The organism is Edaphocola aurantiacus, assembly GCF_019797745.1.
GTDB classification, from domain to species: domain Bacteria; phylum Bacteroidota; class Bacteroidia; order Chitinophagales; family Chitinophagaceae; genus Edaphocola; species Edaphocola aurantiacus.
On record NZ_VOSI01000001.1, the window covers coordinates 592,956 to 823,641 of the forward strand.

Here is a 230,686-nt window from a genome sequence, read left to right on the forward strand (position 1 = left end):
TGCATTTCTTTCAGGGTGAAGGTATGTACCGGCAGATTAGTGATCACCGTTCTCCAGAACCTGTTCACAGCCATACGGATGATATCACTCAGATCACTTTGCAGACTGGCATCGAAATGCTGTTTTGTTTCGAAAGCAAATTCATTCAGTATCTGCTGGCTGAAGCCATGAATAGTCAGGATATTGGCCTCATCCATCATAAGCAGTTCTGCGCGCAGCCTGTCTTTCAGTCCATCAGCATCTTCTGCCTGCTGTACCAGTGCTGTGATCAAATCATCGGCAATAGGCAATCCGCAACTGGCATCATAAGCCATCTTAATAAAATGACGGATACGCTCCTGCAGTTCTGCAACGGCAAAGCGGGTAAACGTTACAATCAGTTGCTGTGCAATCCCGATCTTTTGCTCAATGATCAGGCGCAATACCAGTATGGCTATAGAATAGGTCTTACCGGTACCGGCACTGGCTTCCACGAGATTCTTTCCCTGCAGCGGAACCTTCCTTACATCAAAAATCTCATGTTGTTTTTCCATACTCGAATACGGGTAAAATATATTGTTCTATCAAATCTTTAAAGCCTGAAAATAAAGCCTGCTGCTGCTCCCTGTTTATGTATTCAAAGGCATGCTGTACATATTCATCATAACAGACTTCACGGCTAATGGCATCTTCTATCTTGCCCAGGTAATTATCTATAGTTGTTTTGGCATCGTAAATATCAATATGAAACATGATCATTGTATGATGATGTTCCTTATAAAAATTAAGCAGTGCATTCAGTCTCATCTTCGCTTCTGCAGGGGTAAGACTAGCCGCTTTCAGTAATTTATCCTGCGTCACCAGGTATGCCTCTTTTACCACACCGCAGGCCACGCCCAGCAAATATTGCAGGCTTGTACGTATCTTACCGGTCCAGGCCTTATCGGCCGGCTTCAGCACATAAGTAACCAACATGTCACCGGCCAGCTCCAGGCTTCCTTCAAACGTAATATCTCCGTACTGATACACCAACGGTACAGTAACGATCGCTGTATCTGCAACCAGTTTACGATACTGCTCATGGATTGGTTTAATAACCTGATCCTGCTCTGCAATAAAGGTTTCAGCCATATTGCGTAGCGGCAGATCTCCATTATAGTACAGAGCCTTGATCCTTTCCGGCACATCATCTTTCAACTGTCCTTCGATGAGCGCATTGCGTACCGTCCAGCGTTTCAGGCTATCCAGGCTGAAATACTCATGATCATCAATATGCGCTGCTTCCTCACTGAAATACACACCCAGCACTTTCTGATAATAGTATTGCACGGGTCGTGTCAGAAAACGGCTTAAGGCATTTAAGTTCCATATCGCTTCGGGTACATGCTCTTCCTGTGCTGCATCGACAGTCACATGCGGGAAGGCCTCAGGTTTATGGATAGTGTAATTCGGAATCAGGTTGCTGTCCGGCTTGTTATATCGCTTGCTGAAGCTATGCAACGGATGTTGCTGTACCAGTACATCCCTGGCCGATATACCTTCTTCACGACAACCTGATTGTATATAGTCCAGCAGCTCATCAATGAGTACTGAAGGAGGTAAAGGTTTATTATCTTTAATTGATCTTCCTGTGTAACTCAGGTATAATGCCTGCTCCGCAGACAATAATGATTCCAGGAAAAGGTGCTTATCATTATTACGGACATTACGGTCTCCCAGCATAGGTTTCTGCGCCATCAGGTCAAAATCGACATAGGCTTCTTTACGCGGAAAGCTATCAAAATTCAAGCCCAGCATAGCGATCAATTTAAACGGAATGCTGCGGAATGGTAGTGGAGAACAGAAGGTAATACCTCTGTTGATAAAGTTGAGCTGCTGCTGTTCACTGCCCAGCGCTTTCAGCAATCGCTTGCTGAAGACTTCATAACTGATCTTTGTATCCTCCAGGTAAGTGTCAATAATTTCGCTTTGACGGAAGCGGGTCAATAGTTCCCAATAATCCTCGTCTTTGTCTTCCTCTTCGCTAAGCATAAAGGTCAGGATCACTTCATCAATATAGTCCTTCCATTCACTGAGCGATTTAGGTGCTTTGCGCTGCCTGATCATATCTTCCAATGCATGAATAAAATTGCTTAAAGCCGTGAGCTGATGCAGGTCTTCTATATTATCTGCCACATCTGCTGTATAGACCAGGTGCCCGGCAGTATACCATTGTGCGCCGTCAAAACAGGCACCGTACATTAGTTGCTGCAGGCCGTACTTCCAGCTTACGAGATAAGTATCATCTACCGGATCTTTATAATCGTTCTCCAATCCGAAACGGATATTCACCTGTTCGATCATACTGCGGAGATAATCCATCTTGTATATCCCGAATCGCTGACGGATATATTGCGATTCCAGTAGTTCCAGGATCAGCTCTGCTGTAATATGCTGCTCATTCACGGATAGCAAAGCCATCAGTGCACTAATGATAGAATCGCCCTGGGCAATGCTTTCATCAATAATACTGTAGCTGAATTTATACGGAGCATTATCCATTACCGCACGGATATAAGGAGCATAGGCATTGATATCGCTGACCATTACTACAATATCTCTTTCTGTTATGCCCTCATAGGTCTGCTCCTGTATGGCATGCAGCAGGTAATTGTACAATACCTCTACCTCTCTTGGTATGGAGTAATGCGCTGTTATAGTAATACTCTGATCGTACAGCTGTTCTTTTGAAAAATGGATATATTCAATCTTGTTATGGTAGATGTCATGTTGTATCTGCTGCAACAGGGTCTGCGATGCAGGCACCTCGCCAGGCAATTCATTTACGGCATTGATAAACTCATCTGCCTGGAAGAGCAGGCGATAGGTATTTTGCAATATCTTGCCCCAGCTGGTTAACAGCGGATTGCCCACCGTTAAATGTGCTACATTCTTTCCCTTAAATTGTTTCAGGAAGATTTGTTCTTCCTGTTCATCTTCAAACCAGTAATGATCCGGTGCGGGGTTGACCAGGTAACAGCGAAAGTCGATAACGCGACTGAGCTCATAAAAAACATGGAGGTGAAAAGGGGTAAGAATGGACAATCCGAACAGGTACAATACCGGCATGGCTTCCCGTATACGTTCCTGCTGATTCGGATCTTTCAATTGCTCCAAGACATAATGATAGATATCGGTCACATCCGGAAAAGCTTCCCTGGACCGACCCTTAATGCTTTGCCAGATATAGGCCTGCCATTGCATATCCGCATCCAGCTCTTCCCAGCTATACCGGTTCCAGCGTTCAATAAGCCGGTTACGGTAGATCTGGTACTGGTCAAAAAGATCGGCAATGCGGGCTGCAAATTCCCATTTTTTTAATTCCTGTTCTGTCCCCTCTTCTATATAATATGCTGCCTGACGGGGAAAGCGTCGTTGAAAATCGGTCGATCCCAGCACCGCATATATAAGCCAGTCAATATTCTGGCGGTTAATTTTATAATAGGATTGCCCGCCGAGCATTCCATAGATCTCCCACAAAAGATCGGCAGGTTTCATAAATTTCAGGTTGGCTGCAATACCCATCTGCTGTGCCATATTCACCACCAGCCAGTTGTTCATACCCACCGTTTGGGTAATCAGTCCATAAGGCTGAAAAACGCCCAGCTTATGACGCTGCATATCCGCAATCATTGCTGTGGAAAGAGATCGTATATGATTTGATATGTAAATTTCGAGTGACATGGTAAATGGTTTATACTGCTGCGAATTGTTGCTGAATACCGGAAATACGACGTACCGTATGGGCCGATGCGGCCAGCACAATATCAATATCACCGACAATGATGACCCGCTTACGGGCCCGGGTAATGGCCGTGTACAACAGCTCCCGCGTCAGTAACTGATGATCAGTCTGCTCGGGCAGTACAATTAATACCGAGTCAAATTCTGAACCCTGGCTTTTATGGATGGTCATTGCATAAGCACTGTCACAGGCCAGGATCTGTGCCGGACTCAGGCTCTCATAACCGGTATCCGACTGCGGGAAAAAGACTTTCAATTCGTTCTTTTCCGCATTATCTTTCCGCACAATACCCATATCACCATTGTAAATACCTTCCTGTGGCTGGTTTTGTAAGACCATAATCAGGCGTTCTTCATAAAATGCGTCATCCGGGTGGAATAGTAAGCGGGTTACCTGCTCATTGAGTGCAGCGACTCCCGTCCTACCCTCTTTAATGGCACAGAGTATGGTACTGTCTGTTATCCGCTCCAGGGCTGTAGTAATATCACTTTGACCGATATATCCTCCCTGTTCCTTTTTCAGCAATGCCGCAAATTCCTGTAGCCAATCCTGTAAGGTACTGGCCGGATAAATGCCGACTTCTGCTGCGGGTGTTTCTGCAAAATCACGGATAGCTGTTTCATCATAATGCAGTACCGCCTTACTGAGTTTGCCTATACCCTTCTGGTCATCGAAACGGTAACTATGTTGTAGTTCTACAATATGCTGAAACAAAGGATAGGTACTATTTTCTGACTGATAAGAGGCATCCAGTTGCCGGGAAGCATCCGTCATAAACCGGTTCAGTAAGGCTGCCCGTTCCGGGTCAAAATGATTGATAAACTCTTCTTCAGAACACAGATCACGAAATACGCTTCCCGCATCTACAGAGGCCAGCTGGTGCTTATCGCCCAACAGGATCACCCTTGTGCGGCTGGTATCAACAGCCTGCATCAGTTTATGAAACAAAGCCATATCTACCATAGAGCTTTCATCTACAATAAGAATGTCGGCTTCAAGTGTATGCTGTGCATGGTGTTTAAAATGTATGCTGCCCGGTATATAACCCAGCAGACTATGTATGGTGGCTGCCTGCAGTGTGGCAATAGTATCTGCTATATGTTCAGGAATGCCGGTATGTTGAAAGGTACGCTTTGCTTTTCTCAATCCCTCTTCCAGCCTTACTTTTGCCTTACCTGTAGGTGCACAGATTTTGATCTTTGCATCCGGTTGTTCCAGCAGAAATAAAGCCAGCAACTTCACTACCGTAGTAGTCTTACCGGTACCAGGTCCACCGGAAATAATACTGAACTGGTTCAGAAAACTATTCAGACAGGCAATAAGTTGCCAGTCCGGTGCGCGGCCTTTACTCTCGGGGAATAATTGTGACACAATCAACTCCTCCTGCTGCACCAGAAAATCATGCCGGGACTGATAGTACGTCTGCTCACTATGCAGTAAGGCATTCACCTGTGCTACAAATTTGCGTTCATAATGAAAAAAGCGATGCAGGTATAAACGATCTTCGAAAAGAATGAAGGGACGCAAGTCTTCGGGATTTCCGACCAGTTCATGCCGCATCAGTATCTCCGGGTCGGGCAGTGCCGGTCCGTCTTCTTCCGCTACTTCATTTACATACAGGCATACATTTCCTTCCGCCATTTTGCGGGACAACTGATAGAGAAAAGGGTATAAGTCGTCTTTGGCAAAATAGCTGGCAAAAGCATGGTGTACATTGGTATTCTGTTGCATATAATAAGGACTCCGACATTGTCGTTCTATAAATGCTAAAATATTTATTTTTTACGGGTTTACAGGCTTTCCCTGCCAGATTTTATGCACAAGCCAATGAGGATCCTATTTTGCATCACCCTTATTTTACGAAATTCAGCTACATATGTTCAGGCACTTACTATGGATCATTTTATGCTCTGGCGTTTTATCGGCCAGCGCTTCAGAACCGGGCCAGCTCCATACTGCAAGGATATGGTCTGTAGGTCTGCCTGATCAGAAGAATACGATATGGAATGATGCACCGGTCAGCCCCAAAAGAGCAGCCTTGTATTCAATGCTGTTCCCAGGTTTAGGTCAGATAAGCAATAAGCAATACTGGAAGCTGCCTGTAGTATATGGACTCCTGGGCACAGGCATTTACTTTTTCCAGTATAATTTATCCGGCTACAATGAGTTTCGTAAAGTATATGCCGACCGGCTCCAGAATATTTATAAAGATAAGTATATACATTCCACTCCTGACATTGCTACAGTCAAGGGCTGGCGCGATTATCATAAACGATATCTGGACCTTACAGTGTTGTTGAGTGTAGTGGGATATGGCCTGCAGATCATTGATGCACATGTTGCAGCACATCTTCGGGGATTTGATATCACTCCAGGTCTGACCTGCCAATTCCGGCCCTCGGTACAATCCGGGCTATGCGGAATGATTCCCGGTATCAGTATTGCTTTTACACCATGGTAAATACCTCCCCCGCTAAGGGTGATTTTAGGCCGGGGCGGGGGCGAAAACTTGTTTTTCGCTTTGAAGAAGCTTACATTTGAACATAAAATTTTCTACGAGTATGTTACACAAAACAGGGATACTCAGCCTTGCTGCTGTAGCGCTTCTGGCTTCCTGCCAGGGCATTAACAGCAACAAAAACAAATCGGGTGCTGATCCTTTATCCTCCAATATAGATACGACTATCCGTCCGCAGGACGATTACTTTACTTATGCCAACGGTACATGGATCAAAACCCATGCAATACCAGATGAGTATAGCGCTACGGGCATTGCCCGACTGGTTATTGATGACCTTCAGGATCGCCTGAGGCTAATCAATGAAGAGGCGGTTAAAAGCCCCGATGGTAAAGTGGGTCACCAGATCGCCAACTTCTGGAAATCCGGCATGGACAGCACCAAACTGAATGCCGATGGGGCAAAGCCGCTGGCAGCACTGTTATCGCAGGCCGATACGCTGAGTTCGGTTGCCTCTTTACTGCAATATGCTGCTGAGCTGAATAAGATTGGTGTCGGCACCCTGGTCAACCTGGGTGTACAGCAGGATGCCAAGAACAGCGAGGCAATGGCGGTATACCTGTACCAGGGTGGTATCGGATTACCGAATCGTGATTACTACTTCAACACCGATTCGCAAACGGTTGCGGTGCGCAAGGCCTACCCTGGCTACATTGCACGCCTGTATACACTTGCGGGTTTATATGCAGGTAAAGAAGGTGAATATGCACAGAAAGTAATGGCTATCGAGACCAAGCTTGCACAAGCCAGCCGTAAGCTGGAGGCACTACGCGATCCTTATGCCAATTATAATAAATACGGTGTGGCTGACCTGAAAACGAAACTGACGCCACAGATCGACTGGCAAAAGTTCAACCAGGCAGTGGGCATACCGCAACTGGACAGCCTGATCGTGGGCCAGCCGGAATTCCTGAAGACACTGGATGCAGCACTTAAAGCTGTTCCGCTGGAAGACTGGAAAGCATATATGAAATGCCATATCCTGAATGCATTTGCACCATACCTGAGCGATCAGTTCTCCGCAGCAAACTTCCAGTTCTATGGTCAGACGCTGTCGGGCTCCAAAAAGCAGCAGGCGCGCTGGAAGCGTGTACTGAACACGGAAGAAGATGCGCTGGGTGAAGCACTGGGACAGCTTTTCGTAAAAGAATACTTCAATGAAAAAGCGAAGAAACGCTATGAGGATATGGTTGAAGAAATTCGCGCTGCATTGAAAACCCGCATTCAGCATCTGGAATGGATGAGTCCGGCGACCAAAGAAAAAGCATTGCTGAAACTGGCTACGATGACCAAAAAAGTGGGCTATCCTGATAAATGGAAAGACTTCTCTGCAATGGAAATCAAAGAACAGTCTTATGCGCAGAATGTAATGGCTGCCCGTAAATGGTGGCACCAGTACCAGCTGAACAAACTGGGCAAACCGGTGGATCGTACAGAATGGGATATGACACCGCAGACCTATAATGCTTATTATAATCCTTCTAATAATGAGATCGTATTACCTGCCGGTATCTTTACCGTTCCTGGTAAACGTGATGAAGAACTGGATGATGCATTTGTATACGGTTATGCCGGTGCCTCTACGATCGGACATGAGATTACACATGGTTTCGATGATGAGGGTCGTCAGTTTGATGAAAAGGGTAACCTGCAGAACTGGTGGACCGCCGCTGATGAAGAAAACTTCAACAAGCGCGCTGCAGTAATGATCAACCAGTTTAATGCTTATGAGCCACTGCCGGGCAAACATATTAATGGTAAGGCCACACTGGGTGAGAACATTGCAGATCTTGGCGGCGTACTGCTGGGATGGGATGCTTTTATCAAAACCAAGCAATACACCAAAAACAATAAGCTGAATGGCCAGAACCCTGCAGAACGTTTCTTCCTGGGTTATGCACATGGCTGGTTGTACAATATGCGTCCTGAAGAGCTAGCTAACCGCCTGCTGACAGATGTACACAGTCCGGCGAAGTTCCGTGTGAACGGGCCATTCTCCAATGTACAGGCATTCTATGACACCTATAATGTAAAACCTACAGACAAGATGTATATTCCCGCAGCACAGCGGGTGCATATCTGGTAAGGAGTTCCTTATATCATAACGTATTGTGGCGCGCCTCCGGCGCGCCACAATACGTTTAACACTGATCGAACATTCGCTTATAATACATGAGGGCAGCTAATCAGCTGCCCTCATGTATTATAATAACCTGTGAACCGGATTAACGCAGTTCAAATGTTTCTGTAAATTTCGTAGTGAAGTTACCTTCTCTGAAATCTTTATTTTTCATCAGTTGCTGATGGAAAGGAATGGTTGTTTTTACACCTTCGATCACATATTCGCTCAGTGCGCGCTCCATTGTAGAAATCGCTTCTTCACGGGTTTGTGCTACAGCAATGATCTTAGCGATCATTGAATCGTAGAACGGAGGAATAACGTAACCTGCATAGATATGAGAGTCGATACGAACACCATGACCACCCGGCGTATGCAATACCTGGATCATACCAGGGCTTGGACGGAAGTCATTGTACGGATCTTCTGCGTTAATACGACATTCGATCGCGTGCATGGTTGGTTCGTAGTTCTTACCACTGATTGGTTCACCGGCAGCAATTTTGATCTGCTCTTTCACCAGGTCATAGCTGGTTACTTCTTCAGTTACGCCATGTTCTACCTGGATACGGGTATTCATTTCCATGAAGTAGAAGTTACGGTGCTTGTCTACCAGGAACTCGATTGTACCAACGCTTTCATAATTGATAGCTGATGCCGCTTTGATTGCAGCTTCACCCATACGCTGACGCAGTTCCGGAGTCATAAACGGAGAAGGAGATTCTTCTACCAGTTTCTGATGACGACGCTGGATAGAGCAATCACGCTCACTCAGGTGACATACAGTACCAAACTGGTCACCGGCTACCTGAATTTCAATATGACGAGGCTCTTCTACGAATTTCTCCATATAGATACCATCGTTTTTGAATGAAGCACCGGCTTCTGCCTTAGCAGTATCGTATGCTTTTTCGATTTCAGACTCCTGCCATACTACGCGCATACCTTTACCACCACCACCGGCAGTTGCTTTCAGGATTACAGGGTAACCCATTTCGCCAGCCAGTTTTTTAGCTTCAGCTACGCTTTCCAGCAGGCCCTCAGAACCAGGAATTACCGGTACACCGGCAGCAATCATGGTTTCTTTGGCAGTCATTTTATCACCCATACGGCGGATCATCTCCGGAGTGGGTCCGATAAATTTAATATTATAACGGGAGCAGATTTCTGCGAAGTCGGCATTTTCAGCCAGGAATCCATAACCAGGGTGAATAGCATCAGCATTGGTAATCTCGGCTGCTGCCATGATTGCCTGTACATTCAGGTACGAAAAAGTACCCTGTGGCTTACCAATACATACTGCTTCATCAGCAAAACGTACGTGCAGGCTATCTCTGTCTGCTGTGGAGTAAACCGCAACGGTTTTGATACCCATTTCACGACAGGTACGGATGATACGTAAAGCGATTTCACCGCGGTTGGCAATAAGTATTTTTTTAAACATTTTCACGCTTTGAATAATTGATAAAACACAGGTAAAGAAAATGCGGTCATTTCGCCGCATTATTCTTTACCCTATACCTTTGTTTGGATTATTCTACAATAAATAATGGCTGATCGTATTCTACAGGAGTACCATCATCAACCAGTACTTTCACGATACGACCACCCAGGTCGCTTTCGATTTCGTTGAACAGTTTCATTGCCTCAACGATACATACTACATCGCCGGCTTTGATCTCATCACCAACACCTACGAATGGTGGTTTATCAGGAGATGAAGAGCGGTAGAAAGTACCGATCATCGGGGATTTGATCACTTTACCACCTGCTGCAGGAGCTTCAGCAACCGGTGCAGCTGGTGCTGCAGGAGCCGGTGCTGCAACTGGCGCAGCTGCTACAGGAGCTACCTGTGGCATAGGTTGATATTGAGCAACAGGAATAGCAGTAATCGGCGCTTCTGCAGTTGCTTGTTTAATTGTGATTTCAAAATCACCGTCTTTTATAGACAATTCGCTGATATTAGATTTGTTTACTGCTTTAAGTAACTCTTGGATTTGTTTATACTCCATTGTAAATAAATTTAAATAGATATGTGTAGATACTCAGGTGATATGGTTTAATTATCCTTTTACACGCTCCATATACTCACCGGTAGAGGTATTGATGCGGATCAGTTCGTCTGTATCAACAAACAGTGGTACGTTTACAGTAGCACCGGTTTCCAGTGTAGCTGATTTCAGCGTACGGGTAGCGGTATCACCTCTTAAACCTGGCTCAGTGTAGGTAACACGCAGTACTACAGAAGCTGGTAACTCAACACCCATAGGCATTTCAGTCTCTGTATTTACCAGTACAGAACACTCCTGACCGTCTTTATATAAACCCGGACGATCAATCATGTTTTCACCAACAACGATTTGCTCAAAGCTCTCATTGTCCATCAGGTTAAAACCGCTTTCGTCTTTATATAAAAACTGGAATGAACGACGCTCTACACGTACCGGGTGAATGGTATCGCCAGAGTTCCACGTATGCTCGATCGTACGTGTATTATCTACGCCTTTCAGTTTAGCCCATACTTTAGCAGCAGCGCGGGCAGTTTTATTTTGTCCGAATTCTACTACGGAATATAAGTTATTATCTAATTTTAAAATCATCCCATTACGGATGTCTCCTGTATTTGCCATGGATTACTATGTTTTCGACCTGCAAAAATAATAATTAAGTTCATTTAAATACAAAAAGGTCATTTTTTTTGTATTAATATCTGATTTTGAGCCTAAAAAGGCCTTTCATACCGCAAAATAATGTTTTTAAGACGTTTTCCACAATACAAATAAGCGTCTGTACACAGGCAACATACTTTCCATTATTTATACTATTTTTGGATGATGTAATTTAAGGCAATAAGGCACTTATGACCTTGTCTTATATCGATTCGCTATTATTTAATTATGCAAGAGAGACACACGAACAGGAAACAATATTTCCTGGAACAGGCAGATACAACGGCAAAATTTGTCATCCCTTATATTGAACAGGTGATTCCGGTAACCCAGGAAAGCCGTGTGCTGGAGATCGGTTGCGGAGAAGGGGGCAACCTCGTTCCTTTCATTGAACGTAAATGTGAAGTAGTGGGCGTGGACATCAATAAAGGACAGGTCGCGAATGCAAGGGTATTTATCGCAGAACACTGTTCTGACAATACTAAGGTCACCCTTATCGACGAAAATATTTACAATGTTACTCCTGAACAGATCGGCACATTTGATGTGATTATGCTGAGGGATGTAATTGAGCATATTCCCGATCAGGCAACGTTTATGAAGCACCTGAAGATGTTCCTGAAACCGGACGGCAAAGTCTTCTTCGGCTTCCCGCCATGGTGTATGCCTTTCGGCGGACATCAGCAGGTATGCCAGCATAAGCTGCTCAACAAACTACCTTATTATCACCTGTTGCCGAAAAGCATATACAAAGGTATGCTGAAGACTTTCGGAGAAAGTCATGGCACGATTAAGGAGCTGATAGAAATTAAGGAAACCGGCATCAGCATTAACCGCTTTCAGCGGATTGCGCGCCAGAACGGGTACAAAACTGACCTGCAAACTTATTACCTGATCAACCCGAATTATCAGACAAAATTCGGCCTTAAACCACGAAAACAATTCAGGCTCATACAGGCTATACCTGTACTGAGAGACTTCTTTACTACCTGCCTGTATAGTATCATCAGCGTAGATAAAAAGTAAACACTACAGAACCTTTTATATCAGTACAAAACCATAACTGTAAAGGTTATGGTTTTGTCTTATGGTATATAGAGAATACCATTAGAATACCATTGACCACAGGAGGGATAGTTTATATTAAATTTCGGTTTCCCTTTAGTCAATGTCAAATATTTTGTACTTTTAGAACACTTATTCAAAACTAGTCACATTGACAACGCTGATCAACGATATTAAACGTATAAAAGCTTTATTGTCCTATGGTATCATAGACACTCCCCCGGAAGCTTTTTATGATGACCTGGCCAAGCTGGTCGCTATTATCTGTAATACACCGATAGCGATTATTTCCTTTATTGATGACAAGAGACAATGGTACAAAGCAAAAGTAGGCACTGAAGATAATGAGGTGCTACTGGAAGAGACGATCTGTCAATTCACGCTGCTGGAAGATGATATCATGGAAATAACCAATCCTGTTGAAGATGCCCGTTTGATCAATAACCCTAATGTACAGAATGAGCACGGCGTGCGGTTTTATGCTGGCATATCACTGAAATCGATAGAAGGCTATAATATCGGAACCGTATGTACTGCCGATGTAAGACCGCAGCAACTGAGCAGTGCACAGAAAGAAGCAATACGCATTATTGCCAAGCAGGTGATGCTGCACCTGGAAACAACAAAGCACAATAAAAACATGGGCATGGAGCTGGAAACAGTTCTGCGTCAGAAGGTTGCCTTTACAGAAAGACAGCTGGAATTACAGGAAGCAGCATACAATAACCTCTTTGCAGCTATTTCCAAATCCAATGCAGTTATAGAGTTTCTTCCTGATGGAACGATATTCAGCACCAATGATCTTGTTGAGCACCTGCTGGGCTACCAGCCAAATGAACTGGTTGGTCAAAATTATCAATTCCTGTTTAAAGATGAACTCATTAACGGAGACGGGGCTTTCTGGCAAAGGCTGGTCAAAGGCGAGGCGCTTGTAGGATCTTACCAATGTATACATAAAAACAATGCCCAGACATGGGTACTGGCTTCTTTCAATCCGGTACTGGATATGGAAGATGAACTGGTGCGCATTACGATGATCGCTCAGAATATTACCAGCGAGGTAATGGCACGCAATACACTGGAAGCATTGCATCAGCAAAAAGACAATTTCATTGCCAATATAAGCCACGAGCTCAGGACACCGATCCATGCCATCATCGGCTTTACCGATATATTGCTGGAGAACGAATGGGACCCCGAGCGGCGAAAACAAATAGAAGCGATCAAGCTGGCAAGCGATACCCTGTTATACCTTGTAAACGGTATCCTGGACCTGAGTAAGATCGAAGCGGGCTTGTTCCAGTTTGACATGGATGATTTTGAGTTCAGACCAGTGATTGAGAATGTATTCTCCATCCTTAAGCTTAAGGCTTCTCACAAGCAATTAAAATTCAGTTTCAGCATTGAAAGTGATGTGCCGGCCTACCTGACCGGAGATAAGCACAGGCTTACCCAGATCTTACTGAACCTGCTGGACAATGCACTGAAATTTACCGTAGAAGGCGCCGTTAAATTATTTATTGGCGTATCGTCACAACAGGAAGACAAGGTAACACTGGAGTTCCGTATTTCAGATACCGGAATAGGTATTCCTGAACATAAAGTACAATCTATTTTCGGCCGTTTTACACAGGCAGAAGAAGATACTACCCGCAAATATGGTGGCACAGGCCTGGGCCTGAACATCTGTAAACTATTGGTAGAAAAACAAGGTGGTTCTATATCTGTAAGCAGTACAGAGGGCAAAGGATCTGAATTCTCGTTCTCTCTTACTTTTGCTACTCCATCAGAGATCAGTACCCTGCTTACCCAGCAGAAGCCGGCTGAACGGCTGGCTACATCAGGGCGTATACTGATGTGTGAGGATAATGAGACGATACAGTACCTTACACAAAAGCTCGTGGAAAATACCGGATGGAGTCTGGACATTGCCGCTAACGGGCTGGAAGGTATTGAGCTGTTGAAAAAAGGTAAATACGACCTCGTGCTCATGGATATTCAGATGCCGCAAATGGACGGCTATCAGGCGACACAGGCTATTCGCGGAGAACTGAAATCAGAAGTCCCTATCATTGCACTCACTGCGCATTCAATGATCAAAGAAAAAGGCAGGTGCCTGGCTATGGGCATGAATGATTATCTATCCAAACCATTTGATAAAAAAGAGCTCCTGGATAAAGTCAGCTTCTGGTTACAACACCCGACCAAGCATACCGATGAGCCAGTTAAAGCAAGCACCATATTCAGCCTGGATCGTTTAAGACAACTCTCCGGCGGAGATAAAATATTTGAAGCAGAGATGCTGCGATTGTTCATAGAACAAAGCGCCAAATCAATGATATTGATACAGCAGTATTACAATAATAAGCAGGCGGCAGACTTATCACAGGAAGCACATAAGCTTCGCTCCTCCTTCAGTCTTATAGGGGCTAATACCATTGTATTGAACGCACTGGAGCATGGAACAGACGAAAGTCAGAAACCCGTACTGATCCAGCAGCTGGAAGAGCAGATACAAAACCTACAAATATTCATAAATAATACAATAGATCAACTGTAAGCTTAGCCATTATAGCCAAGTAAGATGAACGTTTTGCCAGGGAGTGTAAAGTGCCTCCGATACCGAACAGTGTAAGCATTGATACGCTCATCCGTAAATATAATCTCCCGAAAGTGGATCTGCTGAAGCTTGATATTGCAACCAGTGAGAAGAAAGTATTTGCAGCAGCGGAACAAAACTAGCTGGAGCCGGGTTGTTCCAAAACCTTTTTCGAAGCACTGAACCACTGTGCCCGGGAATATGCCTATAGCGCAAATGGTGAACACCAAATCATATATTTTTAAAGATGCCCGTATGACAGATGATAAAGCAGTAAAGCGTTTGAGCAAATACCTGAGTTATATCCTGAGACATCATCCGGAACAACTGGGCATACAATTAGACGACCAGGGCTGGACATCAGTAACAACACTACTGGAGCAAATGCAGGCCAGCAATCCGGAAATGAATCGGGCATTCCTGGAGCATATTGTAGATACAAATGCCAAACAGCGTTTTGCTTTTAATGAAACCAAAGATAAAATCCGGGCCAACCAGGGTCATTCCGTTTCTGTTCAGCTGAATTATATACCGCAACCTCCGCCGGAAATATTGTATCATGGCACGGCACAGCAATACCTGGAGCGCATCCTGCAACAGGGCTTATTAAAAGGAGAAAGGCACCATGTGCACCTGAGCATAGATACCGAAACCGCGCGCCAGGTGGGACAAAGACATGGTAAGCCGTCTATATTGTCTATCGACACAAAACAGATGCTGCAGGACGGACATCTATTCTATTGTGCCGCAAATGGCGTCTGGCTGACGGAGCAGGTCCCGGTTCAATACCTTAAATTATTATAAAATGAGTACAGATATAAAAACAATATTCACCATCGCTGCCTGTGCGGCCATAAGCCTGTATAGTACGGGCTGTGCATCAGAAGGTAAGCAACAATCGCCATCTACCGGGCAAGAGCCCTCTTTTACCAAAGATTCCGTAGTGTATCAATCCGACAAACTGATCATTACCCGTATTGCACCGCAGACTTATGTGCACACTTCCTATCTTCAAACGAATGATTTTGGGAAAGTACCCTGCAACGGCATGGTCGTTGTGGACGGAACGGATGCAGCAATTTTTGATACTCCGGCCAATGACAGCAGTGCTGTTGAGCTGATCGATTACCTGAAAGCACAGCATATAAAAACCACAGCGGTTGTCGCTACTCATTTTCACGGAGATTGCGTAGGAGGATTAAAAGTATTCCAGGATCAGCATATCCCGTCTTATGCAACCGAGCAAACAATCAGTCTGCTGCAACAGCAACCGGACAATAAATTTCCTTTGCCCGATCATCCGTTTACCGGCACACTGGAATTGCCTGTAGGCAAAGAAAAAGTCAGCATAGCATATTACGGTCCAGGTCATACCAAAGATAATGTAGTGGCCTATTTCGCGAAAGATAAGGTACTCTTCGGCGGTTGCCTTATCAAAGAGATCGATGCTACCAAGGGTTTCCTGGGCGATGCCGATACGCTGGCCTGGTCTGGCACTGTACAAAAAGTAAAATCAGCCTACGCCGATGCACAGTTCATCATTCCCGGTCACGGGCAATGGGGAGGCAAAGAATTACTGGATTATACAATGAAATTATTCGCCTTAAAAGCAGGTCAATAATCTATCGGCTATCCTTAATAAGAATCGGGCTGCATCTGAGATGCAGCCCGATTCTTATTAAGGTAATAAAACTATTTATTCTGTTGTTGTTTCCGTACCATTAGCCAGTGCCTTACGGGCAGCGCGCTTATGGGTCAGTTTGGTAATCGCAACATAGAATACCGGTACAATAAAGATGGCCAGTGTTGTGGCTGCAATCATACCGCCAAATACGGTCCAGCCCATGGTATTGCGAGACTCTGAAGCCGCACCTGATGCCCTCATCAGCGGTACTACGCCAAGGATAAAGGCCATAGAGGTCATCACGATCGGGCGTAAACGCAGGCGTACCGAATGCAATGTTGCCGCGACTACTTCCTGCCCTTTATCAACGCCTTCTTTGGCAAACTCTACAATCAGGATCGCATTCTTGGCCGAAAGCCCGATCAGGGTAATCATACCGATCTGTGCATAGATATTGTTCGTCAGACTAGGAATAAAGTACAGGGTCAGCATAGATCCGAATAAACCTACCGGAACGGCAAATAATACGCTGAAAGGAATGCTCCAGCTCTCATACAGTGCTGCAAGGAACAGGAATACGAAGATGATCGATGCAGCGAAGATATAAATAGTACTATCTCCGGCCTTGATCTCTTCAAGGCTCATCCCGGAGAATTCGTAGCTATAACCGGCTGGCAATACTTCTGCGGCTACCTCTTTTAAAGCCTCCAAGGCCTGTCCTGAGCTATACCCGTCTTTAGGAGTACCATTGATCTCTATAGAGCGGTTCATGTTAAAGTGCGGAATCACCGAAGGGTTCTCTACCAGTCTTGTAGTCACCATCGTTCCCAATGGAATCATATTCCCTTCATTATTCTTCACATAGAATTTATTCAGGTCGCTGGTATTGGTTCTGGAACTACTGTCCGCCATCATTACCACGCGGAAGTTACGCCCGTAAATATTGAAGTCATTTACATACTGGCTACCCAGTAAACCCGACATAGAAGAATATACATCAGAGATACTCACACCCAATTTCTTCGCCATTTCACGATTCACATCTACTTTATAAGCCGGTGTTTTCGTATTGAAGAAGGTATAGGCATTTTCAATTTCCGGACGGCTGCGCAGCTTAGTCAGGAAGTCCTGTCCGATCTTCTCAAATGTCTTGATGTCATCAGAACCTGCCGTCTGCATCAGTTGTATGGTAAAACCATTGGCTTGTCCCAGACCTGGAATAGCCGGTGGTGCCACAACACGTACATTAGCTTCTTTAATATCCTGGGTTCGTTTGACGATCTCTTTCAGGATAGACTGGACATGCAGTTCTTTCCCTTTACGCTTATCCCATGGTTCGAGCAGGATGAACATCGTACCCACATTGGATTTCCCGGAACCATTCAGGATATTGAATCCCGGCAGACCGCCTACTACGCGGATACCCGGAATAGTTTTCACACGACCAACCAGGTCCTGGAACATTGCGCGGCTGCGGGTTATAGATGAGCCTTCCGGCATTTCGTAAGAGACATATAATTTACCCTCATCTTCCAGTGGTACGAATCCTGTCGGTTTCACCTTCATCAGTAAGGCCAGACCAAAGGTCAGTACCAGCATCAGCGTAACCACATATGGTGTTTTCTTGATCCATTTGGATACGCCATTGGTATAGCGGTCAGACAGTTTCAGGAAGCGTGCATTGAACCAGTCAAAGAAGCGATTCATCAGGCTTCTGCGGCGCTCACCAATCGGTGTTGGTTTCAGCATGATAGAACACAGGGCCGGGGTCAGGGACAGGGCCACAAATGCGGATAACAATACTGATATGGCAATAGTCAGGGCGAACTGCTGGTACATTTTACCAGAGATACCCGGAACGAAACTGATCGGAATGAATACTGCTGCGAGGATCAATGCAATGGCGATAACCGGACCGGAAATCTCGCTCATGGCCTGACGCGTTGCATCCTTCGCATTCATCTTATCATGGTCTATCTTATGCTGTACCGCTTCGACGACCACAATGGCATCATCCACCACAATACCGATTGCCAGTACGAAGGCAAACATGGTAAGGGTATTGACTGTAAAGCCAAGCGGGATAAAGACCAGGAAGGTACCGATGATAGATACAGGGATCGCCAGTAATGGGATGAGGGTTGCTCTCCAGTTTTGCAGGAAAAGGAACACTACTAATACTACCAGCAACAGGGCTTCTACGAAGGTGTGCAATACCTCTTCAATAGAGGCTTTTACCACGGTAGCATTCTCCGTCATTACGGCGTAGTCCAGGTCTTTAGGGAAAGATTTTTTCAGCTCTTCCATTCTCGCCAGAATACGGTCATAGGTATCCAGGGCATTAGATCCCGGAGACTGATAGATCAGCATAAAGGCGGCCTGATTTTCGAGGCGATAACCACCACTGGAGTAATCAAAGCTACCCAGTTGTACCTTAGCCACATCTTTCAGGCGCACAAAACTACCATCTGCAGGATTGGCCCGCACAACGATATCTTCAAACTCAGAAACCGTATTGAGTCGGCTATTGGTCAGTACAGAATATTCAAATGCCTGTGAGCCCGGTTGCGGGCTACCACCAATAGAACCGGCGGCAATCTGTAAGTTCTGTTCTGTAATCGCATTAGAGACATCTTTGGTCGTCAGGTTCAGCGCGGCAAGTTTCTCCGGCTGCAACCAGACCCTCATACTGAAGTCTGAACCACGTGCCATGATATCGCCCACCCCAGCAACACGGGAAAGGGCATCTTTTACGAATATGTTGGTATAGTTATTTATGAACTCCGGGTTATGCGTGTTTTTAGGCGAATACAAAGAGATCGCCATCAACATACTCGGATTTCTCTTTTTTACCGTAACACCAAGACGCTTGATCGCATCCGGTAATGCCGGCGTAGCTACACTGGCACGGTTTTGTACATCCAGCGTTGCAATATCAATATTAGTACCTACTTCAAAGTTTACTGTAATATTACTGCTACCGCTACCCGTACTGTTACTGGTCATGTAGGTCATGCCAGGGGTACCATTGATCTGCGATTCAATGGCGGTAGTCGTTGTCTGTTCCACCGTCTCTGCATCCGCACCGGTAAAGTTTGCACTGATCGATACCGTAGGTGGTGTGATCTCCGGATATTGCGCGATCGGCAAGTTGAACAAAGCTATTAAACCGGTAAGTACGATCACGATAGATACCACAATCGCGGTGACCGGTCTTTTAATAAAAGTTTCTGCAATCATAAAAATGAAATATAGTAAAGTGTATCCGGTGGTGTGTTTTAGTATTTCACTTTAGCACCCTCTTTCAGTTTCTGCTGTCCTTCGATCACGATTTTGGTGCCTGGTGTCAGTCCTTCTTTGATAATAATCTTATCACCCAGCTGGCGGCCTGGTATAACATGCTTTTGAGTAGCGGTATTGCTATCGGTTACTGCATACACATAGAATTCACCCAATTGCTCTACCAGTGCTTTGTTAGGGATGATGAACTGCGGTTCCGGATGGTCATTTTTCACCCGCATTACGGCAGTCATACCCGAGCGCAGTATCTTATCTTTATTATCAAATACGATACGCACTTTTACCGTTCCGGTGTTAGGATCTACCGCACGGTCAATGATATCTATCTTTCCGAACACAGGGTATTCATCCGCTCCGAATACCAGTGTAAATATCTGGTCGGAAGTATTGCGTTTTCTTAATTGTTCAAAGCGGAACACATCACCCTGGTTAATGTTGATGTCTACAGCCATAGGATTGTCTGTAGATACGGTATTCAATTGTGTCTGGCCCGCTACAACAGCTGCACCCACACGCACTTTAGAAATACCGATAGTTCCTGTAAATGGTGCTACAACAATACCGAAGTTTACATTCGCCTTCATACTGCTGATATTGGCCTGCGCTGCCTGCACCTGCTTACGGGCCGCTGCCAGTGCAGCATCCGCATAATCTACCTGCTGCTTGGCGATCGCATCCTGTTTATCCAGCTGATGGTAACGTGCCGCATCTTTTTCGACTTTTACCAGATTTGCTTTCTGCACTTCGTAATTAGCTACCGCATTATCATAATTGGCATTGTATACAGGTACATCAATACTGTATAATCGCTGTCCCTGCTGTACTACCTGTCCGTCCTGGAAATAGATACCGGTAACAGTGCCACTGGCCTGTGGCGTAAGAATCACTTCTTTCTGTGCGACCACAGTAGCCGGGTATTCATCATAATATACAGCCGGACTCTGTTCTACCAAAAGTGTAGCCACCGGTGCAGGCGCATTAGCTGCAGCCTTACCATCATCCTTTTTACCACCGCAGGACCATAATGCAGTGCTCATGGTAGCGGCAGCCAGCGTAGTAATATATATATTGGTCTTCATGTTTGAAATATTGCTTAAATACTATTTGGTTTGAATATCGCCCAGGGCTTTTAATACATCAATTTTATCGATCAGGAGCTGGTATACCGCATTGGCATAATTCAGCTCTGCTTTTTGCAGATCAGTCTGTGCGACCACTACTTCAAGATAGTTTTTGATCCCGGCTTTATACTGTGCATCCAGTACACGGTATACTTCCTGAGCCAGTCCCAGATTATCTTTCAGCATCTGGTAGGTATTCCAGTCTGATTTGTAAATGGATAATGCATTTTCGTATTCGGTATTGATCACATTGCGGCTGTTCTCTAGTGCCCAACCAGTCTTTTCATACTGAAATTCTGCCTGCTTGATATTCTGACGGCGTTTACCACCCTGGAATATCGGGAAACCTACCTGTAATCCTGCAAAGGAGTTAGGATATCCCTGGTTGTACAATTGTACCAGCTCATCGTTCAGGAAATTGACATTGTAGTTGGCAAACAAGGATACTGTAGGATATAAAGCCATTTTACGGTACTGTACATTGGCTTTATTCAGATTTTGTGTGATCTCTAATTGCTGATACTCTACACGTTTCTGTGGTGCCAGTTCTACAAGGGTATCGACCAGTGCTTCCTGCTCCAGGTTAATCTGTCCGGAAGTCAGTATCAGTGGCTCTTTGGAGGGATAACCCATCAGTTCTTTTAACCGGGCATACTTGGCATCCAGCAACACAACTGCATTGGCTCTCTGGGTCTTGGATGTATTCAGTGCAATGGTAGCACGGGAATAGTCGACCTTGTCTACAATACCCGCATCATACTGATCCCTGGCCACCTTCAGACTTAAAGTCAGGCGGTTAATATCCTCATCCAGCACTTTCATCTGGTACTCCGTTAGCAGTACATTATAAAAAGCCTTGCTGAGGCTGGATTGCAGATCGATCTTGCTTAATACGATTTGTTGCTGTGCCTGTGTGCGCACATCATCTGCTGTACGGCTGGCCAATACGACATCACTGTTAAATACATTCTGGGTAAGTCCCAATTGTAATGCTGACTGGTTATAGCGTCCGATACGGACTACCCCTGCGGAGTTGGCCATGGTCTGCAACTGGAAGTTACGCTGGTAGTTAGCAGTGAGGCCTATCTGCGGATACCAGTCCGCCAGCTTGCCCTGTACCTGTGATTCTGTAATAGAAGCATCGAGAAAAGATTGCTTCAACACCGGGTTATGCTTCATAGCATAATCAATACATTGATCCAGTGTAGCACTATCCGTAAATGGAGTAGCGGCTTGTTGTGCATGAGCTTGTACGGAAGTTACGCCACAAGCAAAACACAACAGCCTGAGATAATACTTAAACATCAAAAATATAAATAGATTTTCTTGATAAATAGAAAGAGCGACAAAGGTAGCCGTATCCGGTCTTTTACAATAGCACTTTAACTTATCGCAAAATAAATAATATTGATATAGTCATGTGTTTTACATATAGTTATCAAATAATTAAGGATTAATTTTTTAAAATTATTAACATCTTTCACGCAATATGCCGGTATAAAGCCCTGACTTATTTTAAGTTTTTTTGATGGGTTTACAGCCTTCCCTTTTTTAGAATACATTTAGAAATGCCTGATCTCTATTTCAGCCAAATTAGGTTTACCTTTGTTTTTCGTAGCATTAAATATTTATGTCTGAACATATAGAAGTATTAGGAGCAAGGGTACATAACCTGAAGAATATTGATGTTTCCATTCCTAAAAACAAATTGGTTGTTATTACCGGGTTGAGCGGCAGTGGTAAATCGTCACTGGCATTTGATACCATTTTTGCTGAAGGCCAGCGCCGGTATATGGAAAGCTTTTCGGCTTATGCCCGCCAGTTTATGGGCGACCTCGAGCGACCTGATGTAGATAAGATTACAGGCTTGTCTCCCGTAATTTCCATCGAACAAAAAACAACGAACCGTAATCCGCGCTCTACTGTGGGCACGGTTACAGAAGTATACGATTTTATGCGCCTCCTGTATGCGCGTATAGGCACTGCTTACTCTTATATGAGCGGCAAGGCCATGACCCGCTTTTCTGAAGAGGAGATATTGCAACATATATACGATAACCTTCCGGAAGAAAAGATCGTATTGCTCGCACCAATTGTTCGTGGCCGTAAAGGGCATTACCGCGAACTGTTTGAGCAATTGCAAAAGCAGGGATACCTGAAAGTGCGTGTGGACGGTGTTATTGTAGACCTGAAGCCTAAAATGCAGGTTGACCGTTATAAGATCCATGACATTGAGCTGGTGGTAGATCGCCTGAAAGTAGATGCAGAAAGCCGTTCGCGCCTAAGCCAGAGCCTGCAGAAGGCCCTGCACCTGGGTAAAGGCCTGCTCTTTGTACAGCAGCATGAAACCAATAAAATACTGCAATACAGCAAACACCTGATGGATATTGAAAGTGGTATTTCTTACGAAGATCCTTCGCCGAATACCTTTTCCTTCAACTCTCCATATGGCGCATGCCCGTCCTGCAAGGGTCTGGGTACGGTACATACGATCGACCGTAGTACCATCACTCCTGATCCGGAGAAGAGCATTGCCGGCGGTGGTATTGCTCCTATGAAAGAGGCTCGTGAAGCACAGAGTTACCAGATCGCTGCGAAGTTTGCCAAAAAGAATAAAATTGATGTCAACAAGCCTGTAGGCCAGCTTACCGAACGGGAACTGAACCTGATGCTGTATGGCAATGAAGAAGGCACCATTACTTATGTTCCGGAAGAAGGGGGCAATTACAGCTACCTGGAGACGGGAGAATATGAAGGTGTACTGAATATGATGATGCGCTGGTTTAATGAATCACCTTCTGATTATGTGCGGGACTGGGCAGAGCAATTTATGCAACTGGATAAATGCCCTGAATGTAAAGGTCAGCGCTTAAAACAGGAGAGTCTTTCTTACCTGGTTCACGACCAGAATATTGCACAACTGGCCAACATGCCTTTAAGTGCATTACATGACTGGTTCTCTACAGTTGAGCCGCATCTGAACAATAAACAAAACACTATTGCAAAGGATATCCTGAAGGAGATCAGAGATCGTGTGGGCTTCCTGATCGAGGTGGGCCTGCATTACCTCATCCTGAACCGTCCTACCAAAACCCTCAGTGGTGGCGAATCACAGCGTATTCGACTGGCTACACAGATCGGTTCTAAACTAATGGGCATTACCTATATCCTGGATGAGCCCTCTATCGGTCTGCACCAGAGAGACAATCAGCAATTGATCACCGCCCTGCAAAATCTGCGGGACGGAGGCAATTCAGTCCTGGTTGTGGAGCATGATAAAGACATTATGCTGGCATCTGATTACCTGTTTGATATAGGGCCCGCAGCGGGTATCCATGGCGGCCGCATTGTGGCGCAGGGTACACCACAGGAGGTATTACAATCGGGTAGCGTAACAGCACAATACCTGAACCATAAGCGAGAGATTGCTGTACCTAAAGAAAGAAGGAAAGGCAATGGAAATAAACTGCAGCTCAAAGGAGCTACCGGTAATAACCTGCAGAATGTAAGTGTGGACATTCCACTGGGTACACTTACTTGTGTAACGGGTGTATCAGGTAGCGGTAAATCAACCCTGATCAATGAAACGCTCTACCCTATCCTGTCGCGCCATTGCTACCCGCAGAGCAAAATGCAGGCAATGCCGTACAAGTCTATCAGCGGACTGGAACATATAGATAAAGTAATTGAGATTGACCAGAGCCCTATTGGCCGTACACCACGCAGTAACCCGGCTACCTATTGCGGTTTCTTCAATGATATTCGCCAGTTATTTACAATGATCCCGGAAGCAAAGATCCGCGGTTATAATGCCGGAAGATTCAGTTTCAATGTGAAAGGCGGTCGTTGTGAAGAATGTCAGGGAGGTGGTATGCGGGTGATCGAAATGAATTTCCTGCCGGATGTATACGTGCCTTGCGAAAAGTGCCAGGGTAAGCGTTATAACCGTGAAACACTGGAGATCCGCTACAAAGGAAAATCGATCTACGATGTACTGGAAATGACTGTTGAAGATGCGGTTGACTTTTTTGTAAATATGCCATCTCTGCACCGTAAGGTTAAAACCCTGCAGGATGTAGGTCTGGGCTATATTACACTTGGACAAAGTGCCGTGACCTTGAGTGGCGGCGAAGCACAAAGGGTAAAACTGGCTACAGAATTATCTAAGAAAGATACCGGCAAAACAATTTATATTCTTGATGAGCCCTCTACCGGTCTGCATTTCGAAGATATCAATCATTTACTGTCTGTGCTGAACAAGCTGGTAGATCGGGGCAATACGGTAGTAGTCATTGAGCACAATCTGGATATTGTAAAAGTTGCCGATTACATTATCGATATTGGTCCGGAAGGTGGTATCGGTGGCGGACAGGTTGTTGCCAAAGGCACACCAGAACAGATTGCCAAGAAAAAAGGCAGTCATACCGGGCATTTCCTGGCGATGGAACTGCAACACAATATGTTATAACCCTGTTAACAATTAAATATCTGTTGGGTAATTAGGCCCGAATAATTTTATTTGTCGGATCATTCACTCGAAAAAAACAAAAATTATGGGATTTATTAAAGAATTCAAGGAGTTTGCCATAAAAGGCAATGTTATTGATCTGGCAGTCGGTGTAGTTATCGGCGGTGCCTTTAGCAGCATTATTAAATCTCTGGTTGATGACATCATTACCCCGGCCATTCTGACTCCGGCACTGAAAGCAGCTAATTTATCTGACCTTGCCCAGCTTACCGTTCCGGGTACTGCCATAAAATACGGCAATTTCATCTCTCAGATCATCTCATTTATTATTATTGCCTTTGCCCTGTTTTTGATCGTAAAAGCATTTAATAGAATGAAGAAAGCGGAGCCACCTGCAGCTCCTGCAGAACCAAGTGCAACAGATAAACTGCTGATGGAAATCCGCGATGAACTGAAAAAGAAATAAAGCATATTGCTTGCATAAATACTACTAATAAAGGCTTCCGATCGGAAGCCTTTATTAGTATATCTACTGTATAAATATATTGTGTTTTCTTAGAACGGAAGATCGTCACCAACACCCGGATCAAAAGAAGGACCCTGAGGCTGCTGAGGAGGCGTATAAGATGGTTGAGAAGGTGCTTGCTGCATACCACCGCCATATTGCTGCTGTGGTTGCTGATAGCCGCCTTGCTGCTGCTGTTGCATAGCAGGTTCTACTCTCCATGCATTCAGGTTGGTGATATAACGCACCTGACCGTCTTTTTCCCATTTGTTACCTCTGATATCGAAACTTACTTTAACGTCCTGTCCTAATTGGAACTGATCGATCATCGCACAGGCATTGTTCACTAACTGAAAAGAAGCAAAGTTAGTAAAAGTCATGCCCGTATTGGTTTGTTGTGAGATTTCTATCACAAATTCTCTTTTAGAGAAGTTTTCCTTTATTTGCTGGGTAGGCTGTTTCACAATTAATTTACCCGTTACTTCTAAAGCCATAGATTCTAAATTAGTATATTATATAAAGCACAAAATTACGATTCTTTCCTAGCAGAGCCAAAAAAAGTGCACCCTCTCGGGCGCACTTACAAGTAATATTTATGCACATGATCTGGATTAAAGTTCTGCGTTATACAGAGACTCATCAGACACACGGCGTACACCGTAGAACTGGAAAGATTTTCTTTTATATCCTTTCTTGAAGTATACATCAGTATTTCCTTCTTCCGGCATTGTAATCCAGTCTCTTGTCTTAGGATTATACCAACGGTAAACGTCTACGCGGTTAGCCATACGGGTATTAGATGCATAGAATTGCAGTCTTTTCTCTTTATACCCCATTTTCAGCATCTGATCGTCTGTATACTCATCTTCAGTAACAGAAACCTGATCTTTAGTGGTTGGGTTGAACCAGGAGTATACTGCTACTCTGTTCACGCCAGGCTCACGAAAAGCATAGAATAGTAAAGTTTTATCTTTATATTTCCAGTTTAACAACTGACCTTCCTGGAACTCATTATCTGCCAAAGTCACATAGGTCTTATCCGTAGGATTGTACCAACGGTATACTGCAATCATTTCAGGATTTTGTTGCGCAAAGGCTGAACTTCCGAAAAACATACCTGCAGCTAACGCAGATAATAGTACAATTCTTTTTTTCATAATTATTATTAAGATAAAAAATTCTAAATTTCTGCCAAATTACTAAAATATTTGTCTTTAACAAACTTTTTCGTTTTTTTTTGAGTCTTATCTGCCCACATAAAAAGGTATCTGAGAAAAGTGGCCTTTATATATGCAAAAAATCTATTATTGGCAATATAAAATAGTGATCTTTGCACATATTTATGTAATTTGGGCTCCATTTTGAAAAGAGGAATTTTATGCAAGAAGTTTATATCAACAGACTGGCAAAGTATCTACCGAACGATCCCATTCCGAACAGCGATATTGAAGAAGTATTAGGATATATCAACGGCAAACCGTCGCGTGCAAAAACGATTGTTTTGCGCAATAACGGTATCAAAAGCCGCCACTATGCATTTAAAGAAGGAAAATCAACCCATAACAATGCAGAACTGACGGCACTAGCAGTGAAGCAACTGTTTCCGGATGGTCCTGTAGACACTGATCTGCTGACCTGCGGTACAACCTTCCCGGATCAGATCCTGCCTTCCCACGCGGCGATGACACTGGGTTTACTGGATACGCATCCGACTGAAATATACAGTCCTTCCGGTGCCTGTTGCTCCAGCATACAGGGCCTGAAACATGCTTTCCTGTCGATCAAATGCGGAGATGCACACAATGCTGTTGCTACCGGTTCTGAAAAATTGTCCAATATGATGGATGCTCCGAAATTTGACGGAGAATTTGACAGAACAGATGCGATTGATCAGAACGGATATATTGCTTTCGAAAAAGATTTCCTGCGTTATATGCTTTCCGATGGTGCAGCAGCAGCTTATCTTTCCGACCAGGCAAATACAGAGGGCATTTCTCTTCGTATTGACTGGATTGATATGACCTCCTACAGCAATGAACTGGAGACTTGTATGTATGCCGGCAGTGATAAAGATGAGCATGGAAATGTGGTGAGCTGGAAAGATATGGATGCCCGCGAATGGCGCGCACAGAGCGTGTTTGCGGTAAAACAGGATACCCGACTGCTGGGACAATTTATTGTTGCAAAAGGTGTAGGATTCCTGGAGGATATTATTGCCAAAAGAGGTCTGGATCTTTCCTCATATCAGCATTTCCTTCCCCACCTGTCCTCTAACTTTTTCCGCCAGGAAATCCACAAAGGACTGGCGATTAAAGGACTGGCAATCCCGGATGAAATCTGGTTTACAAACCTCGACCGTGTAGGTAATGTAGGCTCTGCTTCTCCTTTCCTGATGCTGGAAGAAATCTTCCATTCAGACAAATTGAAGAAAGGGGATAAGATACTGATGATGATCCCTGAAAGTGCACGATTTATCTACGCATATATCCAACTTACGGTGGTATAACCACAACAAACTGTATGAAAAAAATACTGGTATTGTACTTTACACAAAGCGGACAGATGAAAGACATCCTGTCCGGCTTATGTGCAGACATACAAGATAAAGCGCAGATTGACTTTGCGCCAATATCACTTGTGAACCCCTACCCTTTTCCCTGGGCACAATACGATACTTTTTTTGATGCGATGCCGGAATCGGTGCTGGGCATTACTTTCCCCGTAAATCCGATGCCGCAGATCATGGAAAAAGAGTATGACCTGGTGATCCTGGGCTACCAACCCTGGTTCCTCTCTCCGTCCATTCCGTTCAACAGTTTTCTGCAAAGCGAATGGTCTGCTGTGCTGAAAGGTAAGCCTGTGGTGACGGTAATCGGTTGCCGCAATATGTGGCTGAATGCACAAGAGCGTGTCAAAAACAGATTACAGGAACTGAATGCAAGACTGGTAGGTAATATTGCGCTGGATGATAAACATCCTAATATTGCGTCTACGCTTTCTATCGTACGCTGGATGCTGAAGGGCCAGAAAGAAGCGACTGAAAAGTCTCCTGAAGCAGGTGTATCGATGACGGATATTAAAGCCAGCAAACGCTTTGGCAATACAATCCTTTACTGGCTGCAGGAACAGCAGGCAGATGATGCACTGCAACCGCAACTACTGGCTGAAGGGGCTATACAATTGCGTCCTAACCTGATTGTTATGGAAGGAAATGGTGCCAGATTATTTCCCAACTGGGCTGCAAATGCACGTAAGCTAGGCCTGCCGGGAGATCCAGCAAGGCAGAAGGTATTGAAAAAGTTTAAGGTGGTTTTATTTATTTCCATCTTTATTCTTTCCCCGGTATCGGGCAGCATGGCCAAACTAAAAACCATTCTGCAGAAGAAGAAGATCATGGATGATCTGCACTACTTCCGCGGTATAAAATATATCAAAGGTAAGATCGGTAAAGAAGTTATGCCGGCACACTAAAAATCAAAACGCCCTTATCAATGATAAGGGCGTTTTGATTTTCAAATTGAGTCTTCTCTTTTAGAGCGCAAGTATGGTTTCCTACTGTCCTGATTGCTACCTTTTACCCTGATGCAAAAGGTATCGCAAAAAATAAAGTGTGTATAAATCTATGGCTAAAAATAGATGTGTCCGAAGGCATTAACCTTATTAAAACCCAAAGTCAATCAATGAGTTATCTTTGCAGCATTGAACTATATTGATGATAATGAATGGTATAAAGGTTTTACAATGCTGTAGTCTTCTCCTCTCTGGTATGGTAACACAGGCGTATGCACAATACAATGACAGCACGCATTACATGACCGGGGCACAGGCCAGTGGCACTTTTAACAAGACTAATGACGGACTTACAATGCTGTTCAATAACAGTATCAGGGGCGGCATGAAATTCAACAGCTTTGTGATGAACGCCAATAGCAGCTGGATCTATGGCAAGACACCTGCTAAGTTGAGTAATAATGACTGGAACACCGCACTGGACTTCAACCTGTATAAAACGCTTCCTCATTTTTATTACTGGGGCCTGCTGACGCATACCTCCAGCTATTCCTTAAAAATAAGGAATCAGCTCCAGGGCGGATTGGGTATTGCCTATCGTGTGTGGGACAAACCTCATTTCCGGGTCAGCATCAGTAATGGCATTATTTATGAAACCAGCAGCATTATCCAGACTGATTCAAGTATACTGAATTATGCCACCTTACGTAATTCGCTCAGGATACAATTCAATTATAATTACAAAGAAATATTCAAAATAAGAGGCGTCGGATTCTACCAGCCTTCACTTGAATACCGGAATGATTATATCCTTAATGCCAATGCCAGCCTGAATGTAAAGCTATGGCGATGGCTCAATTTTACGACTACTGCAAACTATAATAAGATCAGTCGCACGAAGAGGGAAAATTTCATTTTCACCTATGGATTAACGGCTGAGTATTATTTCTAAAAACGAAATAGGTGCCGGAAAACCGGCACCTCTCGCACTCTCTATTTATACAAATCACCCCCTGAGAGGAGTCTCTTATTGCTTGATTACTTTTACCCATTCGGCATGTCCGTCACGGATAATACCAACAAGGTACTGTGCCGCAGGCAGGTTAGCTAAACTGATCTGAGCAGTAGCACCTTTAGCAGTTTCCTGCATCAGTACACGGCCACTCATATCCATAACACGGATTACAGATCCGGCTTGTGTGCCCTGTACCTGTACCAGGTCATTTGTTTGCGTCGGGAATACCTGCAGTGTGCTGTTACAGCTCAACACGGCAGTTCTTACACCACTGTAAGCAATACTGTTATCATGATCAACCAGTTTTAATCTGTAGTATGATTTTCCGGAAGCAGCTGTAGCATCTTTATACGTATAATCGCTGTAAGATCCTGTTGCGGTTACGGTAGCAATGGCAGTAAAGTCACGTCCGTTTTCACTACGTTCTACAACAAAGTGTCTGAAGTTTTTCTCTTCTGCAGATGCCCATTCCAGGGTCACTGCACATTCATTATTTACAGTAGCGGTAAATGATATCAACTCTACCGGTAATGGCTGTGTAAAGTTTACGGTATAAGTAGCCGGTGCAGTACTTGACTGTTTTGCCGCATCTACAGCGGAATAAGTAAAGACTGTTTGCAAGGTACCTGCAGGAGTGTTATTACCCGGTGTTACAGACAACAGTGCCGGATTGTAGTTATATACGGTATCTCCGGCTTGTACTACATTACCATTATACTTCAATATAAATCCGTTGGTAGGTAAGGTATTGATCACCGCAGCACGGTTATTCCAGTTGGCCTGCACACCATTATTATCTTCCATATCAGATCCCTGTAATGGCAGATCAGAGAGACTATAATTTGTTCCCTTAACTGGTGCACCGCTTATATTTTTAGTACGGTTATAGCTCATCGGTAATCTCTGAAAACCAAAGTTTACTTCAGTAATATCTGTCAGGATGCTTAATGGCGTAACGCCTACTTTACTGGCAATGGTATTCAATAATTGTCCCAATAGATTTCCTATTCCGGTATTGCTTCCGGTGAAGGACCAGTTATCTGCAGTAGCCGCAGAGAATACGGAACCATTCATTTGTTTTTTTGTGCTTACGGCAACATTATAAGATCCGTATTCCGGTGCGAACAGTACATAGCTACCATCTGCCTGTACAGGACTCTGTGCCAGGATATGATTGTCTGATGGGTCTAACAGGTAAGCATATAACGGATTATTCGTTAAGGAACTGATCAGTGTACCATCTACCAGGTCATTGGTCAACCCATTGGCATCATTAAAAATTCTACCACTGATTTTATAAGAAGATTTCTTCAGGAAGAAGTTATCAAAATAGGCATCATTACCGGCAATATCAGAAGAAGTTACCAGGAAGTAAACCCCATAATCTCCATTATACTGCGCAATAAAATCGGTAAATGCCTTGTTCCAGCCAAAGTTTATGCTATCCGTAGCATCGCTCGTAGTCGGCTCTACAGTAATAGATCCCATAGCTGCAGTATCTCCGGTAGATAATCTTTTTACAAAGTACTTAACTACTGAAGGTTTTGCAACGCTTGCACCCTGCTGCCATTTATTGGCAGACTTCCCGAAGAAGCCCATTGAGTAGGTATTACCGGCTGCTAATGAAACGGTATCAGCAAATATCACAGCATTCATGCTGCTATCCTGCTGGCCGCTGCCATTCACTGCCAGGAAGCGGTCGTTCCAGGCTCCGGTAGTCGCACCTGTGGATACGCGCCAACCGTAACTCATATTATTCAGGATACCTTTCAGGCCCAGATTTGGTCCTGCTGTTTCCAGGAATACGGTACCCAGAAAATCGGTTACCAGGTATTTACCTTCATCCCACAGAAAACCGCTGCTACCGTAGTTTCCACTCTGATAGGTATAGTTAGTCCCTGTAGCATAACCAGTCACATTGGAATATAATTCCGGATGACTATTGGTTAAGGAAAAGTATTTTGTGTTTGGATGATTTTTAAGGAAAGCATTATCACTGGTGTCACTCACACCAAATGTTCCGTTAGCTGCATTGGTAATCAGGTTAGGATATTCCAACAGCTGTGCAGCTGCAGCGGTGGTAGTCGGAGGTAAAAATCCGAAATTGATCACACCACCAATGCCATATTGATTTGCCAGTACATTAGAAAAAAGATAGCTACCATCTGCAGCCAGTGCAGGAAAGCTCAGGCCCGACTGAGGCATCGGCTCAGTTCTTGGTTGCAGGTTTAAAGAAGGCTTCGCCGTTACCGTAAAGATTTCCAGGCCATCAAGCTCTGATCCGCTGAACTGGTAAGCACCGGTAAGTCCTGTAGTGCGCGTGGCAACAGGGTCTGCAGCAGCCAGCGATTTCAGCCATACCTTGGTACCGACTACGGGCAGTTCTGTAACTTCTTTTTTATTATTCAGGTTATAGTCCAGGAATACACTACCACTGATAGAAAAGTCTTCGAACAATTCTGCTTCAGCCAGGTACATTTTCTGGGATGATGTAGTATTGACAATACGATAATAGCGATAAGCTGTAGTATTGGTCAGGTTGAAAAATTTACGGGATCCTTGCTGTTCCCAGCTGTTTCCGGATCGGGTGTCTAAGGTTACATAACCGCTGTTAGCACTGTTTGAGGCTTCAATACGCCAGCTTGAGGGGTTAAAACCGGTTTCTGTAGTGTTCGACAAGGCATAACCTTTGATCGTTTTTGCACTACCGAGGTCTATACGACAGGTGCCGCTGCTGCTCAGGCTAATGTAAGTGTTCACGGCATTATCAACAACATTAGCTCCATTGGTTCCGGAATTGAGTGTGATAGCGGTGCTAGTGGTGGTTGCATCAGTGAGGGGAGTTTGTGCAACAAGGATGGGACCCATTAACGATGCACATAGGCATAGGAATCCCTTTGAGATAAGTGTACTCTTCATATACAGCTCATATTTAAATGCATTATTTAATATATGACTGAAATACCGTACGTTTTATGGCAAGAACTATATGCTCCTGTTACCAGGAGAAAAAATAATAATGGGTACTTGCTATACATGTTTATTGTAAAGTACTGAACAGCTCTTCAGTCTTTAGCATAATCATATAACATAAATTCATGCGATAGTTTTCAATCATAGAAAACTTCCGAATTACCTGCATTATTACATTGAAAAATGTGATGCCTAAGTGTTGTTTCGGTTAAGGGTTGAGTGGCATATAATAGCTATCAAAACAGCTCATATTTAAACAGGCTTATATATACCTTTTTTGTGCTTTAGCGGGTGCAAAGATAGAACCCTCTTTCCTTTAAATTTGTAGTAAGCCGTGTCAAAAAGTGTAGTATTTTTACTACAGTAACTGTCATTTTTTATACAGTGCAATGCTTATGTCCATTTAAAATCAAATACATTAACAATTCACTAGGATTCAATTATGCTTTTTTTATTAACTCAACATTTCGGTAATATCCAGAAAACAATATCTTCGTACTCTACGATCCTAGAATTATAATAATACCCAATGAAAATTCTTATTGCTGATGATCATTCTGTTGTACGGTTTGGAGTAGGACAGATAGTGAGAAACGTGTATCCAAATGCAGAAATCCTGACGGCTGTAGATTTCAGTACTATGCTGACTACTATTAAATCTTTTCAGCCAGATCTTATTATTTCTGATATCAATATGCCAGGCTGTGATAATGTTAACCTGGTAAAGAGAATAAAAGCAGAAAGCAGTACGGCCAAGCTGCTCGTATTTTCTGCCTATGCTGAGGAACTGTATGCGCCCCGCTTGTTGCAGGATGGTGCAGATGGTTATCTGCATAAAGATGCTGAGCTGCACGTGATTCATAAGGCACTGAGAGATGTGCTGGATAAAGGCCGATTTGTGAGCCAGAATATGATGAACTATTTCCTGGATAAAAGCCTTCATAAAAAAGGTGTAGAGCATAATCCGCTCAAACAATTATCCAACAGGGAAATGGAAGTAGCATTGCTATTGTCTCAGGGACTAGGTATGCTGGAGATCTCCAACACGCTGAACCTGCACTCGAGTACTGTAAGTACTTATAAAAACAGGGTGTTTGAGAAGCTGAATATTTCCAATATTGCCGATCTGCTTAACCTGATCAGGACTTATCAGAACCCCGATATATAATATTCAAACAATAAGGGCCGGTGATCACCGGCCCTTATTGTTTTATGATGTACAGTTATACAGATGTAGCAATACCCTTAATCCTCCGTAAGGAGCGGGCTCCAGTTCTATCTTCAGGTCCAGCAGGGTCTGTGCATCTTTCATAAACAGAAATCCGAAACCTACATAGCTGGTCACGGCAGCGCTGTGATCAGAACGAAGGAAGCTGTTATAGTGCTGTATCTGCTCGGCAGACATCCCTATACCACTATCTTCTATCACCAGGATCGGGTAATGCTCAGTCATTTCATTCTTTATTTCAATATATCCCTTTACGGTATTCTTCACCGCATTATCCATCAGGTTATGCAGGAGAATATCGAACAGCTCGGGATAGGTATGCAGGTCATAATTCGGGCATACCTTATTCAGAATCTGTATACGCCTTTCTTTTGCGGCCAGTTCAAATGTTTCTTTCTTCTGCTCTATCAGAGAGTGTACATGTACCGGTTGCGGAGCATGACCAATCATGGATTTTGCTTTCAGGTACTGTGTAAGGCTGTCGGTATAATTAAAAATACGCTCAGCAGATAAGAATAAGCCTGAAGCATCTTCCTTATCCGGCATTTCAGAGCGGTGTACTTTATCAGACAAATACCGGGAAGCAATCATCAGGTACTTTAATGGTGTACGGATATCATGTGCTATATTATTGGACAGTTGCTGCTGAAACAGTAATTGCTGCGTCATATTCAGCTCCGATTGCTGTAATGCCCCTATAGATTTTTCCAGGTCTGCCGTGCGTTCTGTCACCGCCTGCTCCAATGCTTTATTTCGCTTTGTATGGTACAATATCCTCAGGTAAAAGACCAGGCCCACCAGGAAACACACGCCCAGTATGACACCAATCCTGAATGCCAGGGTTTCATAATATGCCGGGGGTACATATAGCACCAGTCGCTTACTGTAATTATACTTATGGTCAAAACCGGAACGCTTGCGCAACTCCAGTGTATGGTTACCGGCGGCAAGTTGGTTGAAACTGATCTGCATATTATCTACCGGAAGCCAGGAGGCGTTATCCAGACGATATTCTATATGAAGGTTTATAGGATTGCCCATATAAGGGGAAGCCAGGTTTACGGACATATTAAAGAAGTCCCTGCTGATGCTGACCGTATCTGCAATATTCAACACTTCATTATCGAGCATTATATAATCGAATATAATATCAGCATCGGGTTGCTCTGCCAGTATAGAATCCGGTTTAAAAAATACAATGCCATTCATTGAAGCAAAGGTTGCATAACCATTTTCCAATTGTGAGGATACCATATGCCCACCACCATTAAACTCATTGGTATTAAAGCCATTGGTCTTATCATATTTCATAAAGAAGATCGTGCGTACCTTTTTGTCTGCATAGTCGATCAGGTCCTGCTTACGGATCTGGTATAAGCCGGCATTGGTGCTTAACCAGAAGAATCCATTCTTATCGGAAACGATAGCATGCACGGCATTCATTCCTTTCTGCCGGTCTTTTGGAAAAGAGACATAATCTCCGTTACGATACAGGAAAAGACCTCCCTCATAAGTACAGATCCAGATATCACCATTCGGCTCTGCATACAGGTTACGTACCACCTTTCCTTTTAGTTTGGGTACTGCTTCAAGCGTATTCGTCTTCGTGTTGTAGCACAATAGGTCTTTACGGGTACCGATCCATATATTATCGCCCTGTTGCAGCATACAATATATATGTGCTCCGGCATCGCTCAGCAGCGCGGGAGGGGTCGATAACCTGGGATTGATGGTATATATTTTGCCATTGCTCATTCCGATCCAGTACAAGTCTGGGCTTATGGGTAATATTGCCGTAGGCCTGCCCTCTATATACCACTCCTTCTGTATCTTTTGTATATCCGGATCGGTATAGCCGATGACGCGGGCACCAGCATACCAAACCCTGTCTTCATGATCGCGATATAGCATGCTGCCGAAATTGGTCCGGTCCTTAATATTCTCAAGCAATGGCAGCCTGAAGGTTGCTTCCGGCTCTATACTGAAAGCGATGCCTTTGCCTGTAATAATTGCATGATCATTCAGGGGAATATGATGGTAGTATACATTGCCTGATATGGTAGAAGCCGTCTGTTCATTGGTCAGGGTTCTAAACATCTTCGGCGATAATATGAACAGCCCATCATATGCACTGCCAAGGAAGATACGATTGTACCGTGCATCATAATACACCGCGGTAATCTGGCTGTCTTTAAAATCAAACCCCTGCAGCAATAATGTCGTTTGCAGGGTGCCGTCCGGTAAAGCGCTGACCAGGTATAGTCCTTTTTCTGTACGCAGAAATACCTGCTGCATGGCTTCATTGATCAGTGCCAGGTTGTTCAGGTGATCGGGATCTTTCAAAATATCTCCCTTCAGCTGAACGGTGTCCAGGTGACTTGCATTGAACCGAATGGCTTTCAACTTCCGGTGCTGTACAATGGGTATATATACATTCTGATTAATAAAAAATAAAGGGCTGGCTTGCTGTAACACAGGCACAGCATACTCCCGGGCGATTTTATTCTGCTTATACCAGAGAATTTTTCGCTGCGGATAATCGAGACATAGAGCATTATCTCTATCCAGGCCCAGCTTGATTTTCCCGAAGCCAAATGCATCAGAAGCATTGGACTGTACCCACATATACGGTAACAGCTGGTAATCTTTGGGCGTTCCTTTCAGGGCAGGAAACAACTTTTGCTCATCAAAACATAATGTAGACGGTCTGCCATTTACGATCTGCAGGAAGGTAGATTCTTCCATCAAAGCCTGTAAAGAATTATCTGTGGTGGCACGCTGAAAGGTAATAATACGCGTATTCACCATATTGGAATTGGTCTTATTGAAGACCATAAAGCGCTGCCCGTCGTAGCGGACCAGGCCTGCTTCTGTAGCCAGCCATACAAAACCGATTTTGCCTACTGCAATTCCCTTTACGCTGCTCTGCGGCAATCCGTTTTCTGTGGTAAAATGCCGGATGTGAAAATCATCAATGTGCTTTCCGGCCCATAATATATTACCTATGCCAGTCAGCATGGACAGGCACAGCAAAAAGATACTCCGATAATTACTCCTCATACTCATTCAGCCATTTACAGGCTACATATTTAATACAACATGCCCGGTTTACTGATGGCGGTCCCGAAAGACATTGCAGGTTTTATTAATAAAAAGAACAACAAATATAATCAGGCAGCTATAATTATCCTACACTTCTTTCTGATCTTTTAGGTTGCGATGCCAAGCTGCTCATTGTCAGCACATCGTAAAACAATTGTCATATCTAAGTATATGACAATTAATGACAAATCTCTTAAATACTTTCGCACCCAATTTTCAATCCGCATATAATGCAAACTGCATTCCATAAATTTATAAAAATATGCCGCTTTCCGGTGCTACTGATCATACTCTTTTGTACTGATAAGGTGTGTGCCCAGCGCCTATTTAACGATACGGTGCTGCATGAAATAAAGATCACATTTCCTACAGCAAACTGGTACGATACCCTAGCAGCATATTATGATGCCACCAATAATACTGATGATAAAAAAACGCTGAATGCTTTCATCGAGGTAGATCAGGTGGCCCTGCCTGCCCCGGTTGCGATCAGGTTTAAGGGAGAATATTCCTACAAAGGTTTCCCGGGCCCAAAGAAACCGTTCCGGCTCAATGTATCAAAGAGTGACAAGGAGCAGCAACTGAATGGCACCAAAAAATTCAACCTGCATAACCTGGCTGGTGACCCGTCTTTCCTCCGGGAGTATATCGCGTATGACTTCATGCGATACCAGGGCATTCCCGCATCCCGTACTGCTTTTACCCGTTTGTACATTAATGATATTTACTGGGGTTGTTACCTGATCGTAGAAGAGCCGGAGGACAATTACTTTCTCGAAAGAAATTTCGGCACCAAATCCGGTAACCTGTTTGAAGCGGACCTTACAACAGACCTGCACTGGAAGGGCCATGATCCCGAAGCTTATACAGAACTGAAATTACAAACAAAGGATAAAGATGGTGCCTGGGATAAACTGATCTCCTGGATGGACTTGTTCAACAACTACTATCAGACCGACTTTCAGCAACAGTTGTACAAAACATTTGAGACAGAGGCTTACCTGAAAGTACTGGCAACAGATGTATTTACAGACAACTGGGATTCTTATGCGGCAAACGGCCGTAACTTTTTTGTTTATGAGCATCCTGAAACGACAAAGCTGAACTGGGTACCCTGGGATTATAATCTTTCCTTCTGGGAGAAAAACTTACCTCCCTTTCCTAAATACACGAATGACCGATACCAGCCCCTGATCTGGCGCATATATGATAATCCTTACCTGAAGCGGCAATACCTCGAAACGCTATGCCGTACGATTAATTATGCCGCAGCCGACTATCCGCTGGAAGAACGCATTACGAGACAACGTGCCCTGATCGCAGATGCGGTGATGGCTGATTCATTAAAATTCTATACCAATACTGACTTTAACACCAATTACCAAGATGCCGTAACCGTAACGATGCAAAGGGGAGGTGTGGACAAACCAGTATACCTGCCTGGGCTGATCAGTCACTGGAAGAAAAGAAGAAATAGCCTCCGTAAAGAGCTGATGGCACTGGGTTGTAATTGCGATGAAGTGGACAACAAGGAGTCGGAACAGCCTTTAGTACTTGCATGCTACCCCAGCCCGGCTACCAACATCTTACATATCTATACTGAAAGCCACCTTACGGCACTTCGCTACGCTATCTATACTATAAACGGATCGCTGTATACCGAAGGGATGTTACAATTGAAGGATGGCAGTACTGTACTGAATTGCAGCGCCTACCCTGCTGGCATGTACTACCTGGTTACGTATCTGCACAACAAAAAATCGACTAATACATTTATCAAACAATAGACAAAACAATTACTGTATGAACTGGAAACATGTATCTCTTTTGGCTGTAATGCTCAGCCCGCTCAGCGTATCAGCCGGCTGGACCAAACTGAATACGGCTACGACTAAAGATCTGAATACGATTCATTTTTTGAATAATAACCTGGGATTTGTGGCCGGTAAAGACGGCGTGATGCTGAAAACGAGTAATGCCGGGACCTCATGGAGCAGCCTGTCTACCTCTTTCGGTGAAGATATCAATACCATTTTCTTTACTGATGAAAATACCGGATGGATTGCCGGCAAAGACGGCAAAATAAAAAAGACGAGTAATGGCGGCAGTACCTGGGTGGCGCAAAACACCGGTACTGATGAAGATATAAACAGCATTCATTTCATTAATGCCAACCAGGGTATTGCGGCAGGAGATAAGGGCCTGGTGCTGGTTACCGTCAATGGGGGTACTACCTGGACCAACTACTCACTCGTTGCTGCAGGCAGTGGTAGTGGCAGTGATGATGATGGCATTGAATTGCTGAATGTGCAATGGACCAATACCAGTACGGCCTATATCTCCGGAAAGGATGGTTACTTTGCTATGTCTACCAATGGTGGCCATACCTGGACACAGCAAGCCTCAGGCACAACCGCGGACCTGGAGGGTATGCACTTTTATAATGCGACTACAGGTTATGTATGTTATCAGACCGGCGGTGTAAGAAAAACAAATGGTTCCGGCAGCTTTACCTCGGTAACCGCGGCGACCTCCAAAGACCTGAGCAGCATATTCTTTGTCACTGCGACAAACGGCTGGACTGTAGGTAAGGAAGGTCGTATACAACATACGACAAACAGTGGCAGTTCCTGGACTGCAGAGAATATCAGTACTGTAACCAGTGACCTGAATGATGTGTATTTCCCTACGGAAACCAGTGGTTTCATTGCAGGAGATGACGGGATTGTATTGAGATATGAACCAGGCAGTAATCCCAATCCTACAGCTGTTCAGGAACTCGATGCTGCAACTTCCGGAATCGTTGTCTATCCTAATCCGTTCAGCACTGCAATTAACCTGGAACTCTCCCATACTGCATTTACACAAGAGAACATCACCCTCACGGTGACCAATCTGATTGGTCAAATCGTCTATGCACAAAAGTTAGCTCATGCACGCCAGATAAGCATTCCGGCAGTAACATGGCCTGCAGGTACGTATTTTATTACTGTACGTAGCGATCAATTTATCAGCACTATTCACCTGGTTAAATAATCTATCATGAAACTCTTTTTTACCTTAAGCACAGTATTGCTATTGAGTGCGTCCAGTCCTGCTCCGGATCAGCCATATATACAGTTGACGGAGATGGCGGCACAATCGCAAAAGCGCATCGCAGTATATTTCTCCGGTTCGGATTGGTGTGCTAACTGCCACCAGTTTAAAAAGAAATACCTGGATCAGTCTGCAGTACAGCAGACCTTACAGGATCATTATGTGTATTACATTGCGGACTTTCCCCAGCGTAAAAAATTATCGAAAGAAGAAACGGCAATGAATGAGGCACTGGCAGAGAAACTGAATCCGGAAGGCATATTTCCGTTATTGGTAATTGCAGATGACCAATTGAACCCACTGGCTACCATCCGCAATGGCATTGCGTTTGAAAGTGCACTGCAAACATTGAATTCTAATCTTAAAGCAAAATAGTATTGTCTCTTATGCAGCTTAAAGCTTATCATAAAAGCATTGCTTCCATGACCTCTTACCTGGACATTACGATTGTTGCCGCAAAACAGGAGGATGATACGGTAGCCCGGCTTATGGAAGGTGCTTATGCGATCGCCGATCACTGGATCGGCATTATCTCTGCATGGCAGGAAGGCACTGAATTATACCAGGTCAATCAACAGGCAGGTATTGCTCCTGTACGCGTATGCAAGGCCCTTTTTGATTTACTGAAACGCAGTATCCGGATCTCCGAATGGACAGGAGGACTATTTGATGTGACCTTTGCCTCTATTGATAAGGTATGGTATTTCGACCGGCCTATGACGACCCTTCCGACAACTGAAGCTATCATGCATTCTATCCGGAATATTGATTACCGCTTTATTGATTTAAACGAGGTCAATCAATCTGTATTTATCCGTAACAAAGGAACGAAGATTGAACTGGGCGCTATCGGAAAGGGATTTATTGCCAACAAGATGAAGGAATACCTGATAAGTAAAGGTGTACATAGTGGCATAGTGAATGCAGGCGGAGACCTTACGGCATGGGGTAAAAATGAACAGAGCGAAACCTGGAAAATTGCAGTGGCCGATCCGGAAAAGAAAGAACGGTTTATTGCCTGGATGCCTTTAACCTCAGGTGGTATTGCGACTTCCGGTTCTTATGAACGCTATGCCCTGATCGATGGTAAGCGTTATGCCCACATCATTCATCCGCAAACCGGCTACCCGGTTAGTGGCCTGAAGAGTGTAACCATTGTATCTCCTGATGTGGAACTTTGCGATGCTATTGCTACATCGGTATTTCTGCTGGGTAAGGAGGAGGGACTGGCATTTGTAAACCAGCATCCGGAGCTGAAATGCTTTATTGTGGATGATGAAGGTGCATACCATTATTCCGACAACCTTAAATCCGTACACTATACAAATTAATTCAATGAACAAATTCAACTTTAAATACTACCTGGGTTTACTGCTGACGGCCTTACTCTGTAAGTCCTGTACGACTGTAAAACCTTACCAGAAGCAATTCCTGAATGATCATTATATGCAGACAAATTCTCTGCCAAATGAAAAACTGGAAAATGAAGCAGACAGTTACCGCGAGGGAATGATGGGTGGCACGGACGGGAAAGCCGGTGGTGGCTGTGGCTGCAATTAACCACATAAATTATATACACTTATCAGCACAAAACAACATTATCAATGGGTATTATTTTAACCATTTTCCTGCTACTGACCTGTGTGGCATACTCTTTTGGCCAGGCAGTACCGCAGGAAAGCGCATCCGGAAAGGAGGAGCAAAAACGACCGGTGACCTTAAGCCTGCTCAACAACTATTACGACCAGGAAGGAGCGCACGGAGCTGTCGACGGTGGCCAAGGATCTCAGGACCTGGAGAGCTTTACGCAGGAGGCACATATTTACATTCCTAAACATACGCTATCCGGGATGAAGATCAATACCGGCATAGATCATTTTACTTCTGAGTCGCTCCGCTTTATTGATAAGTACAAGACATCCGCATCTGCTGCACAGGGCAATGTTTCTGGAGATGAGACGCGTTACTTTGGTAGCTTTGGTTATGATTTTGGCAATCGCCTGCGGAAGACGATCACCTCTGTTGGTGTAGGATATTCTGAAGAATACGATGTAAAATCATACAGCCTGAACCTGGGCTGGAGTAAAGAATTGCCGAAGCAGAACCTGGTGTACCAGTTCGGTCTGGGCATTGTGGCGGATCGCTGGCTGATGGTTTATCCCGGCGAATTTCGGAATCAGGTCCTGATCAATGCAGAAGAAGGTGGTAATAGTGGCGGCACTAGTGGTGGTGGTAACAGTGGCGGTGGCAATAGCGGCGGGCATTCCGGTGATGACGACGACGACGATGATGATCATGGTTCCAGCGGACACCGCCCGGCAGGAGGTATTCTGCTGAGCGGCAGTACCGGTGCCAGTGGTACAGACAGTACGTACAACCAGGTACCTGCAGGCTACGCAACACCAATACCGGTTACCGGTAAAACCGGCATGAAGGATGGCAAAAGCTACCCGATCGATTGGCGTTATTCAGTAAACATGACGAATAAGCTCAATTTCGTCATCAACCAACGCATGAATGGTTCTCTGGGGCTTGATCTTACTTACCAGGCAGGCTTATTATCTACGCCTTTTTACCGTGTGTACTTTAATGACGGCATTACGAATGAACTGGATAAGGAGGTACGAATTGAAAAGCTGCCGCGTAAGCGACTAAGGGCAGCTTTGTATGGAAGGTATAATTATCATGTCCTATCCAATCTTGTACTGCGTACACAAGCCAGATGGTATATGGATAACTGGGGCATTTCTGGCCTTACTGCTCAGATTGAACTCCCGGTTAAGATTAGCAGCGCATTTTCTGTAATGCCTTACTACCGTTTTTCTACCCAGAAAGGAACGGGATATTTTGCTCCATATGCGGCACATGTATATACTCCGGGTAGTTATTATACCAGCGATTATGATCTTTCATCTTTCAGTAGCCATAAGGTTGGCGGAGCCATTCGTTTATCGCCATTGAAGCCGATCACAGGCATCAGAGATGAGCAGAACACAGATTATGTATTCAGCCTGGCTTCTGCTTCGTTCCGTTACGGATATTACCAGCGCAGCGATGGCTTTCACGCATCATCCTACAGCCTCGAACTTAATTTTAATTTCTAGTCAGATCTCTACCTATACAACCGGGCGTAAAGCCTGAAAACAAGAACGGCAGCGGTATACCGCTGCCGTTTATTATACGCTATATTTTTATTAAATCCATGCCAGCAACATATCCGGTGCTATACCAAAAACGATAACCGCACTACCAATGATCGCCATAACTACTTTGTCCATTGTGGTTACCGGTGTAATCAATTCCGGCTCCCCGGTTTTGAAATACATTGCCATAATCACTTTGAAATAGTAATATAAGCTCACTGCGGCCATTACCAGGGCAAAGATCACCAGCCAGAATGTACCCGGCTGCTCCAGTGCTGCTGCAATCACAAACCATTTCGCGAAGAAGCCCGCTGTCAGCGGAATGCCGGCCAGGGACATCAGGCAGATAGAAGCGATCAGTGCAAGGAAAGGATGCTTCTTCGCCAGCCCGTTAAAGCCATCGTATGTATAATCTTTCAGCTTCAGTAATACTCCGAAGATACCTACCGTAGCCAGTGTATAGGCAACCGCATAGATGATCATACCTTTCATTGCCATTGCATTACTACCGATCACCACAAACATCATAAAACCTGCCTGTGCAATGGAAGAGTACGCCAGCATACGTTTTACGCTCTGCTGGTATACCGCGGTAATATTACCGATCAGTAAGGTCAGCACTGTAATGGTGCCCAGTACAGTTACTTTCCAGTAAGGATCAAGGTTGGCAAAGCCTTCCATAAACAATCTCATGAATGCAAAGAATACAGATACCTTTACAATAGTCGCCATAAACGCAGTGAATGGTGTCGGCGAACCATCATATACATCCGGTGTCCAGAAGTGCATTGGTGCTGCACTCACTTTAAATCCTAAAGCAACCAGCATAAACAATACACCTACTACGCCCATTATATTCAAAGTACCGGTAGCATAGAAATTAAATCCGTGTATATCAAAGGTACCCATTGCACCATACAGTAATACAATACCCATCAGCAGAATACCGGTAGAGAAAGCACCCATCAGGAAATATTTCAGGGATGCCTCACTGCTCTTCAGGTTACGTTTATCAGATCCGGAAAGGATGTACTGAGGAATAGAAAGAATTTCAATACCTAGGAACAGGATCAATAGGTTGTTATAGGTAGACAGAAGGAATACGCCGCAAAGGATGAAGAAGTGCAGGGCGTAATATTCACCAACGTGCACACCCACTTTTTCAATACTGCGGCCTACCAGCAGGATGTAAAAGAAAGAGCAGGAGCTCATCAGTACATTAAACCATAAGGCATAATTGTCTACACGCAGCATCTTACCGAACAAATCGGGAGATGCCTGTGCGCTGGCCAGCAGACGATTATAGTCTGCCAGTTCCCAAACGTTAAGCCCTACAAGGCCCAGCATCAGGATGGCGGCAAAGTGCGTAAAACTCTTCTTTTCTTTTACAGTCAATGCGGCAAACATCATCAGGATGGCAAAGACTGCGGTAGCTATTAATGGTTTCATTCTTCTGTATAAAATTTATTGCAGGGCAATAAGCAATTTGTTTATGTTAGTACTTCTGTTCGGTTTCAAACGGTATTACAGCAATTGTAATAACAGGTTCGGATATACACCCAATATGATAATAACGGCAAGGATCAGGTAGATGCTGAGGCGTTCATTCATACTCATATCTGCAATCGCCATTTCTTTTTTATTGCCATAAGCTACTTTCTGTACCATGTTTAGCATGTAGATGGCGCCGAGAATAATACCCAGACCGGCTATCGCCATGTAAATAATATGGTTAGGATTAGTGCTCTCAAAAATACCCAGGAACAAAAGGAACTCTCCTACAAAGCCATTGGTTAATGGGAGTGCGATACTGGAGAAGGTAATAACCACCAGGGCAATCGTCATCTGCGGTGCAGCACCGGCCAAACCTCCCAGTTCATTCATATTTCTGGTACCATATCGGCGCTCGATCATGTCTACTACCAGCCATAATCCGGTGATGGTGATACCGTGGTTAAACATCTGGGCTACTACACCAACCGAGGCATTATGCGTGTCGGCAAAAATACCCATGATCATCAGGCCAACGTGGGCCAGAGAAGAGTATGCAATCAGGCGCTTAATATCTTTCTGAACAATCGCCAGCATAGAACCGTAGATAATACCGATCAGTGCCAGAATCATAATGATGTTACCGAACTGCTCTGTACCACTAGGGAATACAGGATACAGCCATTTGATTACCCCGAATAAACCCATCTTCACCATCAGGGCACTCAATACAATCGTTACCGGAGTCAGCGTCTGCTCATAAGCACCGGCCTGCCAGGAGTGCAGAGGGAAGATCGGCATTTTGATACCGAAGGCGATGAAGAATAAAACGAATAAAGTATTCTGCACGGCCATTGGCAATGCGGCACCAGTCGCTAAGATTGTGTCATAGTCAAAGTTTCCGTTTGGTGTTTGCAGATAGAGATAGATCAGTCCACCCAGCATCAGCAAGCTACCCAGGAAAGTGTATACAAAGAATTTAAAGGAACTTTTGATGCGGTCTTTATCACCCCATTGTCCGGCAAGGAAATATACCGGTATCAGCGCCAGCTCCCAGAAGAAGTAGAACAGTAATAAATCATGTGCCAGGAATACGCCCATCAGACCAGCCTGAGCCAGCAGCATCAGACCATAGAAGCGATGCGGCTGTTCGATATCCTTATTCCATTGTGCCAGTAAGGTCAGCGGAAAAACGATTGCGGTCAGTAAAGTCATCAACAAGGCTGTTACAGATCCCTGCAGAGCAAAAGAAGCCCCCAGTGTAGGCAACCAGGTATAACTGATTGTATGTGTCTGTTCTTTTATCCCGCAAAGACTTAAGGCTGCAACAACCAGCGTAAGCAGGCTTCCGAATAATGCCCATGCCTTTACGGCTTGTGCCTTACGGAAGGCAAAACTTGCCAGTCCGGTAATCAAAGGAATAACTAAAAGTAAAATAAGTGACATCTGTTTGATTTATAATTTCTGATAGCCGAGGCTATATTCAATAACTATTTTATTGTTGTTTACATATACAGCAATCCGAAGATACCGATTGCAAATATGATAATGATACCGATAACCATTGCAAACAGGTAAGAACCTACCTGTCCGCTCTGCAGGTTTTTAAGACGGGTACTACCCCACTGTACCAATTGACCCAGACCGTTGACACCACCGTCGATACCCTTCTGTTCTACAATATTGTTCAGGATTCGGGCTTTCCATGCCAGCGGGCGTACAATCAGGAAATCATAGATTTCATCTACATACCATTTGTTCTCCAGAACTTTAGCAAGGCCTTTGGCTTCGCCAAACTGCTCTTTACGGGTGATCACTCTGGCTACATACATCATGATCAGTACAATTGCAGATGCAATACCCATCAGGGTCAGCTCCATTGTATGATCCAGGTGATGGATATCGAAGTTCTGTACAACAGGACTTAAATATTCATTCAGCAGGTGATGGTGTGAGAACACTTCCGGTAAGCCTACCAGACCACCAACTAAAGATAATATGGCTAGTATAATCAGTGGAATTGTCATTGTTGCCGGGCTTTCATGCACGTGATGCTTCTGCTCTTCTGTACCCCTGAAATTACCCGTGAAGGTATAGAAGTATGCACGGAACATATAGAACGTGGTCATCATAGCACCCAGTAAACCTAAATAGTAGAACATTGGGTTCTTAGCATAAGCCGCAGCCAGGATCTCATCTTTAGAAAAGAAACCGGAGAAGAACGGGAAACCGGAGATCGCCAGACAACCGATCAGGAAGGTAAATTTAGTGATTGGCATATACTTACCCAGTCCACCCATCTTGCGCATATCCTGCTCGCCACTCATCGCGTGAATAACCGAACCGCTGCCCAGGAATAACAGGGCTTTGAAGAAGGCGTGTGTCATTACATGGAACAAGCTGCCCACATAAGCACCAACACCCAGTGCCAGGAACATATATCCTAACTGACTCACTGTTGAATAAGCCAGTACTTTTTTAATATCATTTTGTTTCAGTGCAATAGATGCTGCCAGCAGTACGGTAGCCAGGCCAATGATCGCAATCATATTCTGCGCCATAGGGGCCAGGTTGAACAGGGCATTGCTACGCGCAATCATATAGATACCTGCGGTAACCATCGTTGCTGCGTGGATAAGGGCCGAAACGGGTGTCGGACCTGCCATCGCATCCGGCAACCAGGTGTATAACGGAATCTGCGCACTTTTACCCATAGCACCGATGAAGAAACAGATCGCAATCGCATTAGTCATACCGCTGCCGATCATGTAACCATTCTGTGTCTGCGCTCCGATACCTCCCTGTAATTGTGCAAAGAAGTCGTTGTACGAAAGTGTTCCGAAATGATACACGGTCAGCATCATCCCTACCAGGAAACCAAGGTCACCTATACGGTTCATGATAAACGCTTTCTTAGAGGCATTGGTGTATTCTTTATTCTTATACCAGAATCCGATCAGCAGGTATGAGGCCAGACCTACACCTTCCCATCCGATGAACATGACTACATAGTTAGCGCCTAATACCAGCAGTAACATAAAGAACACGAACAGGTTCAGGTAAGCGAAGTATTTGGTAAAGCCTTCATCATCGTGCATGTATGATGTAGAGTACAGGTGAATCAGGAAACCAATACCGGTAATGATCAGCAGGAACATTGCGGAGAGCTGATCTACCATAAAGGCAAAAGGAATTTTGAAATTACCAACGGTGATAAAATCAAAGAGGTGAACGATGCCCTGCCCTGCGGCAGCGCCGTTTTTCACTTCAAAAAAGATGCCTAAAGACACGGCAAAAGAAGCCAGGATGGCTGTGCTGCCGATGATACCGGCCAGCTTTTTAGGCATAGATTTCCAGAATAATCCGTTTAACAGGAACCCGATCAAAGGAAATAATGGAACTAAATATACAAGTTGTGTCATAAATTATTTGCTTAAGCCTTGTGCTAGAATGCTGATTAGTTTTTCAGGCGGTTGAGGATATTAATATCGACAGAGTTCACTTTACGGAACATCATTACAATAATAGCCAGTCCTACCGCGACTTCGGCTGCTGCCACTACCATGATAAAGAATACGAATACCTGTGCACCAGGATCTCCGTGCACTTTAGAGAATGCCACCAACAACAGGTTCACAGCATTCAGCATCAGTTCGATACACATGAAAATGACAATCGCATTTCTACGCATCAGCACGCCCATTACACCGATGGCGAACAGGCTGAAACTTAAAAATAAATAAGATTGTATCGGCACTTTAAATAGTTTTAAATTGTTCTTACTTAGTTGATTTTTCTTCTACTACTTCTTTTCTACCGATCACCATAGCGCCTACCATAGCCGCCAGGAATAATACGGAACTTAATTCGAATGGTAATACATAATGGTCAAACAGGGTCTTACCCAGTACTTTGATCAGACCAATATCTCCTGCATCTGTAACCGGGATCTGTGTCAGCTCTGCCTTACGGAAAGCAGATAATACAACCAGCAGCAGGGAACCTGCACTAATCAGCGCAGCAAAGTGCACCAGTCTGCTTTTCTGCGGCTCTGTATCCGTGTTCAGGTTCATTAACATGATCACGAACAGAAAGAGTACCATAATGGCTCCTGCATAAACAATAATGTTTACGATAGCCAGGAACTGTGCATTCATCAGGATATAGTGACCACTGATCGCAAAGAATGTTGCAATCAGGAACAGTACACTGTTTACCGGGTTACGACTGATCACCACAAAGATGGCACAGACAATAGCCCATAAACTTAAAATCCAAAATATAATATCGTGTAAACTCATATGATCTTCAATTATGGGATTAGCCTTTCTGCTGTAATTTTAAACGTTTCTGTTTTACCTGCTCGTCGGTCAGCAGCATATCCTGCTTCTTGTATACAAAATAATCGCGCTGATAGTTGGCCGGCATTACCGTTTCGGACAGGTAGATGGCATCTTTAGGACAAGCCTCTTCACAATATCCGCAGAAGATACAGCGCAACATATTGATCTCATACTTTGCTGCATATTTTTCTTCGCGGTACAGGTGTTCCTCACCCGGCAGGCGTTCTGCAGCTTCCATAGTGATAGCTTCGGCAGGGCAAGCCAGGGCACACAGTCCACAGGCGGTACATTTTTCACGACCCTCTTCATCACGGTTCAGTACGTGCAGTCCACGAAAAACGGGGCTGAACGGACGTGTCTCTTCCGGGTAGTTAATGGTTGCTTTCTTCTTAAAAATATGGCTCAGGGTAATGCTCAGCCCCTTCATCAATGCAGGAATGTATATCTTCTCTGCAAAGGTCATCGGACTTCGGTCTACCGACTGTGCTCTATTCGTTAATGATTCCATTGATATTGATTCGGCTTGCGCCTTGCTTATTTTTTATTAAAAAAGAACAGGATTACCGCTCCGGTCACCAGCATATTGAACAGGGCCAGCGGGATCAGTTTAGTCCAGCCGAGGTTCAGCAGCTGATCGAAACGGAAACGAGGCAGGGTCCATCTTACAAACATGAAGAACAGGATAAAGCCCACTACTTTCGCCATCAGTACTCCTACACAGATCAGCGAGAAGATACCAGAAGGCACTGCTGCCTGCACCTGATCCATCCACGGGAAGTTATACCCTCCGAAGAATAATGTTGCCAGCACTGCTGAGGAGATGAACATATTGATGTACTCTGCAAACAGGAACATACCCAGCTTCATGGAAGAGTACTCCAGGTGATAACCCATATTCAGCTCACTCTCACTCTCCGGCATGTCAAAAGGCGCACGGTTCAGTTCTGCAAAAGAACACACCAGGAAGATGATAAAGCCTAAAGGTTGCTTAAAGAAATTCCAGGTAAAGTAATTACCGTCCCAGAATCCGTGTTGTTGTTCTACAATTGTTCTTAAACTTAAGGTACCGGTCAGCATCAGTAAAGCGATCAGACTTAAACCCAGCGCCAGCTCATAGCTGATAGCCTGTGAAGCCGCACGGATCGCACTCAGCAGGGAGAACTTATTGTTGGAAGCCCAGCCACCCAGCATAATACCATAAACACCTATACTGACTACACCGAACACATATAAGATCCCAATATTAATATCTGCTACCTGTAAAGCAACGGTTCTTGCTCCTTCTGATCCATTGATGACAAAATCAGGACCCCATGGAATGATGGCACTGGTCATCAGGGAGGTGAAGATAAACATGGCCGGGGCCAGCATGAATAACCATTTGGTAGAGTTATCGGGAACGATCTCTTCTTTAAAAAACAGTTTACCACCATCGGCCAGCGGTTGTAATAAACCGAAAGGACCTGCTCTCAGCGGACCGATACGGTCCTGCATAACAGCTGCAACTTTACGCTCTGCCCAGGTAGAATATGCTGCAACACCCATTGATGCGGCGATGATGATCACCACCAGAATTATTTTCTCTAAAATCAAGAAAGTATCTATACTCATCTTTTTATTTTAATTATATCGTTTTGATGCGTCTGCGGCTTATTTGAAATCGTTGGAGTGTGCTGGTCCAGGAATGCGGTCCAGGTGTACACTTGGTTTGTTCACCTCACTTACACTATGTATATCCAGTGTATACTTAGGTTCCTGTCCGATCACTTTATCAATCAGCTTCTCTGCTTTACCGGCAGTACCTTCAGTACCGGCATAGTGCCCTTGTGATATTACAGAGTGGCGGTTGATATTAGTAGGCCCTTCGATCACCCAGTCTTTGGTATCTTTCTTGTCAAAACGACATTCATTACAGATCCAGCCGGTCTTACCATTGCTGGCTGTAGCCACTTCACCCCATTCGTCTTTACGTGCCGTTACACGGTATACTTCATCGCCACGCATCCATAAACGTACTTCACCACAACAATTAGGGTTGCTACAGTTACGGTGTGCATCTAAAGGCTTGGTAAACCATACACGGTTTTTAAAACGGAATGTTTTATCGGTCAGTGCTCCTACCGGACATACGTCAATAACGTTACCGATAAATTCATTGTCCAGCGAGTTTTTGATACAGGTACTGATACGGGAATGCTCTCCGCGATCCAGTACACCATGCTCTCTTCTTTCTGTCAGTTGCTCGGCAGTATACACACAACGGTAGCACAGGATACAACGGTTCATGTGCAATTGTATATACGGACCAATATCTTCCGGAGCAAAGGTACGGCGCGGGAATTCGGTACGGGTACCTTCCTTGCCATGCTCATATCCCAGATCCTGCAGGTCACACTCACCTGCCTGGTCACACACCGGACAATCCAGCGGGTGGTTCAGCAGTAAGAATTCTGTAACGCCTGCACGGGCATCGGGTACTTTTTCAGAAGTAATATTTTTCACCTCCATCCCGTCCATTACGGTAGTACGGCAGCTGGCGACCAGTTTAGGCATCGGGCGGGGATCTTTTTCAGAACCCTTACTTACCTCTACCAGGCAGGTACGGCATTTACCACCGCTACCTTCCAGTTTGCTGTAATAACACATAGTCGGTGGTGCTACTGCTCCCCCAACCTTACGTGCTGCTTCCAGAATGGTTGTTCCGGGAGCCACCTCTACGGTGATGTTGTCTATTGTTACTTTAAAATTTTCTGACATGATATATATAAGTCAAAAAGTTAAAAGGCAAAATGAAAATTAAAAACTTCACATTTCGTCTTTACTATAAACTCTTCTATTTATTAGCATTTATAATTATTGAAGCGATGATCTTCGAAATCTCATCAGCCTCTGCCACCATCTGGTTAATCTCTTCTTTATTACATTCAAAAGTATCTCTTATTAAGCAAAGCCAGTACTTTGTTTCGTTTGCAGACTTCAATGCGACACCCAGATACTTCAGCCAGTCATTTTTGCTTATGCCTGCTTTACCTTCTATAACATTGGCACCAATAGAAGTGGCTGCCCTGACCAACTGGTCAAATACAGAAGCAAAGACCATATCAAACCTTGCTGTTTTTACAAATTCCAATACTGTTCTTGAAAAGTAAAAACATCTTTGCCTGATATTAAATGGCTTTCCTCCTCCTTCCATCACAAACTCTTCAAACTCCATCTGCGTTTTGCTTTTTTACTTTTGAATTATTGTGCTGCCACAATCGTTCTAGGCTCTGCATAATGTGCCAGGCCATAGTTACGGGTTTGTGCCTCTTCCGGATGCAGTACGTGCCATTCGAACTCATCTCTGAAGTGCCTGATGGCTGCGGCTACCGGCCATGCAGCAGCATCGCCCAGCGGACAAATGGTATTACCCTCGATTCTGCGCTGGATGTCCCATAACAGATCGATGTCTTCCATTTTACCCTTTCCGTATTCAATGTTTTTCAAAATTTTGTACATCCAGCCGGTTCCTTCACGACAAGGCGAACATTGTCCGCAACTCTCATGGTTGTAGAAATGAGCCAGGCTCATGGTATGGCGCACCACACACTGATCTTCGTCCAATACAATAAATCCGCCGGAACCCAACATGGTACCTGTCTGGAAACCACCTTCAGAAAGACTTTCATAGTTCATCAGGCGTTTATTACCATTAGACTCATGTAATAAAAGATTTGCAGGCAGGATAGGCACGGAAGAACCACCCGGGATACAGGCTTTCAGCTTTTTACCATTCGGGATACCTCCGCAATATTCGTCGCTGTAGATAAACTCTTCTACAGACAGGTTAAAATCGATTTCGTAAACACCTGGTTTATTCAGGTTACCACAGGCAGAGATCAGCTTGGTACCGGTACTGCGACCAGCACCCAGTTTAGCGTATTCATCGCCTCCCATAGTAATGATCGGTCCTACGGCAGCAATGGTTTCAACATTGTTTACCACGGTAGGTCTCATCCATAAACCCTGCACCGCAGGGAATGGTGGTTTGATGCGCGGATTACCCCGTTTACCTTCCAGCGATTCGATCAATGCAGTCTCCTCACCACAGATGTAGGCTCCGCCTCCACGTTGTACGTAGATCTCACAATCAAATCCTGTGCCTTTAATATTTTTACCCAGCCAGCCGGCTTCTTTTGCTTCTGCAATGGCCTGCTCCAGGATATCCGGAATCCAGGCATATTCACCACGAATGTAAATGTAAGATGTATTAGATCCTAAAGCATAGCTGGAGATAATCATACCCTCGATAAACAGATGGGGCAAGAACTCCATCAGGTAACGATCCTTGAATGTTCCCGGTTCAGACTCATCGGCATTACATACCAGGTGACGCGGCACGCCTTCCGGTTTGGCCAGGAAGCTCCATTTCATACCGGTAGGGAAACCCGCTCCTCCACGGCCACGAAGACCACTCTTCTTCACCTCTTCCACGATCTCGTCCGGAGACATTTTCAATGCCTTCTCCACACTGCTGTACCCACCGTTTTTACGATAAGTATCATAGTAACGGATACCTTCAATATGTGCTTTTTCTAATAATAATTTCATCTTATACAGTTCAAATGTAAAAGCAGGTGTATGTATGCACGCCGCTTTCTAATTTACTTAGTCTTTTATTGCTACTGCCTGCCGGCTCCACAATTGCAGCTGCCCGCCAGACTGTTTTTTCCATATTTCCATTACGGATAGCGTTACCTCAAAAGGGTATTGTTCATATTGGCCTTCTACTTTTAGTTTGCGCCGCACCCTGATAAAATCCTGCTCTATGTCTTTTTCTTCTATACTTATCTGATCAATAGACTGGTAACTGACTTTACCGGTTTCCAGGTCATCGATCAGTTCATTTTTGTTCTGTACCCATCCGTTAGAGTGGCCGATACTTGCACTACGGTGCAATAACCGCTCCAGCTTGCTGATATCTTTGTGCACTAAAGCACTATCCAGGCTGGCAAAATAACGGGGCGGATAAACCGCAGTTTCCTCAATATCTCTTGCTCTTTCAGGAGCCAGATTTACGGCCAAAGCCCTGGCTTCTGCCATCGAAAAGTTCCCGTCTATCTCTACTTCCCCTCCGGCAATCTCATTCAGCACCATTGGTGCCATAAGCAGCCGTCCATTCATGAGCACGAGTATTTTCTTACCAATGCTTTCCCGGGTAGCCTTACCGAAAGCCGCTCTGCCTGCAGGTGTAAGCACCACGCGGACAACAGGTCTTCCTGTGTATTCGGTACTTTCTGCCCGGGTAGTTGCAATGTCCTTATTCGTAACAATTGCACTATCGGGATTATAATAAAGAACTTCGTTTGTTTGTTTATCGGTCACATATGTTTTGCCTTTGGGCAAAGCCTTGTAAAAACCAACAATTGCCTTTTGCTGGGCTGTACCTGTAATTTGCATCAGACAGCATAACAACAGCAGGCAGCCGAACAGGCTATTTGTCTTTTTGCTCATAATCATGGTTGAACATCCAGTTGATGCCGAAAGCATCGGTCAGCATACCGAATTTCGCACCCCAGAATGTATCCTGCAATGGCATGGTAATATTAGAACCTTCGCTCATTGCGGCAAATACGCGATCAATGTCTTCTACTTTTGTAAAGTTCATTGACAGGCTTACGTTCGTACCTTCGATTACCGGAAATTTATCGTCTATTACATCAGAAGCCATAATAGTCAGATTGCCTGCTTTCAAAGTCGCGTGCATGATCTTATCACGATTTTCTTCTGTAACCTCCATCGGGCTTTCCCCAAAAGTCTGTGCAAACAGGATCTCCCCGTTTAATGCTTTTGCATAAAAGTCAAAAGCTGCTTTTGCAGTGCCTTTAAAATTCAGATAAGGTACGATAGCTTCCATAGTATTGTTTGTTTAAGTATTTTAATGTTGTTTCTTAAATATATAATCTTGTTTACCGTTACCGGTTAATTGCGTTCCGTCTTCTCCCAGTTGACATAACTGGTCTTTACTGATCCGGTACATTGTTCTTTCACCACCGGCATCGGTCAGTTCAAGGATCTCGTTACGGATCACAAAACTTCCACTGTCTACTGCAGGTACAATCAGATTGGTATCATTTACCGCTTTGGTACTGATCGCATAACTGTTATCTTCTCTCAGTATAATGCTGGTCAGCATAGCATCACAGGTAGCGCAGGGTAATTGTCCTACATAAGTACCTACCAGTGACTCATCCAACATTGGTTTATCAGTAGTCATTGTTTTCCGTTCGGCATGTCCTTCTTTTCCGGATTCCTCATTTCCACACGCAGCAAAAAGGCCCGAACCGAAGACCAATAATAAGATACAAAGCTTTTTCATAAGGGTTCAGTTTGTAATTTAGTTCGCAGTAGCCGCTGCCGCACGTAGTTCCTCAATCAGCTGGTCCACTTTTTCGATCGTAAGATTTTCTTTATAGAATTTACCCAGCTGCATCATTGGTGCATATCCGCAAGCGCCAAGGCACTCTGCAGGCTTCAGGGTAAACAGTCCGTCCGCGGTAGTCTCACCGGCTTTAATGCCCAGTTTGTTTTTGATATGATCAATGATCTGATCGCTGCCACGCAACATACAAGGTCCGGTCTGACATACTTCCAGCACATACTTCCCTACCGGTTTCATGTTGAACATGGTATAGAATGTAGCTACCTCGTATACTTCAATCGGTTTGATATCGAGCAGAGAAGCGACATAGTCCATTACCGGCGCATCCAGCCAACCGCCAAATTCTTCCTGTGCCAGGTGTAATAATGGGATCAGGGCACCTTTTTGCTTTCCTTCCGGATAGCGGGCTATGATCTCGTTTACTTTATTTATCTTTTCCGGAGAAAACTGTATCATTTCTCTAATTTAGTATTATTCTTTTTCTTTTTATATAGCGGAGCCATTAAGCATCCAGCTCACCGGCAATTACATTGATCGAGCTCAGCGTTACAACAGCATCACTGAACAGTCCGCCGGCAACCATTTCGTTAAATGCCTGGTAGTAGATAAAGCATGGTCTTCTGAAGTGCAGTCTGTACGGAGTACGACCACCATCACTCACCAGGTAATATCCTAACTCACCATTACCGCCTTCTACCGAATGGTACACCTCGCCCGGAGGCAGATCGGTTTCACCCATTACAATTTTGAAGTGATAAATCAGTGCTTCCATTTTGGTATACACATCAGCTTTCTCCGGCAGGTAAAATTCAGGAGCATCAGCATGGAAAATGCTGCTGTCCATTCCTTTCAGTTTATCCAATGCCTGCTGAATGATGCGGTAACTCTCCCACATCTCACCATTGCGCACCAGGTAACGATCATATACATCACCGGCACTTCCCACTGGAATTTTAAAATCAAATTCGTTGTAAGAACTGTACGGGCTATGTACACGCACGTCATAGTCTACTCCTGCAGCACGCAGGTTAGGACCAGTCATGCTCCAGTTCAGCGCACGCTCTGCACTGATAGGACCTGCGCCGATACAGCGATCCATGAAGATACGGTTACGGGTAAGCAGGGTTTCAAACTCTTTCAGCACTGCCGGAAATCCTTCCATGAAATCATGAATTTTTTTCCAGGTATCGTCCGTGAAGTTGCGCTCAAAGCCTCCGATACGGCCAATATTGGTCGTAAGACGGGAGCCACAGATGCCTTCGTAGATCTCATATATCTTTTCGCGCCATTGGAATACATAAGTAAACGGAGTCAAGGCACCGGTATCTACCCCGATTACGGAGTTACATACCAGGTGATCTGCGATACGGGCCAGCTCCATAATGATTACGCGCAGGTAATCTACACGCTTAGGCACTTCCAGACCCACCAGTTTTTCGATGGTCATATGCCAACCGAAATTATTGATCGGTGCCGAACAGTAGTTCAGCCGATCGGTAAGCGGAGTAATCTGACTGTAAGGTCTGCGTTCCGCGATCTTTTCAAATGCGCGGTGGATATACCCTACCGTCATTTCTGTTTTGATCACACGCTCGCCGTCAATCTCCATTATGTTCTGGAAAATACCATGTGTAGCCGGATGCGTAGGACCAAGGTTAATGGTCGTCGTTTCCTTTTCTACAGAATTTTCCGCAAGTTGTATATGTTTTTCAACCATAAAAGTTGAATTTATTTTTGTTTTAAATCAACATAAAATTAAAGCCGGATCAAGCATGCTGTACTGCATACCTAACCGGGCTTTTATCTACCAAACATTTCATCGTCCTTATCGAGTCTTGTCGGATCTTCCATCTGATATTCCTTGCGCATAGGGAAGTAATCCATCTCATCCACATTGAGGATACGCTTCAGATTGTGGTGACCGACAAAGTTAATTCCGAAGAAATCGTATGTCTCACGCTCCATCCAGTCTGCACCGGAAAAAACGCTGGTCAGTGAATGTGTATCCGGTGCTGCAACAGGTACAAATGCTTTCAGGCGCAGTCTGATATTATCTTTCAGATTGTGCAGGTGCGTAATGATACCCAGTTCTTTACCTTCTTGTTCCGGGTAGTGAATCCCGGTAATATCGGTCAGAAACTGAAACCCGAGCTCCTGGAACAGGAAGGTCGCGATAGCCAGATTCTGATCGGCAGGAATAGTACATTCAAGCATGCCCCATGGTTCTGCCCATTGCAGCGCTGCTCCGGAAAAAGCCTGGTTCAATCGTTCCTGTATGATTTCTTTCGTCATGATAAATTATATGCTTCAGCAGCCTGTTGAGGCTAATGATTACTGTATTCCGTATTCGTTTAATAAGGCTTTGTATTGCGGACTGTTTCTGCGTCTCAGGCTTTCATTCTTCACAATTTCCTGCAGTTTCATCACACCATCCAGGATACCTTCCGGTCTTGGCGGACAACCTGGTACATAAACATCTACCGGTATGACCTGGTCTATACCCTGCAGTACAGAGTAAGAGTCAAATATACCGCCACTGCTGGCACAGGCCCCGATTGCTATTACCCAGCGCGGTTCTGCCATCTGCAGATACACCTGGCGCAATATCGGCGCAAGTTTTTTAGAGATGGTACCGGCTACCAGTAACATATCACACTGACGCGGAGTGAAGGCCATACGCTCAGACCCGAAGCGGGCCAGATCATAGTTAGCACCCATCGTTGCCATAAATTCAATACCACAACAGGAGGTCGCGAATGGCAAAGGCCACATAGAGTTAGCCCTGGCCGCGCCGATCGCCTTATCAAACATCGTCGTCATAAAGCCTTCGCCCCAATACCCTTCCGGGATCTCGGCAAGCGTTACCTTACTGTTTTCATTATATTGTACTGGTCTCACAAGACATTAATTTGACAGTTAATTATTGTATGGCACAGCCATAGATCCGTTTCTAATCCTCCCACTTAAGGGCACCTTTCTTGATCACATACACAAAGCCGCAGACAAACAGTGCTACGAACATGAGTACCGCCAGGAAACCTTCTGTACCCAGCTCTCTGAAGTTTACTGCGTAAGGATAGAAGAAAATCACTTCTACATCAAACAGCACGAAGAGGATCGCTACAATGAAGTATTTAACCCCCATTGGCTTACGGGCATTACCAATCTGTTCGATACCACTCTCGAAGTTGATGAGCTTATCTTTGGTTTTGCGTTTAGGCCCTAACATATGGGTCAGCAACATCAGCAACGATACTACTGCTCCGGCAATAAGCAGCTGAATGAGCACCGGAGCATAGGATCCGATACCTTCTGTTGATGCAAGCCACAAAAAATTACACATACGTGACAGTTGATTTGAATAAAAAGATTGTTTGTACACTTATTTATGCCGCAAACTGACCTACAAAAATAAGATAAGTGCTATGATTTAACAAGTTTTTTAAAGAACGAATGCCTAAAAAAATACAAAAGCTACAATTTTTTAATGTGAGCCCCAAAACAAAGTTTGCCGGGACAAACACATATACATTTCACCCATTCATGCAAACAAAAAAAGAGAGGCCTTTAAGCCTCTCTTTTTCGATCAATATAGCATTAATTAATGCCTTTTGCCTTGAAATATTTAATGATCTGATTTGCCGTTTCGTTGTTGGCATCCAGTGCTAATGTTTTCTTAGCGTAGTCTACTGCTGTTTTACCATCATTACTGTTGTAGTAATACAGAGACAGGTATACGTATGCAAAGATTTCGTCTTCTTTTTTACGGGTATCGCCTTCTTTAGAAGGTTTGCTTAACCATGTTTTGAATGGCTCAACAGCTGTACCCAGTTTCGCTTCAGAATCCTGTGCAGCAGCAGTACGTGCCAGCCAGAAGTAACCAATTGTTTCCTGAGGATACTTCGCATTAAATGCTTCCAGGCGTGTTTTTGCTTTTGCAAAATCTTTAGCGAAGTAAGCATAGTAACCAGAGTTGAAGTAATCCAGTGGAGATGCTTCAGGATATGCAGTTACCAGTTTAGTATACCAGTCAGATACTTTAGTCCAGTTTTTAGTCTCTTTGTATCCGTCTGCGATTTTACGGTATAATGCCGTTTTATCTTCTTCTGTATTCTTTTCCAGTGCTTTCACATAGTACTCTTCTGCAACAGCAGCATACTTAGCTTTGTTTGCAGTGTCCTGACTAGCCATAGCATTGTTTACATATGCATAGTACAGATCATCTTCGTAAGTGAACTCTTTAGCATCTTTTACCAGACCGCGATATTTGTTGAAACTAGCCAATGCATCAACATAGTTATTATCCTGATATTGCGCATAAGCCAGACCTCTGTACAGGGTTGGTGTTTTCTCACCCTCACCTTTGTTGATCAGTTCCTGGTATTTCTGAGATGCTTCTTTATAGTTTTGTGTTAAATACAGGATGTTACCATAACGCAGCTGATCCTGAACTGTTTTATCAGAAAGTTTCAGATACTCTTCGATATTTTGCTTAGCCAGCTCGTATTTACCACTTCTGTAGTATACTTCAGCCAGGTCACCATAAGGCATTGGGTTTTCTTTATCCGCATCTTTAGCCAGGCTATAGTTTTCCAGGGCTTCTTTATACTGACGGGCATTCAACCATAACAGACCTTTACGGGAATAAGCCAGGGAGTTTGCACCACCCAGTTTAATCGCCTCGTCAAATACCTGTGTAGCCTCACCGTTAGATGCACCGGTATTCTGTCTCATCAGGGCATCACCCATAGCGATCAGTAACTGTGCATTATCGTTTTTCTTTTCTTTTGCTATTCTGTACCAAGCTACTGCCTGATCTACCTGTGTAGCTGTTTTGCTGTAGGTAATCGCATCTGCTGCAACTTTATACTTTTCCCAGTCTTTCTTTTTCGCTCCGTCTACGATTTCATTTAAAATCTTCATCGCGTCATCGCCTTTCCCTTCTGTAAAGAGTACACGTGCAGTACCAGCCTGATTGTAGAAGTCTTTAGGAAACTTAGCAAAAGTAGCTTTTGCCGCATCTACCTTACCTTCTCCCAATTGTACCAGACCGAAATAATAGTTTGCCTCAGGGCTGGAAGCCGCCAGGGGCTCCAGGGTTGTGTGCGCACTACTATAGCGTTCGTAGCTCAGCAATTTCTTTCCGTTCTCTAATGATTGCGCATTAACGTCGTACACAACTGCAGATGCAGCGGCAGTCGCCAATACTGTGATGAATGTTCTCATTGTTTATGTTTACGTTTACTTGTTTACTTAAAAATTGATACTCTATAGATGCTTTTTACCTACCTAAGGTTTAATCTCCGCTTCGCGAATGATTAATTGTACCTGTAAAGGTTGCATCATGGCCTTGCCGATAATCATCTGTCCGGGTTCGCTGGTCAGGAAGTTGGCAAAGCCTGCTCCCAGTTCAGAATCCTGGCGTACAATGAAATACAGTTTACGCACCATCGGATATTCTTTCAGGGCTACACTCGCCTGGTATGGCTTAATGAAACGCTGTAAGGTATCATTCTGCAAGGATACAACTTTTACATCGCTTCGGAAAGTTCCGTACCCGACATTGCTCTCCGGATCGAAGGCGTGGCTCATACCGATCAGTCCGATGGCATCAGGAGTCTTGGCTACGTACTGGATCACCTCTTCGCTGTTATTTGCCGCAAATAATTGTGCAGACAGTTTTTGTCCGGGTATCAGAACGTCTGTAATATAACGGGCAATGCTACCGTTTTTATTATCTACAACAACCGTATACTTACGGGCAAAACCGCCGGTCAGAATCGCTTTCAGCTGGCCCAAAGTCATTAATGAATCCTGGGTGCCTTTATGACCTACAATAACGATAGCATCCTGGGCGATAGCCACAGAACGGGTATAGATATTCCTGGATTCGCAGGATTTTATCTCCTCCGGACTCAGTTCTCTGGTAGTCATAATCATCTGAACCTTGCCGCTGAACAGCTGTGCAAAGCACTCACTCTCCGGCAGATAGGATGGATTGATCTTGGCATTGGGATAAGAAGAGTCAAACACATTGACTTCTTGTGTGATGACCGGCTTGTAGCTCTCATCTACTGCAATATTGATACTGCCAGATGTGCGCGTGTCGGTGCTCTTACTTGTAGTGGCCGCAGGCTGTGTATTGCCCCCGCAGGAAGCCCATAACATGGCTGCGCCAATCCCGAAAAGGGAGAATAAAACGTATTTTTTCATGCTTTTGCTTTGCAATAATAGCAAAATTACATATTTGATCATTGGATTTTTTATTTTTAATAACTATTATTTAACGCAAACGCCGTAATATCGGCCTGTATTTCATAGGACGCGATGCCGTTCACTTTCCACACATATATATAAGCCCAATACAAGGATTATTGATTTATAAGACAGGCCCAGCTTGCATTAGCCATGAAATATAAAACTATGGTAAACTTTTCTGTGCCTGTTTTATTTGCTGCGCCTGATGCATTATCTTTGAGACTCAATTAACCTAAATAAACAAATATATTATGGCACAAATAGCATTTAAAGGCAATCCGGCTAACACTATCGGTACACTTCCTGAAGTGGGTAGCCCGGCACAACCATTTACCCTGACTTCTTCCAGCCTGGAAAACAAGAGTCTGTCTGACTACCAGGGCAAAAAAGTAGTGCTGAACATTTTCCCTAGTGTAGATACCGGCATTTGCGCTACATCTGTACGTAAATTTAACGAGCAGGCCAGCAACCTGGACAATACTGTAGTCGTGAATATCTCTAAAGATCTTCCTTTTGCGCTGAACCGTTTCTGTGCATCTGAGGGTTTAAATAATGTAGAAAACCTGTCTGACTTCCGCGGTACATTTGGTGCTGATTACGGTGTTACGATGACCGATACTCCGCTACAGGGCTTACTGAGCCGTGCAGTTGTTGTACTGGATGAAACAGGAAAAGTGGTGTATACAGAGCAGGTTCCGGAAATCACTACAGAACCAAATTACGATGCAGCATTGAATGCACTGAAATAATTATAATCATCTTCAAAGTATTGGCTGAGTACCTTCCGTATTCAGCCAATCTGTTTTAAAGCATGCATACACCCAACACACTTATTCTTTTTTTGCAGCAACTGCATATCTTTTCTGAAGCGGAGGCAATAGCCATTGCCGGATTGTTTACGCCCCGTAGCCTACAGAAAGATGAGTACCTGGTGCGGGAAGGCATGCCCTGTACAGAGATTGCCTTTATTGAATCCGGCATTTTCCGCTCTTTCTATACAGATGAGCAAGGTGGGGAGTTTACCTATTGCTTCCGGTTTCCGGACGATTTTATTGCAGCCTACTCTTCTTTCATTACGGGCAATCCGAGTGTGGAATATATCCAGTCCATAAGTACTGCCTGCATCTGGACCCTACCGAAATCGGCTGTTGATGAGCAAGCCGCCACCAACCCTAAATGGGTACAATTATTACGCCTCATTGCGGAACAGCAGTTTCTGGAAATGGAACGCAGATATATACAGCTGCAGAGAGATCATGCGGTAAAGCGGTATACCACCCTGCTGCAACAGCAACCGGAATACTTACAGAAGATTCCCCTGCAGTATCTGGCCTCCTATCTTGGCATCAGCCAGCGACACCTCAGCCGCATCCGCAAAGAAATCGCGATTTAGACATTTGTCCTTTATCCGGCTATACGCTACCCCTACCTTTGTATCCTCAACAATAAAAAGGTATGCGTATTCTTATCCTAAACGGACACCCCAATCCACAATCATTTAATGCAGCCCTTGCACAGGCTTATGCTGAGGGGGCTATCGCTTCCGGTGCATCGGTACAGGTGCTGAATCTATATGAACTGCAATTCGACCCTAATCTTAAGTATGGTTATCGCCAGCGTACGGAATGGGAACCTGATCTGATTAAGGCATGGGAACTGATGCAATGGTCTGAGCACATGGTATGGGTGCATCCTGTTTGGTGGGGAGGGCTTCCGGCTTTACTGAAGGGATTTATAGACCGGCTTTTTCTTCCCGGAAAGGCCTTTAAATATCGTCCCAACTCTGTATGGTGGGATAAATTACTGGCCGGAAAGACAGCCCGCGTCATTACGACGCTGGATCAGCCGGGATGGTACTACCGTTTACGATTCGGCAGGCCAAGTGTAAATCAACTCAAACGATCAACCCTGGAATTTTGTGGCATTAAACCAGTGAAAGTAACCTACTTCAGCATTATCAAAACAGCAACAGAAACCCAGCGCAGCGAGTGGTTGCGCAAGGCAGCAAAAATGGGTCAGGATAAAAAATAAAACAGCAGGCAAATAAAAGAGCCGGTCGCTTCCTGGAAGCGACCGGCTCTTTTATTTTGACTTAAGATTTAATACACGTGCTGCCCGCCATTGATGGCATAATTGGCACCGGTGATAAAAGCCGTATCCGGTGCGGCCAGAAAAGATACAAGGTGTGCAATCTCTCCTGTACCACCCAGGCGACCTACCGGTATGCCAGATACAATCTGCTCCCGTACCGGCGCTGCAACGGCCATAACCATATCAGTAGCGACATAACCCGGAGAAATAGTATTTACCGTAATGCCTTTTGTTGCCACTTCAATAGCCAGTGTTTTGGTAATGCCATGCATACCGGCTTTCGCAGCAGCATAGTTTACCTGCCCGAACTGGGCTCTCTGACCATTTACAGAGGAGATATTAATAATGCGGCCATATTGCTGACCAATCATAGGATTGATAACATGGCTGCAGCAGTTAAATACGCTGGTAAGGTTCGTGGCGATGACTTCATGCCATTGATCGGGTGTCATTTTGCGAAATGCCCCGTCACGGGTAATGCCTGCATTATTGACCAGGATATCTACAGTACCATGATCTGTTTCAATAGCACGTATCATTTGCCCCACTTCTTCATAGCTGCATACATCTGCTTTGTACAACTGAAAATCATAACCTTCTTCGGCCATCTTCTCTTTCCAGGCTTTGGCCTTTTCTTCAGAGCGGTAATTGGCACAAACGATATAACCATCATCACTCAGGCGTTTACAGATATGCGTTCCCAGTCCGCCGGTAGCCCCGGTTACTAATGCAATGTGTCGGTTTTCTGTAGTCATTTTTCTTTTAAAGATAACCTATACCGGAATGAATACTTGTTAATAAATTAATAAGCATGAAAATATCAGAGCGGAGGCAATACCCGCTGGCCGTTCCAGTCTATTCCGCTACCCATAGTACCTCTGACAGATTGCCAGCGGCTTTCCCTGGATTTCAACGGTGTAAAATTATCGACTTTAAGGCCGGCAGTATCAATCTTTGGATCTGCATCATGTACAGATTCCAGAACACTTCTGACAAACGGAAGATGTGCAATAGGACTACCAAACCTTCGGTTGGTGAATCGTTTCAGCAATATGCTTTGTATAGGATCAGTGCAGAGTGCCAGACTCTTGAAGCCTTCTTGCTGCGCCAGGAGGTAGCTGTAGTATATATTCTCTGTACTATGCTCCGCACGGGTTTCGTAATAGATATGCTGTGCAGGAATACCCAGCGCCTCAGCATACCGGCCCATCACCTGTGCTTCTACATAGGGTGTATGCACCGCACCACCGGAAAAGATAATATTGCGCACAATTCCTTTATGATACAGATGCACTGCCCAGAGTACCCTCGCCTTTACCAGGGTATCCCATACCTGCCCGTCGAAGGGGTAGCCAGGTACGATGGCGGCATCATAACTCAACCCTTTTTCTATGGTCTGGTTATAGAGCTTCAACGGCCGCTTCTGTGTATAATAACTACAGGAGGCAAAGCCGACAGTACCGACCAGTAATGCTTTCCAGCCCCAGGAATAAATATGGCGCGTATTCATTGGTGTTGTTTTAACGAATATAAGAAAATGACATCCAGTTCAGTCAGCAATCGTGTTAAAAAGAAAATAACACCCTAAATAAAAGGTGAAAAACACCCATTTTATTTGCGTAATCAGAATTTTAAATTGTGCGTTGAAATCTTCAAAAAATCACAGACAATGGAAGCAGATTTAAAATTAAAGCTAGAGCAGCTACATAAAAGGGTCGATGCACTCAAAGATCAGATAAATACTGAAGAAGCAACTAAAAATGCTTTTGTTATGCCCTTTATCCAGATATTAGGATATGACATCTTTAATCCGACGGAAGTTATACCTGAATTCATTTGCGACATTGGCACCAAAAAAGGAGAAAAGGTTGATTATGTAATTAAAAAAGACGGAGAGCCAATATTAATCATCGAATGCAAGCACTGGAAAGAGCATGCAGATGCACACAATTCTCAACTGCATCGGTATTATCATGTTTCCAAGGCTCGCTTTGGTGTGCTCACAAACGGGCATACCTACAATTTCTATGCTGACCTGGAGAAGCCTAACATTATGGACGAAAAGCCATTCTTTACATTAGACTTATCTGATCTAAAAACATCTAGCCTGAAGATTTTAGAGAACTTTACGAAACAAGGATATAACTTAGAAAGCATTCTTGATTCTGCTGAGGCATTAAAATATATTAAAGCGATAAGGAATGAATTTGAGAAAGAACTACAGGAGCCATCAGATGAAATGGTAAAACTTTTAGTGAGTCGCTTTTTCGACCGACCACTCACCTCTTCTCGTTTAGCAACTTTTAAAGAATATACTAGAAAAGCATTCTCCAATTCCATCAATGAATCAATAAGTTTCAGGCTAAAAAATGCACTTCATATAAATGAAAGTGTTCCCTCTAAAGAGCTTGAGCAGATTACGCCTATTCATGAAAACACGGAGACCCCAAGATTCATTACAACAGAAGAGGAAATGGAGGGCTCTCAAATCGTGAAGGCAATACTTAGAGAATCTCTTCCGGCTTCGAGAATTGCATTCCGGGACACCCAATCCTATTTTGGCATTTTATTGGATGACAATAACCGTAAACCATTGTGCAGGCTACATTTCAACGCTACAAATAAATATATAGAATTATTCCATAACGGAAAAGATAACGGAGAACGTAAGCAACTTGCATCTTTAGATGACTTGTATTCATACAAAGCAGAGCTTTTGTCTACTTTAAAACATTATGAGGAAATAAAGATTAAACCAGAATAAGCAAAACACCTGCAAATGCAGGTGTTTTGCTTTAAGTTCAAATATTATTAACTGACTAGCCGCTTGTAGTCAACTATTTTATCCGTCCTTTTGTCCGGCAACAAAAGGACCAAAAATGCCTTTGTTTTCCTCAAGGCGATTGCGGGGCACCACCATTTTGTACCGTTGCGTGCATTGATCGCCTGAGCTTAACGTGTGATGCGTTCACTGCTCAACGATCGCAGCTCCACTCCAAAATGGCTATCGCTGTGATGAAAACAACAAGCGATCCGTACAGAACAGATCGCTCAACCCGGCATTATAAATCCGGCGTTAAGAAAATCATAGGCTCGGTCGATAGAGTTGCAAACCACTGTCTGAACGAAGTGAGTCTGGTTTGCGACCGACCGACACCTTGATTTTTAGCCAGGGATTTATACAGCCTTGATTTTTTGGTGCTACCTTTTGCATCAAGGTAAAAGGTAGCCATAAAAGGAACTCGGAAAAAAAGGTAAATCTTTGTTTCCTGTAAGCGGATAATCAATTATTATTATTCCATTTTTTCCATTATTTTGTAATAAAATTCCCGTCCATGAAAAACATCATCATTTTATGTTCTGCATTGCTCTTATGGGCTTCCTGTAATAAGAAGAACGCAAACAGTCCTAACTATGCAGCACCGCAAAAGCTGATGGTGCTGAAAGTCGATTACCAGACCAATGCCTTCCAGGGAGCGCATATCTTTAGCTTTACACATACTGATACCACATTTACCCTGGAAAATGAATTTGACTGGCCAATTGATAATGGTTATGTAAAGATCAATTATAGAGAGTTTAATACCACTGTATTTGACGCTAGCCTGATGTGGATGGGCACCGGTGAAATACATTACCCGCAGCTTGCCCCTGCCAGCCAGTTCAGCTACCTGCCGGTATCCGATACGGTATACCCTATCAGTGGCTTTGCAGATGTATGTAATCCGTACCAGCACACTTATGATTATACCCCGGCCTGGTTCGCCATACAAAAACTGGATGTAGTCAGATCGTTCCTGCAGCATCATCCCTCAGAACAAGTAAAGATGTTTTTATACAGACCCAGTGCCGGTGGCACGGAGCCCGATGGCTGGTCCTGGATCTTTTTCCTGAAAGGATAATAGATCATACACAAAAAGAAAAAGCACTTGCATATTGCAAGTGCTTTTTCTTTTTGTAGTTCTACCTGGATTCGAACCAAGACTAACTGAACCAAAATCAGTTGTGCTACCTTTACACCATAGAACTATCCGCTTTTCCCGTTTGGGATGGCAAAAGTACAAACTGTTTTTTTTACTTCCAAATCTGTTTCTGTATTTTTTCAAAAATACCTGAAAGTAAAGCCTGACGGGACTTACAGGCAATAAAAAAGGCACTCAATAGAGTACCTTTTCTTTTTGTAGTTCTACCTGGATTCGAACCAAGACTAACTGAACCAAAATCAGTTGTGCTACCTTTACACCATAGAACTATCCGCTTTTCCCGTTTGGGATGGCAAAAGTACAAACTGTTTTTTTTACTTCCAAATATTTTTGAAGAAAAATATCTGTTTACCAGACAAATTTATACAGTACGAACAGTACGCCCAGTAAAGCAGTAGCAATGATTACCCCTTTGGTACTCTGGTACGCTTTACGGTTCAGGAAGTAGTAAAAAGGAACCAGGTTTACAATCATTGCCAGGCTTATGGGCTTGGATGCTGCTGAAAAAGTTGGTTGTCCTTTAAAAAGATTCAGATAGAAGCTCAGGCCTACACTGTTATACATCAGAAAGTATACCAGCACCAGACCTACCAAGGCCGAAGCCAGTCCGGCAAGCAATCCGATCACTGCACTGTCTGCCCCTTTCTTTTGACGGGGCTTGTTAATATCATAAGGATTGTATTGATCCATATAAATGCTAAAGGCTGTTAATTGAATATTGAAATTATTTGCGCTTCATGTAACGCTCGATCTCCTCTACAGTGATCGGGATACCTTTGAATAGGTTTACACTGCCACTTTTAGTCAACCAGTAGTTGTTTTCTATACGAATGCCCATCTGCTCTTCTTCTATATAGATACCAGGCTCGATCGTAAAGAGCATACCTTCTTTGACAGACTCATTACGGGTACCTAGATCATGTACATCCAGCCCCAGGTGGTGACCGATACCATGATAAAAATATTTACGGTATGCAGGATTAGCAGGGTCCTGATTTTTGATGTCAGCTTTGGAGATCAGCCCGATTTTCATCAGTTGCTTTTCCATCTCAGCATTTACTTTCTCTATATAATCAGCGTAATTGATCTTCGGCTTCAGGATAGATACACAGTAATTATGTACATTGAGGCAGGCATTATATACTTCAGCCTGTCTTTTGGAGAACTTACCATTCACCGGGATCGTACGGGACAGGTCGGCACAATAGTTACCATACTCTGCACCAAAATCCATCAGGATCAACTCTCCGTCTTTACACTCCTGGTTATTGTCTACATAGTGCAGTACACGGGCACGATCGCCGCTGGCCAGGATACATCCATATGCATGTCTGGTCGCACGGTTGCGGATAAACTCATGTGTAATTTCTGCTTCTATTTCATGCTCAAATACACCCGGACGAATAAACTTCATCACCCTCAGGAAAGCCTGATGCGTAATATCAACCGCCTTTTGTGTTATGGCTACTTCTTCTTTTGTTTTGATAGCACGTAATTCCTTCATCAATACAGCAGCACGCTCATATTTATGCAATGGATATTGTTCGCGTATCTTATTGACAAACTGCAGATCGGTACGGAGTACAGCACCTCTGCGGTCATTTTCATTTGTATCGAGGTATACATATTCTGCATGATGCATCCATACCTGCAGCATGGCATCAATGCTATCTACGTATTGTACATTTTTAATACCAGACAGTTCCGTTGCCTCATGCTTACGCAGTAAATGGCCATTCCATTTTTCCAGTAACTCATCAGGGCGCTGAATGACCAGCACTTCTCTTGCAGATGCGTCTTTGTTATCCGGATATAGAATCACCATGGTTTGTTCCTGTGTAATACCGGAAAGCCATGTAATGTTGGAGTTGGCTTTATAGCTATACACAGCATCACCATTTTCTGCTATTACAGGGCTGGCATTGAATATAGCAATACTATTAGGCTTCATCGCCTTCACAAAACGTTCTCTGTTCTTCTTAAATAAACCTGAATCGATCGGTAAGTATTTCATTGCATTAAAAATTTACAATACGGGTGTAAAGGTAAGGAATCGAAACTTGTAAATATAAAAGAAATCATCCGGATAATGAACAGTATATATAAAGAAAACTGAGTATCCGCTTAAAGGAAACAAGAACTAATATTATGATTTAAATAGTCTATTTATATCTTTTGCTACCTTTTGCCTTGATGCAAAAGGTACCGCCAAAAAATCAAGGCTGTATAAATCCCTGGCTAAAAATCAATGTGTCGGCCGGTCGCAAACCAGAACGCTGCGCTCAGACAGTGGTTTCCGACTTTATCGGCCGAGCCAATGATTTTATGAACGCCGGATTTATAAGGCCTTTCGAGCGATCTGTTCTGTACGGATCGCTTACTTGTTTTCATCACAGCGATAGCCATTTTGTAGTGGAGCTGCGATCGTTGAGCACCGAACGCGTCGCACGTTAAGCTCAGACGATCAGTGCACGAAACGGTACAGAATGGCGGTGCCCCGCAATCGCCTTGATGAAAACAAAGGCATTTTTGGTCCTTTTGTTGCCGGACAAAAGGACGAATAAAATAGTTACCTACACGCTGATAGTCAGTTAAAGAAAAACGACCCCTGAACAGGAGCCGTTTTTACATTCATTCAATACAACAATAAGATCAATCAAGTTTAGGCTAAACCGTTGAATATTTTGCGCTCTTACTTTGCTCTGTATGACACATACATTTATACAACAAAGCGGTCTCATTATCTGTATTAAAATGAAAAACACAAACTATATAAAGGCTGTAAGGCAACACTCTCAACTTTCCAACTCCGTACAACCTATGGTAAAAATAAGGTAGTGCATATTAAAATATGATAACAGAATGTTATACGCGAAAAAATTATTTCCTGGTAGGATGACAAATTATGAAATAACGCGAATAATTATATATATAATTATTCAATTTCAATATTTTAGACATTAGTATTTACGCAATAGTTAAAGCATTGTTGCAGAAAATCTTATGTTAAAAAAGGTTAACCAAAGTTAATTTCACTCCACAGAGAACTTTTCAGCATATGGTTTTGCCCCAAAAAGCACCCATCTGTCACCAAAAAGTGGGATCATATGCAAATCAATCTCAATTGGTATAGCTCTTTTATTAAGCAACTTATCATGTCAATAAAAATCGTTTATTGATACTCAACAAACGATTCCCGAACAGGTTGTTTACAAAAGTCTGATTAATGCTAATATTGTATAAGATGATGAAGGGTTTCATTGTTGCAAACAAGGAGACTCCGGATGTTTATTAACTCCTTTTCAGGATTTTGTTTTGTTTTTAAAAGCTTTGATTTTCCAGTCAGAGCTTTCATTTTTTCAGGTAAGTATAATTACAGGGAATCTTAAAGCAAGGCCAGTTTTATATTAAAAGAATCAAGCGCCCCCCCCGGAGCAGACTCTGGATCTATAAAGCAGATGAAAACTGGTATACATAAAAAAAAGGAAAGTCAATACTGACTTTCCTTTTGGGAGGCTAATGGGTCTCGAACCCACGACCTTCGGAACCACAAACCGACGCTCTAACCAACTGAGCTATAGCCTCCATTTCGGAGTGCAAAGATAGGATTCACTTCCGGATTTTCCAAATTTTTTCTTGAACTTTTTTCTATAATTCAATCGACATCCCTTCGAAAGTCGCTCTGGTATTGACAAACAAAGTTTTCGCCTCTGTTTCAAATTCTTCAATGTTTTTATAACGACTGGAATAGTGCCCCAATAGCAATTGCTTTATTTCGGCTACAATAGCCAGTTGAGCTGCTTGCTTTGCCGTACTATGGTAACGCATATTAGCCAGGTCATTTTCGGCATCCAGGTAGGTAGATTCATGGTAAACCATATCTGCTCCGCGAATGTATTCTGCAAACGATTCTGTATAGCGGGTATCGGCACAATAGGCATATACCTTATCCGGTTTGCCCACTTCTGTAACCCAATCATTCTGCACCAGTGTACCGTCTTTTCTCAGGTAGTCTTCTCCCTGTTTTAAGCGGTAATAAAACGATTGCGGAATCTGGTACTCCCTGCATGCCTCCGGCACTATCTTACGGCCGCTGCTCTTCTCCCTAACCAGGAAGCCATGCGTGGGTATACGATGATCGACAGGAAAACAACTAATGGAATAGGAAGGGGTATCTACAATAAGCTTGTACTCTCCCTCATCGCTGATCGTATGAAATATGATCTCGTAAGGCATCATACTGCCACATGCATCCAGTTGCAACTGTATAATTGCGGGTAGCTTTTCGGGGCAATAAATATGCAGAGGATCAGTCCTGCCCAGTAAACCCAGGCTATTGATGAGCCCTATGAGGCCAAAGTAATGATCGCCATGTAAATGGCTGATGCATATATGCTGTATTTTACTTCTCTTGATACCATACTTTATAAACTGCATTTGCGTGCCTTCGCCGCAATCCAGCAGGAGAAGATGATCCTTCACCTCCACTATCTGGGCACTAGGATTACGACCATGTGCCGGTATAGCAGAATTATTACCCAGTATGGTTACTTTCAAGATGTTACAAAATTAGAGTTCGTTCAATAGCCCGCGTTCCATGATCTCATGGTTGATGAAGTCAACGGCTTCTGCCATGGTGGTCGCAATATTAATGCTTAAGTGCAGGCGTTCCTGTTTCATTTTCTGCATTACAGACTCCTGGAGATTAGTGAAGACGATAGACCCCTGATCTTCGTATACATTTTCATGTATATTCAATAAGGCATCCAGGGCTTCATTCTCCATGTACTCAGCATAAGACAAATCAACAATATAGCACTGTCCGGAATTGGCCTCACTCCCTTCTTTCGTCTTACTTTCTATCGCTGCTACAAACTCGTTGTTCAACACAGCCCCTTCCGGGGTTATGATGATAAAGGCCGGCTTAATTTCTAACGCAACTTTCATGTTCTTATCCTTTTAATTATCTATAAATGCTCTGCTTAAGAATAATCAAACTTAAATAAAAAAGTTCAATAAAACTGTTATTTATATAGACGCAAAATGAGCTCCAAAAGTTTAGTGCTTTATAAATCTCAATGTGCCTCTTGCACTGTTACCTGATATCCATATGTAATAGTTACCGGCTGTAAGTCTTGACACGTCTATATTCTCGGCACCGCTTGTATTTCCGGATAGCATTTCCTGTCCTAAAACATTAACGATTCTATAGTAAAAATTCTTATCTGCAAATCCTTCGATCTTAATGTTATCTGTAGCAGGGTTCGGTATTATATACGACAGTTGTGCTCCTTTCAGATCTTTAATTCCATTACTTCTATGATTTAAAACGGCTACTGCAGAAAGGTCAAATCCGCCCGATGCAAAAGCACTCGGATATGGATCATTAACCAGTTTGCCATCCTTATCTGCAGATCCGTACAGCGGATCAATACTACCTACTACATCAATAAGACGCACATGGGTAATACTGTTCACATTCAATCCTGCTGTATTTTTAAGCTCTTCCAGGTCAAATGGTGTACCGTAACCGTTGATATAGCGACCCGCCAGGTTATGATATTTTGTTCCATCAACATAAGTGCTGTTCTCGCACTGAGGAGTATCTGCACCGGTATATTGGGCAGGGAAACGGAAATAGTTTTGTCCGTCAGAACTGACTTCTACAAAGGCAAATTCCAGGAATGCATTCTGCGGATTTTCCGGATCCAGGAAACCGTTCTCAAATACTGCAAAGTCAGGACCATCAAGGTTCTGGATCGGTGTGGCAAATGTAAGTACTGCTACCCCACTGTCTCCCAGACTGATCACCTGCGTGCTTGCACCTGGCGCACCTGTTGCATTTGCTTCTATACCAAAAGTCACAACTCCCTGGCTATGGTCTGCAATATCCATCCAGCCACGCTGCACTGTACAGCCGGTTGCCCAGCCTGAAATGCGGGTATCCGTTGGTATAATGGCATTGGCATCAACATTATGCTGCGCCCAAACGGGTCCGATACATAAGGTGCTCAGTACACTCAGCAGTATTTTAGAATATTTATACATGTCTTTTCAGTTTATTTAAAAATCGTTTGGTTAATGATAAGGAAGAGAAGGCTAAACCTATGATAAAGCCCAGCCAGATGCCGGAAGCCTGCATATCAAATACACCGGCCAGCAGGTAACCCATTGGCAAACCAAGCACCCAGTAGGCGATAAAAACCAGTACAGTAGGGAACTTTACATCCTTAATACCCCGGAGCAGGCCGGCGCTGATTACCTGTGTCGCATCGAAAATCTGGAACAAACCAGCCAGCAACAAGAGGTTAGCTGCAATGGTTATCACTTCTGCATTGCCTTCTGAATGGTTGTGCAGGAAGAGTTCTGGCAGTACATTCCGGAACAACATGAACAAAATGGCGCAGAAGATCCCGTAGAACAAAGCTAATAAAAATGTGCTTTTACCGATTGCACTGATCTTGGCCCAGCTGCCCTGCCCGAATGCGTTGCTCACACGAATAGAGCCTGCCTGTGCCAGACCCATTGAAGCCATGAAGGTAAAGGAGGCACATTGTAGTGCAATCTGGTGTGCCGCGAGCTGTTTGCCACCACCGCCCATCGTACCAACGATGATGCCTGAAACAGCAAATACTCCGGCCTCCAGGCCGATCTGCAGGCTGCTGGGTACGCCTATACGCAACAGTTCCTTAATGCTTTGCAGGTTAAGGCTCCATTGTTCTTTGCGTAAACCTATATATGGTTTATAGATGCGATGGGTAAGGATTACATAGGCCAGTACCCCGAAAATAAGGGTACGGGTGATCAGTGTACCATATGCTGCACCTAACATTTCCATCCTGGGAAATCCCATATTGCCGAAAACCAGCAACCAGTTGATAAAAATATTGATCGGCAGAGCAAGCAGGGATAATACCATGGCTGTACGGGTGTACTCAAGGCCATCTGTAAATTGTTTCAGTGTCATGAACAGCAGCATCGGTACGATTGAGATGCCCATAATCCTAAGGAAGGGAAGGGCCAAACGGGCTACTTCCTCGTCCTGTCCGAGGTGAAACAATATGTTCTGCCCGCCCTCAATGCCTAATGAAATAAGCACTGCGCTAATCGCACAGATCCAGAATCCGTTATATAAATAGTGAGATATTGCCTTATCATCTCCGCGGCCTTTGGCCATAGACACCAGCTGCGATACGGATATGGTAATACCGATACCCAATACAAATGGAATGTTGATCACGCTTAAAGCCAGGGCCGCTGCGGCCACCTGCTTATAGCTGTCCGGGCCTGTAGCCCCGATCATTGCGGTATCGATTATATGCAATACCATTTGTGCCAGCTCTCCAAATATGATAGGCAGTGCCAGCTTAGTAGTATTTCTAGCTTCTGTTTTGAGTGACATAAATTTGTAAATAGGGGGAAATCCGCAAAGATACAAATTCTCTGTCAAAGGAATTTTTCTTACTTCAGCTTGTCTGCCAATGCTGCTATGGCCAGCATTGTTTTATGATTGCGCACTGTAGAGATGACTTTCCATTTCTTGTCGAACAAAGTATTAGACAGCTTAGTATTACCGAATTTTTGAATATGCAGGAATACATTATTACCAACCTGTTCAAAAAGGTCGGGCTCATAAAGGGCTTTATCAATTGCAGGAATAAGGTCTGCTGCAGGCTCCTGGCTGAGCATCATATAATGCCAGTTTTCAGCATCGGTACGACCGCCGGTAGCGAAGGGATTGGAGTGTAGTATCTGTTCCCACTCTGCGACGCTTCGTACAATTACGGGTATGCTCAACCCAAAATGTTCTTTGATTACAGCAGCGATCAATGCAGCACAGTCCGTATCCTTAAGGCTCTTTTTATGCCGGAATACAATATTGCCGCTTTGTATGTAAGTATTTACTTCTTCCAGACCAGCATCTGTCAGTACTTTACGAAGGGTTTCCATTTTAATAATGTTGTTCCCCCCTACATTGATGCCCCTCAACAGGGCTATACTTATATTCATACTTTATAATTGTTTCTTGCACTTAATATCAAACACGCCGATAAAGTTAGTACGATACAAGGTATCTACCTCATACCTGGAAGTAACGGTATCCATATATTCACCCTTAGAGACCAGAACACGGTCTCCTACTTTTATTTTTACAGAAGAATCATGCACTATTTTTTGTCCCTGCTTGGCAGCTACACGTGTATACCACCATACGTGGGGCTGATAACCTGGTACCAATACAAACATATTGCGCTTATCCTTTTCAGCCATGAACTTGTCCCGGATATAATAATTGATATCGCTTAAATTATTATGCCTGTCTGCCAGATACAATTCATTATATATATTATTCCCTACAACAAAAAGGATCAAAACGGGTAACACGGGCTGGGCGATCCACCAAATCTTTGCTCTTTCCACGTATACTTTTCTTCCTATAAAACAGATGGCGTAGGCGACTACAATTGCGGCAAAAGGGAACACGGGTGACACATACCATACCAGCTTTGTTTGGGCTGCTGATACGATTGTAAAATAGGAAATGGCCAATATTGCGACATAACTGATACCCTTATTCATTAGTGCATCAGAGCGTCTTTCTATCCATAAGAAAACCAGGCCAAGTACAAATACAGGCCACCATTCTACATATAATTCAGTGGCTACAAGATTGAGGTACCAATACCATGGATGGTTGTGTCCCTCTATAGCTTTCAAAAACCGTCCTCCAAGCTCATTTGCTCTTACTGCCATCAGGTAGCCGGGATTATAATGCTCCCTGATAAAATAATATGGCAGCGCAATCGCCAGGAATAACAGCAATCCCATGTAGGTATGCGGATTGATCAGCACTCTTTTTAACTGCCTGCGGTAAATAGTATAGAGTAATACGCCCGGTGCAAACATTACTCCTGCAATCCCTTTGGTACATACCGCCAGGCCAAAGAAAATGAAAGTGGCATATAAAGAACGTGTTCGGTTATGCTCCAGGAAAATAAAAAAATTAAGCGAGGCCAGTACCAGCCATAAGATCAGCAGAGGATCGAAGTCGCCTGTCCGGGTAATGTGCTCCCGAATATAACCAACAGACGTTGCCAGTATAACTACACTGAATATACCCAACCAGAAATTTTTCAACCTCCTGTAGCAGAAATGGAATATGGCTGTAAATGTTACTGTTGCTGCCAGTGCAGCCGGAATCCTCAATGCCCAGTCATGTACTCCGAAAATATGCAGAGATAACACCTGTAACCAGATCATAAGTGGTGGTTTGGTATTCCACAGGTCTGGCTGGTGTTCAAAAGTAGTTACCCAGTAATGACGGCTTTCATACATTTCCAATGCATTTATAGCCATGCGGGATTCGTCCCATAACCTGATCGTCAGTCCTCCCAGGTTATACCAGCATACCCATAAAATTAATACAATGGCTCCTGCGAGGCTCAGTTTGCGTAATACAGATTCTTGATATTTCATAGTTTAATCAGCAGTATACAGACGGCATGTGTTTATGCAGGCCTGATCATCCTCAAACCAAACGTTCTGCTGCTACAAAAATTATAAAGGCGATGATTATGGGGGTCAAATATAGTGAAATAACATAATCAGAAAATATTTTCTCTCATCATTGTTGCACAATTTTAAACAGAAAGAGCCGGAATCAAATGACTCCGGCTCTTTCTGTTTAAAAGCAATGTATTAATGTCCTAAGATATAAGCGAAGATCAGCGGAGCAACAATAGTGGCATCGCTTTCTACGATAAATTTAGGCGTATGAATATCTAATTTACCCCAGGTAATTTTCTCATTAGGTACAGCACCGGAGTACGATCCGTAAGAAGTAGTGGAGTCAGAAATCTGGCAGAAATAAGACCAGAACGGTACATCATGCCATTCCAGATCCTGGTACATCATCGGTACAACACAGATTGGGAAATCGCCGGCAATACCACCACCAATCTGGAAGAAGCCAACGCCTTTACCACCGCTGTTTGCACGGTACCACTCTGTCAGGAAGATCATATAATCAATACCATTTTTCACCGTGCTTACCTGTAATTCACCTTTAATGCAATAGCTTGCAAAGATGTTACCGGTAGTACTGTCTTCCCAACCTGGTACAACGATAGGAATATTTTTTTCTGCAGCGGCAACGATCCATGAATCTTTAGGATCAATTTCATAATACTGCTCCAGTTCTCCGCTTTTCACTACCTGATACAGGAATTCGTGAGGAAAATAACGCTCGCCTTTAGCTTCTGCATCTTTCCATACTTTTACCAGGTGCTTCTGCAGGCGACGGAATGCTTCCTCTTCAGGAATACAGGTATCCGTTACACGATTGTAGTGATTTTCCAGCAGATCCCATTCGTCCTGAGGCGTCAGGTCACGATAATTAGGCACACGTTTGTAGTGAGAGTGTGCTACCAGGTTCATTACATCCTCTTCCAGGTTTGCACCGGTACAGGAAATAATAGCCACTTTATCCTGACGGATCATTTCGGCCAGAGAGATACCTAACTCTGCGGTACTCATCGCACCAGCCAGAGATACCAGCATTTTACCGCCTTCGTTCAGGTGGGTTTCATATCCCTTTGCTGCGTCTACAAGTGCGGCAGCATTAAAGTGTCTGTAATGATGTTCTATAAACTGAGAAACAGGACCTTTGCTCATGATTATACTTTTATATAAGTTTTATTTTGTGTACCAATTAAAATTGTCCCGCAAAAGTACATAATTATACAGACTTGCCGGGTTAAAGTTTATGTACTCAGGAGCATGTATTGCTATGGCTGGTAAACCACTTTAAAGGTCTGCATACGTTCCTTGTCTTTTATCCTGATCAGATAAGCACCCGGAGTCAGGGCATTCAGGGCTATTGTTCTGCCAGCTCCCCCTCCTTTCTGAAGTACCGGTACCTGCTGACCCAAAAGGTTAATTACATCAATCTTTGCGTTTTCCCAACCGGAGCCCAGCAGTACATTAACCTGGCCATCTGCGGTTACTGTAGGGTATACTTTCAGGGAGGCCTCGCCCCCTATTGTAGCATTCACTACCGGGCTATACTGCACATTACCATCTGCATTCTTCCAGTACAGGCGATAATAGTTCGTACCGCTCAGCGGGTATTCATCTGTGATGCGGTAGTTATGATATTCGGGAGATAATGTGACAGTGGGTAACGAATGATCAAATGTGTGCGCATCGCCTGCACGGCTCGCATACAGCGATGATCCGTGTTCAGAAACAGCAATATCAACATCCAGCACCACGGTGCCTTCTTTTGTAGCAGTGGCTTTAACCGCCTTAAACTTAACCGGCAATGGGGTCGAGATCGGTACAAGCTCAATATAATTATGCGAACCATAAGCCTCTACCCTTATGGTACTGTTGGCATCCAATGTTCCGGTCCAGATATTGTTTATGGTAAATGCATTATTCGGACTTACATACTGTGTCGTTGTTCCATTATTAATGGTCATTTTCATTCTGCCCGCCGCCCTGCGCAGATTGATCTGGTAGGTACCGGGCGCAAAGCCTTTGCGTTTGTACACGGTTGTGGCATCAGAAGCGGAAGAAAAAGCACAGCCCTGGTAACCCGGAGCATTGCTGGGACCTGAACTATACCATGCATAATAATCATTACTGTTAAACCCAAGACTGTCTGTACTGAACTTTCCGTAATACTTTGGATTGGCTCCGTAGTAAGGGGTAGACGAAGTATTGCCACCGTTGTAGGCAGAGATCAGCCATTGGGAATTGCCCCATAATGCTGTGTCGGCAATATCTGCAGCACCGGCATTCACCGTATACACAGGGCTGGTATAGATACATCCGTTCAGGAAGGCTTTGAAATAATAGGTACCGGTATCCTGCATGGTTCTGGATAAGGTGTCGGCACCGGATAGAAACGCATTGTTACTGGCACGGAACCATTGAAGACTATCATGCTCAATATCACCGGAGTTCAATTTTGTGACTTCTCCGTAACAGAGGGTGGTGACAGATGGCGTAGCGGTAGCCATCAGCGGATCGTTAAGCACAGTACTGATGGGTAATGTGCGCACACTAAGCGCGCCGCTGCTATGTCTTGCGGCTACCGCAAAGTACTGCGTCTCGTTCCACTGCTGCCCTGCACCCAGTATTGTCGTGGCAGACAAAAGGATTTTATTGGCCGGGTGCATTACACTATCGATCGGCTCCATATATTTATTTCCGAGTCTGTAGATTATATATTTACCTCCGGCATTAGCGGCCACTGTATCCCAGCGCAGGCCTATGGTATCGGTACAAATGCGGGTCAGAGCAAGATTTGCTGGCGTAGCCATTACATAAAAGTTATCGCTCGTGTCGGTGAGCCCGGTATTCCGCTGTGTCACAGCGATACGCGCTGTAGCACTGTTGGGGAAAGAGGTGGGTATGGTATACTCGTAATATCGTTTATTATATGCCACAGTTGCGAGTTTGGTAAATGACTCGGCACTGTTACGCTGCAGATACACATCAAGACTATCTGCGGTTATGGCTAAGGGATTACTGATATTCCAGGTCATCATCAGGCTTTTGCCTTTAGGCATATGGTAAGCCGGCACCGGGCTGGTGATCTCGATCTGGTACGGAACCATATCGTAAGTCAGTGCGTAATTCTGTGGTCCCTGAGGCACTGCTGTACCCCTGACATACACACTGTAATTACCCGCTACCGGATTATCAATAGTAACCTGCTCCACATTATTCAACGTATCTGTTGTTCTCTGTGGCAGATCGTATACGGTTGCCGGTGTCGGGTTCAGTACCCAGGGGTGCAGGGTATCTCCGACCGGGGTGATCACAAAAATATCCATATCATTGACCAGCGCTTTTGCTGCACCTACCGCACCCTGGTAATCGTGCCAGTACAGCATAATCTTGGCTTCAGCGGTTCCTGCCGGCACGGCTACATTGTAGAAGAACATACCTCCGGCACCCTGCGGCATGGTGCCGGTCATCAGGTGCTGCTGTTCGATGGCTCTTTTTGCCCGTACCGGATCTATGGTACCAAATCCGGTTTTAAAATCAATCCCTTTCTTGTCAATATCATAAGCTGTATTGAGGATAACGGCCTTGACCACATCGCTACGCGGTACAGTGGTTCCATAGGTAGTATTATAGACTTCGTACAACAGTGCAGCCAGCCCCATGACCCCAGGCGAAGCATAGGAACTACCCTCTCCCCCTTCGGCGCAGACATCCGGTTTCAGGCGCCCATCTGCCGCAGGGCCTTTATTGGTCCAGTCGTGGTGCTCGCCCGGCTTGCTGGCTGAGTGTACTACAAAATTATTTTTGTTGACTTTAATATTCCCCGTCAGATTGGCCCATCCGGCAGGATATCCCAGGAAAGGTCCAGAACCTCCGCTGTTACCTGCCGAGTAGCTGTGCAGGTATCCGCCCAGGTTTCGGGCTATGCGGTCCAGTTCGCGGGCATCATTATTATAGGTTACCTGACCGTCGCCCCAACCCACAGAGTGGTTACTCACCATCGGTTTGACATTATTGTTCAGGTAATAATTTTCTGCAGTATTATACCATCCTACATACAGGGAGGTAATGCCGGGTGCCATACCCCGATCTTCATACTCATCATAGTTGTTGCCATTGCCCACAATCTCAGCACAGGAGGTTCCGTGACCGTTTACACCCGTTCCGAAGTATTGCGGATGCTGACGTCCTTTCATGTTGAAATCATACAGGGTATCTACGCCGAATGTTTCATAATTACCAAAATAAACTCCATTTCCGGCAGCTCCGGAAAGATATTGATAGTTGGCCGGCAATACCTGGTTGGAAAACATTTTAAATGCCCATTCCTCTTCCGGTGCTCCTGCGTACAGGTCAACTGAAGCGACAAAAGACAGGCCTGCAAGGGTTTCTACCTGGTTATGACTCATACCGGTAAGTACGATTTCATTATCACCGCAGTAATCGGTTCTGGTATATTTCAGTCCAGCAGTACCCAGATACTGTAACAGGGCGGGCATGTCAGTCTTATCATAAACCGAAACCATGATCTCCTGCCCTTTGAGGTTGCTGAGCGCTGATAATGCTGCACTTATTTTCACCGTAGCCGGCAGGTCATTGATTCCGGTAAGGGGTAGCAGGCGATTGTTGGCCATTTGTTGTAATGCGGCCAGATTCTGAGACAAGTTGCTGACCTGCGCAATGTAACTATTACCAGGGTACCAGTCTTTCAGCTGTATGCCTGCGGCTTCTATACGGGCACGCTCTTCGGCAGACAGCATATGATCGAAAGACAGCAGGACATACTGCTTTTCCTTTGTACCGAAATCTATGGTACGGGTACTTAAAAATTGTGTTGCTGATCTGGATTGAAGCGGGAGTATTCCTTTGGCAGTAAGTAACTGCTGTCCGGTAGCCTGCTGTACAGTACCTGCAATTACGGCACCGAGGAACATGGCGTGTAAAGCGTGTTTCATATTTGTGTTTTTTGTTGATTTAATAAAGTAAATTCTAATGCATAAACAAATTGTTTATACATCAATTAAATCTCAAACATGTAACAGCTTAATGATGATATTATACCAACGTACAATATCATCTATTATTAAGGCCAAAGATAAAAACAAAAGACATTAAATGCAATATTTCACCGGGTGAATCATGCTTTTCCCATATAATATGTATAGACAATTATTATCCGCAAGTTTAAATAAAGCCTTACTTTTGAAAAATCATTTCTCTAAAATTAACCACGATGTCAGTACATAGCGAAATCAAAAGAGTAACTACCCACACCCTTCAGAAGATGAAATTAAAAGGGGAAAAAATATCCATGATCACCGCATACGATTATGCCTTTGCCGGTATTTTCGATGAAGCGGGCATTGATATTCTCCTGGTGGGCGACTCGGCCTCTAATGTAATGGTAGGTCATGAGACTACATTGCCGATCACCCTGGATCAGATGATCTTCATGGCGGGCTCTGTAGTGCGTGGCGCCAAACGTTGTTTTGTGGTATGCGATATGCCTTTTGGTACCTACCAGGGCAATAGTAAAGAAGCACTCAACTCTTCCATTCGGATTATGAAGGAAGCCGGTGCCCATGCGGTAAAGCTGGAAGGCGGTATTGAGATCTGCGATTCCATTACGCGTATTGTCACTTCGGGCATTCCGGTAATGGGCCACCTGGGCCTTACACCGCAATCGATTTACAAATTCGGGACTTATACAGTAAGGGCTAAAGAAGAAGAGGAAGCAGAAGAACTGATCAAAAATGCGCATGCTGTACAGGATGCGGGAGCATTTGCACTGGTACTGGAAAAAATTCCGGCAGAGTTAGGCAAGCGCGTAGCCGAGGAGCTGCATATCCCGGTTATCGGTATCGGAGCGGGTATGCATGTAGATGGCCAGGTATTGGTGATGCATGATCTGCTCGGCATTACAAAGGATTTCTCTCCAAGATTCCTGCGTCGTTATGCCAACCTCAGAGACGATATCCATAATGCGACGGCTCAATATATTGCCGATGTAAAGAGTCGCGATTTCCCTAACGAAAAAGAACAATACTAATCAAGGGATGGTCAATAAGATTGCTTACCAGGAAATTATTTCTGAATTAAAATCTAAAAGCACTACGCTTGTTGCAGTATCCAAGATCAAGCCTGCAAGCGATATCCGGGAATTGTATGATCTGGGCCAGAGAGATTTTGGAGAGAACTATGTACAGGAATTAGTACAAAAACAAAGCGAATTACCGGCAGATATACAATGGCATTTTATCGGGCACCTGCAACGCAATAAGGTTAAATATATTGCTCCGTTTGTACACCTGATACATGGTATCGACAGTATTAAGTTACTGGAAGAGGTCAATAAGGAAGGTAAAAAGAACAACCGCGTGATAGATTGCTTACTGCAGGTACATATTGCGCAGGAAGAGACTAAATTCGGTTTTGACGAAACAGACCTGAGCCACTTCAGTGATTATTTTGAAATCGAAAAAGCGAACCTGAGTCATGTGCGTGTTCGCGGACTTATGGGTATGGCCAGCTTTTCTGAAGACACTGAACTGGTAAGGGCAGAGTTTGGTCAGCTGAAACAGATTTTCGAAATCATGAAAGGCAGTGCCTTCCTGGGCCAGTCTACCTTTGATACATTATCTATGGGTATGAGCGGCGACTACCAGCTGGCGATTGATGAAGGTGCTAATATGGTGCGGATCGGAAGCCTGCTGTTTGGCAGAAGAGCTTAAATAAAGATTATAAAACAAAAGAATGGGTGCTGCAAGTTGCGGCACCCATTCTTGTTATGAATTCTTTGGTTTCTTATTTAACTTTCAGCTTCGAACCTACAGTCACGGCACCACTTGATGGCAATTTATTCCATTTGATCAGCTGATCCAGACTGATACCATAATTTTTGGCAATGCTGAATGCAGTATCTCCCTTTTTCACAATGTGAACGCCATTGTTACTTTTGGCCACGTTGGGAGCCGGAGTGCGTACCGGGGCAGAAGTCTGCGGTGCTCTGTATGGCTCCACTACCGGTGCAGGCTGGTCCTGCAGCTCTTTCTGATGCTGATCTATTTTGCTTTTCAGACTGGCATGTGCACTGCGGGTATCAATAGATGCCGCCGGATTCACTTCCGGGTTTGCATTTACCGCTACGCCTGGTTTATTTTTTGCAGCTGGTCGTGTAGTTACATTTTGCTCAGCCGGCGGGGTATTTCCGTATACCGATCTGTCCAATTTAGCTTTCAATTTATCCAGAGAAGACAGTTCCGCATTAGCGGTAGCCGATGTTCCCTTTGGAGCAGCTACTTCTTCCTCATCTCCTCTTTCTGCAGCGATCTGTTCTTCTACAGCTGGCTCATTGGCAATATTAAATTCTTCTGTAGTTGTTGCTTCTGCAGTACGCTTATCCAGCGCCTGCATTTCCTGTTCCTGCAATGCTTTCATTTTAGGATCATTCGGTTCGCTGGTATATTTAGGCTTATTGCCTGTCGCAATGTACTCCTGGCTTGATGCCGGTGTACTGCGTTCAATTGTATTATATTTAGAGGTATTAAATTGCTGACGGCTCAGGTCTGGTTTTTGCGGAGCCATACCCTGCAGGTATAGTACACTACCCTCAGCAGGCTCTTCTCCCGGCAATAATTGATTGAATGCCAGCAAATCTTTCATACGTATACCCTGATCCTGTGCAATAATGCTTACCGTCTCACCATATTTTACGGTATGCGTAGGCTCATAACCGGTTTTATTTTTGCGACTCAGGTAGATAAACATATCCTCCGGCAATGGTGCATCTGCAAGGTCATTGATGTCCAGCAGTTTGGCATAGCGTACATTAAACTTGTTAGCAGCACTTAATAAAAGTTCGCCTTTAGGGGCATAAAAACCTTTCAGTCCGTTACGGGTAGTGAGCTCATAAAATCCTGTACTGCCCTGCTGTGCAGGAGCCATGGTATATTTCGCTGCAGCTGGTGCGGCATCCTCTTCAGCCGGTACATTGGCAAACACATTACCATCATCAGTACGGCGTCTGGTCTTACGTGGTACGGTATCCTGTGTACTGCTGCTCACCCCAAAGTATTTATCCGTAGAGGCGATTGCACCATCGGTACTGCTGACTGCTTTGTAATTAGTAGCCAGGGTGTATTGCTGCAGATCATATCGTTCAATAAGGTCGATCAGTTTTATGGCATACTGCGGATTGGTCGCGTAACCACATTTCTTCAGCCCGAAAGCCCAGCCTTTATAATCGCTTTGCTCCAGTGCAAATAAAGCAGCATAACGGGCATTCCCTTTCAGAAAATCAGAATGATCTTTATAGGAATGCATATCACTTTCATATTTACGGAAACATTCATCCTTTGCATCATCGGTATAGGTATATGTTTCACCCGTCCAGGTGTTTTTACATTTAATACCGAAATGATTGTGTGCATTGAGGCTCAGTTCGCTTTTGCCACTGGCAGACTCATGTATACCCTGTGCCAGGGTAATGGCCGCCGGGATACCGGTTCTCTGCTGTTCTTCAATAGCCACCGAATTATATTTTGCAATATAATCCAGTATATCTTTATTCTGAGTTTGGGCCTTAACGGTGCTGCAAGTGAATAGTAAGCCTGCAGCTAGTAGTCCGTAAAATGGTCTGCTCATCATACTCTATGTTAGTTTTTAGTTACTTATTTAATTTTACGGATCAGGGTAATCCCATCACGGATAGGTAATATCACCTGCTCTACACGGTCTGAATGTTTTATTTTCTCGTTGAACTCGTGCATATATTTAGCGGACTTGCTCTGGTTTTCCAGGGGTTGTACCACCTCACTATGGAACAGAACATTATCGGCTATAAAACAGGCGCCTACTGGTACCTGATCGATCAGCATATCAAAATATACGCCGTAGTTTTTCTTATCGGCGTCTATAAAGATCAAATCAAAGGTTGTATTGATTTGTGGTAATACCTCTGCTGCCGGCCCTATGTGCTGTACTATAGTCTGCTCCAGTCCCGCTTCTTTCCAGTACTGATCCCGTATAGCCTGCAGCTGATCATCTGTATCGATAGTATGCAGCTGCCCGCCATCCTGCAATCCCTGTGCCAGGCATATTGCAGAATAACCGGTATAGGTACCCAGTTCCAGTATATTTTCAGGACGAATCAGTTTGCTGATCATGCTGAGGAACGATCCCTGCAGGGCACCGGACAGCATTTGTGCGCCCCTTACCTCAGCCACGGTCGTTTCATTGAGCGCCTTCAGTACCGGTGTTTCCGGTGTAGAATATTGCTCTGCATATGTATTGATCGCTTCTGAAGTGATCTGATATTGTGCCTCCATGCTTAGAAATTAGGGACCAGTTTATTATTGGCATAAAATTCGTTGATATAATCTACTACCTCATCTGCAGTATCATATATCTTGATCAGGTCCAGGTCCTGCTCACTGATATTATGGTGTGTTTCCAGCATGGTGCTCTTCATCCAGTCAAACAGGCCCTGCCAGTAGGACTTGCCTACACAGATCAGGGGCAGGTTGATAGACTTCTGCGTTTGTACCAGGGTAGCAATTTCAAAAAATTCATCCATAGTACCCCATCCGCCCGGCATCATAATGAAGCCCTGAGCGTATTTGGTAAACATCAGCTTACGGATAAAGAAATAGTCGAAGCTAAGGTTCTTATCTATGTCTAAATATGGGTTATGGTGTTGCTCATGAGGCAGAAAAATGTTCAGTCCCACTGATTTACCACCGATCTCATAGGCACCTTTATTGGCGGCTTCCATAATACCCGGGCCACCACCACTGATGATTCCGAAACCGATCTCAGACAACTTCTGAGCGATCTCTACCGTTAATTTATAATATTTATCTTCTGGCTTCGTTCTTGCCGAACCGAAGATGGAAATACAAGGACCAATCTTATTCAGCTTTTCAAATCCTTCAACAAACTCGGCCATAATTTTAAAAATCTGCCAGCTGGAATGTGCTTTAGGTTCTGTCCAATCTCTCTCTCTGACCTTTTTGAAATACTCCATTAAAAAAAATATGGTATTGATTAAGCGTCAAAGATACTATTAATAACGGTTATGCCTGCCTGTTTGCATGCAGTTTCACATTTTCTTTAAATTTATGCCCAAACTGCTCCTACCGAATGAATATCAGCAAAATACAGCATAAATATTCTGCTTATATCTTATACCGGCCTGCCTTTTTCGAGACTTGTCACAAGCTTGTCGGCATATTTTACCATAATCGCCTTATCTTAGTGCCTGAATAGCAAGGATTACTGCTTATGAGTGAGATTAAAGATATATTCCTGGAGAAAAGTAAGGAGAAGGTTAATGATGCCAAACATCGCAAAACCATTGCGTTTAATATTGACAAGTACAATACGGCGGTAGTTAACGGAAAGAAACAGTATGCCGACCTGGAGATGGCGCGTAAAAGGGCCAAAAACATTAAATGGAAAGCTATTGAAGAACTGGACAGGCACCTGGAGACCTTCGAAAAGAAATTCTGTGAACAAGGCGGAAAAGTAATCTGGGCGGAAGATGCTGATGAGGCACTGGCCGCTATTGCTGCTATCTGTGATAAGGTGAAGGCGAAAAGTGTGGTGAAATCCAAATCGATGGTAACGGAGGAGATACACCTGAACCGATTCCTGGAGAAGCTGGGCATTGAGTCTGTAGAGACAGATCTTGGTGAATATATACAGCAGCTGGATGATGAGCCACCATACCATATCGTGACTCCTGCCATGCACAAAAGCAAGGAGGATATCGCAGAACTGTTTCACCAGAAACTGGGCGTGGCACCTAACCTGAGTCCTAAAGAACTGACCCTTATTGCCAGGGAGCGATTACGCTCTAAATTTATAACTGCTGATATCGGCATTACCGGTGGCAACTTTATTGTTGCTGATGCCGGTGCCATTGCCCTGACAGAAAATGAGGGTAACGGCAGACTGACGACTACCTTACCCAAGGTGCATATTGCCATTGTGGGTATTGAGAAGGTCATCCCCTCTTTAAAAGACATTGCTCATTTCTGGCCGCTGTTATCTACATTCGGTACAGGTCAGAAATTAACGGTATACAACACCTTGTTTTTCGGACCTAAGACCGCCAATGAAATGGATGGCCCGGAAGAGATGTATGTGATCCTGCTGGATAACGGACGTACTAACCTGCTGCGTAAAGAAGTAAGGGAGAGTATGTACTGCATCCGCTGTGGCTCCTGCCTGAATGCCTGTCCGGTATATAAAAATATCGGTGGCCATGCTTATGGCACAACCTACAGTGGTCCTATCGGTGCGGTGATTACGCCACACCTGACCAGTATGCAGGAAAACGGTCACCTGAGCTTTGCCTCCAGCCTTTGCGGCAACTGTACCGAGGTATGCCCGGTTAAGATCAACATCCATGAAATGCTACTGGAGAACCGCAGTATTTTTGTAGATGAGGGCAATAGTGAGGTAAAAGAGAGATTGGGCTGGAAGCTGTTCCGCACAGGGGTTTCCTACCGTCCGCTGATGAATATGGCGAGCAGCAATATGAAGAATAAAATATTCACAAAGCTGTTTGCACCGATGTGGGGCGAATCGAGGGTTACACCGGTATTCCCGAAAAAGAATTTTGCTAAAATCTGGAAAGAATACCAGAAAAATAAAACGACTTAAAATATAAAGGCTGCCTCAGGGCAGCCTTTATATTTTAAGTCGTTGCTTAGTCATAAATCCCTAAAAAGGAAAAGCTTATACAGATTTTCTTTATCTTCGGCCTTATAGTCTGCAGCTGCAGCAATACGGTATACCCAAGACATTTTGAATAGATGAACAGAATATTACTGGTAGAAGATGAAGCCCATGTAGTCTCTTTTATTACAAAAGGACTTAGTGAGGATGGTTATGAAGTCAGTGTTGCACTGGATGGCCAAACGGGCTTGTCTATGGCAGATCAGAATGCTTTTGACCTGATTATCCTGGACATCATGCTCCCGGAAATGAATGGTCTGGAAGTATGTAAAGCCATTCGTAAAAAAAATACCAAAGTACCTATCCTGTTCCTTACGGCTTTGGGCACTTCAGAAAATGTCGTGATTGGCCTGGAGGCCGGCGCAGATGATTACCTGGTGAAGCCCTTTAAGTTTATAGAGCTGGTAGCCCGCATCAAAACCCTGCTGCGCCGCACCGGCAATAATGACCAGGAGCACATACACCCAGAAGAGCAGGAAGCTATATATACTATAGATGACCTGATCCTCAACGATTATACTAAAAAGGTAACCCGCGACGGTATAGACATACAGCTGACCAGCACCGAATACCGCTTGCTCTTGTACTTTCTCCAAAACAAAAACAAGGTTCTGTCCCGTATGGAGATACTGGAGAAGGTCTGGCATGTAGACTTCAATATGTCTACCAATGTAGTGGATGTTTACGTCAATTACCTGCGCAAAAAGATTGAGGGATACAATCAGGACAAACTGATTCATACCGTTATCGGTATGGGGTATGTACTAAAGAGTGAATAGCAGTTTAATTTTCCCGCATGGCAAAAATCAACATACAATTCAAGGCAATCATGATGCTGTTCTTCTCCATCATCGGCCTGACCATTATTCTTGGTGTGATCGTGTATATCTCGATCAACAATTATATGTATGACGATTTTTTCAACACCCTTAAGATCCGGGCCAATACGGTTGCAAAGATCAGCATCGATGCGGCACACCAGGACTCTGCTTTCGTATCGGGCTACAATGCCATACATAAAGAAGTTGCGGAGAAACTGAAAAACGAGAATGACTATGTATTCAAAGTTTCAGAACCCGTTGTCCCGCAACAACAGAAACTGGCCGACTCTGTATCGGTTCCCCTGAGCTTTTTCACCACACTATACAAAACAGGAGATGCCGAATATATCCACGATAAAATTCTGTACAAGGGGGTTCTGTACCGATACAGGGGTGTAACCTATTATGTAATCGCCTCTGCGGAGAATTATTTCGAAAACAAGCTGATCAAATACCTGCAGCGTACCCTGCTGGTGTCCATTGCAATTGCTACACTGATTGCATTGATCGCTTCTGTATATGTATCCAAGAATATATTTAAACCTATCAACAGGATTACCAACAGGGTAAAACAGATCAGTTCCGAAAACCTGCACTTACGCCTGGATGAGGAGAAGTATAACAATGAACTGAATAAGCTTATCGCTACGTTTAATGATATGCTTAACCGCATCGAAACATCTTTCGAAACACAGAATAACTTTATCAGCAACGCCTCACATGAGTTGCGCACTCCCCTGACGGGCATTATCGGTACGGCTGATGTATGCCTCTCCAAGATCAGGTCTACGGAAGAATATATCGAGACCCTTTCTATCATTCTGGACGAAGCCGGAAAGCTGGACCGTAAGACCAAAGCCCTGCTGTCATTGGCCCAGACCGGGTTTGACGGAAAAGTACAGAAGTTTGAAAAACTGCGCATAGATCAGTTGTTATGGGATTGTATCGCTACAATCGAGAAACTGGATCAGCAGAATAAGGTGTATTTCGATACCAGCCTCTTGCCTGAAAATTCCAAGAAGCTAAGGGTGGTGGGCAACGAGCAATTGCTGCACCTGGCCTTTACCAACATCATCAGTAATGGCTGTAAATATTCCGACAACCAGATGGTGCATGTATCCATTGGTTCTTCTAATGAAAAAGTATTTATCATCATCAGAGATACCGGCATCGGCATTCCGAATGATGAACTGAAGTATATCTACGATCCGTTCTTCCGTGCATCCAATACGAAGAACTATGAGGGTTATGGTATAGGCCTGCCCCTCACCCGCAATATTATACGGATGCACTCCGGCAAGATAACCGTAAGGGCTATGGAGAACAAAGGTACTACCGTACAGATAGACCTGCCTATTGCAAATGGTAACTAAATGTCAAATCTGCTACAGAACTGTTAAGAAACGGATTCTAATCCGATTCTAATTTCACCCCGTTTATTTTAATCTGATTCTTACATGGCTCTTAGGAGCCTCTAATGTGCCCGAACTACTTTTGCATTGTACATCAAAAAAACGTTCGATTATGGCGCACAAGATTTTATTGCCAACCGATTTCTCAATTGAATCCTTAAATGTATTAAAGCATTATTTACAGAAAAGTAGTAAGGAAGCAGTATTGGATGTTGTCCTGGTACATGGCCAAACCTTGTCTGATTCTATAAGCGACCTGCTTTTTTTCTCTAAATACCGCATACTGAAAGAGCTGAATATTGAGCACTTTGAAGATGCTGTGAAAATTCTGCAGAATAAGTACGACAGCAAATTACGCAATGTCCATATCGACATTTTCACCGGGCATAACCAGAGTGCTTTTGAGAACTACCTTACCGGTAACAGGATCGATGAGATTATCCTTTCGGAACAATTGCCCTTTAAACCCCATAACAAGAAGAGTTTCGACATCACCAGATATGCACTTAGGGCTGAAACGCCGGTCACTAAACTGAACTGTGAACAGGAAATTCCTAAGAACGCAGATACGGCAGATATCTCTTCCCTATTCAATAATAACGTGGCCCTGAGCCGCTAAAAACAGAACATTATGATACTGAGAAAAGTAATATACACCCTGGCCTTTTTGCTGCTGTTGAGTCCGGCATACCTGCTCTTCGCAAAACTGAAGACTCCGGAGAAAAACTTTTTAGGTATCTGGAAAGAGGCCGCCTGGGAATACAAAGAAGCAGACCGTTTCCTGTTACACCAGCTGGCGGATAAACAGAACAGGATCGCCACTGCCAATGAAGAAGGCGTTCGCATCCATACCGGAGAAACCTGGAATTTCAAAAAGAATGGTGTCTTGCTCCTGACCAAACATGACGATACGATCAAGACCATGAGGTGGTCGCTGAAAGGAAGGGGCAATGTGCTGGAGATTACCGACGGGGAGGTGACAGAACACTATGATATCTCGACAGTAGAGCAAGATAAGATCGAACTGAATTATTTATCAGACATGCATATAAAAGAATCAGCAAAATTAATTTTTGAGAAGACTTAAAGAAAGAAATTATGTTACGGAAATATAGCAATAGCAGAACATTGAGTGATAATATCAAACTGGGCACCCTTACGGCTTTCGTAGCCGGTATGGTGAATGTAGCCTCCTTCCTGCTGTTTTTTTCCTTCAGTTCTAACGTTACCGGTTATTACGCGGTGATGATGTCGGAACTGATCAAGGGCAATCTGTACCAGTTTGCGGTTGTAGCCATATGGATATCTTCTTTCTTTTTCGGAAGCTTTTTATCCAACTTTATTGTCATCCACTTCAACAAGCGTAATGCTTACCTGGCGCATGCTATGCCCATCATACTGGAGATGGCGTGTTTATTGTTTGTAGGTGTCTACGGCAGCTATTATTATAAGGATACGCTTATGGAGACTGAGGTACTGCTATTGCTGATGCTTTTTGCTATGGGACTGCAGAATGGCCTTACTGCAAGTATTTCCAACTTCGCAGTGAAGACAACCCACCTTACCGGTGCTACTACGGACCTGGCTATACTCTTCTCTATGTTTACCCATAAAGAATACCGTAATAAACAGCATATCATAGACAAGGCCAAATTACTCGTCAGCATATTTGCCTCGTACCTGGCAGGAGCCCTGGTATCGAGTATGGGGTACAGTTTCCTGAAGTTTAAGGTATTCTATATTGTGAGCTTGTTCCTGCTGTTTGTAATTGTGTATGACCTGTATAAAATAAGATCTGTAAACCGGTTACTGAGAATCCGTAAGAAAGGTGAGGAAGAAGAAACCCCGGAAAAGATCGGTACTGAAATTTCCAAAAATAACAGAAATGAAATGGTACTGCAATAGCAGTACCAATATAAAGACGTTTTGTTCTACATATAGTAGGTGTATTAGGGTGGCAGATTCTTCTGTCACCATTTTTTTTATGCTTATCTAAGGATGGTAGGCATAAGCAATTTCGTATGGCTGGTTTTTGTACTTTTCTGCCATCTGTCCAATTTTCAGATTACGGGCCTGTGGCGTCGGCTCACAGATCACATACTCCTGGTTGTTGTAAGACACGGTTTTCCCTTTCGTTTTATCCAGCTTCACAGCCAGCATCACGTGTGTCGGATAACGCACGACAACCATAGGTAAATTGTAAATTTCTTTTACCAGGAAATAGAACAAGGCTATGCGGTCATCGCAATCGCTTTTGTCATTGATCAGCGTAAGTTCAGGAGAGAAGCGCTGTTCTTTGCCTGTGGCGACAATATCACTTTCATACTGGAAAGCATTCCGCACAAATTCCATCAGGTACTCTACACCCTGGCTTTGCGACATCTTTTTAGTCACTTGTTTCAGCTTAGGAATCAGCGTAGCATACGTATTGTTGCTCAAAGGAATATTGAAGTAGGCATCATAATCCAGTACAGGATAGTTGACAAATAAGGTATCTATAGACTTGTTTACTTTAATATCAAACTGATACTCCACATTATTAAATGTAAAATCGATCAGTTTATTGGTAAAGTTATCGTCCGTAAAATCCGGCAACTGGTTTATCTTATAAGAGAATGATTTTAATGCTACTGTACTGGCTGGTAAAGGAACATTATATAATTGCTGATGTTCAAAATCAACATCTTTATAATCATGTTTGTTCAGACAGAGGTATGCCTTGTTTTCGTACATAAAGAAAGGGATATCATATACCTCCTCATTGCTCTGCACATAAAACAATAACCGCTCTCCGATTACCGCCAGTCGTACATCATAGCCCGATGCACGCATAAGATACCATTTCAGTAAAGTGTATCCTTCGTAATTATCTGGTTTGTGATAGAAATAATTGGCTGTTCTGCGTACCATCTGGTAGTACATCCAGTCGCTCAGCTGATGAGCTGTTTTATACTCTTTTAACGCGGTGGCCACCTGCCGGAAACTACTGTTATCAAATGCAGCTGCATACACTGCAACCTTATCTGCAGTAATCGGGCCTTGCACCTGTGGATAATCGACCTCAATGGCCGGAATCTGAAATGCTTCTTTGTAAATATCAATAGTCTGCGCATAACTGCTATAGCCCGCCAGTAGCAGCATACAGCTTAACGCCCATTGATATCCTGTTTTCCATAAGCAATTCACAATATAAATATACGAAGAAAATCAAAAGGTAACAATTAATTAATATTGCCACTTCCCTATTTTAAGCTTCCTATAACGATCAGTATTCCGGTGTTCTATTGGGTTAATGATGCACAATTGAGGTCAATCATTCCAGCATCCAGAATGCCTTTCCGGAAAATGGAACATAAAATTCAAAAATACACGCGTAATCGATTGAAAATCAACACATATTTTCTTTGGCACGGTTATGGCATATACTCCCCCAAACAATCTTTACAGATTTAGATATTGAGTATTAATTGAAGAATGCGTAAAACCATTTTGCTTTTTAGCGGTAAACAAAGCGGTATGATAGAAAAAAACTATTGATAAATATATGTAATAGCGATTATGTTAACCGAAGTTAATATGATGTTATATACCATATTTTGCTTTAATTTATTTGTACATACAATTACTTTTGCGGCCTAATAATTACATAACAGTTATTTAATAATGAATTAAGTATGTAATTATGAACACCAACCCAACCCTATGAAAACAAAGAGTACTCCAGATTTATTAACCATTTGTTTAATCCCCTCAAACAAAATTCATGAAAACATCGTTTTTCAAAAGAGCTGTATTATGCCTGACGGCAATCACTTCCTTCTCTCTCTCTGCACGTGCAGATGTAGCGTACACCATTAGTCCGATCGCTTCTACTAACGGGTATACGGTAAACACACAGATCATCATTACAGGTATTGATGTAGTAAACTACTACGGACCAGGTAACTTCCAGTACAACATTAAATTATCGTACAAGAATACAGTAACCGGCACGGGTAATAGTGGTAACTTTTATTCTTACCAGGTGTTCTTTGCAAAAAATAACAACTACTTCCAGAGTGCACAAAGCACTTCATCCATTCCCGTTGCAACCCGTAATGGTACCATGACCTCTTATGGTCCTAATAATGGTGCAGCTGCAAAAGTTAATGGAACCGGACTGTATACTGACAATGATGTAATTAATGATATCGTGGATGGCGTAAAACTGGCTGTAAATGCACCGGGTGTAAATACAACCGCTACAGGAACGCCTACTCCTATTGCTCCATTACCAGTAACCTTAAGCAAATTCTCCGTTGCAGCTAAAGGACAGCATACAGTACTGTATTGGGAAACCTTAAGTGAGCAAAACAATAAAGGTTTTGAAATTGAGCGCAGCAATGATGCAACATCATGGACAACTGTTGGTTTTGTGGCAACACAAGCTGTAGCAGGTAATAGCAAAGAAGCTTTATCATATCAATACTCTGAACTGAATACTGGTAAAAAAGCATACTATCGTTTAAAGCAAATGGATATGAATGCAGCATATGAATACTCTGCTATCGTTTCTGTAGAAGGCAGCAAAACTGCTAAAGCTACTGTTACGGCTTACCCTAACCCAACAAGCGGCAATATCAGCCTGATTGGCTTAAGCAATACAGAGCAGGTATATGTTTATAATAACCTGGGCCAGGTACAACAGGTTGCATCTGAGCAAAGTGCTCAGCAAACAAACCTGAACCTGAGCAACCTGTCAAACGGTACTTATTATATCCAGGCAGGACAAGAAAAATTCAAAGTAATACTGCAGAAATAATTGTAGTTACAATACGATATAAATAAAGAGGGATGCGTTACAACGCATCCCTCTTTATTTATATCGAAATCCTTAATCTTAGTTTTTGATCAGTTTACGGGTCGCAACCAGTGAACCGTCAGCGGCTACTACCTGTACAATATAAGTACCTTTTGCAAAGGCAGCAGTATTGATCTGAGCTAATTCACCATTGATATTTGCAACAGCAACTTCAGCACCGATTACATTGTATACTTTAGTATACTTAGCTTTCAGGTCTTTGTTTACAAAGATTGTAACATCATCCTGAACAGCAGGGTTAGGATAAACAGTTACGCGGTTATCATTTACTTTAATAGAGTTGATACCGGTTGGTGTTTTTGTTACAATGAAAATAGCCGTGTCAGACTGCGCATTATTATATACACGTACTTTTAAAGTACCTACGCCATTATCTGCAGTTGTAGGGATTTTGTAAGCAGGCTCAAACAGAGAGCTATCTCCTACCGCAATCGGCTGGAATGTTTTAGGAGAAGTAGTGTACTGTGGAATCTGGCCTTCTGTCAGACAGGTTTCATTATCACAGAACGTGTATAAAGTCCAGGCAAACGGAAAGTTCTTCTCGATGATCTGCCATTTCAAATCAGTGATTGGCGCTGCACCAAGATTTCTTACGTAATTGATCAGTTTCACTGCACCATCATCCCAATTGGAACCAGCATAACCTGGAGTAGAGGCAGTCATCGTAGGACGAGCCAATTCAAAAACCTGAGCTGAAGCGGATGTCAATCCTATCCCAAAACCAGCGCACAACAGTGTAAAAACTTTTTTCATAATTTAATATTATATCAATTTTTTTAAAAACTTATTACCAAATTTAAGTATAAATTCTATATAAAAACGAAAGGCCAATAAAATTTATTGGCCTTTCGTCGTGTTTATATTAAAAAATATTATTTTTTAACAAATTTTTGTTGTGTTTTTCCGTTAGGAGTTACAATATTCAGGAAGTAGATACCCGCTGGTAAAGCAGTTACATCCAGTTTAGTGCTTTGAACACCATTGTTCATGTTCTGAGCAACCGGAGCCATTACTTCTTGACCTAAAGCATTCATTACTGTGAAAGTAACTTTAGTAGCTTTAGTCATTTCCATTTCAACATTCAGTTCATTAACCACTGGGTTAGGATAAACTTTGATGCTGTTTTCTGCAACTACATCACCGATAGCAGTTGGTTCACCAGTTCTTACATTGATGTTATCAACGAAGATATAGTTACCACCACCTGAAGTAGCACGGAATGCTAAGTAAGCATCAGTAGGTACAGAGCTGATATCGATAGAACGTAATTTCCATGTATCAGATGTTGGAAGGTGTAATGTGTTAGATGCAGTTGGCGTTGTTGTTGCCAGGTTAGCTTGTTGTGCAGACCAAACTGAAGTCCAAGAAGTACCACAGTTAGTAGAGTAAACCAGTTCCAGTTTATCACCTACTGTAGCTCTCATTGCATAGCTCAGGTAGAAATCTACAGCTTTAGCACCTGCAGGCAGCGTTGTTTTAGGGAAAATGTAGAAACCTACATCACCAGCATCAGTGTACGGAGCCGGGTAGTACAGGAAGTAAGTAGAGTTGTTATAACCTAAAGGTTGGCTAGCGCTACCAGACCATGCACGAACCATTGGTGCTTTATCAGCACTTGCATAGCTCACCCACGCAGCGTTAACAGCTTCCATATCGTAAGATAAAGGAATGTTTACAGCAGCAGGATCTAATACAGTAATTACACCAGAACCGCTGTTATCGTAAGCATTCAGGTCAATTTTTGTATTTGGCAATGCGATAGAATCCTGGATAGAGATTTGACCAGGAGTCGTTACGCTGATTGCAGGTAAAGTGAAGTTAGCTGTTGCACCAGCAGCCAGGTTACCATTCCAGGTAGCTGTTTGCCATGCACCTGTACCAACACGGTAGTAAACAGTAGCAGTAGTTAACGCAGCAGTACCCGTATTTTTAATGGTAGTAGTAACGTTGTTTAAAGAAGTTGGTAACTGACAAGTCAGATCACTTGGAATAGTAACCGCAGTGATTGATGCATCAGCCGCTGGTTTAGTGATAGTGATGTTGCCTGTTTTACCTGCTTGCAGGACCTCTTTAGTAGTTTCGTTTTGCAGGAAAGCAACGAACATACGTGTAGGAGCTGTAGCGCTTACGTAAGAAGGAATAGAACCTGTAACAGTGTATGTTCTTACTTGACCAGCAGTCCATGCAGCATCTACAGTCTGACCATCCGCGTTAGGATACATCTGACGAACTACATTCTGGAAGTGCGTTTCACCATTGCTACCAGGAGCAGTTGCATATTGCAGCTCTTCTGCTAATGCAAAACGTAATTTTAAGTTATTTGTAGTGTTAGCAGTAGTAGCAGTTACCGTTACAGTTGCAGTGAAGGTTTGACCATCAGCATTGTAAGTAGGATTGCTTACTGCAATAGTAAAGTTAGATGCCTCAGCAGCAGCACCATCAATGATCGCCTGTGTAGTCATGCTGATGTTACCTGCATTAGAACCAGTACCTACTACTTTACCGTTAATACGGCCATATGGCGCGAACGGTACAGAATAATAACCCATACGGTTATCAGTAAATACAGTGTTAGTCAGGTATATAGATCCCGCAGAAGGAATCGGAGACTGATATTTCAGTAACAGTACTTTTGAAGGGTTAGCATTGATTAAAGTCATCAATGCAGGATTCAGAGCAGCACAAGGAGCACAGTTTTCACCGGAGAACTCTTCGTATAATGCTAATTTTTGCGCATTAGATACTCCGGCTAAAGTCAGGAATGTACCTAATAATAGTAAACTTCTTTTCATTTTCAACAACGTGTTTTTTAACAGTTAAATAATGCTATTTTAATAATCGGTTAAATTATAGAAGATGAAATTATACAAAAAATGCTAATAAAAAAATATTTTTTTTTACAATTTGTTTATTTTGACGCATAACATGTTTTGTTACAATACTTTTGTGCTTCATAATTATTTTCGTTGAAGCAGCAATTATCATATACCGAAGCGGTATCCTTTATGATGGATCAATTGCCTATGTTCTCTAAAATAGGCGCACAGGCTTTAAACCCAAGCCTGGACAAGATTAAAGCATTGGTAGCCCACCTTGGCCACCCGGAACAAAAATTCAAAAGCATTCATATCGCCGGTACTAATGGCAAAGGCAGTACCAGCCATATCCTGGCTGCAACCTTTCAGCATGCAGGTTATAAAACCGGTTTATATACCTCTCCGCACCTCATAGATATCCGTGAGCGCATTCGCATCAATGGTGTGCCAATTACTGAGCTGCAACTCGCTGCATTTATCAATGACCATACGGAGCTAATCACAGAGATCAAACCTTCCTACTTCGAATTGAATGTGGCTATGGCTTTCCAGGTATTTGCCGACGAAGCTGTAGACATTGCTATTATTGAAACCGGGCTGGGTGGTACCTGGGACAGTACTAATATTATTATACCGGAACTGTCTGTCATCACCAATATCAGCCTGGATCATACGCAGATCCTGGGCGATACGCTGGCGAAAATCGCAGGTGAAAAAGCTGGCATTATCAAACCCGGCATACCCGTAGTGATCGGATTGAGCCAGCCGGAAACAGAACCCGTGTTCTCTAAAGTGGCGATCTTAAACCAGACCAGCCTTGTGTTTGCAGACAAATTATTCGATGCCGTATACGCCGGCCGATCGGCCAGTAACCAAGAGCTGAAGATCGTTGATAAGGCGCAGATGAGTATCCTGAACGTGAAGACCGATCTGTTGGGCAATTTCCAGGCACAGAATATTATGACAGCACTGACCGCAGTTCGCCTGATGCAGCAAAAAGGCTGGAATGTATCTGAAGAGATCTGTATTGATGCGCTGCAATCCGTGAAAAAATCGACAGGTTTACGAGGCCGCTGGGACTGGATCCAGACGGGACCGAATATTGTTCTTGATGTGGCCCATAACCCCGGTGGTATTCATACAATTATCGGTCAGTTGGAGCAAGCTGTCTTTAAAAGTGGTAACTTACACATCGTTACCGGATTTGTTGCAGATAAAGATGTTCCACAAGCCCTGTCCATCATGCCCGCAACAGCCAGGTACTACTTCACACAGGCACAGGTACCCCGTGCCTTACCTGCGGCAACCCTTACCCAAATCGCAGCAGAACAGCATCTTCAAGGTGCAGCATATGATACAGTAACCGCAGCTGTAGCTGCAGCACTGAGCCATGCACAGGCAGAAGACACTATTTTAATTACCGGCAGCTTCTTCATAGTTGGTGAGGCGCTGGACTATTTGGATAAACTAAAAAAATAAGAACTATGCAGAAAATAAGTACATTCCTGGCTACTATTGGTGCAGCTTGTCTGTCGCTTACAGCAATAGCACAAGAGCCTATGGCCGGAATTAAAATCGGAGCCAACGTTTACCGAACGACCGGCGATCAAATTGAAAATAATTACAAAGTTTTCCCGTTCGGCGGAGTATACCTGGGCATCAGGGGCGAGAAAATGAGCCTGGTGGCAGAAGGTTTATTTACCCAGACACGCATGATTACCGGCGATAACTTTAATGATATTTACCACTCCTATATCCAGAATGGCAAGGAGCAAGTGCGCAATGCAGCATTTGATTTTACAGAATTATCTGTACCGGTATTGTTGGGAGTTAAAGTATTCCCGGCTACCTGGCTGGAATTTGGTCCGCAGTTTACCAAAGTGGTGGACATGAGTGACAAGGATAATATCCTTACTGAAGTGAAGAATGTCTACAAAGAAAGTTATGTATCTGGTGTTGTAGGCCTGAAAATAAGACTGCCGCTGCATCTTAACGTATCTGCACGCTATGCATTCGGCATTTCTGACCGCAATAACACTACTGTAGATGAACGCTGGAGAACGCAGCATATCCAACTGGGTGTCGGTTTCGGACTGTAAAGATCCTGATAAAAGAGCATAAAAAAAGGAGGGCGATTGCCCTCCTTTTTTTATGCTCTTTTATTTCTTCTTTTTCTTCTTTTCCAGGTACTCCTCTTCTGCTTTCATCAGCGCTTTCCAGTTATTGTCCTTTACATCTTCTGTAAATACAATAGTGTCTGAATAGGTGGCTGCATCTATCTCCAGTTGGTTGATCTTCTTACCCAGGTATTGCTCAATATCTTTCAGTATAGCCAGCTCATCTTTGCTGCAGAAGGTATAAGCGATCCCCTTAGCCATGCCACGACCGGTACGTCCAACACGGTGTACATAATTTTCAGACTCATCTGGCAGGTCATAATTGACCACATAATCCACATTAGGAATATCTACTCCACGTGCATTCAGGTCGGTCGTAATCAGTAATTTCACCTCACCTGATTTAAACGCATCCATAATTTCTGCACGCTCTTTCTGATCTTTGCCGCTGTGCATCGTCAGGGTTTTGATTTCTACCCGTTCCATTGCTGCAGCAACACGCTCTGCACGTACTTTGGTACGCACAAAAATCAATATTTTAGCTTCAGGATGTTCTCTTACCAGTCGCTCCAGGAAGAAGCGTTTATCGTCCTTCTCGATATGTGCCACGAAGTGGGTAACATTTTTCGATACAGGATCTTTCGGAGAGATCTGTATACGGATCGGGTTGCGCACAATGCTGTAGGCAATCTCTTTGATCTCACTATTGATCGTAGCAGAGAAGAACAGCGTCTGACGGTAATCCGGCAGAAACTTGATCACATCACGTATATCTTTGATAAAGCCATAATCCAGCATCAGATCGGCCTCATCCAACACCAGTATCTCGGCGTGGTTAAGGTTCAGTTTTTTCTGGTAGATCAGGTCAAACATACGGCCCGGAGTAGCGATCAGGATATCGGTACCATTCTGCAATTGCTCGATCTGGTGATCCTGCTCTACCCCACCCAGCAAGACAGTAGTCTTCATCCTGGTATACTTTCCAATGCTTCGGAATACGCTGGCAATCTGGATGGCCAGTTCGCGCGTAGGCACCATCACCAGGCATTTGGCTTCATTTTCCTGTGGCGGATGTTTTACATACATCAGTTTGTGCAATATCGGTATCACAAAAGCAGCCGTCTTACCGGTACCGGTCTGTGCTACCGCCAGCACATCATTGCCCTGCAGTACTGGTCCGATGGTCTTAAACTGAATATCAGTCGGTTTCCGGAAACCCAGTTCTTCAAGGCCTCTTTTCAGTTCTGTGGCTATCTGGTATTGTTCAAACTTCATATATGCTTAATCGGGTATTTATCGGGAAAAAATTAAAATTATTGCTGCAAAGTTAGGGTAATAAAAAGACAAAGGCCGGTTTTATAACCGGCCTTTGCATTTATCGTCAGACTAAATCTTATTTAGAGATCAGTTGTGCGAAGTATTTAACGGTACGAACCAGTTGAGATACATAGCTCATTTCGTTATCATACCAGCTAACTGTTTTTACCATTTGGTAATCACCAACAGTAATCACTTTAGTTTGTGTAGCATCGAACAGAGAACCGTAAGAAGTACCGATGATATCGCTGGAAACGATTTCATCTTCGTTGTAACCGAAAGATTCGTTAGCAGCAGCTTTCATTGCAGCATTTACTTCTTCAGCAGTTACTTTTTTACCCAGAACGGTAGTTAATTCAGTCAGGGAACCAGTAACAGTAGGAACACGTTGTGCACCACCATCCAGTAAACCTTTCAGAGCAGGTAATACTAAACCGATTGCTTTAGCAGCACCTGTAGAGTTAGGAATGATGTTTTCTGCAGCAGCACGAGCACGACGCAGATCACCTTTTGAGTGAGGAGCATCCAGTGTGTTCTGATCGTTAGTGTAAGCGTGTACGGTAGTCATCTGACCAACTTTGATTTCAAAGTTATCGTGCAGCGCTTTAGCCATTGGAGCCAGACAGTTAGTTGTACAAGATGCACAGCTGATTACTGTTTCAGAACCATCCAGGATATCGTGGTTTACGTTGAATACTACAGTTTTCAAATCACCGGTAGCAGGAGCAGAAATTACTACTTTTTTAGCACCTGCAGTAATGTGAGCTTGAGCTTTATCAGCATCAGTAAAGAAGCCGGTACACTCTAATACCACATCTACCTCATGTTGTCCCCAAGGAATATTTGCAGGATCTTTCTCTGCATATATTTTGATTTCATTACCGTTTACTGTAATTGCATTTTCAGAGCTGGTAACGTCCTGGTTGAAACGACCCTGAGCAGTGTCGTATTTTAATAAATGCGCCAACACATTTGGTTTGGTTAAATCGTTGATGGCAACTACCTCAATACCTTCCAGGTTGAAGATTTGACGAAAAGCTAAACGTCCGATACGACCGAAACCATTGATGGCCACTTTTACTTTACTCATTTTTATAAAAAATTTAATGGGTGTGAATGAAAATTTGTGCAAAGGTATGCAAAATAAATATTACATAAGGGACAAGAGGGGATTTAGCCAATTATTAGCAATAATTGTATTCAATCCGGGTATATATAATACAAAAAACATATAAATCAGGCAAATCCATCGCTCCGGTATCAAGAAACACACTAATTTTTGTACCTTCATTCTGCATATTCACTTAAACACAATCATTTTTTATGAAGATAATTCTACTTTCAGCTTTAGCCCTTCTGCCCCTTTCAGTATTGGCACAGAATAAACAAAAAACATACACGGAAGAGTTTAAAAAAGAATTCATGGATGCCTGCGTCGGTTCTGCCACAGAAGGTGGTGACATTTCCGAAAAGATGGCAAAGGAATACTGTGCCTGTTCTTTTGAGCTCCTGTCTAAAAAGTATACCATGGATGAAGTAACCGCCATTTCGGAGAAAGGCGAGGAAGAATCAGCATTAATTATGCGTGCAGCGACACAGCCCTGCCTGGATGAACTGGTCAAGAAGCTGAAAAAAAATAAAGATTAATAAGCTTCATTGAAATCGAGCAATCCTATCCCATAAACCTAAATAATGCTTTATATGAAAAAGATCTTATTATCAGCCTTGGTTCTGCTACCCTTTACCTTGTCTGCCCAGAATAGGAAAGAAGAGAAGGCCTTTAAAAAATCCTATATAGATGCCTGTGTCAACTCTGCAACAAAAGAAGGCACGATTTCTGAAAAACTGGCTAAGGAGTATTGTAACTGTACACTGGAACGCTTATTAAAGAAGTATTCATACGAAGATCTGGCTGTAATCGGAGAGAATCTGGACGCGGAACAAATGAAAAAGCTGCTGGACGATACCCTACCATGCCAGGAAGAACTGGCCAGAAAACTGAAGGCAAAGAAAGATTAAATACAAATGACACTAAAAAGGCGCTGTACACAGCGCCTTTTATATTTAAAATTGAAATCCCTTGATTTTAGGACTGACAATCAGCTCCCGGGTAAAGGCATCATGATCAGAGCGCTTTCCCGCTACCGTCCAGCTGCTGTTTAGCACACTTTCTGTATTCTTTTGTCCTTCCAGCATGTAACGTAGCTTATGCTGCTCAAACAATTGCTGACAATAGGCAACATCATCCAGGTTAGCGGTACTGATTTTATACAACCTCACACGATTACGATCATCGATTAATTTTTGTAACGGAAAAAGGAATGCCAGTACTACCAGCACAATGATCGTACCCAGGATGGCGAGGTACAAATGCCCGGAGCCGGCACACATACCTAGAGAGGCCGTAGCCCAGATCGTAGTCGCAGTAGTAATACCCCCTACCTTGTTATCTTCTTTAAAGATTACCCCCGCACCCAGAAAACCGATACCGGTTATGATATTGGCCGCAATACGGTCATAGCTTTGTACCCCTATCTTTATAGACAGAATGGTAAACATACAGGACCCGAAAGAGACCAGTATAAATGTACGCAGGCCGGCAGACTTGCCTTTATACTCTCTCTCTGCACCAATGGCCAACCCGATCACAATGGATAGGATGATCATTACAAATTCTTCGTAGAGGATGCCAATAGAGTACACATTCATGGTTATACCGTTTTAATTTAATTGCTAAAATAGTACATTTTACAACAGCTTATAAATGGAAAGATCTCATACGGCCTGTATGAGATCTTTCCATTTATATTATTAAGTTCTTTAGTCTTTCCTTGCTTTTGACGGGAATACCGAAATGTTGATATAGCGTGATGGATGTGCCTTAAGATCGGCAGACAGTTCGCCCAATTCTTTAACCGTCTTGTTCACGTTTTCATACAGTTTCGGATCATTCAGCAACATGCCTACTGTACCGTCTTTATTATCCAGTTTGGTCATCAGACCATTCAGCTTATTAGTCGTTGCCTCCAGGTTATCAATCGTCTGCTGGATTTTGGCCTGTGATAACTGAGTGGTGGCTACCTGTGCATTCTCCAGAATTGCATTAATCTTAGCATTATTATTAGCCAGATTAGCCGTCAGTGCATTGGTATTTTTCATGGTCATATTGGCATTCTCCATAACCGTAGTAATGGTACCGGATTGCTGAGATAAAGCTCTGGACAATACTTCCAGCTGCTTCATCGTGATTTCCAGTGCCGCTACACTCTGATCGATATGCTGTCCTGTACTTGGTGTTACCACACCTTTCAGGTTGGCCATCAGGGTATCTGCATTAGCCATTACACTGTTTACATTATTGATTACAGAAGGCATGTTTTCAGACAACTGATCCATCATACCGGAACCGGCCATTGTTTTCAGCACTGCGCCTTCCGGTGCTATCTGCGCACTCTTGCCGGCAATCAATTCCAGGTTTTTCACCTCAGATAATAAGCCTGATGAAGTCACCTGTAATAAGGAGCCAACCGGAACTTTAAATTCATCTGTAACGGTAATTTTAACCTTGAATTTCTGATCTTCGGTCATCTCAATATCTGAGATTTTGCCAATTTTATAACCATTTACCAGCACTTTACTACCGGTAGTCAATCCTTCTACATTTTCGTAATAGGCGTAGTATTCTTTATCTTTAGCAAACAAGCTGTTTCCTTTCAGAAAATTAAAACCCAGGAATAATGCGACAATGGCACCCAGGGCCAGCAAGCCTATCTTAACCTCATTATTTTTTTTACCTTCTGCCATATAAAGATTTTAGGGCCCAAAAATAGCCAAATATCTAACACCACCATCAAAATAAATGATTACCAATTAGGATAATCATTGTTCCAGTGCCACGGTTCTGTTTTGGAACCGACCTTAAACAGTTTATCCAAAGCAATATTCAGGCCAAACTCATTATACGCTCCGGCGGTAGCCATAAAAGAGCGCGCATAATGCACCTGAAATTTATTGAGGTATAGCCCTGCACCAAAAGAAAAACCGGCAAGACCCTTAGTTTCCAGGGTACTCAGTTCATTACGGCGCAAGTGATTATAAGCCACGGAAATACCCAGGCGCTTACCAATAGTCAGCTCTCCGCCGATCGTGAGATGGCGGAACAGCTTATCAGCAAAGTATGTTTTATCATCTGCAGTGGTATCTGCTCCGAAAATATTGCTTTTCTTATCTGCCGGGTTGTTATAACGGATATCCCACTGGTACAGGTGGTGTGCAACCACAAATAACCTCAGCGGTACATTTTTGAGTGATTTGGTCAGCCCTATCTGCAGATCAAACGGCAATGGTTCTGCCGGATTATTCGGGTTGTACCGTTTCAGGGTAACGCCCATGTTTTTGGCCACAATACCCAGCGTAATGCCCCTGGCTGTATCAAAATAGGTAACCCCAACATCTCCGAGCAGCGCACTGGCCGAACGGTCGGCAAGTGTGGAATGTGCCCATTTTAGAGTAACCCCATAGCGCCAGTGTTCTTTATACTGGCGGGCAGCAGACAGATTTAAGGCAAAATCGCTGGCCCTCACCGTACCCAGGTAGCTTCCGTAAATATCTGTTGCCTGAAAGGTACCATAGTTGATACTCTGTACCCCCACCCCAAAGGTAGTCTGCAGTTTAGGGGAATGATATGCATATTGCAGATTGGTGATCCCGATATCTGCATAATAAAGATTATGATTTGCCGAAAGCTGGTTGTGAATACCGGGTCTGTACAGAGATGGATTCTGCATTGCCAGAGAGACATCAGCCTCCGGATTGGCCGGCGCAAGACCTCCTAATGCAGAGACGTGCGGACTGTTGGACATATTCAAAAATTCAAATGCCCTCGCCCCTCCTACTACCTGTGCCGAGGCATCAACAGTGCTCAGTCCGGTTAGTAAGGCAAGAGAGATATATGTACAGTATTTAATATTCATAATAAGGAAACGAAAAACAGGCTGTAAAGTGTATACGCCCGACTGATAAACAAAAGCTGAAATTTATGGGTACAAAGCGTCAATAATATCGGTACTCACACCGGTAAAGGAGAATCCGCCGTCATGAAACAGGTTCTGCATAGTTACATACCGGGTAAGGTCACTAAACAGGGTAATACAATAATCGGCACATGCATCAGCAGTTGCATTACCCAAAGGTGCCGTTTTTGCTGCATAATTAAAAAACTTATCAAAACCCGTCACCCCACTGCCGGCTGTAGTCACCGTTGGCGATTGAGAGATGGTATTGACCCTTACTTTCTTCTGCTTACCGTAGATATAACCGAAGCTGCGGGCAATGCTTTCCAGCATGGATTTGGCATCGGCCATATCGTTATACCCGGGAAATGCTCTCTGGGCTGCAATATAGCTCAATCCTACCACCGATCCCCATTCATTAATCGCATCCTGTTGCAGGGCCGATTGCAGCAGCTTATGAAAGGATAATGCAGAGACATCAAGTGTCTTCAGGAAATTATCATAATTGGTGGCTTCGTAAGGAAAGCCTTTGCGCACATTCGGAGACATACCTATAGAATGCAGCACGAAATCAATTTTCCCTCCAAAATGGTCCACAGCCTGCTGATACAGTGCATCAAGGTCTGCAATATTGGTCGCATCGGCACCGATCACCGGGGCATCATTACATAAAGCTGCCAGTTCATGGATTTTGCCCATGCGCAGGGCAATCGGGGCATTGGTCAGGATAATATCCGCGCCGTGTGCCACTGCCTTAAGCGCTACCTGCCAGGCAATAGAGCGCTCATCCAGTGCACCGAAGATGATGCCTTTCTTCCCTTGTAATAATTGAGGTACCATGAAGAGAATATTTGGGTAAAAATAACAAAATCAATGGATATGCATGGTCATAGACATGGGATTAATTTAAACAACATCATTACTTTTGTGAATAGTTCATTACTTTTAATTAAATCGACAGATTGGTTATGAAAAGAATATTAGCACTTTGCTTTTGGTTAATCGGCTCCCTCAACGGGGTTCAGGCACAGACTATTTTTTACTCCAACCCACAGGATTTTAATGTGGCTAAAGACCTGTTTGAAATCGGCGGATGGAGCGGTGACCGCCTGGCCATTTTTTACACGCAGAAGAATGAATCATTCATTGACCTGTATGATGAGCAGATGAATCGTAAGGCGATTGTCTCGCTGAGTTTTATGCCGGAAAAACCGAAACAGATCTCGGTGGTCCCCATGGAAAATAAGATTATCCTGTTATACAGTGCCATGTCCGGAAGCACAGAACATTATTATGCCGCCCAGCTGGACGGGCAGGCCCGCCTTATCGGCAAACCTAAAAACCTGGATGAGCAGCAACAAAACTTTTTCGGGGTCAGCAAAACCCGCTACCAGTTTGTGATTTCTGAGAATCGGCAGAAAATGGCTCTTGTAGGATACCAGGTAAGAGATAATAAATTGCAGTACCATATCATGCTCATTGACCCGAACCTGGCAACACAAAGCCTTTCGGGCAAAGCGGAATGCAAAAACAATATGGATATAGAACAGATCCTGCTGCAGGACAACGGAACCATAGTACTGAACGTAAGCGATCTGAGCTCGAGCCGCGACCAGTCTATCTCTTCCGCAGCGATCTATACCATCCGGAAAAGCGAAGGAAAGAACGAAGTAAGCATCAAACCATTAGAACTTAAAAACCAGTTTCTGAGCGGCGTGTTTCTTAAAGAAGACCTGGCGCACAGCGATCAGCTGTACTTTGCCGGATTTTATAAAAGCAACAGTAATGGTGTGATTGAAGGTACCTATATGGGTACAGTAGGCCTGCAATCCGGCACAGATCCGGTATCGGCAACATTCACCGCATTTGACACCAGCATGCTGCGCAATTACAAAGGCCGCGACCGCCGCCTGCTGAATGAATACCGTGTTAAAGATATCGTGATCAAAAATGATGGCGGCTGCATACTCACTGCAGAGGCCTCTTATAGCATTACACGTACCACCAATAATGGTATGTATAACGGTGGTTTTTACAGTATGGGATTCGGTGGAATGGGTATGGCCAGCACCAGCTATACAGAATACAATTACGGTGACATCCTGATCATGGACTTCAATAATACCTTTGTCAACAACTGGTATAATGCCATCAGCAAACAGCAGCGCACTATTGACGATTACGGCACCTACTCTTCTTACAATATGCTGAACAGCGGCGCCCAGCTGGTATTTACCTACAATGACATTCAGCGCAACAGCATCAAATTGCAGGTATCTGCACTGAATATGGACGGTCAGCTACAGGAAAAAGATATCGCAGCAACCATGAAAGGAAATGGTTTATGGTTACCTAAAATGAGTGTACAGACCGACAATAAAGAACTGGTGATACCGGTTGTAAAATCAAACAAGAAACTATCTTTTGCAAGATTGCAGTATTAATGACTGACAATAAATAAGGGGCTTCACATGAAGCCCCTTATTTATTGTCAGATATGCTGAATATTATATAATCTGTACCTCACGCTCGAGGCTGATGCCGAACTTATCTTTTACCGATGCGATCACCCGCTCAGACAAGCGGTAAATATCCTTACCCTTTGCCTGTCCGTAATTGACCAGCACCAACGGCTGACGCTGATGTACACCATAATCACCTTCACGGAAGCCTTTCCAGCCGCATTGCTCAATGAGCCAAGCCGCCGGTATTTTCGTAACCGTATCAGACACTACATATCCCGGAATAGCCGGACAATCGGCTTTCAGGGCTTCATAAGTTGCTTTGGGTACTTCCGGATTTTTAAAGAAGCTACCGGCATTACCGATCACTGCCGGATCGGGCAGTTTGGTACGGCGTATATGGATCACCACATCAGAAACGGCTTTCAGGCTAAGGTCTGTAATACCCTGCTGTTCCAGTTCTTCTTTTATATTACCATATGAAATATTAAAGTATGGCGCCTTGGATAAACGGAATAATACTTTTGTAACCAGGAATTTTCCCTTAAGGGCTCCTTTAAATATGCTGTCTCTGTAACCAAAATTACAGGCTTCATTAGTCAGGGTTTCAAATACCTGCTTGTCAAAGTTCCAGTAGGTAACGGATTCTATTACCTGCTTCACTTCTACTCCATATGCACCGATATTCTGTATGGGCGCGGCTCCTACGGTGCCCGGTATTAAAGACAGGTTCTCTATACCGGCATAGCCATGCGCCACACAGTACAATACAAAGTCATGCCATACCTCTCCGGCACCGGCTTCCAGCCATACTGATCCTTCATCTTCTTTAACCAGCGTTATGCCTTTAATCTCATTTTTGAGGATGAAAGCATGCGGATCTTGTGTAAAGAGCATATTACTGCCCCCGCCCAATGGCAGCACAGGATAGCCTTCCGGTATATGCTGCTGTATCTGCTCACAATCTGCTGCAGAACGGATCACGGAAAAGAATGGTGCATGCGCCGGCATCCCGAAGGTGTTCAGGCTTTGTAAGTTTATATTCTGTTGAACAGTTAACATAGTGTCTATGGCTTAAAACGCTGGAGTAAATAGGCCTATATGGCCTGTATCATGGTTACGGAAAACTTATCAGAAAGCTGCTGCAGGTCTGCGATTACATCTTCATGTAAAGGAATACCGTTTTGCAGTCGGTCAGCTTCCGCTTCGCGTTCCGGATCACCGGGAATCAGTACCCGCTCTTCGCCCGGTATAGTTTCTGCATTACGGAAACGACCGATCCAGTTATCCATCTGGTCCAGGAATTCTGATTCCGGACGGAATGCATCTACGCGCATAGCGCCGAAGAAATGCCCTAACCCCTCGCCGGGCATATTCTGCGGCAAAGGCACATAGGCCGGGAATGGTGGTGCCCAGGGGCCATAAGAGGCACCGCTGAGTACACCGGATAGTATATCTACAATACTACCCAGGGCATAACCTTTATGGCTACCATGTACACGGTCTCCACCCAGGGGCAATAGTGCCCCCTGTTGTTTTAATATATTGGCATCTACAGAAGGGTTACCATCTGCATCCTGCACCCAACCCGCAGGCGTATCCTGTTTCTTACGTTGTAATATTTCCAGCTTGCCGTTGGCTGCTGTAGTTGTAGCAAAATCAGCTACAAAAGGGGGCTGCTCCTTTGCCGGAATCGCATAAGCGATAGGATTGGTACCCAGCATCCGTTCTGTAGAGAATGTGGGGGCAACCAGCGCACTGGCATTGGTCATAGCCATACCGATCATCTGATGCTCCAGCGCCATCATTGCATGAATGCCGGCAATACCAAAGTGATTGCTGTTCTTAACCGCTACCCATCCGGTACCGGCGTTACGCGACTTTTCGATTGCAACCTGCATGGCATATGGTGCAACAACAAGCCCAAGTCCCCGATCTCCGTCTACCACTGCGGTAGAGGGTGTTTCATGCACGATCTTTATCTCTGGAGTAGCATTTACCCTGCCTACTTCCCAAAGCCGTACATACCCGATCAGCCGGGCAATGCCATGACTGTCTACGCCCCTGAGATCGGCGCTGAGTAATACTTTGGTTGCAGTATGGGCATCGGCTTCCGGACAACCGATCTTTGTAAATACGGAATAAGCAAAATCGTATAAATGCTGGTATGTATATTTCATGAAAGCTGAAAACGGTATAATCTGCTGAATTATTTTTTCTTGTAAATGGGCACGGTCGAGCAAGGCTCACCATACATCAGGCTTTTAACAACCGGCAACAGGCGTGCACTTATTCTGAGGAAGGCACTCTCCGGCAGGGGTACATCACCACAACCTTTCACTACTACACGACCATCAGTATAGGGTTGTACGTCCAGTGCATCAATGGCCTGGTTCAGCAATTGTTCTTTTAACTGCGCTTCATTGCCATGAAAAGGCGCGGCCTCACATTTGTATAACCAGGAGGAGATAAGCATATAAGCCCACATAGGTATAATGGCCTCTGCAGAGCAATAGACAGCTACTTTTTTATGAGCATAAGGTGCCCAATCCATTTCCTGCAATGCGGTTCTGAAATCTTTTTCACGCAGGATCATGCCTTTAAATAAATAAGGGGCTATATCAAATATTGCCAGTGTATCTGCAGCAGGTAATAAATGCTCCAGGTTGAGGGTAAGGATACCACTCTCAGCAACTTTATTTACAATAGTTTCCATCCTGCAAAGATAAGCCTTCGCAAAAGGAAATGATATAGATTATTTCTTTTTCGCCTTAATCGAAATCAAGCCTATGCCCTCTAATTGGCATTTGAGGGATCAGTACATTTCCAGTATTCGTTCTATTTGCCTCTGGTGATGTACTGGATGATAGGACATAAGGTAGAACATTTCCCGTATCGTTAATTTTCCGAGCAAGGGATGTGGTAAACTAAGGGTATCCAGTTCCTCTTCGGAATAATTGCGCAGCAGATTCTCTATATCGGTAAGATGTTGCTGAATACCAGAAATAATGGCTGCCTTTTGCTGGTACAGCACCTCGCCTTTGGGCAGATATGACTCCGGCGCTTTTAAGCTGGTTTGTGCATAGTGATGCAAAACAGTCTCATAATCCCAGGTCTGCCGGTCAACCGTCCCGAATTGTGCTCTGATAAATTCTTTAGAGGACAAGACCTTAGGAAAAGGGGTTATAGTCAGTAAGATATGCGCTAAATGCGCCCCAGCGGTCCATTTATCCTGATAGCGATAAGAGAATTTACTATCCTCCAGGCCATCAATATACTGAACTACCTGTTGATGATTCGCGACAAAAACCGCAATTAATTCCTGCTTTTTCATATAGCTGATTTTACTACGAAGAACGGTAAAATGCTATAAGCAAACAATGAACCCTGGTTAAGAAATGCGCCTGCGGATGCGGCTCAGCGCCTGTGGCGTTACACCTATATAGGAGGACAAGTATTTAAGCGGGACGTATTGTATAAAAAGAGGTGTATGTTTCAGGAGGAACAGATACATCTCCTCCGGAGTTGATTTAAGCAACTGGATTTCCCGAAGCACTTTCGCCCGCAGCTGCTCTTCTAAAAATACTTTTTGCGTGGCACTGCACAGCTTTGATTCCAAAAACAGTTTACGGACTTCATCCATAGCAACGTACCATAATACACCCTTACTGATCGGTTGGTAGCTAAATTGGCGCTCGACCTCATTATCAGCTTTTGCGGTAAAAATATCTCCCTCAAGAAAAAAATCAACAGAAATATCGATTTCAGGATCTGAAGTGCTATCTACTATTGCTTTGCGTATCAAACCTTTCTGCAGGAAACACAGGATATCTTTAGGCAATACAGTCTTCCGGCCAAAATGCACCGGAACGAGTTTGTCCCAGATTGCGCCATAGTGATCTATCGGATACTTGTCGAAAATATGTTTGTCTATTACGTCCAATCTTTACTGTTTTATTATTTCTTTTTCACCAGTGAGGATAAGGGATACTTCAGTCCGCTGTAGCCCATCATATCTACCTTAATACTACCCACCAGGATAGGACTGCTGATCCGAACCGGGATATGGTTATCATCGTCACTCACATACACCTCCATTTTCTCACCACCTTTGAAGAGTGTACCCTCTACGAGCAGCGGTTTAATCTTGATGGTGTTGAAAGTTCCGTACTTTGTTGTGATTTGAAATTTACCCATGTAGCGGATATACAGATGATATACCTGATCGTCAAGAAACATATCAAACGGTATTTTATCGCCGGGTTTATAACGGCTGTAATCTATATTACGGGCATAATATACCGCTGAGAGTACATCCTGGACACAGGCCGGCACATCGAAGACTTTATTATTAAGTGTATAGGCCTTTTTCTGCGCCTGGTTAAACCGTACATACTGGTACAGTTTATATCCGTCTTCATGAATATCACGGACAAACTTCATCGGCAACATGGTTGTCGTGTCAATATAGGTCTCGTATTTATCCTTTACAGAGAATATCCAGTCATAAGACTTAATGGTATTGCCCAGCCCGGTCACATGAAAAACAGGACGTCCATCCAGGGTCTCCAGCTTGGTACTGAAGCTGGCTTTGGCCGCTGCCACCCATACCGCACTCAGGTTATAATAAACGGTAAAGTTCACCGTCTCCCCGGATTTGACAACACGGTTCTTTAAGCCGCAAAAGACATTTTGGGCTTTGCTCTCCCCGATCGTAAACCCAAGGAGTAAAACAATAATGATCAGTATTTTCTTCATTCTTTCCTTCCAAACATTCATATGGCCTTTTAGACCTATATTTACCGCAATGGTTTAGTTTAAGGTGTGTCGCCTTTCAAAGCATCATATCTGGTGCGGGCCTGTTGTATGTAGGTACTGCCCGGGTAAGTGGTGATCAGGTGTTCGTACTGCTCCCTTGCCTTACCCTTATCTTTTATCTGTTCTTCAAATATCTCGGCCAGTTTCATCGTGGCATCATCGCCCAGCACATCATCACTGTACTTGTCCTGTATGATGCGCAGATAGTCGATTGCTTTGTAATAATCCTGTTTTTTCATGGCGATTTTAGCCCTTTGCATGGCTATATCATCCTGCAGGTCATTATCTGGATAGGCTTTTGCAATACTGTCCAGCAATCCATCTGCCTCATCATATTTATGCTGAAACAACAGCAGATCTGCTTTGGCAAAGCGTTTGAGCACCGTAAAATCTTTATCTTCCGGTGTATTCTCTGTGATGAGCACTGAAAGGTAGAGGGCATCATTGGCGATCAATTCGGATGTCGACGCTTTTAATACAGATAACTGCCCTTGTGCATAATCGAAGTCTCCACGGTAATAAGAAAGTTTGGCATTGCGAAAGCGGGCTTCCTCTCCGAGGTAATCTTCTTTAAAGGTTTTATCTACCTGTGCATAGAGTAGTGCGGCATCCCAGATCTTGCCGGTCAGGATGTTATAATCACCCAGAGCCAGTTTCATCTTTCCCTGCAGATCGGGCGCCAGGTAGGGCTGCTCCAGCATATGCTCCAGAGTATCTATAGCGATCTCTGGCTGATGCTCATATAAAGCCATATTTCCGGTATAGTCCAGTACAAGATCATTGTTTCTGTACTGCGGATACTCTTGTATAAATGAGCTATAGTCCTGCTGCAATTGCTGCAACATGGCCATATTTATGGGATAGCTATGCTCCAGCTTTTCCTGCATAATGATCAGGTACAATTGTCGTGCCTGCATATAAGACGGACTGATCTTACTCAGCTGTATTACATACCGTACACCTTGCAGTGCCAGCTCATGCTCTTCTTTCTGATACTGTTCTTTGGCCCAGTTCATCACCAGTCCACCCTGCCTTTGCTGGCCTTCATCCAGTTGTATCATTTCTTTCAACTGCTCAGACTTGTCTCCCTTACCGGATTGCAACCAGGCATACAACTCTTTCCACAAATAATTATTTGATTCCTGATTCAGCTTTTTCGACAAAGCCGTTTCAAACTTTTTGACCTTTTTAGGATTCCCCTGTATGATACGGTCTATGGAGTTCTTCGCATTTTCTATGGAGAATGGCTGTGCTGCGATGGATTCCAGCAGCAGTGTCACGGCCTTATCCGTCTCTCCCTTCTGGTCGTACAGTAATGCCAGTTCGTAACTAAAAATGTATGGATTCCGCACTTTATCCCGGAAGGCTTCCATTGTTTTGAGCTCATAGTCCGCATTCTTATAAAACCGGAAAGCACCCACTAGGCCCGTAGCCTGAAACTCATTGCCATTCAGCATGGTAAGGCTCTGATCGTAATACTGTCGGGCCGATTTCGCATCTCCCTTCAATTCAAATGCATTTCCGATATCAACCATAATACTCAGGTCTTCCCGGCGGATGCGGCTCATATATTGCCCCAGGGCTATTGCGGTATCATAATTTTTCGTCTGCAGTAATGCAGAAAGGTAATTGTCGTAAAATCGTTTATCGAAAGGTGCAGACACATACAGCTCCTTCAGCAGGGGTAATGCTTTATCATACTCTTTATTATTCAGCATCATCTGTGCATTCCGCTCTGCTTCCAGGGTACTCTGTGCCATTGCCGGTACCGACAGCAACCACATTGCTGCAGCTATTAAACCATATTTCCAGTATGTCCAGTTCATCCAGTGCTAATTTAGGTAATCTTACCTTATATAAACGATAAAAAGCGAAATCCGTGGACTTCGCTTTTTATCGTTTATGATTTTTTTGCTGCTCTGGCTTTCTTTTCTTCTTCAAACTCTACTACTTTCAGGATAGTACCACTCGAAAGACTCTTGCCTACCAGTTTTTTATCCTTATCCAGCAGGTAGATTTTCGGAGTGCTGTATACATCATAAAGCGGTTTGTATTCCAGCTTATTTTTTGCATCTACCAGCGTCTTCCATTCTGTGATCTTGTGATCTGCATTGAACTTCAGTAATTCAGAACGATCGCCGTCGGTTGGTACAGATACCACGCGAACACCATATTTTTTCAGATCTGTATTGTACAGGTCAATGATTTTAGGCATCTCTTCCATACAGTGACCGCATTGCGGAGACCAGAAGATCAGTAAGGTATACGGTGAATTCCCGCTGCGGATACTCTCATCCTGTAAGGTCGTTAAATCCTGCAGCGTTACATCCGGCGCCGGATTGCCCAATACATTCGGTGCAATTTTAGCAGCACGGTCCAGGTAGCGGTTTACACCGGCAGTGTCGAGCCAGTAAGCCTTTCCTTTACCAAAATAGTTTTCTACCAGGTGTACAAAGGAGGCATCCACACCCATCATTTTGCTCTCGGCAGTATAATTACCCAACCAGTGCAGGATATATTTATATACTTCCTGGGCCGGTTCCGCTTTCTTCAGCAGTTTGTCCATCTCCATATTAATGGTATCCGGTACCGGGTATACCAGCTGGGAGAAGTATTCGTTCAATCTGCCATCAAGAATAGGCGTTTTGGCCAGCCTGTTATCGGTAAAGTCAAAATTATCCCAGAAGTGGGCTTTGTAATTATTCAGTGCATACATAGAATCTACGGTCTTACCGTCGGCCATGTAGTGCTTTTTCTTATCTATATCCGGAGCATCCATAGCTCTGAAGATCTGTGTCAGCAAGCTTTTCGGATGGCTGCCAAAGTATTTTCTGCGATAGGCCTTATCTTCCTGGCTTAGCTTTTCATACTTTTCCTGCAATTTAGTGGTATCGGATTTTGTTTTGGCTTTGGAGGCCTCATCCTGCAGTGCTTTACGCTTAGCCGCCTGTCCTACCATAAAGGTTTCATGGGCCTCAAAATCTTTATTGATCTCATTTTTAGCAAAGTGTGCTCTGTGGTCTGCTCCAACGGTAGCTTCTACATCGTAACCATTGTCCAGCAATAACTGAAAGAAGGCTCCGCGCTCCTTATACATCACCACATAAATACCGCCTAATATGCTATCTTTATGCTGAAACGTAGCACTGGTGCCATTCTGCACCTGGGCGGAGTCTGTTTTATAAATGGTAGGAAGTCCTTTCCCGAAATAGTGTGCCAGGTAAACGTACTTGTCAGTGATCGGTTCTGAAAAATTGACTTTTACGGTATAACCGTTTTTTTGTGCCTGAGCGGCGCCTGTCATGGCCACCAGGGCAGTAAGTACGGATAAGATTTTCTTCATTGTTGAAAATTACTGTTATGAGTCTTCTGTATTAAGCATACATCCTTCAAATCTAAAAAACTAAATTTTCCCATCGGAAAAATCAGCCTAAATTTGCAAAGGTTTAACCTTACAAATATATACATTGGGACGTAAAAATAAAAAGACAATCCTCAGCGGCATAAGGTTGGAACGATATGCTGCCGAGGGTAAATCCATAGCACACCTGGAAGACGGGAAAACCTTGCTGGTACAGGGTGGTGTGCCGGGAGACACTGTAAAGCTGATAGTGTTAAAAAATAAAAAAAGTTATGCAGAGGCTAAAGTGATGCAAATTGAAAGCCCTGCAACGGAGCGCGTTGAGCCTTTTTGCAAGCATTTCGGAGTATGTGGTGGCTGTAAATGGCAGATGCTTCCTTATCATAAACAGACAGAATATAAACAACAACAGGTTGCCGATCAACTGCGCCGTATCGGTAATGTAGCATTACCGGAGATTATGACAATCTGTGGTAGTGAGCGCACCGAATTTTACCGTAATAAACTGGAATTCACCTTCTCTACCCAACATTACCTGACCCAGGAGCAGATCGATGCAGCCCAGGGAGAGGTGATCGAACGGGAACCAGCTCTTGGTTTCCACGCACCGGGTATGTTTGATAAAGTGGTGGATATCGAAACCTGCTATCTGCAACCAGAGCCCTCTAATAAGATCAAAAACCTGATGCGCCAGCTGGCCAAGGAGCACGATCTTCCTTATTATGATTTCAAAAAACAGGAAGGCTGGCTGCGTAATATGATCGTAAGGGTAGCCACTACCGGAGAGGTTATGGTAAACCTGATCGTACACCATAAACGCCCGGAGCTGTTTATACTGCTGGATGCGCTGAAGGATCAATTCCCGGAGATCAGCTCACTGAACTATACTATTAACGGTAAAAAGAACGATACGATCTATGACCTGGACGTGATCAATTATCATGGCAAGGCTTATATCGAGGAATACCTGGAGGACTTCCGTTTCAAAATATCGCCGAAATCATTCTTCCAGACCAATACTAAACAGGCAGAAAAACTGTACCAGATCACCCGCGACTTTGCCGGCCTGACCGGAGAAGAGGTGCTATATGACCTGTACTGCGGTACGGGAAGTATCGGTATCTTCTGTTCTAAAGGTGCGAAAAAAGTAGTGGGTATTGAGGTCGTAGCAGATGCTATTGAAGATGCCAAGATCAATGCAGCCTGGAACAACCTGGAGCATTGTGCTTTCTTTGCCGGTGATGTGGCAGATATTGCTACTGATGCCTTTTTTGCAGAACATGGCCGTCCGGATGTGATCATTACCGATCCTCCACGTGCCGGTATGCATGAGAAACTGGTGCAGCAATTGCTGAAAATGCGCGCACCGAGAGTGGTATATGTAAGTTGTAACCCTGCCACACAGGCCCGTGACCTGCAATTGCTGGATGAGGCTTATGCAGTACTCAAAATACAGCCGGTAGATATGTTCCCGCATACACACCATATCGAGAATGTGGTGCTGCTGGAATTAAAATAGACATAGTATCTCATTTGCTAAAGGCTGCTCCCATAGGAGCAGCCTTTAGTTTTCCAGGTATCGTCTATACTCGTCCCGTGGTATCATAATGGCCCCCAGGCTCATCAGGTGATCGTTAGGTATCTGGCAGTCCAGCAAACTAAACTTCCCCTGCCGGCAGAGCCAGATCAATGCCATCTTGGAAGCATTACTAACACCGCTAAACATACTTTCACCACAAAAAACATTCTTAACCACCACACCATACATGCCCCCTACCAGCGATCCATGCTCCCATACTTCTACCGAATGAGCATGCCCAGCCTGGTGCAGCCGGAGGTATGCAGCCTGCATTTCCGGTATGATCCAGGTACCATCCTGTCCCGGTCGCTCTATTTGCGCACATTGCCTGACCACCTGCTCAAAGGCCTGGTCAAAGGTGACCTGAAAACGCCCGCTCCGGAGCAATTTCTGCATACTTTTACTTACCCTCACCTGCTCCGGCACAATCACACAACGCTCGGGCGGAGCATACCAGCAGATCGGCTCCCCCTCGCTATACCAGGGAAATATCCCATGCTGATAGGCTTTTTTCAGGGTTTCACATTCCAGGTTGCCGCCAATCGCGAGTAGACCATCCGGGTCGGCATGGAATACATCAGGAAATCGGGTAAAATGTGGGGGTAAAATGATCATATAATTCAATTACGGTAATGATTTTAAAATGTCAGGATTGATAAAAAACCATAAGCTATTGAGCCAGGTCACTTACTGCCTTCGCCAGAATAGCGATTGCCTTCTCCATTTCCGTCTCGTTCAGGTCTCCAAAACCCAGCCTCATAGCGGTAATATTACGGTTTTGGTACAATATCGTTTTGGGAATAAATAAATCGCTGCGGGCACAGATTTTACTGACCTGGCTCAGGTTGACAGGTGCGGCCCATTCAGCCCAGATCGCCAGGCCTCCGGAAGGCTTCTGAAAGCGTATATGGCCTCCAAGATACTGCTGTAACAGCGCAGTACAATCATCACGGCGTTGTTCGTATATCTTAAGTGATTTCTTCAGGTAGCGATGTATCTCCCCTTCGGCAATCATTTCACCCAGGGCCTGCTCCATCACGATATCTCCCTGCCGGTCTATAATGCCCAGCAGTTTGCGCATCTCCACCATCAGGTTCTGCGGTGCTACAATAAAACCGGTACGAAAGCCCGGCGCCAGTGATTTGCCGAACGAACCTACATAGATTACCATGCCATGTGTATCGGCACTGGCCAGCGGCAATACCGGATTTTTATCATAGTGGAAGTCGTAATCATAATCATCCTCCAGGATAATAAAGCCATAGGTTTTAGCCAGCTCCAGCAAGGCAAGCCGCCTTTGAGCACTAAGCGTAACCGTCGTGGGATAATGGTGATGCGGTGTAAGGTATAACATACGCACGGGGTATTGCTCACACATGGCTTTTACTGCCGCCACATCAATTCCCTCCTCATCTATGGATACGGTTTTGATCGCCGCACCGGATTTCTGGAAAATCATATTGCTGGCAAAATAGCTTAACTCCCCTACCAGTACGATATCTCCTTTGTTCAGCAATATTTCTGAGGCTATATAAATACTCATTTCTGTACTGCGGGTGATCAGCAGATTCTCGCGGGAGATATGCAGCCCCCGGGACAGGTTCAGGTAATTAGCTAAATGCTTTTTAAAAAATTCACTACCGTCCTGGTTATAGTGCCCCAGCATTTTCTTAGTGCTTCTTCGTTTCAACTGCGCGCTATACCAGCGGGAGTGCTGATCGATATGCGATAAACGGATATCGGGTATACCATCATTAAAGACATGGGTGCATTCTGAATGCTCAAAAGGATTATCCAGCAGATTGGTCTTCTGAAATGTGAAGCCGGTTTCCTGCGGATATCCGGACCAGGACATAACACCACCAGATAGTCCGGACAATTTCCGCCCTTTACCGGCCGGTGTACCTATAACAAAGGTCCCTTTATTGGGTCTCGCTTCTACCCAACCCTGTGTCAGCAGTTCTTCATAAGCTGCCACAACGGTATTCCGGTGCAGATCCAGTAGGGCACTTAGCGCCCTGGTACCCGGCAGCCGGGTGTTGGCAGGCAGGTACCCCCGCTGTATCGCCTGTATTAACTGGTGGGTCACCTGCATATAGATCGGGGTCTCCAGGTCACGAACGATTTGTACAAAACTCTTATATGGGATCTCAACCGGACTACTCATAATATAAAAACTGGCACATCGTGACAGACCGGCAATATACTACTTTTGGCGCAAAATACGCTTATGAGCTTTTATGAACTGCTGCAACAGGTCGCGTCAAATCCGGAGTTACACGCCCGTTGGCTGAACACACTCTCCTTTATGGAGAATGCCGGTGCCCGCAAAATATCGGCCTGTGAGCATGAAACGGAGGTGGACATCATTCAGCTGAAACACGCTGCAGAAGAGCATCGTCATGCTTACTATCTGAAAAAGCAGATTAGCAAGATCGACCCGGCACTTTGCCCGGACTACCATGCCGATCACCTGCTGGCCCCGGTGGCTACCCGCCAATACCTGCATCGCCTGGACATTCTGGCCTGTAAATATCTCCTGCAACACTTTGAACTGGACCGGAAAGCGCTTAAATATGCTGCCTACCTTTTTGTTACTTATGCGATCGAGGTCCGTGCAGATGAATTATATCCGGTGTACCAGCAGGTACTGACTGAACAAGGGCATAAGGTAATGGTGAAATCCATTATCCTGGAAGAAGCGGGGCATCTTGAAGAAATGATCCAGCAATTACAACGCTTTTCTCCTGTCTGGGAGGAGTATGCAGCTGCGGTTGCAGCTATAGAACAGACCCTGTTCAATCAATGGATAGAGCGCCTGCAACAGGAGGTGAAACCGGTATATGCATAATATTCTCCGGCATATAGACCAATACCTTGATACCGCGGCCAGTCTGCAGACATTAAGAAGCCTGCAGCAACCGGCAACGGGGATAGATTTTTGTTCTAATGATTACCTCGGTTTTGCCCGGAACCGCAAGTTGCACAAGCAGCTGGCACAAGATATACAAAAGGATCCGGCAGTACTCTCCGGCAGTACGGGCTCGCGGCTGATTAGCGGAAACTCTTTACTGGCTGAGCATACAGAAACATTCATTGCGGCGCAGCATAAAAGTGCGGCGGCATTATTATTCCCTTCGGGCTATATGGCTAACCTGGCCTTATGGTCGGCCTTACCGCAGCGGGGCGATACCCTTATCCTGGACGAGTATATACACCGTTCGGTACATGATGGCTGCCGCCTCTCCCCTGCTACCCGCTGGAAGTTCCGGCATAATGACTGCAATGACCTGGAATCCAAACTTAAGAAGACCTCCGGCGGTTGCTTTGTGGGCATCGAAAGCCTGTATTCTATGGACGGCGATCTGGCTCCCTTGCAGGATATAGCGGAGTTATGTACCCGGTATGGTGCGGCCCTGCTCGTAGATGAGGCACATGCGGTGGGCATATTCGGCCTGGGACTGGTACACCAGCTTGCCTTACAGGAGCAGGTACTGGCTACTACTATTACTTATGGAAAGGCTATGGGCAGCCACGGTGCAGCTATACTGTGTCCCGAACCGGTAAAGCAATACCTGATCAACAAAGCCAGTCCGCTGATCTATACCACTGCTGCGCCTGACAGCCAGTGGCTCGCGATAAAGGCCGCTTATACACTGTTGTCTTCAGATGCCACAGCACAACAACAATTACAAGATAATATCCTGCACTGGAAGGGGTATAAACTAAGCGCTCAAGACCAGGCAGGACCTATACAAACAATTAACTGCCCCGGCGTACAGGAAGTCAAAAAAATGAAACAGACATTACAGAAACAGGGAATAAACTGCTATGCCGTATGCAGCCCTACAGTGCCGGCAGGTACTGAGCGATTAAGGATATGCCTGCACAGCTATAACCTACCCCATGAAATTGAGCTGCTGGCTACAACGGTGTCGGCTTTCTTATAAAATATTGACATGACACGAGAGACCTTATTCGTCAGCGGTATCGGTACCGGCGTAGGAAAGACTATTTGTTCCGCGATACTGGCCCTGCATTTTGAAGCAGAATACTGGAAGCCGGTACAGGCAGGTGATCTGCACTGCTCCGACAGCATAACGGTATCCACCCTTTGTTCGGGCAAAATACATACGCATCCCGAAAGGTACCGCCTGCAAAAAGCAGCATCCCCGCATAATGCAGCTGCAGCGGAGGAAATCTGCATAAAACTTTCGGACTTTACCATACCGGATTATCGAAAAAAACTGCTGATCGAGGGTGCCGGTGGACTATGGGTTCCATTGTCTGACGATCATTTTATGATCGACCTCATACAATTATGCAATGCACCTGTGGCACTGGTGGCCAGGGATTACCTGGGTTGCATCAACCATACTTTACTATCTATTGAAACGCTGAAGCAGCGCAATATTCCGCTGGACTATATGGTGTTCAATGGCAATTTTGATCCTGATACGTTCAGGGTCCTGTACAGGCACCTGCCGCGAGGCGCCCATGCGATTCACATACCAGAACTGACAGACATCAATCTCGAAACGATTGCTGCTGCTGCACAACAAATCAAATTCTTTTAAACTAACATGATACAAAGTACCTCAATTCGTAACGACTGGACCAAAGAAGAAGTCCATGCTATCTATCACCAGCCGCTGATGGAACTGATCTACCAGGCAGCGACTGTTCACCGTCAATGGCATGATGCAGCTGCCGTACAGGTCTGTACGCTGCTTTCTGTAAAAACCGGCGGCTGCCCTGAAGATTGTTCTTACTGCGGACAAGCTGCCCGTTATCATACGGACATTACGGTACAGGCACTGCTTCCTACAGAAAAAGTACTGGAGCATGCCCAAAAGGCAAAGGATACCGGATCGACCCGCTTCTGTATGGCTGCGGCATGGCGCGAAGTACGCAACAACCGGGACTTTGACCGCATTATTGATATGGTAAAAGGGGTAAATGAAATGGGTATGGAAGTATGCTGTACCCTGGGTATGCTTACAGAAGACCAGGCAGAAAGATTGAAAGAAGCCGGCTTACATGCCTATAATCATAACCTGGATACATCGGAAGCGTATTATAACGAGATCATTTCGACCCGCACCTTCGACAACCGGATCAATACGATTAATAATGTACGCAAGGCGGGCATTACCGTATGCTCCGGTGGCATCATAGGCCTGGGCGAAACGCATCAGGACCGTATTGCGATGCTGCTCACCCTGGCAACTATGCCTAAGCATCCGGAATCTGTTCCGGTAAATGCACTGGCCCGTGTAAAAGGTACCCCGCTGGAAGATAATCCTAAAGTGGATACCTGGGAAATGGTGCGCATGATTGCGACGGCCCGCATCATCATGCCCGCAGCTACGGTAAGACTGAGTGCCGGCCGTATCGAAATGACCGAAACGGAGCAGGCATGGTGCTTTATGGCCGGGGCCAACTCTATCTTTACGGGTGAAAGAGAAACCCTACTGGTTACACCAAATCCGGGCATTTCAGAAGACATGCTCATGCTGCAAAACCTGGGTCTGAAACCACTGCAAAAAGAGGCGGCAACATGTGCACATTAAGTGAACGGGACCGGAAGGTAAACTGGCACCCCTACACGCAAATGCAGACTGCCGCTCCGGCTGTTCCTGTTGTTCGTGGCGAGGGGGCTTACCTGTATGATGATAAAGGGAATCGCTATATAGATGCGATTTCCTCCTGGTGGGTAACCCTGCATGGTCATGCCCACCCCTATATTGCTCAAAAGGTTTCGGAGCAATTGCATACGCTGGAGCAGGTGATTTTTGCGGGTTTTACCCATGAACCGGCCATATTATTATCGGAGCGGTTACTGGAGTTATTGCCCGCAAACCAAAGCAAGGTTTTCTATTCTGACAATGGCTCTACTGCTGTAGAGGTAGCCTTAAAGATGTGCCTGCAGCAGTCATATAATAATGGCCTGCCGAAAACGAAGATACTGGCGTTCACAGATGCGTATCATGGCGATACCTTCGGCGCTATGTCGGTAAGCGGCCGCAGCGTGTGGACCGCTCCGTTTAAGGACCAATTGTTTGATGTATTGTTTATCGATCCACCGAACGCAGACAATCTCCCGGCCATCAAGGATACGATCAGTCAGTATGCACAGGAGCTTGCCTGTTTTGTATATGAACCGCTGATACAGGGCGCTGCAGGTATGCTCATGCACCGCGCCGAAGAGCTGGATGAGCTGCTATCTTTCTGCCGTACGCTGAACATTCCTTTAATACAGGATGAGGTGTTTGTGGGCTTTGGCAGAACGGGCAAATTATTTGCAGCCAATCACCTGCATACCCAACCGGATATTATGTGCTTCTCTAAAGGGTTGACCGGTGGTACTATGCCTATGGGCATTACTACTTGCACGGAAAAGGTATACCAGTCATTTTTGTCTGAAGATCGTTATAAGGCATTGTTTCATGGCCATTCTTTTACAGCTAATCCACTCGCTTGCGCTGCGGCCCTGGCCAGTATGGACTTACTGTTACAGCAAGAAACACTGCAACGGATACAGTCCATCACGGAGCAGCATATTGTATTCGCCCAAAGCATTAATGAGCATCCGAAGGTTAAAACGGTAAGGTATACCGGTACAATCCTGGCTATTGAATGGAATACAGGTGAGGACACCTCGTACTTTAACCAGTTTGCTGCTGCACTGTACGGGTATTTCTGGGAGCGGGGTATACTGATACGGCCACTGGGTAATATACTATACCTGGTGCCTCCATACTGCATCAGTAATGAGGACCTCAATTACATTTACCAGACAATATCACAGGCATTGGATACCTTATAGCGGCTGAATATTACGGAGTATTGACAAAAGGCATAGTATATTTGCATCCAAACAATTATACTATGCTTCGTTATATATTATTCACCTGTCTACTGGGCATTAGTGCACTGGTACAGGCACAAACCCCGACGGCCAACTATACAATCTACAATACTAAAACAGGTGCGGAAGTTTCTTTTGCCGACATGATGCAATCATTGGGCAATGCAGATGCAGTACTGTTTGGCGAAGAGCATAATGACAGTATTGGTCATATGCTGGAACTGGATGTGTTGCAGCGCATGCATCAGCAGCACGGAGATAAGCTGACCTTATCGCTGGAGATGTTCGAAACGGATGTACAGGGCATTATGGATGAATACCTGGCGGGATGGATCAGTGAGAAGAATTTCAAAAAAGAAAGCAGGTCATGGAACAATTATAATGATTACCGTCCAATGGTACAATATGCACAGGAAAAGCATCTGCAGGTAGTTTGTGCCAATGCTCCTGCACGGTATACCAATATGGTCACCCGTAAAGGGCTTACGGCATTATTGCAGCTCCCTAAGGCTACGCAAAAAGCATACCTGCCCCCAATGCCTGTTGACACATTAACGGGTGCTTATTATGATCAGTTCCTGGAAGTAATGGGCGGACATACGGTGCCTAATATGCAATTGTATCAATCTCAGAATTTATGGGATGCGACCATGTCTTATTCCATTACCCGTGCGATGAAAAATAAAGTGGTACTGCATATGAACGGACGCTTTCATAGTGACCGCTACCTGGGTACTGCATACCGGGTAATCCAGCAGCATAAAAAGAAGAAAGTATACACGATTTCCTGTTTCAGGGCAGATCAGTATACCGCAGCAGAACATCAATCACTGGCTGATTTTGTGATCCTGACCAGGCTTTAATTATTTCCATTTCCGGGCTATACGAATGGCAGTTTCGAGCATATCGGGCTGCCATTTTTCTATATCCCAAACGCTGTTGCGTAAAGCGGTATGCTGCAGCTGCTCCATTGCCTCTGCATGTCCAGCCGCGTGTTCGAGGATGTAGGATAAGATCTGCTGTTCTCCGTACAGGTACTCATCTTCGATAATTTGTCCCGGAGGCAGACTTTGCTCCGGCAGGAAATTATTAGGAACTGCAGCCATTCGGGGATGATGCTCCAGGAATTGTTCTGTGATCTTTTGCATCTGCTGAAAATCATTTCTGAAACCGATCTTAGCTGCTTCAGTTTGCAGGCCGGCACCCAGCTGTTCCATCACCACATATTTTACCTGCGGGCACAAAGGCAAGGTCCGCTCCAACAGCTCAAATACCGATTCCGGCACCCTGCCATCATGCGTATCTCTGCGTATGCTACGGCTTTGGTCGGTCACAGCGGTTTCCCAGCTGCCTCCGGAGATATGAATCTCTCTGACCCGATCCAACGGATAGGCTTGTATCAGGACTTCAAATGGTATATTGAAATTGTGTAACTGGCAGTAGACATTGTGGAGGTCAAGGATAATGAATCCGTTTACCGGTTCTATTAACTGCTCCAGGAATGCTCCTTGTCGTTTTACCTCATCCAGGCTGTAGGCAAACGCCAGATTCTCCAGTCCTACCGGGCATTGTGCGGCATCCTGTATACGTTGCAGGCGATCGCGGCCTATGGCTACTGTGCCTGAAGTATAGGGAACACTCATTGGTGCTCCTTTATGAAAATCACTGCCGGTCATGAAACCGAAATGTTCTGTAATATGATCAAAACGGTATTGTCTGGTCAGCTGCTTCAAGCGCTGCAACCATGCAGCCTGCTCCGGCAGCAGCCTTCCGGAGAACAGAGAAAAAAATACCCCATGCCCAATAAGCCGGCCTTCATTGCTGTACGCAGTCAGCAGATCATAAAACCATTCCGGTATCACATGATCCTGCCGGAACAGGGCATCAAAAGACCATTCCAATGCGCCTACTACACCCTCTTCTAATAAAGGTAAGGATGCCGACAAGATATCGGCATCCAGGTTACAAGCAATAGTGGGTAAAATCGTTCTGCTCATAGTAATTTTTTATCCCATTCCACAGGCCGGGCAGTTATATGCTGTATCCGGCTGTTGATTGGCAGGGTTTTCAGTCCCAACCTTTTTCGCTTTTTCCGGCTTGGTTTGCACCTTATCGCAGGAACTGCTGCTTGCTTGTACGGCCAGCCCAACCACCAGGGCTCCCAATACTTTTTTAGAAATTTTCATGACGATATTGTTTAGATGTGTGTGACAATATGGATAATGTTTATTGCTTTTTCAATTTGTAGATATCAACTGTAGTATTTCCCTGCTGGCGGGTAAGCACCAGGGTATCATCATACTGGGTTATTTCATAAGTTCCATCCAGGATCAATGTCCAGTCAAAATTGGCACTCCATGTGCAGGTATCTTCAAATTGTACCTGGTTGTTGCCGATGGTATATGTACCGGAGCAAAGTGCAGGATAGCGCTCCATAGAAGCGTTTCCGGTCCAGTTACCATTGGATAAGGTAAGGCTTACTGCTGACGGGAGGCTTGAAGCCAGTGTCTGGCGCTGAAAAGTCCCAACATAAGTCCCGTCGCTCAGTGTAACCGTTGCCGGGTCCCGGAACATATCCTTACTACAGGAAAGTAAGGATGTTGCTATACATAAAAATATTATACCTGTTTTCTTCATGATTTAATTACTATTATGGGATCGGGACTGCTTCCTGCTCCCGTATTAATAAAGACGGATAATTCAGTACTTTGCTTAGTAAGTAACCTAATTTTCCTTAAAAAAAGAAAGAGAGGATATCCTTTAACAGGATTTCCTCTCTTTGTATTGTTTACGATACTGTAAATTAAGCAGTAGCTGCGCCTTCCAACAAAACAGTTGCTTTGTTATTCAGTACTTCTACAAAGCCGCCTTTGATCGTATATAATTCTGTATTCGTTTTATCTTTCAGAATTTTCATTTTTCCTTCGCCCAGCGCGGCAACCATGGCTGCGTGGTTTTCCAGAATTTCGAAAGAACCCTCTACACCCGGAAGCTGTACACCGTACACCTCTCCGCTATAGATTTTTTGTTCTGGCGTTAATATGTCTAATTGCATTTGATCAAGTTTAAAATTTCAAAAGTCAATATGTGCACTGACCTTTTACTTTACAATTAAGCTTTAGCTTGCTCTAACAGTTTTTTACCTTTAGCGATTGCATCATCGATAGTACCTACCAGGTTGAATGCAGCTTCAGGATACTCATCTACTTCACCGTCCATGATCATGTTGAAACCACGGATCGTTTCTTCGATTGGTACCAGTACACCTTGCAGACCGGTAAATTGCTCTGCTACGTGGAACGGTTGAGATAAGAAACGTTGTACACGACGAGCACGGGATACTGTTTGTTTATCTTCTTCACTCAGCTCATCCATACCCAGGATAGCGATGATATCTTGTAATTCTTTATAACGTTGTAAGATACGTTTTACACGCTCAGCACAATCATAGTGTGCATCACCAACGATAGCAGCAGACAGGATACGAGAAGTAGAATCCAATGGATCTACCGCAGGATAGATACCCAGATCGGCAATTTTACGAGACAATACGGTAGTAGCATCCAAGTGGGCGAAAGTTGTCGCAGGAGCCGGATCCGTTAAGTCATCCGCAGGTACATATACCGCCTGTACAGAGGTAATTGAACCGTTTTTAGTAGAAGTGATACGCTCTTGCATCAGACCCATCTCAGTAGCCAGGGTTGGTTGGTAACCTACCGCTGAAGGCATACGACCTAACAGGGCAGATACCTCAGAACCAGCCTGAGTGAAACGGAAGATGTTATCAACGAAGAACAGGATATCTTTACCTTTACCATCGCCTTCACCATCACGGAAATATTCAGCCATAGTCAGACCAGATAATGCTACACGAGCACGTGCACCTGGAGGCTCGTTCATCTGACCGAATACGAATGTTGCTTTAGATTCTTTCAGACCTTCCATATCTACAGCATCCAGATCCCAGCCACCTTTTTCCATAGAGTGGAGGAATTTTTCGCCATATTTAACGATACCAGCTTCGATCATCTCACGCATCAGGTCATTACCTTCACGTGTACGCTCACCTACACCGGCGAATACTGATAAACCACCGTGTCCTTTAGCGATGTTGTTGATCAGCTCCTGGATCAATACGGTTTTACCTACACCCGCACCACCGAACAGACCAATTTTACCACCTTTTGCATATGGCTCGATCAGATCGATTACTTTAATACCAGTGAACAGGATTTCTGTAGAGGTACTTAATTCATCGAATTTAGGCGGTTTAGCGTGGATAGGACGGCCATTCTCTTTATTAGGCTGAGGCAGACCATCAATAGCATCACCAGTTACGTTGAATAAACGGCCATTGATTTGAGGTCCGATAGGCATTGCAATTGCTTTTCCGGTATCAACAACCTCCATACCGCGTACAAGACCTTCTGTACCATCCATCGCTACGCAACGAACGCTATCTTCTCCTAAGTGCTGTTGCACTTCCAAAACTAATTTGTCTCCATTCTCGCGCTTTAATTCTAAGGCGTTGAAAATTTCTGGCAACTTATTTTCAGCACTGAAATGTACGTCAATAACTGGACCAATGATCTGTTTAATTTTACCAACGTTTGGCATATCTAAAATTTAATTATTAAGAATTGTAATATTTCAATTTGGGTGCAAAAGTATGACTCTATTAGCAAAAAATAAAATTTTATTCTGATTTAATTCATATTTAAATGGATTGTCATTTAATTTCTACACTTATATAAGGATTTAGGCTTTTCTGCTGTCCATTCTGAGGATTTAAACACTGTATTTCAGAAAAAACAATAACATCCCCCACCTGCACCTCATTGACCATTCTGTTATACTCAGCAGTAAATTTAGGACCATTGGCAAAAGACTGATCTGCCAGCTTATGTCCGTCCCGGAATACCCTTACCCTGTACTGGCTCACCGGTTGCGGTACATTGTAGTCAAATCCGTTCAGGGAAGACACCAGCCCTATCTGGGCCAACAGTTCCTGGCGGCTGATCTTGCCCTCATCACTGATACCGGCCAGCGTTACCGTAGGCGCAGGAATCGTTTTCACACGGTAAGTATAACTTTCTATTATTTTTTCCTTACCATATATCTTTAAGGTAACAGAACCAGGAGCATTTGGCGTAAAGATGTAATGCACAGGATCAACTCTGTTGATCACCACCTTATCCATTTCCATTTTTACATCTTCCGGTTTGTAACCCGATACCAATATGCTTACCGGGTTAGGTACGCCGGCGTACAGGATATTCATTTTATCCAGAGCAACCATGGCTTGTTGTGCCTGCAGCAAAGCAGGGCAACCACCAGTCACTAACGACAATAAGAAAAGCTTTTTCACCTGACTTGATATTAAAAATGAATAAAACAATATCCCCGCATTATTGCGGGGATAAATATACAATTTTTAAACATGGATTGAGACAATAATATTACTTCGTCAGTTGTATTTTTCCGGTATACAATTCCTTATTGGTTTGTATCATCATAAAATACATGCCATCTGCCATATCTGCCAGGGAAAGCGCAGACGGTATCTGCTGATCGTAGCGTTTGCATTCTCTGCCGGTCATGTCATAAAGTTTCAGGCTTTGAATCTCCTTCTGCTGCTCATTCTGAATATACACGATATCCCGGGATGGGTTGGGATAAAAACGAAAACCGCCTTCTGATGCAGGAATACCCTTTAATGAAGTCGGTGCACCGCCATTAATGGTTTTAAACAGCCCGTGTCCGCTGGCAAAGCCAACCTGCCCGTTCAGCATTTCTATTTCCAGTATCAGCATATCCTGCGGACTGGTCAGTTGCTTGGTCCATGATAGCCCACCGTTCGTTGTTTTATATATAGATTGTGCATACACTATATATCCCTCCAGGGGACTGGTAAAGTGAATATCTGTAAGCGACATATCTGTAAAGGTATGGCCGGTCAGCTCTGTCCAGGTGTTTCCGCCATTGGTTGTCCGTAATATTTTGCCGGGCATACCGGTAGCTACAGCCCATCCATGCTGCGCATCAGAGAAATGCATCTGGCTGATGCCATCATATACAAATACCTGCTGAGGTTCTGTGGTATCACTGTATACTTCTGTCCAGGACACCCCGGCATTGGTCGTTTTAAAAATGCGATCCAGGTTGGTGACATTTCCGTACTGGGCCAGGCTTACGAAACCGGTCGTCTGATTGATGAAATAAATATTGGTTATATAATGATACTCAGGTATCAGCTCCTGGCGGCTAAAGGTAGCCCCGCCATCTGTAGTACGGGACAGTGTGCCCATATTACTGATAAAACCGGTATCCTTGTTCAGGAAACGGATTTTATAAAAATAAGCACCGCCACCGATCGTATCATACATTGGTTGCCAGGTCTGCCCGCAATCGCTGGTCTTGAAACAGGTGGGGCCTACCGCAAAGGCGGCAAAGCCTGCTGCGAATCCGTGCTGTTGGTCTGTAAAATGTACTTTGAGCGCTGTCGTTGTACCAAAGGTAATAGTGTCCCAGGTCTGGCCACCGTTTACCGATTTCAGCAATCCCATGCTTTCTGAAGAACTGGCAAAGATGGTATCCTGATTGAGTACATTGAGGTCTGTGATACCGCTGGTTAAGGAAGGGGAACGCATGACCCACTGGGCATTTGCGTTAAGCGCGAGTATCCCGGATAAAAGGATGAGGCATAACTTTTTCATGATCGCTGAATTTATAGGGTTATAATTACTCCTACAAAGGTCCGCAGTATCGGTGTACACTGTTTGCAAATACCCGTAATAAAATTGCAAAAAAACACATCAGGCCTTATACTCCGAAGGGCTCTGTCCTGACTGCATTTTAAACCAGTTACTGAAATGTGCAGTTTCTTTAAAGCCCAGCTCCAGTGCTATTTCATTGACCGGCAGCCCTGAAGTCATCAGCAGTTGCCGTGCTTCTTTGAGCAGGCGTTCCTGTTCCAGCTGCCTGAGGCTTTTGCCGGACGCTTGTTTGATACGGTTCTGCAATGTTCTGGCAGTGACATGTAGTGCAGCGGCGTACTGATCGGGTGTCCAGCGGTCTTTAAAATGTTTATGGATCAGCGAGACTACCTGCTTCAGCAAAGGATCATTGGTGCGGGAAGTACCTGGTACATCATGAAAAACAGTTGCGATCCTGGTCAGGAAAGCGCCGATGAGTTGAAGCATATATAGCTTATCGCCTTTATTGGCCTGCATTTCCTGAAAGAGCAAGGCAAACTTCACCTGATCTTCTTCATTGAGGTTAATAATGCGGGAGCGGTTAAATATATCCTGGAAGTCTATTTCTGAATTCAGGATGGAAAGCTTGTCCAGCAACTGATCTTTGTATACAATAGCAAATCCTTCAGAATGCATGCTGCGCTCTACCCAATGCAGATCGCGCGCAGCAATAAGGTGTATCGACTGATCTTCGATGCTATAGTCTTTAAAGCTGATATTGTGTGTACCTCCACCTTTGAGGAAGACCATAATCTCATTGTATTCATGTCCGTGATAATGGTCGAAGGGGTAACTTTCAGGATTGTCCAGGTATACATACCGTGCAATATTGCTACGGACTTCATCTTCCGAATATTTGTATACTTCGTAATGCTCCTGTTTCATGATGGCTTACAGATTGGGCTACCAAGTTACTGCATTTACGGGTGGGACACAAGCTGCTGATGCAGAAAAATACATGCATAAAAAAACCCTGCAATATGCAGGGTTAAAAAAAATGTAGTGGAAGCACACGGATTCGAACCGCGGACCCTCTCGGTGTAAACGAGATGCTCTGAACCAGCTGAGCTATGCTTCCTGAAATAAAAGAAAGTAGTGGAAGCACACGGATTCGAACCGCGGACCCTCTCGGTGTAAACGAGATGCTCTGAACCAGCTGAGCTATGCTTCCGGGAAATAAAGAACTTTTAGTGGAAGCACACGGATTCGAACCGCGGACCCTCTCGGTGTAAACGAGATGCTCTGAACCAGCTGAGCTATGCTTCCTTGTAATAACTGTATGATGACATACTGTTTTCACTAATGGATTGCAAAGGTAAACTCTGAAATCCGAACAACCAAATTTTTTACTACAATTCTTAAATCTGATTTGCATTAAATAGGGGCCATCCATTTACTGATGCAGTATGGTTAATAAGTGCCAGGCTCTTTACCGGGTCTACTTTGCGGCAAAGCAATGCTCCCGAAGCCTTTATTACTTCATAGTCTTCAAGGTCCAGTACTTTAGGACTCTTACCATCCGGAGAATTGGCCCAATCTATATAGCGCAGTATCGGATTTATACGGTCTTTGAATGTACTGTTGAGAATGACGGTTTGAAAAAATATTTCGTCTGCACAAAATGTGGTGCGGAAAAACCGGATCAGCTCAGGATGCTGATCTATATAGTCCAGGATATAATTAATGCAGGCCTGGTCGAGCATCCACCATTGCGATCCGCCATAGGCTTTAAGCCCCAGAGGCAGCACACGCCAGCGTCCCTTAAATAGACGGTAAGTACCATTGACCAGGTAGTAAACGCTTTTATACAATACCTTGCCCGCAAAACCTGCAAGCCCTTTGCGGCGGATATACAGGCGCGTCAGTTCACTACGGTGAAAGTGCCCTACCCTTTTCTTAACCTCCGGCCAATCTTCATCAATGCTGCTATAATCGATGTACTGCTGCCCTTCCTGCAGGCGCTGTGCAATCTCTGTTGTAGTGTACACCGGCAGATCTTGTCCGGAAAGGAAAATAACATGGCCGTACTGTGGTTGCTCTGCCTTGATCTGCCTCAGCGAATTTATGGTCGCTTCGCATTGAGACCAGCCGCCCCAGTTAATCGATACACGTTGCTTAACCTGTACTGCTTTAGGATTGATCTTACTGCAGTCCATAGCAGACTTCTTATCTATATTGACATACACCACTGACTGCGGACCAGACAAACAATCGATCAGGTAGTTAAGGTACTCCAGGTGATTATGTGCATGGATAAGGTAAATCTGTTTCAAGGATAATCCGGTTTAGGAAACGAAAATAGGAAAAAGCAACGCAGGTGCCAAGCGCAACATGTTATAGAACATAGCGGGCATAAAAAAAGGCAGATAGAATGCTATCTGCCTTTGTGTGGAAGCACACGGATTCGAACCGCGGACCCTCTCGGTGTAAACGAGATGCTCTGAACCAGCTGAGCTATGCTTCCCTTTTTTTGATTAAAATAATTCTTTCAAATTACTTTTGGTGCCCAGAACAGGAATCGAACCTGCACTCCGTTGCCGAAACAAGATTTTGAGTCTAGCGCGTCTACCAATTCCGCCATCTGGGCTCACACCATAAAAAAGTGGATTGCAAAGGTATAGGATAAGATTCAGAATAACAAAAATATTTTGACTTCTGCATTCCCGTCTGCATAAAAAATGGCACTGCTGTACAGCAGTGCCATTAAGATAAAAGGTACAGGTTTTATTTTTTAATCATTTTAATTGCAGTACCATTTTCAAACGTCAGGACGTACAGGCCGGAAGCCAGTCCTGCAGTATTTACCTGAACAGCATTACTGCTCAGGGTAACCTGGCGTATAACCTTTCCGGAAAGATCAGTCAATACTGCTTTAGTACCTACCAGGGCTGCATCAGGAGCCGACACTACAAACGACTGATCGAAAGGGTTTGGTGCAACAGACGCTGCATCAGCTCTGCTAAACTGCAGTACTGATACATTACTGTAGGTACGGCCGCCATTTTCGTCGGTCAGCAGCAGGCGATAGTAGTTATTACCCTCTGCCGGGCTGATATCTGTAAATGCATATTGTTGCGTACCATTACCGATACCCTTCTGTGCACCAATGAGCTCAAAGGTACGGCCGTCGCGACTACGCTCTAACTGGTATACCGGTACAAAACCCTCTTCGGTTACGGTCCAGTTGAGGACAGCAGTACGCCCTTTACCCTTCTCTGCATTGAATGCAAGCAGATGCAACGGCAATGGCAGCGCACTGGAAGTACTGGTCACACGACCCAGCGTAGTTCCGGCAAAGTCCTGGCTGATAAAGCTGGAACCCGTATTAACCGTACTGCCCGTTGTAGTGGTCCATTGTGTCCAGGTAGAGCCGGGTGCTGCAGAAGTAAATGCCACCTGCATTAAGGCTTCTGTATTTGTACCCAGTTCTGAAATATTATAAAAGAAGCCGGCATTACCATTATATACCACCGGACTGGAAAAGTTAAATACCCTTCCAATACTGGTAGCTCCGCTGGTGCCGACAACAGGAGTAGCTGTCCTGGTCAGTACAGTTGATGTAAGGGTCAGATCCGAAGAAGGAACCAACACCAGTTGATCTGCACTTAAGGTTGTACCACTCAATATCGTCATACCCGAAGTCTCGACGCTCAGTTGTGCATGCAAGGATACAGGCAAAACTGCCGCCAGCAACAGGCTGCATATTTTGTTGTGCATAATGTAATTATTTAATGATTTTCAAATAGTTTTTCTTTTTGGCAGCCATTACAGTTGCTGAATCGTCATATAATTACTTGCACCACCACTTAATGTGGCTGCACCCAGCAGGCCGAACATCTGCAACTGCAGTACATCTCCTGCGGCAAGCGTCACGATAGCCTCGGAACGGAAGTTGTTCAATGAAATCGTCGGAGAAATTGTCAGGGCAGCAATACCGGAACCATTTACAGTAACGCGTGTACTTAACAACAATGAGGCTGTTGTAGACACGTTATAGCTGATGCGATATGCACCTGCAGCAGGCACGGTAAAGGAAGTGTTGCCACCATTAACCGTAATACCGCTCAAGTATTGAGCATCGGGCAGCGGAACATTCGTACCACCCAATATAACAGCAATTACCGAACTGCTGGTATTGGCTGCTGAAGCTTTTGCTAAAGAGCTGGAGCCTGCGTCTGCGGTAGTGGTCATACGCAACCATTGAGAATTGACGTACATCCATAAACCAATAGGGGCATCTGTCTGATACACCATCAGACCCTGTGCCGGTGTAGTGATACCGGTACGCTGTGTGGCGGTCATACGAGGAATCAGCATACCTCTTGTTGTGGATTGAATGTCTAATGCGGCAGTGGAGTTAGGTGTTGGGGTTCCGATACCTACCTGCGCGCGCGCGGCGGAGAATGTCAGCCCGGCTAAGGCTGACAAAAGGATAAACTTTTGTTTCATAATTTGCTAGTGGTTAATTGTTTCGGGGTAAAGGTAGCCAATAGAACAATATTTCACACAAATATGTAAAACATAATTATTTTTTAAAGATTAACGAAGGTTAATAAGAGACAATAAAATAAATACTGGCAAATATTTTAGGTGATTATCATTAAAAATAATTACACTAAAAAGTGAATTATATATAAAAATGTATGTACTGTAACCAGATTACAGATTCCATATTGCCCTAGGACAGGAGCAATATAAAGGGCATAGCCTGCTGGCTATGCCCAAAGATTTTTGCTTAGTTTGTATGCTGTAAACACTCTTAAATACTAACAGCGGGACAAAAATCTTGGCAGCAAAGATATGTAAATCACTAACATACATCTGACTTAAAAAGATACTTTAACATTTATTCCACCGATCCTCATCAAATAAGCAGCAGTGAAGACATTTTCTGTTGTCTTTGGAACCACAAAAGATACGCAGGATACTTACTGCTAATTTTCAACACAAAAAAGCCGGCTATAGAAATAGCCGGCCATTCTCCTCATAGATTAACCAAAAATCTGCTTAGTCCATGATTTTATGAGAGAGCTAATGAAGAGAGTTATGAAGGGAGCTTAATAGCATTATTGAATAACATTTATCTGTTGTGTACGCAAGGTTCCATCTGTCCATATACTGAGCATATACACACCCGATACAATACCCTGCAGGCTGATCATGTTGTTAGCATTGTCCTGTAACTTACCACGCAGCAGCACACGACCCAGGGCATCACGCAACTCATATACATTGCTGGTACTATTACCCTGGAGTACGACATGCACTTCAGCGTTCGCAGGATTAGGATACACACTTATGTTGTTACTGGTACATTTTACGGCATTTATATTCATAACAGGACTGTAACCTGCACTACCGCCTGCTTCTGTGGCTTTGATACGATAGAACCATTTGCCAGATGAAGGCACAACATCTATATAGCTGGTTGCAGTGGCCGGAAGTGTAGCGACATTACTGAACGCCTGCCCGTTGCTACTGCGCTCTATAATAAATTGCAGTACGCTGTTATTATCGGACTTGTATTCCCAGCTGAGGTTTACGGCACAATTATCAGCAGTAACTCCTGTTTTGATAAACGTAACCGGTAATGGTACGCCAGACATGGTATAACTACCAGGTGCGCATAAGCACTGTGCTGTACCCGCTGCTGTAGTCGTTTGTATCCTGGCAGTTACCAATGCACCGGTAGTACAGAATCCGCCGGTTGGTACTGTAATGGTAAAATCATCATAATCACTGCCACCAGTAGCTACACCTTTGGTAAGGGCACGTTTGGCAAATGGTACGGTACTGCTGCCACAGAAAAACTCTACCGTATCGATATTGGCAACTGATGCTTGTGTACCGGTGTTGCTATACGTAAGGTGTATCGTCTGACTTGTGCTGGTGGTCCAGCCTGTTGTTCCGGTACTCATACCGGTAATATTGAGGCTCGGCTTGTTCAAGGTAATAGCTGGTGACATTGCTGATGCGATCACGACACTACTACCGGTACAAGGGGTGCCATTACAACTCAGGGGTGCAATGTCGCGCTTGTAGGCTCCTGTAATGTTTACATTGCCACAACCACTACCACCGGGTACCACATTAAAGCTATAATTAATAGGTGTACTGGCGGCTACGCCTACGGGCATGGCTACTTTCACAATAGTAGTTGCTCCAGCTGTAGTCACATCAGCAGTAAATCCAGAGGTCAGTCCACCTGCATAGTTCATACCTGCAGGCAGGGTGTACATCATTGTATCACCGGCTGCGGTACCGACACTGGTAGGTGTCGTCGTAAGCGAAACGGGAATGGTAGTACCACAAGAAGCGCTGGTGGCACTGCCGAAACCAATGGTTACACCAGCCGATCCGGAAACGGTAACACCATTAATATTTAATGCTGCGGTAGTAGCCGTAACGCCATTACCTGTTGCAACGGAGCCACAAGGCTGGTTACCATAGGCATTAAAGGTGAAGGATGAGCCCGAGGTAAAACCACAGGTCGTTGTAAAGTCCAGTTTAATTTTTGCTTGTCTGTCCCCACCCAGCGGGCTGAAGGCAGGATTGGCCAGAGCCGTACCCAACATGCCGTTTACACCGATGGCAGTATGAGCAGTAAGGTCTATTTTATAACCACCGCCACCAATTGAGCTGATCGCTGCTGGCTGATAGTTGCCACTACCCAATGGGTATTCTACCTGTATGGTAGAGGCCATTATTATACCTGTTGGTGGATAGAAGATTACATAAGGATTTATCAGGTTAGCTGCCTGCGCACTGTTTACGATCAGTAAGGTGCTGTCTGTAGTACACAGATCAATACTGTTGCCTGCGCCTGGCTGACGGGCAACACTCAACTGGATCTGGCTCGGCTGAGGATCAACGTTCAACCATGTTTGTGCTGCAGTACAGGCATAGGCAGAAGGATCTCCGGCCGGATAACCACTACAGTTCCATCCTGCTTTCAGCAAAATACTATCTGATGTACAGTTGGTATATTTGAAGTATACTCTTGCCTGTTGTGTGCTTCCGGTGGTTAAACCTGCTGTGCTTACCTGGTACCATTTGTTGCCGGTACCATAGATAGATGCAACAGGAAGCACCACATTACTTGGCTTCAACACAACGCTGTCTATAGTAATGCCACTAGCAGCAGCTTTTTCCAGTGCCAGCCAGAGATAAGGCGCTGTTTGTGTACTGGGGTTGGCTACCTGCACATCCCAGTAATGCTGCGGTTGAATACCCTGCACCGCACCAGTATTATTTTGAACCGTTACGCTGGGGCGCTTGCTGCCATCAATACCCAAAAAGAATGCATTGTTAGAATAAATAGTGTTAACGGCCATGGCCACACCGGGATTATTGTAATAATAATTCTTACCATAATACTGTTCCAGCAAAGGCAATGGGCCGGTGGTGGTGCCCGCCTCGCAGGTAGATTTGATGCTATAGTTTATGCGACTGTCACTCTGACTTCCATTATAACCAACGTCATTCAAAGGCCAATTTCCGGGGTTGATAAACGTAAGCCTTTGCCCATTGATTATCGGCGCAGCAATAGTAATTGTTCCAGCAGTACTAGTATATGCATCCGCCCACCCGGTATAATTCATCGTGGGGGTAACACTGGCATCATATTGTACGCCCGTGGGCAATATGATCACTACAGAATCTATCCGGTGATTGGGGCGGAATTCATTGTTGAACACCCGGTAGGTTACACTATATCCACTTTGATAAGAAGAACGGGGTGCTGCTGAAGCACAACCCACCAATGTATTGGGTCCACCACCCCAGTAAGTAGTTCCTCCATTTACAAAACCTACAAAACGGATACGTGGGATCAGGTTCAGGCAATATTGCTTTACAGCACTGGCATCATTACTATAAAAATATGAATTGGCATTGGGTGCATACGTGGGAACCCCACCATAAAGCGAATAGGTACCAGGTACACCGGCATTGGTAACAGCATAGGTAACGGCTACCCATACACTATCGCCTACCGAAAGTGTAGTAGGCAATCCGCTCAGGCCGGTAAGGTTCCAGTCCCACTGTGTATGTGTGGCAGTGCTCAGGTCGGTTGGCGAAGGCATGGCCACGCTGGTAATGGTGCCGCTGCCCGCCGCTTTATGATTGTAAGTGCCGCTGATAAATACAAGGGTATTCTGCCCGTTTGCCTTATCCAACTCAAAATTGAAATGTACGTTATTGTATGCTACCGACGATTGCTGTGCACTGTTGGTCACCACCACGGTATCGTAAGGCAATACCGTAGCCAGTTGCAAGGCAGGTATGCTGCTTGGGCTTATCCTTGTAGCCAATGTGGCATCGGTAAAGCCCAGCGAAGCACGTTCGGCCTTGGTAAAAATATTGGCCAGGCCGCCGGGGCATGGGCTAGGGCATACGGCAGGTATGGTTTGTGAACCGCAATAAAGCCGCTCTACGATATCGCCACAGCTACGGGTGTTTACATAATCCATTTCCCAAGAGAAACTTACCGGGCTGCCGCCGCTGCAATCGTACACCAAGTCAAAAGCAAAATCAAAAGGATAGGTAAGATTGTTAGTGCCATTGCGCTTGGTGCGGAACTGGAGAGTGGAACCTGAAACGGTGACATTCGCCGCATCGGACAAAGCCCCACCACGAAATTTGTAGGTGCCGGGCACATAACTAAGGCCGGCTGGCAATGTAAGGGTCAGTTCTAAACTATCTGTCGATTGGTTGACTGCTGTTATATATGCTGCACTATGGGTAATGCTGACTGTAAAAGGTACCCCATTAAAAATTTGCGGTACGGTGCTGATGCTACGAACGGTTGATGTGTATAAAGAACGCTGACCGCCGATGCCATTTGCGGGTAGGCTGGTAGCCGAAGTACCGCACATATCAGTATATGTAATCGTAGCACCTACAGAATTACTGTAAAGTGCTCTTGGGCACAGTGTGCTTGGCTTATAATTTCGGTTGAAGAAAATGGTAAAACTTTTGCCGGGGGCAAGGTCGTCGTACTGGCCATCGCCATCCAGGTCGTCCAGCCCTACACCGGCGCCATCAGGGTCGGTGGCAAACTGGCTGAGGCGGGCACGTACGCTGGCATTGGTCGTGTAGGCGGTACCGAGGGTGTCAACCACTAATGCGGTGCCTGTGCCCGGTGCTGTGCCAAAAGTAAAGTTGCTCAGGTATTCGCCATTGCTGCTAACAAACAGAGGGTTACCCAAGTCGGTAAAACCAAGGTTGGCAATTACATTGTACATAGCCCCGGCATTGCCGCCGCTGCCATTGTTGGTAAACACCGATTTTGAAAGACCTGGTGCAGTAGCACAGGCGCCCAAGAGGGTAACATCGCTGGTAGCTATGCTTAAGTTGGGTACACCTGTGGCCATGGTCACCGCACTGGTGGCGGTTGCTATCTGGCATTGTGAAGCTTTCGTTTTGCCCCACCCTGCACCATAAGCAGTGGCGGCATTACATTTTGCCACATTAATGGGTTCAGCAATAATTACGGTTTCACCATTGCTTAGCAGGTTGTCGCCGCCAAATATTGTCGTGCCGTATATTTTGTAAAACAGCGTATCGCCGCTCGTACTGCTGGGTGTGAACGATACACCATTGGCAGTAATCGCATTGGTACCACTGGTGTTGATCATGCCACCACCAGGGTATACAATGTAATACCGTACAGTATCGGTAGCACCGTTACCACCATTAGTAATAGTGGTGGTGCGGGTGGCGGTGGTACCGATTACTGCATTGGTAAGTGCTGCCGGTGGCGTAAGTGCCAGCGATGGCGACAGCAGGTTATAGGTGTTTACCATAGCCGCCAGCTCGCTGCCATTGCTACAACCACCACTTGTAAATACATACACACTATCCTTAGCTGTAGCAAGATTGCCACAGGTTGCTCTGCGCGCTATGGTAAAAGTTATATGATCACCGGTGGCTGCAATACCACTGATGCTGAAGACCGGATTACGCGGATCGGAAATACTACTTTCCGCAATACTGATTGCTGCTGTACCTCCTGTTTTGATTACGGTACCTGCTGCATAAGTAACTGATGCGGGTAAGGCTACCTTTACGGTTGTAGCACCGGTGCAGGCACCATTAAATACAACCTTAACTGTAAGATTGCCTTGACTGTAGCCCCGGGTAAGATCCTGGGCTGCAGTGGGGTAACTGATTGTGGGTGCCTGGGCATAGTTTCTCTGCGTACTGATTAATGAAAGCAGTAGCAAAATACCTGCCATGAGCATGGTACGATTTTGTTTTACGTGCATTTTAATGTACTATTTAGTTATAAATAAAAAGGACAGGAATCGTGTTTGCTGTTAGCTATACAAAATATAACCGTATCGAAATGTAGCTGACTATCACTCTAGCCAGCCACATCGAATACAAACACTCACCTCACGATCCTGCTTTTACCAGCTTAATATTGATGATTTGTTCTGTGCCATCGGCAACAACGATCTGATAAGTACCGGCTGCCAGGCTACTCAGATCCAGCAGTTCATTACTTCCGGTTGCCTTTTGTTGCAGGATTAACTGACCATTTATTCCAAAGATTTTAATGATCTCTCCTTTATGCAGGTTAGCAATCTGTATCTTATCTTTTGCAGGATTAGGGTATACGCTTATATTCCGGTTATTGTTACACGGAGCACCTATTTTAAGGGTATTACTATAGGCATAGGCACCACCCTCATCGACCATTCTCAATCTGTAATAACTGGTAGTCGATTGCGGTGCACAATTGAAATGATAGTTATTCCCTGTACTTTTTCGGGCAGCCATAACGGTACCTTCTTTATAAAAATCACCACCATTTGTACTGCGCTCTATTTCAAAATGACTGAGATTTTGCTCATAGCCCGTTATCCAGCTCAATTCAGTTGTACAATCTATTGCAGTTGCAGCAAAGGAAAGGAGGCTGACAGGCAGCGGTGTATTACAAAGTGTAGAATTTAAAGTAACCGCCACATTGCGTGTAACGCAGCCACCTGCAATAACTACAGTACATACATAAGTACCATTATCTCCGGCAGAATAATTCGGGAAAATAATCTCCCTGCTGTTAGAGATAAGTGTCCCGTTCTTCTTCCAGGTATAAGTAGCATCTACCATATCCGGAACGCTAAGTGTATATGGAATTCCGACACAAGGTTGCATCGTGTTTACGCTATGCAGCTGGCTGAGTTGACCAATAGTGATTTCTGTAACCGTAGCGGCACCACAGTTATCAGTTATTCTTACAGTGTAAGAAGTGTCTGCGGTAAGGCCTGTTATGGTCTCACTTCCATCGGAGTTATTGGTCAGGTTTACATAGCTGGCATCAGGCTGCGAAGTTTTTTTATAATCTACCTTCAGCGGACCTGCTCCTATAAATGAAAATATTGCACTGCCAGTTGCGAGTGGAGTACCAGCTACACTTTCACAAACCACACCAAGTTTTTTGACAATTTGAGGCCCTGAGCCTCCAGGCAACACATTGACCTGTGATGAGTAAGAGTAAGGGCCACAACCGAACACATTAGTTGTGACAGTGTAGATTCCTGCAGGCAAATTACTATATATCCCACCCGGTGCAGATCCTGTTCCTACAACGGTATTTGCACTGTTCGTGATGGTATAACCGAATGCTCCGTATCCATTATAGGCTGCTTCAACAACTATATCTCCAGTACCTCCGCAAAGCTGTTGCACAGATGCATTGGTATGTTGTATGAGGTTGCTGCCAGGATCAGTCGGCACAGTCACGTTCACTGTATCAGATTGTCCACAACCATTCTCTATCTTAATATAATAAGTGGCACCTGGTATTACATTTGCCCAATGAAAGGTACCAAACCCTATCGCCGTACCCACTACACCAACATTATTGGGGCTTGGCGCAATTATTGTAGGCATGATATTACTTAAGTTTGCCATTGTACCCCCTATTATTACTCCCAAAGTGGTTTGACCTTCAGTACTTGAACAACCTGCAAATGAACTAGCATAAGTTACAGCTACCTGATCTGGAGGCCCTGAGGGTGGCGTCAATGTCAGCACATCACTATAAGAACATGCGTCAGTAGCAGTCGAGGTATAAGTATCAGATGGCAGCCCATCAAAACTATGCGGAATATCTGCCAGGCTATTTGCTGTAAATGTCCCTACAACTACATTAGAGCTGTTTTTTATTACCCAGGTCACAGGAAAAACGTAATATCGATTAACATTCACGCTAATTGAATGTGTAACAGGGTTGCCTGGTGCAACACAGCCTTTTGAGATCATAAAGGTATTTTGGAGAAACTGCGTATTGGCAGCATTGTAAGTATAACAATAAGTACAAGCTGTACCACAAGGTGTGCGCATTACTAAGAGCAAATTTTTACCGTTCGGTATTTTGACCTTATTATCGGATGAAGTATTGTTGTAATGATATGTCTTTACAAATGTACCTTGGACGGGACTTGCACAGGTACCACTATTCTCGTAAATATCCAGATCAATACCTGCTGATGGAAGCGTAGAGAATTGTGTAGCCCCGGTTGGCCCCATGTAAAAGGTTGCGAAGATAGAATCCTGTAATTGAGCACAGGTTAAATTTCCGAACTCCAGGTAAAATTGACTGATACAAACATCCGGGTAGGGATTAGCCACTGTCACCTGCTGGGTCACAAATACGCCACAGGCATCTTTGGTACGTACATTATAGGTCCCAAAAGCGGGAGCCGTAAAAGTGTTGGCCGCAGTGTATGTTAATGTTCCATCTGTAGCAGCAGGATCTCCCTGCCAATAGGCATATGTAAATGGTGTGCTGCTTCCTGTTGCGGATGTGGTTATGGTACCACCCGGCGCACTGGCACTACACACATTATTCACTGTAGAATTGGCTGCCACTTGAGTATAGCTATTGGGAATAGTGATGCTCGTCGTCGCAAATATACCGGGGTCTGCCTGACAGGCTACTTTAACGGTATACGATCCAGGCAACAAACCAACAAATGTATTGTTATTCTGTGCCGAAGTCGGATAACCAACAGGGCCGCTCGTGATCTGGTAAGTGGCTCCGGTACCCGCAGTGGCGTTAATTGTAAAGCCTCCGTTCGAAGGACACGAGGCCGTAGTGACGTTTACGGAACCAATACTGATGCTTGCAGGGCATTGGGCATAACTGCCTGGCATATTGATTAATGAAAGCAGTAGTGCAAGGACTGCCATCAGCATAGTGCGATTTTGTTTTACATTCATATCAATGTATTGTTTTAGTTTATAAATAAAAAGGCAGGGATCGTGTCTAGTCCTGTCGACTATACACAATGTATTAGTGTCAGAATGTAGCTGACTATTACGCTAGCCAGCCACATTGAATAATAACACTCACTTCACGATCCTGCTTTTACCAGCTTAATATTGATGATTTGTTCCGTACCATCGGTAACAATGACCTGATAAGTACCGGTGGCCAGGCTGCTCAGGTCCAGCAGTTCATTGCTTCCTGCTGCCATTTGTTGCAGGATTAACTGACCCGTTATTCCGAAGATTTTAATCATCTCCCCTTTATGAAGATTCGTTATGTGTAGTCTATCCTTTGCAGGATTTGGGTATATATTTATGTTCCGTTCACGGTTACATGGAGCCCCTATTTTAAGGGTATTACTAAATGTATATGCTCCATCTTCATCCACCATTCTCAATCTGTAATAACTGGTAGTCGATTGCGGCGCGCAATTGAAATGATAGTCAGGTTCAATATTATTCTGAGCAGATAATACGGTACCCTCCTTATAGAAATCATTTCCATCAGCACTTCGCTCTACTTCAAAATGACTAAGCTTTTGCTCATGAGCTGTTATCCAGTTCAGCATAGTATTACAATCCTCTGCATGTGCTGTAAAGGACAAGAGTGATACTGGTAATGGTGTTGATGTGGTAATCGTATAGGGAACAAGTGGACTTGTTTTTCCCGCAGCATCTGTAATAGAGTATGTAAATCCAACCGGACTACCAGAAATACCGCTGCCTACTTGTCCGTAGATCACCAGTTTTGCAGGGTCATAGTTGCTGATTACTGTATTGCCGGTAAGCAGTACAGGCCCAGCTCCGAAGTTGTAATACAATTTTGTATTACTGTTAATCGCCCCGACAGTAAAGGTTTTACCTGTATTACAGGCATTCGCCGCAAGACAGTCTTCTGGATCACTGCCAGACAGTTGTCCGCCGGTATTATTATACCCGGTCAGGTTTGTACTGGATGTGGCAATAGATACATATCCGGCAACAACCGGATAACCCGTTGGTGGTAAACTTGCAAAAGCGTCCGATGCTACCGTAAATGATTTTGCCGTAGCGGCTGGCGGTTGCTCTATACCAAAGTTGGCCTGGGTAATATTGCCCGATACCGTCCCTAAAGACAACACTCCATCAGGAGCACCATCGTTACCGGCACAGCCTGCACTGGCCACACAGTTTTGCTCACCTGTGTTTCCCCAGCCCGCCGGCAAAGCCATAACCGGTACCGTGGTTTGTCCTACTGAAACTGTATTAGAAGTAATGTATACACTATAATTATTTTCTGCTTTTACACTAAAGCTATAAGCACCGCCGGCATTTACCGGTACAGTGGCCACCACCTTACCTGTAGTGAAATCATATAAAACGGCATTTAATCCTCCGGCATTGGTACCGGTGCCGTCTACAGTATTGGTGGGTGTACCCTGCAGTCCGTTTGCATCGTTATACACATGGCCGGAAATAGTGATCGGACATGCCGTTAAGCTTACCGCGGCAATACCGAAATCATCAGCTGCATCGCCGGATGAGGTACCGCCCGGATCAAATTCTATAACGAGATTACTATTATTGGGCACAGATGATGGTAATAAGATCTGCCAGTTGGCCAGGTTAATGATGCCAAAACCCTGAGGACTTGCCCCATAGTCAAAAGTGTATCCATTCGCGACACTCCCTGTTGCACCATTCAGATAATTAACCGTTGCAATGTGTCCGTCCGTAGCAGTGGTCCCATCAGTAGTAACGGTTGCATAGGTAAGCCCTCCATACTTAATGGAGAGTACACTTGCCTTGCCGTAATTGTTAATAGTAGGAACACCTGCAATACCATTTCTGACGCCAAGGCTTATGGTAACAATAGCACCTGAGCCCAGCGGATTTACTCCTGTAAAAGCATGGGTAAATGTTTGCGTATTAGAATTATCATGAATGTAGGTATCATTGGATCCGACATCTATGATACCACTCCCAGAACCCACCCAGCCATTAAAGTTGAGCGATGTTATGCTAACGGTACCACTGGGAATATTCGTAAAAATAAACCTGGTATCGGCCATGAGTTCGGTCGTAGCACATGGTGCAGCAGCCGCTGCAAATGTTTTTTTGAAAGGAATGGCCAGCACAGCACATAATACAGACCATCTTACCATGCTTGACCTTAGGGGTATACCTATAATAGTCTGAACCATCATGGTGGGCTCAAACCTGTGTTTGGTAAAATTGCTCATCTAAATCTGCTCAATTAATAATTAATGAATATTTGCAGGGAATTACTTTTTTTCGGTAATTTTATGACTGTTACTATCTCTTCATTTATAGTAACAAGTCTTGCAAATAATTTATCTCTTCTATACGGCCACAAAATTATCGGGCTGAAAAAAAACTTTTTATCCCCCGATTTTGTATATTTTATACCATAATACTAGTAGGTGTATACTTATATTATGCTATTTCCATATTCTTAAAATCAATAAATCTTTGTAAAAACGGATGACAGATTTCTTTAGCAAGCTTAATGAATTGAAGGTCATTATATTAGATGATCACTTACTTTTAACGGAAGGCTTAATCGAGTTATTAAAGCGGATTATCCCAACTGCAGAGATCAATGCTTACGCACAAGTAGATCTGGCAAAGGCTGCAATGAAGATCAGTGCATACGATTTTCTGCTTTGTGATGTTCTTGTCCCGGGCGATAACATCGAAGAGTTTATTGTGTACTGCCGGAAGCATTATCCTGATCTGATTATTATCATGCTGACTAGTGTGATTGACACAGATACAGTCCGGAAATTCTTCAGCTATAATATAAACGGATATATGAGTAAAGGGACAAACTTCTCTGAGTTCAAAATGGCATTAGAAAAAACGTATAAAGGCCAGACTTATATAAGCAGCGACCTGAGTGGCCGTTTGGTATCCAGCATGTTTTTCGAAAAAGAATCGGGCTTAACCCCTAAGGAGCTGGGCCTCCTGCGTCTGATCGCAGCCGGACACAATACTGATAAAATGGCGGCAATCCTGCATATAAGCCCGCATACGGTCTCTGCTCATCGCCGAAGCATCATGAATAAACTGGGCATCCATACCTCATCCGGCCTGGTAAAATATGCCTATGAGCATAAGATTATCTAGCGGCTTACAAAACAACTTAATACTACAATATTTATGAAATATAATTACATGCTCCTATGGGCACTGTGTATGTTTACTTGTGCCTGCTATCTTCCATCTGGCGTGTATGCCCAGCAGCCAACGGCATTTGATCAGCAATGGCACAAACTCAACCAGCAGTATAAAAAAGGGGCTATAAAATCGGCACGGTACATGGACATGGTGGACAGCCTTGCCCTAATAGATGCGGCAAACCCTCATTTAAAAGAGCATTTACAACCGTACAAAGAGCTGGTCTGGAAAAATGATCCGACAAAGATGCGGCGCAGGAAATATTATTATTTCCTGATCGCTAATGCAAAAGTCAATGGCCAGAGCGGCAAGGAACTATATTATGTTGAGAAGTTTGTGAAAGAACCGGGAAGCAATGATCCAAACCACTTCCGTAATGTCACAAAAATGCAGCTCTTTGTAGCTGCGGGTGATAATATTAATGCCGCTGCTATGTTTGACACTGATGCCCCCTACTACAATAATATACCCCGTAAAATCGCCGATGGAACTTATAAAGGTGACCCTCAGTCTGATCAGTTTATATTCTACCAGATGGCACCCGTTTTTTTCGATTTAAAAGACTCTGCACGGCTATTCCGCATGCTCAGCTTGGCTAATCAGACTTATAACAACCTCATTAAGGTCAAAGGAATTTCGGACTGGGACCGGCAGATGTGTTATGCATTCGTAAAGGCTGCAAAATGCTTTGGCTACCGGCAGCAGCAGAAAACAGATTCAGCAGAAAAGGTATTAAAAGAGTTAATCGCTTATGCAAGCCTTCCGATGGACCCTAGCCTGACCAGGCAGGTCATTCTTCAGAAACATCTGTTACAAAATGTTACCGGCCAATTACTGGATGTATATATATCCGTAAAAAATATAGACAGTGCAAAAAAATACCAGGCAATCGCGGAACAACTATCAGGTGTTGATTTTATCGAAGATGACCTTGCCTTGCTTAAAAGCAGAAGCCAGATACAGGCCCTCTCCGGCGACTATAAAAGTGCATTCAATACAATGGAGTCCATTTTTCAGAAAACGGATACCCTTTTAAAAAGAAAAACGGTAGAGATCTCTGAAAATATGTATGCCCAGGCACTTGCAGAGGATAAGAAGGAAGAGACAGCTCTGCTCATTGCAGAAAAACGAAAATTAATCGCATTCGCAACGCTCGGCGCCATAGTACTTATATTGATCATCACCTTGCTGTACTATCGTGGCAAGGCCAAAGAAAGAAAGGCTAAACAATCTATTGATGGTTTAAACAGGGCGACTGCATTGCAGATAGCAGAACTGGAAGAAAGGAACAGGATAGAGCAGCAAATAGAAAAGAAAAAGCTGGGGCTGGAGCTGCATGATGGCCTGGCCAACCAGCTGGCACACCTGAAAATGCTCAGTGAAATAGCCATTTTAGATCTTGGCAAACCCGGCACCTTAAACACCCTTACTAAAATAAATGAATTAATAAACACGGCTTACGAAACGACCCGGGACAAAAGTCATGACTGGTACAAAATCAAAGAGGATACATCTTATGCAGCTAAGATAAGCGGTATAGTACAGAATGCGCTGCCGGATGAGCTGTTTCAAAAGGAGGTTTCTATTGACGAGTATCACTTGAATACCTTACCACTGTCCACCAAAATAGAATTAATGTACATCATCCAGGAGTCTATTACCAATGTGCTCAAACATGCAAGATGTACAAAGGTTATGCTCCTCATATATGAGGAATTTGAGCACCTGGTTTTCCGGATAAAAGACAATGGCAGAGGACTTGACAGCAGATCAAAATCGGGAATTGGTCTGACGAGTATCAAAGAAAGATGCACAGAACTTAAGGCAAAGCTTGGCATAAGCTCAGATAAGGAGGGAACGGAAATTGTTGTAACAATTCCGCTTCATCAGTTAATCTAAAGAACCTATCCGAATTGTTTATCTAAGATTAGCCCAAAGGCAAAAGGCCTCATATTAATGTGAGGCCTTTTGCTTTTTATGTTACGAATGAATTGTTACCTGAAGCCGGTTTCTGTATTTATGGTTTCAGAAGAGAAGGATTGAAATATTTTTTCTTCAACCATAAAGCCAGGTTGACAAGGGCAATCAATGCCGGCACTTCAACCAATGGGCCGATTACGCCTACAAATGCCTGTCCGCTGTTGATACCGAATACGCCTATAGCTACTGCAATCGCCAGCTCAAAATTGTTTCCGGCCGCAGTAAACGCAATTGAGGTGCTTTTCGAGTAATCTGCCCCCATCCGCTTACCGGCAAAAAAACTGACCATAAACATAATCACAAAATAGATGACCAATGGAATCGCAATTCGCACCACATCCATCGGTATTTGTACCATCAGTGCTCCTTTAAGGCTGAACATGACCACAATAGTGAATAAAAGTGCCACGAGGGTTATTGGCGAAATAAAAGGAACATATTTACGCTGAAACCAATCTAATCCTTTCAACCTGATCAGGACATAACGACTGATCAATCCTGCCGCAAAAGGAATACCAAGGTATATGCCTACACTTTTGGCTATTTCACCAATAGTAATATCTACTTCCAGTCCCTTTATGCCAAAGAATGGAGGTAGTACAGTGATGAAAACATAGGCATATACGCTGTATAGCAATACCTGAAAGATGCTGTTCAATGCAATCAATCCTGCTGCATATTCCCGGTTACCCTCTGCCAGTTCATTCCAGACCACAACCATGGCGATACAGCGCGCCAGCCCGATCAGGATCAATCCGGCCATATATTCCGGATGCCCTTTCATAAATACGATCGCCAGGATGAACATGAGGATCGGACCAACGATCCAGTTCAGAAAAAGAGATGTGCCCAGTACCCTGGTATGCTTAAATACTTCACCCATTTGCTCATAACGCACCTTAGCCAATGGAGGATACATCATCAGCATGAGTCCAATAGCCAGGGGCACGTTGGTGGTGCCGCTGGAAAAGGAATTGATGAAGGAAGCAGAGGAAGGCACAAAGTGACCGATCCCCACCCCGGCTGCCATTGCCATAAAGATCCAGAGCGTAAGATACCGGTCCAGGAAACTAAGTTTTTTCCGTTCGTGTGCAGGGGCACAATGATCTGCTGACATGTATTAAAGGTTATCTGTTACGAATTGCTGTGCATACTGTTTAATGGTATTTCTTACTGCCCGAAAAACTTCATTGATCTCCTCCTCAGTACCGGTTGCCTTGGCCGGATCAGTAAAGTTTTCATGAAACGTTTTCGCATTCGAAGGAAAGAAGGGGCAACGCTCTTTGGCATGATCACATACAGTGATGACATAATCAAAGTCTACACCCTGATACTCAGTGATGTTGTTCGAAGTATGTCCGGAGATATCAATTCCATCTTCTGCCATTACAGCAATAGCTTTGGGATTGACACCATGGGTTTCGACTCCGGCACTATACACCAATGCTTTGTCGCCGGAAAATTGTCTTAAATACCCTTCTGCGATCTGACTACGGCAGCTGTTGCCTGTACAGAGTACTAATATTTTCTTCATTTTATATGGCTTTACTTCTTCTTGCTAATAATAAGGTTTTACACCAAAGACCATCCGTTTGTCCGGTCTTTTCCGGCAGTTACAGGATACAATATTCTATGTCATATGGGACTAGCAGCAGCCCCCGCCCGGTGTACAGCTATTCTGTCCAGATACGGGAAGTTCCGATAAATTCAGTTTTGTCTTTTCGTTTGGTACGCCACATTTATCCATAGCAAGACAAGCCGTCTGCTTAGCTAATAATTGGAAATGAACCCCATCAAAACCCAGATCATACTTACCAATAGTTTCCGCCTGGTATTCCACTTCAATGTCCAGATCCTCCATTCCGAGTACCTTTTCGGAGAGGGCAATAATACTGAGCAGCTTACCTGCCTTCAAGCGATGTTCATAATCATTTGCATCCCAAAGCTGAAAATTCGCCACTTTCTCATGGCGGACAGTGCCACCACAATCAATAAAATCTTTAGTGATTACACCCACTTCTGTCACGTGAAAATATTCCGGCACCATAGCGCCATCAGGCAATTGAAAATTTACGCTTTCTGCGCCTGCCAGGATTGTTTTAATTTCTGAAAGTTTCATAGACTTATTTTTTTGTGTGAATAAATGCAATATTGCAATATTACGATTAATATATTAAAACGAACAAAAAAATTTACCGTAAGATCAAACTTCCCGAGCGGACAATCGCCTAATTTTCAAACAGCCTATTTCGTCCATATCCTTAAACAAAAAATGCGACAGCCCATATGATAAGGGTATCGCATTTTATGGATCGAAAGGTTTCGAATCTTCCGATTCCTATATGATCTGATAGACCGTTCAACAACAATATTATGTACATGTATTACAAAAGCAAAAGGTCTCACATTGCTGTGAGACCTTTGCGGACCGGACGGGACTCGAACCCGCGACCTCCGCCGTGACAGGGCGGCATTCTAACCAACTGAACTACCGGTCCTTTTCTGTCTGCGATCGTTTGTTTGACCGCTTTGGGAGTGCAAATATAGAATGCGTTTTTGATTCAAACAAATTTTTGTTGAAAGTTTTTTTTCAAACCCTGAAATCAGGCATTAGTCGATAAATAAATCCTTCTGCAAGGTGGCGCCTGGTGTTACGGCATAAGACTCCAGGTCTGTAATTCCTGCCTGTGCCAATACCTGCTCATCCAGCAATTGCTGACCGGTATATGCTTTAGGGTCCTGCTGCAGGATAAAGTGAATAGCATCGGCCAGGATATCCGGTGTACGGCTATGGGCCATCATCTCGCTTCCTCCCAAAAGATTATTGACTGCCGCTGTTGCGATGGTCGTCTGCGGCCATAATGAATTGGCCGCAATACCATAATCTTTAAATTCGGCAGCCCAGCCCATGGCCAGCATACTCATGTTATACTTAGACATGGTATAGGCCACAGAATGACGGAACCATTTTGGTCTCAGGTCCAATGGAGGAGAGAGTGTAAGAATATGAGCCGCACTGCTTTGCTTCAGATAAGGCAGGCAATGCTGTGTAACCAGGTAGGTACCTCTTACATTGATCTCATGCATCAGGTCAAACTTCTTTGCCGGTGTCTGCTCCGTATTGGTCAGAGAAATAGCAGAGGCATTGTTTATTACGCCATCAATACCCCCAAATCTGGCTACACCCTGGGCCACAGCTTCAATGATCATGGCTTCGTCCCGGATATCACAGGGTACGGCAATCGCCTGGCCTCCAGCCTGCACAATCTCCGCAGCAGCAGTGTATATTGTCCCTTCCAGCTTAGGATGAGCCTCAACCGATTTCGCAGCAACAATTATATTGGCCCCTTCTGCCGCCAGTTTCAGCGCAATGGCTTTGCCTATGCCTCTGCTGGCACCGGAAATAAAATAGGTCTTATTCTTAAAAAATGTCATAGCTATTATTTTAAAAATGCCTGGTGCCGGCGGCACCAGGCAGGAATATAAGATGAGGATTTTTATTGGGCCCGCTCCCAGGTAGTCGTACGCCCGATCATAGAGATACCGACGTAGCCTCTTACACTTAGCGTATTGCCATTATGGGTGATCTTACAATCGTAGGTCTTACCATTTTTAGGATCGTAAATCTCTCCGTTGTCATAGGTCTTAGCACCTGTTTTTTCGAAGTGACGCAGGATCTGTAGTTTCAGCAACGGTCGCGTTTTTTTTGCTGCGTTTGAATTATTTACATCTGTCTTCGGCTTACCATTCAGGGTAGGCTCTTTCAGCCAGACAATCTCGCCCCAGTATTTACCATCTGTTGCTTTAAAGATATTGATCTTAGCAGTTTTCTCTGCATTATACCATAATCCTTCGATAGGATCTTTACCCTGGGCCATTGCCCTTAATCCGAAGCCTAAGACCAGTATACATAAGGCCAGTACTTTTAAAACGGTTTGTTTCTTCATGATACATTACTTTGAGGTTAACAATATGCTTTTACTGCCCGGACAGTTTTTGTACCAGGTCTATATATTCCTGTTGAGCCATCTCGCTGCTCATGCCTTTTTTCTGAAGCCAGGCCTCATGCTTGAACTTTTCTTTAAAGTCAAACATTCCATAATCGCCTTTCTCCGGTGCATCTCCTTCTGTAGCTTGTTTAAACAATGCATACAGCAGGAGCAGGGTATCGTTATCGGGTTTCTCCGGTAACAGGCGGCTGTCTGCCACGGCTTTATTAAATGTTTCTGAAACGCTATTCATCTTGCTCTTTTTACAATTGTGTCTTGGATGGGTGCAATATAAAATCAGGTGTTTTCGGAATCTGCATAAATCGCTGCATAGCCTCTTCAGGCAAGCCTGTCAGCTTTCTTTTATCCAGATCTATCCACGCACCATCGGCATAAATAATGGCTGCCTCTGTCCCGTCATGCCGGTATACTTTCTGCAGAAAGGACCAGCGGCTTCCATCTTCATAACAGGATTTCAACAGGCAACTTACCTTAATCAGTTCATTGGGCCTTACCTCTTTCAGGTATTTCAATTCTTCGCGGAATAAAACCGGGCCTATGCGCAGTCTGGCCAGTTCATTAAATCCGAACTGCATATGGTCCATCAGTTCAAGTCTTGCCTGCGCTGCAAAATCAGCATAGGCAGAATGTCTGAGGTGCATATTCGCATCCAGCTGGCTCCACATTACTTTAGCTTCTAATACAATATTATCTTCCATATAGTGCCGGTATTAAATATGATCTATATCTGCACCTTCATACATCGCATCGATCTGTTGCGCATATTTCTGCAGGATGACTTTACGTTTGAGACTTAGCTTAGGCGTTAATTCTCCGGTTTCGATACCCCACTCACGAGGCAGTAATACAAATTTTTTCACCTGCTCGATATGATTGAAGTCTTTGTTATATCCTTCTATCAGCTGATGAAAATATTTAATCACTTCCGGACTTTCGACCGCTGCTTCCTGTGTCGTAAACGGAATGCGCTCCTCTTTCATCCAATGCTCCAGGTTACTGAAGGATGGCACGATCAACGCACTTACAAATTTGCGGTTCTCCCCGATCAGCATGACCTGCTCCATAAAGCGATTTTCTTTCAGCTTGCTCTCAATGGGTTGCGGGGCAACATATTTACCACCACTGGTTTTGAAGAGTTCCTTTTTACGGTCTGTAATTTTCAGGAAGCGCCCTTCTACCAGCTCACCAATATCGCCTGTAGCAAACCAGCCATCTACAAAAGTAGCTTCTGTAGCCTCCGGCTTTTTATAATAGCCGACCATTACATTATCTCCCTTACAGAGTATCTCACCATCATCGGCAATCTTAACCTGTACATTATTAATGACAGGGCCAACAGTGCCTGCACGGCGATTCTCCTCTTCGTAGTGATTTACCGCAATTACCGGAGAGGTTTCTGTCAGACCATAACCTTCCATAATAGTGATATCTGCTGAGGTAAAGATCTTCGTCAGCCTTGGCTGACAAGGTGCTCCGCCTACAACAATTGCTTTCACATTGCCACCTAATGCAGCACGCCATTTGCTGAAAATAAGTTTATTGGCTATAGACAATTTAAACTCATACCACCAGCTACGGGGTTGTCCCGGCTCATATTGTTTACCCAGATCTACCGCCCAGAAGAACAGTTGTTTTTTTATTCCGGTCAGCTGATGACCGGTAGCCATAATTTTTTCATAAACCTTTTCCAGTAAGCGAGGCACGGTTACAAAGATGCTGGGACGCACTTCTTTCAGGTTATCCCCTATAGTCTCCATGCTCTCGGCGTAATAAATTGAAAAGCCGTTGAAAAGATAGACATAAGAGATCATTTTTTCCAGGATATGATTCAGTGGCAGAAAGCTCAGTGCCTTACGCTCTGCCAGGCCCACACCTTCAATGATCGGATGCACATCGTTTAAATTACTGACAATATTCTTATGGCTCAGCATCACTCCTTTTGGTGTACCGGTGGTACCGGAGGTGTAAATGATCGTTGCAATATCAGCATCGGTAGTCTGCTTCCGTATGCGATCCATCGTAGCCAGGTGATCGGAAGATGGCTGTACTTTACAGGATTCCCAATGTGGCACACCGGTTTCTTCCTCAAAAGTATATACCCACTCCAGCATCGGCATTTTATCTTTTTGCTCCATAATCTGGCGGTACAGGGCTGCTGTATGTACAAAGCAGCCCTTCACACCGGATTCATTGAAGATGCCGATCATCTCGGCCATCGTAATATTAGGATATAGAGGAACCAGTATCGCCCCCGTGAGTTGCACAGCCAGATCGGTGATCAGCCAGGCAGGCCTGCTGTTGCTGAGTATCGCGATCTTGTCGCGCCCCTCAGTAGTCATATCATGTGCAGATATGCCTTTGGCCAGCAAACCGGCAGCAAGCTTTTTCACTTCAGCATGCACCTCATCAGTACTTAAAGTCACATATCTGCCAGCCGTTTTTCCGGCCAGGAGATCGGGTTTGGGAGCTGCTGCCTGCAACTCCATACAATCGAACAGTCTGTGTGGTGTATTCATAATCTACGATTTTTCTGTTATCAATCTGCAATATTGTATTGCAGTCTTCTACTGCATGTTTGTTCTACCGGTGTGACTTTAATGTATCTGTTTAAGGAAACAGTACGCCATTATAATTATTGATATCTACCTGAGGTACCGAAGATTTATAAGTACTGTTAATCACTCTGATAATTTCATTTGCCATCAGTGCATATCCTTTAGGAGTCAGGTGTACACCGTCCAGGGAGAAGGCCCCACCGGAAACAAATGTCGGTGTCAGCGTAACCCCGTTAAAACGGATACCAGACTGCAGTGTACCCAGGTAACTATGTGCATCAACATAGCCCAAACCTTTACGGATAGCGGCTGCGCGGATAATTTCATTGAATGTGTTGGTTGCAGATCGTACATATCCTACCTCCGTTTCATCCAGCACATATTTTTTAGGAATAGGCTTAACACTACCCCAGCCACCACACTTCAGTGAATCCTGTGGTAAAGTCAGCAGCAGATATTCATTATTCTTGATCTGGCGCAGACCTCCCGGTGCGGCAGGGTCCTGTATGATAAATGCATTGGCACCCAGAGCGAACGTAATGCCCAGCGGTGCATATGCCGCATTCAATGCAGCTACCTGCGTCGGGGTACTCAGCACCAGCCCTCTGCCCGGAATAGTCGTAAAGTAAGGGATGGTAGTCACATCAGGAATATTGATCAGCACACCTTTGGCGCCTTTCAGGGTCATAGCATCTACCACTGCATTGTAAGAAGCTTCGAAGGCTGCTGTAGTAGAAATATCGGTAGGCATTGCCCCTCCGGTACCATTACCTTCTCCACCATTTGTTGCATAGCCCAGTACATCATTACTACCCAGCCACATGGTGAAAAATGTAGGATTAGTAGCCGCTGCGATATCGATAGGACGATCGGTTGCCGGATGCGGATAGATACGCGCCGCATAGCCTACACCAGCCAGTGCCTGCGCAAATGCTGCATAACCGGCAACGGTATAATCTACACAACGGATACCTGGTATACCCAGGTTATTGAATGGTCCCTGTCCGGAAATATTGGTCGAACTGCCACTGGTATCAGAGGCTCCGGCATATAACTTTACACCAAGACCGGTTACACCATCACAACTGGTCGTATAGCCCAACACGCGCTTAGGTGCCGGCCAGCCTGCATTTCCGGGCAATAATGGCTGACGGAATTCGCCACCGCCTACAGTCATAAACTGTTTGCCCAGCATTGCCGGATAAGAATTTTCCTGTCCGCTGCGGTATAATGACCCGTCGGCATAGCCCGCCGTTAGCGAGTTACCAATGGCTACATAGTAAGAGAAATTGGCCTCACCACTGGAAGGAGTCACTCCTTTAATGGTAGGTTTGCAGGAAGCCAGCATAGCGGCCGCTGCGATTAAAGGTATATATGAAGCTTTCATATGTTCTGAATTAATTAGGGATTCACTTAAAATTTGTACGTAATACCTATTGCCGGTACCAGACTCTTGATTTGATACTCACCGGAAAAATTAGCCGGTTCATATTTCACCTGTCTTCCTGCAGTTGTGGTATAGTTGACTGCTGCCATTATACTCAGCTTATCGATTACCGCGTAGCTCAGACCGGCAGATAAAGAGAAGCGGTCAGCATCTACCGCATCTGGAGATACATAACGCGCATTACTCGGTGTCGGATCAAATGCACCACCTACCATTACGGCAAATTGTTTACAGATTTCATAATGTCCGCCAATTCTTACAGCCAGTGTATTCCTGTATAATCTTGGCTCTTTAGAATCAGCCAGCGAAGCTGTGTTTTGTACAAAATCAAATTTTAAGGAATCATAACTTTTCCATCCTGCCCAAACAAGATCACCTTGTAAAGTCAGTCTTGGCGTTACTTTAGCGGCCACACCCAGGGTCAGAATGCCGGGTAAAGGCAAGGTAGCATCAAAGGCTGTTCTTGGAAAATTCGCAGCCAGTGCAGCAGGTACACTAAAGCTGGCATCACCGCCATTTACTTTCATGCGTACTCCCGAACGGTAAGATAAACCGAACTGCAGGTTATTGGACGCTTTGATATGCACCCCTGCATTAAAGCCTACCCCATTAGCCTTACCATCCAGTACGGCCTGTCCCTCCGTTCCGTTCATATCCTGAACGGGCAGGGCTTTTTTAATCGTAACAGAACCGGTACCGTATACAAATCCTGCCCCTACAGAGATCAGGTCATTGATACGATAGCTGACTGTCGGCTGGAAATAAATACTCTGTAAAGAAATAGACTGGGTGATAAAGCGACCGGTCCAGTCATTGCTCCAGTTGGCACTACTGCCGAAAGGTGTGTAAATACCCAGTCCCAGCGCCCAGCGGCTGTCTTTAGACAAAGTACCACCTGCATACACAGCGAAAGGAGTAGACAAATGTCTTTTGGTTTCCGCATAGGTCTCACCGGAATTATCCGGTACATAGCGGACGGTCGGAGACACCCCAAATACACCGGCATAAGCCTGTATACCATTTAAGCGAGCCAGTCCGCCAGGGTTATAAAATATAGTGGAAACATCCCATGGAAAAGCGACGCCACTACCGCCCATAGCGGTCTGTCTCAGTCCCTGCAGGTTGAGCTGAAAGCTGCCTGCATGCAGGGTGGCCGAAGACAGGGCTACTGCTGCAACGGAAAAAATAAATCCTTTCTTCATGCTGTGAAAATTGAGAATGTGAGTAATTGTTGTTTAGTTTTGGGTGATGCAGTATGGATGAAAGTCATCCATACTGCAATATTTTTGATCTGCTAAAAGCAGTATTTATTCGCTTCGATCAGTTTATCTGCTACTTTTCTGCGTGCAGCTACGGTATTAAAATCGTCTACTTTGGTAAAGCGTTTCAGTCCCATCATCATCATTCTGCGTTCATCACCTTCAGCAAATGAGTTCAGGGCATTGCGTCCCGCGCTGAAAATGCGTTCTGCAGCATCAAAGATATATACCCTTGCCATGTCTGCTTTCAGTGCTGCCTGCTCATCATTATGCTCCAGGGTTACTTTCTCTACCCGCAGCAGTACTGATTCTGCAACATAGGTTTCGATCAGCATATCGGCCAGGTACATGATCACTTCCTGTTCTTTCGCCATGTTCTGCATCAGCTTCTGCACGGCTGCTCCTGCGGTCATCAGTACCGCTTTTTTAAAGCCGCCGATGTATTTATGTTCTTTAGCAAAGCCACCTTCTTCTACCGTATTAAAATCCGGGATGCTCATCAGCTCTCCGGCTACCTTCTGTGCCGGTCCCATCAGGTTCAGTTCTCCTTTCATCGCACGTTTCAGCATCATATCTACAGATAACATGCGGTTGATCTCATTGGTTCCTTCAAAGATGCGGTTGATGCGGGCATCGCGATAAGCTCTGTCCATCGGTGCCTCTGCACTATAGCCCATACCACCATAGATCTGTACACCTTCATCAGACACATAATCCAGCGTTTCAGAAGCATGTACTTTAATCATGGCCGCTTCAATGGCGAACTGTTCCGTTCCTTTCAGCTTGGCCTGCGCTTCGTCCATACCTTCTGAGATATACGACTTAGTAGCATCTTCTATATTCTGACTGGCACGGTATGTTGCTGCTTCACTGGCATAGGTACGAATGGCCTGCTCTGCCAGCTTATACTTAATCGCTCCATACTTTGAGATAGAACGACCGAACTGCTGACGCTCATTGGCATAATTCACCGATTTACTGATCACTTCTTTAGAAGCACCGATTGCAGCTCCTCCCAGTTTAATGCGACCCAGATTCAGAATATTTACAGCAATCTTGAAACCATTCTCACGGGTAGATAACAAATTTTCAACCGGCACTTTACAGTCTGTAAAGAAGATCTGGCGGGTACTGCTGCCTTTAATCCCCATTTTATGTTCTTCGGGGTTAAATGTGATTCCCTCAAATGTTCTTTCTACAATAAATGCACTCAGGTTTTTATCATCATCTATTTTGGCAAACACGATCAGCACATCTGCGAAGCCACCATTGGTGATCCACATCTTCTGCCCATTCAAGATATAAAATTTTCCGTCGGCAGACAAGGTTGCTTTTGTTTTTCCGGAATTGGCATCAGAGCCCGCATCCGGTTCGGTCAGGCAATAGCAGCCTTTCCATTCTCCGGTAGCCAGTTTACTTACATATTTTTGCTTTTGTTCTTCATTACCATAATACAGGATCGGCAGCGTACCGATACCGGTATGTGCAGACAGCGCTACAGCAAAGGAGTGACCTGCACCCAGCACTTCTGTAGTCAGCATAGAAGTAACGAAATCTTTTCCGAAACCATTATAGGCTTCCGGTACACTCATACCCAGGAGGCCCAGTGCTCCGGCTTTATCCAGCAGGGAGGGCATCAGGCCTTCTTCCTGCTGATCAATTTTATCTAACTGATTAAATACATTTTGCTCCAGGAATTCGCGGCACATATCAGCGATCATATGCTGCTCCTCGTTCCAGTCTTCCGGAATAAAAATGTCTTCTGCTTTAGTGTCTCTGATCAGGAATTCGCCTCCTTTCAAGGCTGTTTTTGCTTCGTTGCTCATGACTATAATTAGTTTAAATTGTTACAGATTAGGGTTACAGCATTTCAAATATACCGGCAGCACCTTGTCCGGTACCGACGCACATACTTACCAGGCCATATTTCTGGTTTCTTTTTTTCAGCTCATTCAGGATTTGTACCGACAGCTTAGCACCGCTGCAACCTAATGGATGCCCTAAGGCAATCGCACCACCATTTACATTAATGATGTCGGGATTCAGGCCCAGCTCACGGATCACGGCCAGAGACTGCGACGCAAAGGCCTCATTCAGCTCAACCAGGTTGATATCGTTCAGACTCAGACCAGCCAGCTTGAGCGCCTTGGGAATGGCAAATACCGGACCGATGCCCATGATGCGTGGCGGTACGCCTGCTGTAGCAAAGCTTACGAGGCGGGCGATCGGAGTCAGGTTATTTTCTTTCAGAAATTTTTCGCTGACGATCATGACAAAAGCAGCACCATCACTGGTCTGGGAAGAGTTACCGGCTGTTACCGATCCGCCTGCTGCGAATACCGGCTTTAACTTAGCCAGGGCCTCTACAGAAGTATCTGCCCGCGGACCTTCATCTGCCGCTACCGTAAATTCACGTGTTTTTTTAGTGCCGCTTGCCGCATCAAAATAATTTTCGATGATGTTTACCGGAACGATTTCATCTGCAAACTTATTTTCAGCCAGTGCTCTGATCGCTTTCTGATGTGACTGAAAGGCGAACTGGTCCTGATCTTCACGACTTACCTTATACTCTTTGGCTACCGCTTCTGCAGTCAGCCCCATGCCCCAGTAATAATCGGGATGTGCCAGTGCCAGATCGGCATCGGGCACTACGCGCCAGCCACCCATAGGGATCAGGCTCATACTTTCAGACCCACCGGCCACGATACAATCGGCCTGGCCGGCATGTATCTTGGATGCCGCAATGGCAATGGTTTCCAGACCGGAGGCACAATAACGGTTAACCGTCATGGCAGACACTTTATCTGTATCAAAGCTCATGAGCGAAACAAAGCGGGCAAAGTTCAGCCCCTGCTCTGCTTCCGGCATGGCATTGCCCACAATCAGATCATCGACCTGCTCGTGTGCGATCTGTGGCAAAGCAGCCATCAGGTGTTTGATTACGTTTGATGCCAGTACATCTGGACGAGTAAAGCGGAATCCACCACGGGGTGCTTTACCTACTGCGGTCCTGTATCCGGCTACTATATATGCATTCATTACAATTCAGTTTTAAAGATTAATTTCTTAACACTTTTCCTCCATTCAGGATAGACTGTATGCGCTCCAGGGTTTTGCGTTCTGCAGCAAGACTCAGGAAAGCCTGTCGCTCCAGGTTGAGCAGATACTGTTCGCTCACTGCTGTAGGCTGTGACAGATCGCCTCCGGCCAGTACATAGCCTAATTTCTGAGAGATCTTTACATCGTGCTCACTGATATAGTTTCCGCTCATCATGGAGTTGGCTCCTAGATAAGCCAGCCCTAAAGCAGATTTCCCCAGTACATTGATGTCTTTTCTTTGCTGTGGCTTTACATATCCCGCATTGGCCAGTTCCAGGCAAGCTGCCTTAGCCTCGGCCAGTAAACGATTATAAGAAACCACTACCCTGTCTTTACCGCGACGCAGGTAGCCCAGTTCAAAAGCTTCTTCTGCGGAGGTAGATACCTTGGCCTGACCAATGGTCAGGAAGCGATCTCTATATGCATTCAGTGCCACATCACCTTCTTTCAGGTCATCGGACAAGCGTAAAGCAAATTCTTTAGTGCCGCCACCACCTGGTATCAATCCTACACCAAACTCTACTAATCCCATATACGTTTCGGCATGTGCGACTACTTTATCTGCATGCAGACAAAGCTCACAGCCCCCGCCCAGCGCCATATTATGCGGCGCGGCGACTACCGGTATGGAAGAGTAACGAATGCGCATCATCGTGTTCTGGAACTGACGGATGGCAAAATCCAGTTCATCAAATTCCTGCTCAACAGCCATCATGAAAATCATACCCACATTAGCACCGGCACTGAAGTTGGCACCGTTATTAGATACCACCAGTCCTTTGTATTGTTGCTCTGCCAGGTCAATGGCTTTATTAATACCTTCTATCACTTCACCCCCGATGCTGTTCATCTTGGTATGAAACTCCAGGTTCAGGATACCATCGCCCAGGTCAGTAATAGTGGTACCACTGTTTTTCCAGATCGTACTGCTCTCGCGGATATTATCCAACAGGATGAAGTCTTCTGTACCCGGAATGATTTTATACGATTTTGAAGGGATGTCATAATACAGGCGCTTGCCATTTTCTATTTTATAGAAAGCAGTATGGCCTCCGCTCAACATCTCTGTAACCCAGGCAGGAACAGCATGTCCCGCTTCTTCCAGAGCTTTAACGGTATCCGCTACACCCAGGGCATCCCAGGTCTCGAATGGTCCTAACTCCCAGCCATAACCGGCTTTGATGGCATCATCTATTTTATAGAGTTCATCTGAAATTTCAGGAATGCGGTTAGCAGAGTATATAAATAATGGATATAAAGTGGCGCGGTAAAACTCACCTGCTTTGTCTTTAAAATTCACCAATAACTTCAATCGTTGTTTGAGGTCGTCTACCGGTTTGCTGGCTTCCAGTGCGGCGAATTTCACTTTGTTGGATGGACGGTATTCCATGGTATTCAGATCCAGTGCATGAATCTCGCTCTTACCGCCCTCACCTTTTACCTTTTTAAAGAAACCTTGTTCGGTCTTACTACCCAGCCATTTATTTGCAATCATTTTATTGACGAAGTCCGGAACCTTTAAAGCCTCAATGGCTTCATCGTCCGGTACATTCTCCACCAGGCTATTCGCTACCAATGCCAGCGTATCGAGTCCCACTACATCAGCTGTACGGAAGGTGGCCGATTTAGGACGACCTACAACAGGACCGGTTAGTTTATCCACTTCTTCGATGGTCATACCCGATTTTACGACATATTGCAGCAGGCTCATAATACTGAACACACCAATACGGTTACCGATAAATGCTGGTGTATCTTTGGCCAGCACGGTAGTCTTGCCCAGAAATTTTTCTCCGTAATGCATCAGGAAGTCGGTCACTTCCGGTAAGGTATCCCTGGTCGGAATGATCTCTAAAAGCTTGAGGTAACGCGGGGGATTAAAGAAGTGCGTACCGCAGAAATGTTGTTTAAAATCCTCACTGCGTCCTTCAGACATCAGGTGGATTGGAATACCAGAGGTATTGGAAGTGATTAAGCTACCGGGCTTGCGATAACGTTCTACTTTCTCAAATACCTGCTTTTTAATATCGAGTCGTTCAATGACTACTTCTATCACCCAGTCGCAATCAGCGATGCGCTGCATATCGTCATCAAAGTTCCCCGTCGTAATGCGCTGTGCAAATCTCTTGCTGTAAATCGGCGAAGGATTTGATTTAAGTGCGAAGGTCAGTGCATCATTCACTATCTTATTCCTGGCTTTTGTATCGCCCTCCGGAGCATCCTTTGGTACAATATCCAGCAACAATACTTCCAGCCCTATATTGGCAAAGTGGCAGGCTATACGGCTGCCCATTACACCAGAGCCCAGTACGGCTACTTTTTTAATGGTTCTGTTCGTCATTGTTATATATGTTTATTTGTTTGCTTAATTATGTGCTGCGATGGCCTCCCAGCAGGCATTATAAAATTTGTTCTGTACCGTTGCTTTCGTCAGGTCGGTCTTACGGGCAAAGTGCATCTTCAGCATCGTATTCATAGGTCCATGTACCATCGACAGTAATACTGCATCGGGCAGGTTCTTGATCATCTTCTGCTTCTTGCCGGCGCGCATCATTTTATATAAAGGCAACAGCAGCATAAAATTCTGTTCCTGGTTTTCCTTAAACAGAAAAGGGGCATAAGTGTATTGTTCTATAAAACTGAAATAGTCTTTATTGTTCAGATAGAACAGTACCGCACGGGACATCATAGCACGGTATACCTCCTTAATAGGGCTATCCTGATCGTAAGCACCCAGCACACTTTCATTAAACTCAGAAACGATCATCGTATACAGCTCATTGATCAGCTCTTCTTTCCCTTTAAAATATAAATAGATGGTACCTGCAGCCACTCCTGCTTCCTCTGCAACCATCTTCATACTGATATGGTAAAAACCTACCCGGTTCACCAGTTTCAATACGCCTTTCAAAATCGCCTGTTTCTTGTCTTGCACCATAGTCCTAACAAATCTAACCTTTTAATTTCAAAAAATGAACGTTCATTCATTTTTATTTTTCTTAAAAAATGATTAAATTACTTCATGCGCTCTTCATTGATAATCAAATATTTCAGAGCAGATAGTATAGAGCATTACCCAGATTGCCTTTCCAGCACTACCCTCAATACAGCACTGAATTACAGCCGGTTTTTATACCAGAACGCCTGTCACTACAGGAAAGAAAAAGCCGTATTATTGGACTAAATGCGATAATTTTATGCAGCACAAAATACCAGCGTAAGAAGATGAACGAACCGATTATTATCCAGACAGACCGTCTGATCCTCAAAGGCGTAAATCCTGCAAAGATTCACGAGTTATTTGAACACCATTCACCGGAAGAGATCATGGCTTTTTTGGGTATAGACGAGTCGGGGTTACCGCACTATCAGAACATGCATGAGCGCGGAATGGAAACCAATCGCTTATCGCTGTTCTTCTTCCTGCTGATCTCTAAACAGACTGGCTTGCCCCTTGGTGATTGCGGCTTTCATACCTGGAACAGTACACATCGCCGCGCCGAATTGTTTTATGGATTACATCATGAGGAAGATAAGAGACAGGGCTATATGAAAGAAGCGCTGCATGCTGTACTGAAATATGGCTATGAACACCTGGGACTGCATCGTATTGCGGCGCTGGTAGGGCGGGAGAATACACCTTCTGTAAAACTGCTGCGCCATTATGGCTTCACTTTCGAAGGCACCATGCGGGAAGACTATGTAATTGATGGCATCAGCCAGGACTCTGATTGCTATTCCCTGTTGAAACAGGAATGGATTCAAAATAACCTGATTTCTTAAATGATCACATTATGGCAAAAGACTGGACTTCTTTTGAACTGAAAATCGCCGTCAAAGCCGGGATACAGGATATGTATGATGCCTGGACAAAGGCAGAACAGGTAGAAAAATGGTTTCTGCAAGCATGTACCTACCTGAAGGATGGCACATCGCTTGTGCCCGGGGAAACGGTGCAGACTGGCGATACATATGCCTGGCGCTGGTACTTTTACGATGAGACAGAGCATGGAGAAATCCGCCAGGCCAATGGTACTAATTTCCTGCAATTCTCCTTTGCCGGCAACTGCCTGGTCGATGTACAACTTGAGCCAGCCGGTGACTATACACTGGTACGCCTGCGTCAGCATAATATTCCTACAGACGAGGCGTCACAATTCGGTATACGCATTGGTTGTGTAGAAGGCTGGACATTTTACCTGACCAACCTGAAATCGGTATACGAGTATGGGCATGACCTGCGCAACAAAACACATCCTGAACTGCGGGGTGTCAATAACTAAGTAAAGCGGCATTTACGCTTTGGACATTTATATAAATCTCGACATGATAGAATTAGTTTCGGTCAATAAAATATATAGTAAAGGGCCGCACCAGATTGCTGCCTCCAACAATATCAGCTGTACGATACAGGAAGGGGAATTCGTGGCGATTGTCGGCAAATCGGGTTCAGGAAAATCAACACTGCTGAATCTGCTAGCGGGTTTGGATACCGCAACATCTGGCAAAATCCTGTTTGAAGGGACGGACATCAGCTCTTTCAATGCCAATCAGTATGCGCAGCATCGATTGAATAATATCGGCATCATATTTCAATCCTTCAACCTCATTTTTTCTAAAACGGCACTGGAGAATGTAATGTTACCGCTGATTTTTGCGGGCTATTCAACAGCAGCGCGAAAGCAAAAGGCACAACAGGCATTGGAGATGGTCGGACTGGGTGACAGGATGCAGCATAAGGCCAATGAGCTTTCCGGCGGTGAGGCACAGCGGGTAGCTATTGCCAGGGCCCTGGTCAATGATCCCAAAGTACTGCTGGCAGATGAACCAACGGGAAATCTGGACTCTGCTACTACACAGGAAATACTGGATATTCTGCTCTCCTTAAAGACAAGAGGCAAAACGATTATTATGATTACCCATGACCAGGAAATTGCGGCACAGGTTGCAGACCGCATCCTGACTATAAAAGATGGCTTGCTGAGTGAGTAAGCGATTAAACACTAAACAATCTTCCTGAACTATAATTTATTACCCATGACCATTTCAGATCTAATCACCATGGCCCGCCAGAACCTCTGGCGTACCCGCTTAAGAACGATGCTCACACTGATCGGGGTTATTATCGGTATCGGCGCCCTGATCTCTATGGTCAGCTTTGGCATAGGCCTGGAACGGAATATAACAGACAAATTCAAGTCGAACGACCTGTTTACCAGTCTGACGATCTCTACCAAAGCCTTCAATTTTAAAGGCGGACCAAGAGGCCGGAACAAACCGGAACAAAAAACAGAATCGGCAGTACCCCTGAATGACTCACTGATTACCGTCATACAGAAAAGGCCGGAAGTAGCGATCGCCTACCCTCGCTTAACAATCCCGGTACGGGCGGCATTGTATCATGATACTTCAGAAACCAATTTAGGCAGCCTACCGATGTCTATGGCCAAATACCCACCGTATAATCAGCTGTATGACGGGCGTTATTTCTCCAGCGATTCTGCACTGGAAGCTATTGTCAGCCTTGACTTCCTGCGCCAGCTGGGTCTTGAGGTTTGTACTAAAGATAAGCTGGCCCACTATCAGCAAACAGATACGGCATTGACCCTTGCCCTTTCCGACACCCTTATCGGTAAAGAGTTGTCTCTGTATAGTGCCTCTCTTAAAAGCACTTCTCCGTTTGCCATGATGGGTGGTATCGAAAATATGATTGGTGAGGAAGAAACAAAGGTGAAGATTGTCGGTATCCTGAAAGAAGAGCAATTCTCCGGCCCGGCGATGAGAGAGGAAATAATTTTACCGATTGCCACTGCGAAGAAAATGCCCTCACTGGGCTTTGACCGGATCAGTGATATGATCAGTAATAAAAACAAGGGGAATCAATATGCTTCTATCTATGTCAAAACAAAGAGCATGGATGACCTCGGCAAACTCAAAAAGTTCCTGGACAAACAGAAGATCAATTACTTTGCGGTTGACGATGGCCTGGCCGAAATGAAAAAAGCATTCCTGATCCTGGATAGTGTACTGGGCATCATAGGCCTGATCAGCTTACTGGTTGCGGGTTTCGGCATCATCAATACTATGCTCATGAGTATACTGGAACGCAAGAGGGAGATCGGCATCATGAAGGCTGTGGGCGGAAAGAACCGCGATATCCGTATGATCTTTTTCTTTGAGGCGGGCTTTATAGGCCTGGTCGGCGCGCTGGGGGGTATTTCCTTAGGCTATGGCCTTACGCGCATTGCCAACCTGATTGTCAACAATCAGTATATGAAAAATGCAGATGAATTTGTAGATATGTTCTCCTTTCCCTGGTGGCTGATTGGTGGCTCTGTTTTATTCTCTATTATCATTAGCCTGCTGGCGGGCCTGTACCCTGCTATACGGGCGTCCAGCATCCACCCTATTGATGCCTTAAGGCAGACGGGATAATATTTATCGCTAAAAACCAATACTCCAAAAAACAGAACAGGGGTTAATGCTTTCTAAAGCGTTAACCCCTGTTCTGTTTAGGAGTTACAATCTACTTTGACATCAAGTAATTCGGGATGTGCTGTTTTAAAATCGATAGAGCGATTTAGTTTCAGCTCATCTTTACCGGTTTCCGGATTAAACTCTGTATTATAAAAAGACATTGTGAGCTTACTTCCCTTCTTTAATGCTTCTATAAACGGACCTGCATTAGCTTTGCCCTTATCTGAGAAAGGATTTCCGAACGATTTACCATCTACCAGTACTTTAAGATCGGCATATGACTGATTGCGGGAACTGGCAAAATCAATACCTTCATAATCACCATCACGATAGCTGCCTGTATATTCAATCACAAATACAGGATTACCCTCAGCGCAGTTCAGTCCCACATTCATGCGGTAATCTTTATTGGAGCAGTTCAGCAGATAACTTTTACCCTGATAGTTCATCTGTACCCAACCATCATTCGGAACATTCTTTTCCAGTGCGTTGAATTGTTGCTCCGTAAATTTATCGGCATCAATAATATGGCTGTTATTCTGTTGTGCTGTGGCATTAAAGTGCAGCAAACTACCGGTCAGGGTAATTGCTGACAGGAGCAATAGTTTTTTCATGTATAATTGTTTTGAACGATTTCCCAAATATAGGAAAACGAAAACAAACGGTCTTCCCCCATCAATGCTCCCCAGGATATTATCCGGCAATGAAAGATTATAAACTATTGTATTATTTTTACGGTTCACTTAAAACAAAAAACATGCATCCGATTTTACGAAACATCCTGGCTATTGTAGCCGGCCTGATTATAGGCAGTATGGTTAATATGGGCCTGATTATGATCAGTGGTTCCATTATTCCTCCTCCAAACGGAGCAGATGTAACAACTACAGAAGGGTTGAAAGCCTCTATGCACCTGTTCGAACCCAGACATTTTATTTTTCCTTTCCTGGCTCATGCCCTGGGTACACTTGTAGGTGCCTGGATAGCTGCATTGATTGCAGGCAGACGTAAGATGCGTTTCGCTATGGTGATCGGCATATTCTTCCTGGTGGGTGGTATTGCCAATGTAGTGATGCTCCCTTCTCCGGTATGGTATACCATCCTTGACCTGGTAGCCGCTTATATTCCTATGGCCTATATCGGCGGAAAGCTGGCAGGTAAATAAACACAACAGATCAATAATTTAAAGGGGTGGTTCACATTTGAACCACCCCTTTAATATTCAGCCAGATAGTAACATTATGCTACAACAGGCATGTATTTATCTGATTACTGCTTAGTGACTTTGGTTGTCTTAATCAGTTGCCCGTATTTGTCTGTAATGCGCAGTAAATACAGCCCTCCAGGCAACTCTTTCATAGAGAAACGGCTTGCATTTTTAACCTGATTAACCGTTCTGCCTTTAATATCTATGATGGTTACATTCACATTTACGGGCGATTGTACATTGACCATATCGCTGGTCGGATTAGGGAATACCCTGATCTGATTGGCCAGCATAGATGTAGCCTCATCGATCGATACCGTATTCACCACATAAATATCTGAGGTATCGGTACAGCCATTCGCATTGGTGACGATTACCTGGTAGTCTCCATTCTGTGTATAGGCATAGGTACTATCTACTGCTCCACTGATCAGCTGCCCGTTTCGCATCCATTTATAAGTGGCAAAACTCTCTACTGTTTCCAGCTTATTATTATTCACCACAACAGTAATATCTCCTACCGGCATCACAGTCAGGTCTAGGGTAATCATGCTGTCACAACCAAGGCTGTTTGGCATTGTTACTGTATACATACCTGTACTGGTGTACGTGGTTCCATTCAGCGTATATCCTAAACAGTCGGTGGTATCTGTAATTGTTGCTACTGTTGTATCTCCACAACTGAATTTCATTACTACAATATCGAAACTATTATTTGTAGACGTCAGCAAAGAGGTGCCTGCTACAGCAGGATCAAAATCGGAGGTCCCTCTGAACCAGCCAGTGGTATAAACATTACCCGAATTGTCCAGAACAGAAGACCTGGCCACGTCAATATCCAATCCACCCATTTGCCTTACCCATACAAAATCACCAGTAGGCTTCAGCTTCATCATGAATATATCGGTCGAACCGCTTGAGGTAATGGATGCTCCCGGTGTACCCGGACTAAAATCCGCACTACCGCAGAAATAACCTGTGGTATAGGTATTACCCAAATGATCAGATTTGATCGAGAAGGAGAAATTTTTGTCTAATGTGCAGGCTCCGTAACCACTTACATTTTTAGCCCAGATAAGATCACCGTTATTATCCAGCTTTACGATAGCAATGGACTGATCGGCAGCACTGGCTGCCATCAATTCTGTTGTGCCCGGTCCGGGATCAAAATCGATGGTATCATTAAAAGCTGCAGTGAAGTATACATTATTCATCGGATCTACAGCGACAGACAAACCCTGATCGAGTTTTTTGGATCCAAAGCTTCTGGCCCAGGCATAGTTACCGGCCGAATCCAGTTTCAATACAAAGATATCATCATTAACAGCTGTACCCTTTGCACCTAACTTAGCCTGACCAGGACCAGGGTCAAAGTCTACCGTATCTCTGAAGTATCCTGCGGTAAAGACATTATTAGCCGAATCTACGGTGATTGCATAAGCTGTAGCGGAACTGTTGGTACGGCTCATCTGGCCAATATCCTTAGCCCAGATAAAGTCCCCGTCCTTGCTCAGCTTTAATACAAATCCATTAGCAGCGGCATTCAATGGGGTAAGGTTATACACCCCTACACCCGGATCAAAATCAACAGTACCAATAAAGGAACCTGAAACCAGCACATTGTCCGACTTATCTATCTTAAGGTTAAATGCACGATCAACAATACCCGTACCACCTATTCTTTTGGCCCATATAAAACCACCTGCCTTATCCAGTTTCAGGATAAAAATATCAGAAGCGGAAGCTGTACCGGTGGAGATCAGGTTGTACACACCCGGTCCCGGATCAAAATCTACGGTATCGGAGAAGTAACCCGCCACATAAACATTGTCACTTCTATCGTTAGCGATGCTATAGGCATAGTTGAACTTGGCGTTACCGAATGATTTTGCCCATACAAACGCTCCGGCATTGTCTAAGCGGGATACAAAAAGGGTATTGCCGGCCGTACCCGCTGCCGTTAAATTGTAAGTAGCCGGACCGGGATCAAAGTCAACCGTGCCTCTGAACAATCCTGTGGTGAACACGTTTCCGTCATTGGTTACCGAAACGGCATATCCGTTGTCAAAATCACTTCCGCCCATACTTCTGGCCCACTCCAGCACGGGACCTTGTGCATGAGATTGCACATTGCCTGTACAAAAGACAGCACATAATACGGCAAAGCCAATCATACTCCGCATTTTCTTCTGGTAGCTCTTGCCATCGTTGGGAGCAAGGACAAGGGACCAGTAACCGCGAAACGTCTGTAATAAATAAGAAACAGCCATAATTTAAATGTTTTAATGATTTACACTAGGATTTAAACCGGCATGTTCAATTGGGAACTCTGGGAATAGTCGTTACCGAAATAAATGTAAATTTTCTATTATCCGAAATCTTTTTCCTCTTAAAAGTCAATCTGCTCGTCAATATTTTTTATCTTGGAAGGGAGAGCATATCCGAGACTATGGAAAAGAAGTACTTAAAGAAAGATGATCTAAAAATCCTTATAGAATCCTTATCTATAGGAGAGAAAAGGCATTTTTACCAATATCTGAAATCGCAGAACCATCAGGAATCACCATATTACCTGGAACTCTTTAAGGCATTATCAGGCCCGGAAAGTCAACTCGCTCAACTTCCTGAAATGGTTTCCCGAAAAGCATTTTCAAATGCCAAAATACGCCTGTATCAGCAACTGATGCAGAGCCTGAGCATCTATCATCAGAACAGTTCTACAGAACTTTCTATCCAGAATATGATCTGTGAAATAGAGATATTGTATGACAGGGGGCTGCCGGAACAAAGCATTATCCTGCTCCGGAAAGCCCAGAAAATAGCGGCAGGACAGGAAAACTTCGGATTGATGCTGCAGCTGCTGACCTGGGAGCGAAAGATCAATATCATTTCAGATACGCCTACCAGGAACAAACTGGACATTACCACAGAGGAGCGAAAAATATTTGAAAACTTTGATGAGGTCAATACGCTGGAAAGCATTTTCAGCAAGGTGATTGACATTAAAAAGAAATATGGGTATGTAAAGGGTACAGCACGAAAGAGCCTGGACCAGATCGTACTGAAAAATCACAAGCTGGATGCTGAACACAAAATACAATCCAGAAGGGGAATCTATTACTTCAACTTCATTCATTCACTGTACAACTGGCTCACCCTGGATCATAAGAAGGCCTACCAATACAGTAAAAAATTGCTGGCGCCGGACTTTCAGCTGATTTCTCCGAATGAGTACCTGGAAGGTATTCTACAACATGTAACTTCCTGTATGGGGCTGGGCTATTTTGAGGAAACCCTGGATGGCCTGCTACTTGCCGATGCTTTCATTGCACAGAAGCGGTTTCAGCATTCAACCTTCTTCCTGTTACGGGTATTCTATTTCAGGATCTGCTACCGGCTGATCGTTTATATGTATAAGGGTGCACTAAAAGAATTGCAGGAAACAATTGAAGATGCCAATATACAGCTCCTCAAATTCAATGCACAATTGTCTATAGAAATGAAACTGGTTATTTACGGCAATATGAGGAATGCCTGCATTGCGGCAGGAGATCATGAGCAGGCCGAAAAATTGCTGGATATGCTCTTATACAAAGAGTCTAAATATGTGCGTAAAGATGTCTATAATGACCTCTTTCTGTCCCGGATATTTTCGCACCTGGCCAATAAGGATTATGCTATAGTACCGTCTATGGCCGCTGCAGCCGGCCGGCAGTATAAGCAGGTCGAAAATGAGCGCAATAAATACGATGTGGGCTTGCGGATTGCTTCTATGCTCATGAAAAATGTTGATTACAGCAAAACGGCAACCAGACAGAAGGTTATCACTGAGGTAAAATCAATACTGCACGAAGCTATTATTGCCCACGCGGGGCTGAACAAGTTTCATGAGATGTATACCTTTTACTATATATGGACGGAAAGCATTTTGCGGGACCAGCCATTTCATCTCACTGCTGCTGCCTGGTATACACAATACCTGAAGCATCTTTAAGTATATCAACGAAGGACAAAGTAGTATACCCACCATATCAGTAATAACTGGAAAGGAACGCGAAACCATAAATAAGAGAGGCCCTTACCATCTGTATTGCCGGTTTCGTAGTTCAGGTGTTTTATGGCTGCATATATGTTTGCAGGAAGAATAAGGATAAAGAAAATGATGAGCAGTATGCCGGTAACTTTTTTGAATCCCGGAATAAACATACCGATCGCGGCGGCTATTTCAATCAGACCGGTGAGATAAATCAGTTGCATTCTGAAGGGTACAAAATCGGGTAGCATTGCGGTCATTCCCCTGGTGAACATAAAATGCCCCAAAGCCGTAAACAGCAGCATTACAGACAGGGCAATGATCCCGGCCAGTGTATAATCAATGTCGGATTTGAAAATCCTGGTGCCTGCCAGGGCACAGACGAAGGTGCCGAGCAATATAAACAGTGGTTTCATTTGTACATTTTGAGATGGTTATACCTGCAAAGGTAGCATGGTCCCCTGCCCCGATCAATGAACAAATGTTACTTAATTGCTTTCCTGATCCTGCTCAGCGACTGTGGCCGTATGCCGATGTAGGATGCCAGGTATTTCTGTGGTATATACCGGATCAGTAGCGGCTGCTCGGACAGGAGATCCAGGTATCTCTGGGTTGCATTATCTTCCAGCAGCGACATTTCTCTTCTGGTCTTTTTAAGAAATAACTCCTCTGCTATTTTACGTCCGATGCGGTCTCCGACCGATGTGGAATCATACACCTCTTCCAGCTTCTCATAAGCAATCTGCCATAATACACAATCGGTAATCGCCTCTACATTATACTGACAAGGCTTTTGTGTGAGGAAGGCATCATATGCACTGAAGAAGGTGTTCTCAAAGGCGAAGGCAAAGGTAAAATCATAATCGGGCCGGGGAATATTAAACCTGACGATACCTTTTTCGATAAAGGAAAGGTGCTTTTCTTTTTTGCCTTTTTCCAGGATAAGCGTCTTTTTCGGAAAGCTTACCCTCCTCAATTTTGAAGAGAACACATTCCAGTCCTCATCGTTAAGCATTACAAAGCCATTAAGGAATTTTCTGATCTGCTCCATTACTTAAAATTACACTAAAGAAATATTAATGCTATGATATCACCAGAGCTGTTACGGGCGCTGGGCAAATACTCTCATACACAAAGGAATCATTCCGCAGGAAATGGCTATAAAAATAGCGACGCGAACATAATTAAGGCTTTGCCAGAGCGATACTTTACGGACCAGCTCTTCGGAAAACGTTTGTGTGGCTGCCATTTTTTGAAAATGAATAATGTTGGGTGCAAAGAAAGACAATGTCCATACCCTGACTGCAAAATGGATTACAAATAAGATCAAGAGCCAGCTGCGCACTGCATCTATCTTCCAGCAGAAAATAATAGCCAGGATAAATGTGATCTCGTGCAGGGAATGGAATACAATCCAGAATGTCTTCAGGCTTGTGCCCTTTCCATCCAGTAGCAGCTTAAAATTATCCGGCGGGGAAGGTACCCATTTGGGGACAAATACAATGGTCTCAAAAATCTGTGCACCATTCATTAGAAAATAAATGAGCGTAGTGATGCAGAGCCAGATCTCGGCCCTGTTTATATACTGTGGGGTTAAACTCGTCATATTATTTTTGATTTAAGTGATCTGCTGTTTCGTTCATGATAAGCGTTGCCGATCTGAAATAACGTTCAATAGTATGTATCTCCTCTTCTGAAAAAGTGGCAAGCAATGCTGCCGTCTTCTGCTGCAGTTCTTCAAAGAGCGGTTTCAGGAGTTTCATACTGTTTTCTACATTGGGTACTATGATTACTTTCCTCCGATCCTCTTTGCTGAACTGTCTTTTAAGCAGCTTCTTTTGCTCCAGGCGATCTATCAATCCCGTTACAGCACCGGTCGTCAGTCCGGTTAGTTTTGATATTGCTCCGGCCGTGATAGAAGGGTATTGGAGTATGAGTCCCAAATATTTATGATCAGCTCCAGAAAATCCTGCCTTACGGGCAATCGCCTCATGCATAAAGATAGATGCATCGGAGTATTGTCTACTTGCGGCCCTGAAACCGGAAAGCAATTCTTCTTTATTATTTTGTCTCATTACAAAAGTATCTTAGCAACAAAGATATATGTTTTCAAGAAAATACAAAAAATCATTATACAAATAATATGGTCAGGGACCTGCTTTACCGAACAGGCTAATAGGTATTTATACCTATCAGATAGATGATTTCTCCCTATTGCCCATCGTCCGATTCCGCAATTACTTTGCAGTAGCAACAGGATGATAAGATCCTATGCATCATCTATCCATCAAAATAAACCGGATTATAAAATGAAAAAAATCATACCCTTTCTGCTCATCGCCCTTTCATTGGCCTTTACTACAGCAAAAGCACAGCAGGGCACTGAAGCATTTATCAACGATATTGCTGTACATGCTTCTGCCAACTTCTTATCCATTGCAGGTGCCAAAACCGGGATGAGTGCCAATGGTGCAGATACCTATTATCAATCGAAGCTGAAACCTCCGGTGGGTACGGCCCAGATCGTGGCCAACAAAAATCTGGAAGGTCTTTTTACATGGATCATTCCCATGGCACAATCGAAGCAAATACAGCTTGACGCAGGCCAGTTAATGAAAGCAATCGTTGCACAGGACAGCATATTTTATTACCTGCAGGAGGATACTGATGAGCTGGGCAATAAAGCAACAATACTTTATGAAGAGGATGGGTTTGAGGGCGCTCCGATAATGTCTGTGCTCAACCGTACAGACAAAAAAAATGCGGCCAATAGTCAATGTATTATTACGATATACGGTACAGGCCCATTAGGAGACGCCTATCTCACCCATAATTACACAACGGACCTGGCTGCAATGGTAAAGCATGCAGAAAGAGGATTTAAAGACATTTTAAGCGGGACCATTAAAACAGAAGACGGGGTGACCTATTACAGATCCAGTATGTATCCCAAAACGGGTGAGATTACTATTGGCCTGGAACAATCATCAGGTACGCACTGGCTGGCCTGGAAAGCGCCACTGGTCTTGTCAAAAAAGCTGCAGGCCGATGCGGAAGCCTATCTCAAAAGCCAATACGGCAACAATCCTTTTTATGAGATTAAAACAAGCCAGGATGCAGCCACGGGAATGAAGATCACTTCCGTAACCATGCTGACTTTTCCTGTTTTTGAAATTGCATCGGTACAAAACAGTAAGGACAATGCTCCTGCCGCTAACCAGTTTATCATCATGGTCTACGAAACAAGTGAGACCAAATAAAATTCCTTATCTATAAATACATAAAACGACTTATTATGAAAACGCTCTGTTTCTATACTGCCTCTCTCACAGGTAAGAAGTCCTGGACTGCATTACTGCTTTGCTGCATATTCGCGACACAGGCTATGGCTCAGCAAATCGACATTTTCGGGGGCATCAATCCATCCGGCATTCGCCACCAGATTGATGGCAACCGTCAGGATGCAAGTGGCAAAATCGGTTACCACTTTGGACTCTCAGTATTTGTTCCTTTTAATGCCAAAAAGTACGATAGTGATAATGGAGGTTACGGTTTCTTTCCGGCATTGCAATACATCAAAAAAGGAACGGTAAAATCTACCATACTGGGGCCATCTGTGGCCGATATTAAAATCGGATTCTTACAGCTGAACCTACCCCTATCCTATACCTCCGGCATGTACGGAATTGGTATCGGGCCATATGTGGGCTATGCTGTATCTGGTCAGAAAAAATACAGGGTTGGTAATGGAGCCACTGAAAAGATTGATTTCGGGAACGAATTAAAGCGCATAGATTACGGGATAGGCATCCATATGAATATCTCTATTTTCAGAATCCAGTATGAACTGGGCCTGGCAAACCTGGCAACAGGAAACAATGGTACTGCTAAAACACGCTCGCTCAGTCTAAGTCTGGACATCCCGATTATGCAATAATCAATGCCTGTCATTTTTCCGTGGGCAAAAAACATAGTATAACCTATTTGTCTATACCCTACCCTAACCTGCTCTTCAAATTAAATATTGCCAGAATTATTACACTTAAATATTATGTGTAACTTTCTGAAACTATATTGAATGTTATGAGATTCATCTTCCTGCTTTTCATCTGTTTGTACGCTATCTCTGCTTCAGGGCAAAAAATCAGTACAGCCGACTCTACCTGGTTTGCGGAAACAGCAGATAAAGTCAATCAGTCGATTAATGCAGATCCGGAACGCGCAGATGTTTTGGCAAAGGAATATTTCTATAAAGCCAAGGCACTTCATAATGATGAATATACAGGCAAAGGCGCTTGCCTGGTGCATATGGGCATCATCATGCTTCATCCGGAGCAAGCAAAGGACTGGTATGATACTGCACAGCTGTACCTTAAACGCTCTGATAACTATTTATGGAATGGTTACCTGAATCTCAATTACGGCATTATCTTATGCAACAAATACATCTTTGAATCGGGGATTGGCTACTTAAACAAGAGCATTCATTATTTTGAGCAGGCAAAAGATACGCCACAACTGGCTTACGCATACAGTAACATTGCTCATGCCTTTCACGATTTCGGCGATTATAATAAGGGAAAAGAATATGCTCAAAAAGGACTGCACATCATTGAAGCATCTGAAGGGCTCCGGGTTGTTCGATGGTGGCTGCTTAATGCCCTGGGTATTAATTACGATGACCACAAAGAATATGAACAGGCCATAGCCACACACCTCAAAGCATTGCATGTGGCCACCGGCAATGACCTGCAATTGTGTACCACCAGCAATAACCTGGGCAATACGTATAAAAAGAAGGGCCAGCTTGCCAATGCGGAAATATATTTTCACCAAAGCCTCTCCTATGCTATAAAATTGCAGGACAATTATCAGTTTGCCACGATTTATGGCAACCTGGGCGATCTGGCTTTAAAGCAAAAAAAATATACGCTCGCCCGTAAATACCTGGATTCCTGCCTTCACTACTCTGAAGCTTCCGGAAGCCCGGAGAAACGAAAAGATGCTTATGAGTACAATGCGACTCTGTTTGAAAAAACCGGTGATTTCAGCAATTCGGTGCACTTTCTCAGACAATATATAGCGCTGAAAGACTCTCTGGATAATGTTGCGAAAGCCGGGATCATTTATGATGCCCAGGAGCGGTATGAAACGGCAAAGAAGGAAAAGCAAAACCAAGATCTGCAGGCTGCCAACCAGCTCAAAACAATTGAAAAGAACAGGGCTGTTGCAGAAAAGAAAATCATTGTCATTACTGCTGTTGTCTTGTTCTTATTCCTGGCGGTTCTGGCCTATTTGCTATACCATGCGAAGCTCAGCAGGATAAAGCGGAGTGAGGATAAAAAAATGAACCAGGCGCTTTTTATAGGGGAGCAAAATGAACGCATCCGTATTGCACGTGACTTACACGATAGTGTTGGACAAATGCTGTCTCTTGTAAAAATGAATCTCTCTGCAGGGGAGCAAAACCCGGAAAATAAGAAGCTGCAGGATATCGTAGATCAAACCATTTCAGAAGTCCGCAATATTTCCCACAACCTGATTCCTGAAGATCTTCATTTTGGCCTGTTCCCTGCAGTACAGTCTTTGGCCGAAAAGGTCAGTAGTTCCGGGAATACTAAAATGACGGTACATATTGATGAGCCTATATTGCATCACCAGTTTGAAAAAGAAAACGAACTGTCGATGTACAGAATTGTACAGGAAGTAATCCATAATATGGTCCGACATTCGGGTGCAAACAGTATTGAGGTAAATGCCACGCTGCAAAGTCAAAAAATTCTTTTTTCTATCCGGGATAACGGAAAAGGAATGGATACTGAAAGTATAGGAAGCTCCGGCGGAATAGGCTGGAAAAATATCCAGGCAAGGGTCAATTTACTGGACGGAGAAATGAAAGTGCAATCGGAACAATTAACCGGGACTCAAATCATCATTACACTACCACAAAATGGATAACACGGAAAAAATAAATATCATCATTGCAGATGATCATCAAATGATGATCGACGGCATCAGGAATATGCTGCTGGGTACACCTCAATATCATATCATTGCTGAGGCGAATAACGGACAGGCTGCTTATGAAATGATAGCAGAACGTCCTGATGCGTTCCAGTTATTGCTTACGGACATCAGCATGCCGCTGCTCAGCGGAACGCAGTTATGCAAGATGGTCAAAGAGCAGTTTCCTGCAATACAGGTATTGATCCTGTCGATGTACAATAATGCGGTGGCTATAAAAGAAGCTATCCTGGCCGAGGCGGACGGGTATATTCTGAAAAATGCAGGAAAAGAGGAGCTCCTGAAAGCACTGCACCGCATCACAGACGGGGGCACCTATTTCGCAGACGACATTGTCCCTATTATCTATAAGCAGTATAACCAACAGAAGATACAGGATGAGCAACTGAAAGAATTGACTGAGCGGGAAAAAGAAATCCTAAGCCTTATTGTAAAAGAATATACCAGTGACGATATCGCAAGGCAATTATTTATCAGCAAAAAAACGGTGGATAATCACCGTCAGCATTTGCTGGAAAAGACTGGCTGCAAAAGTACTGTGGGGCTGGTGAAGCTTGCCGTAAAACTGGGTATCGGTTAGGGCAATGATACCGCAATTACATATTGCCATCAGCCTTAAGCGGGCTTATAGCAGTTCATCACTGCGCCAGCATTAAATATTTGTGTGTTGACAAGCTGCAGTTCTGTCCTGCCTTGTATATGATCAAATAAGGGCAAACCGCCTCCTGCTATTACCGGATGAATCATAAGCCTTAGCTCATCGATCAGACCGAGGTTCATGAGGCTTATAATCAGGCTTCTGCTGCCGACTAATATATCCTTACCGGGTTGCTGTCTGAGTTGCAGCACTTCCTCTTCAAGAGAGCGGGTTGCCAGCTGTGCGCTGCTCCAGTCCAGACTTTTCAGTGTCCGTGAAAAAACGATTTTATTAATATTATTCATTACCAAAGCAAAATCGTCCATTGCTTTAGTACCGCTCGGGTTGGCCTCAAGCGCACGCCAATACTCCATGAGCTGGTAGGTCACTCTGCCATACAGGATGGTATCACCATCACGCAGCAAATCGGCATAATACTGGTGTATTTCCTCATCCGGAGTGACCGCAGTATGATCACAAAAACCGTCAAGGGTGATATTAAATGCTGCAATTACTTTTCTCATATGGCATCAATTGAATTCAAGCTCCATTAGATTTTCTTTTGTATCTGCCAGTAATGCCCAAAAGGGTCTTTAAACATTCCCTGCCGGTAGCCGTACTCATGATCTGTAGTCGGATTTATTTCGATTGCGCCTGCCAGGATTGCCTTCTCCATGACTGCTGCTACATCGGGTACAAACAAACCAATAGTGGCGGTTACTCCGTTTGCACTTAACGGCTCCAGCGCTGCTCTCATGGTTTCATGCAAGTGAAACACAGCGCCGTTTATTTCCAGCTCTGCCACATGAATACTTCCATCATCATTACGCAAACAAAAATGCTCTGTCGCACCAAACCTGGTATAAAAATCAATATTGAAGGTGCCTTTCGGGATGTGCAGCTCCGGGGCAAAATAGGTTGTATTATGTTTAACGGTCATAGTTTCTGTACTTAAGCTATTTTAGTTCAAATATAAAACAAATAAATACCACAGGGCAACAAGTATCCGATCCAGATCAGATACTTATTGCCCTGCGGCCTCTACCCAAATGATACTATTATTGCTTCAGCACTTTCTGAATGCCTCTCTTATGATCTTTATCCACCAGTTCCAGAATATAGGTACCAGGAGATAAAAAAGAAATATTGATTGTTGGCTGATAGGCCTGCATATGCACTTTTCGGCCTGCGATATCATATACAGTAATCGTTTCAATTGTCGCTTCGCTCCGGATCGTCAGATTGTCTGTAACCGGATTCGGACTGACCTTAAAATCTATACCGGTTTTGGATACAGGGTTTATACCGCTTGGACTATTTCCAGATAACTGCATATTATCCAGAAAGATACTGATACAGTTGTTTGCTGTTTTATACCGGAAGGCAATATAACTCTGCCCCGGGGTCGGCGGAATGAGGATATCTGTTGTTTTTATCCAGGCACCTGTCTGAAAATCAGCTCCTCTGAAATCGTGTAATAACGTTACGGAACTGGCCAGGGCAGGATCCTGATTTCCGGTAAGCAGGTAAATACCAATGGTATCTCCTGTTGCAGGCGGATTAGTCGCTGTGATCCAGCTGCGGATGGAGTCTATTTTGCCGCCTGAGACAAAGGAAAAGGCATTCTTGCTCACCGTCCAGTTATTGGCCTGGGCAGTACCTGTAACATTGCAGGTATGCATCATCGAAAAGGGTGCGCTGTAGGGATTATGTATGGTGATGTACCAGGGGAAATCATCGGGTTCATTCGTACCAAGCCGGTAGGCTGTCCAACGGGCATTAGCCAAGGTATCAAAGTTTTCGTAATAGGGTAATGGGGTAATTTGCGCATAGGAGCGTTGTTGCATCAGCATGATAGAAAAGAATATCAGTGCCGGAATAATGGATGTTTTGAATTTCACGGAAATGGATTTATGGTTTATGGTTTGGATGATGTAATACCGTTATTGATCTATAGGATAAGACGTAGTGAGGGACCAATATCTTAGTCACTCACGGCATTTAATCAGCTCATTATCAACAACTCATCATGCAATACGATTTATTTAAAGACATAAAGACTAAATTGAATATCCACTTTTAAGCAACAAAGACCTGCATTTTTCCTTGGGTTTCTATTTGTAGCCTTTGCTACCTTTTACCTTGATGCACTTTATCGACCGAGCCAATGATTTTATTGACGCCGGATTTATAAGGCCTTTCTAAGCGATCTGTACTATACAGATCCGAAGACCATATAGGTAACTATATTGAAGAGGAAGTAGATGATCAATCTAAAGGGAATGCGGGACAAGAATTACCTTCTATGCATTTACATTTTCACTAATTGAAAAATAGCGCAAAAAGCAAAAGAGCTCCACATTTCTGTGAAGCTCTTTGCGGACCGGACGGGACTCGAACCCGCGACCTCCGCCGTGACAGGGCGGCATTCTAACCAACTGAACTACCGGTCCTTTTCTGTCTGCGATCGTTTGTTTGACCGCTTTGGGATTGCAAAGGTAAGAGACTTTTTCGATTCTGCAAATTTTTTTTAAGCAATTTTAAAATTTTTCTTCACAGCACTTATAAGCCCCTGCTTCCTATCTATATTGCCCTGTCATTTCCTTTATTTATATTTGCTCAAAATTTCCTCCAGATGAGTCATCGTGTAGTGATTACAGGTATGGGTATTTATTCCTGCCTGGGTATCGGTAAAGAAGCGGTAAGAGATTCCTTATTCAAAGGGCAGTCCGGTATTGCATTTATCCCTGAACGGAAAACTATGGGTTACCGTTCGGCATTGTCGGGTGTGGTACCGAAACCGGAACTGAAAAAGCTACTGGACCGGCGCTCCCGCATCATGATGCCGGAACAGGCTGAATATGCCTATATCGCCACACTGGAGGCCCTGCAACAGGCGGGCATGGACATCGACTATGTGCATCAGCATGAGACAGGTATTATATACGGAAATGACAGTTGTGCGAAACCCGTTATCGAGGGCTTCGATATCGTTCGGGAAAAGAAAGATACTATGATGGTAGGATCGGGATCTGTATTCCAGGTACTGAACTCTACGGTAACGATGAACCTGTCTACAATTTTTAAACTTACGGGTGTAAACTTCTCGCTGAGTGCAGCCTGCGCCAGCGGATCGCACTCTATAGGCATGGGCTACCTGTTTATCAAAAACGGTTTGCAGGACCGTGTGATCTGTGGGGGTGCGCAGGAAACGAATGACTTTTCTATGCCCAACTTTGATGCATTAGGAACCTTTTCTACCCGTGAGCAAGAGCCAACAAAAGCTTCCCGCCCGTTTGACCGCGACCGCGACGGATTAGTACCCGGCGGTGGTGCGGCTACGGTAATACTGGAAAGCCTGGAATCGGCGCAGGCCAGAGGGGCGACTATTCTGGCAGAGATTGTCGGTTATGGTTTCTCGTCTAACGGCGAACATATTTCTAACCCGAGCACTAACGGACAGGTACGTTCTATACATAAGGCCCTGGCTGATGCGGGTATTGAGGCCGGTAAAATTGCTTATGTCAATGCACATGCTACTTCTACCCCTGCCGGCGACGGCGTGGAGGCAGAAGCGATCTATGAAGTATTCGGCGGCAAGGTGCCGGTAAGCTCTACCAAGTCTATGACGGGGCATGAATGCTGGATGGCGGGAGCCAGTGAGATTGTATATTCTACATTGATGATGCAAAATGATTTTATGGCTCCGAATATCAATTTTGAAAATCCGGATGAGCATACGGCCAAAATCAATATTATACCAGAAACACTACAGGGAAAATTTGATACTTTTTTATCCAACTCATTCGGCTTTGGTGGCACGAACTCTTCCCTGATCGTTACTAAATTCCTGCCCTAAGCATCTAAGCGCATGATAGCCTATTATCTGGTCTACCCGATCCTGTATCTCATCTCCCTGCTACCCTTCCGGCTGCTGTATGCCTTGTCGGATGTGATCTGCTTCCTGCTGTTTGGCCTAATCGGTTACCGCAAAAAAGTGGTGGTACAGAATCTGCGTAATGCCTTTCCGGAGAAGAGTGAACAGGAGATACAAGCTATTACAAAGAAGTTTTATCATTATTTCTGCGACTTACTCCTGGAGACGGTCAAAAGTATTACCATATCATACGAGGAGCTGAGCAAACGTTTTGTAATGACGGAAGAAGCTATTTCTTCGTTCAAACATTTTGCCGATAAAGGCCAGTCGATCATTATCGTCATGGGGCATCATGGCAACTGGGAATGGGGCGGCAATCGTTTCGGACTGGTTTCTCCGCAGCAATTATATGCGATCTTTCGTCCGTTGCACAACAAGCATTTCAATAACCTGATTATGCGTATCCGTACGCGGTTTAACACGCGTCTGCTGACTGACCGTGATGTTATTGGCGGTATGCGGGAACATAAACGTAAGGGGGAAATGACGGCTACCGTGTTTCTGGCAGATCAAACTCCTTCCAGTAAGAATGTATACTGGACCCGCTTTCTGAACCAGGATACGCCTGTTTTCCGGGGCACGGAAAGGGCGGCTATACAACTGGATCTGCCGGTCGTATACGCGGATATCAAAAGAATAAAAAGAGGTTATTATAATGTGGAAAGCCGTATATTGGTTGAGGACCCACAGCTGTATAAAGAGGACGGTATGATCTCGGAGCTGCATACCCGGGTACTGGAAGCTGATATTATTGCCCAACCGGAAACATGGCTCTGGACACACAGACGCTGGAAACGCAGCAAACCGGTTCCTAAATCATAAATCTTATTACTATAAATGTTTCGGGCTTCCCAGAGGGAAGCCCGAAACATTTATAACTTAACGTACTTATTTCTTTTCAAAAACCATGATCAGTCGTGGGGAGCTATGTTTATCAAAGGCACTCAATGCATAATCTCCAAAGACATGGGTGATCTTTAAGCCTGAATCTGCAAAGATCTCCTGAAAGGCCTCCAGCCCGAAACCGGACACGCGCTCTTCATGCTGGCGTACACGCCCTTCCTTATCTGTAACCTTAATTTCTTTAACCACCTTATTGCCTTCCATGTAACGACGGATGTTGAAGGAAATACCATCAATAACTTTCTGCTCCGCCGGTACCAGCTGTGCTGCTACCACTTCGATATTCATATAATCCAGTACCAGTTTGCCACCCGGCTTCAATGCTTTGGAAAATGCATCTGCAGCAATAATATTATCACGGTACTGCTGAAAATAACCAAAACTGGTAAAGAAGTTGAATGCATAATCATAATAATTGGCACGAAACACATTACGCATATCATGGCGATAAAAATGCAGCTTATCATTAGCCAAAGTCAGTGCACGGCCTATTCTTTGTTCAGAAAGATCAATCCCGGTCACATCATGCCCTTTTTGCTGCATATAATATGCATGACGGCCATCACCACAGGCGATATCCAGTATCTTACATTCCGGCTTTATATTCAAAAAGTCAAACAGGCGATCTACCAGTGCATGTGCCTCTTCGGTATTCCTGTTACGGTACAGTAATTGATGATACGGGGAGTCAAACCAGCTCTCAAACCATTCTTTCTTTTCTTGTTCCATTGTCAATTGTTATTCGTTTGCAAATGTAGTAGCTAATAAGCAGATAACTGGCTTTTAATATGTTAAGATAAAATTTCCACCGTGTTTAGTCTGCAAAAAAAGTTACATTTGCTGCTTGCAAAATCAACATAAAATGGCTTTAATAAAATCCATATCCGGCATCAGAGGTACCATCGGTGGCGCCCCGGATCAAGGATTAACTCCTATCGATATTGTTAAATATACGGCGGCATTCGGCGTATTGGTACAACAGAAAGGAGCAGAAAACAAAAAGATTGTAATCGGTAGAGACGGCCGTATTTCCGGCGAGATGGTTAAAAACCTGGTGGCTTCTACCCTGCAGGCTATGGGATTCGAGGTGATCGACCTGGGCCTGAGCACTACTCCTACTGTTGAGGTCGCAGTGACTATGGCAGGGGCAGCAGGGGGCATTATCCTTACCGCGAGCCACAATCCGAAAGAATGGAATGCATTAAAACTGCTGAACGAGAAAGGTGAATTCATCAGTGCAGAAGAAGGCCAGCAGCTGCTGACTATCGCACAGGATGATAAATATACTTTTGCTGAAATCGGCCATCTGGGTACGATTACAGAAGATGATACTTATATGCAGAAGCATATTGAGGCTATCCTTGCACACCCACTGGTGGATAAGGAGGCGATTGCCGCTGCAGATTTCAATATAGTACTAGATGCAATCAACTCTACCGGCGCGATATTTGTTCCGGCATTACTGGAGGCATTGGGTGTTCAGAAGATCAAAGTACTGAATGAAGAAGTAAACGGTCAGTTTGCTCATAACCCTGAACCCTTACCGGAACACCTGAGAGAACTGTGCAGTTATGTAGAAAAGAACAATGCCAGCATGGGTATTGCCGTAGATCCGGATGTAGACCGTCTGTGCTTTGTTTGTGAAGATGGTAGCCTGTTTGGCGAGGAATATACCCTGGTTGCTGTAGCAGATTATATCTTACAACATAAGAAAGGGAATACAGTATCTAACATGTCCTCTACCCGCGCACTGCGTGATATTACGGAGAAGCATGGTGGTACTTATTATCCCAGTGCTGTTGGCGAAGTAAATGTGGTAACCAAAATGAAAGCGGTAGATGCAGTCATTGGTGGTGAAGGTAATGGTGGTATCATTGATCCTCAATCGCATTATGGTCGTGATGCCCTGATCGGTATCGCTCTATTCCTGACACACCTGGCCAAATTCGGCAAAAGCATCAAGACGCTGCGCAATACCTATCCGAACTATTACATCTCTAAAAACAAGATCGAATTAAGTCCGGAGATCAATGTAAAGAATCTGTTTGCCAGCATACAGGATCGTTATAAAAAACAACCGATCAATACTGAAGATGGTCTGAAAATTGAATTTGATATGGATTGGGTACATCTGCGTACATCTAATACAGAGCCTATCATCCGTATTTACAGTGAAAGCAATAGCAAGACAACTGCAGAGAATATAGCCAAGCGTATCATGTCTGATATCGGCGAATTACTTTAAAGTTTACCAATATTATAAAAGAGGCCCGGAAGATCACTCCGGGCCTCTTTTTATATACATCAGATTTTCATCAATTGTATGCAAAAAAAGACCCGGATAAACCGGGTCTTTTTCTATTGTAAGAAAGATTATTGTAATTTAAAGTTGATCGGAACTGTAAAGTAACAACGAACGGCTTGTTTGTTCTGCTGTCCTGGTTCCCATTTCGGCATTGATTTTACCACGCGAACTGCTTCTTCTGGTAATCCGTTACCCAACTCTTTACCTTTTGTAGCCTGTACGTTAGAAATAGAACCATCTCTTTCTACTACGAAGCTTACATATACTTTACCCTGAATACCATCTTCACGGGCAGCATTAGGATATCTCAGGTTGTTAGCCAAATACTTATTCCAGTCATAAGGAGCTTTAGGCTGTACTTCTACTGCACGGAAAATCTCCGTTTTAGAAGGACCGTCACCATCTCCGCCGCCTGTTTTTACCGGCTCAGGTTTGCCTGTACCGCTTGGCAGGTTACTTAAAGATGGGTCTAATGCATTCGGGTCATCTGAACCATCCTGGGTTGTTTTACCCACAACCACTTTTTCTTCTTTAGGAGGTTCTACCAGTTTTTCTTCTTTAGGCACCTCTTCGTCCTTCTTAATTTCCGGAACGGTAAATTTCACAGAAGGCTTAACCGGTGGCGGAGCTACCGGTGGTGGTGGTGGTGGTGGCTCGTTTTCTTTCAGTGGCGGCGGTGGTTCCAGGTTTTTCATTTCTGTAACCACAGGCACATTAGATGCGAGACCCTCGTCTTTAGGTTTACGCTTAATCAGCGTAGCTCCGAAAACGCCTCCTACTACGAAAATGCTGATCAATCCGGCTACTAAAGCGCGACGCGGATATTTCTTACGCAACTCGTATCCACCATACTTCTTGTTCTTACCATCAAAAAGTATATCTAAATAGCTGGCTTTTAATATTTTATTAGCATCCATAATTTAAAATTTGTTTTCGTGGAATTATTGAATTCCGTTTGCCTTTTCTGTAGCAGAGATAAATTCCAGGTCAACAGGGGTAATATCAACTACCGCATAAATAGGCACTGCATTGATGGTCATTTCATCCAGTACATTGATCAGATCATCTGTAGTAGAATTTTCTGCAGGCTTAACCATGATGGTTAACTTATCGTCTGCACTTAACTGTCCGGCAGAGATCAGGCCTTGTACTTCTTTTTTCTTGGCAATGATCGCGTCTCTGATACCATCCTGATCCTTAAAGCTGGTTACTTTCAGCTCAGGTGGTTTGGTTGCATCAGAACCGATACCGTAGTAGTAATAAATACGGTGATCTTTACTCAAAAGGATGGTCATTGCGGTGCTTTCTTTAACCTTGCTTTTCTCATCCTCTTTCATATTGTCCTCTTTGAAAGGCATCTGGATTTCCATAGTCTTTGGTTTAGACATGGTCGTCGTGAACATGAAGAAAGTAATCAGCAGGAATCCAAGATCCACCATCGGCGTTAAATCTACTCGGGGGGAACCTTTCCCACCCTTGACTTCCATTTCAGCCATAACTCAGCTTTTTTGATAGCAAAAGAGCGGGTACGCTCTTTTGCTATTGGGGTTAATATTATTAAATAAGATAGATCGAACTTATTCCTTTTTACCTGCAGCTACTTCAGTTGCCAGGGCTGTACCCGGAGGTACTGCTTTACCGTCAGTGATGAAGTTGAAGCGGAAAACTTTCTCATGTCCTAAAGTGGCTATCACTTTCTGAATTTCAGGATACTTTGCATCTCCGTCGGCCTTGATCGCGATACGTAACTTAGGGTTAGCATAGCGGGAAGTTTTGATCCAGTAAGACAACTCATTAGTCTCATAAGAAGCGGTAGTATCGGTCGGGATACCCGGAGCCGTTTTGTCATACTCGTTTCTCTGAGCCGGAGTCAGTGCCAGGTAAGAACCCAGTTTGTTGAACGGTACACCGATCGAACCGCCTTCTTTGAAAGCTTTGATCTGTGCAGGGCTCAGGTTCAGGCCTTTTGACTGGCTGATTTCTGTAATCAACTCTTCTCTTACGTTAAGGTTATCGATAGAGAAAAATACTCTGCCATCTTTAGATAAGGACAACAACATGTAGTCGTTCGGGATCGGCATCGTTGAAGTTGATGCCGGAGTGCGAATTACCACTGGTTCCTGCGGCTTAAATTTAGTAGCCAACATGAAGAACGTCAACAGCAGAAACGCAACGTCACACATTGCCGTCATGTCCACATGACTCCCTTTACGGGGCATTTTTACTTTTGGCATTTTCTATTGTTTTAAATATTAGACGTAATTGGAAAAACTTTCCACAAATTTTTTCAGAAAATTTTACAAAGATTATTTGTAGTTAACTGCAAAGCTTTGTGTTAAAGTGAAACCACTCTCGTCAATATTGTAGTTTACGCCATCAATCAACGTTGTATAGAAGTTGTAGAAAATGATCGCGAAGAATGAAGTAGAGATACCCAGTGCAGTGTTGTACAGGGCCTCAGAGATACCTGCAGCCAGTGCAGTAGCATCAGGAGCACCTGCATTCGCCATTGCAGAGAATGATTTGATCATACCGATTACGGTACCGATCAGACCTAACAGGGTAGCTGCAGAAGCGATAGTAGATAAGAACACTAAGTTTTTCTCTAACATTGGTACTTCCAGTGCAGTTGCTTCTTCAACTTCTTTCTGAATAGATAATAATTTTTCGTCGTGAGTCAGCTCAGTGTTAACAGTCATTTCTTTGTACTTTAACAGACCTGCACGCATTACGTTACCTACAGAACCACTTTGTTTATCACATTCAGCGATTGCTGCATCGATATTTTTATTAGCCAAGTGGTATTGTACTTTGCGAACGAATTCACCACCATTGGTTTTACCTTTAGCTTTCATAATAGTAACTGCACGCTCAATAACGAATGCCAACATAACCAGGAAGGTTGCCATCAGCAGTGGTACGATAAAACCACCCAGGTACATGTTACCCATGAAATCACCAGGTTTTGGTTTGTGCTTCTCCGCATCCATAAAGTGTGAAGGATCTCCCAGTACCATGTGATAGATCAGTTGACCTACTACGATACATAATGCAACGATTGCAAGATTCACCCAAAAGCCATTTGAGTTGTTTGATTTGTTGGATTTGGTAGGTGCTGCTGCTTTAGGAGCATTTCTAACTTCTGCCATAATTCAATTTTTTGTTGTTTACGATTTTGTGTTTTTATTTTTCTGTCTATAAAAATGTAGTAGCAAAGATATTGGTTCGCTTGGAATAAACAATACCTTGAAAAAAAAATTACAACTACCGTGAAAGCGAGACTGGTTCCACAGCACAGTTTTTAATACAAGAATATGCTTATCAGTTATTTATCAACGGAAACAATCTTTAATTTATTGCATTTGCCGTTAAAAATATCACAATTTCATAACAATGATTCTATACTATTTTTATCTAATATCTTGAAAATCAACGCTCCATCTGGTGCATACTGCGGTTGCCCGCAAGCAAATAATTCGTCGACCAGGGCTTGTGCCTGCTCCTGCTGCATGGCCTTCGGTACAGCCATTCTTTTGGCCATTGTTTTTAATATAGCCAGCTGACGGCTATGTTGTATTGTACCTTGTTCATGCTTCAATTGCTCCACAATTGCTTCCAGTACCTGTGCTTCATGACCTGCAGCAATATCGGCCGGTACTCCCTGAATGGTAAAACCCGCATCATCTTCCTGCTGAATATCGTAACCCAGTGCATACAACTCCGGCAACACTTCTGCCAGGATCAACGCATCTGAAGGGGCAAACTGCAGGGGTATCGGGAACAGCAGCTGCTGCGATACGTGCCTTTTCTGTGCCAGGCTGGTTTCCAGCTTTTCATAGATAATCCGCTCCAGGGCTCGTTTCTGATGCAGGATAACGACTCCGGATTTCATTGTTGTGATGAGGTATTCGTTCCACTGAATAATGGATTTATGTCCTGCATCATCCGGTATATCATTACTGAGTAATGATGGCTGTACGGACATCGGAACATCGTCGGGCACTATATCACGGATGCCCATTGAAGGCATCTCCGGAAAAAAGACCTGTTGCTGCTCCTTCCAGGCTTTACGATCTTCCTGCTTCGCAATAAAATGTGCCTGTCCTGGCCGGGAAAAGGTATCAAACAGATAGCCCGATTTGGCGGATTCCTGACGGGTATTGCTGCCTGGCAACTGAACCGCTGTCAGGTTCTGAATCTCCGGATCCAGTGTAAAGTCAATAGAAGGGGCTACATTAAACTTATTCAATGCATATTTGACTGCAGCCTGAAGGTAGGCATACATCATTTTATCATCATCAAACTTTACTTCCTGTTTGGTCGGATGCACATTGACATCAACCTTGCGGGGATCAATCTCCAGGAATAAGACATATAAAGGAAACGATTCCTTAGCGATAAGACCATCATATGCCTGCTGTACTGCATGATTGAGGTAAGCATTCTTGATAAAACGGTTATTGATAAAGAAATACTGGCTGCCGCGGGTGCGTGCTGCTGCCTCGGGCTTGCCGATAAATCCGGTAATATTCAACAAATCGGTCTGCTCCTCTACGGGCACCAGGTGCTTATCTACCTGGTTACCGATCAGGGCCATTACCCGCTGACGCAGGTTGCCTATACCCAGATTAAACTGCTCAACATTATTATGGGTAAATTTAAACGCTATATCGGGATGCGCCATCGCAATACGGGTAAACTCATCCAGGATATGACGCAGCTCCGTAGCATTTGATTTCAGAAAATGCCTGCGGGCCGGTACATTATAAAATAGATTCTTGATGGATATGCTTGTGCCCTCCGCACAGGCAACCGGCTCTTGCTTTTCCACTTCTGAAGAAGCGATCTCGATCTGTGTGCCCAATGCCTCTCCCTGCTGGCGGGTCTTCAGGCTGATCTGTGCCACAGCCGCAACGGAGGCCAAAGCTTCGCCCCGAAAGCCTTTCGTACGGATAGAAAAGAGGTCATCTATCTTTTTGATCTTTGAGGTTGCATGTCTTTCAAAGCTCATTCGGGCATCTACAGCACTCATCCCCTTCCCGTTATCTACTACCTGGATCAGCTCTTTGCCGGCATCTTTTAACACCAGGTGCACCTGTGTTGCACCGGCATCAATAGCATTTTCTAACAATTCTTTCACTGCGGATGCTGGTCGCTGAATAACCTCGCCTGCCGCTATCTGGTTGGCTAAATGATCGGGTAACAGTTGAATAATATCGGGCATATGCGTAAGGGGAGCAAGTATTTTTTAGTGCTACAAAAGTAAACAAATATGCATTATCCCGGACAAAAAACAGGAGCCGGTATAAGCGACTCCTGTTATGAACTTTATATCATTAATATAGTAACCGGTACTTAAACCACCGCATCCTGCTGCTCTTCCGGTTCACTGTACTCTACCTTATATATACGAATGAGCATCATAAAGTAGGACAGAATCAGCGGTCCGAAGATCAGTCCGACAATTCCGAACAGGTTCAGACCCAGGATAACCCCGAATACGGTAACCAGTGGATGCACATCTCCGAACTTCTTCAGAAACAGGAAGCGGATCACATTATCTGTAGACCCTACAATGATAAAACAATACAGGGCGAGCCCAATAGCGTAAGAGGTTTCCCCTTTTGCCAGCAGGTATATACACACCGGAACCCAGACAATCATGGTTCCGATCACCGGGATAACGGTAGCCATACCTGTAAGAATACCCCATAGGATAGCACCTTCCACACCGCAGAACCAATACGCAAATATGGCTACGATACCCTGGCAAAGGGCCAGAAACGGAATACCAATCGCGTTGGAGACAACCATATTATGCGTTTCCTTCCAGACTTCATTACGGCTTTTACGCGCCAGGGGTACATACTCACGGAAACTGCTTTCCATTTTGCGTCCGCCCATCAGCATAAAGTAGAAGATGAATAATGCGGTAAAAATGTTGGCAAAAAGATTAGCTGTCGCATTGAGGATCATAGGTAAGAAACCCACTCCTTTCTGTACAAAACCCAGTACCTGCTGCTGAGATATATTTACCTGTGGTACCTTTTCCTGTACATAATGATATACATCCAATACCGCATCGCGGATCTTGTCTGTATTACTCAGTGCCGCATTCACCTTTGGCGTGAGTACCTGTATCATTGCATATACCGGTCCGACCATAGCGATCAGCAGTCCGATGATGAGCACTGTGGCAGCCATCCAGCGTTTCCATTTTCGCTGCTCCACCAGTTTGAAATACCAGCTCCTGAACATAATGTACAAAGCAGTGGCTCCTAAAAAGCCAGGAATAAAGTAGGTTAGTTTCCAGATGATAACGATTCCCAGAAAAAGAATCAATAGCAGGATAACGATTTGCCTGATCACATTGTTTTTAATAGCATCCATAAGCAGTAATTTGTTCCAAATTATAAATTATTTAAGAAAAGCCGTACCCAATTTATTAAGGATTTTGTAATTTTCGGAATCTGAATTGGTCTCATGACTAAAGTAACTTAGATTTGTGATATAAACACAACGAAAACCAATTAACCATTAAATTTTAACACTATGGCAAACAGTACAGGAAAAACCTTAGCTACACTTTTGATCGGAACAGCAGTAGGCGCAGCAGTGGGCTACATCTTAGGAACGGATAAAGACAAACGCGATGAACAAATCGAAAAGCTGAAAGATTCTGTTTCCAAATTAAAAAACAAGGTAACTAAGAAGACTAAAGATCTGGAGCAAGAGATTTTCGAATCATAAGTAAGGCTTGATTGTTAGGAAGTAAAAAACTATTTTTGTTTCAACAAACTCAAGCATTCTTTTGGAAAATCCTATATCCGCTCTTAAAGCATACATAACCCGTTACATCAGCCTTCGCATTCAGGAAGTTCGTTTAGAAGCCCTGGAACGAGTGGTTAATGTAATGGGTTATTTGGTATACGCCTCTATTGCATTCGTAATCGTTTTTGCCATGTTCTGCTTCAGCGCACTGGGTCTCGCTGAATTTCTCAGCGCCCTGTTCGACAGCAAGACTGCCGGTTATCTGTCCATTGCAGGACTCATGCTCCTTTTTCTATGCATCATGTTCTTCTTCAAAAAGAATATTATGCGCTTCTTAGCCGGCAAATTTATCTGGTTACTGACCAAACCAAGAGATGATGACGATGACGATGCTCCTGTAAAAAGTGATGCATAAACCCTCAAACCGACGATGCTTATGACCCAGACTATACCTAAAAAAACAAGAAAACCACGCAAAACCTATAATTCTCTCCGCGAGCTGCTGGCCGACCAGCGCAAGGTTAAGGATAGCTATAGAGATATGGAGGACAATATGTTTTCATACATATTCGACCCTACTTCTATTGGCATGAACATAGCCTCTTCCCTGCTTGATCCCAATGCCAAAGGCATGTTTAGCCTGGGTAATATTCTCTCTCTTTTTAAGCGCAAACCGAAAGCAGCCCGTCCTGCTGAAGAAAAAACCGCATTGGCTGCAGTAGCCTCCGGCAAGCCGGCCAAGAAGAAAAAAAGCCTGGTTAAGAAGGTTGCGATCTCCTTTGTAAAATGGCAATTATTCAATCTTGCCTGCTGGGGCGTAGAAAAAGCATATGACCGCTACAGGGCGACCCGCAAACAGAAAAAAGCGATCAAATCGTTACAGAAAGAAGCTGAAGCTCTTGAAAAAGCTATTCAATAATCCATTACCTCAGCATTGAGGAATGCTTTGCAGTAGCGTTACGGAGCCCATTTCTCCCTTGTTCTGAATGCATCATTGCTACCCGTTAAAAGGATACTCTATACTATTTTGCCCCTTAAAGAATACTACAAACATATATAAATATGCAAAATATTTATTAAAAAGTGGTTAATGCCTGTAAAATATCCGTGACGAAAGATACATTACCCGGATTTATATAGTAAATTTGCCCATTACATTTTAAATTAGTGCTGTGGCAAAAAACATTTCATTTATCAATAGCATCAACCCAGAGTTCACAAAAGAACTGAAAGGACAAGTAGATGCCTATTTCAAAGAGAGCAAAAAAAAGCAGACCGGTGACTGGCGCATTTATCACAAAACGATCGTTTTGATTGCTGCGTTAATTACGCTTTATGTACTGCTGGTGTTCGGTAGCCTGCCTACCTGGGCCAATGTACTGATGTGCGGATTACTTGGACTGACGTTCTCCCTGATCGGATTTAATGTAATGCATGATGGCGGCCACGGCAGCTATTCAGATAAGAAATGGTTGAATAACATTATGGGCTATTCCCTGAACATTATGGGTGGCAGCACCTATTTCTGGAAGGTGAAACACAATGTAATCCACCACACCTACACTAATATTGAGGGGCATGATGATGATATTGATATCAAACCATTCATCCGCACCAACAGAGAGCAAAAGCACTACCCTTTACATAGATTCCAGCATATCTACAGCCTGGTACTCTACTCTTTAACATACATCACCTGGATCGGATTTAATGATTTTACCAAGTACTTTACAGGTAAGATCATGGATAAAAAGGTGCCTAAGATGGCGACTAAAGACCATATCGGTTTCTGGGCTACTAAGGTTTTCTACCTTGTTATGTTCATCGTTGTACCTATCGTAGTGGTAGGCTGGCAACACGCCCTGATCGGTTACCTGATCACGGCTGGTATTACCGGAGTTATTATCAGTATAGTATTCCAACTGGCACACGTAGTTGAGGACGTTGAGTTCCCTATGCCAAACGAAGACACGCACAAAATCGAGCAGAACTGGTTTATACATCAGTTACAAACGACTTCTAACTTTTCTACCCGCAGTAAAATAGTATCCTGGATGACCGGTGGCCTGAACTTCCAGGTAGAGCATCACCTGTTCCCTAAAATCAGCCATATCCACTACCCTGCCATCAACCGTATCGTACAGCAGGTATGTGCCAAATATAATGTACCTTATCACGAACATCGAACACTGATCGGCGCACTGGGATCTCACCTGCAATACCTGAAAGTAGTAGGTCAGACTGCATAAAAAAGACATTTTCTTATAAATAGGCTGCTTATAGAGCAGCCTATTTTATTTATTGAATATCCCTGCTTTCAGGAGACAAAGACGCGCACTGCTCTATTCGATTCTATTTTTTTATGCCCCCTTAGCCTTGATGCAAAAGGTACTACAGCAAACAAAAGCTATATACAAAACAATAAAGGCTGCCCATGGGCAGCCTTTATTGTTTTGTATATCAGAGATGGACTTATACCTGGAATACTCCGGCTTTCCATTCCCTGTTGATCGGCGCATTGTTAGCGGCCTTAATTCCTTCTGCAATCACTTTACGCGTATCCAGCGGATCAATGATATCATCTACCCACAGGCGGGAAGCTGCATAATACGGAGTAGTTTGTTTATTATACTTGTCCGTAATTTCTTTCAGCAGTGCCTGCTCTTTTTCCGGATCAATGGTTTCACCTTTTGCTTTCAGAGAAGCCACCTGGATCTGCAACAGCGTTTTTGCGGCCTGCTCGCCACCCATTACCGCAACTTTGGCATTAGGCCATGCATATATAAAGCGTGGATCGTAAGCCTTACCACACATAGCATAGTTGCCGGCACCATAGGAGTTACCAATGATGATCGTGATCTTAGGCACTACAGAGTTTGCTACAGCATTCACCATCTTGGCACCATCTTTAGTAATACCGGAATGCTCACTGCGCGTACCTACCATAAAGCCGGTCACATCCTGCAAAAAGACCAATGGTATTTTTTTCTGGTTACAGTTCTGGATAAAACGGGCTGCTTTATCGGCACTGTCACCATAGATTACCCCACCCAGCTGCATTTCTTTCTTACCGCTCTTTACAATCGTACGCTGGTTGGCCACAATACCTACTGCCCATCCGTCTACACGGGCATAACCACATACAATGGTTTTACCGTAATCTTGTTTGAACTGATCGAATTGTGAATTATCTACAATGCGCTCAATGATCTCAACAACATCATAAGGTTTATTGTTCTCTGCACTCACCAGGCCACAGATCTCTTTAGGATCTTTCAATGGCAGCGCCGGTTTTGCACGGTCAAATCCTGCTTCTTCCGGTTTACCCAGTTTATCTACAATTCTTTTTACCTGATCCAGGCATTCCTGCTCGGTATCAAATTTATAATCGGCAATACCGCTGATCTCTGTATGTGTAGTCGCACCACCCAGGGTTTCCTGGTCTGCATCTTCACCGATCGCCGCTTTTACCAGGTATGGTCCGGCCAGGAAGATAGAGGCATTACCGTTTACCATCAGCGTCTCATCGCTCATGATCGGCAGGTAAGCACCACCAGCCACACAGCTACCGGTTACTGCTGCAATCTGGGTAATACCCATAGCACTCATCTGTGCATTATTTCTGAAAATACGTCCGAAATGCTCCTTATCCGGGAAAATCTCGTCCTGCATGGGCAGATAAACACCGGCACTATCCACGATATAGATCACCGGCAGGCGGTTTTCCATCGCAATCTCTTGCAGGCGCAGGTTTTTCTTACCCGTAATAGGGAACCAGGCTCCGGCTTTAACCGTATAATCATTGGCAATGATCATACACTGACGGCCACTTACATAACCGATACCGGCTACCGTACCACCAGCAGGACAACCGCCATGCTCAGGATACATCTCATAACCGGCAAAAATACCCAGCTCCAGGAAGTCTGAATCTTTATCTGTCAGGTATTCGATACGCTCACGAGGCGACATTTTGCCTTTGGCTTTTCCTTTTTCGATTGCTTTCTTTCCACCACCCTCTTCAATCACTGCTTTACGCTGTCTCACCTGGCTGGTGATCAGGCGCATAGCATCTTCATTTTTATTGAATTCTAAATTCATAATATAATATGTTCAGATATAGATAAATTCGGGGCGTAAGTTACTCTTTTTTTAGCTATTTAAAGATAAGCTCATTTCTGCTGCATCTGTGGAGAAGGAGAAACAAAAAGGATCGCATAGACATGCGATCCCTGAGCTGTGAAGAGAAATGATTATATCATTATAAGTATACAAAGTATACTTGCTTTTTTCCATCAGGTGTAGTGTAATAGCTGTATAGGATTAGCAGGTATTAATTATAGGTGTAGGGATCAGGATCTGCCCTGCCCATATACCCTTAAAGGACAATGGCAGACCTGATATTTTTCATAGATAGTATGTTGCTTTTATTGTTTCACTACTTTAACACTCAGCAGTCGTTCCGTTCCGTTTGTAATAATCACCGTATATGTACCCGCTGCATAAGCGCCAAGCGCCAGATCGGCTACATCAGCCACAGCCTTTTGCTGTATCAACTGCTTGCCGGTGATATCATATACCTGTATCAATGATCCGCTTTGCAGCCCTTTAACATGCACCACATCAGGGGTGGGATTAGGATAGAGTACTATAGGCAGATCACCACAATTGGTGCGTACCAGTACCACAGTGCTATAGGTGTACTGACCATCCCGGTCAATCATCTTCAGGCGATAATAACCCGAACCTGCTGGTTGCTCATAGGCGAATTCATATGCACTTCCGGCAATATTTTTTGCTGGTGTGCTACCTACCAGCTTATAGCTGCTTCCGTCCTTGCTATATTCTATCTCGAAACGGTCCAGCGATTGCTCTTCTGCGGTAAGCCAGTTCAATTGTGCAGCACAGGCCATTGGTTTCCCTGTAAAACTCACAAGCGTTACCGGTAAAGGAGAGTTCGCATCCGGAGACTTGGTAAACCAGCTGCCTGCATCACCGCAATTAGTTGCTGTACTGGTCAGCGAGAAACCACGAACATGAATTACAGAGCCACCAACACTACCCGTAATATCGGTACCCGAAGGGCCTGTATTCCAGTTTCCGTTACCCTGGTATTGCGTAATAAAAGCATTCGGGTCGCCGCCAAATACGGTTGTATATGTACCGCCGTTCGTTGCACTATTATGCTGCAGGTTCATGGTTACACCACTACCATTAGTACTGGTGATCTGCCATACGCGGTCCATACCCTCTTCAGGCGCATGAATCACTATACCTCCTATGCTCTGTGCATCAGCATAGTTTTTAACCCGTACCTGGAAGTTATCGGTTGCGGTACCATCATTGCGCAGGATAGCAGGGGTAAAATCGCGCCCGCCGCTATACGTTTCCGCACGTCCGATCGGGAATACAAAGCTGGCCCCGCTGGCCAGTCCTGTCTTTTCTACCGCTCCGGCACAGGCCGTTGTACCATTGGTCAGGAAGTAGGCAGCATCAGGTGCTACAGTCGTACTCCAGGTACCATTAGCCGTAAAATCGAAGTTATTATTACCCAGGTTTACATCGCCGCTTACCGCGTCAAACACCAATGTACCTTCTAAACGGGTATTGCTGTTGACCAGGTTTACATTATTGGCATTTTTTATATGCATGGAGATATCCATAGCCACATTTCCCCCGTCTATATTCTGAGCAAAATTGCCGCCGCTGTAAGCTGAAAGACAAGGTGAGCTGCTGAGGTAGCTGGCCGGCACTGCAGGCCGCGGAGCTATAAAGTGTACATTTCCTCCAGGCGTTGTATTGGCCATAGTTTCATTGTCTGATACAACAGCGGTAGTGGCGTTAGTCCAGGTAGTTCCATAAAAGTTAATCGTCCCTCCGGGCGATACTTTCAGCGTACCATTATTAACAAAATCACCATATACACTCAGCACACCACCGCTTTGTACCGTAATATTACCATTATTGATCAGGGCACCGTATACATCGTATACACCCGCAGGGCCAATCTCTATGCTGCCTGCAGCCGATATGGACTGGTCGCCGCTTGTAGCGCCTGTATAATTTACATACTGGCTGTAGCCTATAGCCCCACCGGTAGTGCAGGCCCCCTGCTGGCCACTGGCCTTATGAGCAAAAAGAATGGTCATTAATGACAGGCTATAAATAACCGGCCTCCATTTTATGATTTGATTCATTTTTGATTGCTTTTAAAATAAGAAAATAGAAGTGTATGCATGTATTTAACCATATTACATGGCATACGATCCCCTGTACCGGGTTTTCGTTCTATGTCATGCTCGAACGAAAACCGGCAAAAATGTTTAAGGGATAAAAATTTTTGAATTAAGGGCAGATCAACATGATGGTTTTTCAGACTAGCCGGGCAAAAAGTGCCGGATTATCGATCATGTATACCCAATGTAGAGAAAGCTTATGGCTTCACATATACCGGACCCCCAGTGGTTAAGAAGTACATGGCACCAGAAGGCAATGATGCATCAGCAACAGCATCTGCAGGCGTATTATATTTAGGCAGGTTTGCAAACACAATATTACCATTGACCGCTGCCCCTTGAGTTTGTGTAGACAGGACGGTCAGTGCATTCTTTCGTTGTAAACCTGTTCCTGTTCCGACAGTAAACAGTGCTCCGTCTACTGGTTGATTCTGTCTGCCCACTACTGTTCCGTATGCCATACCAGGAGTTACCATATTATTAAATCCCGCAATCAGTGTCCAACGTGCAGAATCGATATTGTTATCGCCAAATACTGCGCTTGAGCCAAAACCAGAATTTCCATTTACCGTTCTGTTACCAGTACCGACAACAATAGTATAAGGTGTTTCCACATTATTTAATCTACCGCCAACAATGCTCTGATACCCTGTTGAACGGACCGTATTATACTCCCCACCTACTATATTGGCAGTACCAGAATCTTTATTGAAATTTCCCATTACCAGCGAACCGGTTCCTCCAGAAAGGATATTGGTGCTACCACCAACTATACTATTATTACAAGATGCCAATGGTCCGCCTACAAAGTTATTTCCACCCAGTACTAAAGATCCCTCGGAACGGTTAACGGTATTATTATAACCAAATATACCCGAATTAACCGCATTAATTCCAACCGTATTTGAAGAACCTATAGTAAGCGTAGTTCCGGACGCAACTGTATTATTAACACCAGATACGATTGCCGCTGCTGCTGCAGGACTTACAATATTGTTCTGCCCTGCAACCAGGGTATAGCTGGCTGAGTCGATATTTCCAAAACCGGAAACCGAAGCCTGATACACACCTGCAACACTATTATTTGCAATACTATTACCATAGCCGCTCAATACGCTATAAGCGCTGTTAACAATAGTATTCATAGATCCGGATAATGTATTGCCGGTTCCACTACTACCACTTACGGAGTTATTGATACCGGTTACCAGATTAGCCGTTGCTACGTCAGCATTGAGTGTATTGCTATACCCGCCTACGACGTTTGCATCGTGTTGCATACCTGCCAGGTTATTATCTGAACCAAATACTGCACTATACGATGACCCAGGGCTTAATGCATTACCACTTCCACTTACAATAGTATGATCAGCCGAGTCTCTATTGAAATTACCCCAAACGAAGCTGTTTAACGGTACAGAATTAACATCGAAGCTACCAGCGCCACCCAAAAGACTACCATTCTGACTAAAAATAGCTCTGGTGATGCCATTGGTGCCCACCGCCAGATTTTGAGTATCTGTAGTACCCCAGAAATTAGACGCACCTACAGGTGTACCTAAAGTGGTCGGAGGCACTGTTCCTGCATTGCCTTTCAGCTTCCAGTAACTCGCATCTGTTTTTGTAGTGGTCGTCAGCAGATTCCATTGCCCCTGCCATACTACCAATCCGGTATCGAGACCATTTGCACCCGGTGCGTTGCTATAAACAATCATACCTGTAACCGGTGTACCGGCAAGACCCCATACCAGGCGATCTGTCAGGGTGATACGGGTAGGTAAGAAACCTTTGTTAGTACTCTCCAGTTCCAATAAGGAACCTCCATTAATAGTAACCGGATTGTTACCGAATTTTACTTGTGCGTCAGCCTTAGCCCATAATCCTGCTGTAACGATCAGTAATAAAGAAAACTTTTTCATGTTTTTAAATTTTTTACTCTTCATGTTTTTATTAGGATGCAAAGGTCTGACGATATCTACTTTCGGCAAACGCTACTTTAGTAGTAAATTGTGTAGTTATACTCTTTATCAGGGTCCGTAACGTACGACTTTAAGCACTGCTTTGCGGCGCTGCTGCTGCATAACGACGATATAATATGGTGCTGAAGCATAAGGTCTCATATCAATAGGTTCACAGATCTTTTGCACATCAGTAGTATGTAGTAGTCTTCCGTCTGTAGTATACAATTGTAACACCTGACCCTTTTCCAGCCCGTTTACATATACCCAGCCATCACTTACCGGATTAGGGAAGGCATGTATCTGAGTGCAGTCTATATATATCAATAGCGGAGGACTAACCAGAGCAGTACTGTCTTCAAAAACAATACGCAGCTGGTAGCGGTTCAGGTCCTGTAGCGGAAAGGCATCATTCATATGATATTTGTTTGCCTCATTGGCTGTATTGGCCATCAGACCAATCAACTCACTGGTACTGCCCGCACTGTCTGCGCTGCGCCATACTTCAATACGATTTATGGCAAGATCGTCTAACAGGAGTTGCAGATCAAGATCGACTGTACAGCCCTTACGTTTTATACTAAACTGTAACAAACTGTCTGTACTCACGGTATCTTTACGGAACCAGGCATTCTTATTATCACAACCCGCGGCAGTAGTATCAAAGATATAGGCACCCTGTGCAGCAGACGCAATACCAGCATTGCCCAGACCGGTCCCCAGAGACCGGGGGCCGCCCTTTCCGTTCTTTGTAGCCCTGTCGTCCTTAAACTGCATAATGGTACTGAAGGTTCCTGACGGATTAACAAAAAGATCATCAATATCATTAGTTAAACCCGTACGATGCATCATGGTAATCGCTACTTCACCACCACCTGTAGTATGTACCCTCCACAGATGATCATGGGCTGGATCGGACGGGCTACCCGTTGTATACCCTATAGCCTGTACCTGGGCATATGATTTGACATCGGCACGGATGATTTCTATCTGCTCACTTCGATTCTCCACCGCTATAGGACTAAAGTTGCGTGCGCCGTCGCCGCCCATTTCAGAAAGGCCTATCGGGAACACAAAATTATTACCGGCAGCGACCTGCTCTTTCTGTACCATTCCCTTACAGTTAAGGGTATCGATACTATTATTAGTGATCAGGAACGCCTGTCGGGCATCTGGTATAGACCAGTCATAGCCTGCATATTTTTCAAATACAAAATCCCGGTCATTTAAGATTATATCTCCATCCGGTACAGCAAAGTCCAGCATACCACTCAGGCGGGTATCGGTTTCTTCCAGGCGAATGTTGTTTGGATTCGCTACCTGTAATATAATATCCATGGGCACATTACCACCCTTCAGGACTTGTTCAAAATTACCTCCGCTATAATTGTCCATAACACAGGCCGAAGCCTGTACCGATGCAGAAATTACGGGCCTTGGTGCTGCGAACTGTATCGTGCCGCCTGCAATAGTATCGGGAAAAGGCGCCCCGTCTCCCACTATCGCATCTGTATCATTCTTCCATACAGTACCATAGAAAATAATTGTGGCACCGGGCTCTATAAACAGAGACCCCTTGTTATCTACAGATCCATAAATGCTCAGTACAGATCCCGATTTCAGTCTCACAATCGCTCCCGGATGTATCGTCAACGAAGCATAAACAGTTACGTTCGAGGTTGCGGAAAGGTACCAGTCGGCAGTAAATATGTTATTCGGATCATTATTCCCATCCAGAATAACCAGGTCACCCAGGGCATAGCTTGCATTGCCCTGTTCTGCAATGCCGGTAAAATGAGCTCCTAAAGTATCACAGAAAGTCTGCGCATAAAGAGGTACAGCGGTACATAAGCTGATCAGCAATATGCACCACATCAATTTTAAATAACTCTTTATACGAGAAAGAGTATACACACTCCGGAAAAAAAACATTTGCAGTAGCTCAGATATACGAAACAAAGATATTAATATTAACAATAATTACTACCTGTAGTAGTACCCTGTTACTACAAAAGTAGTAGCTGAGATGGCAGTAAACGGCCGCGAGAGCGCTTAACTTTTTCTACTTTTACACGTAGTATAGATAGTCCGGTATTTAGCTATACACTAAAATATTTCTATGATAGTTACATATGATCTTGTGTCTCCCCAAAAGCTTAAGTCAGGTAAGCTCCTGAATACATGGTTAAGCGGCATACTGATCGTATTGCTTCTTCTGCTTTCCTGCAGACGATCACCGAACCAGGACCAACCCCTCCCTGTTGCACCGGCCGATCTGAAATTGATAGACAGTCTCAAAACTGAGGCACAGCATACAGGTCAAACCGACAGTGCGCTCTCCTATTATGCCTTAATTAAACAGCTTGCCCGGCAAAAGAAATATGATGAAGTACTTTTTGATGCTTATTGCCTTTCTGCCATGGCCCTCATTAATAAGCAGGGTAATTTCGAAGGAGCAAAAGCGCAACTGGACAGTATCAGCAGACTGGGTATTTCTCTGAGTCCGCAAATGGAAGTGTCGCTCGACCTGCGTTACGGTGTAGTGTATAATGTATCAGATTCGGCCATCTACTTTCTGAAAAAATCGCTAGATAACCCACAGTTGCTGGACCAGGAAGATAAGTTACTGGCCAAAGCTACATTGAGCACTTTATTTGCTTCCAGAAAAAACTACGATCTGGCCTATGAATATGCAATAGACTATCTCAAAGAGAATAAAACCAGGAAAGATCCTGCAAAAAAACTGAAGGGTGAGGTGATTACCCTCAACAATCTCTATATTATAGAACAAGGCCGCAAAGACACTGCGCAGGCTTTCCGTTACCTGCAGCAAGCCATACAGCTGGACAAAGACTCTGCTGACCACTCCATGTTCAGTAACGTATACCAGAACATGGGCAAATATTACCTGAACAAAGGCGATACAAAACAAGCCTGGCAATATTTCAGCATCTTCGAACAGATTATCCGGGAACACTATGAGGATGAGTATTTATTTTACCCCAGATTATATGAAGCAGAGGTCCTGTTTGCCGAACAAAAATATGATTCCTGCCTGCTGCTCTTACAACAGGCAGCAACTATAATTGATCCCGAAGACCTGGGCGATCCGCCGATTCAAAAAGAATATTTTGAATGTCTTTACAGCGTATATCAGCAAAAAGGCAATACAACCAGTGCGTTAAAGGCTCTCGAGCGCAGAAATGTATACAGCGATGTATTATACCAGCAGGATACTGATAATAGGCTTACCTCTTACGAACGGGAGCGAAAACAGGAGGCAGCAGATAGAGCCATTGCCATAAAAGAACAAAAAATAGAAAGGCAAACGCTAGTATCCCGTTTTCTGATTGCAGGCTGCATCCTGCTCCTGATCCTGATCCTTGTCAGCTACCTTTACTGGCGCAATAAAAAGGCCCTGGAAACGCAAAAACTAAAGGAGCTGGAGCAACGGTCTGCGCTGGAACGTGCACGTCTGCTGATAGAAGTAGAAAGCAAAGAGCGTAAACGTATAGCCCGCGAACTGCATGATGAAATAGGCAGTACCCTGACCACTATTGGTCTTGCCGTACAGGTACTTAAACAGAACACAACCGGACCAGTTCCTGCCCTGGATATCATTGAACGGAATAGCAGGAAACTAACCTTACAGGCAAAAGAGATTGTATGGAGCCTGAATGACAGTAACGATAACCTAGCTAGCCTGATCGCACGCATACGCCACTACTGCGTACAATTCCTGTCAGATGTGAATTTCAATCATTCGGTTACCATACCGGAAGATATACCGGATATGAACATTGAAGGGTTTAAACGCCGCTACATCTTCCAGACCATAAAAGAAATTGTGAATAATGCAGTAAAGCATAGCCAGGCAGATAAAATCAATGTTTCGGTACAGATAAATGATCAGCAGCTCACTGTACAGGTTGCAGATAATGGAACGGGCATGCAACCAGAGGTATATCCAAACAATGGTAACGGGTTAGGTAATACCCGTAATAATATTACAGCCATCGGAGGTACCATTTCCTGGATCGAACAGGAGGGCACTATAGTTTCTATAGAGGTTCCTTTGCCATAATGCTATATTTTCAGTTACTTTGTATGAGTACAGCCTGAATCCGTAAAATGAATCCTATGATCTCTGTTATTATTGTTGAAGACCAGGAGGACACCCGTTTTCTGCTGCAGACCATGCTCATGAATGAAAGCAGTATCAATTGCATTGGTACCGCAGTAAATGGGACAGAGAGCCTTAGCCTGATCCCCTCTCTTCAGCCGGATGTGGTTCTGATGGATATCGGATTGCCCGATATCAGCGGAGTGGAATGTGTACGCAGGCTTAAAAGCAGCTGTCCGAAAATAGAGTTTATTATGTGTACGATAATGGACACCGCAGAAAGCGTATTCGAGTCCATACTTGCCGGTGCCAGCTCTTATGTGCTCAAAAACAGTGCAGCTACAGAAATCATCAACACCATACAAGAGGTTCATGCCGGTCGTAGCCCCATGGATGGGGACATTGCCCGTAAAATGATCAGTGTACTGCAACATAAGCCACAACGATCGGATTATGGCATTACACCCAAAGAACACGAAGTACTGGAATCGCTGTCTAAGGGATTCACCTACCAGGAAATATCAGACAAATTGTTCATCTCTGTTAAAACCCTGAAAGGCCACATCTATCGTATCTACCAGAAGCTGCAGGTTAACAACCGGGTGGAGGCGATCAATAAATACCTTGGTAACCACCGCCAATCCTGAGGGTAACTATCAGGACTGGCAAAGCATCTATAAATATCCTTTATAGGCCTTTTCGCCAGCCTCTAGGTTTGAAGCAAATTTTACTACCTTTGCTCCAAAATTGTTCAAAAATACCTTATATGAATAACGCATATTTTTCTTTCCCGATGCCTCAGAATGAGCCGGTACGCGATTATGCGCCCAACAGCGCAGATGCTAAAAACTTAAAAGCAGCTATTGCCGACCTGAAGGCCCAGGTAAGAGACATTCCGATGTATATCGGCGGAGAAGAAGTTCGTACAGATAACAAAGTAAGCATTCACCCCCCGCATGAAACAGCACACCTGCTGGGTCACTTCAGCATGGGTGATGAAACGCATATCAACAAAGCTATCGAAGCGGCACTGAAAGCCCGTGACCAATGGGCTGCTACCAGCTGGGAGCACCGTGCGTCAATCTTCCTGAAAGCAGCTGACCTGCTGGCCAATAAATATCGTTTTAAAATGAACGCAGCAACAATGCTGGGTCAAAGTAAAAACGCATATCAGGCCGAGATTGACAGTGCTTGTGAGCTGATCGATTTCTTACGCTTCAACGTACACTTCCTGAGCCAGATCTATGCACAACAGCCGATCTCTGCTCCGGGTGTGAACAACCGTATGGAATACCGTGCACTGGAAGGTTTCGTACTGGCGATTACGCCGTTCAACTTTACAGCAATCGGTGGTAACCTGCCTACTGCTCCAGCTATGTGTGGTAACGTTATCGTATGGAAACCGGCTAACACCCAGGTATACTCTGCGAGCGTATTTATGGAGATCCTGAAAGAAGCAGGCTTACCTGATGGTGTAATCAACCTGGTATATGCAGGCGGACCAACTATCGGTGATATCTGTTTCAAACATAAAGATTTTGCAGGCGTACACTTTACTGGTTCTACAGGTGTATTCAATACCATGTGGAAAACAATCGGCGAAAATGCTCCTCATTACAAATCTTATCCAAGAATCGTAGGCGAGACTGGTGGTAAAGACTTCGTATACGCACACCCAAGTGCTGATGCTGATGCAGTGGCCGCTAACCTGCTTCGTGGTGCTTTTGAATACCAGGGACAAAAATGTTCTGCAGCATCAAGAGCATACTTACCTTCTAATATCGCGGAAGCTGTAAAAAACAAATTACTGGCCGAAATGAAAACCCTAAAAATGGGTCCTGTAGATGATTTCACCAATTTCGTAAACGCGGTAATTGATGAGAAATCATTTGACAAACTGGCTAACTATATCGATGGTGTAAAAAACAGCAGCGATGCTGAAATTATTGCCGGTGGTAGCTATGATAAGAGCAAAGGATACTTCATCGAACCAACTGTAATCGAAGCTAAAAAAGCAGATTACGTAACGATGTGTGAAGAGCTGTTCGGACCTGTACTGACCATCTACGTTTATGATGAGCAAGAATGGGACAGCATCCTGGATACCGTAGACCGTACTTCAGGTTATGCCCTGACCGGTTCTATCTTCGCTAAAGACAGACAAGTAATCGAATACCTGACCAAGCGCCTGGTTAATGCTGCAGGTAACTTCTATATCAATGATAAACCTACCGGTGCGGTAGTAGGCCAGCAGCCATTCGGCGGTGCCCGTGCATCCGGAACGAATGATAAAGCGGGTTCTGCACTGAACCTGTACCGTTGGTTAAGTGCCCGTACCATTAAGGAAACTTTTGTACCGGTTACCAACTATCGTTACGCTTTCCATCAGGAAGGTTAATCCGGTAAAGACCATAATTTAATCACAAAGGAGCAGCATAACCGCTGCTCCTTTTTTGTACCTTTGTATACGCTTTAGGGGTATTCCATTTTGGAATTGAGAGAGTCCCTCAGTACCTGATCCGGTTGATACCGGCGTAGGAAAAAGCATCCCGGCGCATACGACATATCTTGTCCGTGCCTTTGCTTTTCTTTGTGTAACAAGGCTGAGGAACAATACCCTGTCTTTACACAGATATTCCATGCAAGAAACGAAACATACATTTCCCACTGTACTGACCATTGCCGGATTTGACGGCAGCGGGGGCGCAGGCATACAGGCCGATATCAAAACGATATCTGCGCTAGGCGCATATGCCACTACTGTACTGACGGCTCTGCCCGTACAAAATACGATGGGCGTACAACAGGTGTATCCGATCCCGACAGAAATCGTGGCGGCACAGCTGGAAGCCGTACTGGAAGATATAAGACCACACGCCATCAAAATAGGTATGCTGCATACAAAAGCGCATATCGAAGTGATTTGTACGACCCTATCAGGTTATCCTGATATCCCTGTCATACTGGACCCGGTTATGGTGTCCACTTCGGGCAAAAGATTGCTGGATGAATCGGCCATAGCAACGATGCAGTCCCTGATGTTTCCCGCCATCGCACTGCTTACCCCAAATATGGACGAGGCCGCAATACTGGCCGGAATCCCTGTACAATCTGTATCAGATATGGAACGTGCGGGAGCAATTATCCTGCAACAAGGCTGTCCGGCTGTCCTGGTCAAAGGCGGACATATGGAAGGTGAGGCATTAAATGCTGTTTATGGTACCATAAAAGGCGAACAACATATATTTACCCAGTCTCGTGTGGACAGTATCAATACACATGGCACCGGCTGTACCCTTTCGGCAGCTATAGCAACGTTCCTGGCCATGGGGTATACGATGACCGAAGCCATACAGGCCGCACAGGAATATGTACATAAGGCGATACTGGCCTCAAAAGGCGTACACATCGGTAGAGGCAAGGGCAGCCTCAATCACTTTTTTGACCCGCAGGTCATGCACCCTATAAACAGATAAGCACATGCACACACTCTTGCAGGATATAGAATCGGTTATTTTTGATATGGACGGGGTTATCATAGACTCCATGCATTTCTGGCAACAGGCAGAAGAGGCTATTTTCGGCAGCTTAGGGATCACCCTCAGCCCCGAGCTATGCGCCCGTACAGCTGCTATGACGACCACCGAGGTGACCCGCTTCTGGTATGAAACCTCTCCCTGGACCGGCCCTACACTGGATGAAGTCGCAGCGGAGGTAATCCGGTATGTGGGTGAGCTGATCCATACTAAAGGTGAGGCCATAGAAGGCATACAGCATACCATTCAGCAATTGCATGCCCGAGGTTACCGGCTGGGACTGGCTACCAATGCTCCTACACAGCTGATTCCTATTGTGCTGAACAAACTGGAACTGGCTGCATACTTTAACTATTGTGCATCCGGAGAGGATGAGGAGCAGGGGAAACCGCATCCGGCTATTTACCTGAAAGTAGCCAGCGAGCTGGGTACCGCACCGGAAAAATGCCTGGTTTTTGAAGACTCCTTTTTCGGGGCTACCGCTGCAAAGCGCGCCGGCATGAGGGTGATTGCCCTGCAACCCGAGCCTGCAGACCCGCGCATTCATGCCCTGGCCGACAGATGCATTCCACATTTTCAGGCACTGGAATGGTAGAACCCATCTGCTTTTCTTATCTTTAATCCTATTATAACACCGATAAAAAAACATTCATCTGTGGCTAAACTCGACGTCTTTCACCGCTACCTCCATATCGTTAATTTCTTATTGAAAAAACCGGCATCGCTGGATGAGATTAATGATTACCTCTCCATCAAATCGGAGCAGGACGGCCTGAACTATATTGTATCGAACCGTACCTTCCTGAGGGACAAGGAGGCAATCTTCTCCCTGTTCAAACTGGACATCCAGTACAACAACAAGGAGAATCAATACTACATCAGCGAGGATGATAGTCCGGAAGATGTGCATCAGCGGCTGCTGGAGGCCTTCAGCACCTTCAATGCGCTGCAGTTTACCCAGGATATACCCAACAAAGTACAGTTTGAAAAACGGCGCCCTCAGGGTCTGGAGTTTTTCCGTACCATATTACAGGCCATTTCACAGCAAAGAGAGCTCGCATTTGATTATAAAAAATTCTATGAAGATAAACCCCAGCGCCGCAATGCCCAGCCTTTGCTGCTGAAAGAGTACAAGCACCGCTGGTACCTGCTGGCACTGGATACCGTAGAACAGGATATACGCACTTTCGGCCTGGATCGTATGGACAACCTGCTGATCTCTACCAAAAAGTACAAAAAGGATAAACAGCTACTGCCGGAAACCTATTTCCAGCATGCATTTGGTATTATGAAACCGAATAATGAGGCTTTGGAAGAAACGATCCTATCCTTCAATGCGGTATCGGGCAATTATGTAAAGACTATGCCCTTCCACCATTCTCAAAAGATACTGATCGATACGGAGGAGGAACTGCGTATCTCTCTGAAAGTGCACCTTACCCAGGATTTTATCCTCGAGCTCCTGTCTCATGGGGCATATGTAAAAATATTGCAGCCCGCAGCCCTTGTAGACAGGGTAAAACAGGCCTTACAGGATGCTTTGCAGCAATATAAATAACCTGTTTAATATTTTAACAGCTTAATAGAGGATAGATATGCGGTAAAACCAGGAAATGTCGTACATTTGCAAAAATTTAATTTATCACAGATGGAAAATCTGCGACACATACCCATAGAGGTGCTCGAAAAGACCCTCACGGAGTGGGGGGAGCCAAAATTCCGGATCAAGCAGATCAAAGAATGGATTTGGCAAAAAAATATCGGATCAATCGAGGAAATGAGCAACATTTCCAAAGAGCTCAGAAACAAACTGCATGAGCTTTTCTATATTCCTAAAGTCAGCGTCGATCATAGTCAATTCAGTGAAGATGGTACGGTAAAAAGCCGTTTCCGCCTGCACGATAACCGCTATGTAGAAGGGGTTCTGATCCCTACCGACACCAGAACTACTGCCTGCGTATCTTCACAGGTGGGTTGCAGCCTTAGCTGTAAGTTCTGCGCTACGGGATATATGAAGCGTATGCGTAACCTGGACTGGGATGAGATTGTGGATGAAGTAACGCTTCTGAACGAGCAATCTGAAAAACATTTCGGACGCAAGCTCAGCAACATTGTATTTATGGGTATGGGCGAACCTTTGCTCAACTATAAAAACATGATGCAGGCAGTGGAACGCATTACCGCACCGGAAGGTCTGGGCATGAGTCCGCGCCGTATTACGGTATCTACAGCCGGTGTGGCCAAAATGATTCGTCAGCTGGGTGATGATGGCGTCCGTTTCAAACTGGCCCTGAGTCTGCATGCTGCCAATGATCAAAAACGTAACGAGATCATGCCGATCAATGAATCGAATGACCTTAAATCGCTGATCGAGGCCCTGAATTATTTTTACCAGAAGACCAAAAGCGAAATCACGCTGGAGTACATTCTCTTCTCAGAATTTAACGACAGCCTGGAAGATGCCGCTGATCTGGTAAAAGTATTCCGTCAGATCCCTGCCGACCTGGTGAACATCATTGAATATAACCCGATCGAAATGGCTGATTTCAAAAAGCCAAATGAAGCGGTTACCGACCGCTTCATGGACTACCTGGCCAAGCACAGAGTTAATGCCCGCCTGAGAAGGAGCCGTGGCAAGGACATTGATGCCGCTTGTGGTCAGCTGGCCAATATCGATCACGAACAACCAAATGCATAATTTTCAAAAAGGATTGCCTGTGCGATAAACGTACAGGCCTTTGTATATTTCTTATATGAATAAAAAATTTTCGAGTAAAAACACGGATAGCGCCTCTATTCAGGACGAATTTCAAAAGGAACGTGATGCAGCCCGCCAAAAGTTTTCTGAAAAAGACCGTAAGGACTTCTGGAAAAACTTTGACCAGGACAATACACATCCTAAACGCAATAGCGAAAAGAGTGCCCGTCGTTTTGAAGCCAATAATAAGGATGTAATCAATCGCCCTGCTAAAGCTTATGGCAAAAAAGCAGACGATGGTGGCTTCCGTGGTAAAGACGGGGAGAAAAAAGATTTCAAACCGGGAAGAAAAGACTTTAACTCCGGCGACAGAGGTGGTTTCAAGTCAAAAGACAGCAATTTTGGCCCTAAACGCGAATCTGGCAACAGAGACGCTGATCGTGGAGACAGAAAAGATTTCAAATCAAGAGATCGTGACTTTGGCCCTAAACGTGAGTTTGGCAACAGAGACGATCGCGGAGATAGAAAAGATTTCAAATCAAGAGACAGAGACTTTGGCCCTAAACGTGAGTTTGGCAACAGAGACTCCGATCGCGGAGATAGAAAAGATTTCAAACCAAGAGATCGTGACTTCGGCCCTAAACGTGAGTTTGGTAACAGAGACTCCGATCGCGGAGATAGAAAAGACTTCAAACCAAGAGACAGAGACTTTGGCCCTAAACGTGAGTTTGGCAACAGAGACGCTGATCGTGGAGATAGAAAAGATTTCAAATCAAGAGACAGAGACTTTGGCCCTAAACGCGAGTTTGGTAACAGAGACTCCGATCGCGGAGATAGAAAAGACTTCAAACCAAGAGACAGAGACTTTGGCCCTAAACGCGAGTTTGGTAACAGAGACGCCGATCGCGGAGATAGAAAAGACTTCAAACCAAGAGACAAAGACTTTGGTCCTAAACGCGAATCTGGCAACAGAGATTCCGATCGCGGAGACAGAAAAGATTTCAAATCAAGAGATCGTGATTTCAAAGGAGAAAAAGGCGGCCCTAAAGATCGTCCGTTCAAAAGAGAGCATAAGCGCCCTGAAGATGCATTCAAAGAGCATTTTGACTATGAGCATCCGCAGGCAAAAGCCTATGATACCAATGGCAACAAAGGGGTGACTACAGAGCAGCAAACGCCATCTGTAGCAACAGAAGCCATGCCACTGAATAAGTATATTGCCCACTGTGGTGTATGCAGCCGCAGAGATGCTGTGGAGCTGATCAAAGAAGGTAAGGTTACAGTAAACAGTAAAGTGGTTATGGAGCCGGGCCTTAAGATCAATTCTGGCGACATTGTACAGATGGAAGGTAAAGAACTGAAGGTACAGAAGAACCTGGTATATGTACTGCTGAACAAACCAAAAGGATTTATTACCACAACTGATGATCCTAAAGGCCGTAAAACAGTAATGGATATATTCGGTGATAATATTGATGAGCGCGTATTCCCTGTAGGTCGCCTGGACCGTAATACAACAGGTCTGTTATTACTGACCAATGATGGTGATGTAGCGCAGCAATTATCGCATCCTAAATATGAGAACCGCAAGATCTACCAGGTAACGCTGAACAAAAATGTTGCAGCGAATGACTTTGAGAAGATTCTTGGCGGTCTGGAACTGGAAGACGGAATGACTAAAGTAGATCAACTGGCTTACCTGGAGCAGAAAAATGAGATCGGTATAGAAATCCACAGCGGTAAAAACCGTATCGTACGCCGTATCTTCGAACACCTGGGTTATGAGGTGGAGAAGCTGGACCGTGTGATGTATGCCGGGCTGACTAAGAAAAACCTGAAGCGCGGACAATGGCGCTTCCTGACCAAACAAGAGATCATCAACCTGAAGCATCTTAAACGCTAAGGTTCATATTATACATTTTAAATGGAGACCGAATGGTCTCCATTTTGCTTTTGAAGAAGTATATTTGATCAAAAAAATGATCCAGTTCAAGTATACTATTTTATATGTTCCTGATGTTACGAAGGCGATTACCTTTTATGAAGCGGCCTTCGGATTCGAACGCACATTCATCAGTCCGGACAATGATTACGGGGAGCTGCAAACGGGGCCGACTACCCTGTCTTTTGCTTCGGAAACCCTGGCCGGGAGTAATCTTCCAAACGGATTTGCGCATGCTGATGCAGCGCAAAAACCTTTTGCGATAGAGCTGGGTTTTGTGACGGATGATGTGTCTGCTATGATAGAGAAAGCCATTGCAGCAGGTGCCCGTCTGTATGCCGCCCCGGCAGTAAAGCCCTGGGGACAGACCGTTGCTTATGTAAGAGATCTCAATGGATTTTTGATTGAACTGTGTACGCCTGTAGCGCATTAATTATTAAGGGTGCCGAAAGCGGCACCCTGTTGTTTTCTCAAGGGGATAAAGAAAAATGCTAAAGGTTATATTTAAGGTATAATCCGATCATGCCTGCACGATTGGGATTGTCTTGTTTCAGGATAAAATTGGTATACAGATCCAGGCCCAGGTTAAGCTTTGGTGCTACAGGAATATTTATGTACATACGGAACATATTCGGTATCTGCAATGCACTTGGCGTTCCCCGCTTAGGATTAAACGTACCCTGGAAAAAACCAAAACCAACGGAGTAGCGGTTGCACAGTCCACGCTCTGTACTCATATCTGCTATACCATATTCTACATTGTAATTAAGGTATGTGTTGGACTGCCCTATCGGATAGCGGAAGTTGGCAATAAAGCCCGCCTTGGCCATTACAAAAAACGACCTGCGGGAGTATTTGTTGAACAAAACGCCATAACCCAAATCCATAGCCAGTCCCAGGCGATCGTTAAAATAAGTCAGACCGACTTCCGAATCCATAAAAGTGCGCCAGCCGCGGCTTTGGTTTTTAAGTTCATATTTCCTGCGCGGATCGTTCAGGTAATTACTGAAGAATGGGGCGACCTCTGCTATGCTTTCTTTCATTGGTGCCGCATCGAAAGCAGCCACATCATTCAGCACAAAGGTGTAGAGGATACTGCGTTTAAAGGTGTCAGTATTGTCCGACAGTGTCAGGGCCTTATTGTATTGTCCGTAATGCTTCAGGATAAATACCGTGTCCTGTACAGTCTTTAAAGGATGATAGCTGTTATTGGCATAGACCATCTCTTTATGTTCCGGCAGAATCTCTTCATAGCCTATCTTAGTATAAGACTCATCCTGCGGCAATTCCAGGTACACTTTCTTTTGCGCCAGGGCATCTTTAAAAGAAGGCTTCAGGTGCTCCAGCTGTGTCGCGGCTACTGCAGCCAGGTGCTGCATCTCTGCATCTCCCTGCCAGTCCGCAGCATAGGCCATCTGCACCAGGACCTTACCTTTACCTGGTAAGTCTTTTTGCAGTGTTATTCTTCGCTGTACGGTATCCAGTTTAAAGCGTCCGGCTTGTTCCTGTGCAGACATAGTTGTGGTCAGCAGGCTGCAACACAGCCCGGCTAAAAGGATTTTCATCTTCATGGTTTACTTGCTTAAGATTTGGTTTATAACGACCCTTGGCGGGAGGGATGATGCATATTCTTCCAGGTTACTTTTTACATATCGTGCTACCCGACCCGATTCACGGGATTTACGGGGCATTGGCACTGCAGGACTTTCCTTATCCAGATCACTCAGGTACATAACCGCCAGCTGTGGGGCCTCTGCCTGTTGTGTAACGGGTTGCTCCGTGATTACACCTGGCGCTTTGTGATTTGAAGGGAGGGGTCCAGTCTTATGAACCGGAACCTGTTCTTTCGGCACAGCAGCGAGTGTTGTTTCAGGTCCGCGGGCTGTTTTCATTACTTTGCCCGGAAGTACCGTTGTTTCTTCTTTTGGAGTAATGTCCTTGTCCACTGCAATTGCCGCTTCCGGCAATGGAACAGGGGCTACGGTTGCCACTGTATGGGTATAGGCTACAGTTGTTGTTTGTCGCTGATATTTGATCAATAGACCAATGCCCAGACAGCAGACCAATGCTGCAGCCAGTTGCATGATTCCCGGCCTCCAGCTCCGCTTGATTACAGGTGGCTGCCCGGCCTCTATACGCTTCCAGATGGCCTCCTTATCCAGCATATCACCTATGCTGTCATCCTGCTCCAGTTCCTGCAGGCGGCTGCTCAGCTTTTCCTCAAACATATCTTTCATACCTCGTGAGTATTTTTTGTAATTGCAATTTTGCTTTCATCAGCTGGGTTTTCGAAGTCGCTTCGGCAATCTGCAAGGCATCCGCAATCTCTGCATGGGTATAGCCTTCTATAACATACATATTGAATACCGTGCGATATCCGGCTGGTAACTGCTGTACGGCTTTAAGGATATCCTTTGCAGCCAGTTGTCCCAATGCATCAAGGTCTATATCTGCCAGCTGTTCATGCCGCTCCTCCACTTCTTCAAATACCAGTCTTTGCTTACGCAGGAACATTAATGCCTGATTCACCGTGATCTTTTTCAGATAAGCCTTCAGGCTACCCTCTCCTTTATACAGGAAGGAATCTTTCACCGCTTCAAAAAAACGGATAAAACTATCGGCGACTACTTCTTCTGCATCGGAACGGGTATCGATATAGCGCAGGCATACCGCAACCACCATGGGATAATATGCAGTATACAGCCATTGCTGTGCTGCCGGTTTCCCGCTCCTGCTATCCTGGTATACTTTGTACTCGTCTTTCGCGTAGTGATGCTGCATGAATGATTTAATTCCTTAACGCCTTTACTATATAAATGCATATTAAGGGCAAAAGGTTGCCCGGGCTGCAAATTATTTTTTAATTTTTATTAGCAGAACAAATTGTACCTTTGTATCCAGTTCTTTGAGCCCGTAAGGCTTGATGCGCAAAATTGGGGTCGACTGGTTTTGACAGCACAGGACGGGGGAAGCGTAAGCATGCCGTGCGTTGTACCATTAGCACGTAAATATGAAGGTTCGAACTTTATATGGCAATACTCAGTATGCCATGGCTGCGTAATCAGTGATTATGTAGTCATTAGGGCCGCCCGAGCAGGTGTTTTCGCTACCAAGCTCCGCCGCCGACTCAACAAAAAACGCGAGATGCTGCAGTACCAGGCTGTGATTACTGCATAAGACTATCCAGCTAAGCTTATAATTGGTTTGTTCGTTTCCTGTTATTCGCCGACAATTAATAATCGGAATAAGCATGTAGAAAACTTCTTCAATCGGTGTTTGGACGCGGGTTCGAATCCCGCCGATTCCACAAAAGGCGCGATATTCTTCAGAGAATATCGCGCCTTTTTATTTAAATGATTTATTTGCAGTTGGTTATGCTTAATAAATGAGTTCGACAGGTGCCAATGAGAAGTCCTTAATCAATATATCGCTTCTTTGATGCTTCTGTTTTTGATATTTTCTTTCCTGCTAACTCTGAAATCGTTGATTCAATCATTTGGCTCATGTTCGTTAATGCTAGATCATTGTCCTCCAGGCCAAAAGGCTCTTCTATTTCATCGGCAATAGCTTCAAAGGCAACAAAAGTATATGCAATAAATACCACCATAATGGGGGTGATCCATCCTAGGCTATCTATTAATCCAAATGGTAATAGGAAACAATAAATATATACAGTTCGGTGCAATAATACGCTGTAACTATATGGTATTAGTGTAGAGGCAATTCGCTCACATCCCCCAACAACATCCGCGAGTTTATCCAGATTTTTATCAAAACTCATTTGCTGAATTGAATCTATTTTGTTCTCCTCTTTTGCTTTCTGCACCCATTCTGCAATAAGCCTCATAATAACAATGGGTTTATATTGTGCATCAGAAACAATGATCATGTATTCATTACTCAATTTTTTAGATAAATCTTCCTGGGCATTAGTATTTCTTAGTTGATGTTTTAAGGCATATGTAAAAGCGCTGAGCAGTTGTACAAATTCAGTAATTTTTGTTTCATCCGCTTTGGGATTAAGTAAAGTAACTGCTTGTCTTGTTAAGGACCGGGATACATTCAATAATTCTCCCCAAAGTTTACGAGCCTCCCAGAATCGGTCATAGCTAGCATTATTTCGGAACCCAAGAAAAAGTGCCAAAACGAACCCAAACAAAGTAAAAGGAGCTGGGTTTAGCGGAATCTTAAACGAAAAGATATTACCATGAAAGTATACGACTGCAACAGATAATAGAAATAGTAGGAATAGTCGGGGTAATAGTCGGGGTAATACAGATCCGTGCCAAACAAACAGCATTTTGAACCAATTTTCCTTTTTTCTTAAAATCATACGGTATATATATTTAACTATTTAGTTGGTTGTCTTCTCAGTCATCATTTCAAAAAATATTTCATCCTATGTACTGCACTTATGAATGTTGACTAGGCCGTTATACTCATCATATAAATTCTAATCAGAAATTAATACACGTATACATACCCGTGTGCCCCCAGAAGTACTTACCTGCTCCCAATTTCCTGTAAAGTAAAAAATATTATGATTTATGAACAACCATATTATTTCTTCACTACAGATGTAGAAATTTATATGGTAATATCAACTTTGATTGCGACAATGCAATGGCAGCAGATATTTTAAAAAGTAAAATTGAGATTATTAAAAACAGTAGTGAAACATATCTTTTGAAAGTAATTAATACCGACTTGAATAAAAATAATCATGAAGGTTATTGGATAATTAAGCGTATTGATAAAAATAAAACAATACAGTACAACTTTATTACACAACTCATAACTGATATTGAATCTGCAAACAAAGTATATTCAACTGCAGTTGAGAATAAAGATGTGTTTGGATACACATTTTACAGTAAGAATTATCTGAATGAATTACAACTTCTTCCAAATATTGCTACAATAGAACAAGTACATAAAATTTTAGCATTAAATCAATCTGAAAAATTTAAAAAAATTGCAGTATCTCATGCAAATAGTGAAACAGGTGATATGTATGCTTCAGGATATGCAGGAGAAATGTTAACTCGTTCTTGTATTGAATTAGGATTTAACCCTGTTGGTGCTGGGAGAAAAGTAGATTCTATAGCTCGGTCTAATAAGTCCTATTTTAATCAAAGTATTCATTAGTATATGAAAATAGAGATCATCAGGGTGAAGATTTAAAATAAAAGAAATAAGCGCTACTATATTTTAGTAGCGCTTATTTCTTTTATCACGTAAAAACTCATAGATAAAAAACAAAAATTGTGTTCGCAAATAATGGAGATAGCGAATATTACAATACGAACCCTTCCGATTCCACAAAGCCAGGCAACTACACTTGAGGCTTATTTTCGATTACCCGATTTATTGTACAGGACAAAACATTTCGCTGCTGGCTTTCCCGAAGTATCCTCAATTGGCAGCCCTGTCATGGAACAATAATACCCATTCTTTCCATTGAACAATTCTTTTTCATATATATATTTCAACAAATAGATTTATATCCTGACAGGATCTATATACGTATTGCATTATTGATTAATTTGCAGTTATGTGAAATATTTTATTTTACTGTAAAAATTATTTCAATGGAAAAACAAACTCTTGGTTCAACATTTAAGCGCATCCTGCTTATCTGCTGTCTGGCAACATTATCATTGCCATTACATGCGATCATTCCCAATAGTATTACAACCGCAGTGGCAGTGATCAGCCCAGATAATTGTATGGGTGACTGTACGATTCAATCAGGGGCTTCCCTGACCATCACTAATGGCGCTACGGCCACATTCTACGGCAACATTATTGTCCAGCCCAATGCTGAATTAAACATAGTTGGCGGTGGTATTGCAATTGTCTACGGTAATATTATAGTGATGAACCAGGCAGACATGAAGCTGGATTCCGGTATCGTAAGGATGGGTGATGGCAACCGCATTATCCTGCGTGGCGGCCCGGTCAGCGGCGCATTTCTATCGGTAGAACACAACTCTCTGATATCAAATGCCAAGCCTCCATTTTTCTGGTCCGGCATTGAAATCATGAAAGGGCCTAATGCTACTGATGCAGAAAGCCACATCACTATAGGTGGTGCTACCTCTGGTCCGCAAAGTATCAGTTACAATACAATTGAAAATGCAGAAGTGGCCATCCGCAACTATGATAAAGATTATGCAGTCAACACCACAAGCGGCGGAAGAATATGGGCTGCTTTTGCTACGTTTAAAAATAACAAACGTTCACTGCTCTTATATAACGAACTAAGAGGTAACCCGATTACAGATCCGACAAATAATACAAGCGGTCTAAACCCCGCTGCCTTTTTCCAATATGACAACTTTATACACACTAATGACTTTAATCCCGGTACCCCACCACCCGATATGGTATACCTGGATAATTGCAATAACATAACATTCTTATCCTGTTCCTTCAAAGGAAATAGCTGGCCTGTATATAGCGGCTGCGATTCTGTATGTACCGGTGTAGTAGCCGTCAACTCGAGCATCAAAATGCAACCCTATTCTGATGTAAGGCCTTTATTTAATGGTATGAAAACCGGCATCTCTATCACAAACAGTTTACAAACCAATCGTGTTTCCTTAATCTATGGAACGGACTTCAATACGCCGAATGGCGTAAATATGAGTGGATGTTTCATGCCCTGGGTTATGGACTGTGTCTTTACGCCACCATACTTTGCACAAAGTAACAATGTGGATCTATTCCTTAATAACTGCACCGGTTACCGGATAGAGGGCAATCGCCTTTATGGAGATTACGGGCCTCCGGGAATTGTGGTTAGAAACTCAGGCACGGCATACAATGAAATATACCGCAACAGCATAGGCCGCAATGCGGCTAATGTGATGTGCATACAGTCCATTGGCCGGAATACAAATGTCGGCAATACTACCGGCCTTAAAATGCTGTGTAATGATTTATATGCCAGCTCTGGTTCTACTTCTGGTTATCCGGTCGGGCTGGGTTATGAAATATCGATTATGAAAGATGCTTCGGTACCACAGAGTGGTGTGGCAAGAATACAATATGTCGAGGGTGGCTCGTCGGGGCCAAATCTGTCTGCAGGTAATCGCTTCCACAATGGGGCAGAACCGGGCATCGGCCTTAATTATCCCAGCTACTATATTGGTAGTGCAACAAATGACATCAGTCAGTTCAGATATGGGTACAATTTTGCAACGGCGGCTGAGCAACCTGTGTATACCAATATCCTGCCGGGCAATCTTATCAATATGAATACCAATACCTGCCCTGTACACAATATCGGTGCGCCATCGGCGCCATTCCCCTTCTCTCTTTTCATCAACAACCTGTCGGTAATAGAAAAGAAGATCGCTTCACTGGAAAACCAGGGCCAGTACATTGATGAGGGCAATACCGAACTGGATCACTTATTAACCGCACAGGCACAGCTCATTGACAAAATGGTAGCACAGTATCTGTTTCCGGCTTCTAAAGAACAGATGCTTAAAGACGGACGGGGTCACCTCGATAGCGTGGCACTGGTATACGAACAAGTAACCCAGGGTTATCCATACCAGTTATATCTCGCTTCGACATACATGGACCTGGAACGTTATGACGATGCTATAAATGTATTAAATAACATAGAGGGTAAATATAAACTCAATGAAGCGGAGCAACTGGAAATAAACCATATTGCAGCCATCTATGAGGTAAAAAAATGGTTACTCCAAAACGAAGGCAACTGGGCAACACTACCAGCTGGCCTAAAACACCTGGTTTATGAATATGAAAAAACAGATCCAATGCAGGCCGGCGCTATCGCCAGATCGCTTCTGTCACAGTATGAGGGATATCGCTACGAACCGGAATACATCATGCCTGAGGCTGTATTTATGGCTCAGAAGAATAATATACCAGCCACTGGTCTGTCCAGAATATACCCTAACCCGACAAGAGGCATGCTGTACATCAATGCTGGAGATCAGAACAGCACCCTTATCATTACAGACATTACCGGTAAGGAGGTCTCACACTATAGGCTGAATGATCATACCACATCAATCGATATCAGTAAGCTACCCGCAGGAGTATATCATGCCACAATACGATCCACCGAAAAAATTACTTATCAGCAAAAAATCGTGAAAGAATAAACACACATCTATTATTAAGGAGCACTCAGTGCTCCTTAATTTTTATTTGAACCTCTTTTCTAAATCCTGCCGTATTTTTGCAGTATTATATAATCATATCGTCCATTAAGGACAACAATATTATGGAACAATCCAAAGACCCGTTGCACGGCATAAGACTCGACACCATCCTGGAAGAACTGGTAGAATATTACGAAGGTTTCGAAGGACTAGGTGAGCAAATCAATATCAATTGCTTTACGAGTAACCCAAGCATTAATTCCTCTTTAAAGTTTCTCCGGAAGACTCCCTGGGCAAGGGCTAAGGTAGAGAGCCTGTACTTGTATGTATTAAGACAAAAGCAGAAAGGGCTTTAGCCTGCTGGCCTATCCTGACCTCATTATGCGTAAAGAGCATTCTACCAATACGATAAACGAGCAAACGCTACAGCAATTCTGCAATGCGGCCAAAACACTGGCCTTATTTCAGGGACGCTGGAAATTATCAATTTTATTCCATCTGCAGGAAGGGCCCAGTCATTATACAGCCTTTAAACAATTGCTTCCTGCAGTCAGCGACCGCACGCTGTCTAAACAATTAAATGAACTGATGGCCGATGGCGTCATTGTAAAAGAGAAAACCAAGACTGAATCGATCTATACCCTTAGCCCATACGGCCATAGCCTCGGGCCGGTGCTATCTGCCTTGTCCGGGTTTCTTCATCAGCCTTAATTAAAATTTACCTGCTCCAGAAACTCGATCACCTCTCCGTTCGGACTATATACCAGGCTATTTTTCACCTGTACGGTTTTGGTATCATTACTGAGGGCCAACTCAAAAGAACCTTCACTCAGATCTGTTGCACCATAGTGTAATGCGGCAATCCTGGCTGCATCTGCATCGCGCACGACAAAGCAAATGTGCAGTAGTGCATTTTCGATATATTCATCACCAGCTCTTCTCGGGCGGCCCTGTGTGGGAATGAGGGCATTTTTATCGCAGATTTCTATATAATACTTGATGGCCTTATGATACAACATCGCACAGCGCTCCAGGTTGAACTCTGGTAAGGACCAATGGTGCACGGGCTCGAAGCCCAGGTGCTGATAAAAAGCAAGTGTCTCCTCGAAATTCTGTGCTTTAATAGATACGTGATGGAAGCCGATAATGTTATCCTGTAATTGCATAGTATCAGATTGTTTGTTCAAAAGTAGCCTGCACGGCATACACAAAAAAGGGCTTACATAATTGTAAGTAGCTCCTGTACCAGGGATTAGACTACCCCATCAATGATCACCTGTTATGCGTACTGCTAAAAACCCTATTTTTACTTACTCAAAAAACAGCCTCACCTGTAGCTAATCTCCGGGAAGTGTATGAAGATGAACCATCAAAATAAAGGTACTGCTGTGGGCTTGTGTGCGATCATTTTATGGAGCCTGATCGTAAGCCTGATTAAAGAAGTAAGTCATTACTTTGGTGCTACAGGCGGTGCTGCCTTGATTTACACCCTTGCCTCTGTCTTGCTCCTCCTTACAGTGGGCTGGACACCTTTAAAGCAATTTCCCCGAAAATACCTCATCTATGGTTCCTTACTGATGGTAGCGTATGAGGTCTGCCTGGCTTTATCGATCGGCTACTCGACCACTAGCCGGCAGGCAGTAGAAGTGGGTATGGTCAACTATTTATGGCCCAGCCTGACTATGGTAGCCCTCATTATATTCCATAAAAAAAGAACCAACTGGCTTATTGTTCCTGGTGTGTTACTGTCTATGACAGGTATCGTATGGGTACTGGGTGGTGAGCAGGGACTGTATATCGGGGAGATGATTGCCAATATACAGACTAATCCGCTCAGCTATGGGCTGGCCTTTATCGGCGCAATCATCTGGTCGGCGTATTGCGTGATCACCGCGCGCATGGCCAGGGGCACCAATGGCATTACTTTATTTTTCATTCTGGTGGCGCTGGTATTATGGTTTAAGTATTTACTGGTAAAAGAGACAACCGTACTCGACTTCAATCTTCGCTCCTGCATATTCCTGGTACTGGCCGCTTGCGCTATGGGATTGGGTTATGCGGCATGGAACGTGGGCATGCTAAAAGGCAATACGACGGTGCTGGCCGGCGCCTCTTATTTCATTCCTGTATTATCCTCGGCAATCTCTTCGGTATTACTACAGACAGCACTGGGCATTGCATTCTGGCAGGGTGCGGTCATGGTCTGCCTTGGATCGGTGTTGTGCTGGTTTGCTACGCGCACACAAAAGGCCCGTACATAAATATTCCATTGAGATCTTCGTTCAGGAAACAGAGACCTACATTGCTCATTGGGTTTCCATTTTCTAATATTGCTACCTTTTGCCTTGATGCAAAAGATCTTTTAATCCTTTTATTGCCGGATAAAAAGGACGAATAAAATAGCTTGGTACATGGCGGATGGTCATGAATAATTTTCACTATCGAATCAAAATTTAACTCCAGTAATTTACGCCCTCCCTTATTTATACAACCAAAAGAGCAGCCATTGACGACTGCTCTTTTGGTTTTTATGTAATCCATTAACCTAAGAGAAGGACGGTCAACAAAAACACACAATAACGGGAAAAATACCATATGAGAACCCGTTTTTATACCCTTGCTGAGCAGTGTACTATTTCCGTGCTTTACTAAATATTATAACTTCTTAAATGCAATTCCAAATGAATAACAACATCTCACAAGAATTCGAGACCTTAGACATACAGGCTCTGAGGGCACTCGGCGGCCCGGCAACGTATACTAAACAGATCGGTTACGGCCTGAGTTACCTGGCAGCAACGGTACTTGTTTTTGGTGATAATTACGACCAGGTAAAAGTGACGTTTACAAACTCTGCAGGTCAGTTATCTCCGACTTCAGGCATTTTCCTGAGTCCGCAGAATACAACTGCTACAAACCAGATCCTGACTGCTGGTTTGATGACCTTAACGATAGCCTCCATCAGCCTTGAGCCACCTACTCCCGATACAAAAGGGAGTGTATCCCTGAGTGCCACCTGGACGGATCTTAACGGTACAGGCAAGTCTGCTTTTAATGGTGCCATCGCAAGCTGGACCAATCCTCCTTCATAAAATTTTTCATTTCATCATTTAAATCAATATAACATGAGCAACCACATTGCACAACTAAATGAAACGCTTGACTACCAGGCCCTGCAAAAAGAAGGCGGCCCTGCAACGTATACCAAACAAATCGGCTACGGCTTAGGTTACCTGGTCGCGACCGTGATTGTGTTCGGTGATAACTATGATCAGGCTAAAATTACTTTTGCCAACTCCGCCGGCCAGTTATTCCCTGTTTCGGGTATCTTCCTGAATCCGCAAAACACCACCGTAAAAAATGCAAAACTGACTTCAGGCCTTATGACCTTAATGATTGATATCATTAGCTTTGAGCCCCCAACTCCTGACACAAGAGGTAGTGTATCTCTTACAGGATCATGGACAGATCTGAATGGCTCCGGCAATTATCAATATACAGGTCCTATCGCTAACTGGACAAATCCTCCTTCATGATATTGTAAAGCATAGCGTAACTATCAATGAAGCGCTGCAGATCAAACCCCGTTTGCAGCGCTTTTTTTGTTCTTTAATTTACTAAAAACCAAAGCCAGTGTCCAGCATATCATTCTCCAACACCAGATCAGCAGACAAGAGACTGTATACTGCTGACGATACACCGGCAAACAGCGGCTGGTGCGCCTGCTTCCTTATTGCTCCGGCCAAAGAAACGCTGACCATTACAGAGACCTGGAAAAGCAATAACAATGCGGTGTACCTGTACGCAGCCAATGCTCCGGCCAGTGAAGCCGATTTTATCAAACAGCTTACAGCTTACTTAAAATCATTTGGCTACGATAATGCATTTCTCTGGTTTAATGATACCGGAAATATAACTGCGCAGACGGTCAATGCGATACTGGCTACCATTACGCTTACCGGCCAGGTGTTCACGCAGACAGCCAATATCCTGTTCGGCAAGTACATCAACTTATCGATCAGTGTCAATTGCCTGGTACGGCTGGACAGCAGCGGCCAGTTTTTTACGATCAGTCAGGGAACGATTACCTTTTCCAACAAAGTTGCGACATCCAGTTCACAGATTCTCAATAAACAGATTTACCTTTCCATGACCGGCGCCAGCCTTGGCTGTATCCGGTTCGGACTTAATTTCAACGGTGCCACAGACTGGCAAGCCTATAACACAGGACTGCAATATTTTTACAATTCCGGAAGCATACAGAATATTTCTTTCCCTTTGTTGAGTAAGAATTATCTGCCACAGATTCCCTTCCAGGCCAGCCTGGACCCGGTCAACCAGTTGAATACAGATAACCGCCAGAGAACGTTCCTGGCCTTCAATTCCGGCAATACTATATTCCCGACAGGACTTAATACCAGCCTCGGGAATGCCCTATATATACAACCCCGTATCGGCTTTACGCCTAATACGGACAAACTACCTTTTGACATTCCCCTACCGGATACGGCATTATTAGTATTCAGTAAAAGCGATAAAGCCAATGTTAACAGCAATTATATGCTGATGCAGGGTGGCTTTCATATCTGTACTACTGATGCTAAACCTCCTGCCACTAATCCGCCGGTAAACTTGCTCTGCGGCTTATCCGGTATAGAAACGATTCTGTGTAATCCGCAGACGGCCACCTATCCGGGCGATCTGCTGTTCTTTACCATTAATCAACCGGCCTATGCACCCCTGTTCCCTATCCAGGATGGTCAGGATACAGCAGGCCAACCCTTACTGACTAATGATTATGTAACGGCATGGACATCGATAGTACCGTTTACCTCCGGCACTGCAGTCGACAGTAATAATGTTGCGATCAGCTATCAATCACAACCAGAGGGCTCTTCACTGTATGGAGCAGGGGCCATCAGCACAAAAACCAGTACGCCATTGCTGGGCTTTTATGCTCCGGTCACCGCTTACCTGCAGCAGGCCAATAAGTACACCAGCTTTCCTATGGCCTTTTACGGCTCTTTTGATAAAGGCCTTATAAATGGTGCAGACATTGCTCAATTCGAAAATAAA

201 protein-coding genes, 10 tRNA genes, 1 other RNA gene and 1 riboswitch (2 of these 213 only partly in view) are annotated in these 230,686 nt (G+C 44.3%); of the genes, 82 read left to right on the plus strand and 130 right to left on the minus strand.

Annotated features, from left to right (window positions below; genetic code table 11):
• The 3 genes in view from FTD44_RS02540 to recD are tightly spaced (at most 10 nt apart) and all read right to left on the minus strand, a layout consistent with a single transcriptional unit that may run on beyond the window.
• Positions 1-533: the beginning of a UvrD-helicase domain-containing protein gene (locus tag FTD44_RS02540; RefSeq protein ID WP_222165018.1), read on the minus strand. The gene continues 2,887 nt to the left of window position 1, outside the view; 533 of the gene's 3,420 nt are visible here — the first part of the coding sequence; the start codon lies at positions 531-533; its stop codon lies beyond the left edge, outside the window.
• Complete coding sequence (locus tag FTD44_RS02545; RefSeq protein ID WP_222165019.1) at positions 517-3,702, minus strand: exodeoxyribonuclease V subunit gamma; 3,186 nt, start codon at positions 3,700-3,702, stop codon at positions 517-519. Before FTD44_RS02545 ends, FTD44_RS02540 begins: the two co-directional genes overlap by 17 nt.
• A 10-nt stretch (positions 3,703-3,712) precedes the next feature.
• Positions 3,713-5,494 carry an exodeoxyribonuclease V subunit alpha gene (gene recD / locus FTD44_RS02550; RefSeq protein ID WP_222165020.1) on the minus strand — a complete coding sequence of 594 codons (1,782 nt, stop codon included), beginning with the start codon at positions 5,492-5,494 and terminating at the stop codon, positions 3,713-3,715.
• Positions 5,495-5,639: 145 nt separating this feature from the next.
• Between recD and FTD44_RS02555 the strand changes: the two genes are divergently transcribed.
• The gene (locus tag FTD44_RS02555) at positions 5,640-6,224 is read left to right on the plus strand and encodes a DUF5683 domain-containing protein (protein ID WP_222165021.1); all 585 of its coding nucleotides are present in this window, start codon (positions 5,640-5,642) and stop codon (positions 6,222-6,224) included.
• A gap of 100 nt (positions 6,225-6,324) precedes the next feature.
• On the plus strand, positions 6,325-8,367 hold the full coding sequence (locus FTD44_RS02560; protein WP_222165022.1) for a M13 family metallopeptidase: 2,043 nt from the start codon (positions 6,325-6,327) through the stop codon (positions 8,365-8,367).
• A 139-nt stretch (positions 8,368-8,506) separates the two neighbouring features.
• Here the strand turns inward: FTD44_RS02560 and accC are convergent, their stop codons facing one another.
• From accC to efp, 3 genes are all read right to left on the minus strand, one after another.
• The gene (accC, locus tag FTD44_RS02565) at positions 8,507-9,844 is read right to left on the minus strand and encodes an acetyl-CoA carboxylase biotin carboxylase subunit (RefSeq protein WP_222165023.1); all 1,338 of its coding nucleotides are present in this window, start codon (positions 9,842-9,844) and stop codon (positions 8,507-8,509) included.
• Positions 9,845-9,932: 88 nt separating this feature from the next.
• Positions 9,933-10,412, minus strand: a complete 480-nt coding sequence (accB, locus tag FTD44_RS02570) for an acetyl-CoA carboxylase biotin carboxyl carrier protein (RefSeq protein WP_129020807.1) — start codon at positions 10,410-10,412, stop codon at positions 9,933-9,935.
• Between the two features lie 51 nt (positions 10,413-10,463).
• Positions 10,464-11,030, minus strand: coding sequence for an elongation factor P (gene efp / locus FTD44_RS02575; protein WP_222165024.1), 567 nt, complete (start codon positions 11,028-11,030; stop codon positions 10,464-10,466).
• A 267-nt stretch (positions 11,031-11,297) separates the two neighbouring features.
• Between efp and FTD44_RS02580 the strand changes: the two genes are divergently transcribed.
• The 5 genes from FTD44_RS02580 to bla all read left to right on the plus strand — a co-directional run bounded on the left by FTD44_RS02580 (position 11,298) and on the right by bla (position 16,354).
• Complete coding sequence (locus FTD44_RS02580) at positions 11,298-12,095, plus strand: class I SAM-dependent methyltransferase (RefSeq protein ID WP_222165025.1); 798 nt, start codon at positions 11,298-11,300, stop codon at positions 12,093-12,095.
• A gap of 190 nt (positions 12,096-12,285) precedes the next feature.
• On the plus strand, positions 12,286-14,694 hold the full coding sequence (locus FTD44_RS02585) for a response regulator (RefSeq protein ID WP_222165026.1): 2,409 nt from the start codon (positions 12,286-12,288) through the stop codon (positions 14,692-14,694).
• Positions 14,695-14,744: 50 nt separating this feature from the next.
• Positions 14,745-14,876 carry a class I SAM-dependent methyltransferase gene (locus tag FTD44_RS16130; RefSeq protein ID WP_262901656.1) on the plus strand — a complete coding sequence of 44 codons (132 nt, stop codon included), beginning with the start codon at positions 14,745-14,747 and terminating at the stop codon, positions 14,874-14,876.
• A 58-nt stretch (positions 14,877-14,934) separates the two neighbouring features.
• Positions 14,935-15,537, plus strand: a complete 603-nt coding sequence (locus FTD44_RS02590; RefSeq protein ID WP_246625316.1) for an RNA 2'-phosphotransferase — start codon at positions 14,935-14,937, stop codon at positions 15,535-15,537.
• A gap of 13 nt (positions 15,538-15,550) precedes the next feature.
• A complete protein-coding gene (gene bla / locus FTD44_RS02595; RefSeq protein ID WP_394369724.1) occupies positions 15,551-16,354 on the plus strand; it encodes a subclass B1 metallo-beta-lactamase in 804 nt (267 codons plus the stop codon).
• Between the two features lie 75 nt (positions 16,355-16,429).
• Here bla and FTD44_RS02600 read toward each other — a convergent pair whose 3' ends face one another.
• From FTD44_RS02600 to FTD44_RS02610, 3 genes are read right to left on the minus strand one after another with little or no spacing between them, the layout of a single operon-like run.
• Positions 16,430-19,597, minus strand: coding sequence for an efflux RND transporter permease subunit (locus FTD44_RS02600; RefSeq protein WP_222165028.1), 3,168 nt, complete (start codon positions 19,595-19,597; stop codon positions 16,430-16,432).
• Positions 19,598-19,635: 38 nt separating this feature from the next.
• Positions 19,636-20,736, minus strand: a complete 1,101-nt coding sequence (locus FTD44_RS02605) for an efflux RND transporter periplasmic adaptor subunit (RefSeq protein WP_222165029.1) — start codon at positions 20,734-20,736, stop codon at positions 19,636-19,638.
• Between the two features lie 21 nt (positions 20,737-20,757).
• Entirely contained in the window at positions 20,758-22,083 is a 1,326-nt protein-coding gene (locus FTD44_RS02610; RefSeq protein WP_222165030.1) for a TolC family protein, read from the minus strand.
• A gap of 325 nt (positions 22,084-22,408) precedes the next feature.
• On the opposite strand from FTD44_RS02610, the gene uvrA reads away from it, so the two are divergent.
• Both uvrA and mscL read left to right on the plus strand, forming a co-directional pair.
• Positions 22,409-25,246, plus strand: a complete 2,838-nt coding sequence (gene uvrA, locus FTD44_RS02615) for an excinuclease ABC subunit UvrA (protein ID WP_222165031.1) — start codon at positions 22,409-22,411, stop codon at positions 25,244-25,246.
• A gap of 85 nt (positions 25,247-25,331) precedes the next feature.
• Positions 25,332-25,712, plus strand: a complete 381-nt coding sequence (mscL, locus tag FTD44_RS02620) for a large conductance mechanosensitive channel protein MscL (RefSeq protein ID WP_222165032.1) — start codon at positions 25,332-25,334, stop codon at positions 25,710-25,712.
• A gap of 89 nt (positions 25,713-25,801) precedes the next feature.
• Here the strand turns inward: mscL and FTD44_RS02625 are convergent, their stop codons facing one another.
• Entirely contained in the window at positions 25,802-26,245 is a 444-nt protein-coding gene (locus FTD44_RS02625; RefSeq protein WP_222165033.1) for a DUF3127 domain-containing protein, read from the minus strand.
• A gap of 117 nt (positions 26,246-26,362) precedes the next feature.
• On the minus strand, positions 26,363-26,908 hold the full coding sequence (locus FTD44_RS02630) for a hypothetical protein (RefSeq protein WP_129020792.1): 546 nt from the start codon (positions 26,906-26,908) through the stop codon (positions 26,363-26,365).
• A 221-nt stretch (positions 26,909-27,129) separates the two neighbouring features.
• Between FTD44_RS02630 and FTD44_RS02635 the strand changes: the two genes are divergently transcribed.
• The 3 genes from FTD44_RS02635 (at position 27,130) to FTD44_RS02645 (ending at position 30,213) form a co-directional block, all read left to right on the plus strand.
• Entirely contained in the window at positions 27,130-28,257 is a 1,128-nt protein-coding gene (locus tag FTD44_RS02635) for a beta-ketoacyl-ACP synthase III (protein WP_222165034.1), read from the plus strand.
• 14 nt (positions 28,258-28,271) lie between these two features.
• Positions 28,272-29,222 (plus strand): NADPH-dependent FMN reductase family protein, encoded by a 951-nt coding sequence (locus FTD44_RS02640; protein WP_222165035.1) that lies wholly within the window; start codon positions 28,272-28,274, stop codon positions 29,220-29,222.
• Between the two features lie 295 nt (positions 29,223-29,517).
• Positions 29,518-30,213, plus strand: a complete 696-nt coding sequence (locus tag FTD44_RS02645) for a DUF481 domain-containing protein (protein ID WP_222165036.1) — start codon at positions 29,518-29,520, stop codon at positions 30,211-30,213.
• Between the two features lie 75 nt (positions 30,214-30,288).
• On the opposite strand, the gene FTD44_RS02650 is transcribed toward FTD44_RS02645, so the two are convergent.
• Complete coding sequence (locus FTD44_RS02650) at positions 30,289-33,144, minus strand: T9SS type A sorting domain-containing protein (protein ID WP_222165037.1); 2,856 nt, start codon at positions 33,142-33,144, stop codon at positions 30,289-30,291.
• A gap of 634 nt (positions 33,145-33,778) precedes the next feature.
• Here FTD44_RS02650 and FTD44_RS02655 point away from each other — a divergent pair.
• Positions 33,779-34,417 carry a response regulator transcription factor gene (locus tag FTD44_RS02655; protein WP_222165038.1) on the plus strand — a complete coding sequence of 213 codons (639 nt, stop codon included), beginning with the start codon at positions 33,779-33,781 and terminating at the stop codon, positions 34,415-34,417.
• A gap of 42 nt (positions 34,418-34,459) precedes the next feature.
• On the opposite strand, the gene FTD44_RS02660 is transcribed toward FTD44_RS02655, so the two are convergent.
• A complete protein-coding gene (locus tag FTD44_RS02660) occupies positions 34,460-37,537 on the minus strand; it encodes a ligand-binding sensor domain-containing protein (RefSeq protein ID WP_222165039.1) in 3,078 nt (1,025 codons plus the stop codon).
• Between the two features lie 272 nt (positions 37,538-37,809).
• Between FTD44_RS02660 and FTD44_RS02665 the strand changes: the two genes are divergently transcribed.
• From FTD44_RS02665 to FTD44_RS02690, 6 genes are read left to right on the plus strand one after another with little or no spacing between them, the layout of a single operon-like run.
• The gene (locus FTD44_RS02665; protein ID WP_222165040.1) at positions 37,810-39,366 is read left to right on the plus strand and encodes a CotH kinase family protein; all 1,557 of its coding nucleotides are present in this window, start codon (positions 37,810-37,812) and stop codon (positions 39,364-39,366) included.
• 16 nt (positions 39,367-39,382) lie between these two features.
• Positions 39,383-40,615: a YCF48-related protein gene (locus tag FTD44_RS02670; RefSeq protein ID WP_222165041.1), complete on the plus strand. Its 1,233-nt coding sequence runs from the start codon at positions 39,383-39,385 to the stop codon at positions 40,613-40,615.
• A gap of 6 nt (positions 40,616-40,621) precedes the next feature.
• On the plus strand, positions 40,622-41,050 hold the full coding sequence (locus FTD44_RS02675) for a thioredoxin family protein (protein ID WP_222165042.1): 429 nt from the start codon (positions 40,622-40,624) through the stop codon (positions 41,048-41,050).
• An 11-nt stretch (positions 41,051-41,061) separates the two neighbouring features.
• Positions 41,062-42,006, plus strand: coding sequence for an FAD:protein FMN transferase (locus FTD44_RS02680; protein WP_222165043.1), 945 nt, complete (start codon positions 41,062-41,064; stop codon positions 42,004-42,006).
• Positions 42,007-42,010: 4 nt separating this feature from the next.
• Entirely contained in the window at positions 42,011-42,235 is a 225-nt protein-coding gene (locus tag FTD44_RS02685) for a DUF4266 domain-containing protein (protein WP_222165044.1), read from the plus strand.
• A 44-nt stretch (positions 42,236-42,279) separates the two neighbouring features.
• Positions 42,280-43,779: a DUF3570 domain-containing protein gene (locus tag FTD44_RS02690; RefSeq protein WP_222165045.1), complete on the plus strand. Its 1,500-nt coding sequence runs from the start codon at positions 42,280-42,282 to the stop codon at positions 43,777-43,779.
• A 90-nt stretch (positions 43,780-43,869) separates the two neighbouring features.
• On the opposite strand, the gene FTD44_RS02695 is transcribed toward FTD44_RS02690, so the two are convergent.
• The 20 genes from FTD44_RS02695 to FTD44_RS02790 all read right to left on the minus strand — a co-directional run bounded on the left by FTD44_RS02695 (position 43,870) and on the right by FTD44_RS02790 (position 62,286).
• Positions 43,870-45,267, minus strand: a complete 1,398-nt coding sequence (locus tag FTD44_RS02695) for an NADH-quinone oxidoreductase subunit N (protein WP_129020784.1) — start codon at positions 45,265-45,267, stop codon at positions 43,870-43,872.
• Between the two features lie 75 nt (positions 45,268-45,342).
• Positions 45,343-46,755, minus strand: coding sequence for a complex I subunit 4 family protein (locus tag FTD44_RS02700; RefSeq protein ID WP_129020783.1), 1,413 nt, complete (start codon positions 46,753-46,755; stop codon positions 45,343-45,345).
• 59 nt (positions 46,756-46,814) lie between these two features.
• Positions 46,815-48,731, minus strand: a complete 1,917-nt coding sequence (nuoL, locus tag FTD44_RS02705; protein WP_222165046.1) for an NADH-quinone oxidoreductase subunit L — start codon at positions 48,729-48,731, stop codon at positions 46,815-46,817.
• A 35-nt stretch (positions 48,732-48,766) separates the two neighbouring features.
• Positions 48,767-49,066, minus strand: coding sequence for an NADH-quinone oxidoreductase subunit NuoK (gene nuoK, locus FTD44_RS02710; protein ID WP_129020781.1), 300 nt, complete (start codon positions 49,064-49,066; stop codon positions 48,767-48,769).
• A gap of 22 nt (positions 49,067-49,088) precedes the next feature.
• A complete protein-coding gene (locus tag FTD44_RS02715; RefSeq protein ID WP_129020780.1) occupies positions 49,089-49,610 on the minus strand; it encodes an NADH-quinone oxidoreductase subunit J family protein in 522 nt (173 codons plus the stop codon).
• A gap of 19 nt (positions 49,611-49,629) precedes the next feature.
• Positions 49,630-50,160, minus strand: coding sequence for an NADH-quinone oxidoreductase subunit NuoI (nuoI, locus tag FTD44_RS02720; protein ID WP_129020779.1), 531 nt, complete (start codon positions 50,158-50,160; stop codon positions 49,630-49,632).
• 26 nt (positions 50,161-50,186) lie between these two features.
• A complete protein-coding gene (nuoH, locus tag FTD44_RS02725) occupies positions 50,187-51,263 on the minus strand; it encodes an NADH-quinone oxidoreductase subunit NuoH (RefSeq protein ID WP_222165047.1) in 1,077 nt (358 codons plus the stop codon).
• 39 nt (positions 51,264-51,302) lie between these two features.
• Positions 51,303-52,409, minus strand: coding sequence for a 2Fe-2S iron-sulfur cluster-binding protein (locus tag FTD44_RS02730; protein ID WP_222165048.1), 1,107 nt, complete (start codon positions 52,407-52,409; stop codon positions 51,303-51,305).
• A 76-nt stretch (positions 52,410-52,485) separates the two neighbouring features.
• On the minus strand, positions 52,486-52,866 hold the full coding sequence (locus tag FTD44_RS02735; RefSeq protein WP_222165049.1) for a four helix bundle protein: 381 nt from the start codon (positions 52,864-52,866) through the stop codon (positions 52,486-52,488).
• A gap of 26 nt (positions 52,867-52,892) precedes the next feature.
• Positions 52,893-54,242, minus strand: coding sequence for an NADH-quinone oxidoreductase subunit NuoF (nuoF, locus tag FTD44_RS02740; RefSeq protein WP_129020776.1), 1,350 nt, complete (start codon positions 54,240-54,242; stop codon positions 52,893-52,895).
• A 57-nt stretch (positions 54,243-54,299) separates the two neighbouring features.
• Entirely contained in the window at positions 54,300-55,145 is an 846-nt protein-coding gene (locus tag FTD44_RS02745) for a nuclear transport factor 2 family protein (RefSeq protein WP_222165050.1), read from the minus strand.
• On the minus strand, positions 55,126-55,548 hold the full coding sequence (locus FTD44_RS02750; RefSeq protein ID WP_222165051.1) for a VOC family protein: 423 nt from the start codon (positions 55,546-55,548) through the stop codon (positions 55,126-55,128). The genes FTD44_RS02745 and FTD44_RS02750 overlap by 20 nt, the downstream gene beginning before the upstream one ends.
• A 21-nt stretch (positions 55,549-55,569) precedes the next feature.
• On the minus strand, positions 55,570-56,010 hold the full coding sequence (locus FTD44_RS02755) for a copper resistance protein NlpE N-terminal domain-containing protein (RefSeq protein WP_222165052.1): 441 nt from the start codon (positions 56,008-56,010) through the stop codon (positions 55,570-55,572).
• Positions 56,011-56,028: 18 nt separating this feature from the next.
• Positions 56,029-56,529, minus strand: coding sequence for an NADH-quinone oxidoreductase subunit NuoE family protein (locus FTD44_RS02760; protein WP_202616018.1), 501 nt, complete (start codon positions 56,527-56,529; stop codon positions 56,029-56,031).
• A gap of 46 nt (positions 56,530-56,575) precedes the next feature.
• The gene (locus FTD44_RS02765; protein WP_222165053.1) at positions 56,576-57,790 is read right to left on the minus strand and encodes an NADH-quinone oxidoreductase subunit D; all 1,215 of its coding nucleotides are present in this window, start codon (positions 57,788-57,790) and stop codon (positions 56,576-56,578) included.
• Positions 57,791-57,873: 83 nt separating this feature from the next.
• Positions 57,874-58,365, minus strand: coding sequence for an NADH-quinone oxidoreductase subunit C (locus tag FTD44_RS02770; RefSeq protein WP_222165054.1), 492 nt, complete (start codon positions 58,363-58,365; stop codon positions 57,874-57,876).
• 39 nt (positions 58,366-58,404) lie between these two features.
• Entirely contained in the window at positions 58,405-58,971 is a 567-nt protein-coding gene (locus tag FTD44_RS02775) for an NADH-quinone oxidoreductase subunit B (RefSeq protein ID WP_129020769.1), read from the minus strand.
• Positions 58,972-59,023: 52 nt separating this feature from the next.
• Positions 59,024-59,416 carry an NADH-quinone oxidoreductase subunit A gene (locus FTD44_RS02780; protein WP_222165055.1) on the minus strand — a complete coding sequence of 131 codons (393 nt, stop codon included), beginning with the start codon at positions 59,414-59,416 and terminating at the stop codon, positions 59,024-59,026.
• Positions 59,417-59,670: 254 nt separating this feature from the next.
• Complete coding sequence (locus FTD44_RS02785) at positions 59,671-61,299, minus strand: tetratricopeptide repeat protein (RefSeq protein ID WP_222165056.1); 1,629 nt, start codon at positions 61,297-61,299, stop codon at positions 59,671-59,673.
• A 63-nt stretch (positions 61,300-61,362) separates the two neighbouring features.
• Complete coding sequence (locus tag FTD44_RS02790; RefSeq protein WP_222165057.1) at positions 61,363-62,286, minus strand: PstS family phosphate ABC transporter substrate-binding protein; 924 nt, start codon at positions 62,284-62,286, stop codon at positions 61,363-61,365.
• A 296-nt stretch (positions 62,287-62,582) separates the two neighbouring features.
• Here FTD44_RS02790 and tpx point away from each other — a divergent pair, with 296 nt between their 5' ends.
• From tpx to FTD44_RS02805, 3 genes are all read left to right on the plus strand, one after another.
• Entirely contained in the window at positions 62,583-63,080 is a 498-nt protein-coding gene (tpx, locus tag FTD44_RS02795; RefSeq protein ID WP_222165058.1) for a thiol peroxidase, read from the plus strand.
• 62 nt (positions 63,081-63,142) lie between these two features.
• Positions 63,143-63,724, plus strand: a complete 582-nt coding sequence (locus tag FTD44_RS02800) for a Crp/Fnr family transcriptional regulator (RefSeq protein WP_222165059.1) — start codon at positions 63,143-63,145, stop codon at positions 63,722-63,724.
• Positions 63,725-63,786: 62 nt separating this feature from the next.
• On the plus strand, positions 63,787-64,362 hold the full coding sequence (locus FTD44_RS02805; protein WP_222165060.1) for an NAD(P)H-dependent oxidoreductase: 576 nt from the start codon (positions 63,787-63,789) through the stop codon (positions 64,360-64,362).
• Positions 64,363-64,430: 68 nt separating this feature from the next.
• Here the strand turns inward: FTD44_RS02805 and phbB are convergent, their stop codons facing one another.
• The gene (gene phbB / locus FTD44_RS02810; RefSeq protein WP_222165061.1) at positions 64,431-65,177 is read right to left on the minus strand and encodes an acetoacetyl-CoA reductase; all 747 of its coding nucleotides are present in this window, start codon (positions 65,175-65,177) and stop codon (positions 64,431-64,433) included.
• Between the two features lie 65 nt (positions 65,178-65,242).
• Positions 65,243-65,932, minus strand: a complete 690-nt coding sequence (locus FTD44_RS02815; protein WP_222165062.1) for a YdcF family protein — start codon at positions 65,930-65,932, stop codon at positions 65,243-65,245.
• Positions 65,933-66,091: 159 nt separating this feature from the next.
• On the opposite strand from FTD44_RS02815, the gene FTD44_RS02820 reads away from it, so the two are divergent.
• On the plus strand, positions 66,092-67,186 hold the full coding sequence (locus tag FTD44_RS02820) for a type I restriction endonuclease (protein WP_222165063.1): 1,095 nt from the start codon (positions 66,092-66,094) through the stop codon (positions 67,184-67,186).
• Between the two features lie 571 nt (positions 67,187-67,757).
• A complete protein-coding gene (locus FTD44_RS02825) occupies positions 67,758-68,324 on the plus strand; it encodes a hypothetical protein (protein WP_222165064.1) in 567 nt (188 codons plus the stop codon).
• A 56-nt stretch (positions 68,325-68,380) separates the two neighbouring features.
• Here the strand turns inward: FTD44_RS02825 and FTD44_RS02830 are convergent.
• From FTD44_RS02830 to FTD44_RS02890, 13 genes are all read right to left on the minus strand, one after another.
• Positions 68,381-68,451, minus strand: a tRNA-Gln gene (locus FTD44_RS02830).
• 152 nt (positions 68,452-68,603) lie between these two features.
• Positions 68,604-68,674 (minus strand) — tRNA-Gln (locus tag FTD44_RS02835).
• 79 nt (positions 68,675-68,753) lie between these two features.
• Positions 68,754-69,095 (minus strand): DUF3112 domain-containing protein, encoded by a 342-nt coding sequence (locus tag FTD44_RS02840; RefSeq protein WP_222165065.1) that lies wholly within the window; start codon positions 69,093-69,095, stop codon positions 68,754-68,756.
• A gap of 34 nt (positions 69,096-69,129) precedes the next feature.
• Positions 69,130-70,419, minus strand: a complete 1,290-nt coding sequence (locus FTD44_RS02845; protein WP_222165066.1) for an aminopeptidase P family protein — start codon at positions 70,417-70,419, stop codon at positions 69,130-69,132.
• A gap of 1,497 nt (positions 70,420-71,916) precedes the next feature.
• Positions 71,917-71,990, minus strand: a tRNA-His gene (locus FTD44_RS02850).
• Positions 71,991-72,053: 63 nt separating this feature from the next.
• Positions 72,054-72,962: a ribonuclease Z gene (locus tag FTD44_RS02855; RefSeq protein WP_246625317.1), complete on the minus strand. Its 909-nt coding sequence runs from the start codon at positions 72,960-72,962 to the stop codon at positions 72,054-72,056.
• Positions 72,963-72,974: 12 nt separating this feature from the next.
• On the minus strand, positions 72,975-73,352 hold the full coding sequence (locus FTD44_RS02860) for an STAS domain-containing protein (protein ID WP_129020752.1): 378 nt from the start codon (positions 73,350-73,352) through the stop codon (positions 72,975-72,977).
• A gap of 111 nt (positions 73,353-73,463) precedes the next feature.
• Entirely contained in the window at positions 73,464-74,453 is a 990-nt protein-coding gene (locus tag FTD44_RS02865; protein ID WP_222165067.1) for a T9SS type A sorting domain-containing protein, read from the minus strand.
• Positions 74,446-75,807: an MATE family efflux transporter gene (locus FTD44_RS02870; RefSeq protein ID WP_222165068.1), complete on the minus strand. Its 1,362-nt coding sequence runs from the start codon at positions 75,805-75,807 to the stop codon at positions 74,446-74,448. Before FTD44_RS02870 ends, FTD44_RS02865 begins: the two co-directional genes overlap by 8 nt.
• A gap of 59 nt (positions 75,808-75,866) precedes the next feature.
• Positions 75,867-76,415, minus strand: a complete 549-nt coding sequence (locus FTD44_RS02875) for a DUF1697 domain-containing protein (RefSeq protein WP_222165069.1) — start codon at positions 76,413-76,415, stop codon at positions 75,867-75,869.
• A 3-nt stretch (positions 76,416-76,418) separates the two neighbouring features.
• Positions 76,419-77,882: an ArnT family glycosyltransferase gene (locus FTD44_RS02880; RefSeq protein WP_222165070.1), complete on the minus strand. Its 1,464-nt coding sequence runs from the start codon at positions 77,880-77,882 to the stop codon at positions 76,419-76,421.
• Positions 77,883-78,104: 222 nt separating this feature from the next.
• Entirely contained in the window at positions 78,105-79,079 is a 975-nt protein-coding gene (locus FTD44_RS02885) for a deoxyhypusine synthase family protein (protein WP_129020747.1), read from the minus strand.
• A gap of 113 nt (positions 79,080-79,192) precedes the next feature.
• Positions 79,193-82,879: a S8 family peptidase gene (locus tag FTD44_RS02890; protein ID WP_222165071.1), complete on the minus strand. Its 3,687-nt coding sequence runs from the start codon at positions 82,877-82,879 to the stop codon at positions 79,193-79,195.
• A gap of 278 nt (positions 82,880-83,157) precedes the next feature.
• Here FTD44_RS02890 and panB point away from each other — a divergent pair, with 278 nt between their 5' ends.
• A complete protein-coding gene (gene panB / locus FTD44_RS02895) occupies positions 83,158-83,973 on the plus strand; it encodes a 3-methyl-2-oxobutanoate hydroxymethyltransferase (protein ID WP_129020745.1) in 816 nt (271 codons plus the stop codon).
• 7 nt (positions 83,974-83,980) lie between these two features.
• On the plus strand, positions 83,981-84,655 hold the full coding sequence (locus tag FTD44_RS02900) for a YggS family pyridoxal phosphate-dependent enzyme (RefSeq protein ID WP_222165072.1): 675 nt from the start codon (positions 83,981-83,983) through the stop codon (positions 84,653-84,655).
• 73 nt (positions 84,656-84,728) lie between these two features.
• Here FTD44_RS02900 and FTD44_RS02905 read toward each other — a convergent pair whose 3' ends face one another.
• The 3 genes from FTD44_RS02905 to FTD44_RS02915 are packed head-to-tail and all read right to left on the minus strand — an operon-like array spanning position 84,729 to position 87,948.
• The gene (locus FTD44_RS02905; protein WP_222165073.1) at positions 84,729-86,570 is read right to left on the minus strand and encodes a glucosaminidase domain-containing protein; all 1,842 of its coding nucleotides are present in this window, start codon (positions 86,568-86,570) and stop codon (positions 84,729-84,731) included.
• Positions 86,571-86,593: 23 nt separating this feature from the next.
• Complete coding sequence (locus FTD44_RS02910; protein WP_222165074.1) at positions 86,594-87,250, minus strand: O-methyltransferase; 657 nt, start codon at positions 87,248-87,250, stop codon at positions 86,594-86,596.
• A gap of 2 nt (positions 87,251-87,252) precedes the next feature.
• Positions 87,253-87,948: an LOG family protein gene (locus FTD44_RS02915; RefSeq protein WP_129020741.1), complete on the minus strand. Its 696-nt coding sequence runs from the start codon at positions 87,946-87,948 to the stop codon at positions 87,253-87,255.
• Between the two features lie 257 nt (positions 87,949-88,205).
• Between FTD44_RS02915 and FTD44_RS02920 the strand changes: the two genes are divergently transcribed.
• From FTD44_RS02920 to FTD44_RS02945, 6 genes are all read left to right on the plus strand, one after another.
• Positions 88,206-89,591 (plus strand): LutB/LldF family L-lactate oxidation iron-sulfur protein, encoded by a 1,386-nt coding sequence (locus FTD44_RS02920; protein WP_222165075.1) that lies wholly within the window; start codon positions 88,206-88,208, stop codon positions 89,589-89,591.
• A gap of 152 nt (positions 89,592-89,743) precedes the next feature.
• Complete coding sequence (locus FTD44_RS02925) at positions 89,744-90,445, plus strand: response regulator transcription factor (protein WP_222165076.1); 702 nt, start codon at positions 89,744-89,746, stop codon at positions 90,443-90,445.
• Between the two features lie 17 nt (positions 90,446-90,462).
• Entirely contained in the window at positions 90,463-91,860 is a 1,398-nt protein-coding gene (locus FTD44_RS02930; RefSeq protein WP_222165077.1) for an ATP-binding protein, read from the plus strand.
• Between the two features lie 151 nt (positions 91,861-92,011).
• Positions 92,012-92,518: a hypothetical protein gene (locus FTD44_RS02935; protein ID WP_222165078.1), complete on the plus strand. Its 507-nt coding sequence runs from the start codon at positions 92,012-92,014 to the stop codon at positions 92,516-92,518.
• 12 nt (positions 92,519-92,530) lie between these two features.
• Positions 92,531-92,986, plus strand: a complete 456-nt coding sequence (locus FTD44_RS02940; protein WP_222165079.1) for a hypothetical protein — start codon at positions 92,531-92,533, stop codon at positions 92,984-92,986.
• Positions 92,987-92,997: 11 nt separating this feature from the next.
• Entirely contained in the window at positions 92,998-93,804 is an 807-nt protein-coding gene (locus FTD44_RS02945; RefSeq protein ID WP_222165080.1) for a YoaK family protein, read from the plus strand.
• An 87-nt stretch (positions 93,805-93,891) separates the two neighbouring features.
• On the opposite strand, the gene FTD44_RS02950 is transcribed toward FTD44_RS02945, so the two are convergent.
• Positions 93,892-95,040, minus strand: a complete 1,149-nt coding sequence (locus FTD44_RS02950) for a hypothetical protein (protein ID WP_222165081.1) — start codon at positions 95,038-95,040, stop codon at positions 93,892-93,894.
• Positions 95,041-95,662: 622 nt separating this feature from the next.
• On the opposite strand from FTD44_RS02950, the gene FTD44_RS02955 reads away from it, so the two are divergent.
• Positions 95,663-96,700: a T9SS type A sorting domain-containing protein gene (locus FTD44_RS02955; RefSeq protein ID WP_222165082.1), complete on the plus strand. Its 1,038-nt coding sequence runs from the start codon at positions 95,663-95,665 to the stop codon at positions 96,698-96,700.
• Positions 96,701-96,778: 78 nt separating this feature from the next.
• On the opposite strand, the gene FTD44_RS02960 is transcribed toward FTD44_RS02955, so the two are convergent.
• Positions 96,779-97,513, minus strand: a complete 735-nt coding sequence (locus FTD44_RS02960; protein WP_222165083.1) for a T9SS type A sorting domain-containing protein — start codon at positions 97,511-97,513, stop codon at positions 96,779-96,781.
• A gap of 119 nt (positions 97,514-97,632) precedes the next feature.
• Entirely contained in the window at positions 97,633-99,552 is a 1,920-nt protein-coding gene (locus FTD44_RS02965; protein WP_222165084.1) for a T9SS-dependent choice-of-anchor J family protein, read from the minus strand.
• 174 nt (positions 99,553-99,726) lie between these two features.
• Between FTD44_RS02965 and FTD44_RS02970 the strand changes: the two genes are divergently transcribed.
• Both FTD44_RS02970 and FTD44_RS02975 read left to right on the plus strand, forming a co-directional pair.
• Positions 99,727-101,055, plus strand: a complete 1,329-nt coding sequence (locus FTD44_RS02970; protein WP_222165085.1) for a bifunctional folylpolyglutamate synthase/dihydrofolate synthase — start codon at positions 99,727-99,729, stop codon at positions 101,053-101,055.
• A gap of 5 nt (positions 101,056-101,060) precedes the next feature.
• Complete coding sequence (locus FTD44_RS02975; protein ID WP_222165086.1) at positions 101,061-101,675, plus strand: outer membrane beta-barrel protein; 615 nt, start codon at positions 101,061-101,063, stop codon at positions 101,673-101,675.
• A gap of 60 nt (positions 101,676-101,735) precedes the next feature.
• Here FTD44_RS02975 and FTD44_RS02980 read toward each other — a convergent pair whose 3' ends face one another.
• Entirely contained in the window at positions 101,736-102,968 is a 1,233-nt protein-coding gene (locus FTD44_RS02980) for a DEAD/DEAH box helicase (protein WP_222165087.1), read from the minus strand.
• A 118-nt stretch (positions 102,969-103,086) separates the two neighbouring features.
• A complete protein-coding gene (gene gap / locus FTD44_RS02985; RefSeq protein WP_222165088.1) occupies positions 103,087-104,100 on the minus strand; it encodes a type I glyceraldehyde-3-phosphate dehydrogenase in 1,014 nt (337 codons plus the stop codon).
• Between the two features lie 233 nt (positions 104,101-104,333).
• Here gap and FTD44_RS02990 point away from each other — a divergent pair, with 233 nt between their 5' ends.
• On the plus strand, positions 104,334-104,657 hold the full coding sequence (locus FTD44_RS02990; protein ID WP_222165089.1) for a hypothetical protein: 324 nt from the start codon (positions 104,334-104,336) through the stop codon (positions 104,655-104,657).
• Between the two features lie 54 nt (positions 104,658-104,711).
• Positions 104,712-105,029: a hypothetical protein gene (locus tag FTD44_RS02995; RefSeq protein ID WP_222165090.1), complete on the plus strand. Its 318-nt coding sequence runs from the start codon at positions 104,712-104,714 to the stop codon at positions 105,027-105,029.
• Positions 105,030-105,074: 45 nt separating this feature from the next.
• Here FTD44_RS02995 and FTD44_RS03000 read toward each other — a convergent pair whose 3' ends face one another.
• The 4 genes from FTD44_RS03000 to FTD44_RS03015 form a co-directional block, all read right to left on the minus strand.
• Positions 105,075-105,719: an MgtC/SapB family protein gene (locus FTD44_RS03000; protein ID WP_222165091.1), complete on the minus strand. Its 645-nt coding sequence runs from the start codon at positions 105,717-105,719 to the stop codon at positions 105,075-105,077.
• 111 nt (positions 105,720-105,830) lie between these two features.
• Positions 105,831-106,814 (minus strand): MlaD family protein, encoded by a 984-nt coding sequence (locus FTD44_RS03005; RefSeq protein ID WP_222165092.1) that lies wholly within the window; start codon positions 106,812-106,814, stop codon positions 105,831-105,833.
• 59 nt (positions 106,815-106,873) lie between these two features.
• Entirely contained in the window at positions 106,874-107,983 is a 1,110-nt protein-coding gene (gene porQ, locus FTD44_RS03010; RefSeq protein WP_222165093.1) for a type IX secretion system protein PorQ, read from the minus strand.
• Positions 107,984-108,046: 63 nt separating this feature from the next.
• A complete protein-coding gene (locus tag FTD44_RS03015; protein WP_222165094.1) occupies positions 108,047-108,862 on the minus strand; it encodes an enoyl-ACP reductase FabI in 816 nt (271 codons plus the stop codon).
• Positions 108,863-108,990: 128 nt separating this feature from the next.
• Between FTD44_RS03015 and FTD44_RS03020 the strand changes: the two genes are divergently transcribed.
• Positions 108,991-110,466: a hypothetical protein gene (locus FTD44_RS03020; protein ID WP_222165095.1), complete on the plus strand. Its 1,476-nt coding sequence runs from the start codon at positions 108,991-108,993 to the stop codon at positions 110,464-110,466.
• Between the two features lie 63 nt (positions 110,467-110,529).
• Here the strand turns inward: FTD44_RS03020 and murB are convergent, their stop codons facing one another.
• The 8 genes from murB to FTD44_RS03060 all read right to left on the minus strand — a co-directional run bounded on the left by murB (position 110,530) and on the right by FTD44_RS03060 (position 118,645).
• Positions 110,530-111,546, minus strand: coding sequence for a UDP-N-acetylmuramate dehydrogenase (gene murB / locus FTD44_RS03025; protein ID WP_222165096.1), 1,017 nt, complete (start codon positions 111,544-111,546; stop codon positions 110,530-110,532).
• Between the two features lie 35 nt (positions 111,547-111,581).
• Complete coding sequence (locus tag FTD44_RS03030) at positions 111,582-112,664, minus strand: Ldh family oxidoreductase (protein WP_222165097.1); 1,083 nt, start codon at positions 112,662-112,664, stop codon at positions 111,582-111,584.
• 29 nt (positions 112,665-112,693) lie between these two features.
• Positions 112,694-113,200 (minus strand): DUF2480 family protein, encoded by a 507-nt coding sequence (locus FTD44_RS03035; protein WP_222165098.1) that lies wholly within the window; start codon positions 113,198-113,200, stop codon positions 112,694-112,696.
• Positions 113,201-113,299: 99 nt separating this feature from the next.
• Entirely contained in the window at positions 113,300-113,818 is a 519-nt protein-coding gene (locus FTD44_RS03040) for a DinB family protein (RefSeq protein WP_222165099.1), read from the minus strand.
• A gap of 57 nt (positions 113,819-113,875) precedes the next feature.
• The gene (locus FTD44_RS03045) at positions 113,876-114,427 is read right to left on the minus strand and encodes a Crp/Fnr family transcriptional regulator (RefSeq protein WP_222165100.1); all 552 of its coding nucleotides are present in this window, start codon (positions 114,425-114,427) and stop codon (positions 113,876-113,878) included.
• Between the two features lie 14 nt (positions 114,428-114,441).
• Positions 114,442-115,263, minus strand: a complete 822-nt coding sequence (locus tag FTD44_RS03050) for a DUF3108 domain-containing protein (RefSeq protein ID WP_246625318.1) — start codon at positions 115,261-115,263, stop codon at positions 114,442-114,444.
• Between the two features lie 38 nt (positions 115,264-115,301).
• Positions 115,302-117,128 carry a tetratricopeptide repeat protein gene (locus tag FTD44_RS03055; protein ID WP_222165101.1) on the minus strand — a complete coding sequence of 609 codons (1,827 nt, stop codon included), beginning with the start codon at positions 117,126-117,128 and terminating at the stop codon, positions 115,302-115,304.
• Between the two features lie 74 nt (positions 117,129-117,202).
• A complete protein-coding gene (locus FTD44_RS03060) occupies positions 117,203-118,645 on the minus strand; it encodes a thioredoxin-like domain-containing protein (RefSeq protein WP_222165102.1) in 1,443 nt (480 codons plus the stop codon).
• Positions 118,646-118,769: 124 nt separating this feature from the next.
• Between FTD44_RS03060 and rlmD the strand changes: the two genes are divergently transcribed.
• Positions 118,770-120,182 carry a 23S rRNA (uracil(1939)-C(5))-methyltransferase RlmD gene (gene rlmD / locus FTD44_RS03065; protein ID WP_222165103.1) on the plus strand — a complete coding sequence of 471 codons (1,413 nt, stop codon included), beginning with the start codon at positions 118,770-118,772 and terminating at the stop codon, positions 120,180-120,182.
• Positions 120,183-120,227: 45 nt separating this feature from the next.
• Here the strand turns inward: rlmD and aat are convergent, their stop codons facing one another.
• Both aat and FTD44_RS03075 read right to left on the minus strand, forming a co-directional pair.
• Entirely contained in the window at positions 120,228-120,857 is a 630-nt protein-coding gene (gene aat, locus FTD44_RS03070) for a leucyl/phenylalanyl-tRNA--protein transferase (protein WP_222165104.1), read from the minus strand.
• 55 nt (positions 120,858-120,912) lie between these two features.
• The gene (locus tag FTD44_RS03075) at positions 120,913-122,409 is read right to left on the minus strand and encodes an aminotransferase-like domain-containing protein (protein WP_222165105.1); all 1,497 of its coding nucleotides are present in this window, start codon (positions 122,407-122,409) and stop codon (positions 120,913-120,915) included.
• A 63-nt stretch (positions 122,410-122,472) separates the two neighbouring features.
• On the opposite strand from FTD44_RS03075, the gene FTD44_RS03080 reads away from it, so the two are divergent.
• The 6 genes from FTD44_RS03080 to FTD44_RS03105 all read left to right on the plus strand — a co-directional run bounded on the left by FTD44_RS03080 (position 122,473) and on the right by FTD44_RS03105 (position 127,976).
• Positions 122,473-123,093, plus strand: coding sequence for a hypothetical protein (locus tag FTD44_RS03080; RefSeq protein ID WP_222165106.1), 621 nt, complete (start codon positions 122,473-122,475; stop codon positions 123,091-123,093).
• Positions 123,086-124,192 (plus strand): aminotransferase class I/II-fold pyridoxal phosphate-dependent enzyme, encoded by a 1,107-nt coding sequence (locus tag FTD44_RS03085; RefSeq protein WP_222165107.1) that lies wholly within the window; start codon positions 123,086-123,088, stop codon positions 124,190-124,192. The genes FTD44_RS03080 and FTD44_RS03085 overlap by 8 nt, the downstream gene beginning before the upstream one ends.
• A gap of 9 nt (positions 124,193-124,201) precedes the next feature.
• Entirely contained in the window at positions 124,202-124,819 is a 618-nt protein-coding gene (gene bioD, locus FTD44_RS03090; RefSeq protein ID WP_222165108.1) for a dethiobiotin synthase, read from the plus strand.
• A 6-nt stretch (positions 124,820-124,825) separates the two neighbouring features.
• A complete protein-coding gene (gene bioB, locus FTD44_RS03095) occupies positions 124,826-125,815 on the plus strand; it encodes a biotin synthase BioB (protein WP_222165109.1) in 990 nt (329 codons plus the stop codon).
• A complete protein-coding gene (bioA, locus tag FTD44_RS03100; protein WP_222165110.1) occupies positions 125,803-127,071 on the plus strand; it encodes an adenosylmethionine--8-amino-7-oxononanoate transaminase in 1,269 nt (422 codons plus the stop codon). Before bioB ends, bioA begins: the two co-directional genes overlap by 13 nt.
• A gap of 62 nt (positions 127,072-127,133) precedes the next feature.
• Positions 127,134-127,976, plus strand: a complete 843-nt coding sequence (locus FTD44_RS03105) for a ChaN family lipoprotein (RefSeq protein WP_222165111.1) — start codon at positions 127,134-127,136, stop codon at positions 127,974-127,976.
• Here FTD44_RS03105 and FTD44_RS03110 read toward each other — a convergent pair whose 3' ends face one another.
• The 19 genes from FTD44_RS03110 to FTD44_RS03200 form a co-directional block, all read right to left on the minus strand.
• Positions 127,977-129,110, minus strand: coding sequence for a multinuclear nonheme iron-dependent oxidase (locus FTD44_RS03110; protein ID WP_222165112.1), 1,134 nt, complete (start codon positions 129,108-129,110; stop codon positions 127,977-127,979).
• A 9-nt stretch (positions 129,111-129,119) separates the two neighbouring features.
• The gene (locus FTD44_RS03115) at positions 129,120-129,299 is read right to left on the minus strand and encodes a chryseobasin-related MNIO class RiPP peptide (RefSeq protein ID WP_129020703.1); all 180 of its coding nucleotides are present in this window, start codon (positions 129,297-129,299) and stop codon (positions 129,120-129,122) included.
• 40 nt (positions 129,300-129,339) lie between these two features.
• Complete coding sequence (locus FTD44_RS03120; protein WP_222165113.1) at positions 129,340-129,750, minus strand: hypothetical protein; 411 nt, start codon at positions 129,748-129,750, stop codon at positions 129,340-129,342.
• A gap of 166 nt (positions 129,751-129,916) precedes the next feature.
• Positions 129,917-130,168, minus strand: a complete 252-nt coding sequence (gene atpC / locus FTD44_RS03125; protein WP_222165114.1) for an ATP synthase F1 subunit epsilon — start codon at positions 130,166-130,168, stop codon at positions 129,917-129,919.
• A 56-nt stretch (positions 130,169-130,224) separates the two neighbouring features.
• Positions 130,225-131,730, minus strand: coding sequence for a F0F1 ATP synthase subunit beta (gene atpD / locus FTD44_RS03130; protein ID WP_222165115.1), 1,506 nt, complete (start codon positions 131,728-131,730; stop codon positions 130,225-130,227).
• Between the two features lie 112 nt (positions 131,731-131,842).
• Positions 131,843-132,481, minus strand: a complete 639-nt coding sequence (locus tag FTD44_RS03135; RefSeq protein WP_222165116.1) for a GldM family protein — start codon at positions 132,479-132,481, stop codon at positions 131,843-131,845.
• A gap of 91 nt (positions 132,482-132,572) precedes the next feature.
• Positions 132,573-133,829: a YCF48-related protein gene (locus tag FTD44_RS03140; RefSeq protein WP_222165117.1), complete on the minus strand. Its 1,257-nt coding sequence runs from the start codon at positions 133,827-133,829 to the stop codon at positions 132,573-132,575.
• 99 nt (positions 133,830-133,928) lie between these two features.
• Positions 133,929-134,753 (minus strand): AraC family transcriptional regulator, encoded by an 825-nt coding sequence (locus tag FTD44_RS03145; RefSeq protein WP_222165118.1) that lies wholly within the window; start codon positions 134,751-134,753, stop codon positions 133,929-133,931.
• A gap of 118 nt (positions 134,754-134,871) precedes the next feature.
• Positions 134,872-134,946, minus strand: a tRNA-Val gene (locus tag FTD44_RS03150).
• Positions 134,947-134,964: 18 nt separating this feature from the next.
• Positions 134,965-135,039, minus strand: a tRNA-Val gene (locus tag FTD44_RS03155).
• 20 nt (positions 135,040-135,059) lie between these two features.
• Positions 135,060-135,134, minus strand: a tRNA-Val gene (locus tag FTD44_RS03160).
• Between the two features lie 92 nt (positions 135,135-135,226).
• Positions 135,227-136,141 (minus strand): beta-1,6-N-acetylglucosaminyltransferase, encoded by a 915-nt coding sequence (locus FTD44_RS03165; protein ID WP_222165119.1) that lies wholly within the window; start codon positions 136,139-136,141, stop codon positions 135,227-135,229.
• A gap of 116 nt (positions 136,142-136,257) precedes the next feature.
• Positions 136,258-136,332: transfer RNA gene (locus tag FTD44_RS03170), tRNA-Val, on the minus strand.
• A 36-nt stretch (positions 136,333-136,368) separates the two neighbouring features.
• A tRNA-Leu gene (locus FTD44_RS03175) sits at positions 136,369-136,455 on the minus strand.
• A gap of 137 nt (positions 136,456-136,592) precedes the next feature.
• The gene (locus tag FTD44_RS03180) at positions 136,593-137,585 is read right to left on the minus strand and encodes a T9SS type A sorting domain-containing protein (protein ID WP_222165120.1); all 993 of its coding nucleotides are present in this window, start codon (positions 137,583-137,585) and stop codon (positions 136,593-136,595) included.
• A gap of 48 nt (positions 137,586-137,633) precedes the next feature.
• Positions 137,634-138,317 (minus strand): BclA C-terminal domain-containing protein, encoded by a 684-nt coding sequence (locus FTD44_RS03185; protein ID WP_222165121.1) that lies wholly within the window; start codon positions 138,315-138,317, stop codon positions 137,634-137,636.
• Positions 138,318-138,934: 617 nt separating this feature from the next.
• Entirely contained in the window at positions 138,935-144,136 is a 5,202-nt protein-coding gene (locus tag FTD44_RS03190) for a T9SS type A sorting domain-containing protein (protein ID WP_222165122.1), read from the minus strand.
• A 130-nt stretch (positions 144,137-144,266) separates the two neighbouring features.
• Positions 144,267-147,098 carry a T9SS type A sorting domain-containing protein gene (locus FTD44_RS03195; protein ID WP_222165123.1) on the minus strand — a complete coding sequence of 944 codons (2,832 nt, stop codon included), beginning with the start codon at positions 147,096-147,098 and terminating at the stop codon, positions 144,267-144,269.
• A 134-nt stretch (positions 147,099-147,232) separates the two neighbouring features.
• The gene (locus FTD44_RS03200) at positions 147,233-149,368 is read right to left on the minus strand and encodes a T9SS type A sorting domain-containing protein (RefSeq protein WP_222165124.1); all 2,136 of its coding nucleotides are present in this window, start codon (positions 149,366-149,368) and stop codon (positions 147,233-147,235) included.
• A 262-nt stretch (positions 149,369-149,630) separates the two neighbouring features.
• On the opposite strand from FTD44_RS03200, the gene FTD44_RS03205 reads away from it, so the two are divergent.
• Entirely contained in the window at positions 149,631-150,275 is a 645-nt protein-coding gene (locus FTD44_RS03205; RefSeq protein WP_222165125.1) for a LuxR C-terminal-related transcriptional regulator, read from the plus strand.
• A gap of 33 nt (positions 150,276-150,308) precedes the next feature.
• A complete protein-coding gene (locus tag FTD44_RS03210) occupies positions 150,309-152,225 on the plus strand; it encodes a sensor histidine kinase (protein ID WP_222165126.1) in 1,917 nt (638 codons plus the stop codon).
• A 118-nt stretch (positions 152,226-152,343) separates the two neighbouring features.
• Here FTD44_RS03210 and arsB read toward each other — a convergent pair whose 3' ends face one another.
• The 15 genes from arsB to FTD44_RS03285 all read right to left on the minus strand — a co-directional run bounded on the left by arsB (position 152,344) and on the right by FTD44_RS03285 (position 167,614).
• Positions 152,344-153,423 carry an ACR3 family arsenite efflux transporter gene (arsB, locus tag FTD44_RS03215; RefSeq protein WP_222165127.1) on the minus strand — a complete coding sequence of 360 codons (1,080 nt, stop codon included), beginning with the start codon at positions 153,421-153,423 and terminating at the stop codon, positions 152,344-152,346.
• Positions 153,424-153,426: 3 nt separating this feature from the next.
• The gene (locus FTD44_RS03220) at positions 153,427-153,840 is read right to left on the minus strand and encodes an arsenate reductase ArsC (protein WP_222165128.1); all 414 of its coding nucleotides are present in this window, start codon (positions 153,838-153,840) and stop codon (positions 153,427-153,429) included.
• Between the two features lie 111 nt (positions 153,841-153,951).
• Entirely contained in the window at positions 153,952-154,425 is a 474-nt protein-coding gene (locus FTD44_RS03225; RefSeq protein ID WP_222165129.1) for a DUF6428 family protein, read from the minus strand.
• Between the two features lie 305 nt (positions 154,426-154,730).
• Positions 154,731-154,804, minus strand: a tRNA-Asp gene (locus tag FTD44_RS03230).
• 112 nt (positions 154,805-154,916) lie between these two features.
• The gene (locus FTD44_RS03235; RefSeq protein WP_222165130.1) at positions 154,917-155,741 is read right to left on the minus strand and encodes an SDR family oxidoreductase; all 825 of its coding nucleotides are present in this window, start codon (positions 155,739-155,741) and stop codon (positions 154,917-154,919) included.
• A 62-nt stretch (positions 155,742-155,803) separates the two neighbouring features.
• Positions 155,804-156,253, minus strand: coding sequence for a DUF2147 domain-containing protein (locus FTD44_RS03240; protein ID WP_222165131.1), 450 nt, complete (start codon positions 156,251-156,253; stop codon positions 155,804-155,806).
• A 31-nt stretch (positions 156,254-156,284) separates the two neighbouring features.
• Positions 156,285-156,548, minus strand: a complete 264-nt coding sequence (locus tag FTD44_RS03245; protein ID WP_222165132.1) for an acyl-CoA-binding protein — start codon at positions 156,546-156,548, stop codon at positions 156,285-156,287.
• 10 nt (positions 156,549-156,558) lie between these two features.
• Positions 156,559-157,014 carry an acyl-CoA thioesterase gene (locus tag FTD44_RS03250; RefSeq protein WP_222165133.1) on the minus strand — a complete coding sequence of 152 codons (456 nt, stop codon included), beginning with the start codon at positions 157,012-157,014 and terminating at the stop codon, positions 156,559-156,561.
• Positions 157,015-157,026: 12 nt separating this feature from the next.
• A complete protein-coding gene (locus FTD44_RS03255; protein WP_222165134.1) occupies positions 157,027-158,832 on the minus strand; it encodes an AMP-dependent synthetase/ligase in 1,806 nt (601 codons plus the stop codon).
• Positions 158,833-158,923: 91 nt separating this feature from the next.
• Positions 158,924-160,258, minus strand: coding sequence for an SGNH/GDSL hydrolase family protein (locus FTD44_RS03260; RefSeq protein ID WP_222165135.1), 1,335 nt, complete (start codon positions 160,256-160,258; stop codon positions 158,924-158,926).
• A 26-nt stretch (positions 160,259-160,284) separates the two neighbouring features.
• A complete protein-coding gene (locus FTD44_RS03265; protein ID WP_222165136.1) occupies positions 160,285-161,520 on the minus strand; it encodes an OmpP1/FadL family transporter in 1,236 nt (411 codons plus the stop codon).
• 92 nt (positions 161,521-161,612) lie between these two features.
• Positions 161,613-163,403, minus strand: coding sequence for an acyl-CoA dehydrogenase family protein (locus FTD44_RS03270; RefSeq protein ID WP_222165137.1), 1,791 nt, complete (start codon positions 163,401-163,403; stop codon positions 161,613-161,615).
• A 34-nt stretch (positions 163,404-163,437) separates the two neighbouring features.
• Positions 163,438-164,616, minus strand: coding sequence for an acetyl-CoA C-acyltransferase (locus FTD44_RS03275; protein ID WP_222165138.1), 1,179 nt, complete (start codon positions 164,614-164,616; stop codon positions 163,438-163,440).
• 19 nt (positions 164,617-164,635) lie between these two features.
• Positions 164,636-167,017 (minus strand): 3-hydroxyacyl-CoA dehydrogenase/enoyl-CoA hydratase family protein, encoded by a 2,382-nt coding sequence (locus FTD44_RS03280; RefSeq protein WP_222165139.1) that lies wholly within the window; start codon positions 167,015-167,017, stop codon positions 164,636-164,638.
• A 24-nt stretch (positions 167,018-167,041) separates the two neighbouring features.
• Positions 167,042-167,614: a TetR/AcrR family transcriptional regulator gene (locus FTD44_RS03285; protein WP_222165140.1), complete on the minus strand. Its 573-nt coding sequence runs from the start codon at positions 167,612-167,614 to the stop codon at positions 167,042-167,044.
• 287 nt (positions 167,615-167,901) lie between these two features.
• Here FTD44_RS03285 and FTD44_RS03290 point away from each other — a divergent pair, with 287 nt between their 5' ends.
• Genes FTD44_RS03290 through FTD44_RS03305 form a run of 4 tightly spaced genes read left to right on the plus strand, consistent with a single transcriptional unit; the run spans position 167,902 to position 171,111 of the window.
• The gene (locus tag FTD44_RS03290) at positions 167,902-168,459 is read left to right on the plus strand and encodes a GNAT family N-acetyltransferase (protein WP_222165141.1); all 558 of its coding nucleotides are present in this window, start codon (positions 167,902-167,904) and stop codon (positions 168,457-168,459) included.
• Between the two features lie 11 nt (positions 168,460-168,470).
• Complete coding sequence (locus FTD44_RS03295) at positions 168,471-168,959, plus strand: SRPBCC family protein (RefSeq protein WP_222165142.1); 489 nt, start codon at positions 168,471-168,473, stop codon at positions 168,957-168,959.
• A gap of 43 nt (positions 168,960-169,002) precedes the next feature.
• Positions 169,003-169,668: an ABC transporter ATP-binding protein gene (locus FTD44_RS03300; protein ID WP_222165143.1), complete on the plus strand. Its 666-nt coding sequence runs from the start codon at positions 169,003-169,005 to the stop codon at positions 169,666-169,668.
• A 45-nt stretch (positions 169,669-169,713) separates the two neighbouring features.
• Positions 169,714-171,111 (plus strand): ABC transporter permease, encoded by a 1,398-nt coding sequence (locus FTD44_RS03305; RefSeq protein ID WP_222165144.1) that lies wholly within the window; start codon positions 169,714-169,716, stop codon positions 171,109-171,111.
• A gap of 77 nt (positions 171,112-171,188) precedes the next feature.
• Here FTD44_RS03305 and FTD44_RS03310 read toward each other — a convergent pair whose 3' ends face one another.
• Complete coding sequence (locus FTD44_RS03310; protein ID WP_222165145.1) at positions 171,189-171,767, minus strand: hypothetical protein; 579 nt, start codon at positions 171,765-171,767, stop codon at positions 171,189-171,191.
• A 143-nt stretch (positions 171,768-171,910) separates the two neighbouring features.
• Between FTD44_RS03310 and FTD44_RS03315 the strand changes: the two genes are divergently transcribed.
• Complete coding sequence (locus tag FTD44_RS03315) at positions 171,911-172,318, plus strand: hypothetical protein (protein ID WP_222165146.1); 408 nt, start codon at positions 171,911-171,913, stop codon at positions 172,316-172,318.
• A 104-nt stretch (positions 172,319-172,422) separates the two neighbouring features.
• Here the strand turns inward: FTD44_RS03315 and FTD44_RS03320 are convergent, their stop codons facing one another.
• Entirely contained in the window at positions 172,423-174,630 is a 2,208-nt protein-coding gene (locus FTD44_RS03320) for a T9SS type A sorting domain-containing protein (protein WP_222165147.1), read from the minus strand.
• A gap of 179 nt (positions 174,631-174,809) precedes the next feature.
• On the opposite strand from FTD44_RS03320, the gene FTD44_RS03325 reads away from it, so the two are divergent.
• The gene (locus tag FTD44_RS03325) at positions 174,810-176,354 is read left to right on the plus strand and encodes a hypothetical protein (protein ID WP_222165148.1); all 1,545 of its coding nucleotides are present in this window, start codon (positions 174,810-174,812) and stop codon (positions 176,352-176,354) included.
• Positions 176,355-176,359: 5 nt separating this feature from the next.
• Here FTD44_RS03325 and FTD44_RS03330 read toward each other — a convergent pair whose 3' ends face one another.
• The 4 genes from FTD44_RS03330 to FTD44_RS03345 all read right to left on the minus strand — a co-directional run bounded on the left by FTD44_RS03330 (position 176,360) and on the right by FTD44_RS03345 (position 178,468).
• Positions 176,360-176,809, minus strand: a complete 450-nt coding sequence (locus FTD44_RS03330; protein ID WP_222165149.1) for a DoxX family protein — start codon at positions 176,807-176,809, stop codon at positions 176,360-176,362.
• Between the two features lie 68 nt (positions 176,810-176,877).
• Positions 176,878-177,444 carry a Crp/Fnr family transcriptional regulator gene (locus FTD44_RS03335; RefSeq protein ID WP_222165150.1) on the minus strand — a complete coding sequence of 189 codons (567 nt, stop codon included), beginning with the start codon at positions 177,442-177,444 and terminating at the stop codon, positions 176,878-176,880.
• Positions 177,445-177,495: 51 nt separating this feature from the next.
• The gene (locus FTD44_RS03340; protein WP_222165151.1) at positions 177,496-177,999 is read right to left on the minus strand and encodes a transposase; all 504 of its coding nucleotides are present in this window, start codon (positions 177,997-177,999) and stop codon (positions 177,496-177,498) included.
• A 1-nt stretch (position 178,000) separates the two neighbouring features.
• Positions 178,001-178,468, minus strand: a complete 468-nt coding sequence (locus tag FTD44_RS03345; protein ID WP_222165152.1) for a MarR family winged helix-turn-helix transcriptional regulator — start codon at positions 178,466-178,468, stop codon at positions 178,001-178,003.
• A gap of 234 nt (positions 178,469-178,702) precedes the next feature.
• Here FTD44_RS03345 and FTD44_RS03350 point away from each other — a divergent pair, with 234 nt between their 5' ends.
• The 4 genes from FTD44_RS03350 (at position 178,703) to FTD44_RS03365 (ending at position 182,997) form a co-directional block, all read left to right on the plus strand.
• Positions 178,703-179,653 carry a hypothetical protein gene (locus tag FTD44_RS03350; protein ID WP_222165153.1) on the plus strand — a complete coding sequence of 317 codons (951 nt, stop codon included), beginning with the start codon at positions 178,703-178,705 and terminating at the stop codon, positions 179,651-179,653.
• Positions 179,654-179,688: 35 nt separating this feature from the next.
• Positions 179,689-180,330 carry an outer membrane beta-barrel protein gene (locus tag FTD44_RS03355; protein WP_222165154.1) on the plus strand — a complete coding sequence of 214 codons (642 nt, stop codon included), beginning with the start codon at positions 179,689-179,691 and terminating at the stop codon, positions 180,328-180,330.
• Between the two features lie 146 nt (positions 180,331-180,476).
• A complete protein-coding gene (locus FTD44_RS03360; RefSeq protein ID WP_222165155.1) occupies positions 180,477-182,351 on the plus strand; it encodes a tetratricopeptide repeat-containing sensor histidine kinase in 1,875 nt (624 codons plus the stop codon).
• Positions 182,344-182,997, plus strand: coding sequence for a response regulator (locus FTD44_RS03365; protein WP_222165156.1), 654 nt, complete (start codon positions 182,344-182,346; stop codon positions 182,995-182,997). Before FTD44_RS03360 ends, FTD44_RS03365 begins: the two co-directional genes overlap by 8 nt.
• 35 nt (positions 182,998-183,032) lie before the next feature.
• On the opposite strand, the gene FTD44_RS03370 is transcribed toward FTD44_RS03365, so the two are convergent.
• The 4 genes from FTD44_RS03370 to FTD44_RS03385 form a co-directional block, all read right to left on the minus strand.
• Positions 183,033-183,578 (minus strand): dihydrofolate reductase family protein, encoded by a 546-nt coding sequence (locus tag FTD44_RS03370; protein ID WP_222165157.1) that lies wholly within the window; start codon positions 183,576-183,578, stop codon positions 183,033-183,035.
• A 26-nt stretch (positions 183,579-183,604) separates the two neighbouring features.
• Positions 183,605-183,994 carry a VOC family protein gene (locus tag FTD44_RS03375; RefSeq protein WP_222165158.1) on the minus strand — a complete coding sequence of 130 codons (390 nt, stop codon included), beginning with the start codon at positions 183,992-183,994 and terminating at the stop codon, positions 183,605-183,607.
• Positions 183,995-184,112: 118 nt separating this feature from the next.
• The gene (locus tag FTD44_RS16185; protein ID WP_222165159.1) at positions 184,113-184,955 is read right to left on the minus strand and encodes a T9SS type A sorting domain-containing protein; all 843 of its coding nucleotides are present in this window, start codon (positions 184,953-184,955) and stop codon (positions 184,113-184,115) included.
• A 478-nt stretch (positions 184,956-185,433) separates the two neighbouring features.
• Positions 185,434-185,507 (minus strand) — tRNA-Asp (locus FTD44_RS03385).
• A 182-nt stretch (positions 185,508-185,689) separates the two neighbouring features.
• Between FTD44_RS03385 and FTD44_RS03390 the strand changes: the two genes are divergently transcribed.
• Complete coding sequence (locus tag FTD44_RS03390) at positions 185,690-186,913, plus strand: beta-ketoacyl-[acyl-carrier-protein] synthase family protein (protein ID WP_129022376.1); 1,224 nt, start codon at positions 185,690-185,692, stop codon at positions 186,911-186,913.
• A 12-nt stretch (positions 186,914-186,925) separates the two neighbouring features.
• Entirely contained in the window at positions 186,926-187,813 is an 888-nt protein-coding gene (locus tag FTD44_RS03395) for a lysophospholipid acyltransferase family protein (RefSeq protein ID WP_222165160.1), read from the plus strand.
• Between the two features lie 66 nt (positions 187,814-187,879).
• Here FTD44_RS03395 and FTD44_RS03400 read toward each other — a convergent pair whose 3' ends face one another.
• Entirely contained in the window at positions 187,880-188,623 is a 744-nt protein-coding gene (locus FTD44_RS03400; protein WP_222165161.1) for an SAM-dependent methyltransferase, read from the minus strand.
• A 133-nt stretch (positions 188,624-188,756) separates the two neighbouring features.
• Between FTD44_RS03400 and glmM the strand changes: the two genes are divergently transcribed.
• Positions 188,757-190,139: a phosphoglucosamine mutase gene (glmM, locus tag FTD44_RS03405; protein ID WP_222165162.1), complete on the plus strand. Its 1,383-nt coding sequence runs from the start codon at positions 188,757-188,759 to the stop codon at positions 190,137-190,139.
• 128 nt (positions 190,140-190,267) lie between these two features.
• Here glmM and FTD44_RS03410 read toward each other — a convergent pair whose 3' ends face one another.
• The 6 genes from FTD44_RS03410 to FTD44_RS03435 form a co-directional block, all read right to left on the minus strand.
• Positions 190,268-191,116 (minus strand): energy transducer TonB, encoded by an 849-nt coding sequence (locus FTD44_RS03410; protein WP_129022372.1) that lies wholly within the window; start codon positions 191,114-191,116, stop codon positions 190,268-190,270.
• Between the two features lie 24 nt (positions 191,117-191,140).
• Complete coding sequence (locus FTD44_RS03415) at positions 191,141-191,695, minus strand: ExbD/TolR family protein (protein WP_129022371.1); 555 nt, start codon at positions 191,693-191,695, stop codon at positions 191,141-191,143.
• Between the two features lie 81 nt (positions 191,696-191,776).
• Positions 191,777-192,433, minus strand: coding sequence for an ExbD/TolR family protein (locus tag FTD44_RS03420; protein WP_129022370.1), 657 nt, complete (start codon positions 192,431-192,433; stop codon positions 191,777-191,779).
• Between the two features lie 72 nt (positions 192,434-192,505).
• The gene (locus FTD44_RS03425; RefSeq protein WP_129022369.1) at positions 192,506-193,348 is read right to left on the minus strand and encodes a MotA/TolQ/ExbB proton channel family protein; all 843 of its coding nucleotides are present in this window, start codon (positions 193,346-193,348) and stop codon (positions 192,506-192,508) included.
• A 236-nt stretch (positions 193,349-193,584) separates the two neighbouring features.
• The gene (gene mutL, locus FTD44_RS03430; protein WP_222165163.1) at positions 193,585-195,423 is read right to left on the minus strand and encodes a DNA mismatch repair endonuclease MutL; all 1,839 of its coding nucleotides are present in this window, start codon (positions 195,421-195,423) and stop codon (positions 193,585-193,587) included.
• A 131-nt stretch (positions 195,424-195,554) separates the two neighbouring features.
• Positions 195,555-196,589, minus strand: a complete 1,035-nt coding sequence (locus tag FTD44_RS03435) for an AI-2E family transporter (RefSeq protein WP_222165164.1) — start codon at positions 196,587-196,589, stop codon at positions 195,555-195,557.
• 162 nt (positions 196,590-196,751) lie between these two features.
• Here FTD44_RS03435 and FTD44_RS03440 point away from each other — a divergent pair, with 162 nt between their 5' ends.
• The 4 genes from FTD44_RS03440 (at position 196,752) to FTD44_RS03455 (ending at position 199,219) form a co-directional block, all read left to right on the plus strand.
• A complete protein-coding gene (locus FTD44_RS03440; RefSeq protein WP_129022366.1) occupies positions 196,752-196,949 on the plus strand; it encodes a YtxH domain-containing protein in 198 nt (65 codons plus the stop codon).
• Positions 196,950-197,010: 61 nt separating this feature from the next.
• Positions 197,011-197,385, plus strand: coding sequence for a hypothetical protein (locus FTD44_RS03445; protein WP_222165165.1), 375 nt, complete (start codon positions 197,011-197,013; stop codon positions 197,383-197,385).
• 21 nt (positions 197,386-197,406) lie between these two features.
• Positions 197,407-197,889 carry a hypothetical protein gene (locus FTD44_RS03450; RefSeq protein WP_222165166.1) on the plus strand — a complete coding sequence of 161 codons (483 nt, stop codon included), beginning with the start codon at positions 197,407-197,409 and terminating at the stop codon, positions 197,887-197,889.
• A gap of 253 nt (positions 197,890-198,142) precedes the next feature.
• The gene (locus tag FTD44_RS03455; RefSeq protein WP_317196821.1) at positions 198,143-199,219 is read left to right on the plus strand and encodes a fatty acid desaturase family protein; all 1,077 of its coding nucleotides are present in this window, start codon (positions 198,143-198,145) and stop codon (positions 199,217-199,219) included.
• 223 nt (positions 199,220-199,442) lie between these two features.
• On the opposite strand, the gene FTD44_RS03460 is transcribed toward FTD44_RS03455, so the two are convergent.
• The 4 genes from FTD44_RS03460 to FTD44_RS03475 form a co-directional block, all read right to left on the minus strand.
• Positions 199,443-201,071: an acyl-CoA carboxylase subunit beta gene (locus tag FTD44_RS03460; protein ID WP_222165167.1), complete on the minus strand. Its 1,629-nt coding sequence runs from the start codon at positions 201,069-201,071 to the stop codon at positions 199,443-199,445.
• 326 nt (positions 201,072-201,397) lie between these two features.
• On the minus strand, positions 201,398-203,167 hold the full coding sequence (locus FTD44_RS03465; RefSeq protein ID WP_222165168.1) for a T9SS type A sorting domain-containing protein: 1,770 nt from the start codon (positions 203,165-203,167) through the stop codon (positions 201,398-201,400).
• A gap of 236 nt (positions 203,168-203,403) precedes the next feature.
• A complete protein-coding gene (locus tag FTD44_RS03470; RefSeq protein ID WP_222165169.1) occupies positions 203,404-205,125 on the minus strand; it encodes a beta strand repeat-containing protein in 1,722 nt (573 codons plus the stop codon).
• A 108-nt stretch (positions 205,126-205,233) separates the two neighbouring features.
• Entirely contained in the window at positions 205,234-207,039 is a 1,806-nt protein-coding gene (locus tag FTD44_RS03475; RefSeq protein WP_222165170.1) for a hypothetical protein, read from the minus strand.
• Positions 207,040-207,283: 244 nt separating this feature from the next.
• On the opposite strand from FTD44_RS03475, the gene FTD44_RS03480 reads away from it, so the two are divergent.
• The 9 genes from FTD44_RS03480 to FTD44_RS03520 all read left to right on the plus strand — a co-directional run bounded on the left by FTD44_RS03480 (position 207,284) and on the right by FTD44_RS03520 (position 217,896).
• Complete coding sequence (locus FTD44_RS03480; protein WP_222165171.1) at positions 207,284-209,248, plus strand: tetratricopeptide repeat-containing sensor histidine kinase; 1,965 nt, start codon at positions 207,284-207,286, stop codon at positions 209,246-209,248.
• A 56-nt stretch (positions 209,249-209,304) separates the two neighbouring features.
• Complete coding sequence (locus tag FTD44_RS03485; RefSeq protein ID WP_222165172.1) at positions 209,305-209,934, plus strand: response regulator transcription factor; 630 nt, start codon at positions 209,305-209,307, stop codon at positions 209,932-209,934.
• Positions 209,935-210,053: 119 nt separating this feature from the next.
• Complete coding sequence (gene pruA / locus FTD44_RS03490; protein ID WP_222165173.1) at positions 210,054-211,685, plus strand: L-glutamate gamma-semialdehyde dehydrogenase; 1,632 nt, start codon at positions 210,054-210,056, stop codon at positions 211,683-211,685.
• Between the two features lie 66 nt (positions 211,686-211,751).
• Positions 211,752-211,845: riboswitch (TPP riboswitch) on the plus strand.
• Positions 211,846-211,926: 81 nt separating this feature from the next.
• Positions 211,927-212,763, plus strand: a complete 837-nt coding sequence (thiD, locus tag FTD44_RS03495; RefSeq protein WP_222165174.1) for a bifunctional hydroxymethylpyrimidine kinase/phosphomethylpyrimidine kinase — start codon at positions 211,927-211,929, stop codon at positions 212,761-212,763.
• Positions 212,764-212,767: 4 nt separating this feature from the next.
• Complete coding sequence (locus FTD44_RS03500; RefSeq protein WP_222165175.1) at positions 212,768-213,418, plus strand: HAD family hydrolase; 651 nt, start codon at positions 212,768-212,770, stop codon at positions 213,416-213,418.
• 60 nt (positions 213,419-213,478) lie between these two features.
• Entirely contained in the window at positions 213,479-214,381 is a 903-nt protein-coding gene (locus tag FTD44_RS03505) for a helix-turn-helix transcriptional regulator (RefSeq protein WP_222165176.1), read from the plus strand.
• 90 nt (positions 214,382-214,471) lie between these two features.
• Complete coding sequence (rlmN, locus tag FTD44_RS03510; RefSeq protein WP_129022352.1) at positions 214,472-215,521, plus strand: 23S rRNA (adenine(2503)-C(2))-methyltransferase RlmN; 1,050 nt, start codon at positions 214,472-214,474, stop codon at positions 215,519-215,521.
• Between the two features lie 55 nt (positions 215,522-215,576).
• Positions 215,577-217,424 (plus strand): pseudouridine synthase, encoded by a 1,848-nt coding sequence (locus tag FTD44_RS16040; RefSeq protein WP_246625319.1) that lies wholly within the window; start codon positions 215,577-215,579, stop codon positions 217,422-217,424.
• A gap of 76 nt (positions 217,425-217,500) precedes the next feature.
• Complete coding sequence (locus FTD44_RS03520) at positions 217,501-217,896, plus strand: VOC family protein (RefSeq protein ID WP_222165177.1); 396 nt, start codon at positions 217,501-217,503, stop codon at positions 217,894-217,896.
• A 58-nt stretch (positions 217,897-217,954) separates the two neighbouring features.
• Here FTD44_RS03520 and FTD44_RS03525 read toward each other — a convergent pair whose 3' ends face one another.
• Genes FTD44_RS03525 through FTD44_RS03535 form a run of 3 tightly spaced genes read right to left on the minus strand, consistent with a single transcriptional unit; the run spans position 217,955 to position 220,244 of the window.
• Entirely contained in the window at positions 217,955-219,028 is a 1,074-nt protein-coding gene (locus FTD44_RS03525) for a hypothetical protein (RefSeq protein WP_222165178.1), read from the minus strand.
• A gap of 9 nt (positions 219,029-219,037) precedes the next feature.
• Positions 219,038-219,700 (minus strand): hypothetical protein, encoded by a 663-nt coding sequence (locus FTD44_RS03530; RefSeq protein WP_222165179.1) that lies wholly within the window; start codon positions 219,698-219,700, stop codon positions 219,038-219,040.
• Positions 219,684-220,244, minus strand: a complete 561-nt coding sequence (locus tag FTD44_RS03535; protein ID WP_222165180.1) for an RNA polymerase sigma factor — start codon at positions 220,242-220,244, stop codon at positions 219,684-219,686. Before FTD44_RS03535 ends, FTD44_RS03530 begins: the two co-directional genes overlap by 17 nt.
• Positions 220,245-220,398: 154 nt before the next feature.
• On the opposite strand from FTD44_RS03535, the gene ssrA reads away from it, so the two are divergent.
• Positions 220,399-220,773: a transfer-messenger RNA gene (gene ssrA, locus FTD44_RS03540) on the plus strand.
• Between the two features lie 105 nt (positions 220,774-220,878).
• Here ssrA and FTD44_RS03545 read toward each other — a convergent pair.
• Positions 220,879-221,796, minus strand: a complete 918-nt coding sequence (locus tag FTD44_RS03545; RefSeq protein ID WP_222165181.1) for a bestrophin family protein — start codon at positions 221,794-221,796, stop codon at positions 220,879-220,881.
• A 290-nt stretch (positions 221,797-222,086) separates the two neighbouring features.
• Between FTD44_RS03545 and FTD44_RS03550 the strand changes: the two genes are divergently transcribed.
• From FTD44_RS03550 to FTD44_RS03565, 4 genes are all read left to right on the plus strand, one after another.
• Positions 222,087-222,611: a hypothetical protein gene (locus FTD44_RS03550; RefSeq protein ID WP_222165182.1), complete on the plus strand. Its 525-nt coding sequence runs from the start codon at positions 222,087-222,089 to the stop codon at positions 222,609-222,611.
• Between the two features lie 443 nt (positions 222,612-223,054).
• On the plus strand, positions 223,055-225,610 hold the full coding sequence (locus FTD44_RS16045; RefSeq protein ID WP_246625320.1) for a T9SS type A sorting domain-containing protein: 2,556 nt from the start codon (positions 223,055-223,057) through the stop codon (positions 225,608-225,610).
• Positions 225,611-225,687: 77 nt separating this feature from the next.
• Positions 225,688-225,966: a VF530 family protein gene (locus tag FTD44_RS03560; protein ID WP_246625321.1), complete on the plus strand. Its 279-nt coding sequence runs from the start codon at positions 225,688-225,690 to the stop codon at positions 225,964-225,966.
• A gap of 25 nt (positions 225,967-225,991) precedes the next feature.
• On the plus strand, positions 225,992-226,321 hold the full coding sequence (locus tag FTD44_RS03565; RefSeq protein WP_222165183.1) for a winged helix-turn-helix transcriptional regulator: 330 nt from the start codon (positions 225,992-225,994) through the stop codon (positions 226,319-226,321).
• On the opposite strand, the gene FTD44_RS03570 is transcribed toward FTD44_RS03565, so the two are convergent.
• A complete protein-coding gene (locus tag FTD44_RS03570) occupies positions 226,318-226,776 on the minus strand; it encodes a VOC family protein (protein WP_222165184.1) in 459 nt (152 codons plus the stop codon). The two genes, FTD44_RS03565 and FTD44_RS03570, sit on opposite strands and share 4 nt — an antisense overlap.
• Positions 226,777-226,965: 189 nt before the next feature.
• On the opposite strand from FTD44_RS03570, the gene yddG reads away from it, so the two are divergent.
• The 4 genes from yddG to FTD44_RS03590 all read left to right on the plus strand — a co-directional run.
• On the plus strand, positions 226,966-227,871 hold the full coding sequence (gene yddG / locus FTD44_RS03575) for an aromatic amino acid DMT transporter YddG (protein ID WP_317196822.1): 906 nt from the start codon (positions 226,966-226,968) through the stop codon (positions 227,869-227,871).
• Between the two features lie 420 nt (positions 227,872-228,291).
• Positions 228,292-228,702, plus strand: a complete 411-nt coding sequence (locus FTD44_RS03580) for a hypothetical protein (protein WP_222165185.1) — start codon at positions 228,292-228,294, stop codon at positions 228,700-228,702.
• A gap of 33 nt (positions 228,703-228,735) precedes the next feature.
• Positions 228,736-229,146: a hypothetical protein gene (locus tag FTD44_RS03585; RefSeq protein WP_222165186.1), complete on the plus strand. Its 411-nt coding sequence runs from the start codon at positions 228,736-228,738 to the stop codon at positions 229,144-229,146.
• Positions 229,147-229,243: 97 nt separating this feature from the next.
• Positions 229,244-230,686, plus strand: the 5' portion of a protein-coding gene (locus tag FTD44_RS03590; protein WP_222165187.1) for a hypothetical protein. 2,010 nt of this gene lie beyond the right edge of the window; 1,443 of the gene's 3,453 nt are visible here — the first part of the coding sequence; its start codon is at positions 229,244-229,246; its stop codon lies beyond the right edge, outside the window.

Coding starts and splice junctions, on each gene's coding strand:
- FTD44_RS03410 (WP_129022372.1), bottom strand. CDS start 191,116: ATGGATGCTAATAAAATATTAAAAGCCAGCTATTTAGATATACTTTTT.
- bioB (WP_222165109.1), top strand. CDS start 124,826: ATGATACAAAGTACCTCAATTCGTAACGACTGGACCAAAGAAGAAGTC.
- yddG (WP_317196822.1), top strand. CDS start 226,966: ATGAAGATGAACCATCAAAATAAAGGTACTGCTGTGGGCTTGTGTGCG.
- FTD44_RS03015 (WP_222165094.1), bottom strand. CDS start 108,862: ATGGTACCTCAATTATTACAAGGGAAGAAAGGCATCATCTTCGGTGCA.
- FTD44_RS03450 (WP_222165166.1), top strand. CDS start 197,407: ATGACCCAGACTATACCTAAAAAAACAAGAAAACCACGCAAAACCTAT.
- FTD44_RS02980 (WP_222165087.1), bottom strand. CDS start 102,968: ATGAAGTTTGAACAATACCAGATAGCCACAGAACTGAAAAGAGGCCTT.
- murB (WP_222165096.1), bottom strand. CDS start 111,546: ATGTTAACTGTTCAACAGAATATAAACTTACAAAGCCTGAACACCTTC.
- FTD44_RS03220 (WP_222165128.1), bottom strand. CDS start 153,840: ATGAAGAAAATATTAGTACTCTGTACAGGCAACAGCTGCCGTAGTCAG.
- FTD44_RS02805 (WP_222165060.1), top strand. CDS start 63,787: ATGCGTATTCTTATCCTAAACGGACACCCCAATCCACAATCATTTAAT.
- FTD44_RS16045 (WP_246625320.1), top strand. CDS start 223,055: ATGGAAAAACAAACTCTTGGTTCAACATTTAAGCGCATCCTGCTTATC.
- FTD44_RS03040 (WP_222165099.1), bottom strand. CDS start 113,818: ATGAAAAAGCAGGAATTAATTGCGGTTTTTGTCGCGAATCATCAACAG.
- FTD44_RS02935 (WP_222165078.1), top strand. CDS start 92,012: ATGGCGCACAAGATTTTATTGCCAACCGATTTCTCAATTGAATCCTTA.
- FTD44_RS02745 (WP_222165050.1), bottom strand. CDS start 55,145: ATGAGCAAAAAGACAAATAGCCTGTTCGGCTGCCTGCTGTTGTTATGC.
- FTD44_RS02840 (WP_222165065.1), bottom strand. CDS start 69,095: ATGGATCAATACAATCCTTATGATATTAACAAGCCCCGTCAAAAGAAA.
- FTD44_RS02905 (WP_222165073.1), bottom strand. CDS start 86,570: ATGATGAGCAGACCATTTTACGGACTACTAGCTGCAGGCTTACTATTC.
- FTD44_RS03110 (WP_222165112.1), bottom strand. CDS start 129,110: ATGAGCAGAACGATTTTACCCACTATTGCTTGTAACCTGGATGCCGAT.
- FTD44_RS03235 (WP_222165130.1), bottom strand. CDS start 155,741: ATGACATTTTTTAAGAATAAGACCTATTTTATTTCCGGTGCCAGCAGA.
- FTD44_RS02870 (WP_222165068.1), bottom strand. CDS start 75,807: ATGTCACTCAAAACAGAAGCTAGAAATACTACTAAGCTGGCACTGCCT.
- atpD (WP_222165115.1), bottom strand. CDS start 131,730: ATGCCAAACGTTGGTAAAATTAAACAGATCATTGGTCCAGTTATTGAC.
- FTD44_RS03395 (WP_222165160.1), top strand. CDS start 186,926: ATGATAGCCTATTATCTGGTCTACCCGATCCTGTATCTCATCTCCCTG.
- FTD44_RS03105 (WP_222165111.1), top strand. CDS start 127,134: ATGCTTCGTTATATATTATTCACCTGTCTACTGGGCATTAGTGCACTG.
- FTD44_RS02755 (WP_222165052.1), bottom strand. CDS start 56,010: ATGAAAAAGCTTTGTATCTTATTATTGGTCTTCGGTTCGGGCCTTTTT.
- aat (WP_222165104.1), bottom strand. CDS start 120,857: ATGATCATTTTACCCCCACATTTTACCCGATTTCCTGATGTATTCCAT.
- nuoH (WP_222165047.1), bottom strand. CDS start 51,263: ATGAGTATAGATACTTTCTTGATTTTAGAGAAAATAATTCTGGTGGTG.
- gap (WP_222165088.1), bottom strand. CDS start 104,100: ATGAGTAAAGTAAAAGTGGCCATCAATGGTTTCGGTCGTATCGGACGT.
- FTD44_RS03180 (WP_222165120.1), bottom strand. CDS start 137,585: ATGCACAACAAAATATGCAGCCTGTTGCTGGCGGCAGTTTTGCCTGTA.
- glmM (WP_222165162.1), top strand. CDS start 188,757: ATGGCTTTAATAAAATCCATATCCGGCATCAGAGGTACCATCGGTGGC.
- thiD (WP_222165174.1), top strand. CDS start 211,927: ATGCAAGAAACGAAACATACATTTCCCACTGTACTGACCATTGCCGGA.
- FTD44_RS03365 (WP_222165156.1), top strand. CDS start 182,344: ATGGATAACACGGAAAAAATAAATATCATCATTGCAGATGATCATCAA.
- FTD44_RS03275 (WP_222165138.1), bottom strand. CDS start 164,616: ATGAATGCATATATAGTAGCCGGATACAGGACCGCAGTAGGTAAAGCA.
- FTD44_RS02915 (WP_129020741.1), bottom strand. CDS start 87,948: ATGGAGTATTTCAAAAAGGTCAGAGAGAGAGATTGGACAGAACCTAAA.
- FTD44_RS02765 (WP_222165053.1), bottom strand. CDS start 57,790: ATGGTTGAAAAACATATACAACTTGCGGAAAATTCTGTAGAAAAGGAA.
- FTD44_RS03300 (WP_222165143.1), top strand. CDS start 169,003: ATGATAGAATTAGTTTCGGTCAATAAAATATATAGTAAAGGGCCGCAC.
- mutL (WP_222165163.1), bottom strand. CDS start 195,423: ATGCCCGATATTATTCAACTGTTACCCGATCATTTAGCCAACCAGATA.
- FTD44_RS02845 (WP_222165066.1), bottom strand. CDS start 70,419: ATGAAATACTTACCGATCGATTCAGGTTTATTTAAGAAGAACAGAGAA.
- FTD44_RS03050 (WP_246625318.1), bottom strand. CDS start 115,263: ATGAATGTTTGGAAGGAAAGAATGAAGAAAATACTGATCATTATTGTT.
- FTD44_RS03250 (WP_222165133.1), bottom strand. CDS start 157,014: ATGGAAGATAATATTGTATTAGAAGCTAAAGTAATGTGGAGCCAGCTG.
- FTD44_RS03035 (WP_222165098.1), bottom strand. CDS start 113,200: ATGGAAACTATTGTAAATAAAGTTGCTGAGAGTGGTATCCTTACCCTC.
- efp (WP_222165024.1), bottom strand. CDS start 11,030: ATGGCAAATACAGGAGACATCCGTAATGGGATGATTTTAAAATTAGAT.
- FTD44_RS03240 (WP_222165131.1), bottom strand. CDS start 156,253: ATGAAGAAACAAACCGTTTTAAAAGTACTGGCCTTATGTATACTGGTC.
- FTD44_RS02715 (WP_129020780.1), bottom strand. CDS start 49,610: ATGAGTTTACACGATATTATATTTTGGATTTTAAGTTTATGGGCTATT.
- FTD44_RS03330 (WP_222165149.1), bottom strand. CDS start 176,809: ATGAAACCACTGTTTATATTGCTCGGCACCTTCGTCTGTGCCCTGGCA.
- FTD44_RS02625 (WP_222165033.1), bottom strand. CDS start 26,245: ATGGCTTTAGAAGTAACGGGTAAATTAATTGTGAAACAGCCTACCCAG.
- FTD44_RS02730 (WP_222165048.1), bottom strand. CDS start 52,409: ATGTCAGAAAATTTTAAAGTAACAATAGACAACATCACCGTAGAGGTG.
- FTD44_RS02780 (WP_222165055.1), bottom strand. CDS start 59,416: ATGTGTAATTTTTTGTGGCTTGCATCAACAGAAGGTATCGGATCCTAT.
- FTD44_RS02750 (WP_222165051.1), bottom strand. CDS start 55,548: ATGGAAGCTATCGTACCTTATCTGAATTTTAAAGGCACTGCAAAAGCA.
- bioD (WP_222165108.1), top strand. CDS start 124,202: ATGACACGAGAGACCTTATTCGTCAGCGGTATCGGTACCGGCGTAGGA.
- FTD44_RS02875 (WP_222165069.1), bottom strand. CDS start 76,415: ATGAATATAAGTATAGCCCTGTTGAGGGGCATCAATGTAGGGGGGAAC.
- FTD44_RS02735 (WP_222165049.1), bottom strand. CDS start 52,866: ATGGAGTTTGAAGAGTTTGTGATGGAAGGAGGAGGAAAGCCATTTAAT.
- FTD44_RS02865 (WP_222165067.1), bottom strand. CDS start 74,453: ATGTATAAATATTCTAAAATACTGCTGAGTGTACTGAGCACCTTATGT.
- FTD44_RS03375 (WP_222165158.1), bottom strand. CDS start 183,994: ATGACCGTTAAACATAATACAACCTATTTTGCCCCGGAGCTGCACATC.
- FTD44_RS02995 (WP_222165090.1), top strand. CDS start 104,712: ATGAAAAAGATCTTATTATCAGCCTTGGTTCTGCTACCCTTTACCTTG.
- FTD44_RS02560 (WP_222165022.1), top strand. CDS start 6,325: ATGTTACACAAAACAGGGATACTCAGCCTTGCTGCTGTAGCGCTTCTG.
- FTD44_RS02655 (WP_222165038.1), top strand. CDS start 33,779: ATGAAAATTCTTATTGCTGATGATCATTCTGTTGTACGGTTTGGAGTA.
- FTD44_RS02605 (WP_222165029.1), bottom strand. CDS start 20,736: ATGAAGACCAATATATATATTACTACGCTGGCTGCCGCTACCATGAGC.
- FTD44_RS02945 (WP_222165080.1), top strand. CDS start 92,998: ATGTTACGGAAATATAGCAATAGCAGAACATTGAGTGATAATATCAAA.
- FTD44_RS03585 (WP_222165186.1), top strand. CDS start 228,736: ATGAGCAACCACATTGCACAACTAAATGAAACGCTTGACTACCAGGCC.
- FTD44_RS03360 (WP_222165155.1), top strand. CDS start 180,477: ATGAGATTCATCTTCCTGCTTTTCATCTGTTTGTACGCTATCTCTGCT.
- FTD44_RS03310 (WP_222165145.1), bottom strand. CDS start 171,767: ATGAAAAAACTATTGCTCCTGTCAGCAATTACCCTGACCGGTAGTTTG.
- FTD44_RS03270 (WP_222165137.1), bottom strand. CDS start 163,403: ATGAGCAACGAAGCAAAAACAGCCTTGAAAGGAGGCGAATTCCTGATC.
- FTD44_RS02955 (WP_222165082.1), top strand. CDS start 95,663: ATGAAAACATCGTTTTTCAAAAGAGCTGTATTATGCCTGACGGCAATC.
- FTD44_RS03440 (WP_129022366.1), top strand. CDS start 196,752: ATGGCAAACAGTACAGGAAAAACCTTAGCTACACTTTTGATCGGAACA.
- FTD44_RS02815 (WP_222165062.1), bottom strand. CDS start 65,932: ATGAATACGCGCCATATTTATTCCTGGGGCTGGAAAGCATTACTGGTC.
- FTD44_RS03345 (WP_222165152.1), bottom strand. CDS start 178,468: ATGAGACAAAATAATAAAGAAGAATTGCTTTCCGGTTTCAGGGCCGCA.
- FTD44_RS03145 (WP_222165118.1), bottom strand. CDS start 134,753: ATGAAACAGGAGCATTACGAAGTATACAAATATTCGGAAGATGAAGTC.
- nuoL (WP_222165046.1), bottom strand. CDS start 48,731: ATGACACAACTTGTATATTTAGTTCCATTATTTCCTTTGATCGGGTTC.
- uvrA (WP_222165031.1), top strand. CDS start 22,409: ATGTCTGAACATATAGAAGTATTAGGAGCAAGGGTACATAACCTGAAG.
- atpC (WP_222165114.1), bottom strand. CDS start 130,168: ATGCAATTAGACATATTAACGCCAGAACAAAAAATCTATAGCGGAGAG.
- FTD44_RS03550 (WP_222165182.1), top strand. CDS start 222,087: ATGGCAGCAGATATTTTAAAAAGTAAAATTGAGATTATTAAAAACAGT.
- FTD44_RS03400 (WP_222165161.1), bottom strand. CDS start 188,623: ATGGAACAAGAAAAGAAAGAATGGTTTGAGAGCTGGTTTGACTCCCCG.
- FTD44_RS03480 (WP_222165171.1), top strand. CDS start 207,284: ATGATAGTTACATATGATCTTGTGTCTCCCCAAAAGCTTAAGTCAGGT.
- FTD44_RS02900 (WP_222165072.1), top strand. CDS start 83,981: ATGGTCAATAAGATTGCTTACCAGGAAATTATTTCTGAATTAAAATCT.
- pruA (WP_222165173.1), top strand. CDS start 210,054: ATGAATAACGCATATTTTTCTTTCCCGATGCCTCAGAATGAGCCGGTA.
- FTD44_RS02555 (WP_222165021.1), top strand. CDS start 5,640: ATGTTCAGGCACTTACTATGGATCATTTTATGCTCTGGCGTTTTATCG.
- FTD44_RS03525 (WP_222165178.1), bottom strand. CDS start 219,028: ATGAAAATCCTTTTAGCCGGGCTGTGTTGCAGCCTGCTGACCACAACT.
- FTD44_RS02770 (WP_222165054.1), bottom strand. CDS start 58,365: ATGACGAAAGAAATCATACAGGAACGATTGAACCAGGCTTTTTCCGGA.
- FTD44_RS03435 (WP_222165164.1), bottom strand. CDS start 196,589: ATGGATGCTATTAAAAACAATGTGATCAGGCAAATCGTTATCCTGCTA.
- FTD44_RS03475 (WP_222165170.1), bottom strand. CDS start 207,039: ATGTGGTGCATATTGCTGATCAGCTTATGTACCGCTGTACCTCTTTAT.
- FTD44_RS03535 (WP_222165180.1), bottom strand. CDS start 220,244: ATGCAGCATCACTACGCGAAAGACGAGTACAAAGTATACCAGGATAGC.
- FTD44_RS02890 (WP_222165071.1), bottom strand. CDS start 82,879: ATGAAACACGCTTTACACGCCATGTTCCTCGGTGCCGTAATTGCAGGT.
- FTD44_RS03500 (WP_222165175.1), top strand. CDS start 212,768: ATGCACACACTCTTGCAGGATATAGAATCGGTTATTTTTGATATGGAC.
- FTD44_RS03460 (WP_222165167.1), bottom strand. CDS start 201,071: ATGAATTTAGAATTCAATAAAAATGAAGATGCTATGCGCCTGATCACC.
- FTD44_RS03185 (WP_222165121.1), bottom strand. CDS start 138,317: ATGAAACAAAAGTTTATCCTTTTGTCAGCCTTAGCCGGGCTGACATTC.
- FTD44_RS03075 (WP_222165105.1), bottom strand. CDS start 122,409: ATGAGTAGTCCGGTTGAGATCCCATATAAGAGTTTTGTACAAATCGTT.
- FTD44_RS02965 (WP_222165084.1), bottom strand. CDS start 99,552: ATGAAAAGAAGTTTACTATTATTAGGTACATTCCTGACTTTAGCCGGA.
- FTD44_RS03030 (WP_222165097.1), bottom strand. CDS start 112,664: ATGAAATATACATACCAGCATTTATACGATTTTGCTTATTCCGTATTT.
- FTD44_RS03565 (WP_222165183.1), top strand. CDS start 225,992: ATGCGTAAAGAGCATTCTACCAATACGATAAACGAGCAAACGCTACAG.
- FTD44_RS02580 (WP_222165025.1), top strand. CDS start 11,298: ATGCAAGAGAGACACACGAACAGGAAACAATATTTCCTGGAACAGGCA.
- FTD44_RS02665 (WP_222165040.1), top strand. CDS start 37,810: ATGCAAACTGCATTCCATAAATTTATAAAAATATGCCGCTTTCCGGTG.
- FTD44_RS02990 (WP_222165089.1), top strand. CDS start 104,334: ATGAAGATAATTCTACTTTCAGCTTTAGCCCTTCTGCCCCTTTCAGTA.
- FTD44_RS03005 (WP_222165092.1), bottom strand. CDS start 106,814: ATGGCAGAAGGTAAAAAAAATAATGAGGTTAAGATAGGCTTGCTGGCC.
- FTD44_RS02650 (WP_222165037.1), bottom strand. CDS start 33,144: ATGGGTCCCATCCTTGTTGCACAAACTCCCCTCACTGATGCAACCACC.
- FTD44_RS03335 (WP_222165150.1), bottom strand. CDS start 177,444: ATGGAGCAGATCAGAAAATTCCTTAATGGCTTTGTAATGCTTAACGAT.
- FTD44_RS02800 (WP_222165059.1), top strand. CDS start 63,143: ATGCATACACCCAACACACTTATTCTTTTTTTGCAGCAACTGCATATC.
- FTD44_RS03020 (WP_222165095.1), top strand. CDS start 108,991: ATGAAAAGAATATTAGCACTTTGCTTTTGGTTAATCGGCTCCCTCAAC.
- FTD44_RS02930 (WP_222165077.1), top strand. CDS start 90,463: ATGGCAAAAATCAACATACAATTCAAGGCAATCATGATGCTGTTCTTC.
- FTD44_RS03545 (WP_222165181.1), bottom strand. CDS start 221,796: ATGATTTTAAGAAAAAAGGAAAATTGGTTCAAAATGCTGTTTGTTTGG.
- FTD44_RS03210 (WP_222165126.1), top strand. CDS start 150,309: ATGAAATATAATTACATGCTCCTATGGGCACTGTGTATGTTTACTTGT.
- FTD44_RS03530 (WP_222165179.1), bottom strand. CDS start 219,700: ATGAAAGATATGTTTGAGGAAAAGCTGAGCAGCCGCCTGCAGGAACTG.
- nuoI (WP_129020779.1), bottom strand. CDS start 50,160: ATGGAATCATTAACGAATAGAGCACAGTCGGTAGACCGAAGTCCGATG.
- recD (WP_222165020.1), bottom strand. CDS start 5,494: ATGCAACAGAATACCAATGTACACCATGCTTTTGCCAGCTATTTTGCC.
- FTD44_RS03340 (WP_222165151.1), bottom strand. CDS start 177,999: ATGACGAGTTTAACCCCACAGTATATAAACAGGGCCGAGATCTGGCTC.
- FTD44_RS02860 (WP_129020752.1), bottom strand. CDS start 73,352: ATGAAAGTTGCGTTAGAAATTAAGCCGGCCTTTATCATCATAACCCCG.
- FTD44_RS03470 (WP_222165169.1), bottom strand. CDS start 205,125: ATGAAAAAGTTTTCTTTATTACTGATCGTTACAGCAGGATTATGGGCT.
- FTD44_RS03140 (WP_222165117.1), bottom strand. CDS start 133,829: ATGAAAAAGTTATGCCTCATCCTTTTATCCGGGATACTCGCGCTTAAC.
- FTD44_RS03290 (WP_222165141.1), top strand. CDS start 167,902: ATGAACGAACCGATTATTATCCAGACAGACCGTCTGATCCTCAAAGGC.
- FTD44_RS02950 (WP_222165081.1), bottom strand. CDS start 95,040: ATGCTGCTACTGGCGGGCTATAGCAGTTATGCGCAGACTATTGATATT.
- mscL (WP_222165032.1), top strand. CDS start 25,332: ATGGGATTTATTAAAGAATTCAAGGAGTTTGCCATAAAAGGCAATGTT.
- FTD44_RS02920 (WP_222165075.1), top strand. CDS start 88,206: ATGAGTGAGATTAAAGATATATTCCTGGAGAAAAGTAAGGAGAAGGTT.
- FTD44_RS03465 (WP_222165168.1), bottom strand. CDS start 203,167: ATGAATCAAATCATAAAATGGAGGCCGGTTATTTATAGCCTGTCATTA.
- FTD44_RS03225 (WP_222165129.1), bottom strand. CDS start 154,425: ATGAAACTTTCAGAAATTAAAACAATCCTGGCAGGCGCAGAAAGCGTA.
- bioA (WP_222165110.1), top strand. CDS start 125,803: ATGTGCACATTAAGTGAACGGGACCGGAAGGTAAACTGGCACCCCTAC.
- FTD44_RS02630 (WP_129020792.1), bottom strand. CDS start 26,908: ATGAAAAAAAGAATTGTACTATTATCTGCGTTAGCTGCAGGTATGTTT.
- FTD44_RS02820 (WP_222165063.1), top strand. CDS start 66,092: ATGGAAGCAGATTTAAAATTAAAGCTAGAGCAGCTACATAAAAGGGTC.
- FTD44_RS02685 (WP_222165044.1), top strand. CDS start 42,011: ATGAACAAATTCAACTTTAAATACTACCTGGGTTTACTGCTGACGGCC.
- FTD44_RS03265 (WP_222165136.1), bottom strand. CDS start 161,520: ATGAAGAAAGGATTTATTTTTTCCGTTGCAGCAGTAGCCCTGTCTTCG.
- FTD44_RS03390 (WP_129022376.1), top strand. CDS start 185,690: ATGAGTCATCGTGTAGTGATTACAGGTATGGGTATTTATTCCTGCCTG.
- FTD44_RS03415 (WP_129022371.1), bottom strand. CDS start 191,695: ATGGCTGAAATGGAAGTCAAGGGTGGGAAAGGTTCCCCCCGAGTAGAT.
- porQ (WP_222165093.1), bottom strand. CDS start 107,983: ATGAATATTAAATACTGTACATATATCTCTCTTGCCTTACTAACCGGA.
- FTD44_RS03260 (WP_222165135.1), bottom strand. CDS start 160,258: ATGAAAGCTTCATATATACCTTTAATCGCAGCGGCCGCTATGCTGGCT.
- FTD44_RS03195 (WP_222165123.1), bottom strand. CDS start 147,098: ATGAATGTAAAACAAAATCGCACTATGCTGATGGCAGTCCTTGCACTA.
- FTD44_RS03055 (WP_222165101.1), bottom strand. CDS start 117,128: ATGAACTGGACATACTGGAAATATGGTTTAATAGCTGCAGCAATGTGG.
- FTD44_RS02610 (WP_222165030.1), bottom strand. CDS start 22,083: ATGTTTAAGTATTATCTCAGGCTGTTGTGTTTTGCTTGTGGCGTAACT.
- FTD44_RS16040 (WP_246625319.1), top strand. CDS start 215,577: ATGAATAAAAAATTTTCGAGTAAAAACACGGATAGCGCCTCTATTCAG.
- FTD44_RS02695 (WP_129020784.1), bottom strand. CDS start 45,267: ATGAAACCATTAATAGCTACCGCAGTCTTTGCCATCCTGATGATGTTT.
- FTD44_RS02700 (WP_129020783.1), bottom strand. CDS start 46,755: ATGTCACTTATTTTACTTTTAGTTATTCCTTTGATTACCGGACTGGCA.
- FTD44_RS02910 (WP_222165074.1), bottom strand. CDS start 87,250: ATGGAGGCACAATATCAGATCACTTCAGAAGCGATCAATACATATGCA.
- FTD44_RS03115 (WP_129020703.1), bottom strand. CDS start 129,299: ATGAAAATTTCTAAAAAAGTATTGGGAGCCCTGGTGGTTGGGCTGGCC.
- rlmN (WP_129022352.1), top strand. CDS start 214,472: ATGGAAAATCTGCGACACATACCCATAGAGGTGCTCGAAAAGACCCTC.
- FTD44_RS02790 (WP_222165057.1), bottom strand. CDS start 62,286: ATGAAAAAATACGTTTTATTCTCCCTTTTCGGGATTGGCGCAGCCATG.
- FTD44_RS03425 (WP_129022369.1), bottom strand. CDS start 193,348: ATGGCAGAAGTTAGAAATGCTCCTAAAGCAGCAGCACCTACCAAATCC.
- FTD44_RS03485 (WP_222165172.1), top strand. CDS start 209,305: ATGATCTCTGTTATTATTGTTGAAGACCAGGAGGACACCCGTTTTCTG.
- FTD44_RS02545 (WP_222165019.1), bottom strand. CDS start 3,702: ATGTCACTCGAAATTTACATATCAAATCATATACGATCTCTTTCCACA.
- accB (WP_129020807.1), bottom strand. CDS start 10,412: ATGGAGTATAAACAAATCCAAGAGTTACTTAAAGCAGTAAACAAATCT.
- FTD44_RS03255 (WP_222165134.1), bottom strand. CDS start 158,832: ATGAATACACCACACAGACTGTTCGATTGTATGGAGTTGCAGGCAGCA.
- arsB (WP_222165127.1), bottom strand. CDS start 153,423: ATGTCAGCAGATCATTGTGCCCCTGCACACGAACGGAAAAAACTTAGT.
- FTD44_RS03420 (WP_129022370.1), bottom strand. CDS start 192,433: ATGCCAAAAGTAAAAATGCCCCGTAAAGGGAGTCATGTGGACATGACG.
- FTD44_RS03280 (WP_222165139.1), bottom strand. CDS start 167,017: ATGACGAACAGAACCATTAAAAAAGTAGCCGTACTGGGCTCTGGTGTA.
- FTD44_RS03205 (WP_222165125.1), top strand. CDS start 149,631: ATGACAGATTTCTTTAGCAAGCTTAATGAATTGAAGGTCATTATATTA.
- FTD44_RS02635 (WP_222165034.1), top strand. CDS start 27,130: ATGCAAGAAGTTTATATCAACAGACTGGCAAAGTATCTACCGAACGAT.
- FTD44_RS02885 (WP_129020747.1), bottom strand. CDS start 79,079: ATGAGCAAAGGTCCTGTTTCTCAGTTTATAGAACATCATTACAGACAC.
- FTD44_RS03355 (WP_222165154.1), top strand. CDS start 179,689: ATGAAAACGCTCTGTTTCTATACTGCCTCTCTCACAGGTAAGAAGTCC.
- FTD44_RS03370 (WP_222165157.1), bottom strand. CDS start 183,578: ATGAGAAAAGTAATTGCAGCATTTAATATCACCCTTGACGGTTTTTGT.
- FTD44_RS02925 (WP_222165076.1), top strand. CDS start 89,744: ATGAACAGAATATTACTGGTAGAAGATGAAGCCCATGTAGTCTCTTTT.
- FTD44_RS03080 (WP_222165106.1), top strand. CDS start 122,473: ATGAGCTTTTATGAACTGCTGCAACAGGTCGCGTCAAATCCGGAGTTA.
- FTD44_RS02675 (WP_222165042.1), top strand. CDS start 40,622: ATGAAACTCTTTTTTACCTTAAGCACAGTATTGCTATTGAGTGCGTCC.
- FTD44_RS03085 (WP_222165107.1), top strand. CDS start 123,086: ATGCATAATATTCTCCGGCATATAGACCAATACCTTGATACCGCGGCC.
- FTD44_RS03000 (WP_222165091.1), bottom strand. CDS start 105,719: ATGAATGTGTACTCTATTGGCATCCTCTACGAAGAATTTGTAATGATC.
- nuoF (WP_129020776.1), bottom strand. CDS start 54,242: ATGAAATTATTATTAGAAAAAGCACATATTGAAGGTATCCGTTACTAT.
- accC (WP_222165023.1), bottom strand. CDS start 9,844: ATGTTTAAAAAAATACTTATTGCCAACCGCGGTGAAATCGCTTTACGT.
- FTD44_RS03350 (WP_222165153.1), top strand. CDS start 178,703: ATGAAAAAAATCATACCCTTTCTGCTCATCGCCCTTTCATTGGCCTTT.
- FTD44_RS02640 (WP_222165035.1), top strand. CDS start 28,272: ATGAAAAAAATACTGGTATTGTACTTTACACAAAGCGGACAGATGAAA.
- FTD44_RS03060 (WP_222165102.1), bottom strand. CDS start 118,645: ATGAAGAAAATCTTATCCGTACTTACTGCCCTGGTGGCCATGACAGGC.
- FTD44_RS03520 (WP_222165177.1), top strand. CDS start 217,501: ATGATCCAGTTCAAGTATACTATTTTATATGTTCCTGATGTTACGAAG.
- FTD44_RS03570 (WP_222165184.1), bottom strand. CDS start 226,776: ATGCAATTACAGGATAACATTATCGGCTTCCATCACGTATCTATTAAA.
- FTD44_RS03245 (WP_222165132.1), bottom strand. CDS start 156,548: ATGAATAGCGTTTCAGAAACATTTAATAAAGCCGTGGCAGACAGCCGC.
- FTD44_RS02880 (WP_222165070.1), bottom strand. CDS start 77,882: ATGAAATATCAAGAATCTGTATTACGCAAACTGAGCCTCGCAGGAGCC.
- FTD44_RS03200 (WP_222165124.1), bottom strand. CDS start 149,368: ATGAGCAATTTTACCAAACACAGGTTTGAGCCCACCATGATGGTTCAG.
- FTD44_RS02940 (WP_222165079.1), top strand. CDS start 92,531: ATGATACTGAGAAAAGTAATATACACCCTGGCCTTTTTGCTGCTGTTG.
- FTD44_RS03305 (WP_222165144.1), top strand. CDS start 169,714: ATGACCATTTCAGATCTAATCACCATGGCCCGCCAGAACCTCTGGCGT.
- FTD44_RS02670 (WP_222165041.1), top strand. CDS start 39,383: ATGAACTGGAAACATGTATCTCTTTTGGCTGTAATGCTCAGCCCGCTC.
- FTD44_RS03315 (WP_222165146.1), top strand. CDS start 171,911: ATGCATCCGATTTTACGAAACATCCTGGCTATTGTAGCCGGCCTGATT.
- FTD44_RS03295 (WP_222165142.1), top strand. CDS start 168,471: ATGGCAAAAGACTGGACTTCTTTTGAACTGAAAATCGCCGTCAAAGCC.
- FTD44_RS02825 (WP_222165064.1), top strand. CDS start 67,758: ATGAAAAACATCATCATTTTATGTTCTGCATTGCTCTTATGGGCTTCC.
- FTD44_RS02660 (WP_222165039.1), bottom strand. CDS start 37,537: ATGAGGAGTAATTATCGGAGTATCTTTTTGCTGTGCCTGTCCATGCTG.
- FTD44_RS02785 (WP_222165056.1), bottom strand. CDS start 61,299: ATGAGAACATTCATCACAGTATTGGCGACTGCCGCTGCATCTGCAGTT.
- FTD44_RS02600 (WP_222165028.1), bottom strand. CDS start 19,597: ATGATTGCAGAAACTTTTATTAAAAGACCGGTCACCGCGATTGTGGTA.
- phbB (WP_222165061.1), bottom strand. CDS start 65,177: ATGACTACAGAAAACCGACACATTGCATTAGTAACCGGGGCTACCGGC.
- FTD44_RS03120 (WP_222165113.1), bottom strand. CDS start 129,750: ATGAAGAAAACAGGTATAATATTTTTATGTATAGCAACATCCTTACTT.
- FTD44_RS02760 (WP_202616018.1), bottom strand. CDS start 56,529: ATGATACAGTTTTCTCCGGAAAAGATAAATAAAGTAAACGAGATCATA.
- FTD44_RS03320 (WP_222165147.1), bottom strand. CDS start 174,630: ATGGCTGTTTCTTATTTATTACAGACGTTTCGCGGTTACTGGTCCCTT.
- FTD44_RS03580 (WP_222165185.1), top strand. CDS start 228,292: ATGAATAACAACATCTCACAAGAATTCGAGACCTTAGACATACAGGCT.
- FTD44_RS02960 (WP_222165083.1), bottom strand. CDS start 97,513: ATGAAAAAAGTTTTTACACTGTTGTGCGCTGGTTTTGGGATAGGATTG.
- FTD44_RS02690 (WP_222165045.1), top strand. CDS start 42,280: ATGGGTATTATTTTAACCATTTTCCTGCTACTGACCTGTGTGGCATAC.
- FTD44_RS03285 (WP_222165140.1), bottom strand. CDS start 167,614: ATGGTGCAAGACAAGAAACAGGCGATTTTGAAAGGCGTATTGAAACTG.
- tpx (WP_222165058.1), top strand. CDS start 62,583: ATGGCACAAATAGCATTTAAAGGCAATCCGGCTAACACTATCGGTACA.
- panB (WP_129020745.1), top strand. CDS start 83,158: ATGTCAGTACATAGCGAAATCAAAAGAGTAACTACCCACACCCTTCAG.
- FTD44_RS02975 (WP_222165086.1), top strand. CDS start 101,061: ATGCAGAAAATAAGTACATTCCTGGCTACTATTGGTGCAGCTTGTCTG.
- FTD44_RS03190 (WP_222165122.1), bottom strand. CDS start 144,136: ATGCACGTAAAACAAAATCGTACCATGCTCATGGCAGGTATTTTGCTA.
- FTD44_RS02645 (WP_222165036.1), top strand. CDS start 29,518: ATGGTAACACAGGCGTATGCACAATACAATGACAGCACGCATTACATG.
- FTD44_RS02680 (WP_222165043.1), top strand. CDS start 41,062: ATGCAGCTTAAAGCTTATCATAAAAGCATTGCTTCCATGACCTCTTAC.
- FTD44_RS02590 (WP_246625316.1), top strand. CDS start 14,935: ATGCCTATAGCGCAAATGGTGAACACCAAATCATATATTTTTAAAGAT.
- FTD44_RS03325 (WP_222165148.1), top strand. CDS start 174,810: ATGGAAAAGAAGTACTTAAAGAAAGATGATCTAAAAATCCTTATAGAA.